This is a genomic window from Collinsella sp. LCP19S3_D3, from assembly GCF_052121455.1.
GTDB lineage: Bacteria > Actinomycetota > Coriobacteriia > Coriobacteriales > Coriobacteriaceae > Collinsella.
The window spans coordinates 1-161564 of sequence record NZ_JBQKEF010000003.1; the positions used below are offsets into that span (position 1 = coordinate 1).

General features: G+C 59.5%; 131 protein-coding genes, 7 tRNA genes and 1 riboswitch. Of the genes, 95 read left to right on the forward strand and 43 right to left on the reverse strand.

From position 1 onward, the window contains the following. Positions 1–481 precede the first annotated feature (481 nt). From ACTQXM_RS01730 to ACTQXM_RS01740, 3 genes are read right to left on the reverse strand one after another with little or no spacing between them, the layout of a single operon-like run. Positions 482–2338: an ABC transporter ATP-binding protein gene (locus ACTQXM_RS01730; protein ID WP_441536908.1), complete on the reverse strand. Its 1857-nt coding sequence runs from the start codon at positions 2336–2338 to the stop codon at positions 482–484. Then, positions 2338–4704 carry an ABC transporter ATP-binding protein gene (locus ACTQXM_RS01735; protein WP_441536907.1) on the reverse strand — a complete coding sequence of 789 codons (2367 nt, stop codon included), beginning with the start codon at positions 4702–4704 and terminating at the stop codon, positions 2338–2340. Before ACTQXM_RS01735 ends, ACTQXM_RS01730 begins: the two co-directional genes overlap by 1 nt. Beyond that, positions 4701–5150, reverse strand: a complete 450-nt coding sequence (locus ACTQXM_RS01740) for a MarR family winged helix-turn-helix transcriptional regulator (RefSeq protein ID WP_154514934.1) — start codon at positions 5148–5150, stop codon at positions 4701–4703. The genes ACTQXM_RS01735 and ACTQXM_RS01740 overlap by 4 nt, the downstream gene beginning before the upstream one ends. Before the next feature lie 250 nt (positions 5151–5400). Here ACTQXM_RS01740 and ACTQXM_RS01745 point away from each other — a divergent pair, with 250 nt between their 5' ends. From ACTQXM_RS01745 to ACTQXM_RS01795, 11 genes are all read left to right on the forward strand, one after another. Next, positions 5401–6150 (forward strand): SDR family NAD(P)-dependent oxidoreductase, encoded by a 750-nt coding sequence (locus tag ACTQXM_RS01745; RefSeq protein WP_427728112.1) that lies wholly within the window; start codon positions 5401–5403, stop codon positions 6148–6150. A 108-nt stretch (positions 6151–6258) separates the two neighbouring features. Continuing rightward, positions 6259–7281, forward strand: coding sequence for a 2-keto-3-deoxygluconate permease (locus tag ACTQXM_RS01750; RefSeq protein ID WP_441040829.1), 1023 nt, complete (start codon positions 6259–6261; stop codon positions 7279–7281). A 469-nt stretch (positions 7282–7750) separates the two neighbouring features. Further along, positions 7751–9802: a formate C-acetyltransferase gene (gene pflB / locus ACTQXM_RS01755; protein WP_441031265.1), complete on the forward strand. Its 2052-nt coding sequence runs from the start codon at positions 7751–7753 to the stop codon at positions 9800–9802. A gap of 85 nt (positions 9803–9887) precedes the next feature. After that, on the forward strand, positions 9888–10139 hold the full coding sequence (gene grcA3 / locus ACTQXM_RS01760) for an autonomous glycyl radical cofactor GrcA3 (RefSeq protein ID WP_055252439.1): 252 nt from the start codon (positions 9888–9890) through the stop codon (positions 10137–10139). A 436-nt stretch (positions 10140–10575) separates the two neighbouring features. Next, on the forward strand, positions 10576–11430 hold the full coding sequence (locus ACTQXM_RS01765; RefSeq protein ID WP_427748366.1) for a DegV family protein: 855 nt from the start codon (positions 10576–10578) through the stop codon (positions 11428–11430). Positions 11431–11616: 186 nt separating this feature from the next. Next, positions 11617–12435, forward strand: a complete 819-nt coding sequence (gene pflA / locus ACTQXM_RS01770) for a pyruvate formate-lyase-activating protein (protein WP_441068457.1) — start codon at positions 11617–11619, stop codon at positions 12433–12435. Positions 12436–12662: 227 nt separating this feature from the next. Further along, a complete protein-coding gene (locus tag ACTQXM_RS01775; protein ID WP_441536906.1) occupies positions 12663–13781 on the forward strand; it encodes a serine hydrolase in 1119 nt (372 codons plus the stop codon). Between the two features lie 79 nt (positions 13782–13860). Next, positions 13861–14598: a 5'-methylthioadenosine/S-adenosylhomocysteine nucleosidase gene (mtnN, locus tag ACTQXM_RS01780; RefSeq protein WP_441536905.1), complete on the forward strand. Its 738-nt coding sequence runs from the start codon at positions 13861–13863 to the stop codon at positions 14596–14598. Positions 14599–14640: 42 nt separating this feature from the next. Then, complete coding sequence (gene yihA, locus ACTQXM_RS01785; RefSeq protein ID WP_055252447.1) at positions 14641–15231, forward strand: ribosome biogenesis GTP-binding protein YihA/YsxC; 591 nt, start codon at positions 14641–14643, stop codon at positions 15229–15231. Between the two features lie 98 nt (positions 15232–15329). Continuing rightward, positions 15330–16013, forward strand: coding sequence for a DUF3990 domain-containing protein (locus tag ACTQXM_RS01790; RefSeq protein WP_441536904.1), 684 nt, complete (start codon positions 15330–15332; stop codon positions 16011–16013). 31 nt (positions 16014–16044) lie between these two features. After that, positions 16045–16677 carry a helix-turn-helix transcriptional regulator gene (locus tag ACTQXM_RS01795; RefSeq protein WP_441040819.1) on the forward strand — a complete coding sequence of 211 codons (633 nt, stop codon included), beginning with the start codon at positions 16045–16047 and terminating at the stop codon, positions 16675–16677. A 395-nt stretch (positions 16678–17072) separates the two neighbouring features. Here the strand turns inward: ACTQXM_RS01795 and thrB are convergent, their stop codons facing one another. Together thrB and thrC are read right to left on the reverse strand one after the other, a co-directional pair. After that, positions 17073–17954 carry a homoserine kinase gene (thrB, locus tag ACTQXM_RS01800; protein WP_154514914.1) on the reverse strand — a complete coding sequence of 294 codons (882 nt, stop codon included), beginning with the start codon at positions 17952–17954 and terminating at the stop codon, positions 17073–17075. Positions 17955–18157: 203 nt separating this feature from the next. After that, positions 18158–19675, reverse strand: coding sequence for a threonine synthase (gene thrC, locus ACTQXM_RS01805; protein WP_441536903.1), 1518 nt, complete (start codon positions 19673–19675; stop codon positions 18158–18160). A gap of 103 nt (positions 19676–19778) precedes the next feature. Here thrC and ACTQXM_RS01810 point away from each other — a divergent pair, with 103 nt between their 5' ends. The 3 genes from ACTQXM_RS01810 (at position 19779) to ACTQXM_RS01820 (ending at position 23687) form a co-directional block, all read left to right on the forward strand. Beyond that, a complete protein-coding gene (locus tag ACTQXM_RS01810; protein ID WP_154514910.1) occupies positions 19779–21167 on the forward strand; it encodes an aspartate kinase in 1389 nt (462 codons plus the stop codon). Positions 21168–21387: 220 nt separating this feature from the next. Continuing rightward, complete coding sequence (locus tag ACTQXM_RS01815) at positions 21388–22413, forward strand: aspartate-semialdehyde dehydrogenase (protein WP_154514908.1); 1026 nt, start codon at positions 21388–21390, stop codon at positions 22411–22413. A 695-nt stretch (positions 22414–23108) separates the two neighbouring features. Beyond that, positions 23109–23687: a methylated-DNA--[protein]-cysteine S-methyltransferase gene (locus tag ACTQXM_RS01820; RefSeq protein WP_441536902.1), complete on the forward strand. Its 579-nt coding sequence runs from the start codon at positions 23109–23111 to the stop codon at positions 23685–23687. A 206-nt stretch (positions 23688–23893) separates the two neighbouring features. Here the strand turns inward: ACTQXM_RS01820 and ACTQXM_RS01825 are convergent, their stop codons facing one another. Then, on the reverse strand, positions 23894–25129 hold the full coding sequence (locus tag ACTQXM_RS01825; RefSeq protein ID WP_441536901.1) for a chloride channel protein: 1236 nt from the start codon (positions 25127–25129) through the stop codon (positions 23894–23896). 315 nt (positions 25130–25444) lie between these two features. Here ACTQXM_RS01825 and ACTQXM_RS01830 point away from each other — a divergent pair, with 315 nt between their 5' ends. Next, positions 25445–26146 (forward strand): ABC transporter ATP-binding protein, encoded by a 702-nt coding sequence (locus ACTQXM_RS01830; RefSeq protein WP_427718202.1) that lies wholly within the window; start codon positions 25445–25447, stop codon positions 26144–26146. 5 nt (positions 26147–26151) lie between these two features. Next, entirely contained in the window at positions 26152–28917 is a 2766-nt protein-coding gene (locus ACTQXM_RS01835) for an FtsX-like permease family protein (RefSeq protein WP_441536900.1), read from the forward strand. Between the two features lie 513 nt (positions 28918–29430). Here ACTQXM_RS01835 and ACTQXM_RS01840 read toward each other — a convergent pair. Both ACTQXM_RS01840 and ACTQXM_RS01845 read right to left on the reverse strand, forming a co-directional pair. After that, positions 29431–30510, reverse strand: coding sequence for a 6-phosphofructokinase (locus tag ACTQXM_RS01840; RefSeq protein ID WP_154514896.1), 1080 nt, complete (start codon positions 30508–30510; stop codon positions 29431–29433). Between the two features lie 140 nt (positions 30511–30650). Continuing rightward, positions 30651–31736, reverse strand: coding sequence for a carcinine hydrolase/isopenicillin-N N-acyltransferase family protein (locus tag ACTQXM_RS01845; protein WP_441536899.1), 1086 nt, complete (start codon positions 31734–31736; stop codon positions 30651–30653). A gap of 161 nt (positions 31737–31897) precedes the next feature. Between ACTQXM_RS01845 and ACTQXM_RS01850 the strand changes: the two genes are divergently transcribed. Beyond that, positions 31898–33283, forward strand: a complete 1386-nt coding sequence (locus ACTQXM_RS01850; protein WP_427793650.1) for a M18 family aminopeptidase — start codon at positions 31898–31900, stop codon at positions 33281–33283. Positions 33284–33568: 285 nt separating this feature from the next. Here ACTQXM_RS01850 and ACTQXM_RS01855 read toward each other — a convergent pair whose 3' ends face one another. The 3 genes from ACTQXM_RS01855 to ACTQXM_RS01865 form a co-directional block, all read right to left on the reverse strand. Continuing rightward, positions 33569–34510, reverse strand: coding sequence for a D-2-hydroxyacid dehydrogenase (locus tag ACTQXM_RS01855; protein WP_441015204.1), 942 nt, complete (start codon positions 34508–34510; stop codon positions 33569–33571). Positions 34511–34633: 123 nt separating this feature from the next. After that, the gene (gene map, locus ACTQXM_RS01860; protein ID WP_441536898.1) at positions 34634–35521 is read right to left on the reverse strand and encodes a type I methionyl aminopeptidase; all 888 of its coding nucleotides are present in this window, start codon (positions 35519–35521) and stop codon (positions 34634–34636) included. A 169-nt stretch (positions 35522–35690) separates the two neighbouring features. Continuing rightward, a complete protein-coding gene (locus tag ACTQXM_RS01865; protein ID WP_441536897.1) occupies positions 35691–36467 on the reverse strand; it encodes a radical SAM protein in 777 nt (258 codons plus the stop codon). 236 nt (positions 36468–36703) lie between these two features. Between ACTQXM_RS01865 and ACTQXM_RS01870 the strand changes: the two genes are divergently transcribed. After that, positions 36704–37501, forward strand: a complete 798-nt coding sequence (locus tag ACTQXM_RS01870) for an alpha/beta fold hydrolase (RefSeq protein WP_427793647.1) — start codon at positions 36704–36706, stop codon at positions 37499–37501. 211 nt (positions 37502–37712) lie between these two features. Then, entirely contained in the window at positions 37713–39593 is a 1881-nt protein-coding gene (locus ACTQXM_RS01875) for a diguanylate cyclase (RefSeq protein WP_441536896.1), read from the forward strand. A 71-nt stretch (positions 39594–39664) separates the two neighbouring features. Here the strand turns inward: ACTQXM_RS01875 and ACTQXM_RS01880 are convergent, their stop codons facing one another. From ACTQXM_RS01880 to ACTQXM_RS01905, 6 genes are all read right to left on the reverse strand, one after another. Then, complete coding sequence (locus ACTQXM_RS01880; protein WP_427718223.1) at positions 39665–40474, reverse strand: gamma-glutamyl-gamma-aminobutyrate hydrolase family protein; 810 nt, start codon at positions 40472–40474, stop codon at positions 39665–39667. Between the two features lie 87 nt (positions 40475–40561). Further along, complete coding sequence (locus ACTQXM_RS01885; RefSeq protein ID WP_441536895.1) at positions 40562–41326, reverse strand: amino acid ABC transporter ATP-binding protein; 765 nt, start codon at positions 41324–41326, stop codon at positions 40562–40564. 36 nt (positions 41327–41362) lie between these two features. Continuing rightward, positions 41363–42196 carry an amino acid ABC transporter permease gene (locus tag ACTQXM_RS01890; protein ID WP_427747661.1) on the reverse strand — a complete coding sequence of 278 codons (834 nt, stop codon included), beginning with the start codon at positions 42194–42196 and terminating at the stop codon, positions 41363–41365. After that, positions 42193–42852, reverse strand: a complete 660-nt coding sequence (locus ACTQXM_RS01895; protein ID WP_154514877.1) for an amino acid ABC transporter permease — start codon at positions 42850–42852, stop codon at positions 42193–42195. Before ACTQXM_RS01895 ends, ACTQXM_RS01890 begins: the two co-directional genes overlap by 4 nt. Positions 42853–42990: 138 nt before the next feature. After that, positions 42991–43986, reverse strand: coding sequence for a glutamate ABC transporter substrate-binding protein (locus ACTQXM_RS01900; RefSeq protein ID WP_441032898.1), 996 nt, complete (start codon positions 43984–43986; stop codon positions 42991–42993). Positions 43987–44529: 543 nt separating this feature from the next. Further along, a complete protein-coding gene (locus ACTQXM_RS01905; RefSeq protein WP_441536894.1) occupies positions 44530–46311 on the reverse strand; it encodes a 1-deoxy-D-xylulose-5-phosphate synthase in 1782 nt (593 codons plus the stop codon). A 228-nt stretch (positions 46312–46539) separates the two neighbouring features. On the opposite strand from ACTQXM_RS01905, the gene ACTQXM_RS01910 reads away from it, so the two are divergent. From ACTQXM_RS01910 to ACTQXM_RS01930, 5 genes are all read left to right on the forward strand, one after another. After that, on the forward strand, positions 46540–47076 hold the full coding sequence (locus ACTQXM_RS01910) for an HD domain-containing protein (protein ID WP_441536893.1): 537 nt from the start codon (positions 46540–46542) through the stop codon (positions 47074–47076). Between the two features lie 3 nt (positions 47077–47079). Next, positions 47080–48099: a putative ABC transporter permease gene (locus ACTQXM_RS01915; protein WP_441054908.1), complete on the forward strand. Its 1020-nt coding sequence runs from the start codon at positions 47080–47082 to the stop codon at positions 48097–48099. A gap of 198 nt (positions 48100–48297) precedes the next feature. Beyond that, entirely contained in the window at positions 48298–49575 is a 1278-nt protein-coding gene (locus tag ACTQXM_RS01920) for an ammonium transporter (protein WP_441536892.1), read from the forward strand. 152 nt (positions 49576–49727) lie between these two features. After that, a complete protein-coding gene (locus ACTQXM_RS01925) occupies positions 49728–50066 on the forward strand; it encodes a P-II family nitrogen regulator (RefSeq protein ID WP_441049065.1) in 339 nt (112 codons plus the stop codon). An 84-nt stretch (positions 50067–50150) separates the two neighbouring features. Further along, on the forward strand, positions 50151–51008 hold the full coding sequence (locus tag ACTQXM_RS01930; RefSeq protein ID WP_441049064.1) for an HAD-IIB family hydrolase: 858 nt from the start codon (positions 50151–50153) through the stop codon (positions 51006–51008). A 24-nt stretch (positions 51009–51032) separates the two neighbouring features. On the opposite strand, the gene ACTQXM_RS01935 is transcribed toward ACTQXM_RS01930, so the two are convergent. Continuing rightward, complete coding sequence (locus tag ACTQXM_RS01935; protein ID WP_441536891.1) at positions 51033–54320, reverse strand: ATP-dependent helicase; 3288 nt, start codon at positions 54318–54320, stop codon at positions 51033–51035. Between the two features lie 7 nt (positions 54321–54327). Next, positions 54328–55284 (reverse strand): helix-turn-helix transcriptional regulator, encoded by a 957-nt coding sequence (locus ACTQXM_RS01940; protein ID WP_441547588.1) that lies wholly within the window; start codon positions 55282–55284, stop codon positions 54328–54330. A 276-nt stretch (positions 55285–55560) separates the two neighbouring features. Here ACTQXM_RS01940 and ACTQXM_RS01945 point away from each other — a divergent pair, with 276 nt between their 5' ends. Then, positions 55561–56658, forward strand: a complete 1098-nt coding sequence (locus tag ACTQXM_RS01945; RefSeq protein WP_441536889.1) for an RtcB family protein — start codon at positions 55561–55563, stop codon at positions 56656–56658. A 61-nt stretch (positions 56659–56719) separates the two neighbouring features. After that, the gene (locus ACTQXM_RS01950) at positions 56720–57502 is read left to right on the forward strand and encodes a hypothetical protein (RefSeq protein WP_441547589.1); all 783 of its coding nucleotides are present in this window, start codon (positions 56720–56722) and stop codon (positions 57500–57502) included. 161 nt (positions 57503–57663) lie between these two features. On the opposite strand, the gene ACTQXM_RS01955 is transcribed toward ACTQXM_RS01950, so the two are convergent. The 5 genes from ACTQXM_RS01955 to ACTQXM_RS01975 all read right to left on the reverse strand — a co-directional run bounded on the left by ACTQXM_RS01955 (position 57664) and on the right by ACTQXM_RS01975 (position 65488). Beyond that, complete coding sequence (locus ACTQXM_RS01955; RefSeq protein ID WP_441547590.1) at positions 57664–58989, reverse strand: hypothetical protein; 1326 nt, start codon at positions 58987–58989, stop codon at positions 57664–57666. A 36-nt stretch (positions 58990–59025) separates the two neighbouring features. Further along, positions 59026–60060 carry a hypothetical protein gene (locus tag ACTQXM_RS01960; protein WP_441536886.1) on the reverse strand — a complete coding sequence of 345 codons (1035 nt, stop codon included), beginning with the start codon at positions 60058–60060 and terminating at the stop codon, positions 59026–59028. An 8-nt stretch (positions 60061–60068) separates the two neighbouring features. Beyond that, complete coding sequence (locus tag ACTQXM_RS01965) at positions 60069–61142, reverse strand: hypothetical protein (RefSeq protein ID WP_441536885.1); 1074 nt, start codon at positions 61140–61142, stop codon at positions 60069–60071. A gap of 2 nt (positions 61143–61144) precedes the next feature. After that, complete coding sequence (locus tag ACTQXM_RS01970; protein ID WP_441536884.1) at positions 61145–63277, reverse strand: hypothetical protein; 2133 nt, start codon at positions 63275–63277, stop codon at positions 61145–61147. A 165-nt stretch (positions 63278–63442) separates the two neighbouring features. Beyond that, positions 63443–65488 carry a hypothetical protein gene (locus ACTQXM_RS01975; RefSeq protein ID WP_441547591.1) on the reverse strand — a complete coding sequence of 682 codons (2046 nt, stop codon included), beginning with the start codon at positions 65486–65488 and terminating at the stop codon, positions 63443–63445. A 15-nt stretch (positions 65489–65503) separates the two neighbouring features. Here ACTQXM_RS01975 and ACTQXM_RS01980 point away from each other — a divergent pair, with 15 nt between their 5' ends. The 5 genes from ACTQXM_RS01980 to ACTQXM_RS02000 all read left to right on the forward strand — a co-directional run bounded on the left by ACTQXM_RS01980 (position 65504) and on the right by ACTQXM_RS02000 (position 74567). Continuing rightward, positions 65504–65734, forward strand: coding sequence for a hypothetical protein (locus ACTQXM_RS01980; protein ID WP_441547592.1), 231 nt, complete (start codon positions 65504–65506; stop codon positions 65732–65734). Between the two features lie 47 nt (positions 65735–65781). Continuing rightward, positions 65782–66492: a TetR/AcrR family transcriptional regulator gene (locus ACTQXM_RS01985; protein WP_441536882.1), complete on the forward strand. Its 711-nt coding sequence runs from the start codon at positions 65782–65784 to the stop codon at positions 66490–66492. A gap of 11 nt (positions 66493–66503) precedes the next feature. Continuing rightward, positions 66504–71285, forward strand: coding sequence for an acyl-CoA dehydratase activase-related protein (locus ACTQXM_RS01990; protein ID WP_441536881.1), 4782 nt, complete (start codon positions 66504–66506; stop codon positions 71283–71285). A 281-nt stretch (positions 71286–71566) separates the two neighbouring features. Then, positions 71567–72526 carry a 3-hydroxyacyl-CoA dehydrogenase gene (locus ACTQXM_RS01995; RefSeq protein ID WP_154514839.1) on the forward strand — a complete coding sequence of 320 codons (960 nt, stop codon included), beginning with the start codon at positions 71567–71569 and terminating at the stop codon, positions 72524–72526. A gap of 304 nt (positions 72527–72830) precedes the next feature. Continuing rightward, on the forward strand, positions 72831–74567 hold the full coding sequence (locus ACTQXM_RS02000; protein WP_441536880.1) for an aryl-sulfate sulfotransferase: 1737 nt from the start codon (positions 72831–72833) through the stop codon (positions 74565–74567). A 69-nt stretch (positions 74568–74636) separates the two neighbouring features. Here ACTQXM_RS02000 and ACTQXM_RS02005 read toward each other — a convergent pair whose 3' ends face one another. Both ACTQXM_RS02005 and ACTQXM_RS02010 read right to left on the reverse strand, forming a co-directional pair. Further along, positions 74637–75776, reverse strand: a complete 1140-nt coding sequence (locus ACTQXM_RS02005; protein ID WP_441536879.1) for a DUF389 domain-containing protein — start codon at positions 75774–75776, stop codon at positions 74637–74639. A gap of 209 nt (positions 75777–75985) precedes the next feature. Beyond that, positions 75986–77689 (reverse strand): OPT/YSL family transporter, encoded by a 1704-nt coding sequence (locus ACTQXM_RS02010; RefSeq protein WP_441536878.1) that lies wholly within the window; start codon positions 77687–77689, stop codon positions 75986–75988. Positions 77690–77995: 306 nt separating this feature from the next. Between ACTQXM_RS02010 and ACTQXM_RS02015 the strand changes: the two genes are divergently transcribed. From ACTQXM_RS02015 to ACTQXM_RS02065, 11 genes are all read left to right on the forward strand, one after another. After that, complete coding sequence (locus ACTQXM_RS02015; protein WP_154514831.1) at positions 77996–78847, forward strand: type III pantothenate kinase; 852 nt, start codon at positions 77996–77998, stop codon at positions 78845–78847. 88 nt (positions 78848–78935) lie between these two features. Beyond that, entirely contained in the window at positions 78936–79460 is a 525-nt protein-coding gene (locus ACTQXM_RS02020; protein WP_154514829.1) for a deoxycytidylate deaminase, read from the forward strand. 188 nt (positions 79461–79648) lie between these two features. Beyond that, a complete protein-coding gene (locus ACTQXM_RS02025; RefSeq protein ID WP_427718265.1) occupies positions 79649–79927 on the forward strand; it encodes a NifU family protein in 279 nt (92 codons plus the stop codon). Positions 79928–80036: 109 nt separating this feature from the next. After that, a complete protein-coding gene (lgt, locus tag ACTQXM_RS02030; protein ID WP_427747670.1) occupies positions 80037–80858 on the forward strand; it encodes a prolipoprotein diacylglyceryl transferase in 822 nt (273 codons plus the stop codon). Positions 80859–81003: 145 nt separating this feature from the next. Next, complete coding sequence (locus ACTQXM_RS02035; RefSeq protein WP_441536877.1) at positions 81004–83187, forward strand: DUF6020 family protein; 2184 nt, start codon at positions 81004–81006, stop codon at positions 83185–83187. A 166-nt stretch (positions 83188–83353) separates the two neighbouring features. Next, positions 83354–84160, forward strand: a complete 807-nt coding sequence (locus ACTQXM_RS02040; RefSeq protein ID WP_441536876.1) for a YebC/PmpR family DNA-binding transcriptional regulator — start codon at positions 83354–83356, stop codon at positions 84158–84160. A gap of 138 nt (positions 84161–84298) precedes the next feature. Further along, entirely contained in the window at positions 84299–84871 is a 573-nt protein-coding gene (locus ACTQXM_RS02045) for a hypothetical protein (protein ID WP_441547593.1), read from the forward strand. Further along, positions 84864–85241: a DUF2273 domain-containing protein gene (locus tag ACTQXM_RS02050; protein WP_441536875.1), complete on the forward strand. Its 378-nt coding sequence runs from the start codon at positions 84864–84866 to the stop codon at positions 85239–85241. Before ACTQXM_RS02045 ends, ACTQXM_RS02050 begins: the two co-directional genes overlap by 8 nt. A 44-nt stretch (positions 85242–85285) precedes the next feature. Further along, the gene (locus ACTQXM_RS02055) at positions 85286–85807 is read left to right on the forward strand and encodes an Asp23/Gls24 family envelope stress response protein (protein WP_154514821.1); all 522 of its coding nucleotides are present in this window, start codon (positions 85286–85288) and stop codon (positions 85805–85807) included. 207 nt (positions 85808–86014) lie between these two features. Then, a complete protein-coding gene (locus tag ACTQXM_RS02060) occupies positions 86015–87037 on the forward strand; it encodes a YitT family protein (RefSeq protein ID WP_427728028.1) in 1023 nt (340 codons plus the stop codon). 150 nt (positions 87038–87187) lie between these two features. Next, positions 87188–88453, forward strand: coding sequence for a zinc-ribbon domain-containing protein (locus ACTQXM_RS02065; protein WP_441536874.1), 1266 nt, complete (start codon positions 87188–87190; stop codon positions 88451–88453). A 140-nt stretch (positions 88454–88593) separates the two neighbouring features. Here the strand turns inward: ACTQXM_RS02065 and ACTQXM_RS02070 are convergent, their stop codons facing one another. Continuing rightward, positions 88594–90057 (reverse strand): M20 family metallopeptidase, encoded by a 1464-nt coding sequence (locus ACTQXM_RS02070; protein WP_441536873.1) that lies wholly within the window; start codon positions 90055–90057, stop codon positions 88594–88596. Positions 90058–90361: 304 nt separating this feature from the next. Between ACTQXM_RS02070 and ACTQXM_RS02075 the strand changes: the two genes are divergently transcribed. The 12 genes from ACTQXM_RS02075 (at position 90362) to ACTQXM_RS02130 (ending at position 104906) form a co-directional block, all read left to right on the forward strand. Beyond that, on the forward strand, positions 90362–92005 hold the full coding sequence (locus ACTQXM_RS02075) for an amidohydrolase (protein WP_441536872.1): 1644 nt from the start codon (positions 90362–90364) through the stop codon (positions 92003–92005). A gap of 920 nt (positions 92006–92925) precedes the next feature. Further along, positions 92926–93219 (forward strand): co-chaperone GroES, encoded by a 294-nt coding sequence (gene groES, locus ACTQXM_RS02080; RefSeq protein ID WP_089572547.1) that lies wholly within the window; start codon positions 92926–92928, stop codon positions 93217–93219. 96 nt (positions 93220–93315) lie between these two features. Next, positions 93316–94953, forward strand: a complete 1638-nt coding sequence (groL, locus tag ACTQXM_RS02085) for a chaperonin GroEL (RefSeq protein WP_154514811.1) — start codon at positions 93316–93318, stop codon at positions 94951–94953. 370 nt (positions 94954–95323) lie between these two features. Beyond that, positions 95324–95516: riboswitch (FMN riboswitch) on the forward strand. Positions 95517–95521: 5 nt separating this feature from the next. Further along, positions 95522–96112, forward strand: coding sequence for an ECF transporter S component (locus tag ACTQXM_RS02090; protein WP_441054878.1), 591 nt, complete (start codon positions 95522–95524; stop codon positions 96110–96112). After that, positions 96109–98013 carry an energy-coupling factor transporter ATPase gene (locus tag ACTQXM_RS02095; protein ID WP_441536871.1) on the forward strand — a complete coding sequence of 635 codons (1905 nt, stop codon included), beginning with the start codon at positions 96109–96111 and terminating at the stop codon, positions 98011–98013. The genes ACTQXM_RS02090 and ACTQXM_RS02095 overlap by 4 nt, the downstream gene beginning before the upstream one ends. Continuing rightward, positions 98013–98813 (forward strand): energy-coupling factor transporter transmembrane component T family protein, encoded by an 801-nt coding sequence (locus tag ACTQXM_RS02100; RefSeq protein WP_441536870.1) that lies wholly within the window; start codon positions 98013–98015, stop codon positions 98811–98813. The genes ACTQXM_RS02095 and ACTQXM_RS02100 overlap by 1 nt, the downstream gene beginning before the upstream one ends. Positions 98814–98843: 30 nt before the next feature. Beyond that, positions 98844–99290: a pyridoxamine 5'-phosphate oxidase family protein gene (locus ACTQXM_RS02105; RefSeq protein WP_154514803.1), complete on the forward strand. Its 447-nt coding sequence runs from the start codon at positions 98844–98846 to the stop codon at positions 99288–99290. Between the two features lie 54 nt (positions 99291–99344). Next, a complete protein-coding gene (locus ACTQXM_RS02110; protein ID WP_441067635.1) occupies positions 99345–99755 on the forward strand; it encodes a pyridoxamine 5'-phosphate oxidase family protein in 411 nt (136 codons plus the stop codon). A gap of 263 nt (positions 99756–100018) precedes the next feature. Continuing rightward, complete coding sequence (argC, locus tag ACTQXM_RS02115; protein WP_427795080.1) at positions 100019–101089, forward strand: N-acetyl-gamma-glutamyl-phosphate reductase; 1071 nt, start codon at positions 100019–100021, stop codon at positions 101087–101089. A gap of 134 nt (positions 101090–101223) precedes the next feature. Then, positions 101224–102492 carry a bifunctional glutamate N-acetyltransferase/amino-acid acetyltransferase ArgJ gene (argJ, locus tag ACTQXM_RS02120; RefSeq protein WP_441536869.1) on the forward strand — a complete coding sequence of 423 codons (1269 nt, stop codon included), beginning with the start codon at positions 101224–101226 and terminating at the stop codon, positions 102490–102492. 81 nt (positions 102493–102573) lie between these two features. Continuing rightward, positions 102574–103554, forward strand: a complete 981-nt coding sequence (argB, locus tag ACTQXM_RS02125) for an acetylglutamate kinase (RefSeq protein ID WP_441536868.1) — start codon at positions 102574–102576, stop codon at positions 103552–103554. A 68-nt stretch (positions 103555–103622) separates the two neighbouring features. After that, positions 103623–104906: an aminotransferase class III-fold pyridoxal phosphate-dependent enzyme gene (locus ACTQXM_RS02130; protein WP_441536867.1), complete on the forward strand. Its 1284-nt coding sequence runs from the start codon at positions 103623–103625 to the stop codon at positions 104904–104906. A 524-nt stretch (positions 104907–105430) separates the two neighbouring features. On the opposite strand, the gene ACTQXM_RS02135 is transcribed toward ACTQXM_RS02130, so the two are convergent. The 3 genes from ACTQXM_RS02135 to ACTQXM_RS02145 form a co-directional block, all read right to left on the reverse strand. Next, positions 105431–105506, reverse strand: a tRNA-Val gene (locus ACTQXM_RS02135). A 57-nt stretch (positions 105507–105563) separates the two neighbouring features. Beyond that, positions 105564–107432 carry an asparagine synthase (glutamine-hydrolyzing) gene (gene asnB / locus ACTQXM_RS02140; protein WP_441536866.1) on the reverse strand — a complete coding sequence of 623 codons (1869 nt, stop codon included), beginning with the start codon at positions 107430–107432 and terminating at the stop codon, positions 105564–105566. Between the two features lie 203 nt (positions 107433–107635). After that, a complete protein-coding gene (locus ACTQXM_RS02145; protein WP_441067643.1) occupies positions 107636–107851 on the reverse strand; it encodes a hypothetical protein in 216 nt (71 codons plus the stop codon). 201 nt (positions 107852–108052) lie between these two features. Here ACTQXM_RS02145 and ACTQXM_RS02150 point away from each other — a divergent pair, with 201 nt between their 5' ends. The 16 genes from ACTQXM_RS02150 (at position 108053) to ACTQXM_RS02225 (ending at position 125432) form a co-directional block, all read left to right on the forward strand. Next, positions 108053–109570 (forward strand): Mur ligase family protein, encoded by a 1518-nt coding sequence (locus ACTQXM_RS02150; RefSeq protein WP_441536865.1) that lies wholly within the window; start codon positions 108053–108055, stop codon positions 109568–109570. Positions 109571–109700: 130 nt separating this feature from the next. Then, positions 109701–110612 carry an HAD family hydrolase gene (locus ACTQXM_RS02155; protein WP_441536864.1) on the forward strand — a complete coding sequence of 304 codons (912 nt, stop codon included), beginning with the start codon at positions 109701–109703 and terminating at the stop codon, positions 110610–110612. 53 nt (positions 110613–110665) lie between these two features. After that, the gene (murI, locus tag ACTQXM_RS02160; RefSeq protein WP_117769301.1) at positions 110666–111550 is read left to right on the forward strand and encodes a glutamate racemase; all 885 of its coding nucleotides are present in this window, start codon (positions 110666–110668) and stop codon (positions 111548–111550) included. A 52-nt stretch (positions 111551–111602) separates the two neighbouring features. Next, complete coding sequence (gene rph / locus ACTQXM_RS02165; protein ID WP_117799672.1) at positions 111603–112328, forward strand: ribonuclease PH; 726 nt, start codon at positions 111603–111605, stop codon at positions 112326–112328. Positions 112329–112470: 142 nt separating this feature from the next. Beyond that, positions 112471–113112: an RdgB/HAM1 family non-canonical purine NTP pyrophosphatase gene (gene rdgB / locus ACTQXM_RS02170; RefSeq protein ID WP_118206636.1), complete on the forward strand. Its 642-nt coding sequence runs from the start codon at positions 112471–112473 to the stop codon at positions 113110–113112. Between the two features lie 3 nt (positions 113113–113115). After that, positions 113116–113562, forward strand: coding sequence for a D-aminoacyl-tRNA deacylase (dtd, locus tag ACTQXM_RS02175; RefSeq protein WP_117797049.1), 447 nt, complete (start codon positions 113116–113118; stop codon positions 113560–113562). A gap of 114 nt (positions 113563–113676) precedes the next feature. Next, on the forward strand, positions 113677–113973 hold the full coding sequence (locus tag ACTQXM_RS02180; protein ID WP_118206416.1) for a Veg family protein: 297 nt from the start codon (positions 113677–113679) through the stop codon (positions 113971–113973). A 2-nt stretch (positions 113974–113975) separates the two neighbouring features. Continuing rightward, positions 113976–114872, forward strand: a complete 897-nt coding sequence (ispE, locus tag ACTQXM_RS02185; protein ID WP_441083494.1) for a 4-(cytidine 5'-diphospho)-2-C-methyl-D-erythritol kinase — start codon at positions 113976–113978, stop codon at positions 114870–114872. A 49-nt stretch (positions 114873–114921) separates the two neighbouring features. After that, positions 114922–114998, forward strand: a tRNA-Pro gene (locus ACTQXM_RS02190). Between the two features lie 112 nt (positions 114999–115110). Further along, the gene (gene tatA, locus ACTQXM_RS02195) at positions 115111–115386 is read left to right on the forward strand and encodes a twin-arginine translocase TatA/TatE family subunit (RefSeq protein WP_195838497.1); all 276 of its coding nucleotides are present in this window, start codon (positions 115111–115113) and stop codon (positions 115384–115386) included. Between the two features lie 106 nt (positions 115387–115492). Then, positions 115493–115963, forward strand: a complete 471-nt coding sequence (greA, locus tag ACTQXM_RS02200; RefSeq protein WP_006234960.1) for a transcription elongation factor GreA — start codon at positions 115493–115495, stop codon at positions 115961–115963. Positions 115964–116042: 79 nt separating this feature from the next. Further along, positions 116043–118007, forward strand: a complete 1965-nt coding sequence (gene lysS / locus ACTQXM_RS02205; protein ID WP_154514782.1) for a lysine--tRNA ligase — start codon at positions 116043–116045, stop codon at positions 118005–118007. Positions 118008–118348: 341 nt separating this feature from the next. Continuing rightward, entirely contained in the window at positions 118349–119917 is a 1569-nt protein-coding gene (locus ACTQXM_RS02210; protein WP_441063631.1) for a threonine/serine ThrE exporter family protein, read from the forward strand. A gap of 312 nt (positions 119918–120229) precedes the next feature. Further along, positions 120230–120841 (forward strand): DUF2798 domain-containing protein, encoded by a 612-nt coding sequence (locus ACTQXM_RS02215; RefSeq protein WP_441536863.1) that lies wholly within the window; start codon positions 120230–120232, stop codon positions 120839–120841. 166 nt (positions 120842–121007) lie between these two features. Then, positions 121008–123650: an ATP-dependent Clp protease ATP-binding subunit gene (locus ACTQXM_RS02220; RefSeq protein ID WP_441536862.1), complete on the forward strand. Its 2643-nt coding sequence runs from the start codon at positions 121008–121010 to the stop codon at positions 123648–123650. 324 nt (positions 123651–123974) lie between these two features. Continuing rightward, positions 123975–125432, forward strand: coding sequence for an aminoacyl-histidine dipeptidase (locus tag ACTQXM_RS02225; protein WP_441536861.1), 1458 nt, complete (start codon positions 123975–123977; stop codon positions 125430–125432). An 80-nt stretch (positions 125433–125512) separates the two neighbouring features. Here the strand turns inward: ACTQXM_RS02225 and ACTQXM_RS02230 are convergent, their stop codons facing one another. Beyond that, on the reverse strand, positions 125513–126097 hold the full coding sequence (locus tag ACTQXM_RS02230) for a manganese efflux pump MntP family protein (protein WP_427793585.1): 585 nt from the start codon (positions 126095–126097) through the stop codon (positions 125513–125515). 248 nt (positions 126098–126345) lie between these two features. Here ACTQXM_RS02230 and disA point away from each other — a divergent pair, with 248 nt between their 5' ends. The 7 genes from disA (at position 126346) to ACTQXM_RS02265 (ending at position 132131) form a co-directional block, all read left to right on the forward strand. After that, positions 126346–127386 (forward strand): DNA integrity scanning diadenylate cyclase DisA, encoded by a 1041-nt coding sequence (gene disA / locus ACTQXM_RS02235; protein ID WP_370450554.1) that lies wholly within the window; start codon positions 126346–126348, stop codon positions 127384–127386. Beyond that, on the forward strand, positions 127386–128114 hold the full coding sequence (ispD, locus tag ACTQXM_RS02240) for a 2-C-methyl-D-erythritol 4-phosphate cytidylyltransferase (protein WP_427727027.1): 729 nt from the start codon (positions 127386–127388) through the stop codon (positions 128112–128114). The genes disA and ispD overlap by 1 nt, the downstream gene beginning before the upstream one ends. After that, entirely contained in the window at positions 128104–128598 is a 495-nt protein-coding gene (gene ispF, locus ACTQXM_RS02245; protein ID WP_117734297.1) for a 2-C-methyl-D-erythritol 2,4-cyclodiphosphate synthase, read from the forward strand. The genes ispD and ispF overlap by 11 nt, the downstream gene beginning before the upstream one ends. 3 nt (positions 128599–128601) lie before the next feature. Further along, the gene (gene cysS, locus ACTQXM_RS02250) at positions 128602–130068 is read left to right on the forward strand and encodes a cysteine--tRNA ligase (RefSeq protein ID WP_441038940.1); all 1467 of its coding nucleotides are present in this window, start codon (positions 128602–128604) and stop codon (positions 130066–130068) included. Between the two features lie 167 nt (positions 130069–130235). Further along, positions 130236–131150, forward strand: a complete 915-nt coding sequence (gene rlmB, locus ACTQXM_RS02255) for a 23S rRNA (guanosine(2251)-2'-O)-methyltransferase RlmB (protein ID WP_441536860.1) — start codon at positions 130236–130238, stop codon at positions 131148–131150. A gap of 3 nt (positions 131151–131153) precedes the next feature. Next, positions 131154–131831: an NYN domain-containing protein gene (locus ACTQXM_RS02260; RefSeq protein WP_154514764.1), complete on the forward strand. Its 678-nt coding sequence runs from the start codon at positions 131154–131156 to the stop codon at positions 131829–131831. 225 nt (positions 131832–132056) lie between these two features. Next, positions 132057–132131 (forward strand) — tRNA-Thr (locus ACTQXM_RS02265). A gap of 54 nt (positions 132132–132185) precedes the next feature. Here the strand turns inward: ACTQXM_RS02265 and ACTQXM_RS02270 are convergent. Next, positions 132186–132575 carry a hypothetical protein gene (locus ACTQXM_RS02270; RefSeq protein WP_441547594.1) on the reverse strand — a complete coding sequence of 130 codons (390 nt, stop codon included), beginning with the start codon at positions 132573–132575 and terminating at the stop codon, positions 132186–132188. Positions 132576–133128: 553 nt separating this feature from the next. Here ACTQXM_RS02270 and ACTQXM_RS02275 point away from each other — a divergent pair. From ACTQXM_RS02275 to leuB, 15 genes are all read left to right on the forward strand, one after another. Further along, on the forward strand, positions 133129–133788 hold the full coding sequence (locus ACTQXM_RS02275; RefSeq protein WP_441547595.1) for a hypothetical protein: 660 nt from the start codon (positions 133129–133131) through the stop codon (positions 133786–133788). 637 nt (positions 133789–134425) lie between these two features. Continuing rightward, positions 134426–134507 (forward strand) — tRNA-Tyr (locus ACTQXM_RS02280). A gap of 10 nt (positions 134508–134517) precedes the next feature. Next, a tRNA-Thr gene (locus ACTQXM_RS02285) sits at positions 134518–134593 on the forward strand. Positions 134594–134596: 3 nt separating this feature from the next. Beyond that, positions 134597–134673, forward strand: a tRNA-Met gene (locus ACTQXM_RS02290). A gap of 96 nt (positions 134674–134769) precedes the next feature. Continuing rightward, positions 134770–135960, forward strand: coding sequence for an elongation factor Tu (gene tuf / locus ACTQXM_RS02295; RefSeq protein WP_154514756.1), 1191 nt, complete (start codon positions 134770–134772; stop codon positions 135958–135960). A gap of 278 nt (positions 135961–136238) precedes the next feature. Further along, the gene (gene rpmG / locus ACTQXM_RS02300; RefSeq protein WP_102372646.1) at positions 136239–136388 is read left to right on the forward strand and encodes a 50S ribosomal protein L33; all 150 of its coding nucleotides are present in this window, start codon (positions 136239–136241) and stop codon (positions 136386–136388) included. Positions 136389–136401: 13 nt separating this feature from the next. Continuing rightward, positions 136402–136477: transfer RNA gene (locus ACTQXM_RS02305), tRNA-Trp, on the forward strand. A 76-nt stretch (positions 136478–136553) separates the two neighbouring features. Beyond that, positions 136554–136892 carry a preprotein translocase subunit SecE gene (gene secE, locus ACTQXM_RS02310; RefSeq protein ID WP_154514754.1) on the forward strand — a complete coding sequence of 113 codons (339 nt, stop codon included), beginning with the start codon at positions 136554–136556 and terminating at the stop codon, positions 136890–136892. Between the two features lie 3 nt (positions 136893–136895). Next, positions 136896–137432 carry a transcription termination/antitermination protein NusG gene (gene nusG, locus ACTQXM_RS02315; protein WP_427718370.1) on the forward strand — a complete coding sequence of 179 codons (537 nt, stop codon included), beginning with the start codon at positions 136896–136898 and terminating at the stop codon, positions 137430–137432. Positions 137433–137552: 120 nt separating this feature from the next. Continuing rightward, positions 137553–137981, forward strand: a complete 429-nt coding sequence (gene rplK, locus ACTQXM_RS02320; RefSeq protein ID WP_022093893.1) for a 50S ribosomal protein L11 — start codon at positions 137553–137555, stop codon at positions 137979–137981. A 116-nt stretch (positions 137982–138097) separates the two neighbouring features. Beyond that, complete coding sequence (rplA, locus tag ACTQXM_RS02325; protein ID WP_154514750.1) at positions 138098–138805, forward strand: 50S ribosomal protein L1; 708 nt, start codon at positions 138098–138100, stop codon at positions 138803–138805. Positions 138806–139231: 426 nt separating this feature from the next. Further along, the gene (locus ACTQXM_RS02330; protein ID WP_441048852.1) at positions 139232–140767 is read left to right on the forward strand and encodes a 2-isopropylmalate synthase; all 1536 of its coding nucleotides are present in this window, start codon (positions 139232–139234) and stop codon (positions 140765–140767) included. Between the two features lie 41 nt (positions 140768–140808). Next, positions 140809–142074, forward strand: a complete 1266-nt coding sequence (leuC, locus tag ACTQXM_RS02335) for a 3-isopropylmalate dehydratase large subunit (RefSeq protein WP_441536858.1) — start codon at positions 140809–140811, stop codon at positions 142072–142074. 248 nt (positions 142075–142322) lie between these two features. Then, positions 142323–142835, forward strand: coding sequence for a 3-isopropylmalate dehydratase small subunit (locus tag ACTQXM_RS02340; protein WP_441536857.1), 513 nt, complete (start codon positions 142323–142325; stop codon positions 142833–142835). Positions 142836–142841: 6 nt separating this feature from the next. Continuing rightward, the gene (gene leuB / locus ACTQXM_RS02345) at positions 142842–144014 is read left to right on the forward strand and encodes a 3-isopropylmalate dehydrogenase (RefSeq protein WP_441547596.1); all 1173 of its coding nucleotides are present in this window, start codon (positions 142842–142844) and stop codon (positions 144012–144014) included. Positions 144015–144064: 50 nt separating this feature from the next. Here leuB and ACTQXM_RS02350 read toward each other — a convergent pair whose 3' ends face one another. From ACTQXM_RS02350 to ACTQXM_RS02395, 10 genes are all read right to left on the reverse strand, one after another. Further along, positions 144065–144775 (reverse strand): metallophosphoesterase family protein, encoded by a 711-nt coding sequence (locus ACTQXM_RS02350; RefSeq protein ID WP_441042008.1) that lies wholly within the window; start codon positions 144773–144775, stop codon positions 144065–144067. Next, entirely contained in the window at positions 144772–146688 is a 1917-nt protein-coding gene (locus tag ACTQXM_RS02355; RefSeq protein ID WP_441536855.1) for a BMP family ABC transporter substrate-binding protein, read from the reverse strand. The genes ACTQXM_RS02350 and ACTQXM_RS02355 overlap by 4 nt, the downstream gene beginning before the upstream one ends. Before the next feature lie 116 nt (positions 146689–146804). After that, on the reverse strand, positions 146805–147572 hold the full coding sequence (locus ACTQXM_RS02360) for a mechanosensitive ion channel family protein (RefSeq protein WP_441536854.1): 768 nt from the start codon (positions 147570–147572) through the stop codon (positions 146805–146807). A gap of 128 nt (positions 147573–147700) precedes the next feature. After that, a complete protein-coding gene (locus tag ACTQXM_RS02365) occupies positions 147701–149728 on the reverse strand; it encodes a bifunctional metallophosphatase/5'-nucleotidase (protein WP_441536853.1) in 2028 nt (675 codons plus the stop codon). A 116-nt stretch (positions 149729–149844) separates the two neighbouring features. Next, complete coding sequence (locus tag ACTQXM_RS02370; protein ID WP_117839998.1) at positions 149845–150639, reverse strand: ABC transporter ATP-binding protein; 795 nt, start codon at positions 150637–150639, stop codon at positions 149845–149847. Further along, positions 150632–151555 (reverse strand): ABC transporter permease, encoded by a 924-nt coding sequence (locus ACTQXM_RS02375; protein WP_006234992.1) that lies wholly within the window; start codon positions 151553–151555, stop codon positions 150632–150634. Before ACTQXM_RS02375 ends, ACTQXM_RS02370 begins: the two co-directional genes overlap by 8 nt. A gap of 203 nt (positions 151556–151758) precedes the next feature. Continuing rightward, a complete protein-coding gene (locus ACTQXM_RS02380; protein ID WP_427747699.1) occupies positions 151759–152739 on the reverse strand; it encodes an ABC transporter substrate-binding protein in 981 nt (326 codons plus the stop codon). A 158-nt stretch (positions 152740–152897) separates the two neighbouring features. Then, entirely contained in the window at positions 152898–153686 is a 789-nt protein-coding gene (locus ACTQXM_RS02385; protein ID WP_427747700.1) for a hypothetical protein, read from the reverse strand. A 250-nt stretch (positions 153687–153936) separates the two neighbouring features. Then, entirely contained in the window at positions 153937–155340 is a 1404-nt protein-coding gene (gene asnS / locus ACTQXM_RS02390; protein ID WP_441048860.1) for an asparagine--tRNA ligase, read from the reverse strand. 179 nt (positions 155341–155519) lie between these two features. Then, positions 155520–156083 (reverse strand): PTS sugar transporter subunit IIA, encoded by a 564-nt coding sequence (locus ACTQXM_RS02395; RefSeq protein WP_441032162.1) that lies wholly within the window; start codon positions 156081–156083, stop codon positions 155520–155522. Positions 156084–156329: 246 nt separating this feature from the next. Between ACTQXM_RS02395 and ACTQXM_RS02400 the strand changes: the two genes are divergently transcribed. Continuing rightward, on the forward strand, positions 156330–157229 hold the full coding sequence (locus tag ACTQXM_RS02400; RefSeq protein ID WP_441536852.1) for an alpha/beta hydrolase: 900 nt from the start codon (positions 156330–156332) through the stop codon (positions 157227–157229). 529 nt (positions 157230–157758) lie between these two features. Here ACTQXM_RS02400 and ACTQXM_RS02405 read toward each other — a convergent pair. Then, positions 157759–158388 carry a GntR family transcriptional regulator gene (locus tag ACTQXM_RS02405; protein WP_441048862.1) on the reverse strand — a complete coding sequence of 210 codons (630 nt, stop codon included), beginning with the start codon at positions 158386–158388 and terminating at the stop codon, positions 157759–157761. A 276-nt stretch (positions 158389–158664) separates the two neighbouring features. Between ACTQXM_RS02405 and ACTQXM_RS02410 the strand changes: the two genes are divergently transcribed. After that, complete coding sequence (locus tag ACTQXM_RS02410; RefSeq protein ID WP_117583089.1) at positions 158665–159441, forward strand: dimethylarginine dimethylaminohydrolase family protein; 777 nt, start codon at positions 158665–158667, stop codon at positions 159439–159441. A gap of 109 nt (positions 159442–159550) precedes the next feature. Further along, positions 159551–161014, forward strand: coding sequence for a basic amino acid/polyamine antiporter (locus ACTQXM_RS02415; protein WP_441048863.1), 1464 nt, complete (start codon positions 159551–159553; stop codon positions 161012–161014). Positions 161015–161564: the final 550 nt, after the last annotated feature.

The following is a 161564-nucleotide window of genomic DNA, read 5'->3' on the forward strand; positions in this document are numbered from 1 at the left end:
GTTCACGACCCTTTTTTGGGCAGCCCAAGGCAAGGGCCGCGCCCGTGAACAAGACTGGTTTCGGACGAGCGCGCCGGACGGAGAATCGAAATGCGGTGGGGTGCGCGGACATACCGGGCTGACCGCCGGCAGCGCGCCCGCAAGAGCCCGCGGATATTAGCTTGCCAGGCAAGCGTCGACTAAACGTGCAGCGTGCGCGGGCCCTCCCGACGGGAAACGAAAAAGCCCGGTTTAAAACCGGGCTCGAACAAACACGCCTATTGACAATGGCTTTCTCATATTAAAAGGGACAGGTTTATTTTGGCAGGTTTTATCTGGGCAAACGTTGGCTGGCCCTGGAATGGAATGATACCACGCGGCTTGGAAGAGGCCGTCGATTTGGTCCCAGGGGAGGCGGTTTGAGGGTCGCAGAACAAAAAACGGGGGCACAGGTTGTCCTGCGCCCCCGTTCTCGGGTGTTATTCGTTCCCTGCGGCAGAATTTACGCCGCTTCGTCGAACTGCGAGTTGTACAGGTCGGCGTAGAAGCCGCCTTGGGCGAGCAGCTCGTCGTGCGTGCCCTTCTCGACGATGTCGCCGTCGCGAATTACCAAGATCACGTCGGCGTTGCGGATCGTGGACAGGCGGTGTGCGATAACAAAGCTGGTGCGGCCCTGCATCAGCGCATCCGTGGCGCGCTGAATAAGCTCCTCGGTGCGGGTATCGACGTTGGATGTCGCCTCGTCCAAAATCAGCGCCGGGCGGTCGGCCAAAATGGCGCGGGCAATGGTCACGAGCTGGCGTTGGCCCTGCGAAAGGTTGGTGCCTTCCTCGTTGATCATAAAGTTGTAACCGCCGGCGAGCGTATGGATAAAGTGGTCGCAGCGTGCAGCGCGTGCAGCGGCCTCGACCTCGGCATCGCTTGCATCGGGGCGTCCGTAGCGGATGTTCTCGCGGATGGTGCCGTTAAACAGCCACGTATCCTGCAGTACCATGGCAAACTCGCCGCGCAGTGCCGCGCGGTCCCAATCGCGTACGTCGACGCCATCGACGCGCAGCGAGCCGCCGTCCACGTCGTAGAAGCGCTGTAGCAGCTTAATGAGCGTGGTCTTGCCCGCGCCGGTGGGACCGACGATGGCGATGGTCTGGCCGGGCTGTGCCTCGCAGCTAAAGTCGTGGATGATGGTCTTGTCGGGCGTGTAGCCAAACTTGACGTGGTCAAACTCCACATGGCCAGGGCGCTTTTCGGGAATCTGCGCGTCGGCCTTCTGCTCCTCCTCGGGCGCGGCCAGGAACTCAAAGACGCGCTCGGTGGCAGCGGCCATAGACTGCATCGTGTTGCTCACGTTGCCCAGCTGCTGCACGGGTTGCGTAAAGTTGCGAACGTACTGGATAAAGCTCTGGATGTCGCCGGGCGTGGCATTGCCGGTCAGCGCGAGCTGTGCGCCCACCACGACCACGCCCACGTAGCCCATGTTGCCCACCAAGCTCATAAGCGGCATCATCAGGCCCGACAGGAACTGCGAGCGCCAGCCACTAATAAAGAGGCGGTTGTTTTGACGGTCGAACTCTTCGATTGAGGCCTCGGCGCGGTCGAACACCTGAATGACGTTCTGGCCGGCAAAGTCCTCCTCGATAATGCCGTTGACGGTGCCCAGGACCTGCTGCTGCTCGCGGAAGTACGGCTGCGAGAAATGAATCATCACGGTCAGGATAATCGCGGCGGCTGGCAGTGTGAGCACGGTGACGCCGGTAAGCGGCAGGCTGATCGACAGCATCATGACGAGCACGCCGATAATCTGCGTCACCGACGTGATGAGCTGCGTCACGCTCTGGTTGAGCGACTGACCCAGCGTATCGACGTCGTTGGTGATGCGGCTGAGCACATCGCCCTTGCTGTGTCCGTTAAAGTAGCTCATCGGCACGACAGCGATCTTGGCGGCGATTTCCTTGCGCATGCGGTAGCAAATCTTTTGCGTGACGCCGGTCATGAGCCAGCCCTGGATGAGGCTGCAAACAGAGCTTGCCAGATACAGGCAGAGCAAAAAGCCGAGCGTCTTGGCGATCCAGGCAAAGTCGACATCGCCGGTACCGTTGACCTTGGCGACCAGGCCTTCGAACAGCTTGGTCGTAACCTGGCCGAGCACCTTGGGTCCCACAATGTTAAAGACGACCGAGCACACGGCAAAGGCGACGGCGGCAAGCACGGCAACCTTGTGTTGACCGATATAGCCGAGCAACTGCCGCATGGCGCCCTTAAAGTCCTTGGCCTTCTCGCCGCGGCCCATGCCACCCATGCGGCCCATGGGACCGCGCTGGCGGGTGGGCTTGGGAATCTGAGTCTTGGTCTCGTCTGCCATTAGTGCTCGCCTCCCTCCATAACGGCTGCAATTTCTTCTTGAGTGAGCCCCAGCTCCTCGGCGGAAAGCTGCGACTGTGCTATCTCCAGGTACGCCGGGCAGCTGTGCAGCAGCTCCTCGTGCGTACCAGTGCCCACCACGTGACCGTCGTCGAGCACGATGATCTGGTCGGCGTGCATGATGGTCGCGATGCGCTGGGCTACGACAACGAGCGCGGCGTCGGTAACGTTTTTGGCAAGCTCTTCGCGCAGGCGCGCGTCGGTCTTGTAGTCGAGGGCGCTAAACGAGTCATCGAACACCAGGACCTCGGGCTTTTTTGCCAACGCGCGGGCGATGGCCAGACGCTGGCGCTGACCGCCCGAGACATTGGAGCCGCCCTGGCTGATGGGGGAGTCGTAGCCGCCCTCGCGCTCGGCGATAAAGTCCTCGGCTTGGGCGATGCGCGCGGCCTCGTGCATGTTCTCGTCGCTTACCATGTCGCCGGCAAACTTAAGGTTGCTCTCCACGGTGCCCGAGAACAGACGCCCCTGCTGAGGGATGTAACCAATGCGGCGGCGAAGCTCGGAAAGGGTCATATCACGCACGTCGATACCGTCGAGCGAAATGCTGCCGCCCGTGACGTCGTATAAGCGCGGAATCAGCTGTACGAGCGTGGACTTGCCCGAGCCCGTGGAACCAATGATGCCGAGCATCTGACCGGCATGCGTGGTGAAGTTCACGCCGCTCATGACGTCGGCGCGGGCATCGGGATACTGGAAGCTCACGTCGCGGAAGGTGAGCTCACCGCGCGGTGCGCTGGCCGCGGGCAGTTTGGGCGAGGCGGGGTCGTTGATGCTCGTGGGGCAGGTGATGACCTCTTCCACGCGCTCGGCTGCGACCTCGGCGCGGGGCAGGATGACCGAAACCATGGTGAGGATCATAAACGCCATGACGATCTGCATGGTGTAGGAGATAAACGCCATCATGTTGCCGACCTGCATCACGCCATCGGACACGCCCTGCGCGCCAAACCAGACGATAAGCACGGTGATGCAGTTCATGACGAGCATCATGAGCGGCATCATAAAGCTCATGGCACGATTGGTGTAGAGCTGCGTGGTCATTAGGTCGAGCGAAGCCTTGTCAAAACGCTCGAGCTCATGCTCCTCGCGGTTGAACGAGCGGATGGGCATAAGGCCGTCGAGCAGCTCGCGGGCGGTGAGGTTCACGCGGTCCACAAAGCTCTGCATCTTTTTGAACTTGGGCATGGTGAGGCCCATAAGCACGCCGACGACGGCCGAGACCGCGATGATGGCCACGGCGATGGTCCACTCCAGGCCGGTGTGGTTGGCCAGGACGCGCATGACGGCGACGATGCCCATGACGGGGGCCATCAGGCACATGCGGATAAACAGGGTTGCGGCCATCTGAATCTGCTGAATGTCGTTGGTGCAGCGGGTGATGAGCGAGGCCTGGCTAAACTTGCCCACCTCGGCCGGCGAGAAGTGCATAACCTTGTTGAAGGTCTCGCGGCGCAGGTCGCGTGCGATGGAACAGGCGGTGCGCGAGGCCACGGCGCCGGTCAGGATGGTGGCGATGAGCGAGATCAGGCACAGACCAAACATCGTGGTTGCCATGCGGCCCAGATAGGCGTTCTGCACGTCGGCGGGGTCGATGCCCTGCGCCTTGTACTCGTCTTGTACATAGCTCACGGCGCGTTGGGTCACGATGGAACCCGACATGGAGCCCATTTTGTCCGCCATATCGTGGGCACCCTCGACGAGCTTGCCCTGGTCGATTAGGCCGCCTTCAACGCCTAGGCGCAGGCTCTTCATGGTGATCTTACCGCCGTCGGTATCAATCTGCTTTTGCATGTTCTGCGCTGCCGCGGCCTTCTGCTGCATCTCGGCGAGCTGCTCGGGCGTCATTGCCGCCATCTGCTCGGGGGTGGGCATGGCATGTGCGGCGTTGTTGTTTTTCTCGCTGGACGAACCCATCATGTCATCCATGGAGTTGGCGTCAATGCCCTGGTTGAACGAAAGGACGACGGTCTCGGGCAGGCTCACGATGTCGGCAATCTTGCCGCCGTCGGCGCGCTCCTCCTCGGTGCCCTTGTACGCTCGAATGCCGTTATTATCCGCCTTGCTAAACACGGCCTCCACAGCTTTGGCGTCCTTATCGCTCATAAAGAGTTCGAGGTCGTCGAGCGATTCGGTGCGAATGGTGTCAGGTACGGGCGAGGCGATACCGCCTTGCTGCACGCCCACGTCGACGATGTCGCTCATATACGTAGGCAGCGCTAGATCGGCGTTGCAGCTGATTACGATAAGTACGATAGCTGCGAACAGTGCCAGGACATGCTTTTTAAAGAGCTTGAGAATCCTCACTCGGCATCTCTCCTTTCTTGATTGCGGTCGATAATTTCGTTGGCACGCCTAAGAAGGCGCACCATCTCTTGGGTATCTGTTTCGCCGAGCTGCTCGAGGAAGGCCGCGGTGCGGTCCTCGAATTCCCGATGCTTGATTTCGAGATCATGGAATCCCTTGTCGGTCACCGTGACGTGTACGCGACGACGGTCGGTCTTTGAGTGCTCGCGCTCGACCCAGCCTTTGGCTTCGAGAGCGCGCAGGATATTGGCGATGCGGGCGCTCGAGACCCAGGCACGATCGGCGAGTTCGCTTGGCGTGAGCGAACCGCCAGCGAGCATGAGGGCGCGCATGACGGCCATCTCACCACTGAGGGCTTTGTCCGCAAAGCGCGAAATGCGCTGATGCATGCTGCCGAACTCGGTAAGGAGCTGACGCCCAAGTTCACGGAAATCGGTATCTTTCACCGAAAACCCCTAACACTAGAAACTATTTTTGGTAGAAGATGATACCTCCATATGCGGGCCTCATGCAGTGGGCAATATTAAGAGCGCATAAAGACTTAAAATAATTCAATTGCTGAAGCGTTTCAAAGAACTATCATGCCCGCGGTTAGGCGAGGGGTTGTCACCACCATGACGACTGGGACTCATTTATCGCCATGTGCGATGCTCCAACTTCCCGCAAGGAGACACCTGAATCAAGGGGGTTGGAGTCATGGCATTTGACTTCACGGGTAAAACCGCGATCGTTACCGGTGGCACTCAGGGCATTGGTCTCGAGATTGCCAAGGGTATCGTTGCGGGCGGCGGACACGTCGCGCTCATCGCAAGGAACGCTGCCAAGGGCGAGGCGGCTGTGGCCGAGCTTGGCGAGGGCAACAAGTTCTATCAGCTCGATGTCGCCGATGCGCCCAAGGCGCGCGAGACCGTCGAGCAGATTTTTACGGACCTGCCGCAAACCAACATCCTGATCAACTGCGCCGGTGTCATCAGCACCAAGAAGTTTGACGAGATCGACGACACCGAGTGGCGTCGCACCATCGACATCAACCTCAACGGCACCTTTACCATGATGAATGCCGTGTACCCGCACTTTAAAGCGGCACATGCCGGCACAATCGTCAACGTGAGCTCCGTTGCTGGCAAGATCGGCGGCGGCCTGCTCGGCACCGCGGCCTACGCGAGCTCCAAGGCCGGTGTCAACGGCCTTACCAAGGCGGTCGCCAAGGAGGGCGGTAAGTTCGGCATCCGCTGCAACGCTGTGTGCCCGTCGCTCACGCTTACCGACATGACGTCGATCCTTTCTGACGAGAACTCTCAGCGCATCATCAACGGTATTCCTCTGGGTCGCGCCGCCCAGGCCAGCGAGCCTGCGCAGATGGTGCTGTTCTTCGCTTCCGACCTCGCCAGCTTCGTGAACGGCGAGATCGGTGACTGCGACGGCGGCATCGTCCTGGACGGGTAATACCCCGCGGTAATCGTTTGGCGGCGACCCTGGCGACTCGGGGTTGTCGCTTTCTTTCTGACATAGGCGCGTGCGGCTACGATTCGCATGCATCCAAAGGAGATATATATGAGTGAATCGACTGCGGTGGAGGCGCCGGCTGCAAAGGAGCCGTTCTTTAAGATGTCCTCCATCCCGGGCGCCAATATTTTGGTGCCGCTTTTGCTGGGCTGCTTGCTCAACACGCTGTTCCCCGACCTGTTCAAAACGCTCGGCAGCTTTACGCTTGGCATGACCCAGCAGGGTGCAAGCCCGCTCGTGGGTGCTTTTTTGCTCATCGTCGGTACGACGATTTCGTTTAAAAGTGCTCCTGCCGCCGCTGCACGCGGCGCCATCATCATCGCTGTCAAGCAGATCGTGGTCGTTGCCGTGTCGCTGCTTATCCTTTATGTATTCAACGACAACCTGTTTGGCATCTCTGCCATGGTGATGCTGGCGGCTTGCACCGGCGCCAACAACGCTATGTACGCTGGCCTGATGGGTACCATGGGCAACGAGGCCGAACGTGGCGCCGTCGCCATCACCACACTCGTTGTCGGCCCTCCGGTCACAATGATCGTGCTCGGCGCTGCTGGCCAGGCTCCGATCGGCTGGTCGCTCGTGGGCGCCATCCTGCCGATCGTCGTCGGCATTATTCTGGGTAACCTCTTCCCGAGCTTTAAGAAGATGATGGCTCCGGCACTTTCCGCCATCATCGTGCTCGTCTTCTTTGCCATGGGCTCGACCATGACCTTTGGCCAGCTCATCAACGGCGGTCTTCCCGGCATCCTGCTCGGCGTGATCTGCTCGGTGGTCTTTGCAATTCCCGTCATCGCGGTCGATAAGTTCACGGGCGGTACGGGTGTCGCAGGTGCGGCCATTTCGAGCTGCGCCGGAGCCAATGTGGCCACGCCTGCCGCCATGGCAAGCGTCAACGAGGCCATGTACGGTGGTGCCGTGCTCGCGACGGCTACGGCGCAGGTTGCAGCGTGCGCCATCGTGACGGCCATTTTGACCCCGCTGGTCACCAGCTGGTGCTACAAGCATTTTGAGGGCCAGGGTCACGGCGACAGCAAAAAGGCCGCGGCCGACAGGGTCACCGCAGCCGCTTAATGCCAAGCGGCAATCAAAGCTAAATAACTAGCCACGCCACAGGGCGGCCCCGGGGGAAATCCCGGGGCCGCCCTGCAGTTTCTGTGGGTCTCTGGGACACTTTACCCTTCTAAAGCTGACATAACAGCTAGAGTGAACGTCGTACAAAGGCAAGGAAAAATACCAAACAAATCGGTGAACGGTAGTTGTTCACGCTCGCATTTCCTGCGGATTTGTTAAAAACGCCCTAATGGTATAAAAAAAGAAACATATAACAGCCCTGATGAAGGGGGTGGCTATGTTATCCTTCTCAAACGGGTGAAATCTTGGGTTTTGGGTTGCAGTTCCAAGGTGGACAAACGTTTTTCCCTGTGCTAACGCGCGATGGAAGGCGAATGAAGCCGGTCATGCAACCCGAACATTCAAGAATTCAATAAGCAGCGGTGTGAGAGAGCGCCGCATTATACGTAACTAGGAGCGTGGTTACACAATGCAGGAGGCATGGGAAGGCTTCAAGGAAGGCATCTGGACGGGAGAGGTTGACGTCCGAGACTTCATCCAGAAGAACTACACCCCCTACGAGGGCGACGAATCGTTCCTCGCCGGTCCGACCGAGCGTACCAAGGAGCTGTGGGGCGAGGTTCTCGACCTGCTGCTCAAGGAGCGCGAGCAGGGCGGCGTCCTCGATATGGACACCAAGACTGTCACGGGTATCGTGAGCCACCCCGCTGGCTACATCGATAACGCCCACCGCGAGAAGGAGACCATCGTCGGTCTTCAGACTGACAAGCCGCTCAAGCGCGCTCTGCACGTCAACGGTGGTATCCGCATCGCTTGCCAGGCTGCCAGCCAGCACGGCTACAAGATCGACGAGAACGTCGTCGAGCGCTACACCTTCGAGCGCAAGACCCACAACGCCGGCGTCTTCGATGTCTACACCCCCGAGATGCGTGCTTGCCGCTCGGCTCACATTATCACCGGTCTGCCCGATGGCTATGGCCGCGGCCGCATCATCGGCGACTACCGTCGTGTCGCCCTGTACGGCGTCGACTACCTGATCAAGGATAAGGAGGCCCAGAAGGCTTCCACCCCGACGGTCATGACCGCCGACAACATCCGCGATCGCGAGGAGCTGCAGGAGCAGATCCGCGCCCTCGGCGAGCTCAAGATGATGGCCGAGACCTATGGTTTCGATATTTCCAAACCTGCTACCAACACGCAGGAGGCCATCCAGTGGATGTACTTCGCCTACCTCGCTGCCGTCAAGGAGCAGAACGGCGCCGCTATGTCCATCGGCCGTACCTCTACGTTCATCGACATCTACGCTGAGCGCGACCTTGCCAACGGCACCTTTACCGAGGAGCAGATCCAGGAGTTCGTGGATCACTTCATCATGAAGCTCCGCATGGTCAAGTTTGCCCGTACCCCCGAGTACCAGGCCTTGTTTACCGGCGATCCGCAGTGGGTCACCGAGTCCATCGGCGGCATGGGTGTTGACGGCCGTACGCTCGTTACCAAGATGAGCTTCCGCTACCTGCACACGCTCGAGAACATGGGCACCAGCCCCGAGCCCAACATGACCGTTCTGTGGTCGACCCGTCTTCCCGAGAACTTCAAGAAGTTCTGCGCCAAGACTTCTGTCGCCAGCTCCTCGGTCCAGTACGAGAACGACGACCTCATGCGCGTTTACCACGGCGACGACTACGGCATCGCCTGCTGCGTGTCCTCCATGCGCATTGGCAAGGAGATGCAGTTCTTCGGCGCTCGTGCCAACCTGGCCAAGTGCCTGCTGTACGCACTCAACGGCGGTGTTGACGAGGTCTCCAAGAAGCAGGTCGGCCCCAAGTATCGCGCCGTCGAGGGCGACACGCTCGATTACGATGACGTTATGGCCAAGTACAACGACATGATGAAGTGGCTCGCTGGCGTGTACGTCAACTCGCTGAACATCATTCACTACATGCACGACAAGTATTGCTACGAGCGCATCCAGATGGCTCTGCACGACAAGCACGTGCACCGCTGGTTCGCTACGGGCATCGCTGGCCTTTCCGTCGTGGCTGACTCCCTGTCCGCCATCAAGTACGCCAAGGTCCACCCCGTCCGTGACGAGAACGGCATCATCGTCGACTTCGAGACCGAGGGCGAGTTCCCCAAGTACGGTAACGACGACGACCGCGTCGACCAGATCGCTCACGACGTTGTGCACCAGTTCATGGAGTACATCCGCATGAACGACACCTACCGCAACTCCGTGCCCACGACCTCGGTTCTGACCATTACCTCCAACGTCGTGTACGGTAAGAAGACCGGCTCCACGCCCGACGGCCGCAAGGCTGGCCAGCCGTTCGCCCCGGGTGCTAACCCCATGCACAAGCGCGATAGCCACGGCGCCATCGCTTCGCTGTCTTCGGTTTCCAAGCTCCCGTTCCGCGATGCCCAGGACGGCATCTCCAACACCTTCTCCATCATCCCGGGCGCGCTCGGCAAGGAGGACCAAGTGTTCTTTGGTGATATCGACCTTGATCAGCTGGGCGAGTAACTATTGTTAGTGCTATACTAACAATAACGATTACTGATTAGTGCGCCGGTTTCGGCCGGCGCCTATCGATTGAAGGAGACACATTATGAAGGTTTCTGAAGTTTCCGAGACTCAGGCCGACAACCTGGTCCACATGCTCGACGCTTACGCCGAGAAGGGTGGCCACCACCTGAACATCAACGTCTTCAACCGTGAGACGCTGCTCGACGCTCAGGCTCACCCCGAGAAGTACCCGCAGCTGACCATCCGCGTTTCCGGCTATGCCGTGAACTTCCACACGCTCACCAAGGAGCAGCAGGACGAGGTCATTTCGCGTACCTTCCACAACAAGTTCTAAAGGGGTTTAACTCCCGCAGGATCGCCGGGGCTGTTTGGGCTACCTCCCAAAACGTCCTCGGACATGCAAAGGGCTCCGTTGCGCGCTTCGCGCGGCGGAGCCCTTTGCGTCCTGCGGAATATTTTGGAAAGTAACCCAAAGCAGCCCGGCGGGGTCCTGTGTAGTCACCCTTTAGGCGGAACTCTCCTAATGGGCTGAGCGTTCTGGATACTTACTTGCTACCGTTTATCGCGTATAGCTACCGTTTGCGGAGTAAGTAACACTTAGTAATAAACCGTGTAAAATCTCAGTTAAGAACGGAGTTTTCCAGGGAGACGCTGTCCTTTGTTTTGTGCAAGGGACGGCGTCTCTTTGGCGCTTGGAGACCGTTCTGTAGCAGGACGGCGGACGTGCGTCACATATTAAAAAGTCAACGTCGAGATGGGTCGTGATAAGAATGGGCAAGTACGTAATCGTGGTTGAATCTGGTTCGGATGTGACGCCAGAGCTCTGCGAACGCTACGGCATCGTGCGTGTGCCCATGCATGTCACGATTGGTGACGAGACCGTCGAGGACGGCTCGATCGATCCGCTCGAGATCTATTCGCGCTGCAACGAGTTTGGCGTGATGCCCAAGACCAGCGGCTGCGCGCCGGCAGATTTCTCTCGCGTGTACGACCGCATTCACGCCGAGCAGCCCGACGCGACCATTTTGCATCTTGCGTATTCCGAGGCCACGACCTGTTCGCATCAGTCCTCGAAGATCGCGGCAGAGGGGCGCGACTACGTGTTCTCCATGGACACGCGTTTTGTCTCGGTGGGCCAGTCGCTTGTTGTCGTCGAGACCGCCAAATACATCGAGGCTCATCCCGATGCCACCGTCGACGAGATCTTTGCTTTTACGAACTCCGTTATGGACCGCGTGTTGCTGGGCTTTGTTCCTACCGACCTTGCCTTCCTTAAGGCGGGCGGTCGCTTGTCCAACGTGGCGTTCCTAGGTGCCCATCTGCTCAAGATTAAGCCCTGCATTGAGGTAACGGGCGGCAAGTTCGTGGCGACCAAGAAGTTCCGCGGCTCTATGCTCAAGTGCGCCCGCGCCTTTATTGACCACATGGTTGCGAAGGGCGAAATTGACTACTCGCACATTGGCCTGGCGTATTCGGTAGGCCTTTCCGAGGAGCTGCGCGACGACATGGAAGTCTATGCGCACGACCTGGGCTTTAAGGACGTTACCTGGACTCAGGTCGGCGGCGTCATCTCGAGCCATTGCGGCCCGACCGCCTTCGGCGCGGTGCTCACGCTCAAGGCGTAACGCCTGGTGTCTATCGATTTCTATTGCCTCGGCGGCGGGCGGGTTGCGACAACCTTCCCGCCGCTTTTGCATGGGGCCAAATAGGACAATCAAATTGACCGCTAAACCGTTTCGCCATCAAGCATATAGGCTAGAATGACTCTGGCATTTATGTAGCTAAAACCAATGAGAGGCAAGGTAGCGGGAATGGCTGAGATGAAGCTCGAGGGTATGGACGCTCGTCCTGAGGACTCCGCGTTTGCCCTGGGCCGCGTGCATTCGATCGAGACGATGGGAACGGTCGATGGACCCGGCATCCGCTTTGTGGTGTTTGTTCAGGGCTGCCCCATGCGCTGTGCGTATTGCCACAACCCCGATACCTGGTCGGTTAACGGCGGCACCATGGTGACCGTCGAGCACCTGATAGACGAGTTCCAGAGCAACCATGAGTTTTACCGCAGCGGTGGTATTACGGTATCCGGCGGCGAGCCGCTCCTGCAGCCTGAGTTCTTGGCCGACCTGTTCCGCGCAATGCACAACAACCCCGATGGTCGCGTACATACCTGCTTGGATAGTTGCGGCTATGCGTTCGACCCCGCGCATCCCGAGAAGTTCGATGCCGTACTCAACGAGACCGATATGGTGCTGCTCGACATTAAACACGCCGATCCCGTCGAGCATAAAAAGCTGACCGGTTGCGATCCTGCGCGCATCCTGGCGTTTGGCGATGAGCTGGCGCGTCGCAGGATCAAGGTCGTTATCCGTCACGTGGTAGTACCGGGCATTACCGACACGGCAGAGGAGTGCGAGGCACTCGGTCGTCTGATTGCCCCGTGGCATAACGTGGTGGGCCTGGAAATGCTGCCGTATCACACGATGGGCGTCGTCAAGTATGAACAGTTGGGGATTCCCTATAAGCTCGAGGGCGTTCCACAGATGGATGCCGCGCGCATCCCCGAGCTGCGCAACGCCGTCATGACGGGCATGAAAAAGCGCCGCGCGGAACTCAAAAACGCCATCGGCTAGGGGTAGCTCATTTGGGGCCGGTAGGGTGGAGAAGTAGCTAAAAGAGCCCCGTCCTAAAAAGACTGCTCTCTGGGTTGCGGTGAGATGCGCAACAGAATCGTGCCATTTGGATAAATACGCTTGTGGTTTCTTTAAAGACACCTTAAACGCTTCTGAATATCTTTGGAAAGAAATGCCTGCTCGGTATTATGCTGCTCGTATATGAACGGGAGCAATCAGGAGACCACGTGCGAAACAACGCATCGCGGGACGAGCATGTGCCGCAGCATAGCAGCAGATATGAGACGAAGGGCACGTCTTCGCGTGGCCTTGCCGACGCTCGCATCCGCGTGACGAAGATTGCCGCCGTTGGGATGCTAACGTTGGCGGTTATTATCCTCGGAATTACCGCTAAAACCTACGCGTCGGAGCGAATGGCACGCTCAGATGCGTCAACGGTACAGACGCAAAACAAAAAGGTCTCTAAATCTAAAGCCACCGCAAGTCAAACCCTGTCGACAGCGAGCCTCAAGACGAGGCTTTCGAAGGCGGACTTTAACGATATTCCCTCAGGCGATACCGTGCAGACCTTCTCACTGGTTGATGACCAGATCCCCGTCCTTGAGGATGAGAGCCTCGCCGCGCTCCAAGATACCCTTGATCAGGCCCAGGAATTGGGCGACGTGGGTGTGGTGTTTTACGATCTGTCGAGCGGCAAGGGCGTGACGTATAACGCGGACGCCGAGGTGTACGGTGCGAGCAGCTACAAGGCGCTCTATGTACTCTACGTCTGCGAGTTACTGGTCGAGACAGGGCAAGTATCGCTCGATGATACTCTGGGCACCTATGGCGGCTACAGTATGGGCTGGCTGACGGTTCGCGACCTGATCGAGACCTCGGTCGTCAACTCGGATAACGACTCGTTTATCGCGTTGCGTGCAACGTTTGATCAAGATGGCTACGAGGATTGGATTGCCGCACTCGGCGTCGAAGACGAGGTCGCGCTCGATCCAATGAGCGATTTCCCAACCTACTGCCCGCGCACCTCGGCCAAGTTGTGGCGCGAGATGAGCGAGTATTTGAGCCGCGAGAGCGAGACGTCGCAATGGCTGTCGGGCCTTCTGGCCTCTACGACCCGGTCCTTTATCCGTGACGGCATTGCGGACGACCATGTCATGGTGCGTAACAAGGCCGGTTGGATCAGCGAGGCAGGTTGCAATGCGACGTGCGATGCTGGCCTCATCGATGTCGATGGCGACACCTACATTATGAGCATCATGTCATCGATGCCGTGGAGTGACCGTTCGAGTGAGGCCGTGGCCGCCATCGCCAAGGCGCTCTACGATACCCGCGCTGCGCTGGCCTAACAGCTTCGTATTGCGCGGTTGAGTCAAAATGCTGGTACCATACCGTGGATAAACAGTTTTCACAGGTTTGGGGGATGGTATGCCTACCATCGCAATCATCGGTGCACTCGAAAAAGAGGTTGCGCAGATTAAAGAAGAACTGAACGGCGCCCATGTGTCGCAAGAGGCAGGCTTGAGCGTTGTAAGCGGCGAGCTCAACGGTCTGTCAGTGGTCGCCACGACCGCTGGCATGGGAACCGTAAACGCCGCTGGTGCAACACAGCATCTCATCAGCAAATATGCTCCGCAGGCCGTTGTGTTTTCGGGCATTGCGGGTGGCTTAAACTCCAAACTCCATATCAATGACGTGGTTATTGGCAAGTGCCTGCGCTATCTGGATACCGACACGGCGCTCATCGCCGAGTCGGCGCCGGAGCTTGAGGAGTTTGCCTCGACACCGGCTCTGGTTGACATCGCCACCACCGTGCTTGCCGAACATGGGTTTATCGATGCCGACGCTTCCGATTCCGCTGCGGAGAAGGACCCTAAGCAGTTCCTGGTTGGCACTATCGCTACAGGTGACCGCTTTGTAACGGGCGACGCTATGCGCACCGCCGCCATCGACGCGACGCATGCCGATTGCGTTGAGATGGAAGGTGCTGCGATTGCCCATATTGCAGCCAAGAACGGTGTCGATTGTCTGGTGCTGCGTGCTATCAGCGATAATTGTGACGAGGCATATGACGCGTTTTGCGAGCGAGAGTTCGATTTGGACGAGTACGCCCGCACCGCGAGCGGCATCACACTCGATATCGTCCGCTGCATCGCCGCTGCGTAATCGTGCATCCCTATTGTAAGAACCTACGACCAAGGAGTATCCATGGCCGATTCCATTAACTACCAGCTTGCCAAGTTCGTCGCCAGCTACGGCAAGGTTTCGCAGATCCCCGAGTCCACCTGTCCCGAGGTGAGCTTTGTGGGCCGCTCCAATGTGGGCAAGTCGTCCATCATGAACAAGCTCTTTGGCCGCAAGAACCTGGTCAAGGTTTCGAGCACGCCGGGCAAGACGAGCAATATCAATTTCTTCGAGGCCGACGACGTGCACTTTGTGGACCTGCCGGGCTACGGTTTCGCCCGTCGTTCCAAGGCCGAGCGCGACCGCTGGGCCGAGCTCATCGGCGACTTCTTCGACTCCGAGCGCAGCTTTAACCTGGTTGTGTCGCTGGTGGACATTCGCCATGACCCCAGCAAGCTCGACCATGATATGATCGACTACCTGCAGGGCAACGAGTTCAACTTTATCGTCTGCCTCACCAAGGCCGACAAACTCAGCCGCACCCAGCAGGCCCGCCAAGCGGCAGCCATCAAAAAGCAACTCAACGTCCCGGCCGAAAACGTAATCATCACAAGCTCCCAGACCGGCACCGGCATCGACGAGCTCAAGCGCCGCATTGCCGAGGCCTGCCTCTAGTAGGGGCTCTTGGCAGACAATAGTTTTCATCTATCTATATCACCCTAGTGATAGTTGTTGGTACACTATCACTGGGGTGATATTTTTTGGAGGTCGATATGGAGCTTTGGCACGGGTCGGAGGTTGTTGTCGAACGTCCGTCGTTGGATAAATGCAGACAATTCAATGACTATGGGCACGGGTTTTATTGCACGCCACATGAGGAAATGGCGATGGAATGGGCATGCCGGACCGAGTCTGATGGCGTTGCCAATCGATATGAGCTTGATTTAGATGGCCTTTCGGTCTTGGATTTGGAGTCTGGGGAGTTTTCAATCCTCAATTGGCTTGCAATTCTGGCGAATAACAGAGAGTTCAATGTTTCGACGCCATTGGCGCGTGAAGGGCTTCGCTATCTACTTGATAACTGCTTAATTGATACATCTCCTTATGACATTATTCGAGGCTATCGTGCTGACGACTCCTATTTTTCGTTTGCAAGACAGTTTGTCAGCGGCATGATATCGCTCAGACAGCTGCAACGTATCATGTGCTTGGGTGATTTGGGTATCCAATATGCCCTTATGAGCGAGCGCGCATTTTCGATGATTAGATTCTGCGATTGGAAGCGGGCTTCGGGGTCTGAGTTTTATCCCAAGCGTTTTGAGCGAGAGCAGAATGCTCGACGCAAATACTTGGATACGGTCAATGGCTTCGATTCCGAAGGTATCGACATTAGGGATTTAATGGCAGGGAGGGTTGATTTAAATGATCCAAGAGTTAACAGATCGTGGGCCGAGTAGGACATATCCCGTCTACTACCTCGAGGACGCAATGAACAACCTCGGCGACTGCTTCGACTATGCCGTCAATGACTATGGAGCAGAAGGATCTGAAGTTGCTGAACTCTTTTGCCTGAGCGGGGTTGCTCGCGAGTTTGAACGCGGCAACGCATGGGTCGTTTCGGGAAAATCGGGTGTTGAGCTGTTCGCGCTTATCGCTGAAAGGTCGGGCTATCAAAACAGGCCTATACCGGACTGCACCTATCGATTTGAGAAGACGCCGGAATATTGGGCGGGCTGGATGCTGGCATACCTGCAGTGGCGCCTAGGAGAGTCTTTCGAAGATTTGCTGCATGTCGTTCCATTTGATGTGCTGCGCAGTCTGTATTACCCCTGGCACGAAGCCTCGGAGGAACGAGTGGTTCGCCTCGTCTGCGATATGGCGAAAAAAGCGTCCAGGCAAACCAAACTTGCGTTAGCAAGAAAGAAGCTTAAGAAAACCCAACAAGACCTAGCATACGAATCGGGTGTGTCACTCCGCTCAATCCAAATGTACGAGCAGCGCCAGAGAAACATCAATGAGGCTTCGGTAACAAGCGTAAGAGCCATAGCAAAAGTCCTCCACTGCAACATCGAAGACCTCCTAGAACCAGTCTTCGAATACAAGGAACCCAGTGCGGCGTAAACCAAGCACATAGTCGAAGCCTGTTGCTGGTAAGTGCTCCAGCCTAGCAAGAGCCCCTATCAATAAAGGGCCATAATTTCAGCCCGGCGCCCCTTCAAAGCGTGGGTCCCTATAGACATCGCTAGCCACGTTGCCATAGGGCCACCCGGGGGCATCCCCTTAAAAACATTCCGCAGCACGAGGCCCGCTTATCCGCAGCTCCGAAGGAGCGCAATATTAAATCAGCGAATGCGATTATCCTGTCGAGGTCGCGTAGGTCTCCTTGGGGCTTCCCCTGAAAACAATCCGCAGATCGAATTGCCCCGTCGCGCGTAGCGCCCGACGGGGCCATTCATGATCGAGGACGTTTTGAGGGGAAGCCCCAAGGAGTCCGGTGTGAGCAATGAGACAGGGCGCTACAGGTACTCGATTTGAGCGCCCTCAGTGTCGCACGTTAGAATATGCGTCTCACACTTGGGGAACTGCTCGCGCAGCTTGACCTGCAGGAATTTTGCCACGATAGTGTCGTCGGTCACAGCCATAAGGGTAGAGCCCGAACCGCTGATCCAGATGGTCTTGGCGCCGCCGTTAAGGCAGGTGTCGCGCACAGCGTTGTAGTCGGGAATCAGGCGACGACGATAGGGCTCCTGGATGCGGTCGTCATTGGCGGCGGCAATCAGGTCGAGGTCGCCGGCCTCCAGGCCTCGCGTCATGCCGGCGATACGGCCCATTTGCCATACGGCGGTGGAGAGCGGAATCTCCTGCGGCACGACCTTGCGCGCCTCGCTCGTGTGAACCTCGTATGGCGGAATCACGGTAATAAAACGCAAGCGATCGCTCACCTCGTAGCGCAGGCACTGGGGGAGCGAATCGGTCGGCGTAAAGGAGCAGACGGCGCCGCCCAGGATGGCGGGAGCGACGTTATCGGGATGGCCCTCGACCTCGGTGGCAATGCGGACGAGCTCAGCGCGGTCGACGGTGTGGCCTGTCAGTGCGGCGGCGGCCATAATGCCAGCGACGACGCAAGTGGAGCTGGAACCCAGGCCGCGAGCGACGGGTACATCGGTTTGAATGTCGATGGCAACGGGGAAGGCCGGCTCGCCCCATGCGGCCAGCGCATCGACAAAGCTGACGTAGACCAGGTTGTTCTCGTTTTGGAACTCCTCGGGGCAGCCCGTGATGGTGAGCTTGTCAGCGCGCTCGAAGGTGAAGTGCGAGTAGAGGCTGACGGCCATGCCGAGGGTGTCGTAGCCGATGCCTAGGTTGGCGCTGGTTGCTGGGACGGTGATCTTGATCATGTGGGTCCTCCTGGCGTGCCTGGCTGTTTAGTTCGCTGCTCGGGCAGTCCTGCGCAAGACGGAAAGCACATTAAGTGCTTTCCTTTACGTGCGGAACTCGCGACGAACTAAACAGCCAGGCACGCTGTGCGCGTTCGTCATCATCCCGGGGGTTATCTGATAAAAGAAGGTGCGCCGGCTTTCGCCGGCGCCTAATGAGGGGTTTAGTTGGTAGCCATCTTTTTTGCTGCAGACTCGACGTAGCTTGCCATCTCATCGACGTCGCAGACGTCTTCGAAGCGGATGGGTTTGGACTCGAGCTCGGCGAGCTGTGCCGGTGCGGCCGTATTGGTGGCCTGCTCGAGCACGCGCATGGCCTCAAAGTCGTCCTCGGGAACGTTGAGACCCAGAGCATCGCAGCAGGCACGCGGGAACTTGTAGGGGCTGGCGGTCGAAAGCAGCACACGGGCCTTGGCCCCCTCGGCAGGAGCGACCTTTTCAAAGACGTGATAGCCGCAAGCGGTGTGCGGGTCGATCACGTAGCCGTTCGCATCCCAGCAGCTCTTAATGGCAGCGAGGACCTCGTCCTCGCTGGCCCAGCCGCAGCCAAAGACGCTCTGAATCTTTGCCAGCAGGTCGGCGGGAACCTCATAGCGACCAGTCTTTGCCAGCTGCTCCATAAGGTTGGCAACAAGCTCGCAGTCGCCATCGGACAGGAAGTAGAGCATGCGTTCCAGGTTGGAGCTGATGAGGATGTCCATCGACGGCGAGATGGTCGTGAAGAACGGACGGTTGCGGTCGTAGACGCCGGTGGTCAGGAAGTCAGCCAGCACGTTGTTCTTGTCGCTCGCGACGACGAGCTTGGCGACGGGCAGACCCATGCGCTTGGCATAGTAGCCGGCCAGGATATCGCCAAAGTTGCCGGTCGGTACGCAGAACTCCACGGCGTCGCCGGCCTCGATGGCGCCGGCGCGCAACAGCTGCGCATAGGCGGCAAAGTAGTAGACGACCTGCGGCACCAGACGGCCGACGTTGATGGAGTTGGCACTCGAAAGCACCGTTCCGGCGGCCTCCAAGCGCTCGGCAAGCTCCTTATCGGCAAAGATGCGCTTGACGGCACTCTGGGCATCGTCGAAGTTGCCACGAATGCCGCAGACGGCGACGTTATCGCCTTCCTGTGTGGACATCTGCAGATTCTGCACGCGGCTGACTTTGCCTTCGGGATAAAAGACGGTGATGCCCGTGCCCGGAGCGTCGGCAAAACCGGCGAGTGCGGCCTTGCCGGTGTCGCCCGACGTGGCGGTGACGATCATGATGCGCTCGGCGCCGCCGTCCTTGGCGGAAGTGCGGGCCATGAGGCGGGGGAGCATCTGCAGGGCGACGTCCTTAAAGGCACTCGTGGGGCCGCCAAAGAGCTCCATCACATAGGTCTGAGGGGCGTCAGCGCCCGGCGCAGCGTCGAGTTTGACGAGCGGCGTAACCTCTTCACTCGCGAACGTGCCGCGATATGCCTCATTCACACAGGCCGAAATTTCTTCGCCCGTGTAATCATTCAGTAACATTCCCAACACATCTTGAGCGATTTCAAAGTACGATTTATCTGCAAGCGAGCTGATATCGACCTGCTGGGTGCCGAGCTCGTCCGAGACAAACAAACCCCCGTCGGGAGCGATGCCGGTGCGGATTGCCACCTTACTTGAGCACGATAAAGTGCGTCCTCGTGTACTATGATAAGTTCCCATATAACACTGCTCCTCGGATGCCTTGGTCCCAATCGGTGAAACCATGGTATCAGAGCGCGCAAAACAGGTTCGCAGAGGCTTTTAGAAAGGTAACCTCCAGCCCATGATTAAGATTGCCAAGTTTGGCGGCTCGTCGGTCGCCGACGCCGAACACTTTAAGAAGATCAAGGCCATCGTCGATGCCGACCCGGCCCGCCGTTTTGTGGTGGTTTCCGCCTGCGGTCGCCGCTTTAAGGGCGACACCAAGGTGACCGACCTGCTCTACCTGGTTAACGCGCACGTTAAGTATCACGTGTCGTGTGAGGAGCTGCTCGAGGACATTGGCCAGCGCTATTTTGATATCGCTGACGAGCTGGAGCTCACCTATCCCATCCGTGAGGAGTTCGCGGCCTTTGCCGAGCGCGCCCGCTCGGGCGGCTACTCCACCGAGGAGCTTGTGAGCCGCGGCGAGTACTTCACTGCTCGCCTGATGGCCGAGTACCTGGGCCTGCCGTTCCTGGACGCCGCGACGGTTGTGGCGTTCCATCACGACGGTACGCTCAGCATGAACCGCACCTCCGAGCTGGTGCAGGAGTACGGTCAGCAGGGCGGCTTTGTTATGCCCGGTTTCTACGGCGCGACGCGTGAGGGCCAGATTAAGCTGCTCGATCGTGGCGGCGGCGATATCTCGGGCTCGATCCTGGCCAAGTGTCTGGACGCCGACCTTTACGAGAACTGGACCGACGTCTCGGGCTTCTACTCTGCCGATCCGCGTATTGTTCCCGAGGCTCAGCCCATTGCGCGCGTTACCTACGAGGAGCTGCGCGAGCTTTCGTACATGGGCGCAAGCGTCCTGCACGAGGAGGCCGTGTTCCCCGTGCGCGAGGCGGGTATTCCGCTGGTCATCAAGAACACCAATGCGCCGCAGGACCCCGGCACCATCATTAGCGAGACGGCTGATGAGGGCGAGGCGGAGCCCATCATTACCGGCGTGACCGGCAAGCGCGGTTTTGTCGCCATCAACGTGGCCCGCGATCGCACCAAGCCCCGCGTCGGCTTTATGCGCCGTGCACTTTCGGTCTTCGAGCGCTATGACGTTTCCGTCGAGCACATGCCCACCGGCGTCGACCGCTTTGGCGCCGTGGTGCAGGAGCAGGATGTGCACGATTCGCTGTACTCGCTCGTGGGCGACATCCAGCAGGAGGTTGAGCCGCTCGAGATTGAGGTTGTCGAGGGCCTGGCGCTCATCGCGACCGTCGGTCGTAACCTGCGCGGCCGCGCAGGTATTTCCGGCCACCTGTTTGGCATGCTCGGCCAGGCTGGCGTGAGCGTGCGCATGATTTCGCAGAGCTGCGACGAGATCAACATCATTATCGGTGTCGAGGATAAGGACTTCGACCTGGCGATTCAGACCATTTACCGTGCCTTCTCCGACGAGAACGGCATTGTGAAGGTCTCCGATCTGGAGGCTCCTGCACCGATTGAACCCGCCCTGGCTGCCCTCCACAAATAGCGACCATTCCGGTAGATTTTTGGGATATGTCTAGAAATCTACCTTTTGGCGCATGAGTGGGTTTTGAGGCATGTTCCAAAAAATCTAGCGCGGGGCGTTTCGTTTCGGTTTCGTTTCGACGGGGTGGGTTTCGTGTCCGCCCCGTTCTTGTATACACTGGGCAAGAATATCCTGCCTGCTCGGCGTGCGGGCAAAAGCCACAACCTTTAAAGGGGGAAGCATGAAACAGTACACGGTTGCTATTTTGGGCGCGACGGGGGCCGTGGGCACCCAGATGCTCGAGTGCCTCAACGAGCAGGAGTTTCCGGTTGGCAAGCTCAAGCTGCTGGCGAGCGCGCGCTCTGCGGGCAAGACCGTCGAGTTCCGCGGCGAGCAGGTTGTTATTGAGGAGGCTTGTCCCGAGGCCTTTGAGGGCTGCGACATCGTACTCGGCGCTGCCGGCGACGATATCGCCAAGGAGCTGCTGCCCGAGGCTGTCAAGCGTGGCGCCGTCGTGGTCGACAACAGCCACGCCTTCCGCATGGATCCCGAGGTGCCGCTCGTCGTGCCCGAGATCAATGCCGACGACATCAAGTGGCATCACGGCCTTATCGCTAACCCTAACTGCGCAACCATCATCGGCCTGGTTCCCACCTGGCCGCTGCACAAGCTCGCCGGCGTGAAGCGCATGATCGTCTCGACGTACCAGGCGGCTTCGGGCGCTGGTGCTCCCGGTATGGCCGAGCTCGAGGCCCAGCTGGCCGCCCTGGGTCGTGGCGAGGAGATTCCAGAGCCGCGCGCATTTGCCGCCCAGTTGGCGAGCAACCTGATTCCGCAGATTGGCGGCGTCAAGGAGGAGGGCTTTACCTCCGAGGAGATGAAGTTGCAAAACGAGGGTCGCAAGATTATGCACCTGCCCGAGCTGCGCGTGAACTGCACTTGTGTGCGCGTGCCTGTGCTGCGCTCGCACTCCGAGAGCATTACGCTCGAGTTTGAGCGCGACATTACGGTCGAGGAGGCCCGTGCTGCGCTGGCTTCTGCCCCGGGTGTCAAGCTGGTCGACGACCTGGGTGCCGAGGATGCGCACGACCGATTCCCCATGCCGATGGACACCTCCGACCAGGACCTGATTTGGGTCGGTCGCGTGCGCCGCGACATCTCGAACCCCGAGGCCGCGCGTGGCATCACCTTCTGGTGCTGTGGCGACCAAATCCGTAAGGGCGCGGCAACCAACGCCGTCCAGATCGCCAAGCTGCTCTGCGAGTAGCGGTGGAACTGTCCGGCGGTGGCCGGGCTCAGCTTTCAGAACGTCCTCGACCATGTGCGGCGCCTTGTCCTGCTCCTTCGGAGGCGCGCTCAAGGCGCCCCCCTGGTCTGCGGCGTGCTCTGAAAGCTGAGCCCGGCCCCGCCTGCGGTGACTCGGCTGCGAGCGGCCTGCGATGGGGCCGTTGTTGGTTGGGGCCGCTGGGCTGATGTGAGGGCACGTGGCCGTTGCGGGCCCTGGTCCCGGCGGCGGCCTCGGCGCTTTGTGCCTGCCGCCTTTGGGGACTGCGGGGCCGTGACGGCAGCTGCGGCGCTTCGCGCCTGCTGCCTGAGGTGACTTTGGGGTTGGGGTGAATTGAAGTTGAATACTTTTCCCGAGAAGTGAACGACCTATTTTGGACCCCCGAAGCATTGGCATATTTTGACCGCTATTTCCTGCGGTTTTGCTGCGCGAATCCTGCGGTTTTACGGTCTAAAGGTGTGGATGTTCCGGGGCCTCGTTTTTACTCGTTCACTTCTCGGGAAAAGTATTAGAGCTCAGCTGGCATGGGTACCGCTCTGGCGTCGAAGCCCCGCGTCTTCTTCTCTTGATTGGGGAAAGTGGCCTCGCTTAAGCAATTGCGATCCTGTCCGGGCGTATCAGACAGGTTGTCTGCACAATTCGCGGTATTATGGTGCGGAGTTTGAAAGGAGCCGCTGGTGGTCACGACGACGTTTGCTTCGCCTTTGGGCGAAATCCTGCTTGCCGCTGATGGCCGCGGTCTGACGGGGCTTTGGTTTGAGGGGCAGGAGCACTTTGGCTCCACGCTTCTCCGGGAAGACTCAGAACATGTTGAAGGGGCCGATGCGGTTTCCGGTGCTGGTGGCATGTCGTCGGCGAGTCCGGCTCATGGTGCGGCTTCTTCGGTGCTTGAGCGTTCGTGGGCTTGGCTGAATGCTTATTTTGCAGGGCAGGAGCCTCTGTATACGCCGCCGTTGCATATGATCGGTACGGCGTTTCAGCGTGAGGTCTGGTGCGAACTGCTTTCTATTCCGCGTGGCGAGGTCGCCACGTATGGCGAGATTGCGGCTCGTGTCGCCGCCCGCCATCGGGTGCCGGGGAACGAGGACCCCGTTGTGTCTCCTCGTGCGGTGGGAGCTGCGGTCGCTCGCAACCCTATTTCGATTATCGTGCCGTGCCATCGCGTGGTTGCCGCCGACGGCTCGCTTAACGGATATGCCGGCGGGCTCGATCGCAAGGAGTGGCTGCTTCGGCTTGAGGGCGCGTACGAGGACTAGCGCTCGAGCACTTTGCATAGCCAAGATGCCGTGAAAGAACGGGACACGCTTTCCGAATGGAGACTCAGACGGAAACCACGTCCCGGAATTCCGTTTTAAAGCGGGATGCGCTTTCCGAATGGCGTCCCAAGCGGAAACCGTGTCCCGGAATACAGCCTCAGAGTGGGACGCCGTTTCCGGTTGAGACCACCTGCTTGGACATCTTTCTACGCTCGCTCTTGTAGGGCGTAGATTGACTTATCCATGTTGAACAGGTAAGCCACGACGCAGACAATAAAGAACATCGGCAGATTACCAAAGCCGAAGACTTCGCAGCCAATAAGGATGGGTGCGAGCAGCGTATTGGTGGCGCTGCCAAAGACGGCTGCGTAGCCCAGCGCGGCGCAGAACTCGGCGGGCATGCCGAGAATCCCGGCGAGTACGACGCCCAGGCTGGCTCCGATGGAAAACAGCGGCGTCACCTCACCGCCCTGATATCCTGCGGCAAGTGTGGCGATGGTGAGTACGAATTTGAGCGCCCAGTCCCAAGGCATGATGGCGACCTTACCGTTACCGTTGAGCGCCGCCGATATCAGGTTGGTGCCAAGGCCGCAGTATCGACCCTGCCACAGTGCGAACAGAATCGCCGATAGCGCGATGCCGATAGCGGCGATGCGCGCATAGGGGTTGGGGAGCAGCCGCGCCGCAAGGGTCTTGGCATGGGCAAGGCACCAGGCAAAGGCACCGCCTACCATGCCAAACGCGATGCCTAGTACCGCAAGCCGTCCAAGACCGGGGAGATCAAGCGCGCATGAGGCGACAACGGCGACCTCGAACTTCTCGAGTCCCAGGGCACCGGAGGTCATACTTGCGGCGAGCGAGGCTGTAAGCGCGGGAAACAGCGCGCGGTATTCCATGCGTCCTGCGACCAGTACTTCGATAGCAAAGACCGTGGCAGCAAGGGGCGTTCGAAAGAGCCCGGCAAAGCCGGCGGCCATGCCGATAAGCAAAAACGTGTTGCCAGGGTCTCGGAAAGGTAGACGTCGGCCAATCCAATGTGAGACGGTTGCACCGATCTGCACGGCCACGCCCTCGCGTCCCGCACTGCCGCCAAAGAGGTGCGTCCCCCACGTGCTCAGCATAATGAGCGGCACCAAGCGCGGCGAGATGGCGTCCTCACGCCCGTGGCCTACGTCGAATACCAGGCTCATGCCGCGGTCGGTACCCTTGCCCCAAGCGCGGTAGGCAAACACGATGGCAAGGCCCATAAGGGCGAGGAAGGGGATGAGCAGGGTGATGTGTTCGTCGCGGAAGGCGCCGATCGCCAAAAGCACGCGTCCAAAGAGTGCGCAGATGGCGCCAACGATGATACCGACGGGGATTCCGACGGCACCCATAAGCACAAGACCGCTATAGGTGTTGAGCAGACGTTTGATTCTGCTCGATGCGCTGCTTTCCGACACTTCTCCTCCAAAACAAAAAAGACTCCTGCCGCGGCGTGATGCCTAGGGGCATCACGTAACAGCAGAAGTCATCAGCGACAAGGCGGTTTAGGGTAACGCGGCAGCTTGGCTGGCGCACCCAACGGAGACATTCATTCCGCAGTGGCATCATAGCGGTGGATACGGTTTGGGTCAAATGGTTGCCGTGGACAGTCCTGGTGCCTGCCCGCACCCCTCGTTTCCCCATATAAAACCTGCCAAAATAAACCAGTCCCTTTTTGGTCGGTGCGAAATGGGTAATACTAAAGAGTTATCCGACCAGATGGGAATTAATCGATGGCTTATATCGAATTCAAAGACGTCGTCAAAGCATACGGCGAGGGTGACGCCCGCATTCACGCGCTCGATGGCGCGAGCTTTACGGTCGAGCGCGGTGAGCTCGCCATCATTTTGGGTGCTTCGGGTGCCGGCAAGACCACGGCGCTCAACATTCTGGGCGGCATGGATACGGCGACTTCCGGCACCGTAACGGTGGATGGGCGCGACGTGAGTTCCGCCAATGAGGCGCAGCTCGTGGAATACCGCCGCGCCGACGTCGGCTTTGTCTTCCAGTTCTATAACCTGGTTCCCAACCTGACGGCGCTCGAGAACGTCGAGCTCGCGGCGCAAATCTGCCCCGATTCGTTCGATGCCGAACAGACACTTCGCCAGGTTGGCCTGGGCGAGCGCCTCGCCAACTTTCCCGCGCAGCTTTCGGGCGGCGAGCAGCAGCGCGTGTCCATCGCCCGCGCACTGGCCAAGAACCCCAAGCTGCTCCTGTGCGACGAGCCCACGGGCGCGCTCGACTACAAAACCGGCAAGCAGATTTTGCAGCTGCTGCAGGATACCTGCCGCAAGCAGGGCATTACGGTCATCATCATCACGCACAACTCCGCGCTCGCGCCCATGGCCGATCGCCTGATCTGCTTTAAGAGCGGTCGTGTGGAGAGCGAGACGGTCCAGCAAAATCCCGTGCCTATCGAGACGATCGAGTGGTAGCGCCCATGGACCAAGATCGCCAAAACAGCCAAAACCACGATACGGAGCACGTGGGTCACGATCGGGAGTTCGCGACCTACCGTACCGCTCAAAGCTCAAATGATATGGTGCCGACGGTTTTTCGCCGTGGCATCTCCCGCACAATCCGAGGCAGTCTTAAGCGTTTCCTATCTATCGTGGTCATTACCGCGCTCGGCGTGAGCGTGATGTGCGGTCTTAAGGCGGGCTGCGAGGATCTGCGCGATTCGGTCGACGTCTATTTTGACCAGCAGAATGTCTATGACATTAACGTGCAGTCGACCTATGGCCTTACGCGCGACGATCTTGCGGCCATTCAAGAGGTCGACGGCGTCGAGACGGCCGAGGGCATCTACACCGAGACCGCCTACACCGCCGTGGGTACCACGCGCGAGCGTGTAGTCGTTCAGAGCCTTTCCAGGAAGAATATCGATCAACCGGTGCTGGTGAGCGGCGATTTGCCCGAGAGCGCCGGCGAGGTCGCGGTGACTTCGAAGTTCCTGAAGGCTTCGGGCAAAAAGCTCGGCGACACGGTGAGTTTTGCCGCCAATGACGCGAGCTCGTCGAACCAAAGCGCCAAGGACCAGTTTGCCGCGGGTGATTACACCATTACGGCCGAGGTCCTCGATCCTACTGATGTGAGCTCCGACTCGACAGTCAACGCCTTTCGCGCTGCTTCGGCTGCGGACTATAAGTTCTATGTGAGCGAGGATGCCGCGACATCTTCTTCCTACTCCGCGGTCCACGTGATCGTCGAGGGAGCCAAGAGCCTCAACTCCTATTCAGATGCCTACACGACAAAGATCAATGAGGTCAAGGGTAATATCGAGAAGATTCGCGACGAGCGCGAGAAGGTGCGCGCCCAAGAGCTGACGGTCGACGCGCCGGCAAGCTTGGATGCCTCCGAGCGCCAGGCGAATATGCTCTTTGGGATTGAGCAGGACAACATCAACCGCATGCCCCAGGGCAGTGAGGAGCGCGCTCGGGCTCAGGCCGATTTGGACCAGCGCCGCGCCGCCACCGACCAGCAGTTTGCCGATGCACGCGCCGAGCTTTCCGATCTGGGCGAATGCACTTGGTACATCCAGGATCGCGGTAATATCGCAAGCTACTCAAGCGTCGAGAGCGACAGCTCTTCGATTGAGGCCATCGCCACGGTTTTCCCATTTATTTTCTTTGTCGTAGCCGTGCTCATCAGCCTTACCACCGCTACTCGTATGGTCGAGGAGGAGCGCACGCTCATTGGCCTGTACAAGGCGCTCGGCTATTCACGCGGGCGAATCCTGTCCAAATACGTGGACTACTCGCTGTGGGCATGTCTGTTCGGCGGCGTACTCGGCAACATCATCGGATTTGTGGGGTTGCCGCTGTTCCTGTTTACGGTGTTCGATGACATGTACTCACTGCCCCAGATGCTGCTTTCGTACGACATCGTGTCCTCGATCGTCTCGGTGGCGCTGTTTGCCGTGGGCGTGGTGGGTGCCACGATTATCGCCTGCCGCCACGAGATGGCCGAGACCCCAGCCTCGCTTATGCGTCCCAAGGCCCCGCGAGCCGGCTCGCGCATCTTGCTTGAGCGCATCGGCTTTATTTGGCGCCGCATGGGCTTTTTGAACAAGGTGGCAGCGCGTAACCTGTTCCGCTACAAAAAACGTGCCTTTATGACCATCTTCGGTATCGCCGGCTGCACGGCGCTCGTGATCTGCGGTATGGGCATCCGCGATACGTCGGTGGCGCTTTCGCCCAAACAGTACGGGCATATCACGCGCTATGACTTGCTGGCGGTCGCCAATCCCGATGACTATGCTCAGACGTGTGCGGCGCTGGAAGAGCGTAGCGCGGCCAGCGACTCCGGCGTACGCGTGACCTCGACCCTGCCGATTATGACCGACAACGTCACCTTTACGTTTGGCGGTAAGAGCGAGACCGTACAGCTCATCGTGATTCCCGACGACCGCACGAATGACCTGGACGATTACGTGCGCCTGGAGGATGAGTCCAAAGAACCGCTCGCCCTGCGTGACGGGGACGTGTATTTAAGCAAGAGTTCACAGCTGGTGCTGGGGATTCAGCCGGGCGATACGGCGCAGGTCCAGGATTCGTCGCTCAATGTTACCAAGGTCAAGGTTAGCGATATCTCGCTCAATTATTTGGGCAACACGCTTTATATGACGCAGGCCACCTATGAGCGCGCGTTCGGCCGAAGCGCGCGTCTTAACGGCATCTTTGCGCTGCTTAAGGGCTCGTCGGCCGACCAGATTGCGTTTAGCAAGAAGCTTAAGAGTGACGGTTGGCTTACGATTTCGAGTACGGCCGAGCATTGGGAGAACTATGAGTCGAACTTTACGATTATCAATTCGGTCGTAGTGCTTGTGACCTTTATGGCGGCGTGCCTGTCGTTTGTGGTGGTGTTTACGCTGTCTAATACGAATATTTCGGAGCGCGAACGCGAGCTGGCGACCATCAAGGTGCTGGGCTTCCGCCGTGGCGAGGTGCACCACTACGTCAATAAGGAGACGTTGATCCTTACGGCGATTGGTACCGCACTGGGCGTGCCGCTGGGTGGCCTGCTTGCCGAGAGCTTTACGTACGTTCTTCAGATGCCGTCGCTGTACTTTGATGTTGAGGTCGAGCCGCTGAGTTTCGTGCTCGCTGTGGTGCTTTCATTTGGCTTTACGTTTATCGTCAACCTCGTCACCAACCGAACCCTCAACAAGATTGACATGGTCGGTGCCCTCAAGAGCGCCGAGTAACCTGTTCTTGGATTCAAGTTGTAGCGAGCTGTGACGTGCCGCAGTCGCTTTATTGCATAAACCGCCCCGCAGAATGCATATTTTGGCGGGGCGGTTGCTTTTTACCCGCAGGTACCCCCAGGGGCGGCGTGCAAATTCCGGAGAATTCAGCATTCCGGAGTCCACGAGTATGGGAGCGGGCGCACAAAACTGCGCTGAAAGCCCTGATTCTGAGCTCCCAACGCCTCAAGAGCCGCTCGTTTTTACAAGATGCGGCCCATGGCGCCTGCCTTTCGCCCAAAATTCAGTATGCAGGCACCCTCGGCTGCTGAAAACTCCCAAAAATGCACGGCGCCTCCTGCCCTAGGCACCCGCAGCAAGAAGTCGAATAGCCTCGGCGAGCATGTAAACGCAGGGCCCTCCGACCCCGCCCGACGATTTCGATTGGCGACCTTTGACGGAGTCAAGGGAGGAGCCAAATCGAAATACGTCGGGCGGGGTCGGAGGGCCCGATGGGATGGATTTCGGCCGAGGCTATTCGTCGCCGAAGCTGATGCCCAGCGCCTTGGCCTCGCGTACCAGGTCGCTCTGGGGATCGACAAACTTGAGCTTGCCGGCGACCTCCTCGAGCGGCATGTGGCACATCTTGCCGTCACGCAGGGCAATCATGTAGCCAAACTCGCCGCGTAGGCAGCCCAGTGCCGCCTCGACGCCGCACTGGGTCGCAAAGATGCGGTCCTGGGCGTCGGGCTGACCGCCGCGCTGCGTGTGGCCGGGGATGGCGACGCGGGTCTCGCGACCGGTCTTGGCCTCGATTTCCTTGGCAATGTCGTAGACAATCGACGGACTCGTGCGCTCGGCGAGCTTCTTCTTGTACTCCTTCTTGGGCAGCGCCGCGTCCTCCTTGGAGATAGCGCCCTCGGCGACGGCCACGATCGTAAAGCGGCTGCCGGTCTCCATGCGATGCTCGATGGTCTTGATGACGTTACCCATGTCGTAGGGAATCTCGGGAATCAGGATGACGTCCGCTCCGCCCGCGACGCCGGCGTACAGCGGGATCCAGCCAACCTTGTGGCCCATGATCTCGATAACGAACACGCGGCCGTGACTCGAGGCGGTGGTGTGGATGTCGTCGATGCACTTGGTGGCGACGTCGATGGCGCTCGTAAAGCCAAACGTCATTTCGGTGCCCCAGGTGTCGTTATCGATGGTCTTGGGCAGAGCGATAACGTTGAGGCCCTCTTCGCGCAGGCGGTTGGCGGTCTTGGTGGAGCCGTTGCCGCCCAGCATAAACAGGCAGTCGAGTTGCAGCTTGTGATAGGTGTGGACCATCGCGGGCACCTTCTCGACACCGTCGGCCTCGGGAATGTCCAGGCGCTTGAACGGCGTGCGGCTCGTGCCCAAAATGGTGCCGCCGCGGGTGAGGATGCCGCTAAAATCGGCGGGCGTCATGACGCGGAACCTGCTGTAGATAAGGCCCTGGTAGCCGTCCTCAAAACCATAGATCTCGATAGGTTCTTCGCTATTGGTCATAAGCGTTTTGACGATGCCGCGCATGGTGGCGTTGAGCGCCTGACAGTCGCCGCCACTGGTAAGAAGACCGATCCTAAGCATGATGAATCCTTCCGGGCAAGTTATAACATGCGCATAAGTTTACCCCCGCACACTGTTGATACGGGGGTAAAACGTGTTAGCTCAAGCGTATAGAAATGTAAACAACGTCAGGCGAGCGTAAGGTCGACGGGCCTGGCTCCTTACAGTGCGAAGGCGTCGACGTCGCCCCAGTGGCGGCGCAGCGTAATAGCGGCGGCGGGTTCGGTATTGTCAAAGACGACCGACCATTGCGTATTGCTGGTGATGTCTTCCGGATTGGGCTCTTGCGCTGCGGCGCGCAGGGCTTCCCAGGCAATCGTTTCGTCCTGGGCACCGACATGGGCGTCAAGGACATCGGCAATTGCGACGGCGCGCTCTTTACCATGGCCCAGCTCGCCGTTCTTTTGGTTGGGCAGCACTTCGTCGCCATAGCAGGGGTAGAAGTTCGTAACCTGGCGTACAGGAGTCGCTTTGAAAGCGCGGTCCGGATCGTGCGGATCCCACTCTGCTACGCGCGCGTCACCGGTGGCGTCGTTGATAAAGAAGTGATAATCGCGTCCTGCCATGGCGTGCATGTCGTAGGCGGAAAGCAGGTCGACAGCTTCTTGCGTGGTGGCGGCACGGTCGAGCACCAGACGGATGGCGAGCGAGGTATTGATGACAGGGCGTTGCGTGTCCTGGTCACAGGGCTTGGAATCCAGGGTGAGTACGGCAACGGACACGCCGCATTCGTTAACACCGTCGAGCTGGGCAAACGGACCCATGAGTGCGGCGGCGCGTCCGGCGACGGAGTCAAGCGGAGTGTTATCGCCCAGGTTGTTAAGGGCGGCAAACCCGATGGAGGCATAGCCGCCGCGTGGGTGATTGCGCACCAGCAGCGCCGAGGTGTCGTCCTTAAAGTCGTAATTGCGACCGGTGCGCACGCGGCCTTCGGCATCTACGGCGACAAAAGCGCTGCAGGCAAACTGGGGAGCCTGGACATGTGCCGGCACACCGGGCAGCACCTGCGCCACCACGGCATCGATGTAGGCCTGGTCGTCGCGCACGCCAGCGGCGATGATGCGATCAAGATCGTAGTCGTAGGCAATGTCGATTGCGTACAGGTCATAGCCATCCGCGTAGCCGGTCAAGCGTTTGAGCGACGCGGCGGACTTGATTTGCTTGCGGTAAACGATACCGGTGGCAGCGGCAAGGCCGACGGCGACTCCCGCGACACCGCAGGCGATGGCAATGTTACGTGGCTTCATGACGGCTCCTCTCGTCCTGTTAGCGTAATTATCGCAAAAGGAGCGCGGGCATGATGGCTCAACCTGGTGAGTGGCACGGGATTAAACATGGAATGAAGAGTGCGGCGCTGGCGTGGCGGGGTATGCTGGAGGGGACCATCAACCCAGCGAAAGGGGAGAGCATGACGGATCAGGAAACGCCCGAACGCGCGCATGTGACGGCCGACGATATCGAGGCCGCCAACGACCTTATCGACTTTATCGAGGCGTGCCCCAGCATGTTCCATACGGCGGCGACCATTATGGCCGAGCTCGACGAGGCGGGCTTTACCTACCTGCCCGAGAATGCGGCGTGGGACATCGAGCCGGGCGGGCGTTATTACACGCAGCGCAACACCTCGAGCGTTATCGCCTTTAAGGTGGGCGAGGACCTGGCCGCGACGTGGGGCGAGGACGGCGTTGCCGGCGACTATCATTTTCAGCTCACGGCGTCGCACAGCGATTCTCCGACGTTTAAGGTCAAGGCCGTGCCCGAGCTTGACGGCGCGGGCGAGACGCTGCGCCTGAACACCGAGGCCTACGGCGGCATGATCGACTACACCTGGTTCGATCGCCCGTTGGCGCTGGCTGGACGCGTGCTGGTGCGCGAGGGCGACCGTATTGAGAGCCGCCTGCTTGCCACCGAGCGCGAGGTCGCTATCATTCCGAGCCTTGCTATCCATATGAACCGTGGCGTCAATGAGGGCTTTGCACCCAACCGCGCTGTCGACCTGTGCCCGCTCATCAGCGCCGGTGAGCTTAAGCAGGGCGACTTTGATGCTCTGATCGCCGACGAGCTGGACGTCGAGCCCGAACAGATTTTGGGTCGCGATCTGTTCCTGGTCAATCGTCAGGACGCGCGCATTTGGGGCTGGGCCGACGAGTTTATCTCGACGCCCAAGCTCGACGACCTAGCCTGCGCCTACACCTCGCTGCAGGCATTTTTGGGCGCCGAGAATGCGCATGACATCTCGGTCTTTTGCTGCTTCGACAACGAGGAGGTTGGCTCCGAGACCAAGCAGGGCGCTATGTCGACGTTCTTGGCCGATGCGTTGCGTCGCATTAACGGGTCGCTGGGCTTTGATGACGAGTCGTACCACCGTGCGCTTGCCGCCTCGATGCTCGTGAGCTGCGACAACGCGCACGCCGTGCATCCCAACCACGCCGAAAAGTGCGATGCCCACAACCAGGTCGTGCTCAACGGCGGTATCGTCATCAAGGAAGCCGCCAACCAGCACTACTGCACCGATGCCTTTAGCCGCGCAGTGTTCCAGGCCATCTGCGATGACGCAGACGTGCCCACGCAAGCCTTTGCCAACAAGAGCGATATGGCGGGTGGCTCCACGCTCGGCAATCTGTCCAATATGCAGGCGAGCATGCACGCCGTGGACGTGGGCCTGCCGCAGCTGGCCATGCACTCGAGCTACGAGACCGGTGGCGTGCGCGACGTGATGTACGCGATCCGTGCCCTCACGGCTTTCTACGAGCGCGACCTAAACATCAACGGTGCCGAAAGTGTGGAGCTCTAAAACCTGCCAAAAAAGGACGGGTTTATTTTGGCAGGTTTTATCTGGGCAAATGCCGCAATGTCAACGGTAAGACGGAGCTGCTAAGGCTTGCAGATGAAGCCGACGCCAGCGGAACCGCCGCAGGTAGAGCAAAAGTCAGCGAGAGCCCGCCGTTTGAGCCAAGGTGCCGTGAAATGAAAAGGCGCTGACCTTCTGGTCGCGCCTTTGAAATTGAACGGCAGATTGGCCAAACGGCGGGCTCGCAGCGTCGAGGGGTTCCGGCGTTTGGTAAAACGCCGGAACAATCTAATGCTCAATCCAACAACGTAAAGTTTCGCCGGCCAGCAGGTGACGCAGGTTCTCTGCGGCAATGTCGACCACGTTATTGAGCGTGGCGGCCAGGTGGAACCAGCCCGAGACATGCGGCGTGATGAGCATGTTGGGTGCATCCCACAGCGGGCTTGTGGCGGGCAGCGGCTCGGGATCGGTGACGTCGACCGCGGCGCCGGCGAGATGTCCCGATTCCAGAGCGGCAACCAGGTCGTCGGCGACCACAAGATCGCCGCGGCCGCCGTTGGCAAAGAACGCGCCCGGTTTCATCGCGGCGAAGAACTCGGCGTTCGCCAGGCCGCGGGTCTCGGGCGTGCTGGGCATAAAGGATGCGACGATGTCGGCCTCTGCCAGGCGCTCAGACAGGGCATCCATGCCGTCCATGTCCTCAAATACAATGGGGTAGACGAGCGGATGGCGCTTGATGCCGCGGACGTGCGCACCCATGCTGCGGCAGAGCGTGGCAAAGTGGCCACCGATATCGCCTGCGCCCAGCACCAGCACGTTGGCGTTTTTGAGCGAGGTGACCGGCCCCAAATCCTCCCAGCGATGCTCGCGCTGCAAGTCGTGATAGCCGGGCAGGCGCTTCATCATGGAAAGGACCATGGCAAACATGTGCTCGCTCACGGCCTGACCGTAGGCGCCGATCGAGCAAGACAGCTTGGCTTCAGCCGGCACGGTGCCGGCGGCAAGGTAGTCGTCATAGCCGGCGGTCTGCAATTGCAACAGCTGGAGATGGTCGCATGCCGTGAGCATTTCAGGGTCGATGTTGCCCAGGATCACGTCGGCATCGGCGACCTGTTCGCGCGTGATATCGCCGGCGCTCGTGTAGATAAAATCCTCGCCCGGAGCGCTCGACTCAAGAATTGCACGATGGCGGTCGTTGACGGGCAGCAAAACCAGGATGTTCACAAGCATTCCTCTCCGCTCAACCTGCCAAAAAGGGACAGGTTTATTTTGGCAGGTTTTATCTGGCAAAACGTTCAAATAAAACGCCGGATGTAAGACGAGCGTGCCCGTCAGCATCCGGCGCATCTACGGCTACCAGCTCAGCAGCTCGTAGCCGTCCTCGGTCACCACGAGCTGTACCTCGCACTGGGCCGAGTCGCTGTCGTCCTTGGTGCGCACGCACCACCCATCGCCCTTGCTAATCTTAATGTCGGGTGCTCCGGCGTTGACCATGGGCTCGATAGTAAAGACCATGCCCGGAACCATGATAGTGTCCACGTCGGGCGCCTCGGTGGTAAAGCCCACAAACGGGTCCTCGTGGAACTCCTTGCCAATGCCGTGGCCACCGTACTCGCGCACCACGCTAAAGCCGGCGTCCTCGACCGTCTTTTGTACGGCCTCGGCCATCACGGAGAGCGGTAGCCATGGCTTGACGGCTGCCAGACCCGCCTCCACGCTGGCGCGGGTGACGTCGACCAAGCGCTGGCGCTCGGCCGAGACCTTGCCGATGCAGAACATGCGGCTCGAGTCGCTAAAATAGCCGTCTAAGATCGTTGAGCAGTCCACGTTGATGATGTCGCCCTCGTGCAGTACGTCCGTATCGCAGGGAATGCCGTGGCAGACTACGTCATTGATCGAGGTACACACGCTCTTGGGGTAGCCCTCGTAGTTGAGGTCGGCCGGCGTTCCACCATGCTCGACGGTGTAGTCGTAGATCATCTGGTCGATCTGGTTGGTGGTCATGCCCGCGGTGATATGCTCACCCACATAATCGAGCACGCCCACGTTGATGGCGGCCGAGCGCTTGATGCCCTCGATATCGGCAGGCGTCTTATAGAGCGTACGGGGCAGGACGTTCCAGCCCTCTTCCCACAGGCGCTCGAGGCGCTCATCAAAGGAGCTGTGACATTTCTTGTATTTTTTGCCGCTGCCGCACCAGCAAGCGTCGTTGCGGCCAGGCACGGGTCCATTGTCAAACATGGCTAACTTCCTTTCATCCGAGGCTAGTATAGCCCACCCGCAGAGCAGCTAATTTGGGACGGGGCTTTTTTGACTGCTTTTGTCCGCGCGGCCTTGCGCCGCCCATATCGCTCCCAAAAGCAGTCAAAAAAGCCCCGTCCCAAATTAGCTGCTCTTGGGCAGACGGGTGCTAGTAACTCACCTGGCAGGGGATGCCGAGGGCTTGGACGCGCGCGGCAATGGCGTCGAGCACCTCAGGCGCCGCTTTGGCAAGGCCGGCGACTGGTGTCTCGCGCGCCACCGTGTAAATGGTTGCTTCTTGTGGACGAATGCGCTCAAGCGCCGCGAGCCAGGGGGCAACGTACTCCTCGCCGGTGTTGTCGATGGGCTTGCCCTGATACTCACCGGTCAAAAAGATCGTCTGGATAATAACGTGGCCATCAAAGCTCGCGAACGTCTCGATCTGGTGCTCGACGTCGTAGGGACCAACGGGCCGGTCGAGCAGCTGGATAAATGCCGGATCGACCGTATCGAGCTTGAGGATGTTGTCGTCGACCATCATGAGCGCATCATGCACCTGGGGACGGTCGGCGCGCGTGCCGTTGGAAAGCACGGCAATCTTGGTGTTCGGGGCCAACTGGTCGCGAAGCGCGACAGCGCCGGCGATAGCCTGCGGGAACTCCGGTGCGGCGGTGGGCTCGCCGTTGCCGGCAAACGTGATTACATCGGGCAGCTCACCCTCGACCGTCATCTCGCGTAGTTTGGCTTCGAGTGCGTCGAGCACCACGGCAGCCGTGTTGTGTGGCTCGTGGCAGGGGCGTTCGGCGTTGAGTCCGTTTTCGCAGTACATGCAGTCAAAGGTGCAAATCTTGCCGCTGGCAGGCATCATGTTGACGCCGAGCGAGAGTCCAAGGCGTCGGCTGCGGACGGGCCCAAAGATGGGGCTGGCATTCAAAAACGTAGACATAGGCATATGCTCCTCGGGACAGTTGCACTTAAGCATAGCATTGGCCCCCGTGCCAATCGCGGGTCTGGACACTGTTGTCTAAGCCGAAACTGTGCAGCCTGGTGAGTTTTCGGAACCCTATCATGAAAGGGTGCGAGTCGGGTACAGTAAACGCATTTAAGTATGCGTAACATGGCGCCAGACTGTCCAAGTCGCACCTCGGTGCGGCCTGATGGCGTTGACGATAGGATCACAACATGGATTTTACGGTCGAAAATGCGGGCACCACGATTGCCTGCCGCGAGTATGCCGGCCCGGATGTATCGTCCGATGCGCCCGCCTTGGTGTGCGTGCACGGTGCGTGCGTCGACGGCACATTTTTTGACGGCATCGCCCACGAGCTCGCCTGTGGCTATCGCGTCATTGCCTATGACCGCCGTGGTTGCGGCGAGAGCGACGATGCGGCAGACGGACGCTACGATCTGGCAGTTCAGGCTGCCGACCTGCGAGCTGTTATCCAACATGCCGGCGCCCCGGCAAATGTCCTCGCGCACAGTGCCGGTACGCTGGTGGCCCTGGAGCTTCTCCGTGCAAACCCCGCCATAATCTCGCGTGCGATTCTGCATGAACCTGCCGTGACGGATGAGGGCGCCGGCCTGGGCGCGGCCCCGGTTTTGCTCGAGATGATCGCTGCGGGAAAGGTCTCCAGGGCGTTACGGGCCTTCCTTGGCGCCATCGGCGATTCGGACCCTGAGGCCCCCAAGTTAACCGAGGCAGAAGCCAAGCATGCCCTGCGCAACGGCCGCAGTTTCATGGCAAACGAATACGGGATTACTATGACCTGCGTTCCCGATTGGGATAGCGTTCGCGCGTCGAAAACGGTGGCCGCCGTGCTCTTGGGTGAACTCTCGATTGGCACGCCCCGCGAGGCGGGCACGAGGATGGCGGCTGAGCTTTTGGACTGTCCACTCGTAATGGTTCCCGGCGCGCACAACGGCCTGCGCGATCGCCCGGCAGCGGCTGCCCAGACTGTTCGTGGCATCCTGGGGCTCTAGCGCTTGCAATAGCCGAAACAGCCTTCACCCGCAAACGTTTCGGCCGTGTTAACAAATGTGCTCAAAACCTCACGTCTGCGGCTTCAATCGCGTCGCCTGCCAACTCATAAAAATGTAACAGCATTCACGTGCTTACCTGCATCGGCAAGGTGTTACCCTTGTAACAATTGGAACCCATCGCTACCATGCGAAACTATCGAAAGGGCCCCATATGCTCAATAGTCACGAGGCCAATCTAACCGACGAGGAGGCTGCCGCTGAGGTCGCCCGCGTCGCGAAGACCTACCCCGTGGTGCGTTTGCTGTCGGCCGATCAGATTAAGAGCGAGCCTAACTGCTTGCTCGCCGGCGATCGCTGCCCTTGTCTGCGTCAGTCGAGTCTTGAGGCCTTGGCAGATTCGGGTGAGGTGTCGGAGCAACTGCTCAACGATGGTGTTGAGTACCGCGCCCGTCTGCGCCCTCTAAAGGTCGAGGGTGAGCCTCACGTCTTGCTGATGGTGCGTCCGATTGATGAGCAAGAGGCCACAGAAGAGGACCTTGTCTACACCGACGTGCTGACGGGCGTGCGCAATCGCCGATATTACGAGGAAAAGCTCCGTAGCGCCCGCATGAATGCCGGCGTTGCGATGATCGACCTTGATGATTTTAGGGTCGTCAATGATACGTGTGGCCGTCATGCCGGCGACCTTGCGCTCGGTGCTGTGGCGACAGCCATACGCAGCGGAATCCGTTCGACTGACGAGCTTGTGCGCTATGGCTGCGACAAGTTTGTGGTCGTCATGCCCAATATTCCCTCCGATGACTTCACCCGTCGCCTGCATCAGGTATCCGATGCCGTTCATGCCACGATTATTCCGGGCCATGAGTACGTGAGCTTGACGGCATGTGTTGGTGGCGTTCGCATTCATGGCGAGACAGTCGATGAGGGCGTTGGCCGCGCTGTCCAGTTACTGAGCCACGCTAAGACAAAAGCCGGTACGGTCGTGACCGATGCCGATTCCATCGAGGCCTTCCAAAGCCAAAAGCCCCTGGTGCTGATTGCCGACGATTCCAAAGTGAGCCGGTCCATCCTCGGTGAGATGCTCAAGGACGACTATCGCATTCTAGAAGCCGATAGCGGTCGCGCCACGCTCGATGCGGTTGACCGTTATGGTGGCGACCTGTCCCTCGTGCTGCTCGATATTGTCATGTCGGACATGAGCGGCTGTGAGGTGCTGGCCGAGCTTTCGCGTCAGGCAGCCCTCGATAGCCTACCTGTTATTATGATCTCGAGCGAAGATACCGACGACGTGGTGTTACGTGCTTACGATTTGGGCGCCTCGGACTATATCAGTCGCCCGTTCGATGACCGCATTGTGCGTCGTCGCGTCAACAATATTATTCGACTGTATGCCAAACAGCGTCGTCTGACGAGTCTGCTGTCGCAGCAGTACAATGCGCGCGTCAATAACAGCCGTATACTCGTCGACATCATGGCGAGCGTCATGGAAGTCCGTAATGGCGAAAGCGGCAGGCATGTCACGCATATCGAGAAGTTGACTGAGCTGCTGCTTGGCGACTTGGCGCGACGGAGCGACAAGTACTCTCTTGGCAACGAGGAGCGTTCTTCGATTGCGTTGGCGTCGGCGCTGCACGATATCGGCAAGATGTCGATTGACGATGCGATTCTCAACAAGCCCGGACGTCTGACGCCCGAAGAGTTTGAAATAATGAAGACGCATACTACCATTGGTGCCGACATGCTGCGCAATCTGGGCAGAAACCATGAAGGAAGTGCCCTTTTGGACTATGCGTACCAAATCGCCCGCTGGCATCATGAACGTTGGGATGGTACGGGCTATCCTGACGGTCTTAAGGGCGACGATATCCCCATTGCCGCTCAGGTGGTCTCGGTGGCCGATGTGTACGATGCGTTGACGAGCGTGCGTGTGTACAAGGACGCCATTTCGCAAGAAGAGGCGATTCGGATGATTCTGGACGGTGAGTGCGGCGCTTTCAATCCGCTGCTTATCGAGTGTCTGCTCGAAGTGCGCGATCGCATTGCCGAGACGCTGGAGCGCCCTGCGGACGTTGTCGCGTTCCCTTCGGTTTAAGCTAGGCAAAGGGACGCCCCGTCGGACCATGTGGCCGGCGGGGCGTCCTTATCTGTTGTGCGGTTCGCGAACTAGCGGGCCTGCTTTACCTTGGCCGCCGCCTCGACAAACGACTTCCACAGGTTAAAGTCGGTCTCGAGCGTCTGCCAGGTGTACTCGGGATGCCATTGCACGCCCAGGCAGAAAGGCTGGCCTTCGACTTCGATGCACTCGGGAACGCCGTCGGTTGCCTTGGCGACCAAGCGCGTGCTTTTACCCAGACGCTCGACGCAGCAGTGGTGTGCGGAGTTGGTCTGGATCAGCCTGTGCCCGCCAACCGCGCGCTCCAGAAGCGAGCCCGGCACGACCTCGACGGGATGCACAGGGTCGTTGAGCACGTGGGTATGGCGCCACTGCGTGCGCCCCTCGCGAGCGCCCAGGCTCGGTACGTCCATGCACAGGGTGCCGCCAGTGGCGACATTGAGCAACTGCGTGCCGCGGCAGGTGGTAAAGAGCGGCTTTTTGGCGCGGAGCACCTCGTCGACCAGCTTAAACTCAAAGCTATCGCGGATCTCGCAGCAGAGGGTGGGGTCGTAGGGTCGATCATCGCCCCAACGTTTGGGATTGACATCGGGGCCGCCGGGAATGGCGATGCCGTCGGCGATATCGACGTAATGACGGATGACCTCAATGTCCTCGGTGATGGACATCTGCAGCGGCAGGCCGCCGGCGGCAAGGATGGCATCGACAAAGACACTGGCGATTTCCTCGTTGGGGGAGAGCGTCTCGCTCAAAAACGGCTTTGCCTCTTCCCAACGCGGCGCCACCAGGATGAGCGGGCGGTCGGCGGGGGCAACGTCGACGTGCGGGGTATAGGACGAGGAAGTACGTGTTCCGATCATGGGTGCTGCTTTCGAATCTGAAGGTGACAGGGCGCATGAGAGACGTGGGACAACACTTTCAATGGATTTGTCCCAAGGAGTTGCTGGTTAGTGGCCCTTGATGGAGTTGAGGAAGTCCTCTGCGCGCTTGGTCTGGGGGTGGTCGAAGAACTCGTCGGGCGTGCCGGTTTCCACGATTTGGCCGTCGGCCATAAACACGACGCGGTCGGCCACGCGGCGGGCAAAGTTCATCTCGTGCGTAATGACGATCATCGTCATGCCCTGCTGGGCCAGACGGACCATGACCTCGAGCACCTCGTTGATCATCTCGGGGTCAAGGGCGCTCGTGGGCTCATCAAAAAGCATGGCCTTGGGTTGCATGGCAAGCGAGCGGGCGATGGCTACGCGCTGCTGCTGGCCGCCCGAGAGCTGTGCGGGCACCTTATCGGCCTGTTCGGCAACGCCCACGCGGCCCAGCAGGTCCATGGCGCGCTCGCGGGCCTCGTCCTTGGAGACGCCCAGCACGTCGACCGGTCCCAGCATGACGTTCTGCAGCACGGTCATATGTGCGAACAGGTTGAACTGCTGAAACACCATGCCCAGCTCGGCACGCATGCGGGCAAGATCCTTGCCTTCCTGCGGCAGGGGCTCGCCCTCGATGAGGATCTCGCCCGAGTCGATGGTTTCCAAGCGGTTGATGGTTCGGCACATGGTCGACTTGCCCGAGCCCGAGGGGCCGATCACGACGACGACCTCGCCGCGGTCGACCGAGAGATTGATGTCGTTGAGGACGTGCAGATCGCCATAGTGCTTATCGACGTGCTTGAGCTCGATCAGCGGCTGATTGCCGGTGGAAGAGGTGCTCTGTGCCATGGTGCTCGGCTCCTTATGACTGGAAATGGTAAAGCGTTAGCGGATGATGGTCGCGCCGGTCTTGTGCGAAACGTAGACAGCGGCCTTGTTGATCGCGACGTTGATGAGGATGTAGATGACCGCGATTACCAGGTAGACCGACACAAGGGCGTCGTAGTTGGTAATGAGCACGCGGGCATTTTGCATGAGGTCGGGGTAGCTCACCACGTAAGCGACGGTGGTGTCTTTGACTACGACCACAAGCTGCGAAATCAACGACGGAATGATAAACCGAATCGCCTGCGGCAGCACGATTTTAAAGGTGATTTTAGCTTTGGAGAGACCGAGCGCTTGGGCTGCCTCGACCTGCCCGCGCGGTACGGCGTTGACGCCCGCGCGAAAGATCTCGGCCAGCACGCCGGCTGCAGCGAGCGCGACGGGGAGCGTGAGCATCCAAAACGACGGCAGCGCAATTTTGTACTGAGGCAGCACCAAAAAGAAGAAGTAGATGAACAGCAGGCTCGGTACGCCGCGGAAGAAATCGGTGAGCACGCGGCAGACCAGCTGCAGCGGCTTAATGTCGCTGGTGCGGCCGAGCATAAGGGCTAGGCCCAACACCAGCGCGATGGCGCCAGCGGTGAGTGCGACTTTAACGGTGCCCTCAAAGCCGGCAAGCAGGAACTTCCAGGTGGTGAGGTGCGTAAAGAAATACCAATAGTGGACCGAAAGCTGACCGGTCACATAAAAGCGCTGCAACACGAGGACGGCGAGCGCAGCGACGGCAACAAGCGAGATAGCGGTGCCGATGCGAATCTTGGCGCGCATCTTGGGGCCGGGAGCCTCGTAAAGCGCATCGCGCATGGTGAGCGCAGAAGAGGAGTGCTTGCTCATCGGAGGATCCTCACCTTCTTATCGATGTAGTTGCCAATGTGGCTCACCACAAAGGCCGTGCCCAGGTAGCCGAGCGCCGAGATAAAGAACGCGGCGACGCCGCCGAGCGAGCGCGTGTTGATGTAGCTCACCACGCCGGTGAGCTCCTGCGGTTGAAGCGGTACCTGGCTGCCGAGTGCGGTGGTGAGCATGACGGCGATAAAGAGGTTGGTCATGGGCAGCACGCTCGAGCGCAGCGCCTGCGGAATCACGATCTTGGCGAGGATACGGCTGAAGCTCATGCCGAGCGAGCGCGCGGCTTCCACCTGGCCGACGCCGACGGTGTTGATGCCGCTCATAAAGTTCTCGGAGCCAAAGGCCGAGCCCAAAAGGACCGTGGCGACGATAACGCAGGTGCGGTAGGGCAGGACGACCTTGAGCGGCGGCAGCGCATAGACGACGATGATAAGCAGCGCGATGCCGGGGATGTTACGGAAGACCTGAACATACAGGTCGCCAAAAATGCGCAGCGGCTTGAGCGGCGACACGCGCATCACGGTGACAGCGACGGCCAGCACCATGGCGATGGCAAACGACTCAAGCGTCATGCCCCAGGTTGCTAGCAGCGCGTCGATATAGTTCTGGCCATAGAGCGACCAGAGCTCGGAGAGACTCATGCGGACCTCCCGCCGATAAGGAAAGGGGCTCCCGTGTGTACGGAAGCCCCGACAACTCAGTGTGGAAACAGTTTAGCGCAATAAAGCGCATCGTGCGTTTCCGTATGGTTTCGTAGCGGCCGTTACTGGGCTCGCTGTCTAGGCGCCGATCTCGGGCAGCTCGGGAACGTTGGTGTCGCCCGTGCGATCGCCGATGCAGATCTGCCACAGCTCGGTCCAGGTGCCATCGTCCTCGATCTTCTTAAGGAAGTCGTTGACAAAGGCGACGCCGTCGGAATCGAGCGGCAGGCCGATGCCGTAGGGCTCTTTGCTGCCGAAGGGCTTGCCGGCGATCTTGTACTTACCGGGCTCGCGGACCAGGGCGCTCTGCTGCATGTTGTTGTCGATGACGTAGGCGTCAACGCGGCCCTGCTGAAGTGCCTGACGGGCCTCCTCGTCGGTCTTGAACTCCTGCTGGCTGGCCTTGGGGGCGAACTCCTCCAGGATGGCGGGGCCGTTGGAGCCGGACTGGACGGCGACGTTCTTGTCGGCCAGGTCGTCGACGCTCTTGATGTCGTCGTTGTCGGCGAGCACCAGGATGGCCTGCTGGGTGTAGTAGTAGGGGCCGGCAAAGGAGACAAGCTTCTTGCGCTCATCGGTAATGGTGTAGGTGGCAAAGACGGCGTCGACCTGGCCGTTCTGCAGGACGGACTCACGCGTGTCCGAGGTCACCTGGGTGATCTCGACCTTGTTCTCGCCCAGAATGTAGTTGGACAGGAGCTGCGCGATGCCGGCGTCGAAGCCACGGGTCTTGCCGTCCTTCTCGTTGAGGAGGGAGAAGAGCGTGGAGGTCTGAACGCCACCGATCTTAAAGACGCCGGCGTCCTTGACGGCCGTGGCCCAGGTGCTGGCGGCGATGGCGTCATCATCGGCCTTGGGGCCGTTGTCGATGAGCTTGTCGAATGCCTTGGCATCGAGCGTGGTGGAAGCCTCGGTGTCCTCGGGGCTCTTGGAGGAGCCGGCGGCGGAACCCTTGTCGGCCTCGGCGCTGGTGTCGGAGCAGCCGGCAAGACCAAGGCCGGCGACGGTTGCAAAGGTGGCGGCGATGAAGCCGCGACGGTCGAAAACGACCTGCTGGGAGAGGTTCTTGCTCATGGTAGAACACCTTTCTCAATAAAATCCCTAGCGGTTGAATAGAGTTATACCCTATCGCGCTCAAATGGGTCAACACGAAATAACTCAGAAACATACTTACCTTATGGGTAATTCTACCTACCAAAAAGGGACAGGTTTATTTTGGCAGGTTTTATCTGGGCAAACGTCAGTTATTGCAGCTGAGATAGCGTTTTGCAGACGGCATGGTCGCTCGCGGCGGTCGCTATAATGGCGGCAACGCGACATATGGCGGCCTGCCTCGCTGTTTTGTCTCAATCTGTAACATCTGCAGCCATTTTTGCCGAGTAACTGTTACAGATTGAGATTTTCTCTTCAGGGGGACTTGAGTGTCTCGATCTGTAACATCTGGACGGACAAAAGGTCTCTATCTGTTACAGATTGAGACAAACAACAGGGGCAAAGACGGCTTGTCTAGATCTGTAACAATTGGGCGAGGATTTGTCCTCTAGGTGTTACAGATCGAGACAATTGAGTTGGGAAAATAAAAACCTCCGCAGGGGTGCTTCCCTTGCGGAGGTTTTTCTACTCGTTTAGCAGGCGTACCGCTTCGGCGGCCATGTTCTCGACCGTTATGCCGTTCTGAGCAAGCAACTCGTTGGGGTCGTAGCGGTCGGGAAAGCCCTTGGCGATGCCAAAGGTGCGCGTGCGCACGGGCGTGCAGGACAAGTAGCACGCGACGCGCTCGCCCCAGCCACCGTCCAAGATGCCGTCCTCGAGGGTGACGACAACGCGATGCTCGGCGGCAAGGCCATCGAGAGACTCGCGGTCAAGCTCGGTTGCAAAGCGCGGGTTGACGAGCGTGGCCTCTATGCCGTATTCGGCAGCCAAGCGGTTTGTCACGCGCTCGCCCAGCTCAAAGAAATCGCCAAGCGCGAGCACGGCAACGTCGCGGCCCTGACGCACCACGTCGTAGCGAACGGCGCTGTAGTCGGTGTCCTCGGCGGGCGCCAAATCGGGGCGGCTAACCAGGCCAATGCCCGGAACGCGGATCGCCACGGGATGCTCGCGGTGGTCGAGCGACCAGCTCAGCATGGACAGGTATTCCTCCATGCAGGCCGGTGCCAGATAGCGCATGTTGGGAAGTCCGCCCAGCATGGATATATCAAAGAACGAGAGGTGCGTCTCGGATGTGGTGCCAAAGATTGACGCGCCAAACACCAGGATGGTTGCGGGGGTGTCGTTGAGGCACAGGTCGTGCCACAGCTCGTCGTAGGCGCGCTGCAAAAACGTGCCGTACACACCAAAGACTGGCTTGGCGCCCGAGCGCGCAAGCGCGGTGGCAAAGGTCACGGCGTGCTCCTCGGCAATGCCCACATCGACAAACTGTTTGCCGGCGGCAGCGCGAAGCTCGGGCGTAAAGCCCATGATGTAGGGCGTGGCGGCCGTGATGCCCACGACCTGTGGATCGCGCTCGATGGCGGCGCTGAGCGCCTCGCCCGTAATGTCGGCATAGGTGCGCGGCGCAGGCTCGCTCGGATGGCCCGGGCAGAGCTTGCGCCCAGTCGCCATGTCAAACGGACCTACGTGGTGCCAGCGCTCGGGGTCGCTCTGGGCCGGCTCAAAGCCCTTGCCCTTGGCGGTGGAGACGTGCAGCACGATGGGATGATCGATATTGCGCAGTTCCTGCAGCGCGTCGACGAGGGCCAACACATCGTTACCGGCGTCCAGATAGCGGTAGTCGAGCCCCATCGCGCGGAAAACGTTGCGCTCACAGGTGCCGTTGCTGGCGCGCAGTTCGGCCAGATTGCGATACAGGCCACCATGGTTTTCGGCGATAGACTGGTCGTTATCGTTGACGATGATGATCAAGTTGCTGTCGAGCTCGGCGGCGTTGTTAAAGCCCTCAAACGCCAGACCGCCCGAAAGCGAACCGTCGCCAATAACGGTAATGACGTTATACGCGTCGCCCGCCAGGTCGCGCGCGTGCGCAAGGCCGCAGCCCAGGCTCACCGACGTGGAGGTATGGCCCATGGCAAACAGGTCGTGCTCGGACTCGTCGGGATTGGCAAAGCCAGAAGCCTCACCATAACGCTCCGGATCGATATAGGTGTACGCGCGCCCCGTCAGCGCCTTGTGGGCGTAGGTCTGGTGCGAAACGTCAAAGACAATCTTGTCGATGGGGGAGTTAAACACGCGATGAAGCGCAACCGTAAGCTCAACGACGCCCAGGTTGGGGGCAACGTGCCCACCGACGGCGGCGGAGCTTTCGAGGATTGCCTGGCGGATCTCGCCGCAGAGCAGCGGAAGCTCGGCGCGGTCGAGAGCCTTGACGTCCTCGGGCGTTGTCGTTTGCGTAAGCAGCATCGTTGTGGGTTACTCCATGCGAATCGAGCGCCGGCGCTCCCTCGGCCGGCACAATTGCACAAAACAGTCTCGCACATTTTGGCGTTTGATATGTGACGGCGGCGCGGTAATTCGCCAACTGGTGGGGCAAAACGTTTTGTCCGATGTCATACTGATGTGTTCCATGATGTTTTTATCGATTGTGCACAGGCCGTGGCTTGTCGCCGTGAGTCGCTGGAAGGAGGCAGCATGTCCGATGTCGTTCGTGCCGAGAAAATCGCGCAGGAGGTCGACTATGCCGCCCGTCAGCTCGCCCAGGCGGGCCGCTTGGACCTGACGCACGAGTTTATCCAGCATGGCGACGTGACGGTCTATGCACATGTGACTTCGGTAGCGCGGGCGAGCCTTTCCTTTGCCGAGCGCTTGGGCCGTGTCGGTGTCTCGGTCGACCGCGCCTCGTTGCTGCGCGGGGCCCTGCTGCACGATTACTTTCTTTATGACTGGCACGATCCCGATCCGAGCCATCGCCTGCACGGATTTCGGCATCCGTTTTTTGCCCTGGCGCGTGCGGAGGAAGATTTTGAGCTGACGTCGCGCGAGCGGAATATTATCGTGCGGCATATGTTTCCGCTGGTGCCGGTGCCGCCGACGTGTCGTGAGGCATGGATTGTGTGTCTGGCGGATAAATGGTGTGCTCTGCGCGAGACGATCGCCGGCCGTCTGCCGCTCAAGGACGAGGCAGACGATGGCGTGAGTAAAGAATCGAGCGAAAAGAGGAGAGGGTAGACGGTGGGGACCGCGATCGACATGGCATTTGACGGCGCGACGCTTGCCGCCTGTCCGCTCTCGGCACTGGTGCTCTCGTTTGCCTTTTACGGGTTTTGCGGTTGGGCATGGGAGTCAACAGTCTGCGCCATGCTCAACCAAGGACGCTTTGCCAACAGCGGATTCTTGCTGGGGCCGTGTTGCCCTATCTATGGTGTGGGCGGCATAGCCTGCTGGCTTTTGCTGCGCGGGATTCCGGATGCCTCGAGCCAATTTGTCGCCGCGGCGCTTGTGTGCAGCGTAATCGAGTACAGTGTGGGCCTTCTATTGGAAAAGACAACAGGCGCACGCTTTTGGGACTACTCGCACCTGCCGTTTAACTTGCACGGACGTATCTGCCTGTACTGGGCCTGCGCGTTTGGCCTGGGCGCGTTGTGCATTTGTCGTTTAGTGGAGCCGGCATTGCTGGGACTGCTTGGCCATCTGCCGGTGCTGATTGTGCGGCTGTCCGCCTTTATCGTCGCGGTCGCGATGATGGTCGACGCGGTGTGCTCTTTGGCCAGTTGGCGTCGCCTGTCCGATCAGCTGGAGCGTGTGCGCGCCGACCTTGCCGACCGCATCAATGAGTCGCTTGCCGATGCCTCGGATTCCATGCTCGAACGTATTCCCGATTCGACGATCGACTCGGTAGCGCAGACGCATATCCGTAGCCGCGCCGTTAACGCGTGGCTGGCCGAGCTGGGCGACGCGGCGCTCGATGCCCTTCGTGAGAAGGCTTCGATGCCGACGTTTATCTCGGATGGTGCTCGCGGCCTGGCGCTTGCCGCCCGCCGCGTGGCCGATGCTGCGCCGAGCATGCCGCGTCCGTCGCTCAGTCGTCGCCTTGCCGGTAAGCGCATGAGCCGTCCGGTGCCGAGTGTGTCGCTCAGCCGTCGCGACCTGCGCTTCTTCAATGCTTTCCCGCGCTTGCGCATCAATCGCTACGAGGGCGTCATTCGAGCAACTAATCTCCGCGACCGCGCCCACGAGCTGTTTCGGCGCTAGCCGGGATGGGCGCGCACACGGCTCCCTTGCTCGCGTATTTCCCGTTCGTTTCGCGTCCGTTGCCGCGCCGTTTCCAAGATTGCGGCACCGTTTCCATTCGACAACGCAGCGTTTAACAACGCCGTATCTGGTCTACACCAGTTGCCCCTCGGCCGCATTATGGGCGCCGACAACGTTCATGTGACCAAGGGGGAGCGAATGTACGATACGGGATCGACAACGTTTATGCTCATCTGCACCATGCTCGTGTTTTTAATGACACCGGGTCTGGCGTTTTTCTATGGCGGCCTGTCCAGGCGCAAAAATGTCATCAACACCATGCTTATGTGCTTTGGCACCATTGGTCTGGTCGGTGTGCTGTGGATTGTCGCCGGCTGGTCGCTGGCCTACGGTGGCGACGGCTCGAGCCCGTTTATTGGAGGCCTTGACCAGCTGCTGTGCCTGCCGGTGCTCAACCAGGTGCTGCAGGCGGCCGAGGGCAATGCTGTGGACGGTGCCGTCTACCCTCAAATCATCAACATCGCCTTCCAAATGGCGTTTGCCATGATCACGGCTGCTATCGTCACGGGCAGCCTGGCCGGCCGCATTAAGTTTGGTGCCATGACGGCCTTCCTGGGCATTTGGCTGCTCGTGGTCTATGCGCCGCTCGCTCACATGGTCTGGGGCGGTGAGGGTTCCTTTATCGGCGACATCATCGGCGCGCTCGACTTTGCGGGCGGCGACGTGGTGCACATCTATTCCGGTCTGACGGGCCTGATTCTCTGCTTAATGCTCGGCCGTCGTCGCGGCTTTGGCATGGTGAGCTACCGCCCACATAACGTGCCGTTTGTGGCGCTGGGCGCCGGCCTGCTTTGGTTTGGCTGGTTTGGCTTTAACGGCGGCAGCGAGTTTAAGGCCGACGCCGTGGCGGCGCTCGCCATCCTCAACACCGTGACGGCCAGCGCGGCGGGCATGGTCTCGTGGCTTGTCGTCGAGCGCGTGCATACCGGTCGCCCCACGCTGGTGGGTGCCAGCACCGGTCTGGTTGCGGGCCTTGTGGTGGTCACGCCGGGTGCGGGCTTTGTCGAGCCGTGGGCGGCGCTGGTCATGGGCCTGATCGTATCACCTGTCTGCTACCTGGCCATTAGCCATCTTAAGACCAAGTTTGGCTACGACGATGCGCTCGACGCGTTTGGCTGCCACGGCATCGGCGGCATCTTGGGCGGCGTGCTCACGGGCCTGTTCTGCGTGCCGGAGCTCTCGTGGACCGGTAAGGGCGGCCTGTTCTACACGGGCGACGTGTCGCTGCTCATCTCGCAGATTTTGGGCATTGTGGTGACGGTCGCTCTTGTACTGGTGCTCGACTTGGTGATCGCTGCGGTGGTCAAGGCGCTGTTCCGCGGCAGCCTGCGCGTGGACGAGGCAGACGAGGCGCTGGGCCTGGATGCGAGTCAGCACGGCGAGAGCGCGTATCCCTCGTTCTCCGGGCTCGATTAGCAGCACGGCTTTCCCAGGCACCCGACCTTACCCCTCAAACCGTCGCTTGCGTACCGAAGTACGCGGCGCTCCTCTTTCGGGGCAATCTCGGGCACCTCGAAAACCCGCGTCGTTGAATGGCAATTCATTTCTTTTATTGAGAGGAATTCACTATGAAAAAGATCACGGCTATCGTGCGTCAGGAAAAGCTTGAGGTTCTTAAAGACGCGCTGTTTGCTGCCGATGTTCGTGGCATGACCATCAACCAGGTGCAGGGCTGCGGTGCGCAACATGGCTGGAAGGAATACGTGCGCGGCAATGAGTTGCTTGTCAACACGATCCCTAAGGTGCAGTTCACCCTCATCTGCGCCGATGAACATGTCGACGGAATTGTCGAGATTATCTGCAACGCCGCTCGCACCGGTGCCGTTGGAGACGGCAAGATTTGGGTTGAGCCGGTCGAGGAAATTATCCGCATCCGCACCGGCGAACACGGCCCCGCCGCGGTGTAGAATCGACCGCCTGACGGGTGTGCCTCTCTTGGGGCGCGCCCGTTCTCGTCTACAATATCGTGCAGACGAAGGAGAGGCATGCCCATGATCAAGATGTTTGCGAGCGACTTAGACGGAACGCTGCTGAACGCCCTGCACGAGGCAGACGGGACCATTCGCCGTGCCATTCGCGAGCTGACCGAGGCTGGCCTGCATGTGGTTCCCGCAACCGGGCGCTCGACGCTGCCGATTGGCGAGCATGGCTTTACAGGTCTGGCACTCGACGCCTGCTGCTCCAACGGATCCATCGTGCGCAACAGCCATGGCGAGGTGCTCAAGACCTGGACCATCGACCCGCAGATTACCGAGGAGCTGCTCAAGGCGTTCCCGGACATCTGTTTTGACTGCTCCACGCCCGATGGCATGTTCTCGAGCGGATCGTTCGAGATGCACCAGGCGGGCTTTAAAAAGGACAGTCCTATCAAGCGCATCGTGATGCGCGGCATGCGTGCACGTGGCGGGTATCACGAGGAGCAGTATTTCGACCAGTCGATCGGTGACATCCTGCGCCATGACGTATGCAAGATCAATTGTCGCGTGACCTCGCCCGAGCTGGAGCGCGACCTTAAGGCGTATTTGGCCGAGCGCTCGGACCGCGTGGTCAACGCGCCGTTCGATCCGGTGATGTTTGAGATCACGGACGTGGCGTGCAACAAGGGTGAGAGTGTGGCCTGGCTGGCGGGCTACTACGGCATTGCCGAGGACGAGGTCGCGGTTTACGGCGACGGCGGCAACGACATCGCCATGCTCAAGCGTTTCCGCCACAGCTACGCGACCAAAAACGGCAGTGACGCGGCCAAGGCCGCCGCGAGCGCGACTATCGGCAGCTGCATGGTCCACGCCGTCCCCAAACACATGCTCGCCACCATGCGTAAGCAAAACTCCCGCACCATCATCGAATAATGTGACAAAGGGACTGTCACTTTGTCACATTCCGGGGTTCTCGACTAGCCAATGCTCGTAGGCGCGTTGCATGAGCTCGGCCTTGTCGGCTTTTTTGCGGCAGCCCTTCTGCTCCTCGATGGCCAGCTCATAGGCATCGCTTTGCTCAAAAGCGCTGGTATCCCAAGCGCCGTGTTCAATGCGCGACCATACGGCATCGATGAGTTGTTCGAGCTCGGCAATGTCGTCGGCGTTGGCGGTTGTCGCGAACGGCGGGCGGAGCTCGCCCGTTGTCTTGTCGGGTTCTACATAGTAGTCGCCCATGGAAGTGACGGTGTAGCCATAAAACTCGGGTGACGCTTCGACCAGCAGTTTGTAAAACTTGAGCTGACGATGGTAGCCTGTAGGGACTTCTTTGCCAAAGCCAGTCTTGTAGTCAACGATCTTTACCGTTTTAGCTGCATCGTCAACGAGGAGCAGGTCGAGAAAACCAAAGAGCGGAGTTCCTTCGGTGGTCAGGCACTGCATATTCGCCTCTGTGACGCAGCGATAGCCATGCACATGCTCGACAAGCCAGGGGACGAATGCACGACAAATGCGTTCGAAGCGCTCCGAATAGCGATGGACGTCCTCGGGGGCATAATCGAGCCACGAAATCTGCTGGCGATACTCGGCCTCAATTGTCTCAATCGCCGCCTCGCCATCGGCTGCCATTCTATTAACGATCTCCTCGAACATCGCGTGAACGATGGTGCCGAATTCGGTTTGGATCGTGGGCGCCGTGGGCAGGCGCACAATCTGCTTCTCAGGGAAGTGCAGACTATTTGCGCATCCAGGCTCGTACGTCACAAAGTTGTTGAGCGCTGTGGCAGAAAGAAACTTCACGTCGATATGAGGTTCCAGAAGCGCGCGGAGCTCGGGCGTATCAAACACGTAGTTGTCGCGCCACTCGGTTTCGATTGCAACGCTGAGCTGGTCTGCCTCAGCAGAAACTTCGCAAGAGTCGATAAGCCCCGTGAGCTCCTGCAGTGCCGACCCGCCGGCACGGTACAGCTCGAGGTGTCGTTTAGCGCGCGTGATGGCGACAAACAACAGGCGGCGCGCGTCGTCATCATCCTTTTCATCGCGAATAAGCAGGTTGGACGGGTACAAGCTCATGCCGCCAGCGCCTTTGTGCCAAGTGGAGTCGTCGGCATCGAGCAGGTAGACGCAGTCGAATTCCAGGCCCTTAGAGCTATGGGCGCTGGTGAGGCGAACAGCTCCCGGCGTGCCAAGGTCGATCGATGCGTCGATACTCACGCCAAACTTTTGAGCGGCATCGAGCTTGTCGACAATATCGGGCAGGCGAAGCGCACGTCCCATACGGCGCGCGTCTCCCATCTCACCTTCGGCAAAGGTGAGCAGGGCGCGGATGCCGGCATTGAATTCGGCTGCGCCCAGCGGATTTTGTTCCTTGCAATCCTGATAATAGCCAAGGCTGCGTTCTACAATCTTAAAGAGCAACGCTCTGACCGGGGAGGCGCCGGCCTCGGCCGCCCACTGCATAAGGTCGTCGTGCAGCTCTTTGACGCGGGCGATATTGCTCTCGCGCATGGCGGCCATCCAGTCGCCATGCTGGTCTCGCTTGGCGCTGAGCGCAAACGTCACGGACGATGGATGGTCGCCGCCCAGCTCGGTGGCACAGATGATCTGCGGAAGATAGCTGCTGGCGAGCTCCTTCTTCCCGCGAGTAAGCGCGGCAACGCAGCGCAGCAGCGCCAGCGTCGTCTGCATGCGATCGGAGGCAAAGAGATTCTGCCGCTCGCGATACGAAAACGGCACGTTCTCCTTAACGAGGAAGGGAATCAGCGAGCGCAATGCGGCGTGTTTGGCAGAGATGACTGCAATTCCTTCGTTGGGATCTTCGCAGTCATCGAGGTAGCCAGCATCAATCCTCTGCCTAATGCTCGCGGCAACGGCGGCGTATTCCTCGGCTTTGCCGGTGTAGACGTTCTCGCTAAAGCTGACCTGATCGCCTTGAGGCTTAAAGGCTTCGATTGACTTATTCGAGCTGGCGTCGAGGCGATATTCAATTTGCCGTGCGATAGCTTGACCAAGCTCAACGATGGCGGGCGTGGAGCGATAGTTGGTCTTGAGCACGATGCTCCGGGGCGAAAACTCGGCCGCAAACTGGTTGGCGCATTCGATCGTGGCGCCCTGAAAACGCATGATGGCTTGATCGTCATCGCCAACGGCCATGATATTGGGCGCATCAACGCCGTCGCAGAGCAGCTCGATGATGCGCATCTGGGCACCATTGGTGTCCTGGAACTCATCAACTTGGATATAGGTATAGGTGTCCTGGAGCACTTGACGCAACGCGTCGTTGTGCTCGACAGCGTTTACAAAGTCGCCGATCATGTCATCGTAATCGTAGAGATGGCGTTGGTCGAGTTCACTCTGGTAGCGACGCGCGACGTCGCAAGCGGTCTTAAGTCGCTCGCTCTGCTCCGCAATCTTAAACGTGCGCCCCTGAGAGCTGCTGCCTCCAAAGAAGATATCGCGCACCTTGGTGTACCCCGACGACTTTCCCTTCTCGTCAATAAGTTCGGTGCGGCGAACGGTGTCGCGCAGCTCAAGAATGTACGGCACGTACGTGCCGGCAGGACAGTCGATTGGGCGAGTGAGCGACGTGGGGGCCATGGCGCAGACACGCTCGATCTCTTCCTCAAAGCGTTCGGCCAACGCTGTGCTTGCCCTTTCGCAGACGAGCATAAGCAGCCTGGAATGCTCAGTGAGCCAGGTGGCGGCGTCGATATTCTGCTGTGCGATGGCGCTCAGCGTGTCGTAATCCAGGCCACTGCGTTTGATTTTGGAGACAAAGCCGATCATCTTACCGATGTTTTGCGCGGGCATATCAGGTGACCCTCCACCTAACGGAGAACCAAAAGGCAGCGATTTGAGCAGCCGATCAAAAATCTCTTGCTGGTGCAGGCTGGTAACAAGCGTGTCGGTCGAAGGACGCATGAAGTACTCGGGATAGCGCGACCTGATGCTGCTTGCAAATCCGTGAAACGTGCTGACTTCGATGCCGTAGGCGTCGCGTCCAATGAGCTCAATCAGACGTTTGCGCATGGCTTCCGCGCCCGCCTCGGTATAGGTGAGGCAGAGAATGTTGCGCGGGGCGGCATCGCGCTTGGCTAGGATGTTCGCCGCGCGCAGGCTCAACAGCTGCGTCTTGCCGGTGCCGGGGCCGGCAATGACGAGCAACGGACCATCTAGGCATTCGACGGCCTCGCGCTGTTCGGGATTCAGGCGCTCGAACGATACGTTAAAGTTGGGGGTCATGTTCATGGCAGTATTACCTGTCTTCCTGGTAGAGCGCACACGTGCTATCGAGATAGTTGAGATACATATCGATGGCACTTTGAGGTTGAACGATCTTAATGAAGGTGCTGAGTTGCAGCAGCCAGCCAAAGAACTGCGGAGACAGCGGGGCTTTGACGGTAGCCAACAGGCGCCCATCCTGGTTCTCAAAAACAACGGCGTCGAGCCCGAACTTGTCGATGAGCGGGTTCATTGCGCGGTCATCGAGTTCCAGCACCACGGTGGTCTTATCGGCCGCATAGACTCCAAACGATGGCGAAACGTGGTCCTCGAGCACATAGCCTGCGATACGCGGATCTTTGGTCGCGGACTCTTCGGATACCGCAACATCGAGCATGCGGTCGACGCGATAAGGCGTGAACGGCTGATGACCCGAGCCGGCATTGGCCCATTTATCTCTAAAGCCAATCATGTAATAGAGCTCGTCGGAGTAGATAAGGCGCACAGGTGTGAGCTCGTAGGTCTTTCCGTCATGATTAAGGGCCTTTTGCTTGGCGGCGTCGTAGTGGAAGTAACGAAACCGAATCTTGCGTTTTTCGCGCATAGCCTGCTGAATCAAGTCGATGTTGAGCAGGGCATCAGAGTTTTGCATCTTCACGCGCGAAGGCACATCGACGCGCTTGTGCATCAGCTCGCGTTCGCCCAGGCTGGCGAGGCTCTGCAGCTTGCCGATGAGGTGGTCGGTCAACTCATCGGTCAAAAACGGCGAACTCTGAACGGCGTCAACAAGCATGATGAGCTCTTGCAGGTCGAGCGGGCGTGAGACCAGCGCCCATTCCTTGCCACCGCGCTGGTTGATGTTGAGCCCAAAGTCGCGAAGCGTTTGCAGGTCGCGATAGATGGCCTTTCGCTCTGCCTCAAGGTCGTGATAGGCGAGCTCCTCGATAATCTGCTGCGTTGTGAGCCCGTGCGTGCTGTCGGTCTTTTCCATCAAGGTTTTAAGCAGGAATAGAAGCCTGAGCTTTTGATTTGGTCTGTTCGCCACGTTGTCTCCTTTCGCCGGCAGGGTACCAACCGGAGATACAAAACAAGACCCGTTATTGGGACTCATTGTAGTCCGCGCGACCGTAGTATTCGCAGCAATAAGAGCTCGAATAGGGCGAAAGGTGGTTAAACGGAAATCGGCGGTTTGGCTGGCAGGTGTGACATGCGCTCTATTGGCTTGGGGCCGATTCCGGTTTACAAGGATCAGAACAGGAGAAATGCGATGGCAGACATCAAAGTCTTTGCCGAGAATCTTGAGGATTCAACCAAGGAGCAGATCGAGGAGATTTCCAGCTGCCCGGCGTTTGAAGGCGCCAAGATCCGCATCATGCCCGATGCCCATAAGGGCAAGGGCTGCGTGATTGGCTTTACGGCAAACTTGGGCGACAAGGTGATTCCCAACCTGGTGGGGGTCGACATCGGATGCGGGATGTACTGCGTGCCGCTTGCGGAAACCATCGCGCGCGACGACCTCATTCAGTTCAATCGCGATGTGAAGCGCGCGGTGCCCACGGGCTTTAGCCTTCATCGCGATCCTGCCTGCGTACTCGCGGACTTTGACATGGAGTCGCGCGATTGGCTTCAGGACAAGCGCAAGGTTGAGCGCTCCATGGGCACGCTGGGCGGTGGCAATCACTTCATTGAACTCGACGAGGACGAGGATGGGTGCCAATATCTGGTCGTGCACACCGGCTCGCGCAACATGGGCAAGCAGACGGCGGAGCATCATCAGGCGCTGGCGCAGAAGACGTGCACGGCAGATATCCCCGACGAGCTTAAGTATCTCGTGGGAGATCTTTCTGCCGAGTATCTCGTCGATATGCATAACTGCCAACGCTTCTCGAATCAGAACCGCAAGGCGATTGTCGCACAGATTATTGAGCGTACGGGAATTCGGCTCGACGGAGACGGCTTTACCACCATGCACAACTACATCTCGGAAGGCGGCATGATTCGCAAGGGCGCCATTAGCGCTCATGCGGGCGAGATGGTGCTGATTCCGTTCAACATGCGCGACGGTGCCGTTATCGCACGCGGCAAGGGAAACGAGGACTGGAACTGTTCGGCGCCGCACGGGACGGGTCGCGCGATGAGCCGCACCAAAGCGTTCCAAACGCTCGACACCAGGTCGTTCGTTAACGAGATGCACGATGCCGGCATCTACTGTCCGAGTGCATGCGAGACGACGCTCGATGAGTCGCCCGAAGCGTATAAGCCTGCGGATGATGTACTGAGACTCATGGACCCGACGGTTGATGTTATTCACCGACTCAAGCCGATTTGGAATTTTAAGGCTACTGGTAAGCGTGGTAGGCGTTAGGAGGGTTGCGATGACGCTAAAGATGGACTCCAGGGACGACCGAATTGGCCGTTCTGTGAGTTTGGGCGAGATGCTGGGCCTATCAGGCGTGATGCCGCCGACGCCCGCGAATCAGCGTAGTGGGAATCGCAAAGAGCGTGATGACGAGGTTTTTGACCTCAGCGGGTTTCGCAATCGACTGGTTTCTGGGCTCGATCGCCGTATGGAGACGTCGCTTTTTGAAACTCCTTGTGTGTTGAAAACCGGTATGTCGGTCGATGATGCCCTAGGTGGCGGCGTTGGGTTGGGCAAGCTCAGCGTGATTGGCGGCGCGCATGAAGATGTCTCGAACGTGCTGGCACACGCGGTGCTACGACTGAGTGAGCGGTGCGCCGTGCTCTACATGCCGATTCGGGAGTGTGAAGAGGACGCGATCGCCCGGCTTATTCGCGCCGAGATGGATGACAAGGTGTCAGAGGATCCTGAGGAACGACAGGTCGAGGCGATTCGCGCAACGATGCGCCTCAAGCAGCGCAACTTGGGCATCTTTGCCGAAGACAACATGACCATGGACCTTTTAACGAGCTGGTTGCTCGGCGACCAAACGTGGAGCAGGGCGGTGCTAAAGGACGTCGTAGTCGTAATCGACGGACTCGAAATGCTCGACGACAACCGTCCGATAAACGCTGTCCTGCGCGACTTACGCAACATGCTCAGCCCAACATCCGCCATCCTAGCGGGTTGCTTCGCGGCAGAGGGCCGAGGGGACGACGCGGAATTCGCCGAGGCCCACTGCAATGCAGGCGCCCTGGTCCGCATGAGCACCGATGGCACGGAACCTTTCTGCGCACGAGTCTTCGGTTGAGGTCATAGCCGATAGTGACATCTCAGCCCGCGGCGCCTATGAACCGCGGGCTGGACTTTTGATTAGAGACTAAATCAGAATTACGAGCGATTCAGAATAGCCTGATCTGAAAAAGATGAGCAGTTATGTCCATTGGAAGAAGGTGGTAAGGGTTAGTCGACTTATTTGCTGGCGTCATCGAGTATCTGGGCGAACCTCTTGTGCATTACCTTGCGACGCCTATCCGAGGATGATTTGGAATGGTTTTCCAACTCGCGGCAAAAGTCGGAAAAATGACATTCGTCTTCATATAAGTCGGCATGATGGCCGAAGTAGTCATAAATCTCTTTGTATGTAATGAGTGCATACTCCCACTTATTGCCTTCTGTGTCGGTGCCGACTAGCTCAGAAGGTTTAATGCTGCTGTAATTTGGCGCAAATAAAAATAGGGCAAGTTTTTGGCCCTCTTTGCATTTTGCCTTTGCATACTTGTAGTATTTTCCGAGCTGGCTGGTTTTTTCTTTTTCGTTTCGCTGTATTCCGTTGATTCCGGAGCGAATTTTGTTCTCGATGACTATGATGTGCGTTTCTGTTTCAATCCATAAATCGATATTGTTCTCGGACTCTCTTACGAGGGAAATGATGCTGCCTACATTCGGTAGCCCCAAGACCTCTTTGGCAAAATTCTGAAAGCCTTCATCGCTGTATTTAAAGTAATAGGCAAACAAATTCGAATAGACCAGCTCATCGTATTGCTTTCTCGTGATTTCCAGAAAAGTTGGCGTTCGATGTTCGTTAAGCCCTTCGTTATCCTGTAGTTCTTTGGCATTAAAGCATGCTTTATCCGCCTCTTCCCATAGGTCTTCAGCATCAATCAGGCCCCTTAATATCTTGTAGGCCTCTTTGCGTTTTGTTTCCGAATAGTACGTTCTCTGAGACTCGTTGAAAATATTGACATCGCCTACGCATACTTCAATGCGCTCATTATCTTTGAGGCTGTCATCATTTCCAGTTGCAATAAAAATACGTTTTCCCGATACCGGCAACAGAAACTTATCTACACGACACGCAAGGTTCAGTTCGGTTTCTTTGTCGTTTTCGCCTCGGTACGTGTTGTTGCCAAAAAGAGTTGAGAGTGGTTTCCCATTAAACGTTATTGTCGATGCTTCGTTTTTGCTCACACTCGTGAGAGAGCGTGCGAGCGCATCAACCTCAACTTTTTTTGCGTCGACTTTGTGTGCGAGAATTATGGCCATAGATTTTAAATCGTGGGGTTTCTGAATGGTTCCCCTGCTGGGTATGTATAGGTACCTATTACCGTCGTCGTCAGGGAAGAAATTGATGATCTCGTGACCGATATTGCTTCCCTCATCTAGATAAGTGCCTGAGAACAATACGCTAATTAGAATTTCTTGCGGTTCACTGCTGCCCATCATCGACCTCCACGCGAAGCTCAATCTTTTATTTTCATTACAGGTATATGGTAGCTGTTGCTGGGGCTCGTCCATACGCCGCGAAACGACTGTTGTGATTGCCGGCCTCCATCATCGTGCGCGATGCCGATATATATCCAACCAGCCGGGTTCTTCCTCTTTGTTGTCGGTGCACGCTTCTAGCAAGTTATCTATCCGGTCCAACTCGATCGCTTGCAAGGCCGCGTATTCTTCCGGTAAAGGTTGCGTTGCTTTTCTCGCCCTGAACACGGGCGACAGCATCAAGTTCGTATACGCCCATCCGGCAAAGCAACTGCCGTAGGGGATAGAGCCGCATCTGATCTGCCCATCGCCATCGGAATACAGACAGTCCAATTTCGAGTTTGCTACCAGGCAATAACAAGGTCCTGGCGCCCATGGTCGGCAGTCGATTTCAAGAATATCGCCCTTTCTGTACGGAGTGGGCAGGTCGACATATGCCCCCTTGAACCACGGACCAAAGATTCCACCCACAATGCAGTCGAGCACCTCGCCACATTCGCCCTCTTCTTCCCTGCAGATGTACTGGATTTCGCCGGAGGCGTTTGCGTAGTAAGTGTAGTCTGGCTGTAGAAAGCCGTCGTATGGATATGAACAGCTCGGGTCGTTGGAAAGGTTGAACAGCTCGATCATCCAGTATGAGGACGATAAGTCTGTCATTTCGCTCCACTTGACTGCGTATGCCTTCATTGCCGCAAGGGCGGCCTGCCACGATGCCACGGGGAAGGGGCCATGCGTGATGGCAGATCCCACTTTGTTGTCGACAAAGCTAATTTCGCTAATAAGCAGTACCTTCCTGTTCCCGTCGACGGCCTTTAGCGCGTTCATGCAGTCATCGATGTAGTCGAAGCAAATCTGCCGATAGTGCCAGTAAGGGGTGTCGTCTGACGAGTTGCACCCGCCAGCAACCAGTCTGCCGAGTAGCTCTCGTTTGCGGGTAATTTCAACCGGTGCTCCACCGACAATCTGCATGTAATGGTCGCCGCTCAGGAGCTGCGGATTATGCAGCAAATGCTCTCGCAGCTCCGGAGAGTCGATCAAGTTGATTATTTCTTCGTGCACGATAGTCTCCGAGTTGTTGGTGCGACTTCTTGTGGATTCGGGCATGACGACCTTTATTCAAATAGCTGCGGGTACTTCTCCTTGAGTGGCGCCTGATCCAGACGCAGCTCTTCCAGGTTGCGCTTTGCCTTGGACTCCATCCTTATGGTGTCGATAAACGCGATGAGTGAGTCGACATACAGGTCGCCGCGCAGGTAGGCCTGGGCGGCGATTAAAATTCGCTGCTCGTCTTCGAGTGGTTTGCGATAGTACTCAAGATTCAGGTAAAGCGGGTCTGGCTCTCCGATGTAGAGGGGAAACGTCTCGTTGTAGGTAATCGAGCAGCCAGTGGCACGCATGTTGCTGATATCTCCTGCATGGCGATAGTGCTCGAGGCGCTGCTGCGCATGATCAAGCCATTCGTCAGAACGGTCTGCCTGACGAAGCTCTGCCTCGAGCTTTGTCCGGTCCCACGTGGGCAGATCGAACAGCATGAACGGCTCACGGGCACTGCCTTGCGGCGTCCAGACGATATCGCCGGTGTGGAACGGCGTGGGGATATCGACCCAGATGAACTCGAATGCGATCTCCCAATCGTTCTCAACGGGGCCGGCGGAAGGACAATAGACGGAAAGGGCCTCGCCTTTACCGTTCACCATGAGCCAGTCTTCCCGGTGATGTTCTTCATCGGCATCGAGCGGGCACCGGGTGATGCGTACGCGTGCCTCTGGACGGCTCGCCAGTTCATCATCACCGCGCAACGCCTCGGCACATTTCTCATAACAGCTGAATGGCGCGCCGAAGGCCCCACAAAGTTGCCCGTCGGGCACAATCTCCTCTTCATACTGATAAACGTAGCCCGTCCCACTCGCAAACGCATCGACGCACCGCTTGTTGTAATCGATTGTCCAGCGCAAAAAAGCATGGAAATCGGGGATAGCCGGCCTTCCAAGACCGGCATGGGTTGCCTCCAGCGAACAATTGGGCATGGTTCGGGCGATCTCCTGCCAAGCTTCGCATTTCTGATCGAGCGTGGCGGTCTTCGAAAACCAAACCAGATAGGCGGCCTCGATGGTGCTGGGCTGGAAGTCGATACAGCGCAGGTGCTCCCGAATGTCCCGGGAGTCAACAAAATCCAAGATGTCCATGGTTAGCTCCTCTTTGTTTTGAATCGTGCTGGCGGGGTTATCGCATCATCGAACAGCTCCGGATAGCGGATCTTGAGTCCGCCGTCTTCCCCTTCAAACCGCTCGGCTTTTTTCTTGACCAGCGCCTGCAGCTCGCAAAAACTTGATAGCGCAATTAGTGAGTCAAGACCCAGATTGCCGTCGAGATATGCCCGCACGCCGTACAGAATTCTCGCCTCCGGCTTGAGCGGGGTACGGCAGTATTCCATATCGAGAAGAAAACAACTCGGCTCTCCGATATAGACGGGGTACTCCAGGGGATATTCAATCTGACAGCCGTAGGCGTACATGTCGCTCGTATCGCCATTTTGCCGATGGTGCCTGAGCAGGTCGTCGGCCTTTTTTGCGGCGCATTCCCTGTAGGTGGAAGGCGGAAGCTCATCCATGACCCGCTGCGTGGTCCATGTCTGCATATTGAGAAGCAGCATGGGGTCGCCAGGGTCGCCGTGACGACAAATGATGTCGCCGGCGTGGAATGGCGTCGGGATGTCAAACCACATCAACTCAAAAGCGAAAGTGGGGTCTTCGCCCTCGCGTTCCATGTCGATGCAGCTCAGCTGGCAGTCCATAATTTCGCCTTTTGCGTTGAGCATGAGCCTGTCGGCGGCATAGTAGTCTTCGTCCGGATCGATCGGGCGGCGCGTTATTTCTATCGAGGTAGGATTTTCCTCCTCAAGCTCATTCCAGATTGCCTCGAAACATTTTTCGTAGCTGGTGTAGGGGCCATAATTGCACCCGCTCTCAGGGGGACTTCCCGTCTTGTCCTCAAAGAAATACATGTGCTTGCCAGGCTGTTTGAACCGGGCGATTTTCTTGCGCTCCCATCTGATGACGTCGCGAAGAAAGACATGGAAGTTGGGGATATTGAACGTGCCGTATCGCCTGTTCATCGCACAATTGGGCATGTTTTCGAGAATCTTTTGCCAGGCCTCAATCTTCTGTTGCAGCGTCTTCTCGTTCGAATGGTCGACGATGAACGCTGCCTCGGGCGTGGTGGGCTCGTAGCCGATGCCTTCCAAATGCTCTCTGATATCGGGCGAGTCGAGAAACTCGAGAACGTCCGAACGTATGGCGTTGACGCCGGCGCCGGCCGATGTGCGATATGGCTGCAAGCAGTCGTGTACGACCGATCCATCCGACCAATGTTTGCCACAGCCGGGGTCATCGTGCAGCTTTTTCGAGAGTTCGAGCATAAAGGAGCAATCATCGGGCAAGTCGCCGATATAGCGTTCGGCGGTGTAGAGCGCAGAGGGTGTGAAGTCGTCGAGGAAGCCGTCCGTGAAATCCCTCAAGCGGAGATTGCCTTCCTCAACGCCGTAGATTTTGCTCGGATAGGTGCACCAAACCTGGCCTTTGAACGAACTATCGTAGTCGTCTTCGAGCACGATGGCGAAACGAGGGCCGTGGTCGAAGGGCCGACCGTCGATCTTGATGATGTCGCCGGGGACCCAGGGAGTGTAAAAGACCTCACCATTGGCGCAGAAGTGCTTGCTATTGTTCCACGGCAAGTGATTGATGCTTTGATGCGGAGTCCGCTGATTCCGGCGGTCGCTCAAAAAGACCAAATCGCCAGCCATGGTTGCGGCGAATATCAGCGAGGCTTGAGCGCGTGGGCGGTCGTGTAAGTCTTCGGCGGTATAGAGCTTAATCTGCCAGAATGATTCGGACCAATCTTCATCGGGGTCGTCATCGACGTATTGCTTCATAAGGGTTTGAGCGGCATCCCAAGAGGCAACGGGGCAGGGGCCATCAAAGGTGTCGTGCCCGCGCTCGTCTTCACTGTAAAACACGCCGGAGACCAGCAAGATACCGAGGTCACGGTCAACGTTGTAAAGCATATCGAGTGCAGTGTCGAGTTGTTCGAGGCCGGAGTCGATCGTCTCGGCGTAATCCGATGAGACCTCTTTGCGAAGCTGCTCGAGCATGGTCCGTTTTTCGTCGAGCGTCTTGAGGGAGCCGCCGATGGTTTTACAGAGGGAGCCATCTGCCATTCCCATGTGTTTGAACATATGAGCACGCAGCTCATCGTCCTTGATGCAACTGCAAACGAGCTCCCTGCCGGCATCGGTGATCACGGTATCTGCTTGGCTGTCCATAGCAACCTCCAATTCGGTCGTTGCCGTTAGCATCCATCAGAGGTTGTGCTTTGTGGTCCCATTAACGGGTCCCATCTGAATCTCGCGTCAAACATACTTTTGGAAACGCACTGGTACATGGGCGTGCGCGTACTGAATGGACAATCGGTAGTGGCGTTTCAAAAACTAAGTGTAACTGGCGCAACCGCCGTCTTCCTCTAAGAAGGGATCGGCCGTCGCATCGAACAGTTCTGGGTAGCGGTCCTTGAGCCAACCGTCTGCATCCTCGAAGCCACGCGCCTTTTTCTCCGCCAGCGCCTGTAGCTCGCATGCGCTGGCCATTGCGACGAGCGAATCAACCGCCAGGTCGCCTTTGACATATGCCCTGACGCCGTAAAGGATTCGCTCCTCTGACTTGAGCGGCTTGCGGTAATAGTCGATGTCCAAAAGAAAGCCCTCAGGCTCCCCAATGTAGAAGGGGAAATGCAAGGCGGATGAGACTTGGCAGCCGTAGGCGTACATGTCGCTGGTGTCGCCGTCATATCGGTGCCAGCGCAATAGCTTGTCGGCCTTTTGAACGAGGCGCTCTTTGTAGACGGAGGAGGCCAGCTCTTTGTCGACTCGTTCGGATCTCCAAGTTTGCAGGTCAAACAGCACCATCGGCTTGTCGGGGCGTTGGAGGTTGCAGACGATGTCTCCGGCATGGAAGGGCGTTGGGATATCAAACCACATGTCCTCGAAATCGCTGGCGGTGCCCGCCTCGTCCCACTCGCTTTTGTTGCGGTAATCGCAAGACATTACTTCGCCGTTCGCATTGAGTAAGACCATGTCGTCGGCATAGTGGTCTTCTTCTGGGTCGATGGGACGACGAGTGATCCTGATGGCTTTGGGATTGTCACCGTCGAGCTCTTTCCAGATGGCATCGAAGCACTTTTGATAACTGCTGTACGGGCCGTAAAGAAGGTCGCATCGGCCGCGTCGGTCCCACGAGTAGTCCTCAAAGAAATACAGGCTTCGACCGCCCGTCCTTTTAAAGTGTGCGAGTTTTCGTTTCTCCTGCCTGATGGCATTGCGCAGAAAGGCATGGAAGTCCGGGATGACGACCGTGTCATTTCTGCGGCTCATGGTGCAATTGGGCATATTGTCGATGATCTTTTGCCAGCCTTCGAGCTTTTGCTGCAGCGTTGCTTTATGCGAGCAATTGACAATGAAAGCCGCTACGGGCGTGGTGAGCTCGTAGTTGATTCGTTGAAGATGCTCCTTAATACTTTGCGAGTCTAAAAACTCGAAGATGTCCGGACGAATATCCAGCTCGCTTTGGTTGGCGGGCTTGCGATACGGCTGAAGGCAGTCATGTCCGACCGAGCCTTCGGACCATTGCTTGCCGTAGTCGGGGTTGTCGTGCAGCATCTGCGAAAGCTCGAGCATAAAAGCGCAGTCGTCCGGCAGCTCACCGGTGTAGCACTCGGCGGTGTAGAGGGCGGAGGGGATGAAGGGGTCCAGGAGACTGTCGCTGTAGGTGCCGGATGAAAGTGAACCCTCCTTAACGCCGTGATCTTTACTAGGCCCTGCGCACCAGATCTGTCCCCGGAGCGTGTGCTCGTAGTCGTTTTCGAGCACAATGGCAAAGCGAGGCCCGTGATTAAAGGGGCGACCGTCGATTTTGAGGATGTCGCCTGGGACCCACGGCGTATAGATGGGTTCGTTGCTGTTGCAGAACCGTCTGCTATCGTTTCGCCAGGCGCTTTCGACATACGATTTGCGAGTGCGGTTATTGCGCTGATCGCGGAGAAATATAAGCTCGCCATCCTTGGTTGCCGCAAACGCCAGGGAGGACTGCGCCGTTTGATGTTCGTGAAGGTCTTCTGGGGTGTATAGGTCGATCTTCCAGTACGATTCGGACCAGTCGTCTTCAGGATACTCTTCGATGTAGCGCTTCATGAGTGCCTGCGCGGCCTCCCACGATGCGGTGGGGAAGGGACCGTCGAGGGCGTCGGCGTCGCGCTCCTCCTCGTTGTAGACCATGACGTGCAACAGGAGGATTCCGCGGTCGCGCTCGATGTTGTGGAGCATATCGAGTGCGCTGTTGAGCTGGGCGAGATGCGAATCGATATCTTCGACCAGCTCCGGCGAAACCTCCTTGCGGAGTTGCTCGAGCATGGTGCGTTTTTCATCAAGCGTCTTAAGAGAGCCGGCGATGATTGGCGCTGGCCAGTATAGGTATTTACGCATGTGGTCCCGCAGCTCTTGGCTCTTGATGCAGCTGAGGACGAGGTCCTTGCCGGCATCGGTGATGCCATCGCATGCCTGATTGTTCATGTCGGCCTCCTTATCGATCATTACCGGCATGATGCAACTGGTGTGGAGGCCGTCGGTCCCATTAACGGGACCAAGCAGCGGCTCGATGTGGCAAAGGGACTGCCCCTTCGTCGCATCCAAATATTGCCTTTACGTGTTGATACACACGGTGTGCAATAATACTCGCACTGTGCAATAGCGCACAGGCTGAGTAACAAGGAGGACGCTTGTCCCAGCTCGAGAAATGCGATCGCCGGTCCCTTCGCTCGCAGCGTGCCCTTCGCCAGGCACTTGCCAGCGAGCTTGCCGAAAGCGGCGATCTTTCGCGCATTAACGTCGCTTCGCTCACCGAGCGTGCTGGCCTCACGCGCCGTACGTTCTATTCGCACTACCGCGATATCCCCGACTTTATCAATCAAATCGAGGACGGCTTGCTGTCCGAGATCCGTGAGCGTATTGAGCTCATCACCGCAGCTCGGCTGCCCGATCTCTATCACAACATCGATGAGCTCGAGCCGGCGCCCGGTTCGGTTGAGCTACTGCGTTATCTTGCGGCCAACCGCGATTTGATCGGTGCGCTGCTGGGTCCGGGCGGCGACCAGGCCTTCATTAAAAGGATTATCGACACCGCGCGTGAGGCTGTGGTGCCGCGTGCACAGACGGGCATTTTGGGCCTGGCGCTGGGCACGTTCTTTGACTACTACGTCACCTACGTCGTGAGTGCCGAGGTCGGCATGATTCAGCGCTGGTTTGAGCGTGGACTCACCGAATCGCCCGAGGCCATGGCGCGCATGATGACGGTGCTCGCTTTTGTGCGCCCTGGTGACCTGTATGGCCAACCCATCGATATCAACGTGCCGGAGTACGGCATGAAGCTATTGAACTTGCAGCTCGAGGACGCGGCCGACACCCCCGCAACCGTCGAGTCCAACAACTAAGAGGAGAGACAATGAGCAAACTCGTCGAGGGCATCAAGGACCGTATGGTCGCCGCCGCACGCGAGGCTGCGCCCACCGTGGTGGACGCCGCGCAGAAGGCCGCGACCGCGGCTGCCGAGAAAGTTGCCGAGGCAGTTGCCGATGCCAAGAACGCGGCAGGGGAGACGTCCGTCGCTAGCGAGCCAGCCACCGCCGCTGAGCCCGTAGCCGCCGCCCACGCCCCCGAAGGCGCAATCTTCAACCCCGAGGCCGCCCACGGCAACCTGCACCTGGGCATCGACGTTGGCTCCACCACCGTCAAGCTCGCCGTGCTCAACGATGACAACCAGCTCGTCTACGCCAAGTACCAGCGCCACCACACCGACGTCCGCGCTTGCGCCCGCGACTTGTTCGAGGGCGCCGCGACTGTGCTGCCGACGGCCCAGATGACCTGCGCCATTACCGGCTCGGGCGGCCTGCTGCTGTCCCAGTGGCTCGATCTGGAGTTTGTCCAGGAGGTCATCGCCAGCAAGCGCGCCGTCGAGACCCTCATCCCGGCCACCGATGTCGCCATCGAGCTGGGCGGCGAGGACGCCAAGATCATCTACTTCGATAACGGCATTGAGCAGCGCATGAACGGCACCTGTGCCGGCGGTACGGGTGCGTTCATCGACCAGATGGCAACCCTGCTGCACACCGACGCCAGCGGCCTCAACGAGCTCGCGGCCAACGCCACCACCATCTATCCCATCGCCAGCCGCTGCGGCGTCTTTGCCAAGACCGACGTCCAGCCGCTGCTCAACGAGGGCGCCCGCCCCGAGGACGTGGCCGCCTCCATCTTCCAGGCTGTCGTGACCCAGACCATCTCGGGCCTGGCGTGCGGCCGTCCCATCCGCGGTAACGTCGCCTTCCTGGGCGGCCCGCTGCAGTATCTCTCCGAGCTGCGCCATCGCTTCTACCTCACGCTCAACCTGGACGAGGAGCACCGCATCGTGCCCCAAAATGCTCACCTGTTTGTGGCGAGCGGTGCCGCCATGGCGCACGAGTCCAATAAGCTCAGCACGTTCCCGCAGCTCATCGAGGCCATCGATGCCCTGGGTGACACACAGGGCGCCGAGGTCGAGCGTCTGGATCCGCTCTTTGCCACCGACGAGGACTTTGCCGATTTCAAGACCCGCCACGACACCGAGGTCGTTCCCAAGGGCAAGCTCGAAGGCTACACCGGTCGCGTGTTCATCGGTATCGACGCCGGTTCCACCACCATGAAGGCCGCGCTTGTGGGTGAGGACGGCCAGTTGCTGCATACCTGGTACGGCAATAACAACGGTGACATCCTGGGTACGGCCAAGGTCATCATGGCCGATTTCTACAACCACATCCCCGCCGGCTGCACCATCGGCCACGTGACCACCACGGGTTACGGCGAGGCGCTGCTCATCGAGGCCCTCAAGGCCGATTCCGGCGAGATCGAGACCGTCGCGCACCTACGCGGCGCCAAGGCGTTCCTGCCCGGCGTCGAGTTTATCCTGGACATCGGCGGCCAGGACATGAAGTGCCTGCGCGTAAAGGACGGCGTCATCGAGCACATCATGCTCAACGAGGCCTGCTCGTCGGGTTGCGGTAGCTTTATCGAGAGCTTCGCCGTCTCTATGAACATGGACGTGCGCGCGTTCGCCGACGCCGCCATCCATGCCAAGGCTCCGGTGGACCTGGGCAGTCGCTGCACGGTCTTTATGAATTCGCGTGTTAAGCAGGCGCAAAAGGAAGGTGCCACGGTGGGCGACATCGCGGCCGGTCTGTCCTATTCTGTCATTAAGAATGCCCTGTTCAAGGTCATTAAGCTGCGCGATCCCAAGGAGATCGGAAGCCAGGTGATCGTCCAGGGCGGCACCTTTATGTCCGATGCCACGCTGCGCGCGTTTGAGCAGCTCACCGGCGTTCACGCCGTGCGTCCCGACATCGCCGGCTGCATGGGCGCCTATGGTGCGGCCTTGCTCGCCCGCGATCGCGCTGGCGCCGACGGCACCTCGACCATCCTTTCGGCCGAGGACATCGCGCACCTCACTGTGACGCAAAAGCACGTCCGCTGCGGTCGCTGCTCCAACAACTGCCAGCTCACCGTCAATGACTTTGGCGGCGGTAGGCGCTTCATTACCGGCAACCGCTGCGAGAAGGGCGCCGGCCACAAAAAGCAAAAGACCGAGGCCCCTAACCTCTTCAAAAAGAAAAACGAGTTGCTCTTTAATCGCGAGGTGCTGAGCCCCGACGAGGCCCCGCGCGGCACCGTGGGTATCCCGCGCGCACTCAACATGTACGAGAACTACCCCTTCTGGCATGCGTTCTTTACGCGCTTGGGCTTTAGCGTGCAGCTGTCCGACCAGTCGAGCAAGAAGACCTACCAGGCAGGCATCGAGTCCATGCCGTCCGAGAGCGTGTGCTATCCGGCCAAGATGAGCCACGGCCACGTGATGAACCTTATCGACCGCGATGTCGACTTTATCTGGATGCCGTGCGTGCGCTGGGAGCGCAAGGAGGATCCGACGGCTGGCAATTGCTATAACTGCCCCATCGTCATGAGCTACCCCACGGCGCTGGCACTCAATATCGACGAGATTCGTGAGCAGAATATCGAGTTCCTGTACCCGTTTGTGCCCTATCACGACAAGACCGAGCTCAAGCGCCGCTTGTACCAAGTGCTTGCCGTCGACCGCGTGGCCGATGCTGAGGCCGGTCGCGGTCGCGTGCGCGGTCCCAAGATCACGCGCTCCGAGGTCGATGCCGCCGTCAACGCTGCCTTTGAGGCCGATGCACGCTTCCACGAGGACATCCAGACCATGGGCGAGGAGACCCTTAAGTGGATCGAGGACCACGGCGGTCACGGCATCGTGCTCGCCGGCCGCCCCTACCACAACGACCCCGAGATCAACCACGCCCTGCCCGAGCTTATCTCGAGCTTTGGCTTTGCGGTCTTTACCGAGGATTCGCTTGCGCACCTGGTGAAGCCCGAGCGCCCCATCCGCGTCGTCGACCAGTGGATGTACCACAGCCGCCTGTACGCTGTCGCCCGTTTTGTTACGATGCGCAACGACCTGGACCTGATCCAGCTCAACTCCTTCGGCTGCGGCCTGGACGCTCTGACTACCGATCAGGTGCAGGAGATTCTGGAGGCCAGCGGCAAGATCTACACCGTGCTCAAGATCGACGAGGTGTCCAACCTGGGCGCCGCGCGCATCCGCATCCGCTCGCTCATGGCCGCGCTTAAGGACCAGGAGGCTGAGCGCTTGGCCGAGGCCGCGGCCGCGGGCGAGACCTACGAGCAGGGCGATGCCGCGCCGGTGGCTCCCTCCACGGATGCCCCCGCATTCGCGAGCCGCAAGTACACGTTCGAGGCTCAGCGCGAGAGCGCATCGACCGCGTGGCCCAAGGTGCCCTTTACCGAGCAGATGCGCGAGGAGGGCTACACCATCCTGTGCCCGCAGATGGCGCCGATCCACTTTGACCTGGTCAAAGAGGTGTTCCGCGGTGCCGGCTACAACTTGGAGCTGCTGCCCTCGACCGATCACGACGCCGTCGAGGCCGGCCTGCGCTATGTGAACAATGACATTTGCTATCCGTCCATTTTGGTGACCGGCCAGATTATGGAGGCCATCGAGAGCGGCCGGTACGACCTGTCCAAGACGGCCGTGGTTATCAGCCAGACCGGCGGCGGCTGCCGTGCAACCAACTACATCGCACTCATCCGCAAGGCCCTGCGCGAGAGCGGCCACCCCGAGATTCCGGTGATCTCGCTTTCGGCGGTGGCGCTCGGTGAGGACAACCCCGGCTTTAAGATTACGCCGGCGCTGCTTAAGCAGGCAGTCTACGCGGTGCTCTTTGGCGACGTGATGATGCAGATGCTTTATCGCTGTCGTCCATACGAGGCTACGCCCGGTGCCGCCAACGCACTCTACGAGGAGTACATGGCGCGCGCCCGCAAGCTGGCGCCCAAGTTCAACCGCCACAACTACACCAAGCTGTGCCGCGAGGCCATCCGCGCGTTCGACACCATGCCGCTCGTGGGTGAGGGCACCAAGCCGCGCGTGGGCGTGGTCGGTGAGATCTTGGTCAAGTTCCACCCCACAGCCAACAACCACGTGGTCGACGTTATCGAGCGCGAGGGCTGCGAGGCCGTGGTGCCGGGCCTGCTGGACTTCTTCCTGTACTCCATGAGCAACGCCGAGCTGCAGAAGGATGAGCTCGGAAGCTCTGCAACCACGCGCGCTGGTATGCAGGCGCTCATCAAGCTCGTGGACTGGATGCGTACGCCGGTGGAAGAGCTGCTCCAAAAGTCCCGCCGCTTTGAGGCGCCCGAGCGCATCGGCACCATGGCGGACAAGGCCCGTACGGTGCTTTCGGTGTGCAACAACATGGGTGAAGGCTGGCTGCTCACGGCCGAGATGCTCGACCTGATTGACCATGGCGCGCCCAACATCATCTGCACGCAGCCCTTTGCGTGCCTGCCTAACCACGTGGTGGGCAAGGCCGTGATCAAGGAGCTGCGCCGTCGGCACCCCGAGAGCAACATTGTCGCAGTGGACTACGACCCCGGCGCGTCCGAGGTCAACCAGCTCAACCGCATTAAGCTCATGATCAGCGTGGCCAAGGAAAACATGCGCACCGGTAAGGGCTTTAAGCTCGAGAAGGTGGCGCCGCTCGCGATGGACGAGGTCACCGGCCAGATGCATGCCCATGATGGCTGCGTGAGCTGTGGCTCGGTCAGCGAGGAGGCCGTTGCATCGGTCGCCAAGCGTCTGGGACGTGGCATTAAGAAGTAGTTGGCCTGCTATGTGCTAGATATGAGACAAACGGGTGGTAGCCGTATCGGCTACCACCCGTTTTTGCTGGACGTATGCTGCGTAAACGCCCCAACTATCACCTCTTCCGAAAGCTACGTGTCAGTGGCACCAAAAATCGCCCTTGGAACCCTGAGATAATGAACATATGTAGCCGTTCGCCGCAAAATACCGTCCGTTTATGGAACCCACCTCTAGCGCGCGTCATCCTTACGGTTGAATAAATACACATTCATGGAATTACGTAAGAGAGGACTGTTCCTATGAGCTACAAGACCGTTTGTGTTGCCGGTGGCGGCGTGTTGGGAAGCCAGATTGCCTTTCAGGCTGCCTACTGCGGCTTCGATGTGACGATCTGGCTGCGCAGCGAGGGCAGCATCGGCCGCACTCAGCCCAAGATCGATCATGTGCGCGAGGAGTACATCGCGGCTATCGAGGGCATGGCGGACGGCACGGGCGAGTGGTGTGCCGGTATCGCCGATAGCGACCAGCCCTTCGACAAGGAGGCGGCGCTCGCCGCCGTCGAGCGTGCCTACTCCACACTCAAGCTAGAGCTCGATCTTGCCAAGGCAGTGGCCGACGCCGATCTGGTTATCGAGTCGATGGCCGAGGACACCCAGGCAAAGATCGACTTCTACAAGAAGCTCGCCCCGGTTCTCCCGCAAAAGACCGTTGTCGTGACGAACTCCTCCACGCTGCTGCCGAGCACCTTTGCCAAGTACACTGGCCGCCCCGAGAAGTACCTGTCGCTGCACTTTGCCAACTCCATCTGGAAGAACAACATGACCGAGGTCATGGCTCAGGACCAGACCGACAAGCGCTATTTCGATGAGCTCGTCGACTTTGCCAGCGACATCCGTATGCTTGCCCTGCCCGTCAACAAGGAAAAGAACGGCTATCTGCTCAATTCCATGCTGGTGCCGTGGCTGCTTTCGGGCCTTGATCTGTACGTTTCGGGCGTCAGCGACCCCAAGAGCATCGACCTCGCATGGACGCGCGGCACTGGCGCGCCCAAGGGCCCGTTCCGCGTGTTCGACACCGTGGGCATCCAGACGGCCTATAACATCGTCATGCAGTATCAGAAGGTGCCGGGCTTGGTGAGCCCGCTGCTCAAAAAGATGATGATGCCCTACAACTTTAAGGCCATGGCATCCGTCCTCAAGCAGATGCTCGACGAAGGCAAGCTGGGCGAAAGCTCGGGCGAGGGCTTCTTCAAGTACTAAAAAGATTCCTCGGCAACATTGAGAAACGTATCATTTGCAGTGTCAGTGCGCCGCAGCGCCGCTCGGCAACGGGACAATCCGCTTTATGCGCCAACGCGAACTTGTCGACTTTGCCGTGGACTGGATCGAGCACCATCGCGGCCGCCCCGATTGATCACTTGGGAGCGGAAGGGTTGCGGATTCCCTTCGCGCTCCGCGTTTCCGTATCGCTACAAGCTTAAACTTGCATTAAGGGGCGTTTGTTAAACTGCGAGTCATAATTAGACAGGGCTGGGCAAACGCCGTGGTATATGAGGGAACAACAATGGTATTCAAAGACGGTAACGATATGGAATTGAGTGACAAGGACAGCAGACTGTTTTCGCGTCGAGCGGCTCTTGCGGGTGCGGCGGGCACGCTGGCGCTTGCCGGGACAGGGCTCATGGGCTGCTCGGTCGGCGGGGCCGGCACGGGCGCCGCATCTACTGCGAGCAACGAGCTCACTGACGAGCAAAAGAAACTCCACAAGCAGATTGTCGCGACCTACGACGTCGAGAAGCAGGCGGCCATCAAGGAGCGGCTCGATGCCGAGTACGCTGACGGCGGCTACAACGAGACCACTCCGTTTATCGCGCAGGATCCCTTTGGCACCGATACCCTGAGCTGCTACGTTCGCTTTGCGACAACGGATTCCGTAACCGTCTCCTACAAGGTCGCCGGTCGCAAAAAGACTGGTGACACGCCCAAGGTCGCCGCGTTTTCCCATACGCCCCACGGCGGCGACGCGCCGGCCACGGAACACGAGTTCAAGGTCATCGGCCTCATTCCCAACCACAAAAACACGGTAACCATCACTTGCACGGCACAAGACGGTATCAGCCGCACCTCGACGTTCACGGTCAAGACGCCGGCTCTCAAAGGCGAGGAAGAAGAGCAGCTCGCCGTCACGTCGGGGGAGTCCAATACGCCGCTTGCCGATGGTCTCTTTACTATTCTGGGCAACGACTCGTCCAAGCTCGACTTTATGTACCTCTACGACAACGACGGCCAGATTCGCGGCGAGGTGCCGATTGTCGGCTACCGCAGCCACCGCCTGCTGTTCCCGGGCGACGGTAGCATGATCATGAGCGTCTCGACTACCAAGATGGCCCAGATCAACGCCATCGGCCAGGTGGTAAACGTCTGGAGCACGGGCGACTACGAGCTACACCACGACTACGCTTTCGATGACGATGGCAACCTGCTGGTGCTGGCGAGTCACGCCGGCTCCGAAGCCGATTTGGACGTCGATCGCGCGGCTGCCAAAAAAGATAAGGACGATCGCGTTAATGTAGAGGACCTCATCATTAAGGTCGACATAACAACAGGTGACGTCTCTCTCGTCGTGGACCTGGGCGATATATTCCCCGACCTCAAGGCAAGCGCCAAGGTTGCCTCGGACGGCGACCTGGATTGGATTCACATCAACACGATCCAGTGGCTCGGCGGCGGCACCGTTCTGCTCAGCTCGCGCGAGACCTCAACGGTCATCAAGCTCACGGATATCTACGGTACGCCTACGGTCGATTGGCTTATGGGCTCGCCAGAGTTTTGGGCCGGCTCGGGCTTTGAGGACAAGTTGCTGCAGGCTCAAGGCGATTTTTCGCTCAACGCAGGCCAGCATAGTGTGACCTATCTGCCAAACGACGAGACGACCGCGACTGGTCGCTACCAGGTGCTGCTATACGACAACAACTTTGGTGTTGCCGAGAGCTATCCCAAGTTCGACTGGGGCCAGCTGGGCGCTGCGGTAGTGACCGACTACAGCAAGGGAACGCATTCGTTTGGGCGCATTTTTACGGTGGACGAGACCGCGCGCACCTACGAGCTTGTGGACCAGATCGCAGTGCCGTTCTCAGGTTACGTAAGTAGTGCGCAGCGCGTCGGCGATTCGAATAGCATGCTTGTGGCATCGGGCATAGCCAAGACCTTTGCCGAGTACGATCGCTATGGACTGCCCATTGCCACGTACGAGATGGAAGCCGAGAAGTACATCTACCGCGTGTACAAGTACGAGCTGTAGCGCTGCGCTTGGCTGTGCCTGTGCCCCGCGGCTGCGCGCGCTCGTACCGGGCCTACCTCGCGTTCCGCATCACTTCACGTCAAACTCCACGCGATCGAGTTCGGGTACGTTGAGGTCGATGAGCTTGCGGGCAACACGGCGGTCGTGCGCCCCGAGCGTCTCGCTTGTCGTTACGCGAGCGACAGTCTGGCGCTCGACAACGCCCTCCTTGTCGCCCTCGGTAGCCGAGGTCTCGACGGCGACGGTGTAATCCTTAAAGCCCGGCAGCACCGCCGCAAGTTCGCGCGTGGTTTCAGTGACGCCGTAGCCGTCTTGCACGCCGGCCTGCGCCGAGCCAATAGACCCCGCCGTCATAATAATGCAGGGGATGGCAAAGATCACCGTGCCCACGATGATGCGGCGGCGCACCTTGCGCGATAGCTCGTTAACCTCGGCGTTTTCTTCAGCAGTCACAATACCGTCGCCGTTCAGGTCGCGCTTGAGCGGCACGCGCAAAAGAAGCAGCACGGCTTCGGCAGCCAGTGCGATAAAGACCACGTTGATGCCAAACTCATAAAGCGCCGAGAGAAACAGTGACCCGCTTGCAATGGCGATGCCATAGCCCGCCGCGCACAGGGGCGGCATGAGCGCGGTCGCCACGGCCACGCCGGCGATAAGCGTGGCAGGTTCCTGGTCACGCGAGTTGCCCAGCCCGCCCGCAAAGCCGCCCGCGAGCGCGACGGCAAGGTCCCACACAGTGGGCGTCGAGTTGTCGATGATGGCGGCCGTGGTGGTGCCAAGGGGCGAGAGCTTAAAATACAGCGTGGACGTGATCAGACAAAAGGCCATCTGTAGCGCGAGGCCGGCGACGGCCTCGACGGCAATCTCGCGGTCGAGCGTGGCGATGCCATATGCCATGGCAAGGACCGAGCCCATGAGTGGGCAGATGAGCATGGCGCCCACGATGGCAATGTCCGAGTCGATATCGAGGCCGATGCTCGCGATGAGCATGGCGATGATGAGGATGCATAAGTGCGAGCCGGTCAGCCGCGCCCCGTTTACAAAGCGCTTGCGAATCACGTGATAGGGCGCGCGACCCTCGCGAATGTTGAATGCGCGCTTTAGGAAGCGGCTGGTGTTCTCCAGGGCCTCACTATGGGCAGGTCGAATGCCGTGGCGCCGGTGATGGCGTTTGCGTAGTCGCTTGATCTGTTGTTTGTCGAGTTCCATGTCCACCTCGTATTGCCGCAGGAACGCGGGTGCGCTCGCAGCATGTACTCTACACCGTGGCGGGCGGGGCGGTCATCTTGACGTGAAACTTAGACGAGCAGGTAAGGGGGACGTCAAATGCGGTTGCGGCCGAGTGTTTCGACAGATACAGAGCGCGGGGCCGGATGGTCTCCGGCCCCGCGCTCTGTACGGGTACATTGTTGTTGGGTTTAGCCCAGCAGACTCAGGCCGACGGAGACAAACGCCAGGATAACGCCAACGACGGACTCGCCTCCCAACAGGCCGCTGGCGACGACCAGGCCCTGCTCCTGGAAGGCAGCATCCTTGGAAGCCTTCTCTTTGCCCGAAAGACCGGAACCGGCGTCGCGGTGTGCGGCCCACTTGTCGTAGGCGAGCTTGACGCAGGAGCCCAAGAAGGCCGTGAGCGACATGTAGAACGGCAGGTACACGCCCAGACCGATCATCATGGCCGGAATGCCGAGCCAATACATGACGATGCCGGCGATAAAACCGCCTGCGAACCACGGCACGCTCGGGATGCCCGAGACCATGGTGGCGACTACGCTTGACTGCGCGGCTACAAAGCTCTTGTCGGGACCAAAGGCGTCCGGACCATAGGCGGTGACGAGCGCGACCATGACGGCGGCAGCGACCAGTGCGCCCACGATGCCGCCGATGGCCTGGCCGATCCACTGTGCGCGCGGGTTGGTGCCCAGCACGGCGCCGGCCTTAAAGTCGTTCATGACGTCGCCCGCAAGGCCGCACGCCACGGCCACGATGCCGGCGATAAAGAACAGCTTGACCTGCGCAAGCTGCGCGAAGGCCGCTACGATGAGCATGACGATGAGGCCAAAGATCTCCATGGGGTCGATACCCGTCTGGCCGCAGCTCTGCGCACTCATGATGGTGGTGACAAAGGTGAACAGCGTGACGATGACGGCTGGGACGGCACCCAGGTCGAGCGCGACGGCGATGATCACGGCGATGGAGGCGGTACCCAGGCCGATGATGCCGGCGTCGAGCTTAAGCGAGCCCGAGATGAGCGACTGCTCGTCGGTGTCGGTGGAGCTGTCGGCGGCAAGACCGCGGACGATACCGCCGACCTGCGGCAGGATGTCTTTAAGGACGACGGCGACGCCAAAGCCCATCATAAGGCCCATACCTAAGGACTTGACGATACCCTGCGCGGTCACAATATCGAACAGGCCGGCAGCGGTGCCGCCGACGATAATGCCAAAGTTGCCCAGCAGCGCGCCGGCAAACCAGAAGGCGACGGGGGCAAAGCCCACTAAAAAGCCGATGGACAGCAACATGGGCGAGTTGTAGATGGCAAAGGTCACGCCGGGGATATTGAGCGTGCACAGCATGCTGGGCACCACGCCCAGGGCGTCGCGCAGCACGCTATAGATGCCTGCGATGGCCATGGAGCCAAAGAGCTGCTTGCCGGTCTTGCCGCCGGCCTCGGTAGCACGCAGGGTCTGGGCTGCGGCGTTGCCGGTGGGAAACTCCAGCGCGGAGTCCACGATAAAGTGACGGTGGATGAGCGCCGTTGCCAGAAGGCCCAAGATGGTGCCGGCGAGCGCCACGATAAACATGTCGAGCCAGCTGATCTGGTCGGCATAGCCCAGCATCCAGGCGCCCGGGATGGTAAACGCCAGGCCGCCGGCGACCATGGCACCCGCGGACATGATAGTGTGGGTAACGTTGGCCTCGTTGAGGCTGGCATTGCCCATGAGCTTAAGGAAGAACAGCGAGATGACGGCAGCGAAAATGATCGGCCAGGGGAGGGCGCCCATCTTGAGGGCCGTGTAGGCCGAGCTTGCCGTGATAATCACGCAGCCAAGGACGCCGATGACGACGCCGCGCAGCGTGAGTTGACCGCGCATAGAAGTGCGGTTCGAGGGATTGCCCATATAGAACTCCTTTGCGTATATCCGCTTCCCCCGCAAGCGCCGCTACGGATACGGCGCGGGAAGTCGGGTTACCAAGGGCCGCCGCGTGAGCTCGCGCACGACCGCGCATCAGTATAGCGGCAAGGTAGTCATTTTGGGACGGGGCTATTTTAGCTACCCTTTGACAGTCGACGAATTATCTGGGATTGGGGCAAATATCAACCGACATATTGGGGTAGCTAAAATAGCCCCGTCCCAAAATGACTACCTGGGATGGCTGGTTCGGGTAGGCGATATACTGCTGGGCAGACGAAAGGAGCGCCGACGATGCTTAATGGGTGCGCATATATATTGACGGTCGACGTGGGCAACACGTTCATTCGCTTTGGTCTGTTTGCCGAGGATTCGGCCGCGGCGCAGGAATGCCCGCTTGCGACGTGCGAGATCACGACGCCGCCGAGCATTACGGCCGATGAGGCGCGCATGAGGCTCGCGCGGGTCATGGGCGCACTGGCAGCCGATGCGGGCATGCCTGGTGTGCTCGTTCCCGCGGCAGCAGTGCTGAGCTGCGTGGTGCCGGCGCTCGAGCGCCCGTGGAAGGCGGCACTTTCCCGTACCTGCACGGGGCGCGTGCTCACCGTGGGGCCGGGACTTAAGACCGGCATGCCCGTGCACTACGACGACCCGGCCGAGATCGGTCCCGATCGCATCGCCGACGCCGTGGCGGCCCGTGCCGTCTACGGCTCTCCGTGCATCGTTATCGACCTGGGCACTACGACCAATATCGAGGTCATCGATGCGCGCGGAACCTTTGTCGGCGGTGTTATCGCGCCGGGGCTGGCGCTCGGCGCTCGCTCGCTCTCGGCCGCTGCGGCGCGCCTGCCGCAAGTCGAGCCCTCGGCACCCACGCATGTGATCGGTCGCAACACGCGCGAGGCCATGCGCTCGGGCGTGGTCTTGGGCGAGGTTGCCCGTATCGACGGCATGCTCGACATGGTGCTTGCCGAGATGCGCTCGACCAAGGCGGCAGGCGAGGGCAGCGTGCCCATTGTCATCACCGGCGACGATGCCGAGGCGCTCGCGGCGTTGGTCGGCCACAGCCTGACGGTAGACGACGCGCTGACGCTGCGGGGTCTCGCCGAGCTGTACCGCATCAACCAAAAGCCTCGCCGCGCATAAAGCCAAGGACGTCGGCGCCGGGAGGAAACAGCCCCACCTTTCACCTGCTACAATGGGCCAAACTATTTCGATTTCGGAGGTGTCTGCCATGTCGGACGATCTTCATCAAACCGCGTCGGGCAAGCGCCGCGACGTTATTAGCTGGGACGAGTTCTTTATGAGCGTGGCCATCGCCGCGCAGCGCCGCAGCAAGGATCCCAATACGCAGGTGGGCGCGTGCATCGCCAGCACCAACCACCGCATTCTTTCGGTGGGCTACAACGGTACGCCCTCGGCGCTCAACGACGACTTTTTCCCGTGGGGCACGAGCGATGACCCGCTGCAGGACAAGCATAACTACGTAGTTCATGCCGAGGCCAACGCCGTGCTCAACTACCGCGGCTCGCTCAAGGACCTTGAGGGTTCCACGGTCTACGTCACGCTGTTCCCGTGCCACGACTGTGCCAAAATCCTGGCGCAGGTAGGTGTGGGCGAGGTTGTCTATCTGGACAATAAGTACGCCGACACCGACGACGGCCGCATCAGTCGCCGCATTCTCGACTCCTGCGGCATTAGCTTCCGCCAGGTTATCGTCGATGTCCACATTGGTACCGGGGAACAAACGCAGCAGTAGCGGCAGCGTGTACGAGCGCCGGGCGTTGACAAAAGCGGCTAATTAAGCCCCGTTCCAAATTGACTGTCAAATTAACTGCTCGTGAAAGTCGTGTCCGCGCGCATGGACGGCTCGCGAGCGGGTACATGGCTGTAGTAACATAGCTCTGTCCGCGGGCGCGCCCGCGTTATTGTGAGAAAGGAGCCCCTGTGGCTGTTAACGAAGAGCTGCTTAAGAAGGTTCTTGAAGAGATTCGCCCCAACCTGCAGGCCGACGGCGGCGACATGGAGTATATGGGCGTTGATGACGAGGGCGTCGTCAAGCTGGAGCTTCAGGGCGCCTGCGCCGGTTGCCCCATGAGCGCTCTGACGCTTTCCATGGGCGTCGAGCGTATCCTCAAGGAGCACGTGCCCGGCGTTACGCGTGTCGAGCAGGTCAATGCCTCCGGCGAGGTCGAGGATCTGTACGACGAGTATGCGCCGTTCTGAGAAGCGAAAGCTGCGGGCGATGTGCTCCGCATAGACGTCATGCCCAAATGTGCGGCTGCGAGCGAAAGGCCCGCGGCCGCATTTGTATGTAGGGAACAGGGGGACCGATATGCTCAACGACCTCTACCATATGCTTGATCCTGTCGCCATTTCGGCGGGGCCCATCACCATCTACTGGTACGGCTTGGCCTATGTGGTCGGAGCTCTGCTCACGGCGGTCGTCATGTACCGCACGCAGCGTCGTTGGGGTTTTGACATTACGGTCGACGACCTGATGAGTGTCGTGGTTGGTGTGGTCTTTGGCCTCATCATTGGCGCCCGTCTGTTCTACGTCATCTTTTACGGTGACGGCTACTACTGGGCGCATCCGCTCGAGATCTTTGCCACCAACGAAGGCGGCATGAGTTTCCATGGCGGCCTGGTGGGCGGCATCATCGGCGGCGTGCTCGTGTGCCGTATGTACAAGCTCGACGCCTGGACCATCGCCGACCTTGCCGTTATCGGTGCTCCGCTGGCCCTGTGCCTGGGGCGCTGCGCCAACTTTGTCAACGGCGAGCTGTGGGGCAAGCCGACCGATTTGCCCTGGGGCGTGATCTTTGGCGGCACCGCGGGCGATATGCCGCGCCATCCATCCCAGCTCTACGAGGCATTTCTCGAGGGCATTGTGCTCTTCTGCATTCTGCAGGTGCTCAGCCGCAAAAAACCGCTGCTGCCCCAGGGTACGTTTATGGGTGTGTTTGTGATGGGGTACGGCATTGTCCGCTTTTTCGTTGAGTTCGTGCGCGTGCCCGATGCCCAGCTGGGCTATCTGCTGGGCGGCGTCATCACCATGGGCCAGCTGCTGAGTTTGCCGCTCGTGATTGCGGGCCTGGCGCTCATCATTTTTGCCCTCCGCCGCAACCGTCCCCAGCGCATCTATCTCGACGCCTAACCACCACATACACCACAAAGGGGACAGGCACCTTTGTGGTGGTTTTGCCAGGCAACGATGACAGAACCGTAACGTTTCCCCAGATAAAACCTGCCAAAATAAACCTGTCCCTTTTTGGCAGGTTTCTAGAAAGGCTTTTCGGACTGTGAAGGATTCCGATCTCTCCACAACGGCTGCACGCGACGCCGCCCGCATCGTTTGGTTTAAGCGCTATCCCGCCAAGCAGACGCTCGTCGCATTTTTGCTCGCCCTGCTGGCGACCACGGCGTTTTCCATCGATCCCGCCCCGGTGTCGAGCAACGCGGTCCTGGCGATCGATCCCAAGGCGACGGGCATGCTTTACGTGTGCTACGAGGTACTCCTCTCATTTGCCGGCCATACCGACGCTGTGATGCTGCTCGCGCTGGCCTGCCTGCTCACGCTGCCGTTTCGCTATGTGTTCTTTGGCCGCGGTGACGCTTGGCGCCCCTCGGTCGTGCTGCCGTCGCTGTTCTTTGCCGTCTGCATGGTGTTCGGCCGCAGTTACGACCTCACCGATTCGGCCGAGATTGTGCTGGGCGACAAGGCGCGCGTTATCTGCGCCTGGATTGGCGGCGCGGGCTGGATGCTTCTGGCGATTGTGTCCTTCTATCTGGCTTTTGAGTTTTTGGATTGGTTGAGTTCCCGCCGCATTCCGTTTTCGGAGGCGCATTTTGGCCGCGTGTGGCGTGTTACCCACGCCGTGCTCTCGGTCCATCCTTTTGTTGGGCCGTTTCTTGTACTCATGATTGTCTGGGCGCCCACGCTTATCGCCTCGCTGCCCGGCCTCTTTATGGGAGATACGGGCGCGCAGATTCGCCAATGGTTCAACTACCCCAATGGCACGAGCGACTACCTGCGCCTGCTTAACCCCAACGTGCTGCTCAACGGCCATCATCCGGTGGTGCACACGGCCATCATCGGCTCGTGTGTGCAACTGGGGCTTTCGCTATTCAATAGCGCCAATGCGGGTCTAACCATCTACACCTGCGCCCAATTTGTCATCACGGCCGCCTGCGTGGCCTATTCCATATCGTCGCTGCGCAAGCTGGGCGTGAGCCTGCCGGTCCGCGGCGTCATCTTGCTGTTCTTTGCGTTTATGCCGATGTTCTCCAACTACGCGGCGCTGCTGACCAAAGACGTACTGTTTGCCGATGCGTTTCTGGTACTGCTCGTTCAGACCGTCAAGCTCGTGGCATGTGGCCTGCCCCGTCGCGATGTCAATGCCGAGCGCGCGGGCGAGCGCACGCCTGTGCTCTTTGCGCGCCACGACTGGCTGTTGCTCGTGCTGGGCGCCATGGGTTCCACGTTTTTGCGCAATGGCGGCCTGGTCTTTCCGTTGGCGGCCTGCGTGATTGCGGCGGCGTTTTGCGCCTGGGACGCGCATGTGGCCCGTCGCGTGGTCAAACAGTCTGGCGTCGCACCCTCATGCGCCACGCCGCGCTTCCGCTGGGCCGGCGTTCTCGCGGTGCTCGTGCTCTGCCTTGCCTCCAACATGTACTTTACCAAGGTCTTTATGCCCGAGCACGATATCACGCCGGGTTCCAAGCGCGAGATCCTCTCGATTCCGTTTCAACAGACGGCGCGCTTCGTCCAAAAGCACGACGGCCTTAATTCGGGCGTTAACCCCAAGGTCAAAGACGACGGCACGATTGAGGAAGCTCCCTGCGACGGTCTGGTGACCGATAAGGAACGCGCTGCGATCGACCGTGTGCTCAAGTACGAGAATCTGGGCCGTCGCTACAACCCCGACAAGTCGGATGCCGTAAAAAACTGTTTTAACGAGTACGCCTCGCAGGAGGACATCAAGGCCTATTTTGAGGTGTGGGCCCAGATGTTCAAAAAGGATCCCGAGTGCTATATCTCGGCGCTCATCAATAACTACTACGGCTACTTTTATCCGAGTGCCCGCGATGCGTGGGTCTACAGCACGGCGCGCAGTGCCGAGATCATGGCGAAGCCCGATAACCTCAAGTACTTCGACTTCCATCCGGTCGATAGCAAGGTTGTGCGCTGGTGCGACCACCTGATCAACCTGTATCGCGTGGCAGTACAACGCATCCCGTTTATCTCGCTCACCATGAGCTCGGCCACCTATGTGTGGATCATGATCGCTGTGGTGGTCTATCTGCTACGTCGTCATTCGTGGCGCGGGCTGGCCATTTGGGTGCCGCTGCTGGGCGTGCTCGCCGTGTGCCTGATCGGTCCCTGCAACGGCTCGACCTACATGCGCTACCTGTATCCAGTCATCGCCTGCATGCCCTTTGCCATCGGCGCCACCATCACCCGCAGCGACCTTCTCTGGTTCTAACTTGGTGCAAAGGGGACAGGTTACTTTGCACCAAGGGGGTTGCATCATCACGACGCCTTCATTTTGGGGTTTATCTCGCAGGCCAGTAGGTATATCATAACGACGTTTGTTTATATTGCCCGAGCATCTGCGCTGGGCTTTAGGTCGAAACCGATAGGAGACACGTATGTCCGGACACTCTAAGTGGGCCACAACCAAGCATCGTAAGGGCGCGCAGGACGCCAAGCGTTCCGCCCTCTTCTCCAAGCTGAGCCGCAACATCACCGTTGCCGCCCGTCTCGGCGGCGACCCGCTGCCCGAGAACAACGCCAGCCTCGCCGCTGCCGTTGCCAAGGCCAAGGCTCAGTCCATGCCCAAGGACAAGATCAAGTCCGCTATCGACAAGGCCTTCGGTTCGGGTGCCGATGCCGCCGTCTACGAGAACATCGTGTACGAGGGCTATGGTCCCGCCGGCGTTGCCGTCTACGTCGACTGCCTGACCGATAACCGCAACCGTACCGCCGCCGATGTCCGTTCCGCCTTCTCCCACGCTGGCGGCAACCTGGGCACCTCCGGCTCCGTCGCCTTCCAGTTTGAGCGCAAGGGCCAGATCGTCGTCGCCAAGGAGATCCTGGACGAGAACGCCAAGAAGGAGACCATGATCGCCAACGGTGCTGCCGGTGACGAGGAAGAGCTCATGATGGCGATCGCCGAGGCCGGTGGCGACGACTACGAGGACGCCGGCGAGGAGTGGATCGTTTGGACCGCCGCCAACGACGTCATGGCTGTTTCCAAGGCGCTCGAGGAGCAGGGCATCCAGGTCAAGGGCTCCGAGACCACCATGGTTCCGACCACCCCGACCGAGGTCTCCGGCGCCGATGCCAAGAAGGTCCAGCGCCTCATCGACCGTCTCGAGGAGCTCGACGACGTTCAGGATGTTTACAGCACCATGGACATGACCGACGAGGTCATCGCTGCCCTCGAGGAGGAGTAGCGCCTGCACGGGTTAAGCCGTGCATATCTGGGCATAATGAAGCGAGCATACAAGCCTCGTGGAATAGATGAGCCGGATCCGCGTGCGTATGGCACCGGACCCGGCTCTTTTATAATGATGCGAATCGTTTTGCATTCTGTGGACCGAAACCTGAAGGGAGCGCGCGTGCGCGTACTCAAACGAGCCCTAGCAATCGTGTACCTTGCCGCCGCCATCGTGGCGCTGGGCACGCTTGTCTGCCAGTTCTGGGGACCGTATACGTATCGCTTTATGCTGCTGTTGCGTGACACCATGCCTCGCGTCGTCGTCACGGTGTGCGCCGCCATCGTGGCACTTGGCGTGCTCATCGGGTTTTTCCGCCTGATGTTCGCGCGTCGCGAGCCGTCCTGCGTGCATCCGGCGGGGGAGCGCAACATCGAGGTCACCCTCGCAGCGCTTTCCTCGTGCGCTCGCGCTGCGGCAGAGCGCGACGACCGTGTGATGGTCGAGCATGTAGAGGCGCGCGTGCAGGGTTCCGACGAATCGCTCGTTCGTTTTAAGGTCGACGCCATCGCGCTCGATGACCGGGACGTGGCCTCCCTTGCAACCGCGATGCAGCAACGTATCGAGGAGGCCTGCGACACCATGCTCGGCACGCCGGGCACGACCGCGCGCGTCCGTTTTTTGCCGTCCAAGACTACCGTCCAGACCGTGGAGGTTTCCGGTGAGTGATACCAATCAAGACAAGACCGTCCGCACCCCGCGCCTGACGATCGACCAGAACGCTACGCCGGCAGGCGAGTCCGCCGACACCACCCCCGAGGCCGGCGAGCAGCACGACAGCGCCGCCAGCGACTTTGACGAGGCCATGGGTCTCATCAAGGGTACGGGGGCGGCCATCTGGAGCTATGCCGTCCGTCATCCCAACACCACGCTCGGAGCCGTCGCTGGTTTTGTGCTCGCCGTGCTGGTGCTCACGCTCGGCCTGTGGGACACACTCGTCATCGCATTCTTTGTGCTGATCGGCGCCGTGATTGGCCAGATCCGTGACGGCGAGAACGGAATCGTCAACTTCTTCGGCCGTCTGTTTAGCGGCCGCTAGTATGTATTCGACCGCCGCGTGTGCGGTGGGCATAAGGAGGAACCATGGCTTTTAACACGAAGGTCGATGTGGCCGATACCGAGCTCGAGGCAGACGAGACCGTCGCCGCCGAGGCTGAGGACGTAACGCTCGAGGACGGGGCACTCGTCGAGGCCGAGCCCGCCGACGATGCGGACGAGGATGATGAGGAAGCGGACGAGTCCGAGGATTCGCTGACCTATTCCAACGGTGTGATCGAGAAGATCGTCGCCATGGCCACCCGCGAGGTGCCGCACGTCCTGGGCATGAAGGGCAACCTTATGCACTTTGTGCAGGAGCAGTTTGGTGCCGAGAACCTGACCAAGGGCGTGACGGTCGAGGTCACCGATGACAACCGCGTGGTCGTCAACATTTCCGTCATTATCGAGTACGGCGCCTACGCACCCGCGATTTTCGACGACGTTAAGGCGCGCGTGACCGAGCGTCTGGCCGCGATGACCGGCCTTGAGGTGGCAGGCGTCAACCTGCGCATCGAGGATGTCATCACCCCCGAGGAGTACGAGCATCGCACCAGCCAGCACGAGTAACCTACCAAATAGGGACAGGTTTGTTTCGATAGGTTTTACCTGCGAAAACGCTAAACGGTCGACCGCGCAAGCAAAAGTGCGGTCGACCGTTTTCTATATGCCCTCGATGTAGTCATTCCACTCGTCTAACTTAGGGTTGCAATCTTCGCGTTCCGCGTTACCCTAATGGGCGCATTGTTTCCAAATTGTTAACGAGGGGTTGCCGTAATGGCCGACGAGCACGAAACAGAAAGCAAGGCATGGGCGATTGAGGCCGCTGCGGCAGAGGCGGCATCGCGTGCCGCCGAGGAGGTGCATCGTCCTCCCGTGGTGCCGATGGAGCGCGTGGTCGATCGCGCCGATATCGAGCGCGGCGAGCGTGCCGGCCGCAAGCGCAGCCAGGAGCCGGGCTTCCCGCGCTTTTTCGCCGAGCTCAATCTGGGCCTGATCCTCACGGCGTTCGCCATCGTTGCGTTTAAAACCCCCAATCACTTTGCCTTCGGCGGAACCTCGGGCGTGTCGGTCATTCTTTCCACGCTGTTCCCGACTCTGCCCGTCGGCGTCTTTATGTGGATCATCAATGCGGTTCTCGTCGTCTTGGGCTTTATCTTTTTGGAGCGCAAGGCAATCCTTTGGAGCGTTTTTGCCTCGTTTGCGCTTTCGGCCTACGTCTCGCTGTTTGAGCTCTTCATTCCGACGGATGTTTCGATGACGGGCGATATGTGGCTCGACCTGTGTTTTGCCGTGATTTTGCCGGCGCTCGGCAGTGCCATTGTCTTTGATATTGGCGCCTCGACGGGCGGCACCGATATCCTTGCCATGATCCTCAAGCGTCGCACGACGCTCGAGATCGGACGCGCCTTGCTACTGGTCGATATCGGCATCGTGACCATCGCGGCCTTTTTGTACGGTCCGCGCGTTGGCCTGTACTGCGTGCTCGGCCTGTTTGCCAAGACGCTTGTGGTCGACAAGGCCATCGAGAGCATTCACTTGCGCAAGGTCTGTACGATTATTTGCGCAGAGCCACGCAAAGTCGAGGAGTTTATCGTCAAGCATCTCAACCGCACGGCAACGATCAGCCGCGGCTACGGCGCCTTCTCGGGCAATTGCGTGACGGTGATCATGAGCGTGCTGAGCCGTCGCGAAGCAGTGCAACTGCGCCGCTATACCCGCGATATCGATCCAGATGCGTTTATCACGATCGTTGACAGCTCCGAGATCGTGGGCAAGGGCTTCCGCGGCACGAACTAGCGCGGATATACCCTTCGAACCATTGAATAAAGCCGCCTACGTTTCAAATCGGTCATCTTGGGGTATTTGTCCCCACATTGCGCGATAATGTTGCCAAAGACGTCGTTTGCGATCCAGGTGATTCGCTCTAGATACGAAGGGATGATTTCGATGTTCTGTTCGCAGTGTGGCGCCCCCATGGGCGATAACGACAAGTTCTGCGGCGTGTGCGGTGCCCCTAATACCGAGGTCAAGGCCGCCGGCCCCGCTCCCCAGGGACAGTCTCAGCCCCAGCAGTTTGTTCCGCAACCGCCCGTGGCGAATGCGCCAAAGGGCTGTGTGGCTCAGGCGTTCCAAGACATGACCAAGACTCCGGGCGTGCTGCAGCGCGTGTGCCAGATTGCTTTTTTGCCGGCGCTTATCTGTGTCGTGTCGGTGCTCGTGCTGTTCATTCCCGTTATCGGCGGTATTGCAGCTGCCATCGGCTTTTTGGCCGCCTGCGTGGCGAGTGTGTGCGGTTCGGGCTTTGGCATCGAGTGGGGTCGCGACCTGTCGCTTAAGATCGATGACGGCATGGATCGTCCGTTGATGCGTTCCACATCGTTTGGCCTCGGGGTCTTTTCGAGCGTTATTTCGGTCGTGCTCGAGATTATCGCTGCCATTCCCGTTATTGGTGTAGTGCTTTCGCTGGTGGAGAGCGTGGTAATTGGCGCGGCGGGCTCGTATTCGTATTACGGCTCTTCTGCGCTCGAGACTGCGCTGTTTGGCTCGCTTGGCCTGCTTGTCCTGGCTATGATTGCCACGGCGGTCCTGGGAGTCTTCTTTAAGATGTTCGCCGATATCGCCGTGATGCACTTTGCGGTGACCGGTCGCGTCGAGAGCGCGTTTTCGCTCGACAAGGTCTGGGCGGCCTTTAAGAACAATAAGACCAAGCTGTTTTGCGCTTCATTCCTTCCCGAGTTTTTGACGGGCCTGGTCGCCAACGTTGTCACATGGATCTTGACGGCGGTCTTTGGCGCCATTGCCTCTGTCGGTATGTATAGCTACTACTATCGTCCTACGGGTATTGAGGCAATTGTTACCGGCGGTGGCATCTCACTCGTGCTGTTCCTGGTGCTGATCGCTTTCGTCACCGTATTTCTAACGGTCTTTGGAAAGATGCTCAAGCACCGTGCCGTTGGCTATTGGGTCGCACGTTATGCAAGCGAGTGGGCCGACGAGGATAAGGACGACGTCCTGACTTTTGTATTGCCCTTCGAGAAGAAGTCCGCTCCTTCGGGTTACAGCGCTCCGGATGTCGCGCCTGAGCCCGAGCCTGAGTCTGTCCCGGGATCTGCGCCGGAGTCCGAGCCCACGACGGAGCCCGCGCCCACGACGGAGCCCGCGTCCACGACGGAGCCCGAGCCAAGCTCCGACGAGGACCCGCAAGACGAGTAACCCTGTCACCTGCCATTTGGGGACGGGGTAGAAATGGTAGAAATAGTGCTTGACGAATGAGCGGGGGCGGACGTGTCGAAACGTCCGCCCCCGCTTTGACATCGCGATGTGGCTACGGCTGCGAGATGGTCGCGATTCGACTACTCGTTGTGCTTCTCTTCGTGACGAGCGGCGGTGCGAGCTTCGTGGATGCCCTTGATGGCGGCATGGCGGGCGGTGCGGGCGTCGTGCATGGCGTCGCGGGCCTCGGCGGCCGTTGCCTTGGCAGAGCGTAGCTTGGCTGCCAGATCGGGATTGGTCTCGGCAACCGCGGCGATAGCGGGGCCGTCGAGCTCCTCTTGCGTGGGCTCGGCCAAAAAGTCGATGGCATACTGAGCGGCTACCATGGAGCCCTTGGCGAGCACGCTCTCGTCGATCTTATAGAAGCAGGAGTGCTGGGCGTACGTGGCGCCGATCTGGGGATTGCGCGTGCCCACAAAGGCAAGCACACCCGGTACACGGCGCAGGTACTCCGAAAAATCCTCGCCCGAAAGCGTGCCGCGATAATGGCCTTCGCCGGCTGCACCCAGACACTTGACCACGGCCTGACGACAACGCTCACTCGAGGCGACGTCGTTTTCGACCTTGTAGTTGGCGATGGTGTAGTCGGTAAGTTCAGCCTCGGCGCCCAGGGCCGCCGCAGTGTGCTCTACGATGCGGCGCATGAGCTCGGGCATTTCCTCGTGCGTCGAATCGCCATAGGTGCGCACCGTGCCGGCGAGGTAGGCGGTACCGGCGATAACGTTGCGCGCGGTGCCGCCGTGCAGCTCGCCGACGGTAATGACGGCCGGCTCGTAGGGGCTGATCTCGCGCGAAACGATGGTCTGCAGGGCGTTGACGATCTCGGCCGCCACCATGACGGCGTCGTGGCCGCGCTGGGGCATGGCGCCGTGGCACGAGGTGCCGCGGACATCAATGCGGAACCAGTCGGTATTGGCCATGCGCGGACCGGGCTCGCAGCTTACGGTGCCGGCGTCGACCTCACTCCAGATGTGTGCGGCGTAGGCGCCATCGACGCCGTCGAGCACACCCGTGCCGATCATGAGTTTGGCACCTTGGCCGTTTTCCTCACTGGGTTGGAAGACGATGCGGACCTCGCCGTGGATGTCGTCGGTCATATGGCGCAGGATCTGCAGCGTGCCGAGCATCATGGCAATGTGGCAGTCGTGGCCGCAGGCGTGCATGCAGCCCTCGTTGACGCTGGCGAACTCCTCGCCGGTCTGCTCGGTGACGGGTAGGGCGTCGATATCCGCGCGCAGCAGGATGCGGCGGCGCGGCGTGCCGTCCTCGCGGTAGGCGTCGGGTGCGGTGCCGCGAAGGGTCGCCACCAGGCCTGTCTTAAGCGGGCGCTCGTAGGGGATATTCATGGCGTCGAGCTGGTTGGCGATGTCAGAAGTCGTGCGCTCTTCGGCGAGGCTCAGCTCCGGGTGCTTATGGAAGTGCCGGCGCTGCTTGATGATGTAGGGCTCAAACTCGGCGGCGATATCTTGGATGGCTGCGGTGACGTCATCAGCCGCGCGGGCCTCGGTCGCTGCCATAATCTGCTGTGCCTTGGTCTTCGTCATGGTCGATTTGCTCCTTGCTGGTTTATCGCAAAATCGTACAGGCTCTTTCCAGTATGCCACCTGCCACTTGGGGACGGGGCAGAAATGGTAGAAATGGATACCTCCGTAACCTTGACAGGTCCAAATTGCTTATGCACGCAGCCTTGGATGCGGCTGTCAAGCTTGAAATCTACCATTTCTACCCCGTCCCCAAGTGGCAGGCGGGGCCGTTGGGGTTGGGAAAGGTGCCGTTTACCGCTTGACGTTTTGCAGCTGTGGCGGTGGAGTACACTCGGGGGCGTTGAATTTCCTGCCAGAGATGGGGATGCCCATGCAACATATCGATCGGATTATCCGCTCTAAGAACGTCTTTACCTCGCAAGACGGCATCGATACCGCCCGTGAGCTGGCGATTGCCATCGCAGGCGACCGTATCGTCGCAGTCGGCAAGCCCGATGACGTGATCGCCGCCGCGCCTGCCGCCACGCCGGTTATCGACTACGGCGAGCAGTTTGTCTGCCCCGGTTTCCATGACGCTCATCTGCACTTCTTTCATACCTCGGTCGGTTCCTCGCCGTATATGCTCATGGATGGGGGCACGTCCGAGGTGGCGCTGGTACAGCACGTGCTCGAGTTTTCCCAGGATCTGCCCGACGACGCTTGGGTTGTGACGCAGGGCTGGCGCGACTACCGTTGGGACCCGCCCGAGCATCCTACCAAGGCGTCGCTCGATGCGGTATTTCCCGATCGTCCCTGCGTTATGTACTCGGGCGACGGCCACACGCTGTGGCTCAACAGTCGCGCTCTCGAGGCGCTCGGCGTCACGCGCGATAGCGAGCCGCCAGCGGGCGGCAGCTACGACAAGGACGCAAACGGTGAGCTCACGGGCATTGCTCACGAGGCGGCCGCCATGCAGCTGTTGCCGCGCTGCCTAGAGTGGCTGGGCGAAGATCGCATCGCAAGCGCTTACGCCGATCAAATGAGGCGCATGGCCGAGCAGGGCATCACCTCGATCTGCGACATGTCGCTCATGCCCATGCCGGGCTGCGATTTTATCCGCGACGACGTCTACGACAAACTGCAGACAGCCGGCAAGCTGGGCATTCGTGCCCATCTGTTCCCCACGCTGCTGGATGACCAGTCGCGTCTAGAAGAGCTGCAGGCACGTTACGCGAACAACGCACTGCTTTCGGCCCCGGGCTTTAAGCAGTTCTTTGACGGCGTGTCGAGCGAACATACGGCATATCTCACCGAGCCCTATACCAATCCGCGCTTCCCGGGCGATCAAGGCCGTCTGACGGTTTCCGCCGAGCGCATGCGCAAGCTGGTTCTGGCGGCTGCGGAGCGCGGCCGCGCCGTGCGCATCCACGTTATCGGCGACGGTGCGATTCATGCCGCGCTGGATATCTTCGAGGAAGCCGCCGGTCTGTACGGCCTGCCCCAGCACGGCCACAACACGCTCGAGCACCTGGAGAACCTCCTGCCCGAGGACATTGACCGCCTGCGCAAGCTCAACGTGATCGCCTCGAGCCAGCCCTGCCACATTACGCTCGACCCGGGTGGACCGGAGCGCGATTTGGGCTTGGAGCGCAGCCGCATCATGTGGCCGTTCGCAACCTATAAGCAGCGCGGCATTCGCCAAGCCTTCGGTACCGACAGCCCCATCACGCCCGTCACCAGCATGGACGTGCTCTACACGGCTATCACGCGCCAGGACCCCAAAAGCCACTGGCCCGAGGGCGGCTGGTTGCCGAGCGAGCGCATCGACGCGGCAACGGCTTTGCGCAACTACACCTTGGGCAGCGCCTATGCAGCAGGCGACGAGCAAAACCTCGGCAGCTTGGAGCCCGGCAAGTATGCTGACCTGGTGGTCTTGGATCAAAACCCGCTCACCGTTGACCCCCAAGAGCTGCAAGCCACCAACGTTCAGGCCACCTACCTGGCAGGTAACGTAATCTACGAGCGCTGATGCTCATGCCGTGTCGTTAAACGCGGCCCGGGCGACTTATTTTGGGATGGCGCTCGAGCCACGTCTGCATATCGGTGGGGACTCGTTATGAGCGTCCCTGCTCTGCCGGATTTGTGCGTGGGGTGGAGGCGCTGCTGCCCCGCGCGTTCAAATTGGACATTTGCAATGCTGCCTCATGGTGTTTGCATACTTCCCATTACAGATTGCATAAAAAGGTTGGGATGTTCTTTCTGGCCCTGATGTACCCCCGCCTGGGCCGTGCAAAAAACGGAGTATTCAGCACTGCGAGCTCTGCCGGCGCCGTTGCGGTCGGGTAATGTCATGGGGATTGACGTCATTTTGGCGTCCGGGCAGGCACGAGGCATGCCTTTATGCCCTGATGGGGTCTACCTGCCGACCCAAATCGCCGGTCGAAGGCGTCCTTGGGACCAATAAGATGTGTCTGGCGCGTATACAGCCATCCTGGTCTGCTGAATACTCCCAAAAATGCACGGCGCTCCCCAGGGGACCCGTGCGTGCAGCGAAAGCCATGCCCATGTTCCTATCCGCATCGCCATTTTGCTGCACTGACGTTTCTGAATGCCGCGCCCGAACTAGTTAACTTGGCTCCCGTGTGGCGCCGGAGGGGCGGGATATAAGGTTTATCGCGAGTTCCACACGAGCCGAAGGCCACGTAATGTGGCCTTCGTGCGAGCAGGACTGCCCGAGCAGGAAACCTTATGCCCCGCCCCTCCGGCGCCACACGGGAGCTGCGCACAAGTTATCCCCCTGGCATTCAGAAAATCTAAGTGCCAAAAAATAAGATTTTTTGACTCTGTGTTGTATAACCCGCCATTCGTGGGTACCATTCAACGCGTACGCAAACAAATAGGGTTAATTCGCGTGGCATAACCACGCGGCCCAAAAAGGAGGAGACAAGCATGTCGTCTTTGAAACCGCTTGCAGATCGTGTTCTGGTCAAGCCCGACGAGGCCGAGCAGAAGACCGCTTCTGGTCTGTATATCGCCAGCAACGCTCAGGAGAAGCCGCAGCGCGGCACCATCGTTGCCGTTGGCGCTGGCAAGGTCAACGACAAGGGTGAGCGCATCCCCATGGACGTCAAGGAAGGCGACGTTGTCATCTACGGCAAGTTCGGTGGCAACGAGGTCAAGGTCGACGGCGAGAAGTATCTGCTGATGCGCGCCGACGACATCTACGCCGTCGTCGAGGCCTAGTCTCATCAGGCTCTCTGATTCGTCTTTGAACGCGGTCGCCGCATAGGACTCGGAAGCGGCGACGTGAGTCACATTTCTTTTGGAGGATTACCTACCATGGCAAAGAACATTACGTTCAATACCGATGCCCGCGCTAAGCTCGCCAAGGGCGTCAACACTCTGGCCGATGCCGTTACCGTCACCATGGGCCCCAAGGGCCGCTATGTCGCCCTGCAGCGCACGTTCGGTGCCCCGACCATCACCAACGACGGCGTTTCCGTCGCCAAGGAGATCGAGCTCGAGGACAACATCGAGAACATGGGCGCCCAGCTGGTGAAGGAGGTCGCCACCAAGACCAACGACACCGTGGGTGACGGCACCACCACCGCAACCCTGCTCGCTCAGGCCATCGTTAACGACGGCCTGCGCAACGTCGCCGCTGGCGCCAACCCGCTGGCCATCCGTCGCGGCATCGACAAGGCCGTTAACGCCGCCGTCGCCGAGATGAAGAAGCAGGCCAAGCCGGTCGAGACCAAGGAGCAGATTGCTTCCGTCGGTACCATCTCCGCCGGTGACCCCGAGGTCGGCGAGAAGATCGCCGAGGCCATGGAAGTCGTGGGCAAGGACGGCGTCATCACCGTCGAGGATTCCCAGACGTTCGACATCACCATCGACACCGTCGAGGGCATGCAGTTCGATAAGGGCTACGTCTCCGCTTACTTCGTCACGGACAACGACCGCATGGAGGCCGTGATGAAGGATCCGTACATCCTCATCACCGACCAGAAGATCTCCAGCGTCCAGGACATCATGCCTGTTCTCGAGGCTGTCCAGCGCGCTGGCCGTGGCCTGCTCATCATCGCTGAGGACATCGACGGCGAGGCTCTGCCCACCCTCGTCCTCAACAAGATCCGCGGCGCCCTCAACGTCTGCGCCGTCAAGGCTCCGGGCTACGGCGATCGCCGCAAGCGCATTCTCGAGGACATCGCCGTCCTCACCGGTGGTCAGGCTGCTCTGGACGAGCTGGGCGTGAAGGTCGCTGACATCACCGCCGATATGCTCGGTACCGCTAAGTCCGTCACCATCTCCAAGGACAACACCGTCATCGTCGGCGGCGCTGGCTCCAAGGAGGCCATCGACGCCCGTATTGCTCAGATCAAGGGCGAGATGGAGAACACCACCTCTGACTTCGACCGCGAGAAGCTCCAGGAGCGCCTGGCCAAGCTCTCCGGTGGCGTTGCCGTCATCAAGGTCGGCGCTGCCACCGAGTCCGAGCTCAAGGAGATCAAGCACCGCGTCGAGGACGCCCTGCAGGCAACCCGCGCTGCTGTCGAGGAGGGCATTGTCGCTGGCGGCGGCGTCGCCTTCATGGACGCTGTGCCTGCGCTCGATGCAGTCGAGATCGACGACCCCGAGGAGAAGATCGGCGTCGACATCGTCAAGAAGGCTCTGACCGCTCCGGTCGCAACCATTGCCAAGAACGCTGGCTTTGAGGGCGCTGTCGTGGTCGACAAGGTCGCCGAGCTGCCCGCTGGCCAGGGTCTCAACTCTGCCAGCGGCGAGTGGGGCGACATGATTGAGATGGGCGTCCTCGACCCCGTCAAGGTCAGCCGCGTCACCCTGCAGAACGCTGCTTCTGTCGCCAGCCTGATCCTCATCACCGAGGCCACGGTTTCCGATGTGCCCAAGAACACTCAGCTTGAGGATGCTATCGCTGCTGCTACCGCTGGTCAGCAGGGCGGCGGTATGTACTAAGGCCGACAAGGTCTAGAACTCCCACCGGGAATCCCGGGGGCGTGACGGGGTTTCTCTCCGGAACGTCCTCGGACATGCAAAGAGGCTCCGCATCGCGCTTCGCGCTGCGGAGCCTCTTTGCGTCCTGCGGAATGTTCCGGAGAGAAACCCCGTCACGCCCCCCGGATCCCCTGCGTTTACGGCCTTGAAGTCGGCTCGCGGAGAAGGACGTGGTTGTTGGGGATACGTATCCCGGACGCTGTTTCGCGCTTTGCGCGAAAAGCGCGTTACTTTGGGGAGGGTGGGGAACGTGGTTGTTGCGGCAACTGAACCCCACCATAAATTACCCTTGGCATACTTGCGCGAAAGCCTGCTCGTGCTAGACTTGGAATTGCTGTTTCAGGGCGGGGTGAAATTCCCCACTGGCGGTAAATCGGACGGTGCCAGAGGGGCGCCGTGGCGCAGGCGAGGTGCCTGCGTCCGAGCCGATGAGTCCGCGACCCGTGCGTGCGTTGGTTCGCATGCCGGCTGAACTGGTGAGACCCCAGTACCAACGGTTAGAGTCCGGATGAAAGAGGCAGGTGATCTTATGTCTGAACAGTCGCAGCATATCCATTTTGAGAACACGAATAGGTGGAGCACCAAACAGCTCGTTACCATGGCGCTGATGTGCGCCTTGGGCGCCCTGTTTATGTACGTGCAGCTGCCCATCCTTCCTTCGGCGCCGTTTTTGACCTACGACCCGTCGCTGGTGCCGGCGATGGTGTGCGGGTTTGCGTATGGTCCCGGCGCCGGTACTGCTGTTGCCGCTATGGCTATCGTTATTCACGCGCTCACCACGGGTGACTGGGTCGGTGCGCTTATGAACCTGGTTGCCACGCTGGGCTACATTCTGCCCGCGGCTATCGTCTACCAGAAGATGCATACCTATAAGGGTGCCGTGATTGGCCTGGTGTTCGGCGTCATTGCCGCTACGGCACTGTCTATGGTTGCAAACCTTACCATTGGCGTATGGTTCTGGTATGGCTCGGTCGATGCGATCGCTCCGCTCATGGTTCCTGCCGTGCTGCCGTTCAACCTTATCAAGACCGTGTTCAACTCGGTGCTCACGCTTGCAGTGTACAAGGCGGTCTCCAACCTCATCACGCCTAAAAAGAACCAGGTCAAAGGCCGCGCATGATTGATTGTCGAGGCGTTTCCTTTAGCTATGACGGTGTTACGCCGGCGCTCGACGGTATCGATCTGAACATCGAGGATGGCGAGTTTTTCTGCATCCTCGGCGGCAATGGGTCGGGCAAGTCGACGTTTGCCAAGCATCTGAATGCGCTGCTGCAGCCCGATGCAGGCACGGTGCGTATCAACGGCATGGATGCATCCGATCCCGAGTTGGTCTACGACATTCGTTCGACCGCGGGCATGGTGTTCCAGAATCCCGACGACCAGATTGTGGCGACGCTTGTCGAGGACGATGTTGCGTTTGGTCCCGAGAACTTAGGGGTCGAATCGGCGCAAATTGCGCAGCGCGTACGCGAGGCGCTGAAGGGTGTGGGCCTGGTGGGCTTTGAGCGCCACGAGACCCATGCACTTTCGGGCGGCCAAAAGCAGCGCGTGGCGCTTGCCGGCGTGCTCGCCATGGAACCGCGCGTGCTCATATTGGACGAGGCTTCCTCGATGCTCGATCCGCGTGGACGTAAGGGCCTCATGAAGGTTTGCCGCGCGTTGCACGATCGCGGCATGACCATCGTGATGATTACGCACTTTATGGAAGAGGCCGCCGAGGCCGATCGTGTCGCGGTGTTTCGGGCGGGGCGCGTTGCCATGCTCGGTGCGCCCGAGGAAATCTTGACGCGGGCGGACGAACTTGCCCAGCTCAACCTGGATATGCCGGCGTCGTGCTGTCTAGGTAGGGCACTCCGCGCGAAGGGCGTACCCGTTTGCGCGCAGGTGCGTGAGGCGGATATGGTCGCCGAGATTGCACAGGTTTATGCTGAGCGGAGCGGGGCGGACGTCGCTGGGCGGCCCTCCGCATCCGATTCTCGTGTGCTTGACCATGCATCCTCTGCGGCCGATGGGATGGTCGCGTCGGAACCCGTCATCGAGATTTCGCACCTCTCGCATAGTTGGTCGCTGAGCGCCCGCGAGCGCCGCCGATGGCGCAAGCGCTCGACCACTGTGGGCGCATCGGGCAAACAGGCTCTTTGGGGCAACGATCCAAACAGCCCCTGGGCGCTACGTGATGTTTCGCTGACGGTGCGTCGCGGCGAGTTTCTGGGCCTGGCGGGTCATACCGGCTCGGGTAAATCAACGCTGGTTCAGCATCTCAACGGGCTGATTCGTCCACAGGAGGGGAGCGTTTGCGCACTGGGGCTCGACCTATCAAGCAAGAAAGGCGCCGCCGCGGTTAAGGCCAAGGTCGGCGTGGTGTTTCAGTATCCCGAGCGCCAGCTATTTGCCGAGACCGTGGCGCAGGACGTGGCGTTTGGCCCGCGCAACCTTGGCCTGCCGCAAGACGAGGTTGTTCGCCGTGTCGCAACATCGCTTGCGCGCGTGGGCCTCGACCTTGCCGCGATAGGCGACAAGAGCCCCTTTGAGCTTTCGGGCGGTCAGCAGCGCCGCGTGGCGTTTGCCGGCGTGCTCGCCATGGAGCCCGAGGTCCTGGTGCTCGACGAGCCCATCGCGGGGCTCGATCCGGCTGCGCGCAGGGATTTCCTGGCGCTCATCGATCGGCTCCATCGTGAGGGCCTGACCGTTGTCATGGTTTCGCACAGCATGGATGACCTGGCAAATTGTTGTGACCGTATCGTTGTGATGAACGAGGGCGCGGTGTTTGCCGATGGAACGCCCGCACAGGTTTTTGCGCACGCGAACGAGCTCAAATCGATCGGTTTGGGCGTTCCCGCTGCGCAGCGCATGGCATTGTCGCTCGTGCAAGCCGGTGTGCCGCTCCGCTGCGACAAGCTTTATACGGTTGAGGCGCTGGCCGACGAGTTGGCCGGCATGCTGCTAGGCTGCGCGGACGGACCTTTGAGGGCGTCGCGTCAGGCTGGTTCAAAGATGGCCACGCAAGAGGAGGGCTGCTAATGGAGGCATTCTCATTTGGCAGCTACTATCCGGGGGAAAGCGCGCTGCATCGCCTGGATCCGCGCACTAAGTTGCTCCTAGGTTTCGCATTTCTGATCACTGCGCTCACCGTCGGCAGCTTCCGCGGGCTGGTTCCGATCGCAATTTTTGTCGTGCTGGTCTATGTCGCGGCCCGGGTTCCGTTGCGTCGGGTCCTATCGTCGATGGCACCACTGCTGGCGATTGTCGTGGTGGTCGCGGTGCTCAACCTGTTTTCCGATCAGAGTGGCCGCATTCTGTGGCAGTTTGGCTTTTTGCAGGTGAGCGAGGGCTCGCTGCGTTCTGCGACGTTTATGGCGTGCCGCCTGACGATGATGATGGCCGGCATGAGCGCCATTACGCTCACCACGCCGACGCTCGACCTCACCGCGGGTTTTGAGCGCCTGCTCGCACCATTCGCGCGCGTGGGGCTTCCGGCGCACGAGCTCGGCATGATTATGGGTATCGCACTGCGGTTTATGCCACAATTTGCCACCGAGATGAAACAGACGGCCGATGCACAGGCAAGCCGTGGCGCGCGCGTGACGGGCGGTCCGCTCGGTGGCGTGCGCATGCTCGGCAGTGTGGCGATTCCGCTGTTTACTGGCGTGTTCCGTCATGCCGAGACGCTTTCGGCCGCCATGGATGCGCGCTGCTATCACGGCGAGCGGGGACGCACGCGTCTGCATGCGCTTACGTTTGGCCGCGGGGATGCACTGGCCGCGGTGGCGATGGCGCTGCTGGTGGCATGCGTTGTCGTTATCAATCTTCAACTCGTCTAAGCTCGATTCGAGCGCAAGAAAGGGGTCTCTATGACCGACATCGATCGCACGGCTCAGCTCGAGCGCGTCTGCTCGTATCTCAGACGCATTCCGGCGTGGTATCTTGCCACGACCGATGCAAACGACGGGCATCAGCCCCGCGTGAGGCCGTTTTCGTTTGCCATGGTCGATAACGACAAGCTGTGGTTTTGCACGTCGCGCGACAAGGACGTGTGGGCGGAGTTGAGCAAGAATCCCAAGTTTGAGGTATCGGGCTGGAAGCCGGGGGAGTGCTGGATCGTGTTAACTGGCGAGGCCGCACTCGAGGACGATGCATTCGTGAGTGACAAGGTGCGCCAGACGGGCTTTAAGCACATGGTGGGCATTGGCGAGCAACACGATAGTGCCAACGATGGCCGCCTTGCGTTCTTCTCGGTCCGCAACATCGCCGCGCGGTTCTGCGATATCGACGGCAGCGAAGAGCTCCTCGAGCTTTAATTTCCCAAATTAGCTGCCCATTCCAAAAAGACTGGTCAGATGACAGGAGGAAACGTGGACGGATTGAATACGGTGCTGGAGTATCTGACGTCGGTGCCGGCGTGGTACCTAGCGACGAGCATGGACGGGCAGCCGCATGTGCGTCCGTTCTCGTTTGCGCAGATTCAGGACGGCAAACTGTGGTTTGTAACGGCGCGCACCAAAGATGTGTGGCAAGAGCTGCTGCAAAACCAGCGCTTTGAGGCCACGAGTTGGTGGCCGGGCCATGGTTGGTTGATCCTGCGCGGACGTGCGGGTCTGGACGACCGGGCTTCGGATGAAATGCGCGAGGCCGGGTGGAAGCATCTTGAGCGCTTGAGCGAGCACTATGAGGGGCCTAACGATCCCACGCTTGTCTTCTTTAGCGTCGAGGACCCCGAGGCTTTTATCTGCAATCACGACGAATGGGTTCCGGTCGAGCTCTAGGCTGCTCTGGGCGACCCTTAAGTTTGGTATTCCGTATAAGGTGGGCTCCGCATTGGCCAGCAGTATGATGCGCTGCGGCTAATGCAGAGCTCGCTTATTTTTTGTCAATTCTTTCAAGCGAATGTGTCGGGTATGTTTCAATGCATGAAGACACAAATTATTTGCGTAAATATGCATTCTCGGGTGCTAAAGTTTCAACCTACCTCATAACGACGGCTGCGGAATGCGCAACGACGCATAAGACCGCAGACAAGGAGTCCGATATGTCTTTAAAGGTTGGAATCGTCGGCGCGGCTGGATATGCCGGCGCCGAGCTTATTCGCCTCGTGCTCGGCCATCCCGAGTTTGAACTTGTTGCCATTACGTCCAACGCCGATGCCGGCCAGCTGCTGTCCGCGGTGTATCCGAGCTTTGCTGGCGTGAGCGATCTGGTTTTCACCACGCATGACGCCCCTGAACTCAAGAGCTGCGATGCGGTATTTCTCGCCGTGCCGCACACGGCTGCCATGGCACAGGTGCCCGCTCTGCTTGCGTCGGGTGTCTCTTGCTTTGATCTTTCGGCCGATTACCGTCTGAGCGACGCGTCCGTCTTTGAGACATGGTATGCCGCCGAGCACACGAGCCCCGAGTTGCTTAAAACACGTGCCTTCGGTCTGCCCGAGTTGTTCTGCCAGGACTTAGAGACCGCTGCATCCGACCACGCCGACGGCAAGCCCGTACTGGTCGCCTGCGCCGGTTGCTATCCCACCGCAACGAGTCTTGCTGCCGCGCCTGCCGTGCGTGCGGGCTGGGTGGCCCAGAGCGGCCCCGTAGTCGTCGACGCCATCAGTGGCGTGACGGGTGCCGGTAAGTCGTGCAACACCCGCACCCATTTTTGCAGCGCGGACGAGAATCTGGAGGCCTATGGCGTAGGAAAACATCGCCATACGCCAGAAATCGAGCAAATTCTGGGCCTTACCGATCGCGTCGTCTTTACTCCGCACCTGGCACCGCTCAAGCGCGGCCTGCTCTCTACGGTGACGCTGCCGCTCGCAACGCAGGCTCTCGAAGCGCTGACTCTTGAGGATGCCGTCGACCATTACAAGAAGTTCTACGCCGGTCGTACCTTTGTGCGCGTGCTCGATGCCGGCCAGCAGCCCAAGACGGCTTCGGTTGTCGGTACCAATGCCGCCCAGATCGGCCTTGCGCTCAACAAGCGTGCGGGCGTGCTGGTGGCGACGGGCGCCATCGACAATTTGTGCAAGGGCGCTGCGGGCCAGGCGGTCCAGTGCGCCAACATCGTCTTTGGTTTTGACGAGCGACGAGGCTTGCCCACAGTGGCGTGCCCGGTGTAGCACATTCGATTATTAACGATTTGGTAGTCGGGTATCGAGTTTGGCGCCACTTTTAAGCTGGTCTCATGATTGTGGCTGGCATGGCGCACCAACCGATGCCCATTTTTTGTTTGACATAAGGAGTCGTAAAGACGATGAATGCTGAGCAGTTCGATATCAAGATTCGTGCCGTAGAGGGCGGCGTAACGGCGGCAGCCGGCTTTAAGGCGGCGGGCATCCATGCCGGATTCCGCAAGAATCCCGAGCGCCTGGATTACGCGCTCGTTGTGCCCGATAAACCCTGTCCCGGGGCCGGCGTGTTTACGACTAACCGCTTTTGTGCGGCGCCCGTGCAGGTGAGCCGTGCCAACCTGGGCGGTACGGACAAGGGCTATGGCATCATCGCCGGTGTTTCAATCAACTCCGGCAACGCGAACGCCGCCACGGGCGAGACCGGCCTTGCCTGTGCGCGTGAGACGTGCAATATCGCCTCGCAGGTCATTGGCTGTGAACCCCAACAGATTTTAGTTGCCTCCACGGGCGTGATCGGACAGATTCTGCCGATCGACACGTTTGAGACGGCAATTCCGTCCGCCTACGAGGCACTCTCTGCCCATGGCGGCGCCGATGCAGCCCGTGCCATCATGACGACCGATACGCATTCCAAGGAGTATGCCGTTCGCTACAGCAGCGAGGCCGCGGGGCACGCAGGCAATACCTATACGGTGGGCGGCATGTGCAAGGGATCGGGCATGATCATGCCCAATATGGCCACCATGATCGCGGTCATTACTACCGATGCCCCCGTCGAGTCGGCGGCGCTCCACACCCTACTGCTCTCGACCGTTACACAGACCTTTAATAAAGTGACGGTCGATTCCGATACCTCGACCAACGACACCTGTATCATGCTGGCTTCTGGCGCTGCCGCCGCGGATGCCGAGGCCATCGTCGAGGGCACTGACGCCTTTGACGAGCTGGCCTTTGCCGTGCACGAGGTGTGCGAGAGCCTGGCGCGTAACATCGCGGCCGATGGCGAGGGCGCGTCAAAGCTCGTGACGGTTAACGTCACCGGCGCCGCCAACGACGAGGAAGCCGATATCGCCGCCCGTGCCGTCGCCAATTCGCCGCTCGTCAAGACCTGCATCGCTGGCCACGACTGCAATTGGGGTCGCGTTGCCATGGCGCTCGGCAAGTGCGGCGTAAAGTTTAATCAGGAAGACGTTTCCATCGACATGATGGGCATGCCCGTCTGCCGCGATGGCCTGACTGTTCCTTTTGACGAGGACGAGGCCCTGCGACGTTTTGAGGCGCCCGAGATCGTGATTTCGGCCGACCTGGGCGCAGGCGACGCGGCAACGACCGTGTGGACCTGTGACCTCACGCACGAGTACATCTCAATCAATGGTGACTACCGCTCCTAGACTCCAGGCACGCTGCGCATCTCGCCGCGATTGCGGGCAGCGGAGCACAGCGCGATAACGATACGAAAGACGAGGCAGATTATGAAATTCGCACGCGATTGTCGTTCGAGCGAATCCAACGAAGCAACTGCGCAGCTGCTGTTCGAAGCGCTGCCGTGGATTAAAAACCTGACCGGCAAGACGGTCGTTATCAAGTATGGCGGGGCCGCCATGGTAGACGAGCAACTACGTCGCGACGTGATGAGCGACATCGTTTTGCTCAAGATTATCGGCATGCGCCCCGTCATCGTGCATGGCGGTGGTAAAGCCATCAACGAGGCGCTGAGCCATTACGATATGCCCGTCGAGTTTAAGAACGGTCAGCGCGTGACCACGCCGGCGACCATGGATATCGTGCGCGAGGTGCTGGGCGGCAAGGTTAACCAAGAGCTGGTGGCGGCAATCAACCACCACGGTAACTTGGCCGTGGGCGTATCGGGCAGCGACGCCGGCACGCTCATCGCCGAGCCGCTCGACCCCGAGCTCGGACGCGTGGGCAAAGTGACGCATGTCAACACCGACTACATCGAGAACTTGCTCGATAGCGAGTATATTCCCGTCATCGCTACCGTCGCGGCGGGGGAGGACGGTGGCTTCTTCAATATCAACGCCGACACCGCCGCCGGTGCCGTTGCGGCGGCGCTCCACGCGCACAAGGCAATCTTTTTGACCGACGTCGACGGCCTGTACAAGGACTTTAGCGATAAAGACTCGCTCATCTCCAACCTAACGCTCGACGAGGTTAATGAGATGCTCTACGGTGGCGAGGTCGATAAGGGCATGATTCCCAAACTGCGCGCAGCCGTCGATGCGCTTGTCGGCGGCGTATTTCGCGCTCACATCATTAACGGTACCACGCCGCATTCGCTGCTCCTGGAGCTGCTGACCGATGCCGGCGTCGGCACCGTGATCCACTCTACCGAGACGGCCTACGTATTTGATACGCACCCGCACCCGCTTTCGACCTTTGCGGCGCGCCTGACCGAGAACCTCGACGAGGTCGAGAAGCTCCAGACGGTCTAGCTGGTTAGAAATCGTCACACCGTTACACCCACAGTCCGCGCCACCTGGCGCTTAACGAAAGGCATCTCATGTCACTTGCAGCTCAACAATCGCTCGAATCCCACTACGTTATGCAAACCTTTGGCCGCTCGCCGGTCGAGTTTGTCGAGGGCCACGGCATGAAGCTCACCGGCGACGACGGTCGCGAATATCTCGACTTTCTTGCAGGTATTGGCGTATGCAGCCTAGGCCACGGCAACCCGGCGGTGCTCTCGGCGCTCGAGGCCCAGGCCAAGAAGCTCCTTCATGTCTCCAACTACTTCTACATTGAGCAGCGCGGCCAGGTCGCGGCGTTGCTGTCCAAGCTCGCCAACGACGATGCGGACGGTGCGCGCGTGCTTGCCGACGCGATTGCCGCTGGCGACGAGACCACGGCGGCGGCGCTTGGCGCTCCGGCTGCGGGCGAGCAGGTGTGGGAGACGTTCTTTGCCAATTCCGGTGCCGAGGCCAACGAGGGCTCTATGAAGCTCGCGCGTCTGTATGCCAAACGTGCCGGCAACGGTGGCAACACCATCGTGTGTATGCGCGGCGGATTTCATGGTCGTACGCTCGAGACCATTGCCGCGACCATGCAGGATTGGCTGCAGGACAGTTTCCGCCCGCTGCCGGGTGGCTTTGTGGCATGCACACCCAACGATGTAGATGAACTGCACGCAATCTTTAAGCAGTTGGGAAGCGAGATTTGCGCTGTGATGCTCGAGCCGATCCAGGGCGAAAGCGGTGTGCATCCCATGACCGAGGAGTTTATGGCTGCGGCGCGCGACTTGGCACACGAGGTGGGTGCCGTGCTTATCGCCGACGAGGTCCAGTGTGGTATTTTCCGCTCCGGCAAGCCGTTTGCGTTCCAGACTTATGGTGTGGAGCCCGATATCATGAGTCTTGCCAAGGGCATCGCCGACGGCGTGCCCATGGGTGCCGTGGTGGCAAAGAAGGAAATCGCTGACATCTTTAAGCCCGGCGACCATGGTTCGACCTTCGGCGGCAGCTGCTTGGCCATCGCGGCGTGTGCCGCGACGCTCTCCGCGCTTGTGCGCGGTGACTACGCAGACCATGCCGCCAAGGTGGGTGCCTATATGGAGGCAAGGCTCGCCAAGCTGCCGCATGTTACCGAGGTGCGTGGTCGCGGCCTAATGCTCGGCTGCGATTTGGACGATGCTGCGGGTGATGCGCACGACGTTGTGGCTCGCGCATTGGTGGCTGGTACCGTGATTAACGCTACAGGTGCACATACACTGCGCTTCTTGCCGCCGCTCGTGTGCGAGGAAGCCGATGTGGACAGCCTAATCGAGATCCTGGCGGGTGTTTTAGCTTAGCGCCATCAGACATAGCAGTTTGAAGCGGGTTCCAGACCGTCACGTGCCGTTTGGCGCACGATTGGGCAAACTGGAGCCCGTTTTGCTATCGATTTGCCATGGCTGGGATAGGCCGTGTGCAAAAAAAAGAAAGGCCCCCATCGCTGGGAGCCTTTTCAATCAAGTGGTGGGCGATGAGGGATGTCCGCGTGCGGCTGGCGCCGCCCGCGCCCCGCTCCTCGCGTGCTGCGCTGGAAAACGCTTCGCGTTTCCTCAGCTCCGCACCCTTGCGGGTTCGAATCCCTCTGCACTGGGCCCAAAAAAGAAAGGCCCCCATCGCTGGGAGCCTTTTCAATCAAGTGGTGGGCGATGAGGGATGTCCGCGTGCGGCTGGCGCCGCCCGCTTCCGCTTCGTCGCTCCGCTCCTCGCGTGCTGCGCTGGAAAACGCTTCGCGTTTCCTCAGCTCCGCACCCTTGCGGGTTCGAATCCCATGCACCGGGTGCAAACAAAAACGGTCCCCTTGCGAGGACCGTTTCCAATTCAGTGGTGGGCGATGAGGGATTCGAACCCCCAGCCTTGTGCGTGTAAAGCACCTGCGCTAACCGTTGCGCCAATCGCCCGCGGGAATTGAGTATAGCGGAAACCCTGCGGGGTTCACCGCTAATTCATAACGAAATCTAAGCGGCGACTTCGGTGCCCTTGTTCTCGTCGATAAAGAAGCGCTTGTACCAAATGAGGAACGTCAGCGTGGTATAGATCTTGCGCTGGTTGAGCGCGCGGCCCTCAAAGTGATCGTCGAGCAGCTTCATGAGCGCATCGGTGTCAAAGAAATCGGCAGCCCACGGTGCGGTGAAGTACTCCTTGACGTAGTCGTAGTATTTCTGCTCGCGCAGCCAGAACTTAACTGGCACCGGGAAGCCAACCTTCTTGCGTGTTGCCCACTCATCGGGCAGCGTGCGATTGGCGGCGTGGCGCAGGACAAGCTTGCAGCCCTCTTCGTTGACACGGTAGTTGGCGGGAATATGCTCGGCGAACTCCATGACCTTTTTGTCCAGGAACGGAACGCGGAGCTCCAGGGAGTGTGCCATGCACATCTTGTCTGCCTTGAGCAGAATGTCGCCCGGAAGCCACATGTTCATATCCAGATATTGCTTCTTAGAGAGCTCGCAGCAGTCGGGGACCTGCTTGTAGTACTCTGCGCACATTTCGGAGGCGTTCTTGCCGGTGTCGTAAGCTGGCTTGAGAACCTCGTCAACCTCGGACGGGTCGAACACCTTTGCCTGGCCCACGTACCAGCGCTCGGGGACCTCGGCGCACTTGGTCAGGAAGTTGTGACCCTTAAAGTAGGGGAGATGCTGAACGAGCGAGCCCAGGGCACGGCGCACGCCGAGCGGCACGCGCTTCTTGAAGGATCGCATCTCGGGGGTGTCCTCGTACCACTCGTAGCCGGCAAACAGCTCGTCAGCGCCCTCGCCCGAAAGGACGACGGTAACTTCCTCGGCGGCCATCTGTGCCAGATAGTACAGCGGTACGCTGGAGAGGTTCGATTGCGGCTCGTCCATGTGGTACTGGATATCGGGTAGCGCGTCGAAGAACTCGTCGGCGGTGATCATCTTGCGCACGTTCTTAATGCCAAGCTTGTCGGAAAGCTCGGCGGCGTAGTTGGTCTCGTTGAAGTTCTTGTAGTCAAAGCCGACGGAATACGTGGTGTCGGGCATGAGGCAGGCGGCAATGTAGCTGGAGTCGACGCCGCCGGAGAGGAACGAGCCAACTTTAACATCGGCGATGCGGTGCGCGGCAACGCTCTCGTGCACGACCTTGTCGCACTCGTCCACGTACTCCTCGAAGCTCTTGGAGTTGTCATCGGTAAAGTCGCAGCTCCAGTAGCGCTTGATATCCATAGTGTTGGTCGTAAGGTCGTACGTAAAGCAATGCGCGGGGGAAAGCTTGAACACGCCCTTAAAGAACGTCTCCTCCGTGGCAGGGAACTGCAGCGTGAGGTAGGGACGCAGCGCGTCGCGGTTGACGGCCTTCTCAAACTTGGGGTGGTCCAGGAAGCTCTTGATCTCGGAGCCAAACAGCAGCGAGCCGTCGGAGGCCCGGTAGTAATAGAACGGCTTGATGCCAAAGATGTCACGGGCGCCGAAGAGCTTGTTCCTGTTCTGGTCGTGAATCACGAACGCATACATGCCGCGCAGTCGGTTGACCAGGTCCTCGCCCCACTCCTCGTAGCCGTGCACCAGGACCTCGGTGTCGGCGTTGCAGTGGAAGACGTAGCCGGCAGCCTCGAGCTCGGCGCGAAGCTCCTGGAAGTTGTAGATCTCGCCGTTGAAGACGATGGTGACCTTGCCGTCATCGCTCGACATGGGCTGAGCGCCAGCCTCGGAAAGGTCGAGAATCGAAAGACGGCGGAAGCCGAGGGCGACGTTATCGACGATGTGCTGGCCACCCATATCCGGCCCGCGATGGATGATGCGATTCATCATGGCCGTGAGAACCAGCTCACTCTGTTCATCTGTACCGGTAAAACCGACAAAACCGCACATGCAAGATCCTTTCTGCTGACGGCTTAGGTGCGCTGCCGCAAGGTTTGCAGCAGTCGATATCAATCAATCCTTACTATCATGCCAATCTTTTGCTTCGTGATGGGGCATAAGCGCCGAGGGGACCGAAAAACCACGGCCCGCACGTTGGGTGAAGCGGCGGGCCGTGACTGCGACGATTGCTGTGTGGGAGAGCGCGAGAGGGGCTAGCGCTTGCCGCGCTTGGCAAGGCGGTGCTCTACCTTGGTGACGACGTGGATGAGCGGAATCGTCACAACCAGATAGTAGAGTGCGGCGCAAATGTAGGATGTGATGTTGCCCGTGGTGGTCGTGAGGTTTTTGGAGAACAGCATGAGTTCCATGACGCCGACGCTCGAAAACAGCGACGTGTCCTTGTAGAGCATGACAAACTCACTGGTCATCCCCGCATCACGCGCATTTGTAGGGCGGGGTTTTGTTATTTCGAATTAACCGTGCGCTGGTCCTTGCAAGTTTTTAGGGTGCTGAGACACTCGCAAGGTCAGGTGGCATATTAGGATGGTTGATAATACAGGGGCGCGGCCGGATTCATCTGGGACGGTTTTTGCTCTTTTAAGGTTAGGTTTAGCGAGAAAGGTCGTTATATGTCGGGTACGACGAAGGAGAAGCTGGCTTTGATGCGCTATGTGGAGCTGCTCGAGGCCGAGGCCCTTGTTGTTTCCAAGCCGGATACTCTTTGCGACCAGCGCATCGAGTTTGCGACCGACGACTCGCGCCAGGTGCGTCCGGGCACATTGTTTGTCTGCAAGGGCCGTGCGTTCAAGCCCGAGTATCTGGTCTCGGCGATTGCCGAAGGCGCCGTGGCGTACGTGTCCGAGGTTGATTACGACGTCGATATTCCCGCTGTGATCGTCAACGATATCCGCCGCACGCTCGCTGTGGTGGCGGACGCCTATTACGGTCATCCCTCGGGCAAGGTGAAGGTCTGCGCTTTTACGGGCACCAAGGGCAAGTCGACCTGCAGCTTTTATCTGCGTGGCATTCTTGCCAACGAGGCTAAGCTCACGGGCCGTCATCGACCAGCCCTCAACACGGGTATCGAGTTCGATGACGGTATCGAGGCCGGTCCTTCTAAGCTAACGACCCCCGAGTCCTTCCTTTTGCAGTCGCGTATCGCCCATGCCGCCGAGGCGGGCGCTCCGTGGCTGGTCATGGAGGCGTCGAGCCAGGGCCTCAAATACGAGCGTACGGGCAAGATTGACTTTGAAGTGGGCGCCTTTACCAATATCGGTGAGGACCATATCTCGCCGATCGAGCACCCCACGCTCGAGGATTACTTTGCCAGCAAGCTCAAGATTTTTTCGCAGAGCCGCTTTGCCGTGGTCAACCTCGATATGGACCACGTCGACCGCGTGCTCGAGGCGGCGTCCCACTGCGAGCGCACGGTGACGTTCTCGCTGACCGATGGACGCGCCGACGTGCGTGCGTTGGCCATTCGCAACGGCGATTGCGGCGTGATCGCCACGGTCCGCACGCCGCGCTTTACGCGTGACATCGTGATCCCCACGCCCGTCAAGTTCAACGTGTCCAATGCGCTTGCCGCTATTGCCTGCGCCGAGGCCCTCGGCATTTCCGAAGAGGGCATCGTCCATGGCTTTGAGGGCGTCTTTGTTCCCGGTCGCATGGAGCTCTATCCGTCTGCATCGGGCAAGATTTTGGGCGTCGTTGACTATGCGCACAACGGCATGAGCCTCGAGACGCTTTTGCGCGACCTGCGCGAGAACTATCCCGACCGCGAGCTGGCGGTTGTCTTTGGTGCAACGGGAGGCAAGGGTGTCGATCGCCGTACTACGATGGGTATCGCTGCCGGCAAGTACGCCGATCGCATCGTGATTACCGAGGATGACCCGGGCCCCGAGGACGTCGAGGACATCTGCGCCGAGATTGCGCGCAATGTCCAGGCGCAGGGAAACGATAGCTGGCAGATCGTGTGCGACCGCCCCGCCGCTATCGAGACGGCCGTGCGCGAGACCGACCGCCCCGCCGTGGTTATCGTGACTGGCAAGGGCGAGGAGGAGTGCATGCTGCGCAAGAACGGACCCGAGCCCTGCGAGCGTGATGGCTCGGTTCTCAAGCGCATCCTTGCGGCGTACGACGCCTAAGCGCCGCTGCCTTTAGGATGGCGTCTACGGATCCTCGACGCCCGATGATGCAGTGCCTCTCAAGCGTGTTCACCTTAGGGAAAACGCGGTACCAAGATTAAGTCTTTTCTACGTAATAAACGGAGTGACCATGTCCCACAACACCCTGCCGACCGTTGCCGAGCTTTCGGGCGAGATGCGCGAGCGCCTTGCCAAGGTCAAGTACGTCTTTACCGATCTGGACGCCACGATGCTCGCGCCCGGCTCGTGCGTGCTGCGCGACAACGACGGCAATCCCTCGACCAAGCTCGTCGAGGCCGTCGTGGCGCTTGCTCGCGCTGGCATCCAGGTAATTCCCACCTCGGGTCGCAACCGCACCATGATCCACGAAGATGCCCGCGTGCTCGGCCTCAACTCCTACATTGGCGAGATGGGTGGCCTGGTCATGTACGACCTCAAGGCCAACGACTGGGAGTATCTGACCGGCGACATGCCTTACGACTCCGCCTGCGGCCTTACGCCGCACCAGGTGATTGAGCAGACCGGCGTGTGCGAGAAGATTCTCGCTCGCTGGCCGCACAAGATCGAGTACCACAACGACATGTCGACTGGCTATAAGTACCGCGAGGTCACCGTCGGCATGCGCGGCGATATTCCCGATGACGAGGCGCAGGCCATCCTCGACGAGGCCGGCTGCGGTCTGGTCTGGGCCTGCAACGGCCACTTGACTCATCTGTCCAAGCCGACGACCCTCGAGCTCGATCGCGTCGAGGACGGTCGTGCCTTTAACATTAATCCGTCGGGTCTCGACAAGGGCGTGGCGGTCGCGCGTTTCTGCGAGCATCTGGGCATCGAGCGCGACGAGACGCTGGCACTCGGCGATTCCGAGTCTGATTTCTACATGGCCGACCACGTGGGCACGTTCTGCCTGGTCGAGAACGGTCTGACCAGCGCCGGCGCGTCCGAGTTTCTTGCGTCCTGCGATAACGCCTTTGTCACGCGTGGCAGGATCGTTGACGGCTGGGCGGCGACGGCGGAGCTGCTCGTCGCGGCCCGTTCATAGCGCAGTGCCGTTACGCTTGGCCATATCTTTTCGAGAGAGAATCTGGTGAGGTAATGTCCGATATCGAGAATCTGGCCGGTGATACGCGCCCCATCGGCGTGTTCGACTCGGGCCTGGGCGGCTTGACGGTTGCGCGCGCGATTGCGACGGCGCTTCCGCACGAGTCCGTCTACTACTTTGGCGATACCAAGCGCTGCCCTTACGGCACCCGCACCGAGGACGAGGTGCGCTCGTTTGCGCTACAGGCGGGGCGCTGGCTTTCGAGACACGACGTCAAGATCATGGTCATCGCCTGCAATACGGCGACGGCAGCGGCGCTTCGCCTGGCTCAGCAGGTGCTCGATGTCCCCGTGATTGGCGTAATCGCGCCGGGCGCGCGTGCCGCCATCAACAGCACCCGCACGCGCCGTGTGGGCGTGCTCGCCACCAACCTCACCATCCGCTCGGGCGCCTACACGCGCGCCATCCAGGACTTGGATGCCGGCGTGGACGTGTATGGCTGCCCTGCCTCGAGCTTTGTCGAGGTTGTCGAGCACGAGCTCGCCTCGGGCGCGCATCTGCAGGAGCAGTGGCTCGAGAACGAGGATATTTTTGATACGCCAGCCGTTCGCGCGCTGGTCAACGCCACAGTCGAGCCACTGCACGATCGTGGCATCGATACCGTGGTGCTCGGCTGTACGCACTTTCCGTTGCTGGTGGGCCCCATCCGTCATGCGTTGGGGCCCGGGGTGCGCGTGGTGAGCTCCGCCGAGGAGACCACCCGCGAGCTGACCGATATCCTCACGCGCCGTGAGCAGCTGGCGGGCAACACCGCCGAGCCGCAGCATCGCTTTGCCACCACGTCCGACAACATTGCCGAGTTTGCGGTGGCGGGCAGCTTTATCTTTGGCCAGCCGCTCAAAAGCATCGAGCATGTCGATATCGACGAACTCGGTTAGGCACGCAATGTCGCCGGAGTCTTCGCCACTCTTTTGCCGAAAGGATAGTTCCATGGAATATATGCAGGTCAACCGCGCCAACGGCCGCGCCGCAAACGAGCTGCGTCCCGTTAAGCTCACCCGCGGCGTCATGAAGCACGCCCACGGCTCGTGCCTGGCAGAGTTTGGCGACACGCGCGTGCTGTGCGCCGCCACCATCGAGGAGGGCGTTCCGGGCTGGCGCAAGGGCGCCAAGGCCGGTTGGGTAACGGCGGAATATGCGATGCTGCCGGCGTCGACCGGCAAGCGCTGCAAGCGCGAACATGCCAACCGCAAGGGCCGTTCCATGGAGATCGAGCGCTTGATCGGCCGCAGCCTGCGCACCGTCGTCAATATGAAGGCGCTCGGCGAGTACACCGTTACCGTTGACTGCGATGTGATCCAGGCCGATGGCGGCACGCGTACGGCGAGCATCACCGGCGCCTGGGTGGCGCTGCACGACGCCCTTGCCATGTGGGTCGAGGCGGGCAAGCTCGAGCGCATTCCGCTTACCGGTCAGGTTGCCGCTATTTCCATGGGCGTCGTCGACGGCAACACCCTGCTCGACTTGGATTATTCCGAGGACAGCCACGCCGAGGTCGACATGAACCTCGTCGCCACCGACTCCGGCGAGATGATCGAGCTCCAGGGTACCGGCGAGCAGGCGCCCTTCGACCGCAAGCGTCTCAACGCCCTGCTCGATCTGGGCGACAAGGGCATCGCCGAGCTCATCGAGCTTCAGCGTCAAGCCCTCGCCTAACCTGCCAAAAGGGGATGTTGATTTTGGCAGGTTTAATCTGCGAAAACGCCGAAGTATAAGACTGCCGTTGATTGAGAGGGGAGAGGCCGAGGCCCTCGTCGTCCTCTACACGGCATTGCTATAAGAGACAAGGAGGCCAGCTATGGCACTTGAGAAGATTGACATCGACACCCTCGACCCGGCGGCGACCATTGTTGTGGCCACGGGTAACGCCCATAAGCTCACCGAGATCGAGGCCATTTTGGGCAAGGTCATGCCCGAGGTGCGCTTTGTGGCGCTCGGCCAGCTGGGCGATTTTGAGGACCCCGAGGAAAACGGCACGACGTTTTTGGAGAACGCCATCATCAAGGCGCAGGCTGCGGTCGAGGAGACGGGCCTTATGGCCATCGCCGACGATTCCGGCTTGGTCGTCGATGCGCTGGACGGCGAGCCGGGTGTGTATAGCGCGCGTTATGCGGGCGTACACGGCGATGATGCCGCCAACAATGCCAAACTTCTCGTTAATCTGGAAGGCGTGGCAGACGAGGATCGCACCGCACGCTTTATGAGTGTCGTTGCGCTCATCGACCAAGACGGCCTGGTCACCTATGGCGAGGGCGCCTGCGAGGGCGTTATCGCACACGAGGGCCGCGGCGACCACGGCTTTGGCTACGACCCGCTGTTCCTGCCGGTCGATACGCCGGGCAAGACTATGGCCGAGCTCACAGCGGACGAGAAGAACGCCATCAGCCATCGTTTCCATGCACTCGAGCACCTGTCCGCCAAACTCACGGGCGAGGAGTAGGCCGTGCGTGCGGTGGTGCAGCGCGTGCTCAACGCCGGTGTGACGGTCGACGGCGAGTGCGTGGGCCGCATTGGGCGCGGCTATCTGGTATTGCTGGGCGTGGGCCATGGCGATACGCGTGCCGAGGCCGATAAACTATGGGGCAAGCTCCGCGGGCTGCGTATCAACGAGGACGAGAACGGCAAGACTAACTTGGCGCTTGCCGATGTCGACGGCGAGGTGCTCGTGGTGTCGCAGTTTACGCTGTTTGCCGATTGCCGCCACGGCCGTCGTCCGTCGTTTACGGATGCTGGCGCGCCCGATGTCGCCAACGAGCTTTATGAGTACTTTCTGACGCTCGTCGCCCAGGACGTCGACCACGTGGCGCACGGCATCTTTGGCGCCGACATGAAAGTCGACCTGGTCAACGACGGCCCGTTCACCATTGTCCTCGATACCGACAATCTGTAAGTAGCCTAATTAGCTACTTGCGTGGGGTTGTAACAGGGTGCTATAGTATTAGAGTTTTGTCTATCTTAGGGGTATTATCCCCTTTTTGAATTGCACCTTCTGGAGGCCCTGTTCATGGAAGAGATGGAAGTCAATTACGTCGACGACATCCACGAGAAGCTGACCGATATGGTGGGCGATCGCGTCAAGGTGAAGGCCAACATGGGCCGTACCCGCGTTGTCGAGCGCATGGGTACCATCAAGAGCGTCCACCCGGCTGTCTTTATCGTCGAGGTTGACGAGCGCCGCGGCCGCAAGTCGCGTCAGTCCTACCAGTACATCGACGTCCTTACCGGTCAGGTTGAACTGTTCGACCCCGAGAGCGGCGAGCACATCTTTACTCCGCTCGGCAACCAGCTCGAGGAGCATTAACGGTGACCGATCGGTCCCTCATCCTTACTGCGCCGGCAAAGATTAACCTCTACCTGGGGGTTCATACCGAGCGCGATACCCGCGGCTACCACAAAGTCGATTCCCTGATGGCAGCTGTCGGCCTAGCCGATACCGTGACGGTCACGCCGGCGCAGGCGTTGACCGTCCAGACGGTTCCGGCATCAGATTTTCCCATGCAAAAGAATACTGCCTACCGCACCGCCGTCGCCATGGCCGATCATTTCGGGCGCGAGGCAAATGTGTGCGTGACGATTGAGAAGCGCATCCCGCTGTGCGCCGGCCTGGGCGGCCCCTCGACGGATGCCGCGGCGGTTATCGTTGCCCTGGCTGAGCTGTGGGGCATCGACCGCACTGATCCTGCGCTGGATGAGATTGCGCGTGGCATCGGCGCCGACGTGCCGTTCTTTTTGCATACGAGCCCCGCATTCTACGTGGGTGGGGGAGACGTTCTGGCAACTGAGTACCCCGCGCTTCCTGTGACGCCCGTTGTGCTGGTCAAGCCGCGGGAGGCGAGCGTTTCTACAATTGAGGCCTATCGACGTTTTGACGAGGCCCCGGTGCCCGCGACTGCGCCCGGTGCCATTGCATCGGCTCTTAGCGTGAGTGATGCAAAGATGGCGTATTCGCTCATCCATAACAACTTGGGCGTCATTTCTGCTTTGATGGAGCCGCAGATCCAGGCGGTTCTCGACTGGCTGAGCGAACAGGAGGGAACCGTTGCCGTGGACGTGTGCGGGTCGGGTGCCTGCTCGTTTGCCATTTGCGACACCGCCGCCACGGCCGAAAGGCTTGTCGACGCCGCCCAGCAAAATGGCTGGTGGTCCTGCGCGACTGAGCTTATTCCCAACACGGTTCAAATCGACGCGCCAAAGAAATAAAAATTTCTCTAGCACGCAGCGAAAATCTTTGTTACTATAGTCGAGCTAACGGGTTGTGGCTCAGTTTGGTAGAGCACTGCGTTCGGGACGCAGGGGTCGCTGGTTCAAATCCAGTCAACCCGACCAGAGCATGAGGAGGGACCGCTTCTTGCGGTCCCTTTTTTTAGCTATTGTTGTGATACCGCGATACCCGCGGTATACTCATTCGAGCTTGTCTCGCTGTTTTGTGGAGGTCTACATGTTTGGACTGAGGGCTCCTGAGCTCATCATTATTCTCGTCGTTGTCCTGATTATCTTCGGGCCCAAGAACCTGCCGAAGCTCGGCAAGTCCCTCGGCTCTACCGTCAAGAATATCCGCGAGGGTATGGAGGGCGACGATAAGGACGAGACCAAGCAGGCCGAGGACGTTGTGGTCGAGGAGTCCGAGGAGGACAAGAAGATCGCAGAGCTCGAGGCCCAGCTCGCCGCCGCCAAGAAAAAGAAGGCAGAGGACGGCGACGCGGACGCAGAGTAGTCCCATCCCTTTGGGGTGAGCACCTGACCGGCTTGCCCGCAGGCTAGCCGGTCTTTTTCGTTATGTTGACAGTTGATTGTTACATCATAGTTGGGGAGATATCCGTATGGACGCAAGCCAGATCGTACTGACCGCTGAGGGCCGCCAGAAGCTCGTCGAGGAGCTCGCTTGGCGTGAGGGCGATTACGCCAAGGAGATCGTCGAGGACATCAAGGAAGCCCGCGCGTTTGGCGACCTTTCGGAGAACTCCGAGTACGATGCCGCCAAGGACAAGCAGGCTCAGAATGCTGCCCGCATTGCCGAGATTCAGGCTATTCTCGCCAACGCTCAGGTTGCTGCCACCACGGGCGATCTGACCGTCTCCATCGGTTCCACCGTTTCGCTGATTGATCCCAACGGTGAGGTCATGGAAGTCACGCTCGTCGGTACCACCGAGACCAACTCGCTCGAGCACAAGATCTCCAACGAGTCCCCGGTCGGCCACGCCATCATCGGCCACGGCGAGGGCGACTCCGTCGAGGTCGTTACGCCTTCCGGCAAGACACGCGTCTACACCATCGCCAAGATCGCACGCTAGACCACGGTCCCGCGTAAAGGTATGTTTTCGCTCCCTGGGACCGAATCCTGGGGAGCGTTTTAGTTTGAGGAGCTAACTTATGGCAGAGAACCAGAACGCCGCCGAGCAGGCATCGACGCTCAACGACGAGCGCGCCACGCGCCTGGCCAAGCGCGCCGCCCTGTTCGAGGCGGGCCAGAACCCCTATCCCGAGCACTCCGAGATCGAGGACTACGTTGCCGACATCGAGGCTAAGTATGCCGATCTTGCCGATGGCGAAGACACCGAGGACGTCGTGAAGATCGGCGGCCGCGTGGTCGCCAAGCGTGGTCAGGGCAAGATCATGTTCATCGTCGTGCGCGACGCAACGGCCGAGATTCAGCTGTTCTGCCGCATCAACGACATGGATGAGGCAGCCTGGAATACGCTCAAGGCCCTCGACCTTGGCGATATCCTGGGTGTGACCGGTGTGGTTGTGCGTACTCAGCGCGGCCAGCTCTCCGTCGCCCCTAAGAGCGCGACCCTGCTCTCCAAGGCCGTTCGCCCGCTGCCCGAGAAGTTCCACGGTCTCTCCGACAAGGAGACCCGCTATCGTCAGCGCTATGTCGACCTGATCGCCAACGACGATGTCCGCGAGACCTTCCGCAAGCGCTCGCAGATCCTCTCCACCTTCCGTCGCTTTATGGAGTCCGACGGCTACATGGAGGTCGAGACCCCCATCCTGCAGACCATTCAGGGTGGCGCTACGGCTAAGCCGTTCATCACGCACTTTAACGCTCTCGATCAGGAGTGCTACCTGCGCATTGCTACCGAGCTGCACCTCAAGCGCTGCATCGTCGGTGGCTTTGAGCGCGTCTTCGAGATCGGTCGTATCTTCCGTAACGAGGGCATGGACCTCACCCACAACCCCGAGTTCACCACGATGGAGGCCTACCGTGCCTTCTCCGATCTCGAGGGTATGAAGGCGCTCGCCCAGGGCGTCATCAAGGCTGCCAACAAGGCCATCGGCAACCCCGAGGTCATCGAGTACCAGGGTCAGACCATCGATCTTTCCGGTGAGTGGGCAAGCCGCCCCATGACTGATATTGTCTCTGACGTGCTCGGCAAGAAGGTCACCATCGACACGCCTGTCGAGGAGCTTGCTGCCGCCGCGCGCGAGAAGGGCCTGGAGATCAAGCCCGAGTGGACTGCCGGCAAGATCATCGCCGAGATTTACGATGAGCTGGGCGAGGACACCATCGTCAACCCGACCTTCGTGTGCGATTACCCCATTGAGGTCAGCCCGCTCGCCAAGCGTTTTGAGGACGATCCGCGTCTGACCCACCGCTTTGAGCTGGTCATCGCCGGCCACGAGTACGCCAACGCATTCTCCGAGCTCAACGACCCGGTCGACCAGGCTGAGCGCTTTGCCGCCCAGATGGCCGAGAAGGCCGGCGGCGACGATGAGGCCATGGAGTATGACGAGGACTACGTGCGCGCCCTCGAGTACGGTATGCCTCCCGCGGGCGGCATTGGCATCGGTATCGACCGCGTGGTCATGCTGCTCACCAACCAGGCTTCCATCCGCGATGTCCTGCTGTTCCCGCACATGAAGCCCGAGAAGGGTTTCCAGTCCGGTGCCGCTGCCGCCAAGGCTGCCGAGGCCGGCAACGCCGCGAGCCCGTTCGTTAAGTCGCTCAAGCCCACGCTCGATTACTCCAAGATCGCCGTTGAGCCGCTGTTTGAGGAGTTCGTCGATTTCGATACCTTCTCCAAGAGCGATTTCCGCGCTGTGAAGGTCAAGGCATGCGAGGCCGTCAAGAAGTCCAAGAAGCTGCTGAACTTTACGCTCGACGACGGTACCGGTGCCGACCGCACCATCCTCTCCGGCATCCACGAATACTATGAGCCCGAGGACCTGGTCGGCAAGACCCTGCTTGCCATCACCAACCTGCCACCGCGCAAGATGATGGGCATCCCCAGCTGCGGCATGCTCATCAGTGCCATCCACGAGGAGGAGGGCGAGGAGCGCCTCAACCTGATCCAGCTCGACGCCTCCATTCCCGCCGGCGCAAAGATGTACTAATTGGTTCCGCCGTTCTACCGAACGGCGGACCAGCCGACGCTGCGCGCCGCCCAGGGCGACAATTTGTCATTCAAAAGGCAAGGCATGACCAGAAGGTCTATGCCTTGCCTTTTTCATGCCAACTTGTTCGCCCTGGACGTCGCTCGCTGGCGTTGCCAATACATCGACGTTGTCGGAGTGGTCATTGGGGACGTTCATAAACGACTAGTCATTCAAGAACGTCCCCAATGACTACCCAATGGCTATTGCACGCATGGCTCGCATGACAGCCGTCTCTTTTATGTTTCCTTTAGCCGTCGCTGTCTAGGATGGGGGTTAGTCGATAGGAAGGGAGCACCGGGATGGACGATGCGAGCGAGCGCGCAATCGAAGAGGACATGCTCGATCAGTTCAATTACTTTGATGATGAGGACGAGGAGCTGATCGACCGTCGCGAGCCAGCGCCGCTTGATTCCTTTGATCTGGTCGATGAAGAGACTGATGAGGTTGAGGACGAATCAACGGAGTCCCCACAGTCTTCGCGCCTTAACTCGCTGCTTTCGAGAGCCCCCATGCACCACGGCGTTCGTGCCGGCGCGCTCTATATGAAAACTGACTGGCACCAGATCGTGACGGCAGGCGATGAACTTGCCGTCGATGCGCCGCTCACCGATAAATCATCCATCGTCTGCCGCACCGGTATGCTTATGCTCGCGAGTGGAACGGGTGCCTGGCGCGTACGCGATACCATGAATCGAGTCGCCGCCGTACTCGGTGTCACCATCCATGTTGACTTAAGTCTCCTGTCGTTTGAGTGTACTTGCATCGAAGATGGCCACTGCTTTAACGAGGTCGTCAGTCTGCCGACAACCGGCGTCAACACCCATCGCATTTGGATGATGGAGAGTTTCCTCAAGGAAATCGAGACCTATGGTCGTCGCTTCACGGTGCACGAGTATCACGAGATGCTCAAGACCGTTGAGAGTTCAAAACCTGATTACGCGCCCTGGCAACAGGGCCTTGCGGCAGCCTGCGCCTGTGGCGCCTTTGTCTTTTTACTTGGTGGCGGTCCCATTGAGATGGCATGCGCGTTCGTGGGCGCGGGCGTCGGCAACTTTGCCCGCTCCCATATTCTCAAGCAAGGCCTTGGTCAGTTCAGCGCTTTGACGCTCGGTGTCGCACTGGCCTGTATCTCATATTTGCTGGCATTGCTCGGCCTCGCCCAGGTTGTTCCGGGTGCAATGTCGCACCAAGAAGGCTATATCGGCGCCATGCTCTTTGTGATTCCTGGCTTTCCGCTTATTACGGCAGGTCTCGACATCGCTAAGCTCGACATGCGAAGCGGTATCGAGCGTCTTTCGTATGCTGTGTCGATTATTGTGATGGCGACCCTCGTAGGTTGGATGGTTGCCGAGTGTGTGGGACTGGCGCCGGACGACTTTGCCCCATTGGGCCTTTCGCCGCTTGCCCTTACGCTCCTGCGCGTGGTGATGAGCTTCGTTGGCGTATTCGGCTTCTCGGTGATGTTCAACAGCCCGGTAAAGATGGCCGCGGCAGCTGGGTTGATCGGCGCCGTGTCCAATACCCTGCGTCTGACCCTTGTCGATGCGCCGACGATGATTCCCTTCCTGGGCCTCAGCACGGGAATGCCTCTCGAGGCAGCAGCGTTTATCGGCGCGCTGGTATCGGGTCTGCTGGCAAGCTTGGCCGAAGTCAAGCTCACCTACCCGCGCATCGCCCTCACGGTGCCTTCGATTGTCATTATGGTGCCCGGTCTGTATCTCTATCGCTCTATGTATTACATGTGCACCTTCGACACAGTCAATATGCTCGGCTGGTTTGTGCGCGCAGTGCTCATCGTAGCGTTTCTGCCCGTTGGGCTGGGTGTGGCGCGTACGCTCACCGACCCTCGCTGGCGCTACACCAGCTAATTGGTACAAGGGGGACAGGTTACTTTGCACCAAATGAGTTGCGGTGAAATAGGGACTGAATTGCTGCTTAAAGGGTCAAAACAGTCCGTATTCCACTGCAACTTATGGGGTCGGGGGATTATCGGTGCCCTGCATCTTCATAAACTCAACGCTTACGAAGCGTTTGCTGTTCGTGTTAGGGTAGTTCCACCACATAAGTAGTCGCAGACGCACGTACCACGGGCGGGCGAGATGAAGTCCCAGTAACTCCATCTCGCCCGCCCGTTTTTGTTGGCGGCGCCGCGGCGCAACACAGAAAGGACCATGCCCTTTATGCCTATCAACAAACGAGAGAGCCTGCTGTTCACCTGTATCATGTGCTTTTGCATGGTGCTCTGGATGAGCATCTACAACGTTGCCCTGCAGCACGGGGCCATCAACGGCGAGGTCATTGCCGCCGCGTGGCTCGGCTTCCCCGTTGCCTACATTTTTGCCATGTGCTGCGACTGGTTTGTTGCCAGCCCCCTTGCCAAGGGTTTCGCCTTTAAATTCCTGGTCACGCCGGGTAAGAGCTCACCGCTTGCCATGACGCTCGCCGTCAGCTCCTGCATGGTCGTTCCCATGGTCATCATCATGTCGCTCTACGGCGCGTGCGAAGGCCTGCTCCATATGTCCGGCGGCCCGCTTGCCAATCTGCAGGTGCTGCCGATGATGTGGCTCGTCAACATTCCGCGCAACTTTATCATGGCCCTGCCCTGGAACCTGCTGGTGGCTGGTCCGGTTGCTCGCTTTATCTTCCGCCATGCCTTCCCCATGGGAACCGTCTTTGAAGAGCAGCATATGGAGCTCGTGCGCATGCCGGGCGCTTCCGTTGCCGATGTCGACGATGACGATGCCGAGAGCATGGACGCCGAGCCCGCCTCTAGGCAAGAGCCTCTAACCTAGAGCGCCCGCCGCACCCGGCGATTCCTTTTTTGTAGACGTTGTCGTATGGCTGCACGCGGAAAAGGCCACAGCGGTTAACATATACTCCATATGGGTAAAGAGACCAAAGCGCCGCCACGAGTGGCGCTTTGCGTTTGAAAAACTAGCTCGTCTAAGAGGAACTAGCATGTTGGACCGTTTTACCGATCGCGCGCGCAAGGTCATGTCCATGGCCAAGCAGGAGGCGCTCGATCTTCACTCAAATAAGGTGGGTACCGAGCATCTGCTGCTCGCGCTCGCCAAGGAGGACGAGGGCATTGCCGCCGAGGCACTGCGCTCACTCGATATCTCCTACGATGACATCATGGACACGCTCAAGGAGGTCCAGACCACCGTTCCCGAGCCCAGCGAGGAGACCGAGGCAGCTAAGCTCGCCTTTACGCCGCTCGTCATCAGCGTGATGGAGCGTTCCTTCCGCGTGGCGCGCGAGAACAACCAGACCTATGTGTCGACCGAGCACCTGCTCATCGGTATCGTCGAAGAGGGCAACGGCATGGCCATGGACATTCTCATGCGCCTGGGTGTTTCGTCCGCTTCCATTAAAAAAGCCATCGAGAAGCTTACCGCCAAGGATCAAGACAAGAAGCGCCCGCTCGCCGGTGCCGGTGCCGGGCGTCCCGGTACAGGCCTGCCGTTCTTTAGCGGCTCGGACGCCTCGCAGCAAAAGGGGAGCGGCACCGACACGCTCAAGCAGTTCGCCACCAACCTTACGCAGAAGGCGCGCGACGGCGAGCTCGACCCGGTGATCGGTCGCGAAAAGGAAGTCCAGCGCATGATGGAGATCCTTTCGCGCCGCACCAAGAACAACCCGCTTATCTTGGGTGACCCCGGCGTGGGCAAGACGGCCATCGTCGAGGGCCTGGCGCAGCAGATCGCTGCCGGCAACGTGCCCGAGAACCTTATGAACCAGAACATCTGGACGCTCGACCTGCCGGGTCTTGTCGCGGGCGCCAAGTATCGCGGTGAGTTTGAGGAGCGTCTCAAGAACGTAATCCAGGAGGCAACCGAAGCCGACGACGTCATCCTGTTTATCGACGAGATGCACACCATCATCGGTGCCGGTTCTGCCGAGGGATCCATCGATGCAAGCTCCATGCTCAAGCCCGTGCTCGCGCGCGGCGCTTTCCAGATCATCGGTGCCACCACGGCCGAGGAGTTCCGCAAGTACCTCACCAAGGACCCGGCCTTCGAGCGCCGCTTCCAGACCATCGATGTTGAGGAGCCAAGCGTCGAGGACACGGTCAAGATCCTGACCGCGCTCAAGCCACGCTACGAGGAGCACCACCACGTGCGCTATACGCAGGGTGCCATCGAGGCCGCCGCGAACCTCTCCAACCGCTACATCCAGGATCGCTTCCTGCCCGATAAGGCCATCGACCTCATCGACGAGGCCGGCGCCCGCGCCCGCATTGCCGCCAACCGTGCGCCTGAGCCGGTGCGCGAGGCCGAGCATCGCGTGGAGGAGCTCAAGGCTGCCGCGCAGGAGGCCACCGAGGGCGACGACATGAACAAGGCCGCCGAGATTACCGAGCAGCAGAAGGCTGCCGAGATTGAGCTCGCCGAGGCCAAGGCAGCTTGGACGGCCGAGCTCGACGCCAGCCCGCTCACCATCGATGTCGCCCAGGTTGCCGACATCGTGTCCGTGACCTCGGGCGTGCCGGTGTCTTCGCTCACCGAGAGCGAAAGCCGTCGTCTGTTGCAGACCGAAAGCGTGCTCAAGACCCGCATTATCGGCCAGGATGAAGCTGTCGAGGCCGTGGCCAAGGCAGTGCGCCGCAGCCGCTCGCCGCTCAAGGACCCGCGTCGTCCCGGCGGCAGCTTTATCTTCTTGGGTCCTACCGGCACAGGCAAGACCGAGCTCGCCAAGACGCTCGCCGAGTACCTCTTTGGCAGCAAGGACGCGCTCATCAGCTTCGACATGTCGGAGTTTGGCAGCGAGTTCGAGGTCTCCAAGCTTATCGGTAGCCCCCCGGGCTACGTGGGCCACGACGAGGGCGGTCAGCTCACCAAGGCCGTTCGCCGTCACCCGTACTCGGTCGTGCTGTTCGACGAGATCGAGAAGGCGCACCCCGATATCTTCAACATCTTGCTGCAGGTGCTTGAGGAGGGTCGCCTGACCGATAGCCAGGGCAAGACGGTCGATTTCCGCAACACCGTGATCATCATGACGTCCAACGTGGGCGCCCGCGAGATTGCGCAGGATGCGAGCGTTGGCTTTGGCACCACCGGTGAGCAGGGTCTTACCTCGAGCGAGATTAAGGGCCGTGCGATGGGCGAACTCAAGCGCCTGTTCCGCCCCGAGCTGCTAAACCGTATCGATGATATCGTGGTGTTTCAGAAGCTTTCGGGCGAGAACTTGACCAAGATCGCTCACCTGCTGGTGGACGACCTGCGCCAGCGCCTGATTGCCAACGGCATGAACATCAAACTCACCGATGCGGCCTACGACAAGATCGTAGCCGAGGGTACCGACCTCACCAACGGCGCACGTCCGCTGCGCCGCGCCATCCAAAAGCTCATCGAGGATCCGCTGTCCGAGGAGCTGCTGGCCGGCGAGTGGGGCAGCGGCGATACCGTCATGTGCGACGTGGCCGACGGCAGGTTCGTCTTTAGCCACGGTACGGGCGAGATCCCAGCGCCGCGTCCGGCAGGTGCGCTTGGGGGCGATACCGCTCCGGAAGCGCCGCACACCGGAAACGCCGCGCCTGTGAGCAGTGGCGTAAGCTCGGGCCCCGGCGGCATGATGCAAGCCGGTTCCGGCGCGCTGTAGGGCGTAACAAAACCTTGTGTCCACGAGGGCGTTCCAAAGGAGCGCCCTTTTTTCTGTTGGAAAGGCCCCTCGTTCAAAGTAAATCTCATTAAACATACCAACGGTGTATGCATAAGCGTTGGTCAGGCGTTGAGGTTGGTTGAAGGGCCCAACATCCCTTCGGCGCGGTCCGTCTACCTGCTTTATCTTAATAAAGTGGCGTTTCTCCGCCGTTAGCCGATGATGCGAGAGCGCTCGGCGTTTTCGACTGGTTTATGCAAACGAAGTCTGGGAATATACAAGGCACATGTCTTATTGTCTAACCAGTTGCGCCAAGGAGGCACCATGGACTACAAGATCACCGGCTATGAGCCCGCCCAGCTGTTCCATTTCTTTGAGGAGGTCAGCGCGATCCCCCGTGGGTCTGGCAACGAGAAGGGCATCAGCGATTTCCTGGTTGCGTTTGCCAAGGAGCGCGGCCTCGATGTGTACCAGGACGAGGTCTACAACGTCATCATTCGCAAGCCCGCATCTGCCGGTGCCGAGAATGCCCCGACCGTGATGCTGCAGGGCCACATCGATATGGTGTGCGACAAATTGGGCTCCGTTGAGCACGACTTTACGACCGATGGTATCGACCTGCTCGTCAAGGACGGCGTTCTCACCGCTAACGGCACCACGCTGGGCGCCGACAACGGTATCGCCGTTGCTCTGATGCTCACTGTTCTCGATGACGATTCGATTGTTCACCCCGCCCTCGAGTGCGTATTCACCACCGATGAGGAGACTGGCCTGGTCGGCGCCGAGACGCTCGACAAGTCCCAGATTAGCGCCCGCACCATGATCAACCTTGACTCCGAGGAAGAGGGCGTTGCCACCGTCAGCTGCGCCGGAGGCGTCGTCGTTACCTACACCTGCCCGATCGCGCGCGAGCACAAGACCGGTAGTACCCTCACGCTCGACATCTCCGGCCTGCTGGGCGGTCACTCCGGCAGCGATATCCACCTGGAGCGCGGCAACGGCAACCTCATCATGGCCCGCATCATCGACCGCCTGATGGTTGCCGGCGAGCCCGCCATCGTTAGCTTTAACGGCGGCACCAAGGACAACGCCATTAACCGTGAGTGCAAGGCTGTTCTGGTCTACGCCGACCACGCTGCCGCCGAGGCCGCGGCCCAGATCGCAAAGGGCATTATCGCCGACGTCACTGCCGAGCTCGAGGTCTTCGACCCCGGCTTTACCTGCACTGTCGAGATTGCCGACGACGCCGAGGTCGAGGCCATGGACGAGAAGTCCGCGCTTGCCCTCATCCGCGCCCTGCGTCTTGCCCCCAATGGCGTGATCCGCCGCAACGTTGCTACCGACGGCTCCGTCGAGGTTTCCTCCAACATCGGTGTGGTTGCCACTTCTGACGACGAGGTCAAGATCATGCTGTCCCCGCGTTCCTCGATCACCTCGCTGCAGAACGAGTTCAAGGACCGCCTGCAGACGCTGGCCGATGTCCTGGGCTTCGACGCCAAGTTTGAGTTCGAGTATCCCGGCTGGAGCTATGCCGAGCATTCGCCGGTCCGCGACGTCTTTGTCGAGAGCTATCGCGAGCTCTTTGGCTCCGAGCTGCGCATCGAGTCCATCCACGCCGGCCTTGAGTGCGGCCTGTTTGCCGAGGCCCTGCACGGCCTGGACGCCATCGCCGTGGGCCCGACGCTCTCCGATGTCCACACCCCGGACGAGAGCATGGAGCTCGCTTCTGCCGAGCGCTTCTACGAGCTGCTCATCGACGTCCTCAAGCGCCTTGCCGCGTAAAGGTCGCCTTGGTTAAGCAGCTCTAAAACGGCTGGCTATGAAAACGGCCGCCTGGCGTAATGCCGGGCGGCCGTTATTCGTTACAGTGCGAGGATCCCAAGGTGCTCAAGTAGGATCTTAAGCCCGATGAGGACGAGTACGACGCCACCCACGATGGTGGCGGGTTTTTCGTAGCGCGCGCCAAAGGTGTGGCCGATCGCTACGCCGGCGACGGAGAAGATAAACGTTGTGACGCCGATAAGTGATACAGAGGGCACGATATCGACCGAGAGCGCGGCAAACGAGATGCCCACGGCGAGCGCGTCAATCGAGGTGGCGATGGCAAGGATTAGGTACTCGCCCAGGTCGATCTTTTCGGCATCCTTGCCGTCGCCTTCGTCCTCATCCTCGTCTTCGGTAAAGGTTTCCCACAGCATCTTGCCGCCGATAAAGGCCAAAAGGATAAAGGCGATCCAATGGTCGATGGGACCGATGATGCCCATGAACTGGCTGCCGAGTGCCCAACCGATTACGGGCATGCCGGCCTGAAAGCCGCCAAAGAACAGGCCGAGCACAACGGCGACTTTAAGGTTGATCTTTTTCATGCCGAGACCCTTGCAGATGGAAACGGCAAAGGCGTCCATCGAAAGGCCAACGGCGAGCAACACGAGCTCTGCGAGTCCCATAGTCTGGCCCCCTCTCTGCGGGCGAACCCGATTACACGACCACTCCCTCATTTATATGAGACCCGATGCTACCACATGAGCAGCCAAAAGAGCCCCGTCCCAAATGAGCTACCTAAGCGGTGTTCGCTCATTCTGTAAGCATCGGAATTTGCGGGCGTCACAGGGGCAAACCGTGAGAAACTTATTGACGTTTATGGAGCGTATACGATGGGAGCGATGCCTTGGATAAGAACGAGCTGCAAAAGCGTATGGAACAGGCCATCCGCCTGACGGCACCTGGTCAGCCGATCCGCACCGCCCTTGACATGATCATCGCCGGTCACCTGGGCGCGCTTATCTGCGTCGGCGACACCGAAAACGTGCTCGCTGCCGGTAACGACGGCTTCCCGCTCAACATTTCGTTTACCTCTAACCGCCTGTTCGAGCTTTCCAAGATGGACGGCGCCATCGTCATCGACGGCGACCTTACCCAGATCCTGCGCGCCAATTTCCACCTCAATCCCGACCCCTCGCTCGCCACGAGCGAGACGGGCATGCGTCACCGTACTGCCGCTCGCATGTCGGTGCTCACCGACGCCATCGTGATCTCGGTCTCGGCCCGTCGTGCCGTCGTCAACGTGTATGTGCACGGCAAGAGCTATGAGATTCAGCCCGTCACCACCATCATGAGCTCGGTCAACCAGCTCGTCGCTACGCTTCAGACCACCCGTCAGTCGCTCGACCGCTCCCTGCTGCGTCTGACGGCCCTCGAGCTGGACGACTACGTCACGCTCGCCGACATCACCGGCATTTTCTCGAGTTTCGAGATCATGCAGCAGGCAAAGACCGAGCTTAAGGATTGCATTGTCAAGCTGGGCAACCAGGGCAAGCTCGTGCAGATGCAGCTCGAGCAGCTCGCCGGCTCCAGCATGGATACCGAGTACGACTTGATGATTCGCGACTACGCAAGCGATTCCTCCGAGGCAAACGCCGAGAAGATCCGTGCCGAGCTTAGCCGCATGACGCCCAAGGACTTGTCCGACCCGCAGCATGTGGCGGCGGTTCTGGGCTACGACGACTTGGACGAGGACTCCGTCATGACGCCGCTGGGCCTGCGCACGCTTTCGCGCGTGTCCGTCGTGCGCGACGGCGTGGCCGAGAAGATCGTCGACGAGTATGGCTCGCTGCAGGAGCTCATGGACGACATCAGCAAGGATCCGGAGCGCCTGGGCGACTTTGGCGTTAACAACCCTGCCATTCTTGCGGACTCCCTGTACCGCATGAAGGGCACCAAACAGGGGAACGCATAATGGCGCCCGTATGCGCCGTGGTCGTTGCCGGTGGCAGCGGCCAGCGCTTTGGTAATCCCGGTGGCAAGCAGCTCGTCAATGTAGCGGGCCGTCCGCTTATGAGCTGGTCCATCCGCGCGTTTGACCGTAGCGATAAGGTCGGCCACATCGTCGTGGTTTGCCCTGCCGAGCGTCGTGCCGAGATGCGCCGCCTGGCCATCAGCCCGTTTTCGTATAACACGCCCATCAGCTTCGCCGATGCCGGCGATACCCGCCAGGACTCCACTCGTGCCGGCGTGCATGCGGTGCCGGCAGGCTTTGAATACGTCGCCATTCACGACGGCGCTCGTCCGCTCATTACTACCGAGGCCATCGATCACGCTATCGACGTGCTCGTGAGTGACCGCTCGCTCGACGGTGTCGTGTGTGGCCAGCCCGCGATCGACACGCTCAAGATCGTCGATGGGGACAACATCGTCGAGACGCCGCCACGCGAACTCTATTGGGCCGCGCAGACGCCGCAGATCTTTAGTGTCGACGCCATGAAACGCGCCCATGCCGCGGCGATTGCCGAGGGCTTTATCGGTACGGACGATTCGTCACTGGTCGAGCGCATGGGTGGGCGCGTCCGCTGCGTCCAGAGCCCGCGCGACAACCTTAAGGTGACGGTGCCCGAGGACTTGCGTCCCGTAACCGCGATTTTGCTCGGGCGGATGGCCGAGAGAGAGGACCTTCCCCATGTTCAGTAACCTGCGCATTGGCCACGGCTACGACGTCCACCGTTTGGTGGAGGGGCGTCGATGTATCATCGGCGGGGTCGACATTCCCTACGAGCGCGGCCTGCTGGGCCACTCGGATGCCGATGTGCTCGCGCACGCGCTGGCCGACGCTATTCTGGGCGCCTGCCGCGGGGGAGACATTGGCAAGCTGTTCCCCGACACCGACCCCGCCTACGAGGGTGCCGACTCGATGGTGTTGCTTGCCCGCGTAATGGACTATGCGCGCGAGCTGGGCTTTGAGTTTGTCGATGCCGACTGCACCATTACCTGCCAGCAGCCTAAGATTACCCCGCACCGCGATGCCATGCGTGCCAACTTGGCCCATGCCCTGGGCGTTGACGTCGAAAACGTGGGCGTCGCCGCCACCACGACCGAAAAGCTCGGTTGGGAAGGTCAAGGCGAGGGAATTGGCGCCTGGGCCGTCTGCCTGCTACAGAAAACCGTTAAGGAGTAACGAATGCGTATCTACAACAGCGCTACCCATAAAAAGGAAGAGTTCCAGCCCATCGAGCCCGGCAAGGTCCGTATGTACGTGTGCGGACCCACGGTTTACGACAACATCCACATCGGCAACGCCCGCACGTTCATCAGCTTCGATGTGATTCGACGCTGGCTCATCGCGAGCGGCTACGAGGTCACGTTCGCCCAGAACCTTACCGATGTCGACGACAAGATCATCAAGCGCGCTAACGAGCAGGGCCGTACGGCCGCCGAGGTCGCGACGGAGTTCTCGGATAAGTTTATTGGCGTCATGCGCGCTGCCAACGTGCTCGATCCCGATGTGCGCCCCCGCGCCACCAAGGAGATCGGCCCCATGATTGCCATGATCAAGGCGCTCATCGAGCAGGGCCACGCTTACGCCGCCGATAACGGCGACGTGTACTTTTCCGTGCGCAGCGATCCCAACTACGGTCAGGTCTCGGGCCGCAACATCGACGACCTTATGGTGGGTGCGCGCATCGAGGAGAACGAGGACAAGAACGACCCGCTCGACTTTGCGCTGTGGAAGGCCGCCAAGCCCGGCGAGCCCAGCTGGCCGAGCCCCTGGGGCGAGGGCCGTCCCGGTTGGCACACCGAGTGCGCCGCCATGGTGCACCGCTACCTGGGTACCCCGATCGACATTCACGGCGGTGGCTCCGACCTTGCCTTCCCGCATCACGAGAACGAGTGCGCCCAGGCTGCCTGCGCCTGGCACCAGGGCTTCTCCAACACCTGGATGCACACGGGCATGCTGCTGGTCGACGGCGAGAAGATGTCCAAGTCGCTTGGTAACTTCTTTACGCTGGCCGAGGTGCTCGAGCAGCACTCCGCTGCCGCCCTGCGCCTGCTGATGCTGCAGACGAGCTATCGCTCGCCGCTCGACTTCTCCTGGGAGCGCCTGGAGGGTGCCGAGAATTCGCTCACGCGTATCGCCGGTACGGTCGAGAACCTGCGCTGGGCCGCGAACCATGCGACGGCCGATGCCGATGAGGCAGCATCTGAGGCGTTTGCCGCCAAGGCTGCCGAGACCCGTGCCACCTTTAAGGAGTGCATGGACGACGACTTTAACACCGCCGGTGCCATGGGCGCCGTCTTTGGTTTTGTCACCGAGTGCAATCAGTATCTGGAGCAGGCGGGCGACGCTGCCGACAAGGCCGCGGCTCTTGCTGCCGCCGATACGCTGGTCGAGCTGCTCGATACGTTTGGCGTTGAGCTTCCCGAGCCCAAGGTCGAGCTGCCGCTGGGCCTTTTGGGCGTTGCCGCCGGCTTGGTCGCCTACACTGGTGACGACGTGGACGAGGCCGCTGCCAAGATTCTCGAGGCTCGCGCCGAGGCCCGTGCCGCCAAGAACTGGGACTTGGCAGACGCCATCCGCGATCAACTCAAGGACCTGGGCCTGACGATTGAAGATACCGCCGCCGGCACCCGTATCAAATCCCTCTAACCCCCGCGGGTTTCCCAAGCACCCGACCGCCCGAGCCACGGCACCTTGCCTTTCAATCGTCGGGCATGACCTCAAGGTCGGTGCCCTCTTCTTTCAAGGCAATCTGCCGCACCTCGGGCGGTCGGTCTATTTGTTTCGTTTGATAGTTGTATTTAGGAGGCCGTCCTATGGCCGACAATCGCAAGCGTGCGCCTCGTGGCGGCAAGCAGGCCGCTTCTGGCTCGCGTCCGATTCGCCGAAATGACCGCGCTGCCGCTTCCAAGGGCCAGCGCGATCGCACCCAAGCTGCGCGTCCGCAGCGCGATCGCAACCGCGACGCTGTCCAGGCTTCCAAGGGCGAGTTTATCGAAGGCCGTCGTGCTGCCGCCGAGGCACTACGCACCGGTTTTCCCATCAAGTGCGCACTCATTGCCGAGGGCGGGGAGCGCGATGCCGCCCTGTCTCGTCTGGTCGATGACCTCAACGCCGCGGGTGTCCGCATTAAGTGCGTGCCGCGCGCGCAGCTCGATGCGCTGTCGAGCCACGGCGCTCACCAGGGTATTGCGCTCGAGGTGGGTAACTTCCCTTATGCGGATGTCGCCGATATCCTCGACCGTGCAGGCGAGGGTCCGGCACTTGTCGTGGTGCTCGACCACGTGACCGACGACGGTAACTTTGGCGCCATCGTGCGCTCCGCCGAGGTTGTAGGCGCGGCGGGCGTCATTATTGCCAACAAGCGCGCTGCCGGCGTGACCGTTGGTAGCTACAAGACCTCCGCCGGCGCCGTCATGCATCTGCCTATCGCGCAGGTCCCCAATATCGCTCGTGCACTCGACGATCTTAAGGCCGCTGGCTTTTGGGTGGGCGGCGCCTCCGAGCACGCCGAGGGCAGTTGCTGGGATGCTCCCTTCGAGGGCCGCGTGGCGCTTGTCATGGGCTCCGAGGGCGACGGCATCTCGCGCCTGGTGCTCGAGAAATGCGACTTTTTGACCAAGCTTCCTCAGCGTGGCATGACCGAGAGCCTCAACGTTACCCAGGCAACGACGGCACTGTGCTTTGAGTGGCTACGTCGCAACGCCGGCGAGCTCATGGGGGAGGAGTAGCGCATGTCCAAGAAGAACCGCGCCAAGTCTAAGGCCAAGCGCTTTGGCGAAGGCTCGGCCAAGCCGATTGTCTCGGCCGCGACCTACGGCGTGGGCGGCAATGCGTTTGCGCAGGCTATCGCCGACCCGGTCTCCACGGTGCACTCCAATAAGCCCGAGCTGCTGGTGGTCGACGGCTACAATGTGATCCACTGCACGCCGCGCTACGAAAAGCTCGTGTACGACCATTCCGACGATCCGTATTCCAGCGACGTTCACGATATGGCGCGCACCGCCCTTATCAACGACGTCGCCGCCTTTGCCCAGGGCCGCTACGAGGCCGTAATTGTGTTTGACGGTGCAGGCAATATCTCTAGCGAGCGTCCCAACCTGCCGGCTCGCGGCGTGCGCATCGAGTTTTCGCCGACGGGTGTATCGGCCGATACCGTGGTACAAAAGCTCTGCATTGAGGCGCGCGAGGAAGGCCGCGCGTGCTCCGTTGTATCGAGTGACGGCACAATCCAGGCCGTCGTCATGGGCAAGGGCGTTACGCGCATCTCGAGCCGTATGCTGGTGGACGAGATCAAACAGATCGATAACGACGTCCGCGAGGCCGAGGAGGCTCCGCAGATCAAGATGACTCTGGGCAGTCGCCTGAGCCCCGAGGCACTGGCCAAGCTCAAGGCCCTGCGCGGGAGGTAGGTAAACCTTCTATGGGGAGCTGCTTTCTCGATAGATCAACCAACTGGTTTGTAATCAATGGGTTGCGGCTTGGCATCGCCAAAACGAATAGTTTTTGGTTCTGGCGAACAGATAAAACTATTCGTTCTGACGAATAGTTTTGAGATGTGGTCGGTCAAAGGGCCTGTTGCGCCCCGTCCGCAATTCCTTTATTCTTAATTGGCTTCGCGCGAAAGCGCCAAGTGTGCCAGTGTGGCGCAACGGTAGCGCAACTGATTTGTAATCAGTGGGTTGCGGGTTCGATTCCTGTCACTGGCTCCATGAGAGTTTCGGGCTCTGTTCCCTAGTGGGACAGGGCCCGTTTCTTGTGGGCAGCTAGATTCGACTGTCCGCCGTCAGTTTAAAAGCTTTCAGGTACAAGATGCCGCCGATAACGTACATGCAGGCATCAAGCGGATCTGGGGTACTAAACTCGAGCACCATGGGCGCAAGTACTTCCCAGCAGATTGAGCATCCCACCGATAATGCCAAGCTACTTGCAAAGTTGCATATCGGCGTTTTCCCACTCACCACTTCGCAGAGGACGTTTACGTAGGCGGGAAAAATGATTCCTCCGCACAGATCTCCGAGCTGATAATGGGCGAAGTCGTAGGGGAGGAAAAAGTCGAAGCTCGCAATGTATCTGTTAACGAGATACACGATGCCGGCAAGCAGCGGCAGAAGATTTGCGCTGGAAATAAGCGCAGATCTGAATCGTTTAGCCACAGACCGCAAACATAGTCAGGCCAAGGCAAATGCCCAAAGCAATGATGATGATCTGGCTGCAGCCGTTACCCGAAGGGACCATGACACTCTCTTTCTCGATACATTAGTAAATTAAAGTATGCCACAGCCAGCAGCGTATTTGTTGAGCAACAACCCGTGGCTGATACCGTGTTACACGGCCTTGCGTCGGGTGAGGCATCAGCCGAATGGCCTGGCACCTGTCGTGATGGCGCTCGACAATGGCGTGAGCACCGTCTACGCCCGTGACGGGCTATCGGTGGAACACATCATCTGGCTTCGAATAATGGGGGCGAGTGCGAGTATTGGCGTTCCTCGAAGCGCTCGTTGCGCTCACCGATTAATAGGCAACCCGTTGAGACTCATTGCGTAGCCCGATTTAAACTGCTGGCTTGGGTACCGCATGTATTTCGCATGGCCGCGGGAGGCTGCGCAATCGCCTGACGCTATTTATGAGTCATGAGCTGTTTTGGTTATGCGAGATATCGAAAGGAATTCTAGGATGTCTGTAAAACTGGAAACCGTAATAAATGCGATGGATCTTGCGGCAGAGGTTCTGGCCGCGGCAGCTGGTGTCATTGAGGGTGCAAAGCAACTCGGTGTCGATGTTGATGCCGTCGGTGGTGCTGTAAAGGGTGCGACTGATGGCGCTGCTAACGGCGCACGTGTCGTTGCCGATGGCATTGGCAAGGGGTTCGGTGTAGCGGCCGATGGCGTTGGTGCGGCAGTTGGCGCGCTGGGCGGTGCTGTGAAAGCGTTCCAGGACTCTAGAGAAGCTGCCGAGGCTCGCAAGAAGATCAACGCTGCAAGGCAGTCGATTTTCGAAAGTGCGTCGACGGCGATGCCCCTGCACAAGTTTGTCTGCCAGCAGGAAAAGGCTGCCGATGCCGCGTTTAACGGCTTTGATATGCCTGGCTGCTACATTATCGCAAAGTATCAAAAGGGCGATCACGATAAGAACTACAGTGACTATCTGGGAATTTATGTGGGCTCAAGCGAGCGCATGTCGGAGGATATCGTTTCCACGCCCACGCGCTTGGGCGATCCGGATGTCTATGCCGATTACAAGTATCATCAAAACGTGATGCTGTTCGTGTTCCCCTGCGAGCTAAAGGACCTCGATGAACGTCGCGAACTCCTGCTGCGATCGTTTGAAGGCAGCAGGCTCTACAACGGATCTGAGGTACTGGCTTAAGGGCTTGGTTGGGGCTAGTCGACAATCTAGATCTGTAACATGAGGACGAGCATTCAGCCCCCAGCTGTTACAGATTTAGACAATCTGGGGGCGAGCTGAGAAGTGTCTCAATCTGTAACAACTAGGGAAGGAAAACCGTTCTAACTGTTACAGAATGAGACGTAAGCTAGGGTCTCTGCTAAACATCTCGATCTGTAACAACTAGGGAAGGAAAACCGTTCTTGCTGTTACAGATTTAGATAAACGGGAGACCGCCAGGGAAACATCTCGATCTGTAACAAATAGGGGAGAAAATGTTCTCTAAATGTTACAGATCGAGACAAAGGCCGGACCGGTCCCAGTCATCCTGGTTGAGCGAGGATATTCGGACGCACGAGGATCGTTATCGAAAGTCGATACCGCAAGGGTACTCCACCACACCAAAGTGTTCCCTCGGGAAATGTCGCCAGCGCGGCCAAATCCGCCGTCCTTCATATCTAAATTCAGCAAAACCGCAGGTCAAAGGTATATAGATACGCCCGGCACAGTGTATTTAGAGGTTTTCGTTGACAGCCCCCAAGGTTGCATCGTATTATCTTTTTCGTTCGCGGGGGCGGAGGCCCAAAAGACCAAAGAACCTGCGGATACTTGAACGATTGGGAGTTTGCCCGAGTGGTTAATGGGGACGGGCTGTAAACCCGTTGGCTCTGCCTACATAGGTTCGAATCCTATAGCTCCCACCCGTCAAGTGCCTGTATAGCTCAGTCGGTAGAGCACTTCGTTGGTAACGAAGAGGTCACCAGTTCAAGTCTGGTTGCAGGCTCCATCCGGCGGTGTAGCTCAGTTGGTTAGAGCACACGGTTCATACCCGTGGCGTCACTGGTTCGAATCCAGTCACCGCTACCATAGGTAACACGGTGGCTTCTCAATAGTATGTTGAGAGGCCACTATGGTATAAAGGCATAGTCCCGTCCGGGGACGACCTGTTTAGAGGAGGGCTTTATGGCCAAAGAGAAGTTTGAGCGCACTAAGCCGCATGTTAACATCGGCACCATCGGTCACGTCGACCACGGCAAGACCACGCTGACCGCTGCCATCACCAAGGTTCTCTCCGAGACCGAGGGCTGCAAGGCTGACTTCACTGCGTTCGAGAACATCGACAAGGCTCCCGAGGAGCGCGAGCGCGGCATTACGATCTCCGTCTCCCACGTCGAGTACGAGACTGCTGCCCGTCACTACGCTCACGTTGACTGCCCGGGCCACGCTGACTACGTCAAGAACATGATCTCCGGTGCTGCTCAGATGGACGGCGCTATCCTGGTCATCGCCGCTACCGACGGCCCCATGGCTCAGACCCGCGAGCACATCCTGCTCGCCCGTCAGGTCGGCGTTCCCTACATCGTCGTCTTCCTGAACAAGTGCGACATGGTCGACGATGACGAGCTCATCGACCTCGTCGAGATGGAGACCCGTGAGCTCCTTTCCGAGTACGAATTCCCCGGCGACGACATCCCCGTCATCCGTGGTTCCGCTCTGGGCGCTCTCGAGGGCGACGCCAAGTGGATGGACGCCATTCGCGAGCTCATGTCTGCCGTCGACGAGTACATCCCGACGCCTGCTCGTGACAACGACCTCCCGTTCCTGATGGCCGTTGAGGACGTTATGACCATCTCCGGCCGTGGTACCGTTGCTACCGGCCGTGTCGAGCGCGGTGAGCTCAAGCTCAACGAGCCCGTCGAAATCGTCGGCATCAAGGATACCCAGAACACCGTCGTTACCGGTATCGAGATGTTCCGTAAGTCCATGGACTTCTGCGAGGCTGGCGACAACGTCGGTCTGCTGCTCCGCGGCATCAAGCGCGAGGACATCGAGCGCGGCCAGGTTCTCTGCAAGCCCGGTTCGGTTACCCCGCACACCAAGTTCACCGGTGAGATCTACGTTCTGACCAAGGAGGAGGGCGGCCGTCACACCCCGTTCTTCGATGGTTATCGTCCTCAGTTCTACTTCCGTACCACCGACGTTACCGGTACGGTCAAGCTCCCCGAGGGCACCGAGATGGCTATGCCTGGTGACCACATCACCATCGAGGGCGACCTCATTCACCCGATCGCTATGGAGGAGGGCCTGCGCTTCGCTATCCGCGAGGGTGGCCACACCGTCGGTTCGGGCATCGTCTCCACGATCATTGAGTAAATTAGCTCTCTGATACAGCTGACTTAGAGAACCCGGCACTTATATGGGTGCCGGGTTCTTTTCTACGTGGGTCTTTTTGCCTGATGATTACGCTTAGCTCGCTCTTAAGTTGAACGTGAGGAATCGATTAGATCTCGTTGGCTCCATTGATGTGTTCCAAATATGAATGGATCTACCGAGAACCAATTGATTCGAGGTTTTCGTTGACAGCACTTACGTAGAGCTGATAAAGTACCAACTCGTGCCCGTACGGGGCGGATATGAAAGGTTCAGGATACATGCGTACTCTAGTTACTCTTGCGTGCACTGAGTGCAAGCGCCGCAACTATACGACCACTAAGAACAAGGCGAACATGCCTGATCGTATGGAGATCAAGAAGTATTGCCCCTGGTGCCGTCACCATACGCTGCACAAAGAGACTCGCTAGTCTCTAGTCACATACGCCAGTAGTTCAATTGGTAGAGCATCGGTCTCCAAAACCGAGTGTTGAGGGTTCGAGTCCTTCCTGGCGTGCCAGTCATTATTCCGTAAGCTCCCATTTGGGGGCTTACGGTTTACTCATGTATAAGCGCATTGCGCGGAGGTAACCCAAATGGCCAACAAGAAGAACAAGAAGAAGGCACAGCAGCAGGCGCCTGCCAACAAAGCTGCCGCCAACTCCAAGGTTGAGGCCAAGAAGGCCGTTGCCAAGAAGAGCGAGAAGGCTGCGAAGTCCAAGAAGAACGAGAAGCCCGGTTTCTTCGCCCGCACCAAGAAGTATTTTGCTTCGGTGAAGTCCGAGATGAAGCGTGTCACGTGGCCCGATAAGAAGGAGCTCGTGAACTACTCGGTCGTCGTTTGCGCTTCTCTGATCGTCGTCGGCGTCGTCATCGCTCTGCTCGATGCTGGCTTTGGCGAGGCTCTTGCTCTGTTCTCTGGATTGAGGGGCTAAACCATGTCTAAGCGTTGGTACGTCGTCCACACTTACTCTGGATACGAGAACCGCGTTAAGTCCGATCTCGAGCATCGCATCGAGACCATGGGCATGCAGGATCGTATCTTTGATATTGAGATTCCTATGGAGCGCGTCACCGAGATCAAAGAGGGTGGCAAGCGCGAGACCAAGGATTCTAAGATCTTCCCGGGTTATGTCCTGGTTCGCATGGAGATGGATGACGATGCATGGACGTGTGTTCGCAACACGCCCGGCGTCACCGGTTTCCTGGGCGGCAACGGCAAGCCCGCTCCGCTTTCCCGCGACGAGTACAATAAGATGACTCGTCGTCCCGGTAAGGGCGATTCGCCCAAGCGTACGTCGGTTGATATTGAGGTTGGTACGTCCGTCCGCGTCACCGATGGCCCGCTTACCGACTTTGATGGCAAGGTCTCCGAGGTTAACGCCGAGGCAGGCAAGCTCAAGGTCACGCTGATGATCTTTGGCCGCGAGACGCCGGTCGAGCTTGACTTTAACCAGGTCGCTGTCATCGCTTAAGTTTTCGTCCGTTCGCGCGAGCGTGCTTCTTCTGTGACTGCTCATCTCAGGAGTGCTTCTAACACGTGCGTGCTTACGATATAGCAAGTACTTCACACTCGTGATTCGAAAGGAATGACCATGGCTGAGAAGAAGGTTGCCAACGTCATTAAGCTCCAGATTCCTGCTGGTGCCGCTAACCCCGCTCCTCCCGTCGGCCCCGCCCTGGGCGCTGCTGGCGTGAACATCATGCAGTTCTGCCAGGCCTTTAACGCCGAGACGCAGGACAAGAAGGGCGACATTATCCCCGTTGAGATCTCTGTCTACGAGGATAAGTCCTTCTCCTTCATCACCAAGACTCCGCCGGCGGCTCACCTCATCAAGAAGGAGCTGAACCTCAAGTCTGGTTCCGCTAAGCCCCAGGCCGACAAGGTTGGCCAGCTCTCTCAGGAGCAGCTCACCAAAATCGCCGAGATCAAGATGCCGGACCTCAATGCCAACGACATTGACGCCGCCAAGAAGATCATCGCCGGTACCGCCCGTTCCATGGGCGTCACCATCGCTGAGTAGCGTTTTTCTAGGTAACGACGGGTGCTCCGACCGGGGCGCCCGTTAAATGTGTGCAATAGGGCACACGATACGATGTGGGAGGGCTCACGCCCGTTTAACCACAGGAGGTAATGCACATGGCTAAGCATGGTAAGAGCTATAACGCCGCTGCCGAGAAGGTCGACCGCGCCACGCTCTACACCCCCCTTCAGGCTGCCAAGCTCATCAAGGAGCTCGACACCGCCAAGTTCGACGAGACCGTCGAGGCCCACTTCCGTCTGGGCATCGATACTCGTAAGGCTGACCAGAACATCCGTGGTTCCATCTCCCTGCCCCACGGCACCGGCAAGACCGTTCGTGTTGCCGTCTTCGCCGAGGGCGAGAAGGCCCGTGAGGCCGAGGCTGCCGGCGCCGACATCATCGGTTCCGACGAGCTCGTCGCCCAGATCCAGAAGGGCGAGATCAACTTCGACGCCGCTATCGCTACGCCGAACATGATGGCCAAGGTTGGCCGCATCGGTAAGATCCTTGGTCCCCGTGGCCTCATGCCGAACCCCAAGCTCGGCACCGTGACCATGGACGTCGCCAAGATGGTCTCCGAGCTCAAGGCCGGCCGCGTTGAGTATCGCGCCGACCGTTATGGCATCTGCCACGTGCCCCTGGGCAAGAAGTCCTTCTCTGAGCAGCAGCTCGTTGAGAACTACGCTGCCCTGTACACCGAGATCCTGCGCGTCAAGCCCTCTTCTGCTAAGGGCAAGTACGTCAAGTCCATCTCTGTGTCTTCCACCATGGGCCCTGGCGTCAAGGTCGATCCCGCTGTCCAGCGTGACTTCCTGGCTGAGTAACTTCTAGTTACTGCCTGAGCAAAGCAAGCATTGCTAAAGGAACCCGGTTCTGTCTCGTGCAGGACCGGGTTCCTTGCTATTTCAGGCCAAAACCAACACGAAGGAGATAGGCGCCTTTGTGGTGGTTTTGGTTCAAAATCCCCGTTGCGCGTCGTTTTGCCTGTGTTACACTTTAGCCTAGTGTAGTGAATACCCGAGGCTGAAAGGAGCCAGACATGTTCTATAACAAACAGCAGCTCCTAGGCCTAGCGCTACTAGATTAGATAGCGCGCTAGGGTTGTAATTTCGCTATAACGATTAGTTGTACCCGGGTGCGCTATCTTCCGCCGCTTTTGGGCGTGATGAGCGACACGGGTATTATTCTATCTTGAGGCACTCCATCTCTCCTGAAAGCCATCTGTATCTTTAGCCTGTCAGGAGGAAATCATGAGCCGCAAAATCGCAATCTTTGACACAACGCTTCGTGACGGGGAGCAGTCTCCCGGCGCCAGCATGAATACCGAGGAAAAGCTCGTTATTGCACGCCAGCTGGTACGTATGAATGTCGACGTGATCGAGGCTGGATTTCCTATTTCGAGCCCCGGTGATTATCGTTCCGTACAGGAGATTGGCAAGATCGCGGGTGACCGGTGCACGGTATGCGGTCTCACCCGTGCGGTCGATAAGGATATCGAAGTGGCCGCAGAAGCCCTTAAGACGGCTCAGAGGCCCCGTATCCACACCGGTCTGGGTGTGAGTCCCAGCCATCTGCGTGACAAGCTCCATATGACCGAGGATGAGGCTATCGAGCGCGCTATTCACGCCGTAAAGCACGCTCGTAAGTTTGTCGACGATGTCGAGTTTTATGCCGAGGATGCGGGCCGCTCCGATCAGGAGTTCCTGGTCCGCATTATCGAGGCAGCGATCAAGGCCGGCGCTACGGTCGTGAATATTCCGGACACCACGGGCTATAACATGCCTTGGGAGTTTGGCGCCCGTATTCGCGATCTGCGCGAGCGCGTGGCCGGCATCGAGGACGTTACGATTTCGGTCCACACGCATAACGATCTGGGCATGGCCACAGCCCTTGCACTCGAGGCGGTCCGCAATGGCGCGACGCAGATCGAGTGCACCATCAACGGCTTGGGCGAGCGAGCGGGCAACACGGCGCTCGAGGAGGTCGTCATGGCCATGAGGATGCACGAGCAGGATCTGGATGCACATACCGATATCGTAACGACCGAGCTCACGCGCGCATCCAAGCTCGTCAGCTCAATCACTGGCATTAATGTGCAGCCCAACAAGTCCATTGTGGGCGCTAATGCGTTTGCACACAGCTCGGGCATTCACCAGGATGGCGTGCTCAAGGCGCGTGACACCTACGAGATTATCGATCCCAAGGACGTGGGTGCAGCGGGATCCGAGATTATCCTTTCGGCACGTTCGGGCCATGCGGCGCTGCGCCATCGTCTCGCCGAGCTGGGTTATACGTTTGGCGATGAGGAATTCGAGTCGATCTATCAGCGCTTCTTGGAGATTGCAGATCAAAAGAAAGAGGTCTTTGACGAGGACCTGGAGTCGATGATTCAGGAGCGCCAGCGCGAGGTCAAGGCGATCTACACCCTCGACGCGCTTCAAGTTTCCTGCGGCGACCCGCTTATTCCTACGGCCACGGCAACCATCACGGACGAGGACGGCGCGACACGGGTGGTTTGCTCGACGGGTACTGGTCCGGTTGATGCGGCCTACAAGGCGGTCGACAAGGCCATCTCTGCCCATGGCGAGCTGACGGAGTTCAATGTTAAGGCCATCACGCGTGGCATCGACGCTATCGGTGAGGTGACGGTGCGCATCACCGCCGAGGATGGAAAGATCTACACCGGCCGCGGCGCGGATACCGACATTATCGTGAGCTCGGCCAAGGCTTACATCAACGCTATTAACCGCATGATTCAGACCAACCGTTCCAAGGCGGGCAAGTAACGATATTCGGCAGGGCAAAGCCCGCTTGAGAGGGGAATCACATGGCACGTCCCATGACCGTAGCAGAGAAAATTTTGGCGGCACACGCCGGGCTCGATGAGGTAAAGCCGGGCCAGCTGGTCGAATGCGACCTGGACATCGTGCTCGCCAACGATATTACCGCACCTATCGCGATCGATGTCTTTCGCGAGCTGGGTGCCACCGAGGTGTTCGATCGCGACCGCGTTTGCCTGGTGCCCGATCACTATGCGCCCAACAAGGACATCAAGAGCGCCGAGCAGACCAAGAAGATGCGAGATTTTGCGCACGAGCAGCATGTGACGCACTATTACGAGCAAGGTTGCGCGGGCATTGAGCACGCCCTGTTGCCCGAGCGCGGCGTGGTGGTCCCGGGCGATCTGATTATCGGTGCCGACTCGCATACCTGCACGTATGGCGCCTTGGGTGCGTTTTCGACCGGTGTGGGCTCAACAGACGCCGGCGTGGGTATTGCCACGGGGCGCGCATGGTTTAAGGTGCCGCCGACGATTCGCTTTGAGATTAACGGCGAGCTTGAGGACGGTGCCACCGCCAAGGACATCATCCTGCACATTATCGGCATGATCGGCGTGGACGGTGCCCTGTACCAGGCCATGGAGTTTGCCGGCAGCACCATCGAGGGCCTGTCGATGGAAGGTCGCATGACAATTTCGAACATGGCGATCGAAGCGGGCGGCAAGGCGGGCATTATCGAGGTCGATGATGTTGCCCGCGCCTGGCTCAAGGGACGCTGCGAGCGTGATTACGTTGAGTATCACGCCGATTCAGACGCCGAGTATGCCCAGGTTATTGCCATTGACGCGGCCGACATTAAGCCGTGTGTATCGTGGCCGCATCTGCCCAGTAACACTCATCCGGTGAGCGAGAGCCGTCACATCATGATCGACCAGGCGGTAATCGGCTCGTGCACCAACGGACGTATCGAGGATATGCGTGCTGCGGCCGAAGTCATGCGCGGCCATAAGGTTGCCGACGGGGTGCGTTGCATCGTGATTCCGGCGACCCAGGCGGTCTTCCGCCAGTGCATGAAGGAGGGATTGACCGACATTTTCCTAGATGCCAACTGTGTGTTCTCCACGCCCACGTGCGGTCCGTGCCTGGGCGGCTACATGGGCATCTTGGCGGCGGGGGAGCGTTGCGTTTCTACGACCAACCGCAACTTTGTCGGCCGTATGGGCGACCCCACGTCCGAGGTCTATCTGGCCTCGCCGGCCGTGGCGGCTGCTTCTGCCGTGGCGGGGCACATATGCTTGCCGTCTGACCTGTAGGGGCTACGGGGTCCTTCGACCTTTGCTCGCTACTGCGGACAGTCCTGGCACTTTTTTTGTTCGCCGAAGGCGAACGCTAACTTTCCATTAGCTTTTTTGTAGCCGAAACGCGAACGAGGGATTTGATATTTGCTTGCGTCGAGTTCCGCACGAGCCGGAGAGCACTTAATGTGCTCTCCGTGCGAGCAGGACTGTCCGAGTAAGTAAATATCAAATCCCCCGCATTCCATGTTTGAACGGAGAATGATATGAACTTTGAAGGTTCGGTTTTTCGATATGGTCGTGACGTTGATACTGATGTGATTATTCCTGCTCGTTATTTGAACTCATCGGATCATGCGCATTTGGCTTCGCATGCTATGGAGGATATTGATCCCGCGTTTGCCTCTGCCGTGAGGCCCGGTGACATCATAGTGGCTGAGGAGAACTTTGGTTGCGGTTCTTCGCGTGAGCATGCCCCGGTTGCCATTAAGGCTGCAGGGGTGTCGTGTGTTATTGCCAAGAGCTTCGCACGCATCTTCTATCGCAATGCCATTAACGTGGGCCTGCCCATTATGGAGTGCCCCGAAGCTGTCGATGCGATTTGTGCCGGCGATACCGTGAAGGTCGATACCGATGCGGGTGTCATCACCAACGAGCGTACTGGCGAGACTTTTACAGCTGAGCCGTTCCCGCCATTTATTGCCGAGATTATCGAGGCCGGCGGTTTGGTTGCGCGCACGCGTGCCAAGATTGTCGCGGCAAAGCGTCAGGAGGCGTAAGCGATTATGACGGTCAAGCTGGATAATCCGTTTGCAAACGGGCCGAGTAGCGAAAGCTGGAGCTGCAACGTGAAGAAGACCTATAAGATCTGCTGTCTTCCTGGTGACGGCATTGGGCCCGAGGTTATTGCCGAGGGTAAGAAGGTGCTGGCTGCCGTGGGCAAGCGCGCCGGCGTAGAGTTTGCCTTTGAGGATCACCTGATTGGTGGCGCGGCGATCGATGCGTGCGGCAATCCGCTGCCCGATGAAACCCTTGTGGCGGCAAAGGCGTCGGACGCCGTGCTGTTGGCATCCGTCGGTGGCCCAAAGTGGGATTCAACCGATCCGGCGGCCCCGCGCCCCGAGCAAGGCTTGCTGCGTATCCGCAAAGAACTCGGCCTCTATACCAACCTTCGCCCTGTAAAAATCTACGACGCACTTGCCAGCGCATCGACGCTTCGTCCCAAAGTCATCAAGGGCGTTGACATGGTACTCGTCCGCGAACTTACCGGTGGCATTTACTTTGGCAAGCACGAGCGCTTTTATGACGAGGGCGGTGCGGGCACCGACGGTGTGGCTGGCCAGCGCGCGGTTGACGTAATGGAGTACCGCGAGTACGAAGTTGAGCGCATCGCCCGCCAGGCGTTCGAGGCAGCTCGCAAGCGCCGCGGCAAGGTGACAAGCGTGGACAAGCGCAATGTATTGGAGACGAGCCGCATGTGGCGTGAGGTCGTGCATCGCGTGCATGACGAGGAGTATCCAGATGTAGAGCTTGAGGACCTGCTCGTCGACAACGCCGCCATGCAGCTCATTAACCGACCGGCCGACTTTGACGTCGTAGTTACGGAGAACATGTTCGGCGACATTCTCTCCGACGAGGCGGCGCAGATTACCGGATCGCTCGGCATGCTTGCCTCGGCTTCGCTGGGCGATGGCGTGTCGCTGTTTGAGCCGAGCGCCGGCAGCGCGCCCGACATCGCGGGGCTCGGTATCGCTAACCCGCTCGCGCAGATCCTGTCGGCGGCAATGCTGCTCACGTACGCGCTCGACATGGGTGAGCAGGCTGCTTGGATCGAAAATGCCGTGGCGCGTGTGCTTGACGAAGGCTGGCGTACCCGCGACATCGCCGACGCCAGCACCCCTGCCGATAAGATCCTCGGCACGACCCAGATGGGCGATAAGGTCATCGCCGCGCTGTAGTGTCGAGATGTCCGGAACCACCACAAAGGTGCCTGTCTCCTTTGTGGTGGTTACCAGGGGGTTCTGGCGGTTGAGGACTCGATTGCCTCGTGGCGCTTGAGTTCGCGGCGCATGGTTTGCGAATTGAGCCAGGCTGCCTGCCAGCCACGGATAGGGTAGCGCGCTTCGTCCAGCTCAAACTGCGTATAGCCGCAGGCGTTGATAATCGTTGTCCCGCATGCGTGCTGGCGTTCGCGTTGAAAGTCGCGAACATAGCATTGGTGCACATGCCCGTGCACCATGTAGTCGGGATTCCATGTCTCGAGCGCTGTGTTAAAGCATTCGAATCCCCGATGCGGCAGATCGTCCAGATCGCCCATGCCGGCGGCGGGCGCATGGGTGAGCAAGATATCGCAGCCGCCGACCATCCTCACTTTGCGGGACAGCTTACGCATGCGCTTGGCCATCTCGCGCTCGGTGTACATGTTAGCGCCATCTCGATAGCGCATGGAGCCGCCAAGCCCCGCAATGCGGACGCCGCGATACACGTACACGGTGTCTTCGACACAGATGCAGCCGCCCGGTGCATGACGCGCGTAGCGGTCATCGTGATTGCCACGCACGTAGATGAGCGGTCTGTTGATGACCGTGACCAAAAACTCAAGATAGTCCGGGTCCAGATCGCCAGCGGACAAAATCAGGTCGACACCCTCAAAGCGTTCCTTGCGAAAGCACTCCCATAGGCATCGTTCTTCGGTATCGGCTATGGCAAGTATTTTCATAGGGCGCGGACCTTCGGCTCATCGTCGGGCTGCGGAATGGTACCCACCACGTTGTCTGCCAGCCAATTCATCTCGACAATCTGCGTGCTCGGCAGTGGGGGAAAGCCCTCAATCTGTACCACGCCGTCTTGGCTATGGAGCTCGCCGCCAAATGGATTGATGGAGCCCTCGACGATGCCATTGCGGAGGAGCTGAACAAGCTTGCGCGTCTGATAGGGCAGGCCCGGAGCGTAGCGAATGTCGATAACGCCCGAGCTCATGCCATACCAGTAGTTGACGGCGCGGACCCGGCTGTCGTCACTGGTCTCGTCCCAGGTGCCATGCAGCAGACTTCGCACGATAAGCTCGTAGTATCGGCCCCAGTTCCATACCGGCATGGCAATGCCGGCAACCTTGCCATCGACCAGGCGGTGGAGTCCGTAGGCCGTGGGGTCTTCGAGCGACTTTGACATATCGGCGCCGGTCATGACGCTCACGCCTTCGCGGCACATGGCCTCGGCAAGGCCTCCGGCGGGCACATCGCCCCAGGTTAGGATAATTTGCGCACGGGGGTCGAGCAGCGAGGCGCCAATCGCAAAGGCGTTGATCTCGCTGAGTGCGCCCGAGGCGAAGACCGACGCGTGGTAACCGATGCGGTGGTTGTCCGCCATGCTGGCGGCAAGGGCGCCCAGGAGAAACTTTGCTTCGTACATCTTGCCAAAGTACGAACGGACGCTTTGGTGAGGAAGACCGATGGAGCAGTTAAGGAACCGAACCCGGGGATATTCAACGGCAGCCCTGAGCGTGTATTCCATCAGGCGGTGCGAGGTCGAGAAGATGACGTTTGCTCCATGTTTGACAGCCGTTTCCACGGCGGCGTAGAACACGTCCGGATCGTGACAGTCCTCAAACGCCTCGGTGCGCACGATACCGCCAAAGTGCTCATCGAGATACTGACGCCCTTGGTCGTGCAGCCTGTCCCAGCTCGACGTCGCACAGGTGAATTCATGGATAAAGGCGATGCGCAGGGGGTTGGCCGCCGAATAGACGGTCTTGCCCATAAAGAAGTTGAGCATGCCGGAGGTGGACTTGGCGGGCAACTCCTCCTCATCGACGTTTGGCGCTTCGACAAGATCGACCTTGTCCTCGTCACTTTTCCCGGCGATGACCAGTTCGCGCCAGATCTTGCACAGGCGGTTTACGACGATATCTGTCGGCGTATCCAGCAGGCGGTCCTGGTTGTACACATTGAGGTAGACGAGCATGGCGTCGGCGGGCGTAATGTCCAGGTGGTCGCCGCCCGCGCGAAGGTAGGCGCGCTTAAAGAGTAGGAAGGTGTGGCGCAGGTAATCGACCTTTTTCTGGGGCCATTTTTCGATAAGGTTCTGACCGAGCATCTTGGCGAGCGTTTCGTAGCTTCCTTCGCGCGAGAACTCGATCTCGTATAGGGGGCAGACACGCCAAAACGCGCAGAACTCGCCGTACAGGCGACTTTCGACGGAATCCCATTTGCCGGGGTAGAGGCGGGTGACCTTGGCCGAAACCGTCGGGGCGTCCAGGAATTTGAGGACGCTGACGCGCTTGTTGCCCTCCTGGACATAGAACCTATGCATGAACTCGGTGACGATGATGGGGTCGCGATAGCCCTCGGTTACCTGAATGTCGTAGAGGTTGGACCACTTGCGGGCGAACTCGGTGCTAAACGGCAGCAGGGGCATAAAGTTGCATGAAAAGGCGGACTGACGGCCCTTGGTAACCGTGCCGACAACCATTTCGAGCGGAATATCCCGCAGGCCGACATTCTCTCGCTGACCTAGGGGGAGCTGGGCAACCAAACTGTCGAGGTCCGTAAGGTATGGATGCTCGCATTGGCTAATGGCGCGTCGACGTCCTTGCTCGCCGCGCTTGCGTGCTTGACGGTAGGCCTTTTCCATAGTTTGCTCCCTTAGTCGTTTAAACAACTGTATGAACTATGGTACCACGAATGAAAACCTCCCATTTCCCGATGTCCAAGAAATGGGAGGCAGTTCACTGTCCCCTTTGTGGTGCTTTAGGCGATGATGGGAGCGATAGCGCGGATGCAGGCGTCGGCAGCGGTGAGTGTGGTGCTGTCGTCACTGACGATAAAGATGATCTTGCCCTTGATGCCAAAGTCGCCGATTTCGCTAAAGAGCACGTAGGGCTCCTGGTCAAAGCCCGAGATGGGCGAGACGGCCGTTTTGGTTGCTCTCGTGAGCTCGTCTGCCAGCGCGTCAAGGGAAGCCCATTTAGACGTATCCTTTACGGCAACGGGCACGGCCACACGTCCAAAGGGCATCAGATGCACGAGCGTGTCCTTGGAGATGTTGGAGTTGGGCACAATGATGGTCTGCCCGTAGGCATCCTCGATGGTCGTGTGGCGCCAGGTGATGTCCTGGACCACGCCCGACACGCCGCCAACCTCGATATTGTCGCCGGGCTTGATGATGCCCATAAAGGTCACCTGCATGCCGCCGATAAGGTTCGACAGCGTGTCCTGAAAGCCGAGCGAGATGGCAATGCCGCCGACGCCAAGAGCGGCGACGAGCGCGTTTGCGTTAATGCCAAAGCAGTTGTCGAGGATAAAGCTGCCGCCAATCATCCAGATGACGGCGCGCGCGATGTTGATGAAGATACTCGATGCCGGAAGCGGGTTATCGTCGCGGTTGAGCAGGTGACGCAGCGTTTTGGAAACGACTTTGGCGGCGACGGCGGTGCCTATCGCCAAGATGCCAGCCCAGATGATGTTGTGGACCCACCGCTGCTCAAAGAAATGAAGAATCGGCTCAAACAATTCCATGTAGGGAAAACCTCCTCATGATCGTTCAACCATGATACCCACCAAAAAGCCCGTCCGATCACAACGGACGGGCTTTTGCGCTCGATATAAGGTTTGTACGGCGGGGCTGCAAGGCCCGGCGGTGTAGCTTAGCGGCGGCGCTTCCAGATAATGCCGACCATGATGACGATGATGCCGCCGATGAGGCATGCACCGACCACGGTCAGCGTACGGTCTCCCGTTGCGGCAAGCTTACCGGCCGTCTTCTTGGTGGTGATCTGCGTGGTCGTCGTGCCGGGGTTGGATGAGGGCTCAGGCGTTGGGGTCGGATGGGGTGCGGGGCTCTCGGCGGAGCCAAAGCTGATGGTGCCCGCGAGCGAGGCCATCTTGTTCTCCCAGTCGTCCTGCCCGATCAGTGCCCTCAGCGCTGCCTCGCACGTACTCCACTCGGCGCACTTCTTAGCTTTTGCAAAGGTGGGAAAGACGGTCGTGTTGGTAATGATGTAGTTGTTGGTGGCGACGGCGTAGTTCTTGGCGGGGTCGAGCGCGCTGCCATCCTTGGTGAGTGTGGCGCTCACAATGCGCTTGCCTTCGGGCTGCGTCCAATCAATCGTCACGTTAATGCCGCCAAAGGAGAGAACGCTGCCAGAGTCATCGCGCCACTTGTACTTGTCTTGCGCCTCCTGCTCGGTATGGCCGGCTGCCACGTAGGCTTGCTGAAGCTCGTAGCTGTGATTGCAATCGTCGCTGATCTGCAGTGAGTGCTCAAGCGCTGCGAGGAAGTTTGCACCGGTCATGGTCCAGGTCTCCACGGTGTTGCCATAAGGCGAGATGGCGATGACGTTGCCGGCGGTCACATCGCCCGCCGCGATGCCGCCGCGGATGCCGCCCGCGTTTTCGATGGCGAGGTCTGCCCCCGTCAGGGCAAGATAAGAGCCGCAGATCACATGCCCGATGGTCTGGGCCTTGGTGGTGTCGCTCGCTTTGCTGGGACGCAAATCGGTGGTGCGCACCATCTCCCAGCCATGCGTACCCGCGGCGTCTTCGCCGTAGAAATAGTCAGTGGCGGATGTGCCGATCACTTTGTTCGACTCGATTTTAAAGGCGTCGTCGAGTGGCTTGATTTTGTTATTGCGAACCTCATCGAGTTGACTCTGGTAGAAGGCGCCCTTGTCGGGGTCTGCCAAAAGGTCGTTGACGTTCTTGGCGGTGTAGAGCTTCTCGTCGCTGTCGTCTGCGGGGATCGTGACCGTGTCATCGTCGGTCGTCACGGTGCCATTCGTGTCGTACTTGTACGGAATGGAAAGCAGGCCGACCTCGGCAAAGGCGCTGCCCGCCTCGACGACGCGGACCGGCTTGCCGTCGGCCCCCGTCACGTTTTCGTCTAAGTTGATGTGCTCGTGGCCCGCGACCAGTGCATCGACCCCAACGAGCTTTGCAGCAAAGGCCTTGGCGTTGAGCGTGTGCGCGATGCAGACGATAACGTTGCAGCCCTCATCCTCGCGCAGTCGCTTAGCCTCGGCATTGATGGCGGCTGCCGCATCCGAGAACGACGTGTCCTGGACAAGGCCTTCGCGCAGTGAGAATCCCAGCGACTCATCCATGGCACCCACGACGCCGACCTTGATTTTGTAGTCGAATGTGGAGTGGTCTTCGCTGTCCTCCCAGGTACGGTCGAGCGTCTTGGTGATGCTCGAGCTCCATACGCCGCTCGTAGACTTCGCGTTTGCGCAGAGCATGGCGAAGGGCGTGCCGGTGGTGCTGTAGCCGGTCATGGTGCGGAGCTTGTCCGCGCCGTAGCTCCAGTCGTGGTTGCCCGGCGTGGTCGCGTCGTAGCCGTTCGCATAAAAGGTGTCCATGAGCTCGGCGATGCTTTTGCCCTCGCTCATAGTGGCGAAGGATTGCCCGTGGAAGGTATCGCCCGCATCGAGCAAAAGATCGGGGGCACTGCCTTGAGCGCTATAGAGAACTGCCAGTCCGTCAAAGCCGACAGTGCCGGTACCCTTGCTTGCGTTGTAGCTGTACTTGTAGCTGCCGTGGATATCATTGGTGTGCATGACGGCCACGGAGCCGTCAATAGCGGCGGGCAGGTTCCCCGCGAAAGCGAGGCTTGGGATGCCTGCGAGCGCGCTGGCAAACAACGCGGCAGCTAACGCAAGGCGGGGGAGTCTTTTCATGGCGGTCTCCTTACTCTTTAATAAAAACCGCCGCAAAGGTGTCTGTCCCTTTGCGGCGGTTTTGACGTCTGCGCAGATAAAACCTGCCAAAATAAACCTGTCCCTTTTTGGTAGGTTTAGCTCAGCAGCATGCGGTCGTTGGCGAGCTCGCCGCCCGAGACCTCCTCGAACTTCTGAAGCAAGTCGGCCACGGTGAGCGATTTCTTCTCATCGCCCGCCACGTCGTAGATCACGTGGCCCTCGTGCATCATGATCAGGCGATTGCCCAGACGGATAGCGTCGTTCATGTTATGCGTGACCATGAGCGTGGTCAGGTGGTTCTCGTCGACGATCTCCTCGGTCAGATTGAGCACCTTAGAGGCCGTCTTGGGGTCGAGTGCCGCGGTATGCTCGTCGAGCAGCAGCAGGCGCGGCTTGGTGAGCGTGGCCATGAGCAGGGTGAGTGCCTGGCGCTGGCCGCCCGAGAGCAGGCCGACCTTGGCGTTGAGGCGCGTGTCCAGACCAAGGTCCAGGCGTTTGAGCAGCTTGACGTACTCGTCCTTCTCGGCCTTGGTGACGCCCCACGAAAGGCCGCGACGCTGGCCGCGACGTTTGGCGAGTGCCAGGTTCTCGGCAATTTGCATGTCGGCTGCGGTGCCGCGCATGGGGTCCTGGAACACGCGGCCCAGGTACTTGGCACGCTGCGACTCGCTCAGACGCGAGATGTCGGTGCCGTCGAGCTCGATAACGCCCGAATCGAGCGGATACACGCCGGCGATCATGTTGAGCAGCGTGGACTTGCCGGCGCCGTTGCCGCCAATCACGGTTACAAAGTCGCCGTCGTTGAGGGTAAGGTCGACGCCGGTAAGAGCGCGCTTTTCGGTGACGGTGCCCTTGTTAAAGGTCTTCTTGACGTGCGAGAGCTTAAGCATCTGCCTCATCCCCCTTCGTGTAGGAGCTGCGGAGCTTATAGCGCTCCCAAACCACGGGCACGCATAGGGCCACGGCGACAATCACGGCGGAGAGCAGCTTCATGTCGTTGGCGTCCATGCCCAGCTGCAGCACGATGGCGCGGATGAGGAAGTACACCACGGAGCCAAAGACGGCGGAGGCAAGACGGACGCTAAACTGCGTGAGACCGCCGGGCAGCAGGCGGCCGAGCACCTCGCCGATAACAATGGCGGCGAGACCGATAACGATGGCGCCGGTGCCCATGCCAATGTCGGCGTACTTCTGGCTCTGGCAGATGAGCGCGCCCGAAAGGCCAATGAGGGCGTTGGAGAGCACGAGGGCGATCATCTTAGTGGAGTTGGTGTTGACGCCCAGGGCACGGATCATGTACTCGTTGTTGCCGGTGGCGCGCAGCGCCGAGCCGATCTCGGTGCCAAAGAACCAATACAGGATGGCAACGATAGCCACGGCGAGCAAGATGCCCAGGATGATGGCAACGGTGGACTGCGGCAGGCCCGTCATATTGCTGACGGCCGAGAACACGGTGCCCTTGGCAAGGATGGGCGTGTTGGATTTGCCCATGATGCGCAGGTTGATGGACCACAGGCTGATCTGGGTGAGGATTCCGGCGAGGATCGCGGGAATCTCAAAGACGGTGGTCAGAATGCCCGTGACCGCGCCCGCAATGGCGCCGGCGCACATGCCGGCCAAAACGGCGAGCAACGGGTCGACATTGTTGTTGACGATGAGCACGGCGCAGACGCAGCCGCCGAGGGCAAAGCTGCCGTCACAGGTCATATCGGGGATGTCGAGCAGGCGGAACGTGATAAACACGCCAAGCACCATAATGCCCCAGAGGACACCCTGCGAAACGGCGCCCTGCAACGCAATGAGCATGCTTCATACCTCCTAGGATAGGGTGGACACGTGATTTTCCATAATAGCGGTACCAATGCATAAAAGAGCAGCGGACGGACATTTTGTTTTACCAAAAACAAGCAGGGCGAACGCCGGTCTTTAGCGTTCGCCCCAATGACTCAGATATTGAATAACGCAGCTATGGCGCAAGCGCGTGCCTAGCTGCGTTACCGCGCATGGCGCTACTCGTCTAGAGCGGAAAGGTCGATGCCCAGGGCCTCGGCCATCTCGTCGTTCTTGATGACGACCAGATCCTTGCTCGGGAGGTGCTTGATCGGCATATCCTCGGGCTTGGCCTCACCCTTCAGAATCTTAACGGCCATCTCGCCCGCGGCGTAGCCCAGGTCCTCATAGTTGATGGAAAGGGTGAACAGGCCGCCGGCCATGCACATGCCCTCCTCGCCGGTCACAAAGGGAAGCTTGTTCTCCTTGCAGATCTGACCGACCTGCGAAGCGCCCGCGGCGATGGTGTTGTCAGTGGGGGAGTAGAGCGCGTCGACCTTGCCCACGGCAGACTCGACGACGGACTGGATCTCGTTGGAGCTCGAGACGGTGAAATCGGTGTACTCCAGGCCCAGCTTGTCGAGTTCCTTCTTGGCGGCCTTGATCTGGACGTCGGAGTTGGACTCGGCGGTGCAGTAGAGCAGTCCGACCTTTTTAACGTCGGGCAGGACCTTCTGCATCATCTCGAGCTGCTCGGCGACCGGGGTGAGGTCGGAGGCGCCGGTGACGTTGGTGCCGGGCTTGTCGTTGTCCTGGACCAGGCCGGAGGCGGCGTAGTCGGTGATGGCGCAGCCCACGATGGGGATATCGGCCGTGGCGCCGGCGGCAGCCTGTGCGGCAGGCGTGGCGATGGCGTAGATCAAGTTGACGTTGTCGCCCACAAACTTGTCGGCGATGGACTTACATGTGGACTGGTCGTTCTGGGCGTTCTTCTGGTCGATCTTGACCTTGAGTCCGCTCTTCTTGATGGCCTTGACAAAGCCGTCGTTGGCGGCGTCGAGCGCGGAGTGCTCAGTGAGCTGCAGAACGCCGATGGTGTAGTCGGAACCGGCGGCTGCAGAGCCGGAACCAGAGTTGCCGCCGCATCCGGCGAGCGGGGCCAGTGCGAGCAGGCCGGCGGAGACCAGAAGGCTCCTGCGGCTGATGGTGATGTCGTTCATGTCATTACCCCCAGTATAGAAATTGCTGGAAACACTGCACTCAAACAAAGTGCAAGTGGGTCTATAGTAGCGCCGATGCCCATTTTTTCAACAACCTGTCGGGTTTTTTAATACTGAACCGGATGGACGGCGGGGGATTCGGCGGGCAACGGCAAGACTTAGGCGGCGGGCGCGGGCCGCTCCCCCTCGTCCAGCGCGGCAAAGAGCTTCTTGCCGTCGAGCAGGCGCGTGCTAACGTTTCTCATGCGGCTGACCTCGACGGTGCGTAGGGTGTCGTCGGAGCCGTGCCCGTCGACGACCGTTCCCAGCAGATACGAGACGCCGTCTCGCTGTTTGATGGCAAAAGGCCGAACGGTCATCCTCGTCACTTCGATCTTGTCATGTGTCGTGACGCTTGAAATGTCAAAGCTCACCGTGGTTCCGTGGTCGATGGCCCGCTCGATGAGCTCGCAGGTATCGATGCGTTTGGCGGGCGGTCGCGTGGCCTTGGCGGGTTTGCCTTCTGCGCTTGGTGCCGGCTCGGACGTATCGAGATAGCCGCGAACGTCGGCGCTTGCCATGGCGACCAGATGGCGCGCTATGCTTTTTCTGGTCGCGATGGGTGTGGAGCGGTTGCGCATGACCATGCCATGGAGTCGAATGATTTCCTCGTCGGAGAGCGGTCGGGTGAGAAGTCGGTAACCCGCGCCGCGCTTGTACTCAATCTCGTATCCGGCATGTCGCAGGGCGGAAATCGCGGTATGGATACTGCGCCGCGCTGCCGAGATGGGCATGCGAGCGGGGTCGTCGGGATGGGCGAGACGCTCGATCAGCTCATCGGGAGGAAGCGCTTTGTCCTCACCGGTATGCTCGCTTAAGAGTTGCAGGATGCGCACAGCGCGATAGGCTGCCATGGAAGCAGCACCCCTGGTCGTGGCCTCGTAGTTCTCAACAGCGGGTTTGGCCATTGCGTTCACGTCCTTTCCGTTTTTGGGTGATGACGGTACGGAGCCTAGGACACGGGGTTTGCTGAGGGGCGCAGGGCACTCTGGGTGGTCGGTAGTCGTCGGCAAGCGGCGGATCGAGTTTTCAACAGCCCTGATCAGCTGACCAAAAGCTTGACAAAAGCCTGACGGATGCTGTTGAAAAAAGCGCCCCTCGGCTTGCCGAGAGGCGCTGGTGCGACACGCTGTAACGCGCGGGACGGAGCTGTGGCGATTAGAAATCGGCGTTGCCCACGGTGCGGGGGTGCGGAAGGACGTCGCGGATGTTGCCCACGCCGGTCAGATACATGACCAAGCGCTCGAAGCCCAGGCCGTAGCCGGCGTGTTTGCAGGAACCGTAGCGGCGCAGGTCAAGGTAGTACTTGTACTGCTCGGGGGCCATGCCAAGGTCCTTGATGCGGGCCTCGAGAAGATCCAGGCGCTCCTCGCGCTGGGAGCCGCCGATAATCTCGCCGATACCGGGAACCAGGCAGTCGGCGGCGGCGACGGTCTTGCCGTCGTCGTTCATGCGCATGTAGAAGGCCTTGATCTCGGCCGGGTAGTCGGTCACGAAGGTCGGGCGCTTAAAGTGCTCCTCGGTCAGGAAGCGCTCGTGCTCGGTCTGCAGGTCAATGCCCCAGCTGACAGGATAGTCAAACTTGTGACCGGCGGCGACGGCCTGCTCCAGGATCTCGACGGCCTCGGTGTAGGTGACGCGGGCAAAGTCGGAGTTGGCTACGTGGTTCAGGCGCTCGATCAGGCCCTTGTCCACAAACTTGTTGAGCATGTTGAGCTCGTCGGGGCAAGTGGCCATAACGTCCTTAAGAACGTACTTGAGCATGGCCTCGGCGTTATCCATGTAGTCGTTCAGGTCGGCAAAGGCCATCTCGGGCTCGATCATCCAAAACTCGGCGGCGTGGCGCGTGGTATTGGAGTTTTCGGCGCGGAAGGTGGGGCCAAAGGTGTACACGTCGCCAAAGGCCATGGCAAAGTTCTCGGCATTGAGCTGGCCGGACACGGTAAGGCTTGCATGCTTGCCAAAGAAGTCCTGGCTCCAGTCGACCTCTCCGGACTCGGTGAGAGGCGGATTTTTGGGGTCGAGCGTGGTCACGCGGAACATCTCGCCGGCGCCCTCGCAGTCACTCGTGGTGATGATGGGGGTGTTGACGTAGACAAAGCCCTGCTCCTGGAAGAAGCGGTGGATGGCGGCAGCCGCGACAGAGCGGATGCGGAACACAGCGCGGAACAGGTTGGTGCGCGGGCGCAGGTGCTGCTGGGTACGCAGGAACTCGACGGTTGCGCGCTTCTTCTGCAGCGGGTAGTCCGGGGCGCTCGTGCCCTCTACCTCGATGGAGGTGGCAGAAAGCTCGAAAGGCTGGGGCGCATCGGGGGTCAGCCTGACGGTGCCGGTGCAAATGAGTGCAGCCGAGACGTTTTGGTGGGCGATCTCGTCGTAGTTGCCGAGCGTCTCGCGGTTCATGACGACCTGCAGGTCGCGGAAGCAGCTGCCGTCGTTGAGCGTGACGAAGCCAAAGTTCTTCATGTCGCGGACGGACTTGACCCAGCCGGCGACAGTGACGGCCTTGCCGCCGAGCGACTCGGAATCGGCATAGAGCTGCGCGATTTTGGTGCGGTTCACGTATCCTCCCATAGCGGTTGAATGATAGTTATCCATACAGTTCGATATTCTAGCAGCTCGGCTCATTTGGGCTATACAGATAAGGTATTGACGGGACGGTTTTCAAACGAAAAGCGCCCGCGGCCAGATGGTCGTGGGCGCTTGGCGTGTTGCCTATTGGCTGTACGGCGCAGGACTCGTTACTTGGTCTTAGCCACCAGCAGCGGGTCGCCCAGCTTGACGAGCGGGTTGCCGCCGATAAGCGTTCCAGACTCGCCGACATGGTCGATGCTCTTAAGACGATCGAGCTCGGAGATGATGACGGTCACGATGTCCTCGTGGCCAGCGGCCTTAATGGCATCGCGGTCGAAACTGATGAGCGGCTGGCCTGCCTTGACCACATCGCCCATCTCGACAAAGCGGGCAAAACCCTTGCCGTTCATTTGTACGGTGCCCAGGCCGACATGGATGAACACGCGAAGGCCGTCCTCGGTGATCATGCCAATAGAGTGGTTGGTGACGGTGGTGGCGCCGATGCGGCCGTTAGCGGGCGCATAGATGGTGCCGGTGATGGGCTCGATGCCGTAGCCCTGGCCGAGCATACCCGAGGCGATGGTCTCGTCGGGAACCTCGTTTAGATTGACGAGTACACCGTTAACGGGAGCGTAGATGACGCCTTCGCGGGTGGCGAAGCTTGCCGCGGGCGGTACGGACGCCTCGCCCGACGAGTTGAACGTGGACTTGAGCGAATCGAGCAGACCCATAGATGCCTCCAACGTATCAAGTGCGCATGTAGCGCACGCGTAGTTTTGCCGGAAACGTTTCGTGTGTGTTACCGGCTCGGTCAGCGTCTCTATTTTACGCTGCTCAACGACGGCCCTGAGCTGGGATTATGTGATATATCAGTTGAAGGGAACTTATTGCGGATACGTTTCGATGCCGTGCGTACAAGTGGGGTACGCTTGAAGGCGATACATAACGTGCGCACGAATCGCGCGAAGGGAGCATATATGATCGTCGAGAGCCATGCGCTGTGGGGCGAGGAGCCGACCGAGGAATATCCGGCGACGTTTACCTATATGGGGGCCGAACCGCTGCCCGGCAAGCCCAATGGTCGTCGCCCGGCAGTGATCATCTGCGGCGGAGGCGCGTTTACGCACATCGCCCCGCATGAGCAAGATCCGGTGGCGTTTGCCTTTTTGGACCGCGGGTACCAGGCCTTTGTTCTCAACTATGTCACGAGTGGCACGGGTGATGTGAGCTTTCCGCACCCCCAGGCAGATCTTGCCAAGATGGTCGCCACGGTTCGTGCGAATGCCGACGAGTGGCATGTCGATCCCAAGCGCGTGTGCGTTGTGGGCTTTTCGGCGGGCGGCATGATTTGCGCCTCGCTGGCAACGCAGTGGAAGACCGGCCCCTTCGCGGCACTTGTCGGGGCGCGTCCGGACGACATTCGTCCCGATGCCGTGGTGCTGGGCTATCCGTTGCTCGACTTTGCCTATGTCCGCGACATGCAGACGCGCGATCCGCGCATCGACTTGCGCGTGCCCAAGACAGGTGGCAAGACGGGGCGCGATTTGCTCAACGACTACCTGTCGATGGTGACCGGCGGCGAGGCGACCGACGAACACCTGGCCGACATCTGTCCCACCACGCACGTTTCGCGTCAGATGCCGCCGACCTTTGTGTGGGGCGTGTCCGATGACAAAACGGCGCCGATCGCGCAGGTCTATCCGTTTGCTCAGCGCATGGCCGAGGAGGGCGTCGCTTGCGAGATGCACGTCTTTGACCAAGGCGGTCACGGCCTTTCGCTCGGCAATGCCAATACCGCGGTCGACAACGAGGACAAGCAGGTGGCGGTTCGCCCTTGGATTCGCCTAGCCTTCCGCTTCCTGGAGCGCCATCTGTAAGAGTAAGAGGGCCAGTCCCTCCCGTCCCTCATAACTTGCGGTGAAATAGTTCCTGTTTTTGCTGGTTAAAGCCCCAAACAGGAACTATTCCACCGCAACTTCGTTTTGAGGCCCGGGCCGGAAACCGCGTCCCAGTTTTGTCCCTCAAGGTGGGATACAGTTTCCCGCAGAGGGTCGATCGGGAAAATGCGTCCCGGTCTGAGCGACGATTCCGGGATGCATTTTCCGCAAGATGCCTCAACCGGAAAACGCATCCCGTTTCGGGCGTGAATTCCGGGATGCGATTTCCCCAAGGGGCCCCATTGGGAAGCTGCATCCCAGAATTCGCCCGGATAGTGGGACACGGTTTCCGGAAGGGTGTCGTTTGAGAAGCTGCGGCCCGGAGTCCCGCCGTTTGGTTGCTCCGCATCCTACTTATTGGCGCAAAGTAACCTGCTCCCATTGCACCAATGATCCCTTGGTGACGGAGGGAAATGAATCATTTTGAGCGGCGGTGCCAAGAATTGGTCCGCTACCGCCCGCTGCTTTCCTACCAAACGGTGAACTGGGCGTTCTCCGTGTTCCAATGGACATCGCGTACGTAATCGCGCACGCCCGCCGCGTCCCGCGCTTCGAACAGTTCAAGAATATGGGCATGTTCGGCATTGGCTTTATCGAGCAGCTTGCACGCCGTCTCTTGATCGACAGTCTCGTAATCGCGTTTGATAAAGCAGCGCTCGAGCTGCGCAATCATATCGCGTAGACGATCGTTGCCGCAGCGGTTGAAGTACGTCAGATGAAAGTCTCGCTGAATGTCGTCGTACTTTCGGATAAGACCGCCTTGGATCGCAAGGTCCATGGACCCAACCAAAAACTTCAGCTGCATGATGTCCTCTTTGGTCAGGAGGGGACAGGCGAGGTATGCCGCCTGCCCATCGAGCGGCCCCATAATCTCAAAGACTTCAACGGCGTTTTGTTGATCGAACCCACGGACACGGAATCCGCGACGGGGGAGATTGTCCAGGTAGCCATCGCTTGCCAGCTGAATGAGCGCCTCGCGAACCGGCGTGCGCGACACGCCCATGGCATCGCAGATCGCTTGCTCGCTCACGCGGTCGCCAGCCGAAAGCTCGCCGGCATCTATGCGGCTCGAAATATAGTCGTATACATGATCCTTCAAGGGTCTTCTGAGCGTTTCCATGAGCTTGTGTTCCTCAACTGTATATTTTCAAAATTAAATACGTTTCGCTTGAATAGCTCAGTTGAATTATAGAACGACCAGTTAAATCGCGCTACTTTGCGCCGATAGGTGAGAATACGCTTACCGATGAATACCTACCGTTCAGGATTGTATACAATATACAAAATAGGAAAACCGCCTTAAGATAAAGCCATCGAAAGGAAGGCGGGCGCAAAGAAGTCCCGCTCTCTGCTAAGAGATCCAAGGAGGATCATCATGACCAAGTTCAGCCACGTCATCATCCGTCGTCCCGGCAAGTCCCTGAGCAATGGCATCACGAGTGCCCCCGAGCTTGGCCAGCCCATCTACGAGCGTGCCATCGAGGAGCACTACGATTACGAGCATGCGCTCGAGCAGTGCGGCGTTGACGTGTCGGTGCTGCCGGCGCTCGAGCAGTATCCCGACAGCTGCTTTGTCGAGGATCCGGCCGTCATCACTCGCTGCGGCGCCATCATTACCAACCCCGGTGCCGACAGCCGCAACGGCGAGAAGGACGAGATCGAACCAGCCGTCCGTCGCTTCTTTGACGACGAGCATGTCAAGCACATCGTTTCTCCGGGTACGCTCGACGGCGGCGACGTCATGATGGTCGGCGACCATTTCTACGTCGGTCGCTCCGCTCGCACCAACGAAGAGGGCATCCGCCAGTTCTGTGAGATTCTCGAGGGCTGGGGTCTCGAGGGTTCCGAGGTTCCGCTGGAGGAGGTCCTACACCTCAAGACGGGCGTCAACTACATCGAGGACAACAACATGCTCGTTTCCGGTGAGTTTATCGATAAACCCGACTTTGCCCAGTACAACAAGATCGTCGTGCCCGAGGACGAGGCTTACGGCGCCAACTGCATCTGGGTCAACGGTACGGTCATCGTCGCCGAGGGCTATCCGACCGTGCTCAAGGCCGTGCAGGATCTGGGCTACAAGACGCTCGTCGTCGATACCTCCGAGTATCGCAAGGTCGACGGCGGCCTTTCTTGCCTGTCGCTGCGCTTCTAACGCGATAGCTGTAACAGTCTGATGATCGCTTGACCGATGGCCCGGCACCCGATTCGGGACGTCCGGGTCATCTTTCGTTCGATCACATGATGAAGGGGGTGCACATACAATGGCCTCTAAAGTTCAAAACGACGAGATTATCGACCCTAATGGCCTCGATCTCTTTCGTCTGACCATGATGGTCATTACCGCCAGTATTTGTGGCGGTATCTTTTCGCTTGCCGGCGATATGGCAGCAGGCGGGGCAAATACCGGTGCGGTTATCGTCTCGTGGGGAATTTGCTTTATCGGCGTCTTTGCGCTGATGATGGTGTTCAACGGTTTGTCTCAGGCTCGTCCCGACCTGACCGGCGGCATCTATGCATACGCTGCGGCTGGTTTTGGCGATTACATTGGATTCAACTCCGCCTGGGGCTACTGGATCAGCGCATGTCTTTCCAACGTGAGCTTTGCGCTCTTGCTGTTTAGCGCGCTGGGCTATTTCTTCCCTGCGTTTGGCGCGGGCAACAACCTGCTTTCCATCGTCTGCGCCAGCGCGTTTTTGTGGTTCCTTACCGTCCTTGTGCTTCGTGGCGTTAAGGAGGCTGCGGGCATTAACACTATCGTCACGTTGGCGAAGCTGGTGCCGCTGGGGCTCTTTGTGCTGAGCATCGTGCTCCTGGGTAAGTTCAACGTCGATATCTTTATGGACAACTTCTGGGGAGAGCCGGCTGGTCCTGGCTTTGGCGAGCAGGTTGTCTCGACCATGATCGCCCTTGTCTGGGTCTTCACGGGCATCGAGGGCGCTGTCGTTATCTCGGGCCGTGCAAAGTACGTGCGTGACGTCGGCCGCTCGACGGCGCTCGGATTTGCGGCTGTATTTACGCTGTATCTGATCATCTCGATGCTGTCACTCGGCATTATGCCGCGCGAGGAGATGGCGCAGCTCGCAACGCCCTCCATGGCGGGAATTCTCGAGTGCGCAATCGGTCCGGTTGGCGCTGCCATCGTAAACCTTGGCGTTATCCTTTCGCTGGTCGGCGCGCTGCTGGGCTATGTCATCATTGCGTCCGAGACGCCGTTCGAGGCGGCGCGCCAGGGATCCTTCCCTCTGGCGTTTGCCAAGACGAACAAGCACGACGCCCCGGTGGTAACGGTTCTTGTGAGCTCCGGCATCACGCAGCTCTTCTTGATCGTGTCGTATGTGGCGGCGAGCACCTACCAGTTCTTCTATAGCTGCGCAGTCAACACGATTCTGGTTCCGTATGTCTGCTCGGCTGCCTATTACATGGTGATTGGCTGGAAGAACGAGCATCTGGACGGGCCGCATGCGCCCAGCGTCGGCAAAGCCCGCTTCTTCGGTACGCTCGGCTTCATCTACACATTGTTCCTGGTGTGGTCGACGGGTCTTCAGGGCGTTATGATCACGACGATTCTTTTTGCTCCGGCCATTCCCGTCTATATGTTGGGCGAGCGAGGTCGCGGTAAGCCGGTGCTTCCGCATCTGCACGACAAGCTGATCGCAGCGGTGGTCATTATCGTAGCAATCATTTCGCTGTATCTGCACTTTGCCGGCATTGCGCCGATTGTCTAGGACTTCGGTAAGCTTCATCGCTTGGCAAGCCGGCTGAGGCATCGCGTGCCGGTGCCGTTCGGTAATCCATAACTGACGTGGGCCTCTGTAACGTACCTTTGTGAGCGCCCACTAAACCCGCGCAGGTGACTACTGTTGCCTGCGCGGGTTTTTGCAGTTGTGGTGAAATGCTGCCGGCAGCTGGGGACGTTCCTATTGCTGGCACTCTGGGACACTCCTTGGATGATCCGCATACAACGGAGGAAAGCGGATGATTTTGACGAGGGGCGGGCGGCTGTTTCGGTCCTCGGGGAAACCACGTCCCGTTTCGGGCACAGATTCCGGGTCGCAGTTTCCTCGAGGGGCTCGATCGGGAAAATACGTCCCAGTCTGAGCGCCTATTCCGGGACGCAGTTTCCGCTAGAGACCTCAGTCGGAAAGCCCATCCCGTTTTAGCGTTGGGACTGCGGACAAAAAGTTGGACCGTTGAGGTCCGGAACGGAGTCCGCATGGCATACAGTAGGAGAATGGTGGAGAGGGCCAGGGCGCTTCGCGGCGCCGGGCTCACCGT

Coding starts and splice junctions, on each gene's coding strand:
- ACTQXM_RS02015 (WP_154514831.1), top strand. CDS start 77,996: ATGCTTAATGGGTGCGCATATATATTGACGGTCGACGTGGGCAACACG.
- ACTQXM_RS01970 (WP_441536884.1), bottom strand. CDS start 63,277: ATGGACAGCCAAGCAGATACCGTGATCACCGATGCCGGCAGGGAGCTC.
- ACTQXM_RS02005 (WP_441536879.1), bottom strand. CDS start 75,776: ATGGAACTCGACAAACAACAGATCAAGCGACTACGCAAACGCCATCAC.
- map (WP_441536898.1), bottom strand. CDS start 35,521: ATGTTTGACAATGGACCCGTGCCTGGCCGCAACGACGCTTGCTGGTGC.
- groL (WP_154514811.1), top strand. CDS start 93,316: ATGGCAAAGAACATTACGTTCAATACCGATGCCCGCGCTAAGCTCGCC.
- ACTQXM_RS02230 (WP_427793585.1), bottom strand. CDS start 126,097: ATGGGACTCGCAGAGCTCGTGTTGCTCGCCGTTGGCCTTTCGATGGAC.
- ACTQXM_RS01890 (WP_427747661.1), bottom strand. CDS start 42,196: ATGAGCAAGCACTCCTCTTCTGCGCTCACCATGCGCGATGCGCTTTAC.
- lysS (WP_154514782.1), top strand. CDS start 116,043: ATGGCAGAGAACCAGAACGCCGCCGAGCAGGCATCGACGCTCAACGAC.
- ACTQXM_RS01960 (WP_441536886.1), bottom strand. CDS start 60,060: ATGCCCGAATCCACAAGAAGTCGCACCAACAACTCGGAGACTATCGTG.
- ACTQXM_RS02000 (WP_441536880.1), top strand. CDS start 72,831: ATGGTATTCAAAGACGGTAACGATATGGAATTGAGTGACAAGGACAGC.
- ACTQXM_RS01790 (WP_441536904.1), top strand. CDS start 15,330: ATGGAGCTTTGGCACGGGTCGGAGGTTGTTGTCGAACGTCCGTCGTTG.
- ACTQXM_RS01870 (WP_427793647.1), top strand. CDS start 36,704: ATGGATTTTACGGTCGAAAATGCGGGCACCACGATTGCCTGCCGCGAG.
- ACTQXM_RS02210 (WP_441063631.1), top strand. CDS start 118,349: ATGGACGATGCGAGCGAGCGCGCAATCGAAGAGGACATGCTCGATCAG.
- groES (WP_089572547.1), top strand. CDS start 92,926: ATGTCGTCTTTGAAACCGCTTGCAGATCGTGTTCTGGTCAAGCCCGAC.
- leuC (WP_441536858.1), top strand. CDS start 140,809: ATGGCACGTCCCATGACCGTAGCAGAGAAAATTTTGGCGGCACACGCC.
- ACTQXM_RS02090 (WP_441054878.1), top strand. CDS start 95,522: ATGTCTGAACAGTCGCAGCATATCCATTTTGAGAACACGAATAGGTGG.
- murI (WP_117769301.1), top strand. CDS start 110,666: ATGTCCGATATCGAGAATCTGGCCGGTGATACGCGCCCCATCGGCGTG.
- ACTQXM_RS02220 (WP_441536862.1), top strand. CDS start 121,008: ATGTTGGACCGTTTTACCGATCGCGCGCGCAAGGTCATGTCCATGGCC.
- ACTQXM_RS01730 (WP_441536908.1), bottom strand. CDS start 2,338: ATGGCAGACGAGACCAAGACTCAGATTCCCAAGCCCACCCGCCAGCGC.
- ACTQXM_RS01910 (WP_441536893.1), top strand. CDS start 46,540: ATGTCCGATGTCGTTCGTGCCGAGAAAATCGCGCAGGAGGTCGACTAT.
- greA (WP_006234960.1), top strand. CDS start 115,493: ATGGACGCAAGCCAGATCGTACTGACCGCTGAGGGCCGCCAGAAGCTC.
- argC (WP_427795080.1), top strand. CDS start 100,019: ATGTCTTTAAAGGTTGGAATCGTCGGCGCGGCTGGATATGCCGGCGCC.
- ACTQXM_RS02380 (WP_427747699.1), bottom strand. CDS start 152,739: ATGAACGACATCACCATCAGCCGCAGGAGCCTTCTGGTCTCCGCCGGC.
- ACTQXM_RS01865 (WP_441536897.1), bottom strand. CDS start 36,467: ATGTCTACGTTTTTGAATGCCAGCCCCATCTTTGGGCCCGTCCGCAGC.
- rph (WP_117799672.1), top strand. CDS start 111,603: ATGGAATATATGCAGGTCAACCGCGCCAACGGCCGCGCCGCAAACGAG.
- ACTQXM_RS02400 (WP_441536852.1), top strand. CDS start 156,330: ATGATCGTCGAGAGCCATGCGCTGTGGGGCGAGGAGCCGACCGAGGAA.
- ACTQXM_RS02075 (WP_441536872.1), top strand. CDS start 90,362: ATGCCCATGCAACATATCGATCGGATTATCCGCTCTAAGAACGTCTTT.
- ACTQXM_RS01905 (WP_441536894.1), bottom strand. CDS start 46,311: ATGCTGCTTACGCAAACGACAACGCCCGAGGACGTCAAGGCTCTCGAC.
- ACTQXM_RS01745 (WP_427728112.1), top strand. CDS start 5,401: ATGGCATTTGACTTCACGGGTAAAACCGCGATCGTTACCGGTGGCACT.
- nusG (WP_427718370.1), top strand. CDS start 136,896: ATGTCTAAGCGTTGGTACGTCGTCCACACTTACTCTGGATACGAGAAC.
- pflA (WP_441068457.1), top strand. CDS start 11,617: ATGGCTGAGATGAAGCTCGAGGGTATGGACGCTCGTCCTGAGGACTCC.
- ACTQXM_RS02360 (WP_441536854.1), bottom strand. CDS start 147,572: ATGGAATTGTTTGAGCCGATTCTTCATTTCTTTGAGCAGCGGTGGGTC.
- ACTQXM_RS01940 (WP_441547588.1), bottom strand. CDS start 55,284: ATGGAAAAGACCGACAGCACGCACGGGCTCACAACGCAGCAGATTATC.
- ACTQXM_RS01885 (WP_441536895.1), bottom strand. CDS start 41,326: ATGGCACAGAGCACCTCTTCCACCGGCAATCAGCCGCTGATCGAGCTC.
- tuf (WP_154514756.1), top strand. CDS start 134,770: ATGGCCAAAGAGAAGTTTGAGCGCACTAAGCCGCATGTTAACATCGGC.
- ACTQXM_RS02375 (WP_006234992.1), bottom strand. CDS start 151,555: ATGCTCATTGCGTTGCAGGGCGCCGTTTCGCAGGGTGTCCTCTGGGGC.
- ACTQXM_RS02070 (WP_441536873.1), bottom strand. CDS start 90,057: ATGACGAAGACCAAGGCACAGCAGATTATGGCAGCGACCGAGGCCCGC.
- cysS (WP_441038940.1), top strand. CDS start 128,602: ATGCGTATCTACAACAGCGCTACCCATAAAAAGGAAGAGTTCCAGCCC.
- ACTQXM_RS01810 (WP_154514910.1), top strand. CDS start 19,779: ATGATTAAGATTGCCAAGTTTGGCGGCTCGTCGGTCGCCGACGCCGAA.
- ACTQXM_RS01840 (WP_154514896.1), bottom strand. CDS start 30,510: ATGCTTAGGATCGGTCTTCTTACCAGTGGCGGCGACTGTCAGGCGCTC.
- ACTQXM_RS01795 (WP_441040819.1), top strand. CDS start 16,045: ATGAACAACCTCGGCGACTGCTTCGACTATGCCGTCAATGACTATGGA.
- ACTQXM_RS01830 (WP_427718202.1), top strand. CDS start 25,445: ATGGCTTATATCGAATTCAAAGACGTCGTCAAAGCATACGGCGAGGGT.
- ACTQXM_RS01850 (WP_427793650.1), top strand. CDS start 31,898: ATGACGGATCAGGAAACGCCCGAACGCGCGCATGTGACGGCCGACGAT.
- ACTQXM_RS01945 (WP_441536889.1), top strand. CDS start 55,561: ATGGCAGACATCAAAGTCTTTGCCGAGAATCTTGAGGATTCAACCAAG.
- secE (WP_154514754.1), top strand. CDS start 136,554: ATGGCCAACAAGAAGAACAAGAAGAAGGCACAGCAGCAGGCGCCTGCC.
- ACTQXM_RS02180 (WP_118206416.1), top strand. CDS start 113,677: ATGGAAGAGATGGAAGTCAATTACGTCGACGACATCCACGAGAAGCTG.
- ACTQXM_RS01930 (WP_441049064.1), top strand. CDS start 50,151: ATGATCAAGATGTTTGCGAGCGACTTAGACGGAACGCTGCTGAACGCC.
- ACTQXM_RS02410 (WP_117583089.1), top strand. CDS start 158,665: ATGACCAAGTTCAGCCACGTCATCATCCGTCGTCCCGGCAAGTCCCTG.
- ACTQXM_RS02370 (WP_117839998.1), bottom strand. CDS start 150,639: ATGCTTAAGCTCTCGCACGTCAAGAAGACCTTTAACAAGGGCACCGTC.
- rplA (WP_154514750.1), top strand. CDS start 138,098: ATGGCTAAGCATGGTAAGAGCTATAACGCCGCTGCCGAGAAGGTCGAC.
- ACTQXM_RS01975 (WP_441547591.1), bottom strand. CDS start 65,488: ATGCGTAAATACCTATACTGGCCAGCGCCAATCATCGCCGGCTCTCTT.
- ACTQXM_RS02145 (WP_441067643.1), bottom strand. CDS start 107,851: ATGACCAGTGAGTTTGTCATGCTCTACAAGGACACGTCGCTGTTTTCG.
- ispD (WP_427727027.1), top strand. CDS start 127,386: ATGGCGCCCGTATGCGCCGTGGTCGTTGCCGGTGGCAGCGGCCAGCGC.
- leuB (WP_441547596.1), top strand. CDS start 142,842: ATGACGGTCAAGCTGGATAATCCGTTTGCAAACGGGCCGAGTAGCGAA.
- ACTQXM_RS02055 (WP_154514821.1), top strand. CDS start 85,286: ATGGCTTTTAACACGAAGGTCGATGTGGCCGATACCGAGCTCGAGGCA.
- ACTQXM_RS02010 (WP_441536878.1), bottom strand. CDS start 77,689: ATGGGCAATCCCTCGAACCGCACTTCTATGCGCGGTCAACTCACGCTG.
- ACTQXM_RS02350 (WP_441042008.1), bottom strand. CDS start 144,775: ATGAAAATACTTGCCATAGCCGATACCGAAGAACGATGCCTATGGGAG.
- ACTQXM_RS02130 (WP_441536867.1), top strand. CDS start 103,623: ATGTCACTTGCAGCTCAACAATCGCTCGAATCCCACTACGTTATGCAA.
- argB (WP_441536868.1), top strand. CDS start 102,574: ATGAAATTCGCACGCGATTGTCGTTCGAGCGAATCCAACGAAGCAACT.
- ACTQXM_RS02020 (WP_154514829.1), top strand. CDS start 78,936: ATGTCGGACGATCTTCATCAAACCGCGTCGGGCAAGCGCCGCGACGTT.
- ACTQXM_RS02415 (WP_441048863.1), top strand. CDS start 159,551: ATGGCCTCTAAAGTTCAAAACGACGAGATTATCGACCCTAATGGCCTC.
- thrC (WP_441536903.1), bottom strand. CDS start 19,675: ATGGGAACTTATCATAGTACACGAGGACGCACTTTATCGTGCTCAAGT.
- ACTQXM_RS01990 (WP_441536881.1), top strand. CDS start 66,504: ATGAGCAAACTCGTCGAGGGCATCAAGGACCGTATGGTCGCCGCCGCA.
- ACTQXM_RS02355 (WP_441536855.1), bottom strand. CDS start 146,688: ATGGAAAAGGCCTACCGTCAAGCACGCAAGCGCGGCGAGCAAGGACGT.
- grcA3 (WP_055252439.1), top strand. CDS start 9,888: ATGAAGGTTTCTGAAGTTTCCGAGACTCAGGCCGACAACCTGGTCCAC.
- rlmB (WP_441536860.1), top strand. CDS start 130,236: ATGGCCGACAATCGCAAGCGTGCGCCTCGTGGCGGCAAGCAGGCCGCT.
- ACTQXM_RS01935 (WP_441536891.1), bottom strand. CDS start 54,320: ATGAACATGACCCCCAACTTTAACGTATCGTTCGAGCGCCTGAATCCC.
- yihA (WP_055252447.1), top strand. CDS start 14,641: ATGGCCGATTCCATTAACTACCAGCTTGCCAAGTTCGTCGCCAGCTAC.
- ACTQXM_RS02215 (WP_441536863.1), top strand. CDS start 120,230: ATGCCTATCAACAAACGAGAGAGCCTGCTGTTCACCTGTATCATGTGC.
- ACTQXM_RS02150 (WP_441536865.1), top strand. CDS start 108,053: ATGTCGGGTACGACGAAGGAGAAGCTGGCTTTGATGCGCTATGTGGAG.
- ACTQXM_RS01965 (WP_441536885.1), bottom strand. CDS start 61,142: ATGGACATCTTGGATTTTGTTGACTCCCGGGACATTCGGGAGCACCTG.
- ACTQXM_RS01900 (WP_441032898.1), bottom strand. CDS start 43,986: ATGAGCAAGAACCTCTCCCAGCAGGTCGTTTTCGACCGTCGCGGCTTC.
- ACTQXM_RS01815 (WP_154514908.1), top strand. CDS start 21,388: ATGAAACAGTACACGGTTGCTATTTTGGGCGCGACGGGGGCCGTGGGC.
- ACTQXM_RS02060 (WP_427728028.1), top strand. CDS start 86,015: ATGGCCGACGAGCACGAAACAGAAAGCAAGGCATGGGCGATTGAGGCC.
- ACTQXM_RS02275 (WP_441547595.1), top strand. CDS start 133,129: ATGGATCTTGCGGCAGAGGTTCTGGCCGCGGCAGCTGGTGTCATTGAG.
- ACTQXM_RS02330 (WP_441048852.1), top strand. CDS start 139,232: ATGAGCCGCAAAATCGCAATCTTTGACACAACGCTTCGTGACGGGGAG.
- ACTQXM_RS02065 (WP_441536874.1), top strand. CDS start 87,188: ATGTTCTGTTCGCAGTGTGGCGCCCCCATGGGCGATAACGACAAGTTC.
- disA (WP_370450554.1), top strand. CDS start 126,346: ATGGAACAGGCCATCCGCCTGACGGCACCTGGTCAGCCGATCCGCACC.
- lgt (WP_427747670.1), top strand. CDS start 80,037: ATGCTCAACGACCTCTACCATATGCTTGATCCTGTCGCCATTTCGGCG.
- tatA (WP_195838497.1), top strand. CDS start 115,111: ATGTTTGGACTGAGGGCTCCTGAGCTCATCATTATTCTCGTCGTTGTC.
- rdgB (WP_118206636.1), top strand. CDS start 112,471: ATGGCACTTGAGAAGATTGACATCGACACCCTCGACCCGGCGGCGACC.
- ACTQXM_RS01845 (WP_441536899.1), bottom strand. CDS start 31,736: ATGAAGCCACGTAACATTGCCATCGCCTGCGGTGTCGCGGGAGTCGCC.
- pflB (WP_441031265.1), top strand. CDS start 7,751: ATGCAGGAGGCATGGGAAGGCTTCAAGGAAGGCATCTGGACGGGAGAG.
- asnB (WP_441536866.1), bottom strand. CDS start 107,432: ATGTGCGGTTTTGTCGGTTTTACCGGTACAGATGAACAGAGTGAGCTG.
- ACTQXM_RS02385 (WP_427747700.1), bottom strand. CDS start 153,686: ATGGCCAAACCCGCTGTTGAGAACTACGAGGCCACGACCAGGGGTGCT.
- rpmG (WP_102372646.1), top strand. CDS start 136,239: ATGCGTACTCTAGTTACTCTTGCGTGCACTGAGTGCAAGCGCCGCAAC.
- ACTQXM_RS02155 (WP_441536864.1), top strand. CDS start 109,701: ATGTCCCACAACACCCTGCCGACCGTTGCCGAGCTTTCGGGCGAGATG.
- ACTQXM_RS02260 (WP_154514764.1), top strand. CDS start 131,154: ATGTCCAAGAAGAACCGCGCCAAGTCTAAGGCCAAGCGCTTTGGCGAA.
- ACTQXM_RS01855 (WP_441015204.1), bottom strand. CDS start 34,510: ATGCTTGTGAACATCCTGGTTTTGCTGCCCGTCAACGACCGCCATCGT.
- ACTQXM_RS02225 (WP_441536861.1), top strand. CDS start 123,975: ATGGACTACAAGATCACCGGCTATGAGCCCGCCCAGCTGTTCCATTTC.
- ACTQXM_RS02365 (WP_441536853.1), bottom strand. CDS start 149,728: ATGAAAAGACTCCCCCGCCTTGCGTTAGCTGCCGCGTTGTTTGCCAGC.
- ACTQXM_RS01925 (WP_441049065.1), top strand. CDS start 49,728: ATGAAAAAGATCACGGCTATCGTGCGTCAGGAAAAGCTTGAGGTTCTT.
- ACTQXM_RS02340 (WP_441536857.1), top strand. CDS start 142,323: ATGAACTTTGAAGGTTCGGTTTTTCGATATGGTCGTGACGTTGATACT.
- ACTQXM_RS01750 (WP_441040829.1), top strand. CDS start 6,259: ATGAGTGAATCGACTGCGGTGGAGGCGCCGGCTGCAAAGGAGCCGTTC.
- ACTQXM_RS01995 (WP_154514839.1), top strand. CDS start 71,567: ATGAGCTACAAGACCGTTTGTGTTGCCGGTGGCGGCGTGTTGGGAAGC.
- ACTQXM_RS02095 (WP_441536871.1), top strand. CDS start 96,109: ATGATTGATTGTCGAGGCGTTTCCTTTAGCTATGACGGTGTTACGCCG.
- ACTQXM_RS02105 (WP_154514803.1), top strand. CDS start 98,844: ATGACCGACATCGATCGCACGGCTCAGCTCGAGCGCGTCTGCTCGTAT.
- ACTQXM_RS01955 (WP_441547590.1), bottom strand. CDS start 58,989: ATGGACGAGCCCCAGCAACAGCTACCATATACCTGTAATGAAAATAAA.
- thrB (WP_154514914.1), bottom strand. CDS start 17,954: ATGATCAAGATCACCGTCCCAGCAACCAGCGCCAACCTAGGCATCGGC.
- ACTQXM_RS01765 (WP_427748366.1), top strand. CDS start 10,576: ATGGGCAAGTACGTAATCGTGGTTGAATCTGGTTCGGATGTGACGCCA.
- ACTQXM_RS01895 (WP_154514877.1), bottom strand. CDS start 42,852: ATGAGTCTCTCCGAGCTCTGGTCGCTCTATGGCCAGAACTATATCGAC.
- ACTQXM_RS02100 (WP_441536870.1), top strand. CDS start 98,013: ATGGAGGCATTCTCATTTGGCAGCTACTATCCGGGGGAAAGCGCGCTG.
- rplK (WP_022093893.1), top strand. CDS start 137,553: ATGGCTGAGAAGAAGGTTGCCAACGTCATTAAGCTCCAGATTCCTGCT.
- ACTQXM_RS02040 (WP_441536876.1), top strand. CDS start 83,354: ATGTCCGGACACTCTAAGTGGGCCACAACCAAGCATCGTAAGGGCGCG.
- ACTQXM_RS01880 (WP_427718223.1), bottom strand. CDS start 40,474: ATGATCGGAACACGTACTTCCTCGTCCTATACCCCGCACGTCGACGTT.
- ispF (WP_117734297.1), top strand. CDS start 128,104: ATGTTCAGTAACCTGCGCATTGGCCACGGCTACGACGTCCACCGTTTG.
- ACTQXM_RS01920 (WP_441536892.1), top strand. CDS start 48,298: ATGTACGATACGGGATCGACAACGTTTATGCTCATCTGCACCATGCTC.
- ACTQXM_RS01835 (WP_441536900.1), top strand. CDS start 26,152: ATGGACCAAGATCGCCAAAACAGCCAAAACCACGATACGGAGCACGTG.
- ACTQXM_RS02395 (WP_441032162.1), bottom strand. CDS start 156,083: ATGGGTCTGCTCGATTCGCTCAAGTCCACGTTCAACTCGTCGGGCGAG.
- ACTQXM_RS01875 (WP_441536896.1), top strand. CDS start 37,713: ATGCTCAATAGTCACGAGGCCAATCTAACCGACGAGGAGGCTGCCGCT.
- mtnN (WP_441536905.1), top strand. CDS start 13,861: ATGCCTACCATCGCAATCATCGGTGCACTCGAAAAAGAGGTTGCGCAG.
- argJ (WP_441536869.1), top strand. CDS start 101,224: ATGAATGCTGAGCAGTTCGATATCAAGATTCGTGCCGTAGAGGGCGGC.